The 172,664-nt window shown below is 71.7% G+C and carries 159 protein-coding genes, 2 tRNA genes, 7 pseudogenes and 1 riboswitch; of the genes and pseudogenes, 62 read left to right on the forward strand and 106 right to left on the reverse strand.

Annotated elements, in window-relative coordinates; genetic code table 11:
* Positions 1-139: 139 nt before the first annotated feature.
* Complete coding sequence (locus tag ACZ3IJ_RS30110; protein WP_467473236.1) at positions 140-937, reverse strand: VOC family protein; 798 nt, start codon at positions 935-937, stop codon at positions 140-142.
* Between the two features lie 32 nt (positions 938-969).
* Positions 970-1,158, reverse strand: a complete 189-nt coding sequence (locus ACZ3IJ_RS30115; protein ID WP_467473239.1) for a hypothetical protein — start codon at positions 1,156-1,158, stop codon at positions 970-972.
* 50 nt (positions 1,159-1,208) lie between these two features.
* On the opposite strand from ACZ3IJ_RS30115, the gene ACZ3IJ_RS30120 reads away from it, so the two are divergent.
* Positions 1,209-2,024: a DUF899 domain-containing protein gene (locus tag ACZ3IJ_RS30120; RefSeq protein ID WP_467473241.1), complete on the forward strand. Its 816-nt coding sequence runs from the start codon at positions 1,209-1,211 to the stop codon at positions 2,022-2,024.
* A gap of 19 nt (positions 2,025-2,043) precedes the next feature.
* Here ACZ3IJ_RS30120 and ACZ3IJ_RS30125 read toward each other — a convergent pair whose 3' ends face one another.
* Both ACZ3IJ_RS30125 and ACZ3IJ_RS30130 read right to left on the reverse strand, forming a co-directional pair.
* Positions 2,044-2,565 carry a DUF3291 domain-containing protein gene (locus tag ACZ3IJ_RS30125; RefSeq protein WP_467473243.1) on the reverse strand — a complete coding sequence of 174 codons (522 nt, stop codon included), beginning with the start codon at positions 2,563-2,565 and terminating at the stop codon, positions 2,044-2,046.
* A gap of 32 nt (positions 2,566-2,597) precedes the next feature.
* On the reverse strand, positions 2,598-3,305 hold the full coding sequence (locus ACZ3IJ_RS30130) for a helix-turn-helix transcriptional regulator (RefSeq protein WP_467473245.1): 708 nt from the start codon (positions 3,303-3,305) through the stop codon (positions 2,598-2,600).
* Between the two features lie 222 nt (positions 3,306-3,527).
* Between ACZ3IJ_RS30130 and ACZ3IJ_RS30135 the strand changes: the two are divergent.
* Both ACZ3IJ_RS30135 and ACZ3IJ_RS30140 read left to right on the forward strand, forming a co-directional pair.
* Positions 3,528-6,689: pseudogene (locus tag ACZ3IJ_RS30135) on the forward strand (Pls/PosA family non-ribosomal peptide synthetase); the annotation flags it as partial.
* Positions 6,690-6,876: 187 nt separating this feature from the next.
* Entirely contained in the window at positions 6,877-7,953 is a 1,077-nt protein-coding gene (locus ACZ3IJ_RS30140; protein WP_467473531.1) for a M1 family metallopeptidase, read from the forward strand.
* Between the two features lie 56 nt (positions 7,954-8,009).
* On the opposite strand, the pseudogene ACZ3IJ_RS30145 reads toward ACZ3IJ_RS30140, so the two are convergent.
* Positions 8,010-8,270, reverse strand: a pseudogene (locus tag ACZ3IJ_RS30145) (LysR family transcriptional regulator); the annotation flags it as partial.
* Positions 8,271-8,458: 188 nt separating this feature from the next.
* Between ACZ3IJ_RS30145 and ACZ3IJ_RS30150 the strand changes: the two are divergent.
* Positions 8,459-8,892 (forward strand): annotated as a pseudogene (locus ACZ3IJ_RS30150) (VOC family protein).
* Between the two features lie 79 nt (positions 8,893-8,971).
* Here the strand turns inward: ACZ3IJ_RS30150 and ACZ3IJ_RS30155 are convergent.
* From ACZ3IJ_RS30155 to ACZ3IJ_RS30170, 4 genes are all read right to left on the reverse strand, one after another.
* Complete coding sequence (locus tag ACZ3IJ_RS30155) at positions 8,972-10,147, reverse strand: Gfo/Idh/MocA family protein (protein ID WP_467473248.1); 1,176 nt, start codon at positions 10,145-10,147, stop codon at positions 8,972-8,974.
* A complete protein-coding gene (locus ACZ3IJ_RS30160; RefSeq protein ID WP_467473250.1) occupies positions 10,144-11,805 on the reverse strand; it encodes a type 2 periplasmic-binding domain-containing protein in 1,662 nt (553 codons plus the stop codon). The genes ACZ3IJ_RS30155 and ACZ3IJ_RS30160 overlap by 4 nt, the downstream gene beginning before the upstream one ends.
* A gap of 78 nt (positions 11,806-11,883) precedes the next feature.
* Positions 11,884-12,816 carry a carbohydrate ABC transporter permease gene (locus ACZ3IJ_RS30165; RefSeq protein WP_467473532.1) on the reverse strand — a complete coding sequence of 311 codons (933 nt, stop codon included), beginning with the start codon at positions 12,814-12,816 and terminating at the stop codon, positions 11,884-11,886.
* 2 nt (positions 12,817-12,818) lie between these two features.
* Positions 12,819-13,841, reverse strand: a complete 1,023-nt coding sequence (locus tag ACZ3IJ_RS30170) for an ABC transporter permease (RefSeq protein ID WP_467473253.1) — start codon at positions 13,839-13,841, stop codon at positions 12,819-12,821.
* Between the two features lie 417 nt (positions 13,842-14,258).
* Here ACZ3IJ_RS30170 and ACZ3IJ_RS30175 point away from each other — a divergent pair, with 417 nt between their 5' ends.
* The 3 genes from ACZ3IJ_RS30175 (at position 14,259) to ACZ3IJ_RS30185 (ending at position 18,375) form a co-directional block, all read left to right on the forward strand.
* Positions 14,259-15,407, forward strand: a complete 1,149-nt coding sequence (locus ACZ3IJ_RS30175) for an ROK family protein (RefSeq protein ID WP_467473256.1) — start codon at positions 14,259-14,261, stop codon at positions 15,405-15,407.
* Positions 15,408-15,591: 184 nt separating this feature from the next.
* Positions 15,592-17,499 carry a hypothetical protein gene (locus tag ACZ3IJ_RS30180; protein ID WP_467473258.1) on the forward strand — a complete coding sequence of 636 codons (1,908 nt, stop codon included), beginning with the start codon at positions 15,592-15,594 and terminating at the stop codon, positions 17,497-17,499.
* A gap of 54 nt (positions 17,500-17,553) precedes the next feature.
* Complete coding sequence (locus tag ACZ3IJ_RS30185; RefSeq protein ID WP_467473260.1) at positions 17,554-18,375, forward strand: hypothetical protein; 822 nt, start codon at positions 17,554-17,556, stop codon at positions 18,373-18,375.
* A 101-nt stretch (positions 18,376-18,476) separates the two neighbouring features.
* Here ACZ3IJ_RS30185 and ACZ3IJ_RS30190 read toward each other — a convergent pair.
* Positions 18,477-18,550: transfer RNA gene (locus ACZ3IJ_RS30190), tRNA-Pro, on the reverse strand.
* Positions 18,551-18,677: 127 nt separating this feature from the next.
* Between ACZ3IJ_RS30190 and ACZ3IJ_RS30195 the strand changes: the two genes are divergently transcribed.
* Both ACZ3IJ_RS30195 and ACZ3IJ_RS30200 read left to right on the forward strand, forming a co-directional pair.
* A complete protein-coding gene (locus tag ACZ3IJ_RS30195) occupies positions 18,678-19,364 on the forward strand; it encodes a transketolase (protein ID WP_467473263.1) in 687 nt (228 codons plus the stop codon).
* Between the two features lie 23 nt (positions 19,365-19,387).
* Positions 19,388-20,281 carry a transketolase family protein gene (locus ACZ3IJ_RS30200; protein WP_467473265.1) on the forward strand — a complete coding sequence of 298 codons (894 nt, stop codon included), beginning with the start codon at positions 19,388-19,390 and terminating at the stop codon, positions 20,279-20,281.
* Positions 20,282-20,295: 14 nt separating this feature from the next.
* Here ACZ3IJ_RS30200 and ACZ3IJ_RS30205 read toward each other — a convergent pair whose 3' ends face one another.
* Positions 20,296-20,667 (reverse strand): MmcQ/YjbR family DNA-binding protein, encoded by a 372-nt coding sequence (locus tag ACZ3IJ_RS30205; RefSeq protein ID WP_467473268.1) that lies wholly within the window; start codon positions 20,665-20,667, stop codon positions 20,296-20,298.
* A gap of 560 nt (positions 20,668-21,227) precedes the next feature.
* On the opposite strand from ACZ3IJ_RS30205, the gene ACZ3IJ_RS30210 reads away from it, so the two are divergent.
* Entirely contained in the window at positions 21,228-22,427 is a 1,200-nt protein-coding gene (locus ACZ3IJ_RS30210) for an acyl-CoA dehydrogenase family protein (protein ID WP_467473270.1), read from the forward strand.
* 84 nt (positions 22,428-22,511) lie between these two features.
* Here ACZ3IJ_RS30210 and ACZ3IJ_RS30215 read toward each other — a convergent pair whose 3' ends face one another.
* The 6 genes from ACZ3IJ_RS30215 to ACZ3IJ_RS30240 form a co-directional block, all read right to left on the reverse strand.
* On the reverse strand, positions 22,512-23,081 hold the full coding sequence (locus ACZ3IJ_RS30215; protein ID WP_391796676.1) for a GAF domain-containing protein: 570 nt from the start codon (positions 23,079-23,081) through the stop codon (positions 22,512-22,514).
* A complete protein-coding gene (locus ACZ3IJ_RS30220; protein WP_391796677.1) occupies positions 23,078-23,701 on the reverse strand; it encodes a GTP-binding protein in 624 nt (207 codons plus the stop codon). The genes ACZ3IJ_RS30215 and ACZ3IJ_RS30220 overlap by 4 nt, the downstream gene beginning before the upstream one ends.
* Positions 23,679-24,050 carry a DUF742 domain-containing protein gene (locus tag ACZ3IJ_RS30225; protein WP_352186157.1) on the reverse strand — a complete coding sequence of 124 codons (372 nt, stop codon included), beginning with the start codon at positions 24,048-24,050 and terminating at the stop codon, positions 23,679-23,681. Before ACZ3IJ_RS30225 ends, ACZ3IJ_RS30220 begins: the two co-directional genes overlap by 23 nt.
* A 2-nt stretch (positions 24,051-24,052) precedes the next feature.
* Positions 24,053-24,487, reverse strand: coding sequence for a roadblock/LC7 domain-containing protein (locus ACZ3IJ_RS30230; RefSeq protein WP_383774637.1), 435 nt, complete (start codon positions 24,485-24,487; stop codon positions 24,053-24,055).
* A 6-nt stretch (positions 24,488-24,493) separates the two neighbouring features.
* Positions 24,494-26,401 carry a sensor histidine kinase gene (locus ACZ3IJ_RS30235; protein WP_467473274.1) on the reverse strand — a complete coding sequence of 636 codons (1,908 nt, stop codon included), beginning with the start codon at positions 26,399-26,401 and terminating at the stop codon, positions 24,494-24,496.
* Positions 26,402-27,008: 607 nt separating this feature from the next.
* Positions 27,009-28,211, reverse strand: coding sequence for an MBL fold metallo-hydrolase (locus tag ACZ3IJ_RS30240; protein ID WP_467473276.1), 1,203 nt, complete (start codon positions 28,209-28,211; stop codon positions 27,009-27,011).
* A 122-nt stretch (positions 28,212-28,333) separates the two neighbouring features.
* Here ACZ3IJ_RS30240 and ACZ3IJ_RS30245 point away from each other — a divergent pair, with 122 nt between their 5' ends.
* A complete protein-coding gene (locus ACZ3IJ_RS30245; RefSeq protein ID WP_467473278.1) occupies positions 28,334-29,512 on the forward strand; it encodes a glutamate dehydrogenase in 1,179 nt (392 codons plus the stop codon).
* A gap of 91 nt (positions 29,513-29,603) precedes the next feature.
* Positions 29,604-30,260 carry a TetR/AcrR family transcriptional regulator gene (locus ACZ3IJ_RS30250; protein ID WP_467473279.1) on the forward strand — a complete coding sequence of 219 codons (657 nt, stop codon included), beginning with the start codon at positions 29,604-29,606 and terminating at the stop codon, positions 30,258-30,260.
* Positions 30,261-30,299: 39 nt separating this feature from the next.
* Here the strand turns inward: ACZ3IJ_RS30250 and ACZ3IJ_RS30255 are convergent, their stop codons facing one another.
* From ACZ3IJ_RS30255 to ACZ3IJ_RS30265, 3 genes are all read right to left on the reverse strand, one after another.
* Positions 30,300-31,151: an SIMPL domain-containing protein gene (locus ACZ3IJ_RS30255; RefSeq protein ID WP_467473282.1), complete on the reverse strand. Its 852-nt coding sequence runs from the start codon at positions 31,149-31,151 to the stop codon at positions 30,300-30,302.
* Between the two features lie 119 nt (positions 31,152-31,270).
* Positions 31,271-32,284 carry a DUF6745 domain-containing protein gene (locus tag ACZ3IJ_RS30260; RefSeq protein WP_467473283.1) on the reverse strand — a complete coding sequence of 338 codons (1,014 nt, stop codon included), beginning with the start codon at positions 32,282-32,284 and terminating at the stop codon, positions 31,271-31,273.
* Positions 32,285-32,386: 102 nt separating this feature from the next.
* Complete coding sequence (locus ACZ3IJ_RS30265; protein WP_391796684.1) at positions 32,387-32,713, reverse strand: hypothetical protein; 327 nt, start codon at positions 32,711-32,713, stop codon at positions 32,387-32,389.
* Positions 32,714-32,877: 164 nt separating this feature from the next.
* Here ACZ3IJ_RS30265 and ACZ3IJ_RS30270 point away from each other — a divergent pair, with 164 nt between their 5' ends.
* Genes ACZ3IJ_RS30270 through ACZ3IJ_RS30290 form a run of 5 tightly spaced genes read left to right on the forward strand, consistent with a single transcriptional unit; the run spans position 32,878 to position 38,199 of the window.
* Complete coding sequence (locus ACZ3IJ_RS30270; RefSeq protein WP_467473287.1) at positions 32,878-33,840, forward strand: STM4015 family protein; 963 nt, start codon at positions 32,878-32,880, stop codon at positions 33,838-33,840.
* On the forward strand, positions 33,837-35,129 hold the full coding sequence (locus tag ACZ3IJ_RS30275) for an STM4014 family protein (RefSeq protein WP_467473289.1): 1,293 nt from the start codon (positions 33,837-33,839) through the stop codon (positions 35,127-35,129). The genes ACZ3IJ_RS30270 and ACZ3IJ_RS30275 overlap by 4 nt, the downstream gene beginning before the upstream one ends.
* Positions 35,130-35,149: 20 nt before the next feature.
* Complete coding sequence (locus tag ACZ3IJ_RS30280) at positions 35,150-35,971, forward strand: STM4013/SEN3800 family hydrolase (protein WP_467473534.1); 822 nt, start codon at positions 35,150-35,152, stop codon at positions 35,969-35,971.
* The gene (locus ACZ3IJ_RS30285) at positions 35,968-37,326 is read left to right on the forward strand and encodes an STM4012 family radical SAM protein (protein WP_467473290.1); all 1,359 of its coding nucleotides are present in this window, start codon (positions 35,968-35,970) and stop codon (positions 37,324-37,326) included. The genes ACZ3IJ_RS30280 and ACZ3IJ_RS30285 overlap by 4 nt, the downstream gene beginning before the upstream one ends.
* Positions 37,327-37,338: 12 nt before the next feature.
* On the forward strand, positions 37,339-38,199 hold the full coding sequence (locus ACZ3IJ_RS30290; RefSeq protein ID WP_467473291.1) for an STM4011 family radical SAM protein: 861 nt from the start codon (positions 37,339-37,341) through the stop codon (positions 38,197-38,199).
* On the opposite strand, the gene ACZ3IJ_RS30295 is transcribed toward ACZ3IJ_RS30290, so the two are convergent.
* On the reverse strand, positions 38,186-38,998 hold the full coding sequence (locus ACZ3IJ_RS30295) for an SGNH/GDSL hydrolase family protein (protein WP_467473294.1): 813 nt from the start codon (positions 38,996-38,998) through the stop codon (positions 38,186-38,188). The two genes, ACZ3IJ_RS30290 and ACZ3IJ_RS30295, sit on opposite strands and share 14 nt — an antisense overlap.
* A 157-nt stretch (positions 38,999-39,155) precedes the next feature.
* Entirely contained in the window at positions 39,156-40,100 is a 945-nt protein-coding gene (locus ACZ3IJ_RS30300; protein WP_467473296.1) for a M23 family metallopeptidase, read from the reverse strand.
* A gap of 4 nt (positions 40,101-40,104) precedes the next feature.
* Positions 40,105-40,275: riboswitch (cyclic di-AMP (ydaO/yuaA leader) on the reverse strand.
* A 377-nt stretch (positions 40,276-40,652) separates the two neighbouring features.
* Between ACZ3IJ_RS30300 and ACZ3IJ_RS30305 the strand changes: the two genes are divergently transcribed.
* Positions 40,653-41,465 (forward strand): tyrosine-protein phosphatase, encoded by an 813-nt coding sequence (locus ACZ3IJ_RS30305; protein WP_467473298.1) that lies wholly within the window; start codon positions 40,653-40,655, stop codon positions 41,463-41,465.
* Positions 41,466-41,486: 21 nt separating this feature from the next.
* On the opposite strand, the gene ACZ3IJ_RS30310 is transcribed toward ACZ3IJ_RS30305, so the two are convergent.
* From ACZ3IJ_RS30310 to ACZ3IJ_RS30400, 19 genes are all read right to left on the reverse strand, one after another.
* Positions 41,487-41,642: a DUF6126 family protein gene (locus ACZ3IJ_RS30310; protein WP_467473300.1), complete on the reverse strand. Its 156-nt coding sequence runs from the start codon at positions 41,640-41,642 to the stop codon at positions 41,487-41,489.
* A 19-nt stretch (positions 41,643-41,661) separates the two neighbouring features.
* Positions 41,662-42,309 carry a helix-turn-helix domain-containing protein gene (locus ACZ3IJ_RS30315; RefSeq protein WP_467473302.1) on the reverse strand — a complete coding sequence of 216 codons (648 nt, stop codon included), beginning with the start codon at positions 42,307-42,309 and terminating at the stop codon, positions 41,662-41,664.
* Between the two features lie 74 nt (positions 42,310-42,383).
* Positions 42,384-43,769 carry an aspartate aminotransferase family protein gene (locus ACZ3IJ_RS30320; RefSeq protein WP_467473304.1) on the reverse strand — a complete coding sequence of 462 codons (1,386 nt, stop codon included), beginning with the start codon at positions 43,767-43,769 and terminating at the stop codon, positions 42,384-42,386.
* A complete protein-coding gene (dxs, locus tag ACZ3IJ_RS30325; RefSeq protein ID WP_467473306.1) occupies positions 43,766-45,649 on the reverse strand; it encodes a 1-deoxy-D-xylulose-5-phosphate synthase in 1,884 nt (627 codons plus the stop codon). The genes ACZ3IJ_RS30320 and dxs overlap by 4 nt, the downstream gene beginning before the upstream one ends.
* A 78-nt stretch (positions 45,650-45,727) precedes the next feature.
* Positions 45,728-46,750, reverse strand: coding sequence for an adenosyl-hopene transferase HpnH (hpnH, locus tag ACZ3IJ_RS30330; protein ID WP_467473308.1), 1,023 nt, complete (start codon positions 46,748-46,750; stop codon positions 45,728-45,730).
* A 7-nt stretch (positions 46,751-46,757) separates the two neighbouring features.
* Positions 46,758-47,417, reverse strand: a complete 660-nt coding sequence (locus ACZ3IJ_RS30335) for a phosphorylase family protein (protein WP_467473536.1) — start codon at positions 47,415-47,417, stop codon at positions 46,758-46,760.
* Positions 47,417-49,399 (reverse strand): squalene--hopene cyclase, encoded by a 1,983-nt coding sequence (gene shc / locus ACZ3IJ_RS30340; protein ID WP_467473310.1) that lies wholly within the window; start codon positions 49,397-49,399, stop codon positions 47,417-47,419. Before shc ends, ACZ3IJ_RS30335 begins: the two co-directional genes overlap by 1 nt.
* A gap of 107 nt (positions 49,400-49,506) precedes the next feature.
* Positions 49,507-50,607, reverse strand: coding sequence for a polyprenyl synthetase family protein (locus ACZ3IJ_RS30345; RefSeq protein ID WP_467473312.1), 1,101 nt, complete (start codon positions 50,605-50,607; stop codon positions 49,507-49,509).
* Positions 50,604-52,013 carry a hydroxysqualene dehydroxylase HpnE gene (hpnE, locus tag ACZ3IJ_RS30350; RefSeq protein WP_467473314.1) on the reverse strand — a complete coding sequence of 470 codons (1,410 nt, stop codon included), beginning with the start codon at positions 52,011-52,013 and terminating at the stop codon, positions 50,604-50,606. Before hpnE ends, ACZ3IJ_RS30345 begins: the two co-directional genes overlap by 4 nt.
* 82 nt (positions 52,014-52,095) lie before the next feature.
* Positions 52,096-53,046: a presqualene diphosphate synthase HpnD gene (hpnD, locus tag ACZ3IJ_RS30355; RefSeq protein ID WP_467473316.1), complete on the reverse strand. Its 951-nt coding sequence runs from the start codon at positions 53,044-53,046 to the stop codon at positions 52,096-52,098.
* The gene (hpnC, locus tag ACZ3IJ_RS30360) at positions 53,043-53,960 is read right to left on the reverse strand and encodes a squalene synthase HpnC (protein ID WP_467473319.1); all 918 of its coding nucleotides are present in this window, start codon (positions 53,958-53,960) and stop codon (positions 53,043-53,045) included. Before hpnC ends, hpnD begins: the two co-directional genes overlap by 4 nt.
* Before the next feature lie 297 nt (positions 53,961-54,257).
* Positions 54,258-54,929 (reverse strand): TetR/AcrR family transcriptional regulator, encoded by a 672-nt coding sequence (locus ACZ3IJ_RS30365; protein ID WP_467473321.1) that lies wholly within the window; start codon positions 54,927-54,929, stop codon positions 54,258-54,260.
* 119 nt (positions 54,930-55,048) lie between these two features.
* A complete protein-coding gene (locus tag ACZ3IJ_RS30370) occupies positions 55,049-55,834 on the reverse strand; it encodes an ABC transporter ATP-binding protein (RefSeq protein ID WP_467473322.1) in 786 nt (261 codons plus the stop codon).
* The gene (locus tag ACZ3IJ_RS30375; protein WP_467473324.1) at positions 55,827-56,756 is read right to left on the reverse strand and encodes an ABC transporter permease; all 930 of its coding nucleotides are present in this window, start codon (positions 56,754-56,756) and stop codon (positions 55,827-55,829) included. Before ACZ3IJ_RS30375 ends, ACZ3IJ_RS30370 begins: the two co-directional genes overlap by 8 nt.
* A 48-nt stretch (positions 56,757-56,804) precedes the next feature.
* Positions 56,805-57,683, reverse strand: a complete 879-nt coding sequence (locus ACZ3IJ_RS30380; protein ID WP_391797031.1) for a glycosyltransferase family 2 protein — start codon at positions 57,681-57,683, stop codon at positions 56,805-56,807.
* A gap of 77 nt (positions 57,684-57,760) precedes the next feature.
* Complete coding sequence (locus ACZ3IJ_RS30385) at positions 57,761-58,540, reverse strand: CDP-alcohol phosphatidyltransferase family protein (protein ID WP_391796705.1); 780 nt, start codon at positions 58,538-58,540, stop codon at positions 57,761-57,763.
* Positions 58,518-59,579, reverse strand: coding sequence for an iron-containing alcohol dehydrogenase family protein (locus ACZ3IJ_RS30390; protein ID WP_391796706.1), 1,062 nt, complete (start codon positions 59,577-59,579; stop codon positions 58,518-58,520). The genes ACZ3IJ_RS30385 and ACZ3IJ_RS30390 overlap by 23 nt, the downstream gene beginning before the upstream one ends.
* Positions 59,567-60,304, reverse strand: coding sequence for a phosphocholine cytidylyltransferase family protein (locus ACZ3IJ_RS30395; RefSeq protein ID WP_467473328.1), 738 nt, complete (start codon positions 60,302-60,304; stop codon positions 59,567-59,569). Before ACZ3IJ_RS30395 ends, ACZ3IJ_RS30390 begins: the two co-directional genes overlap by 13 nt.
* Positions 60,301-62,124, reverse strand: coding sequence for a DUF5941 domain-containing protein (locus ACZ3IJ_RS30400; RefSeq protein ID WP_467473539.1), 1,824 nt, complete (start codon positions 62,122-62,124; stop codon positions 60,301-60,303). Before ACZ3IJ_RS30400 ends, ACZ3IJ_RS30395 begins: the two co-directional genes overlap by 4 nt.
* A gap of 407 nt (positions 62,125-62,531) precedes the next feature.
* Here ACZ3IJ_RS30400 and ACZ3IJ_RS30405 point away from each other — a divergent pair, with 407 nt between their 5' ends.
* The 3 genes from ACZ3IJ_RS30405 to idi all read left to right on the forward strand — a co-directional run bounded on the left by ACZ3IJ_RS30405 (position 62,532) and on the right by idi (position 65,649).
* Positions 62,532-63,473: a cation diffusion facilitator family transporter gene (locus ACZ3IJ_RS30405; RefSeq protein WP_467473331.1), complete on the forward strand. Its 942-nt coding sequence runs from the start codon at positions 62,532-62,534 to the stop codon at positions 63,471-63,473.
* Between the two features lie 170 nt (positions 63,474-63,643).
* On the forward strand, positions 63,644-64,897 hold the full coding sequence (locus tag ACZ3IJ_RS30410; protein WP_467473335.1) for a GNAT family N-acetyltransferase: 1,254 nt from the start codon (positions 63,644-63,646) through the stop codon (positions 64,895-64,897).
* 143 nt (positions 64,898-65,040) lie between these two features.
* Positions 65,041-65,649: an isopentenyl-diphosphate Delta-isomerase gene (gene idi, locus ACZ3IJ_RS30415; protein ID WP_391796710.1), complete on the forward strand. Its 609-nt coding sequence runs from the start codon at positions 65,041-65,043 to the stop codon at positions 65,647-65,649.
* Here the strand turns inward: idi and ACZ3IJ_RS30420 are convergent.
* Entirely contained in the window at positions 65,615-66,139 is a 525-nt protein-coding gene (locus ACZ3IJ_RS30420; protein WP_467473340.1) for an ATP-binding protein, read from the reverse strand. The genes idi and ACZ3IJ_RS30420 overlap by 35 nt on opposite strands.
* A 303-nt stretch (positions 66,140-66,442) precedes the next feature.
* Between ACZ3IJ_RS30420 and ACZ3IJ_RS30425 the strand changes: the two genes are divergently transcribed.
* Positions 66,443-67,195 (forward strand): enoyl-CoA hydratase/isomerase family protein, encoded by a 753-nt coding sequence (locus ACZ3IJ_RS30425; protein ID WP_391796712.1) that lies wholly within the window; start codon positions 66,443-66,445, stop codon positions 67,193-67,195.
* A gap of 28 nt (positions 67,196-67,223) precedes the next feature.
* Here ACZ3IJ_RS30425 and ACZ3IJ_RS30430 read toward each other — a convergent pair whose 3' ends face one another.
* Together ACZ3IJ_RS30430 and ACZ3IJ_RS30435 are read right to left on the reverse strand one after the other, a co-directional pair.
* Entirely contained in the window at positions 67,224-67,865 is a 642-nt protein-coding gene (locus ACZ3IJ_RS30430) for a DJ-1/PfpI family protein (protein ID WP_467473344.1), read from the reverse strand.
* A 10-nt stretch (positions 67,866-67,875) separates the two neighbouring features.
* Complete coding sequence (locus ACZ3IJ_RS30435) at positions 67,876-68,859, reverse strand: GlxA family transcriptional regulator (RefSeq protein WP_467473346.1); 984 nt, start codon at positions 68,857-68,859, stop codon at positions 67,876-67,878.
* A gap of 124 nt (positions 68,860-68,983) precedes the next feature.
* On the opposite strand from ACZ3IJ_RS30435, the gene ACZ3IJ_RS30440 reads away from it, so the two are divergent.
* Positions 68,984-69,847 carry an SCO6745 family protein gene (locus tag ACZ3IJ_RS30440; protein WP_467473348.1) on the forward strand — a complete coding sequence of 288 codons (864 nt, stop codon included), beginning with the start codon at positions 68,984-68,986 and terminating at the stop codon, positions 69,845-69,847.
* Positions 69,848-69,940: 93 nt separating this feature from the next.
* Positions 69,941-72,340, forward strand: a complete 2,400-nt coding sequence (locus ACZ3IJ_RS30445) for a Tex family protein (RefSeq protein WP_467473350.1) — start codon at positions 69,941-69,943, stop codon at positions 72,338-72,340.
* 62 nt (positions 72,341-72,402) lie between these two features.
* On the opposite strand, the gene ACZ3IJ_RS30450 is transcribed toward ACZ3IJ_RS30445, so the two are convergent.
* Genes ACZ3IJ_RS30450 through ACZ3IJ_RS30460 form a run of 3 tightly spaced genes read right to left on the reverse strand, consistent with a single transcriptional unit; the run spans position 72,403 to position 75,172 of the window.
* Positions 72,403-72,810 carry a hypothetical protein gene (locus ACZ3IJ_RS30450; RefSeq protein ID WP_467473352.1) on the reverse strand — a complete coding sequence of 136 codons (408 nt, stop codon included), beginning with the start codon at positions 72,808-72,810 and terminating at the stop codon, positions 72,403-72,405.
* Positions 72,807-73,535 carry a 2-phosphosulfolactate phosphatase gene (locus ACZ3IJ_RS30455; RefSeq protein WP_467473354.1) on the reverse strand — a complete coding sequence of 243 codons (729 nt, stop codon included), beginning with the start codon at positions 73,533-73,535 and terminating at the stop codon, positions 72,807-72,809. Before ACZ3IJ_RS30455 ends, ACZ3IJ_RS30450 begins: the two co-directional genes overlap by 4 nt.
* A complete protein-coding gene (locus tag ACZ3IJ_RS30460; protein ID WP_467473356.1) occupies positions 73,535-75,172 on the reverse strand; it encodes an ABC-F family ATP-binding cassette domain-containing protein in 1,638 nt (545 codons plus the stop codon). Before ACZ3IJ_RS30460 ends, ACZ3IJ_RS30455 begins: the two co-directional genes overlap by 1 nt.
* Before the next feature lie 128 nt (positions 75,173-75,300).
* Here ACZ3IJ_RS30460 and ACZ3IJ_RS30465 point away from each other — a divergent pair.
* A pseudogene (locus ACZ3IJ_RS30465) lies at positions 75,301-76,258 on the forward strand (FAD-dependent oxidoreductase).
* 60 nt (positions 76,259-76,318) lie between these two features.
* Here the strand turns inward: ACZ3IJ_RS30465 and ACZ3IJ_RS30470 are convergent.
* The 3 genes from ACZ3IJ_RS30470 to ACZ3IJ_RS30480 form a co-directional block, all read right to left on the reverse strand.
* Positions 76,319-77,983, reverse strand: coding sequence for a BCCT family transporter (locus tag ACZ3IJ_RS30470; protein ID WP_467473358.1), 1,665 nt, complete (start codon positions 77,981-77,983; stop codon positions 76,319-76,321).
* 182 nt (positions 77,984-78,165) lie between these two features.
* Positions 78,166-79,485, reverse strand: coding sequence for a M14 family metallopeptidase (locus ACZ3IJ_RS30475; RefSeq protein ID WP_467473360.1), 1,320 nt, complete (start codon positions 79,483-79,485; stop codon positions 78,166-78,168).
* On the reverse strand, positions 79,482-81,482 hold the full coding sequence (locus ACZ3IJ_RS30480) for a Xaa-Pro dipeptidyl-peptidase (RefSeq protein ID WP_467473362.1): 2,001 nt from the start codon (positions 81,480-81,482) through the stop codon (positions 79,482-79,484). Before ACZ3IJ_RS30480 ends, ACZ3IJ_RS30475 begins: the two co-directional genes overlap by 4 nt.
* A gap of 215 nt (positions 81,483-81,697) precedes the next feature.
* Between ACZ3IJ_RS30480 and ACZ3IJ_RS30485 the strand changes: the two genes are divergently transcribed.
* The 7 genes from ACZ3IJ_RS30485 (at position 81,698) to ACZ3IJ_RS30515 (ending at position 90,539) form a co-directional block, all read left to right on the forward strand.
* Positions 81,698-83,242 (forward strand): M1 family metallopeptidase, encoded by a 1,545-nt coding sequence (locus ACZ3IJ_RS30485; RefSeq protein ID WP_467473364.1) that lies wholly within the window; start codon positions 81,698-81,700, stop codon positions 83,240-83,242.
* 160 nt (positions 83,243-83,402) lie between these two features.
* Positions 83,403-84,389: a hypothetical protein gene (locus tag ACZ3IJ_RS30490; RefSeq protein ID WP_467473367.1), complete on the forward strand. Its 987-nt coding sequence runs from the start codon at positions 83,403-83,405 to the stop codon at positions 84,387-84,389.
* 113 nt (positions 84,390-84,502) lie between these two features.
* On the forward strand, positions 84,503-85,531 hold the full coding sequence (locus ACZ3IJ_RS30495; protein WP_467473369.1) for a LacI family DNA-binding transcriptional regulator: 1,029 nt from the start codon (positions 84,503-84,505) through the stop codon (positions 85,529-85,531).
* Positions 85,532-85,688: 157 nt separating this feature from the next.
* Entirely contained in the window at positions 85,689-86,996 is a 1,308-nt protein-coding gene (locus ACZ3IJ_RS30500) for an ABC transporter substrate-binding protein (RefSeq protein WP_467473371.1), read from the forward strand.
* Between the two features lie 130 nt (positions 86,997-87,126).
* Positions 87,127-88,095, forward strand: coding sequence for a carbohydrate ABC transporter permease (locus ACZ3IJ_RS30505; protein ID WP_467473373.1), 969 nt, complete (start codon positions 87,127-87,129; stop codon positions 88,093-88,095).
* Entirely contained in the window at positions 88,092-88,931 is an 840-nt protein-coding gene (locus ACZ3IJ_RS30510; RefSeq protein ID WP_352186210.1) for a carbohydrate ABC transporter permease, read from the forward strand. Before ACZ3IJ_RS30505 ends, ACZ3IJ_RS30510 begins: the two co-directional genes overlap by 4 nt.
* Before the next feature lie 240 nt (positions 88,932-89,171).
* Entirely contained in the window at positions 89,172-90,539 is a 1,368-nt protein-coding gene (locus ACZ3IJ_RS30515) for a GH1 family beta-glucosidase (protein WP_467473374.1), read from the forward strand.
* Here ACZ3IJ_RS30515 and ACZ3IJ_RS30520 read toward each other — a convergent pair.
* A complete protein-coding gene (locus ACZ3IJ_RS30520) occupies positions 90,514-91,353 on the reverse strand; it encodes an oxygenase MpaB family protein (RefSeq protein WP_467473541.1) in 840 nt (279 codons plus the stop codon). The two genes, ACZ3IJ_RS30515 and ACZ3IJ_RS30520, sit on opposite strands and share 26 nt — an antisense overlap.
* 333 nt (positions 91,354-91,686) lie before the next feature.
* Entirely contained in the window at positions 91,687-92,175 is a 489-nt protein-coding gene (locus ACZ3IJ_RS30525) for a F0F1 ATP synthase subunit B family protein (RefSeq protein ID WP_391796730.1), read from the reverse strand.
* Between the two features lie 174 nt (positions 92,176-92,349).
* Here ACZ3IJ_RS30525 and sph point away from each other — a divergent pair, with 174 nt between their 5' ends.
* Positions 92,350-93,324: a sphingomyelin phosphodiesterase gene (sph, locus tag ACZ3IJ_RS30530; protein WP_467473376.1), complete on the forward strand. Its 975-nt coding sequence runs from the start codon at positions 92,350-92,352 to the stop codon at positions 93,322-93,324.
* 254 nt (positions 93,325-93,578) lie between these two features.
* On the opposite strand, the gene ACZ3IJ_RS30535 is transcribed toward sph, so the two are convergent.
* The 3 genes from ACZ3IJ_RS30535 to ACZ3IJ_RS30545 form a co-directional block, all read right to left on the reverse strand.
* The gene (locus ACZ3IJ_RS30535; RefSeq protein ID WP_467473380.1) at positions 93,579-94,037 is read right to left on the reverse strand and encodes an SUKH-3 domain-containing protein; all 459 of its coding nucleotides are present in this window, start codon (positions 94,035-94,037) and stop codon (positions 93,579-93,581) included.
* Between the two features lie 92 nt (positions 94,038-94,129).
* Complete coding sequence (locus ACZ3IJ_RS30540; RefSeq protein WP_467473383.1) at positions 94,130-94,642, reverse strand: hypothetical protein; 513 nt, start codon at positions 94,640-94,642, stop codon at positions 94,130-94,132.
* A gap of 104 nt (positions 94,643-94,746) precedes the next feature.
* Positions 94,747-95,229: a macro domain-containing protein gene (locus ACZ3IJ_RS30545; protein WP_467473387.1), complete on the reverse strand. Its 483-nt coding sequence runs from the start codon at positions 95,227-95,229 to the stop codon at positions 94,747-94,749.
* A 123-nt stretch (positions 95,230-95,352) separates the two neighbouring features.
* Here ACZ3IJ_RS30545 and ACZ3IJ_RS30550 point away from each other — a divergent pair, with 123 nt between their 5' ends.
* Positions 95,353-96,141 (forward strand): MerR family transcriptional regulator, encoded by a 789-nt coding sequence (locus tag ACZ3IJ_RS30550; protein ID WP_467473390.1) that lies wholly within the window; start codon positions 95,353-95,355, stop codon positions 96,139-96,141.
* A 319-nt stretch (positions 96,142-96,460) separates the two neighbouring features.
* Here ACZ3IJ_RS30550 and ACZ3IJ_RS30555 read toward each other — a convergent pair whose 3' ends face one another.
* From ACZ3IJ_RS30555 to ACZ3IJ_RS30570, 4 genes are read right to left on the reverse strand one after another with little or no spacing between them, the layout of a single operon-like run.
* Positions 96,461-98,635: a 3-hydroxyacyl-CoA dehydrogenase NAD-binding domain-containing protein gene (locus tag ACZ3IJ_RS30555; protein WP_467473393.1), complete on the reverse strand. Its 2,175-nt coding sequence runs from the start codon at positions 98,633-98,635 to the stop codon at positions 96,461-96,463.
* Positions 98,636-98,670: 35 nt separating this feature from the next.
* Positions 98,671-99,888, reverse strand: a complete 1,218-nt coding sequence (locus ACZ3IJ_RS30560; RefSeq protein WP_467473396.1) for an acetyl-CoA C-acetyltransferase — start codon at positions 99,886-99,888, stop codon at positions 98,671-98,673.
* 45 nt (positions 99,889-99,933) lie between these two features.
* Positions 99,934-101,076: an acyl-CoA dehydrogenase family protein gene (locus ACZ3IJ_RS30565; RefSeq protein WP_467473398.1), complete on the reverse strand. Its 1,143-nt coding sequence runs from the start codon at positions 101,074-101,076 to the stop codon at positions 99,934-99,936.
* Positions 101,073-102,230: a CaiB/BaiF CoA transferase family protein gene (locus tag ACZ3IJ_RS30570; RefSeq protein ID WP_467473400.1), complete on the reverse strand. Its 1,158-nt coding sequence runs from the start codon at positions 102,228-102,230 to the stop codon at positions 101,073-101,075. Before ACZ3IJ_RS30570 ends, ACZ3IJ_RS30565 begins: the two co-directional genes overlap by 4 nt.
* Before the next feature lie 146 nt (positions 102,231-102,376).
* On the opposite strand from ACZ3IJ_RS30570, the gene ACZ3IJ_RS30575 reads away from it, so the two are divergent.
* Together ACZ3IJ_RS30575 and ACZ3IJ_RS30580 are read left to right on the forward strand one after the other, a co-directional pair.
* On the forward strand, positions 102,377-102,877 hold the full coding sequence (locus ACZ3IJ_RS30575; RefSeq protein ID WP_467473402.1) for a hypothetical protein: 501 nt from the start codon (positions 102,377-102,379) through the stop codon (positions 102,875-102,877).
* 70 nt (positions 102,878-102,947) lie between these two features.
* Positions 102,948-104,153, forward strand: coding sequence for a saccharopine dehydrogenase family protein (locus ACZ3IJ_RS30580; RefSeq protein WP_391796741.1), 1,206 nt, complete (start codon positions 102,948-102,950; stop codon positions 104,151-104,153).
* Positions 104,154-104,212: 59 nt separating this feature from the next.
* On the opposite strand, the gene ACZ3IJ_RS30585 is transcribed toward ACZ3IJ_RS30580, so the two are convergent.
* Genes ACZ3IJ_RS30585 through ACZ3IJ_RS30595 form a run of 3 tightly spaced genes read right to left on the reverse strand, consistent with a single transcriptional unit; the run spans position 104,213 to position 105,471 of the window.
* Positions 104,213-104,587: a VOC family protein gene (locus ACZ3IJ_RS30585; RefSeq protein ID WP_467473543.1), complete on the reverse strand. Its 375-nt coding sequence runs from the start codon at positions 104,585-104,587 to the stop codon at positions 104,213-104,215.
* Positions 104,584-104,718, reverse strand: coding sequence for a morphogenic membrane protein MmpA (gene mmpA, locus ACZ3IJ_RS30590; protein WP_467473406.1), 135 nt, complete (start codon positions 104,716-104,718; stop codon positions 104,584-104,586). Before mmpA ends, ACZ3IJ_RS30585 begins: the two co-directional genes overlap by 4 nt.
* Positions 104,719-104,775: 57 nt before the next feature.
* Positions 104,776-105,471: an endonuclease V gene (locus ACZ3IJ_RS30595; RefSeq protein WP_467473408.1), complete on the reverse strand. Its 696-nt coding sequence runs from the start codon at positions 105,469-105,471 to the stop codon at positions 104,776-104,778.
* Between the two features lie 103 nt (positions 105,472-105,574).
* On the opposite strand from ACZ3IJ_RS30595, the gene ACZ3IJ_RS30600 reads away from it, so the two are divergent.
* Positions 105,575-105,874: a YciI family protein gene (locus ACZ3IJ_RS30600; RefSeq protein WP_467473411.1), complete on the forward strand. Its 300-nt coding sequence runs from the start codon at positions 105,575-105,577 to the stop codon at positions 105,872-105,874.
* 10 nt (positions 105,875-105,884) lie between these two features.
* Here ACZ3IJ_RS30600 and ACZ3IJ_RS30605 read toward each other — a convergent pair whose 3' ends face one another.
* Positions 105,885-106,994, reverse strand: coding sequence for a WD40/YVTN/BNR-like repeat-containing protein (locus tag ACZ3IJ_RS30605; RefSeq protein ID WP_467473413.1), 1,110 nt, complete (start codon positions 106,992-106,994; stop codon positions 105,885-105,887).
* Positions 106,995-107,178: 184 nt separating this feature from the next.
* Here ACZ3IJ_RS30605 and ssgD point away from each other — a divergent pair, with 184 nt between their 5' ends.
* The 3 genes from ssgD to ACZ3IJ_RS30620 all read left to right on the forward strand — a co-directional run bounded on the left by ssgD (position 107,179) and on the right by ACZ3IJ_RS30620 (position 110,765).
* Positions 107,179-107,589 carry a spore wall synthesis regulator SsgD gene (gene ssgD / locus ACZ3IJ_RS30610; protein WP_467473415.1) on the forward strand — a complete coding sequence of 137 codons (411 nt, stop codon included), beginning with the start codon at positions 107,179-107,181 and terminating at the stop codon, positions 107,587-107,589.
* Positions 107,590-107,870: 281 nt separating this feature from the next.
* Positions 107,871-109,505, forward strand: coding sequence for an ABC-F family ATP-binding cassette domain-containing protein (locus ACZ3IJ_RS30615; protein ID WP_467473417.1), 1,635 nt, complete (start codon positions 107,871-107,873; stop codon positions 109,503-109,505).
* Between the two features lie 285 nt (positions 109,506-109,790).
* Positions 109,791-110,765 carry an acyl-ACP desaturase gene (locus ACZ3IJ_RS30620; protein ID WP_391796748.1) on the forward strand — a complete coding sequence of 325 codons (975 nt, stop codon included), beginning with the start codon at positions 109,791-109,793 and terminating at the stop codon, positions 110,763-110,765.
* 128 nt (positions 110,766-110,893) lie between these two features.
* Here ACZ3IJ_RS30620 and ACZ3IJ_RS30625 read toward each other — a convergent pair whose 3' ends face one another.
* The 4 genes from ACZ3IJ_RS30625 to ligD form a co-directional block, all read right to left on the reverse strand.
* Entirely contained in the window at positions 110,894-111,175 is a 282-nt protein-coding gene (locus tag ACZ3IJ_RS30625; protein ID WP_467473420.1) for a WhiB family transcriptional regulator, read from the reverse strand.
* 100 nt (positions 111,176-111,275) lie between these two features.
* Positions 111,276-112,082, reverse strand: a complete 807-nt coding sequence (locus ACZ3IJ_RS30630; RefSeq protein ID WP_467473422.1) for a VOC family protein — start codon at positions 112,080-112,082, stop codon at positions 111,276-111,278.
* Positions 112,083-112,160: 78 nt separating this feature from the next.
* Positions 112,161-112,910 (reverse strand): class I SAM-dependent methyltransferase, encoded by a 750-nt coding sequence (locus ACZ3IJ_RS30635; protein ID WP_467473424.1) that lies wholly within the window; start codon positions 112,908-112,910, stop codon positions 112,161-112,163.
* 245 nt (positions 112,911-113,155) lie between these two features.
* Positions 113,156-114,175: a non-homologous end-joining DNA ligase gene (ligD, locus tag ACZ3IJ_RS30640; RefSeq protein ID WP_391796752.1), complete on the reverse strand. Its 1,020-nt coding sequence runs from the start codon at positions 114,173-114,175 to the stop codon at positions 113,156-113,158.
* Between the two features lie 52 nt (positions 114,176-114,227).
* Between ligD and ACZ3IJ_RS30645 the strand changes: the two genes are divergently transcribed.
* On the forward strand, positions 114,228-115,286 hold the full coding sequence (locus tag ACZ3IJ_RS30645; protein WP_467473427.1) for an ATP-dependent DNA ligase: 1,059 nt from the start codon (positions 114,228-114,230) through the stop codon (positions 115,284-115,286).
* Positions 115,287-115,289: 3 nt separating this feature from the next.
* On the opposite strand, the gene ACZ3IJ_RS30650 is transcribed toward ACZ3IJ_RS30645, so the two are convergent.
* A complete protein-coding gene (locus ACZ3IJ_RS30650) occupies positions 115,290-117,212 on the reverse strand; it encodes an AMP-dependent synthetase/ligase (protein WP_467473429.1) in 1,923 nt (640 codons plus the stop codon).
* Between the two features lie 398 nt (positions 117,213-117,610).
* Here ACZ3IJ_RS30650 and ACZ3IJ_RS30655 point away from each other — a divergent pair, with 398 nt between their 5' ends.
* Both ACZ3IJ_RS30655 and ACZ3IJ_RS30660 read left to right on the forward strand, forming a co-directional pair.
* Positions 117,611-117,913: a hypothetical protein gene (locus tag ACZ3IJ_RS30655; protein WP_467473431.1), complete on the forward strand. Its 303-nt coding sequence runs from the start codon at positions 117,611-117,613 to the stop codon at positions 117,911-117,913.
* Positions 117,914-118,015: 102 nt separating this feature from the next.
* Complete coding sequence (locus tag ACZ3IJ_RS30660; RefSeq protein WP_467473433.1) at positions 118,016-120,103, forward strand: MDR family MFS transporter; 2,088 nt, start codon at positions 118,016-118,018, stop codon at positions 120,101-120,103.
* 55 nt (positions 120,104-120,158) lie between these two features.
* Here the strand turns inward: ACZ3IJ_RS30660 and ACZ3IJ_RS30665 are convergent, their stop codons facing one another.
* Complete coding sequence (locus ACZ3IJ_RS30665; RefSeq protein WP_467473435.1) at positions 120,159-120,620, reverse strand: YchJ family protein; 462 nt, start codon at positions 120,618-120,620, stop codon at positions 120,159-120,161.
* A 193-nt stretch (positions 120,621-120,813) separates the two neighbouring features.
* Here ACZ3IJ_RS30665 and ACZ3IJ_RS30670 point away from each other — a divergent pair, with 193 nt between their 5' ends.
* Positions 120,814-122,607 carry a hydroxysqualene dehydroxylase gene (locus tag ACZ3IJ_RS30670; protein ID WP_467473437.1) on the forward strand — a complete coding sequence of 598 codons (1,794 nt, stop codon included), beginning with the start codon at positions 120,814-120,816 and terminating at the stop codon, positions 122,605-122,607.
* Between the two features lie 13 nt (positions 122,608-122,620).
* Here ACZ3IJ_RS30670 and ACZ3IJ_RS30675 read toward each other — a convergent pair whose 3' ends face one another.
* A complete protein-coding gene (locus ACZ3IJ_RS30675; RefSeq protein ID WP_467473439.1) occupies positions 122,621-123,007 on the reverse strand; it encodes a VOC family protein in 387 nt (128 codons plus the stop codon).
* 17 nt (positions 123,008-123,024) lie between these two features.
* On the opposite strand from ACZ3IJ_RS30675, the gene ACZ3IJ_RS30680 reads away from it, so the two are divergent.
* Both ACZ3IJ_RS30680 and ACZ3IJ_RS30685 read left to right on the forward strand, forming a co-directional pair.
* The gene (locus tag ACZ3IJ_RS30680) at positions 123,025-124,368 is read left to right on the forward strand and encodes a 6-phospho-beta-glucosidase (RefSeq protein WP_467473441.1); all 1,344 of its coding nucleotides are present in this window, start codon (positions 123,025-123,027) and stop codon (positions 124,366-124,368) included.
* Positions 124,369-124,467: 99 nt separating this feature from the next.
* Positions 124,468-126,342 carry a M64 family metallopeptidase gene (locus ACZ3IJ_RS30685; protein WP_467473443.1) on the forward strand — a complete coding sequence of 625 codons (1,875 nt, stop codon included), beginning with the start codon at positions 124,468-124,470 and terminating at the stop codon, positions 126,340-126,342.
* A 152-nt stretch (positions 126,343-126,494) separates the two neighbouring features.
* On the opposite strand, the gene ACZ3IJ_RS30690 is transcribed toward ACZ3IJ_RS30685, so the two are convergent.
* The 3 genes from ACZ3IJ_RS30690 to ACZ3IJ_RS30700 form a co-directional block, all read right to left on the reverse strand.
* Entirely contained in the window at positions 126,495-127,301 is an 807-nt protein-coding gene (locus tag ACZ3IJ_RS30690; RefSeq protein ID WP_467473446.1) for an SAM-dependent methyltransferase, read from the reverse strand.
* A gap of 77 nt (positions 127,302-127,378) precedes the next feature.
* Positions 127,379-127,615 (reverse strand): DUF397 domain-containing protein, encoded by a 237-nt coding sequence (locus ACZ3IJ_RS30695; RefSeq protein ID WP_137992288.1) that lies wholly within the window; start codon positions 127,613-127,615, stop codon positions 127,379-127,381.
* Positions 127,616-128,479, reverse strand: a complete 864-nt coding sequence (locus ACZ3IJ_RS30700) for a helix-turn-helix domain-containing protein (RefSeq protein ID WP_467473448.1) — start codon at positions 128,477-128,479, stop codon at positions 127,616-127,618. It abuts the gene before it with no gap.
* Between the two features lie 245 nt (positions 128,480-128,724).
* Between ACZ3IJ_RS30700 and ACZ3IJ_RS30705 the strand changes: the two genes are divergently transcribed.
* The 3 genes from ACZ3IJ_RS30705 to ACZ3IJ_RS30715 are packed head-to-tail and all read left to right on the forward strand — an operon-like array spanning position 128,725 to position 130,377.
* Positions 128,725-129,177: an ATP-binding protein gene (locus tag ACZ3IJ_RS30705; protein ID WP_467473450.1), complete on the forward strand. Its 453-nt coding sequence runs from the start codon at positions 128,725-128,727 to the stop codon at positions 129,175-129,177.
* 5 nt (positions 129,178-129,182) lie between these two features.
* Positions 129,183-129,695, forward strand: a complete 513-nt coding sequence (locus tag ACZ3IJ_RS30710; protein WP_467473453.1) for a hypothetical protein — start codon at positions 129,183-129,185, stop codon at positions 129,693-129,695.
* Positions 129,664-130,377, forward strand: a complete 714-nt coding sequence (locus ACZ3IJ_RS30715) for a class I SAM-dependent methyltransferase (RefSeq protein WP_467473455.1) — start codon at positions 129,664-129,666, stop codon at positions 130,375-130,377. The genes ACZ3IJ_RS30710 and ACZ3IJ_RS30715 overlap by 32 nt, the downstream gene beginning before the upstream one ends.
* A gap of 106 nt (positions 130,378-130,483) precedes the next feature.
* On the opposite strand, the gene ACZ3IJ_RS30720 is transcribed toward ACZ3IJ_RS30715, so the two are convergent.
* Positions 130,484-130,568: transfer RNA gene (locus ACZ3IJ_RS30720), tRNA-Leu, on the reverse strand.
* A gap of 271 nt (positions 130,569-130,839) precedes the next feature.
* Between ACZ3IJ_RS30720 and ACZ3IJ_RS30725 the strand changes: the two genes are divergently transcribed.
* On the forward strand, positions 130,840-132,108 hold the full coding sequence (locus ACZ3IJ_RS30725) for a DUF2254 domain-containing protein (RefSeq protein WP_467473545.1): 1,269 nt from the start codon (positions 130,840-130,842) through the stop codon (positions 132,106-132,108).
* Positions 132,109-132,119: 11 nt separating this feature from the next.
* Here ACZ3IJ_RS30725 and ACZ3IJ_RS30730 read toward each other — a convergent pair.
* The 18 genes and pseudogenes from ACZ3IJ_RS30730 to ACZ3IJ_RS30815 all read right to left on the reverse strand — a co-directional run.
* Positions 132,120-132,317: pseudogene (locus ACZ3IJ_RS30730) on the reverse strand (aldehyde dehydrogenase family protein); the annotation flags it as partial.
* Positions 132,318-132,470: 153 nt separating this feature from the next.
* The gene (locus ACZ3IJ_RS30735) at positions 132,471-133,550 is read right to left on the reverse strand and encodes a sugar phosphate isomerase/epimerase family protein (protein ID WP_467473457.1); all 1,080 of its coding nucleotides are present in this window, start codon (positions 133,548-133,550) and stop codon (positions 132,471-132,473) included.
* Positions 133,551-133,599: 49 nt separating this feature from the next.
* Positions 133,600-134,997, reverse strand: coding sequence for an alkaline phosphatase family protein (locus tag ACZ3IJ_RS30740; RefSeq protein WP_467473459.1), 1,398 nt, complete (start codon positions 134,995-134,997; stop codon positions 133,600-133,602).
* Positions 134,994-136,163: a metabolite traffic protein EboE gene (gene eboE, locus ACZ3IJ_RS30745; RefSeq protein ID WP_467473461.1), complete on the reverse strand. Its 1,170-nt coding sequence runs from the start codon at positions 136,161-136,163 to the stop codon at positions 134,994-134,996. Before eboE ends, ACZ3IJ_RS30740 begins: the two co-directional genes overlap by 4 nt.
* A gap of 12 nt (positions 136,164-136,175) precedes the next feature.
* A complete protein-coding gene (locus tag ACZ3IJ_RS30750; protein ID WP_467473462.1) occupies positions 136,176-137,024 on the reverse strand; it encodes a TatD family hydrolase in 849 nt (282 codons plus the stop codon).
* Positions 137,024-137,581 (reverse strand): EboA domain-containing protein, encoded by a 558-nt coding sequence (locus ACZ3IJ_RS30755; protein ID WP_467473464.1) that lies wholly within the window; start codon positions 137,579-137,581, stop codon positions 137,024-137,026. Before ACZ3IJ_RS30755 ends, ACZ3IJ_RS30750 begins: the two co-directional genes overlap by 1 nt.
* On the reverse strand, positions 137,575-138,468 hold the full coding sequence (locus ACZ3IJ_RS30760) for a sugar phosphate isomerase/epimerase family protein (RefSeq protein ID WP_467473467.1): 894 nt from the start codon (positions 138,466-138,468) through the stop codon (positions 137,575-137,577). The genes ACZ3IJ_RS30755 and ACZ3IJ_RS30760 overlap by 7 nt, the downstream gene beginning before the upstream one ends.
* The gene (locus ACZ3IJ_RS30765; protein ID WP_467473470.1) at positions 138,465-139,541 is read right to left on the reverse strand and encodes an SCO3242 family prenyltransferase; all 1,077 of its coding nucleotides are present in this window, start codon (positions 139,539-139,541) and stop codon (positions 138,465-138,467) included. The genes ACZ3IJ_RS30760 and ACZ3IJ_RS30765 overlap by 4 nt, the downstream gene beginning before the upstream one ends.
* Entirely contained in the window at positions 139,538-140,650 is a 1,113-nt protein-coding gene (locus ACZ3IJ_RS30770) for an inositol-3-phosphate synthase (protein WP_467473471.1), read from the reverse strand. Before ACZ3IJ_RS30770 ends, ACZ3IJ_RS30765 begins: the two co-directional genes overlap by 4 nt.
* Before the next feature lie 88 nt (positions 140,651-140,738).
* Positions 140,739-144,422 (reverse strand): ThuA domain-containing protein, encoded by a 3,684-nt coding sequence (locus ACZ3IJ_RS30775; RefSeq protein WP_467473473.1) that lies wholly within the window; start codon positions 144,420-144,422, stop codon positions 140,739-140,741.
* Between the two features lie 305 nt (positions 144,423-144,727).
* Positions 144,728-145,732 (reverse strand): sugar phosphate isomerase/epimerase family protein, encoded by a 1,005-nt coding sequence (locus ACZ3IJ_RS30780; protein ID WP_467473475.1) that lies wholly within the window; start codon positions 145,730-145,732, stop codon positions 144,728-144,730.
* Between the two features lie 13 nt (positions 145,733-145,745).
* The gene (locus ACZ3IJ_RS30785) at positions 145,746-146,972 is read right to left on the reverse strand and encodes a Gfo/Idh/MocA family protein (protein ID WP_467473477.1); all 1,227 of its coding nucleotides are present in this window, start codon (positions 146,970-146,972) and stop codon (positions 145,746-145,748) included.
* Positions 146,973-147,063: 91 nt separating this feature from the next.
* On the reverse strand, positions 147,064-148,101 hold the full coding sequence (locus ACZ3IJ_RS30790; protein ID WP_391796778.1) for a substrate-binding domain-containing protein: 1,038 nt from the start codon (positions 148,099-148,101) through the stop codon (positions 147,064-147,066).
* A 101-nt stretch (positions 148,102-148,202) separates the two neighbouring features.
* Positions 148,203-149,210, reverse strand: a complete 1,008-nt coding sequence (locus ACZ3IJ_RS30795) for an ABC transporter permease (RefSeq protein WP_391796779.1) — start codon at positions 149,208-149,210, stop codon at positions 148,203-148,205.
* Entirely contained in the window at positions 149,207-150,727 is a 1,521-nt protein-coding gene (locus ACZ3IJ_RS30800; RefSeq protein ID WP_467473480.1) for a sugar ABC transporter ATP-binding protein, read from the reverse strand. The genes ACZ3IJ_RS30795 and ACZ3IJ_RS30800 overlap by 4 nt, the downstream gene beginning before the upstream one ends.
* A 202-nt stretch (positions 150,728-150,929) precedes the next feature.
* On the reverse strand, positions 150,930-152,111 hold the full coding sequence (locus ACZ3IJ_RS30805) for an ROK family transcriptional regulator (RefSeq protein WP_467473548.1): 1,182 nt from the start codon (positions 152,109-152,111) through the stop codon (positions 150,930-150,932).
* Between the two features lie 165 nt (positions 152,112-152,276).
* The gene (locus ACZ3IJ_RS30810; RefSeq protein ID WP_467473482.1) at positions 152,277-152,921 is read right to left on the reverse strand and encodes a class F sortase; all 645 of its coding nucleotides are present in this window, start codon (positions 152,919-152,921) and stop codon (positions 152,277-152,279) included.
* Positions 152,922-152,995: 74 nt separating this feature from the next.
* A complete protein-coding gene (locus tag ACZ3IJ_RS30815; RefSeq protein ID WP_467473484.1) occupies positions 152,996-153,727 on the reverse strand; it encodes a hypothetical protein in 732 nt (243 codons plus the stop codon).
* Positions 153,728-153,960: 233 nt separating this feature from the next.
* On the opposite strand from ACZ3IJ_RS30815, the gene ACZ3IJ_RS30820 reads away from it, so the two are divergent.
* Together ACZ3IJ_RS30820 and ACZ3IJ_RS30825 are read left to right on the forward strand one after the other, a co-directional pair.
* On the forward strand, positions 153,961-154,224 hold the full coding sequence (locus tag ACZ3IJ_RS30820) for a hypothetical protein (RefSeq protein WP_467473486.1): 264 nt from the start codon (positions 153,961-153,963) through the stop codon (positions 154,222-154,224).
* 43 nt (positions 154,225-154,267) lie between these two features.
* On the forward strand, positions 154,268-154,594 hold the full coding sequence (locus ACZ3IJ_RS30825) for a hypothetical protein (RefSeq protein WP_467473488.1): 327 nt from the start codon (positions 154,268-154,270) through the stop codon (positions 154,592-154,594).
* 42 nt (positions 154,595-154,636) lie between these two features.
* On the opposite strand, the gene ACZ3IJ_RS30830 is transcribed toward ACZ3IJ_RS30825, so the two are convergent.
* Positions 154,637-155,584 carry a beta-ketoacyl-ACP synthase III gene (locus ACZ3IJ_RS30830; protein ID WP_467473489.1) on the reverse strand — a complete coding sequence of 316 codons (948 nt, stop codon included), beginning with the start codon at positions 155,582-155,584 and terminating at the stop codon, positions 154,637-154,639.
* Between the two features lie 155 nt (positions 155,585-155,739).
* On the opposite strand from ACZ3IJ_RS30830, the pseudogene ACZ3IJ_RS30835 reads away from it, so the two are divergent.
* Positions 155,740-155,853 (forward strand): annotated as a pseudogene (locus ACZ3IJ_RS30835) (2Fe-2S iron-sulfur cluster-binding protein); the annotation flags it as partial.
* Positions 155,854-155,857: 4 nt separating this feature from the next.
* Positions 155,858-156,706 (forward strand): formate dehydrogenase accessory sulfurtransferase FdhD, encoded by an 849-nt coding sequence (gene fdhD, locus ACZ3IJ_RS30840; RefSeq protein ID WP_467473490.1) that lies wholly within the window; start codon positions 155,858-155,860, stop codon positions 156,704-156,706.
* An 85-nt stretch (positions 156,707-156,791) separates the two neighbouring features.
* On the opposite strand, the gene ACZ3IJ_RS30845 is transcribed toward fdhD, so the two are convergent.
* The 3 genes from ACZ3IJ_RS30845 to ACZ3IJ_RS30855 all read right to left on the reverse strand — a co-directional run bounded on the left by ACZ3IJ_RS30845 (position 156,792) and on the right by ACZ3IJ_RS30855 (position 159,004).
* A complete protein-coding gene (locus tag ACZ3IJ_RS30845) occupies positions 156,792-157,208 on the reverse strand; it encodes a (2Fe-2S) ferredoxin domain-containing protein (protein ID WP_391796787.1) in 417 nt (138 codons plus the stop codon).
* The gene (locus ACZ3IJ_RS30850) at positions 157,205-157,726 is read right to left on the reverse strand and encodes an isochorismatase family protein (protein WP_467473491.1); all 522 of its coding nucleotides are present in this window, start codon (positions 157,724-157,726) and stop codon (positions 157,205-157,207) included. Before ACZ3IJ_RS30850 ends, ACZ3IJ_RS30845 begins: the two co-directional genes overlap by 4 nt.
* Before the next feature lie 234 nt (positions 157,727-157,960).
* Positions 157,961-159,004 (reverse strand): bile acid:sodium symporter family protein, encoded by a 1,044-nt coding sequence (locus ACZ3IJ_RS30855; protein ID WP_467473492.1) that lies wholly within the window; start codon positions 159,002-159,004, stop codon positions 157,961-157,963.
* A 126-nt stretch (positions 159,005-159,130) separates the two neighbouring features.
* On the opposite strand from ACZ3IJ_RS30855, the gene ACZ3IJ_RS30860 reads away from it, so the two are divergent.
* The 5 genes and pseudogenes from ACZ3IJ_RS30860 (at position 159,131) to ACZ3IJ_RS30880 (ending at position 164,855) form a co-directional block, all read left to right on the forward strand.
* Positions 159,131-160,021: a LysR substrate-binding domain-containing protein gene (locus ACZ3IJ_RS30860; protein ID WP_467473493.1), complete on the forward strand. Its 891-nt coding sequence runs from the start codon at positions 159,131-159,133 to the stop codon at positions 160,019-160,021.
* A gap of 237 nt (positions 160,022-160,258) precedes the next feature.
* Positions 160,259-162,082 carry an AMP-dependent synthetase/ligase gene (locus ACZ3IJ_RS30865; protein WP_467473494.1) on the forward strand — a complete coding sequence of 608 codons (1,824 nt, stop codon included), beginning with the start codon at positions 160,259-160,261 and terminating at the stop codon, positions 162,080-162,082.
* A gap of 157 nt (positions 162,083-162,239) precedes the next feature.
* A pseudogene (locus ACZ3IJ_RS30870) lies at positions 162,240-163,277 on the forward strand (ABC transporter substrate-binding protein); the annotation flags it as partial.
* Between the two features lie 475 nt (positions 163,278-163,752).
* The gene (locus ACZ3IJ_RS30875) at positions 163,753-164,397 is read left to right on the forward strand and encodes a GntR family transcriptional regulator (protein WP_467473496.1); all 645 of its coding nucleotides are present in this window, start codon (positions 163,753-163,755) and stop codon (positions 164,395-164,397) included.
* Positions 164,398-164,690: 293 nt separating this feature from the next.
* Positions 164,691-164,855, forward strand: a complete 165-nt coding sequence (locus tag ACZ3IJ_RS30880; protein ID WP_467473498.1) for a hypothetical protein — start codon at positions 164,691-164,693, stop codon at positions 164,853-164,855.
* Here the strand turns inward: ACZ3IJ_RS30880 and ACZ3IJ_RS30885 are convergent.
* Positions 164,852-165,253: a DUF6221 family protein gene (locus ACZ3IJ_RS30885; protein ID WP_467473499.1), complete on the reverse strand. Its 402-nt coding sequence runs from the start codon at positions 165,251-165,253 to the stop codon at positions 164,852-164,854. The two genes, ACZ3IJ_RS30880 and ACZ3IJ_RS30885, sit on opposite strands and share 4 nt — an antisense overlap.
* A 175-nt stretch (positions 165,254-165,428) precedes the next feature.
* Here ACZ3IJ_RS30885 and ACZ3IJ_RS30890 point away from each other — a divergent pair, with 175 nt between their 5' ends.
* On the forward strand, positions 165,429-165,812 hold the full coding sequence (locus tag ACZ3IJ_RS30890) for a DUF6233 domain-containing protein (RefSeq protein ID WP_467473501.1): 384 nt from the start codon (positions 165,429-165,431) through the stop codon (positions 165,810-165,812).
* Here the strand turns inward: ACZ3IJ_RS30890 and ku are convergent.
* Complete coding sequence (gene ku, locus ACZ3IJ_RS30895) at positions 165,809-166,735, reverse strand: non-homologous end joining protein Ku (RefSeq protein WP_467473504.1); 927 nt, start codon at positions 166,733-166,735, stop codon at positions 165,809-165,811. The genes ACZ3IJ_RS30890 and ku overlap by 4 nt on opposite strands.
* A 115-nt stretch (positions 166,736-166,850) precedes the next feature.
* Here ku and ACZ3IJ_RS30900 point away from each other — a divergent pair, with 115 nt between their 5' ends.
* The gene (locus ACZ3IJ_RS30900; RefSeq protein ID WP_467473506.1) at positions 166,851-167,429 is read left to right on the forward strand and encodes a hypothetical protein; all 579 of its coding nucleotides are present in this window, start codon (positions 166,851-166,853) and stop codon (positions 167,427-167,429) included.
* A gap of 109 nt (positions 167,430-167,538) precedes the next feature.
* On the opposite strand, the gene ACZ3IJ_RS30905 is transcribed toward ACZ3IJ_RS30900, so the two are convergent.
* The 4 genes from ACZ3IJ_RS30905 to ACZ3IJ_RS30920 form a co-directional block, all read right to left on the reverse strand.
* Positions 167,539-167,892 carry a hypothetical protein gene (locus ACZ3IJ_RS30905; RefSeq protein WP_467473508.1) on the reverse strand — a complete coding sequence of 118 codons (354 nt, stop codon included), beginning with the start codon at positions 167,890-167,892 and terminating at the stop codon, positions 167,539-167,541.
* Positions 167,893-168,005: 113 nt separating this feature from the next.
* Complete coding sequence (locus ACZ3IJ_RS30910; protein WP_467473510.1) at positions 168,006-168,374, reverse strand: helix-turn-helix domain-containing protein; 369 nt, start codon at positions 168,372-168,374, stop codon at positions 168,006-168,008.
* A complete protein-coding gene (locus tag ACZ3IJ_RS30915) occupies positions 168,371-168,850 on the reverse strand; it encodes an endonuclease VII domain-containing protein (protein WP_467473513.1) in 480 nt (159 codons plus the stop codon). The genes ACZ3IJ_RS30910 and ACZ3IJ_RS30915 overlap by 4 nt, the downstream gene beginning before the upstream one ends.
* A complete protein-coding gene (locus ACZ3IJ_RS30920) occupies positions 168,847-169,422 on the reverse strand; it encodes a recombinase family protein (protein ID WP_467473516.1) in 576 nt (191 codons plus the stop codon). Before ACZ3IJ_RS30920 ends, ACZ3IJ_RS30915 begins: the two co-directional genes overlap by 4 nt.
* Before the next feature lie 213 nt (positions 169,423-169,635).
* Between ACZ3IJ_RS30920 and ACZ3IJ_RS30925 the strand changes: the two genes are divergently transcribed.
* Complete coding sequence (locus ACZ3IJ_RS30925) at positions 169,636-170,196, forward strand: PASTA domain-containing protein (RefSeq protein ID WP_467473519.1); 561 nt, start codon at positions 169,636-169,638, stop codon at positions 170,194-170,196.
* Positions 170,197-170,407: 211 nt separating this feature from the next.
* Here the strand turns inward: ACZ3IJ_RS30925 and ACZ3IJ_RS30930 are convergent, their stop codons facing one another.
* The 4 genes from ACZ3IJ_RS30930 to ACZ3IJ_RS30945 form a co-directional block, all read right to left on the reverse strand.
* Complete coding sequence (locus ACZ3IJ_RS30930; protein WP_467473521.1) at positions 170,408-170,626, reverse strand: hypothetical protein; 219 nt, start codon at positions 170,624-170,626, stop codon at positions 170,408-170,410.
* Positions 170,627-170,770: 144 nt separating this feature from the next.
* Positions 170,771-171,193, reverse strand: coding sequence for a hypothetical protein (locus ACZ3IJ_RS30935; RefSeq protein WP_467473523.1), 423 nt, complete (start codon positions 171,191-171,193; stop codon positions 170,771-170,773).
* On the reverse strand, positions 171,194-171,541 hold the full coding sequence (locus ACZ3IJ_RS30940; protein ID WP_467473526.1) for a hypothetical protein: 348 nt from the start codon (positions 171,539-171,541) through the stop codon (positions 171,194-171,196). It abuts the gene before it with no gap.
* Positions 171,542-171,560: 19 nt separating this feature from the next.
* Positions 171,561-172,379: a hypothetical protein gene (locus ACZ3IJ_RS30945; protein WP_467473528.1), complete on the reverse strand. Its 819-nt coding sequence runs from the start codon at positions 172,377-172,379 to the stop codon at positions 171,561-171,563.
* Between the last annotated feature and the right edge of the window lie 285 nt (positions 172,380-172,664).

The raw sequence follows: 172,664 nt of genomic DNA on the forward strand, positions 1-172,664 counted from the left end.
GGGGGGGCCCCCCGACCCGGCCCGCGCCCCCCCCCCGGGGGGCCCCCACCGCCCCCCCCCCCCCCCCCCCCCCCGTGGGGGGGGGGGGGCCCCCCGGGCCCCGCCCCGCCCCCCCCCCCCCCCCCACGACCGCTACCGCTCAACTCGACTCGGGGGCGAGGACCACGAAGTCGGCGTTCGACGGGTCGACGCAGACGGCGAGACGGCCGACGCCTTCCGCGTCGTCCGGTCCCATCTGCACGTTGCCGCCGTTCTCGACGACCTTGGCGACCGCGGCGTCGCAGTCGGCGACGGCGAAGACCGGGTGCCAGTACGGCTTTCCGCCCGTGAGCGCGAGATCCTTCGCGGACAGCTTCATGAGGCCGCCCTGCATGCGCTCCTCCGCGAGCCCTGCCGGGGTGATGAGGGTGTACGTACCCCCGCCGCCGGGCATCGTCATGTCGCTGTACTGCCAGCCGAAGACAGCGCCGTAGAACTCCTTCGCGGCGGCGTCGTCGGTCGTGTACAGCTCGGTCCACGAGAGCGAACCCGGCTCGTCGACGAGCTCGACGCCCTTGTTCGTGCCCGGCTGCCAGACCGCGAACTGTCCTCCGTGCGGGTCGCTGAACTGGGCCATCCGGCCCCACTCGTCGAGGTCCGTCGGCGGAACCCGGACCGTTCCGCCCGCCCGCTCCACCGCCTGCCTCGTGGCGTCCGCGTCGGGGACGGAGTAGTAGATCATCCAGGCCGAGCGCGCACCCTCCTCGGTGAGTTTGCCGAGCCCGCCGACGATCTTTCCGTCCTTGCGGAACATCCCGCCCTCCATGTCCTCCCCCGCCTCCATGGACTCGTACTCCCATCCGAGCACGGCGCTGTAGAAGCGGGCGGCGGCCTGGACGTCGGGGGCGCCGAGGTCGAGCCAACAGGGGGAGCCGGGTACGAAGTCGGTGGTGATCATGGCAGTGACCTTTCGCAGTTCCGATACGCCCTTCAGCCTTCCACCGGACTCCGGCCCTCGCCCGCCGAGTGCCCGTCCGTCATCCAGGTGCCGTACCGAGCGGCGACGGACGGCGGCGCCGCGCCCGAGCCCGCCGAACTCGCCGAACCCGCCGAACTCGCCGAGCCGCCCGCACCCGCCGCCGCGATGAGTTCCGTGCTCGCCGCGCGTCTAATGGTCATAAGGACGCCGCACCACGCCGCACCCCGCACGAGAGCACCCGGAGGACACCATGCCGCCCACGTCGGACCGTTCCACCGGCGCGCTGCCCGGGCGCCCGCCCGTGGTCGACCTGGCCACCTGGCAGGCCGCCCGTGACGAGCTCCTGGTCCGCGAGAAGGCGCACACCCGCGAGGGCGACGCCATCGCCGCGGCCCGCCGCCGGCTGCCGATGGTGGAGTTCGACGGGACGGTCGAGGTCGTCGGGCCGGACGGCCCGGTCCCGTTCCTGGACCTCTTCCAGGGCCGCGACGAGCTCGTGGTCTACAAGCACATGTGGTACGACGGCGCTCCTCACCAGGGCCAGTGCGAGGGCTGCACGACCACGGCCTGGCACATGAAGGACGCCGTCTATCTCCACGCGCGCGGCGTCTCGTTCGCGGTGCTGACGACGGGCCCGTGGGACGAGGTGGCCGAGTACGTCGCGTTCATGGGCTACACCCAGCCCTGGTACTCGGTGCGCGACGCGGCGGAACCCGTCGGCGGGGAGATGGGGTACGTCGCCTGCTTCCTGCGCGACGGCGACCGCACGTTCCTCACGTACTCCACGACCGGACGGGGCAACGAACCCGTCAACGGGTCGCTCGGTCTGCTCGACATGACGCCCTACGGCCGCCGCGAGGGGTGGGAGGAGAACCCCGAGGGCTGGCCCGAGGCCCCCGACGCCGGGTCGCCGGTCGGTGGGCACGGTGCGCCGATCTGCTGGTACTGGCGTACGGATGCCGACGGTGTCGCCACATGGGGGCCGACCGGCCGGCCCGTACCGCAGTGGACCCGCCCCGGCGCGACCCCCGTGGAGACGCTCGGCCGGCACGGCGATCCCCACTGACGGCCGCGCGTCGGCGCGCTCAGGCCCCCGCCGCGTCCCCGGCCGCCACCGGCGGCGCGGCCTGCGGCTCCGGGGCGGCCTCGGTCGCGCCGTACGCCGAGGCGAAGGTGAAGGCGCGCGGGGACGGCCCGTTCGCCCGCAGGTCGGCCAGCCGCTCCAGCGCCTCGCCGACGGTCGGCAGGTGCCCGGCCGGGACCCACCACAGCACCAGGTGGGCCTCGACGTGCCGCTCGAACCACTCGCGCCGCCGCCGCATCGCCTCGAGGTGTCCGCTCCGGTAGGCGAAGTCCCACAGGGCCTCCTGCGTCCGCCACACCGACAGGTTGACGATGACGTCCTGACCCGCGGGGCGCAGGCCGGTGGCGTCGGCGGCGCCGTCCTCCACGAGCCGCCACACGAAGCCCGGCGCGTCGTCGGCGGCGGCGTTGACCGGGTCGAGCAGCTCGACGAACGGCGCGATGCGCGGGTCGTCCAAGGGGTGACGGAGCGTCGCGACGTTGAGTTGGGCGAGGTGGGCGGCAGGAGGCGTGGATGCGGTCATGTCCTCATCCCAGCACGGCCCGATTTTCTATGTCAACCACCATTGTTTTTAGAACTCTCCACCACCACGCAGCACTCCCCCGGGCGCGCGTCCATGCGAGCGCGCACGGGACCGTCCGTACCGATCAGGCCCTCCAGAAGCGCGAGGTTCATCCCGCAGACGAGCGGCGGGAAGCGTTCCGCGACGGCGTGGAAGGGGCAGTTGCGCATGCGTACGACGGGCGCGGTCTCTCCGGGCGCCCTGGGCTCCCCTTCGACGCCTTCGACTCCTTCGACGCCTTCGACATGCGGTTCGTAGCCGCGGGCGGCCAGCACCTCCATGGCCTCCGCCAGGCTGCCGCAGGGTGCCGCCGAGCCCCGCAGAGCCTCACCGCGGCGGCGCGCGGCGGCGCAGAGCCCGGCGTCGAGGCCGGCCTGCTCGGCGGCCTCGGCGAGCAGTTCGGCGGCGGTGCGGTAGTCGCGGGCGGGCAGCGACACCGACCGCTCCCCCGGCGCCCGCGTGTACACCTTTGCGGGCCGGCCGGCCCCCGGCCCCGTGCGTCCCGTCAGACGGCGGCTCCCGCTCTCCAGAAGCCCGGCCTCGGTCAGCCTGTCCAGATGGTGCGCGGCGAGCGTGCGCGCCACGCCGGTCGCCTCGGCGGCCTCGTTGCGGCCGACCTCGCGCCCCTGCGCGGCCACGTACTCGTACAGCCGACGCCGCACCGGGTCCTGCAGCATCGCGATCGCGTTGATGTCCTCCACCTGGCCATTCTAGGAACGACACAGGTTGGAGATAGAAGAGCGGAGCGGCTCGCGACGACCGTTCCATTACCGTCCCGTACCGGCCACGCGCAAGACATCGACCGGTAAATCCTCGCCGACGCATTAGACTGGCGGGCTGTTTGGCGCCGGAAGGGAACAACCTGGGCAGACCCGGGCTCCCCCGGCTACCCGGACGTTGCCGGGAACGAGACACGAGGTCCGATGGCAGCCACCCCTGAGCACGGTGAATCCACTCTGCTCCACGACGAGGGCGCGTGGGAGGAGGAGACCGGCAAGTTCGCCCGGTTCTCCGCCGGGCCCGCGGCCCCGGTGCGCACCCTCGTCGACATCTTCGAGGCGTCCGCACGGGCCTACCCGGACGAGCTCGCCCTCGACGACGGCAGTGCCCGGCTGACCTACCGCGCCCTCGCCGCCGAGGTCGAGCGCCGGCGACGCGCCCTGGTCGCCGCCGGTGTGGGGCGCGGCGACCGGGTCGGTGTCCGTGTGCCCTCCGGGACCAACGAGCTGTACGTGGCCGTCCTCGCCGTCCTCGCCGCGGGCGCCGCCTATGTGCCGGTCGACGCCGAGGACCCGGACGACCGGGCCGAGCTGGTCTTCGGCGAGGCCGGGGTACGCGCCGTCGTCGGCGCCGGGCAGCGCATCGAGGTCGTCGCACAGGACGCGACCGGCCCCGCCGGAGCCCGTACCCCCGGCGCCACCCGCCCCGGCCCCGAGCACGACGCCTGGATCATCTTCACCTCGGGCTCCACGGGCCGGCCCAAGGGCGTCGCCGTCAGCCACCGCAGCGCCGCCGCGTTCGTGGACGCCGAGGCGGCGCTCTTCCTCGTCGAGGAGCCGATCGGCCCCGGTGACCGGGTCATGGCGGGGCTCTCGGTCGCCTTCGACGCCTCCTGCGAGGAGATGTGGCTGGCCTGGCGCTACGGCGCCTGCCTCGTGCCCGTCCCCCGCTCCCAGGTCCGCAGCGGCGCCGACCTCGGCCCCTGGCTGGTGGAGCAGGAGATCACCGTGGTCTCCACCGTGCCGACCCTGGCCGCGCTCTGGGAGCCGGAGACCCTCGATGAGGTCCGGCTACTGATCTTCGGCGGGGAGGCCTGCCCGCCCGAGCTGACCCAGCGCCTGGTAACCGAGGGCCGCGAGGTATGGAACACGTACGGCCCCACCGAGGCCACCGTCGTCGCCTGTGCCTCCCTCCTGACCGGCGAGGAGCCCATCCGGATCGGTCTGCCGCTGAACGGCTGGGAGCTGGCCGTGGTCGACGAGTCCGGCGAGCCGGTGCCGATGGGCGGCAGCGGTCAGCTGGTGATCGGCGGCGTCGGACTCGCCCGCTATCTCGACCCCGAGAAGGACGCGGAGAAGTACGCCCCGCTGGACTCCCTGGGCTGGGAACGCGCGTACCGCAGCGGCGACCTCGTCCGCGCCGAGCCGGAGGGCCTGGTCTTCCTGGGCCGCGGCGACGAGCAGATCAAGCTCGGAGGCCGCCGCATCGAGCTGGGCGAGGTGGACTCCGCACTGCAGGCCCTGCCCGGCGTCGCAGGCGCGGCCGCCGCCGTCCGCACCGCACGCAGCGGCAACCAGCTGCTCGTCGGCTACCTGGTCACCCAGGACGGCTGGGACCACGCGGCGGCGGTCGAGCGGCTGCGCGCCGAGCTCCCCGCCGCGCTCGTACCGCTGCTGGCACCCGTCCCCGAGCTGCCCACCCGCACGTCGGGCAAGGTGGACCGGGACGCGCTGCCCTGGCCCCTGCCCGAACTGGAGACCACCGGCCCCGCCGAGCAGTTGTACGGCACCGAGGCCTGGCTCGCCGAGCAGTGGACCGAGACGCTCGGCGTGACCGTCACCGGCGCGGCCGACGACTTCTTCGCGGTCGGCGGCAACAGCCTCGCCGCCGCCCAGCTCACCACCCGGCTGCGCACCCGCTATCCGAGCGCGGCGGTCGTCGACATCTACCAGCAGCCGACCCTGCGCAAGCTGGCCCGCCGTCTGGAGAAGTCCGTCCAGGACGACGGCGCCGCCCGGACCGTCGAGCCGGTACCGCTCCGCTCCGGGATCGTGCAGACCGTCCTGCTGCTCCCGCTCTTCACGGTGGTCGGGCTTCGCTGGTCGGTGGCGCTCCTCGCCCTGGGCAACGTCCTGCGCCGGCTCGGGCCCTACCCGTGGGCCCCGACGGCCTCGTGGTGGCTCGTCGCCGCCGGCGCGGCGCTGCTCTTCAGCCCGCCCGGCAGGCTCGCGATCGCCGCGGGCGGCGCGCGACTGCTGTTGCGCGGGGTGAAGGCGGGACGCCACCCGCGCGGCGGCAGCGTCCATCTGCGGCTGTGGACGGCCGAGCGCCTCGCCGAGTGCGTCGGCGCGACCTCGCTCACCGGATCCTGGCTGGAGCGCTACGCACGGGCGCTCGGCGCCAAGGTCGGCCCGGACGTCGACCTCCACTCGCTGCCGCCCGTCACGGGCATGCTCAAGCTCGGCCGCGGCTGCGCCGTGGAGTCCGAGGTGGACCTCTCCGGCTACTGGCTGGACGGCGACCGGCTGGAGATCGGCCCGGTCAAGGTCGGCGCGGGCGCGGTGGTCGGTACCCGCAGCATGCTGTTTCCCGGTGCGCGGGTCGGCAAGCGGGCCGAGGTGGCCCCCGGGTCGGCCGTGGCCGGACAGATCCCGACGGGGCAGCGCTGGGCCGGGTCTCCCGCGGGCAAGCTCGGCAAGGCGAAGCGGAACTGGCCCAAGGAGCGGCCGCCGCGCGCGCTGCGCTGGCGTGCCACGTACGGCGTGACCGGCTTCCTCCTCACGGCTCTGCCCGTGCTCGCCGCCCTGCCGGCGCTGCTCGTCGTGAGCCGCTTCGTCCCGGCCGGCGCCGGGCTCGCCGAGGCGCTGCCCGGGGCACTGCTCGCCGTGGTGCCCGGGGCGCTCGCCTACGGGTTCGCGTACGCGTCGCTGGTGCTGGTCTCGGTCCGGCTGCTCAGCCTGGGCCTGCGGACCGGAAGCCATCCGACACACAGCCGGGTCGCCTGGCAGGCGTGGACCGTCACCCAGCTGATGGACAGGGCGCGGGAGACGCTGTTCCCCCTCTACGCCGGGCTCATCACCCCGGTCTGGCTGAGGCTGCTCGGCATGAAGATCGGCCGCGGCGCGGAGGTGTCGACGGTGCTCGCGCTGCCGAGCCTCACCACCGTCGGCGAGGGCGCGTTCCTCGCCGACGACACCCTGACCGCACCGTACGAGCTGGGCGGCGGCTGGGTGCGGATCGGTCACTCCGAGATCGGGCGCCGGGCGTTCCTCGGCAACTCCGGCATGACCGCGCCGGGCCGCACCGTGCCCGACGACGGCCTGGTCGGGGTCTTGTCGGCGACGCCTCCGCGGGTTCGCGAAGGAGGAGCTGACGGCCGCGTTCCGGCTCCGCCAGACCCTGGCCGACTTCAAGGTCGGCCGGATCCTCGTGAACGGGCGGGCACCGCACTACACGCACCGGGGCGGCAGGCTCCGGGTCCGGCCGGCCAAGCCGCTGCCCGCCGGCGCCGCTTTCACCGTCGAGGTGCACTACGCGGGCAACCCCAAGCCGGTGCGCAGTCCCTGGGGCGGGCTCGGCTGGGAGGAGCTGACGGACGGCGCGCTGGTCGCGAGCCAGCCCGTCGGCGCACCCTCCTGGTACCCCTGCAACGACCGGCCCGCCGACAAGGCCTCGTACCAGATCTCGGTCAACACGCCCTCCGCGTACACCGTCGTGGCGGGCGGCCGGCTGCTCACCCGTACGACCAGGGCCAGCACGACCACCTGGGTGTACGAGCAGTCCGCGCCCACCTCCAGCTATCTGGTCGGTCTCTCGATCGGCATGTACCAGACGGTGCTGCTCGGCGACCCCGGGCTCGGTGGCGTGCCGCAGAGCGCCCATGTGCCGGCGCACCTCCTGCCGCGGTTCTCCCGGGACTTCGCCCGGCAACCCGCCATGATGCAGCTGTTCGAGGAGGTCTTCGGGCCCTATCCGTTCGGCGAGTACGCGGTGGTCGTCGCCGACGAGGAGCTGGACGTCCCGGTCGAGGCCCAGGGTCTCTCCCTCTTCGGCGCCAACCACGTCGACGGCGCGCGCGGCTCGGAGCGCCTGGTCGCCCACGAGCTGGCGCACCAGTGGTTCGGCAACAGCGTCACCATCGCCGACTGGCGGCACATCTGGCTGAACGAGGGGCTGGCGAAGTACGCGGAGTGGCTCTGGTCGGAGCGCTCAGGCGGCCGTTCGGCCCATGAACTGGCGGGGGTCGCCTACCGGATGCTGTCCGGGCTGCCCCAGGACCTGAAGCTGTCCGACCCCGGACGCAAGCTGATGTTCGACGACCGCCTGTACGAGCGCGGGGGGCTCACCGTGCACGCCGTCCGCTGCGCCCTCGGTGACGGCGCCTTCTTCCGGATGCTGCGCGACTGGGCGACCGTGCACCGCAACGGCGTGGTGACGACCGCGGGTTTCACCGCCCATGTCGCCCGTTACGCGGACGTGCCGGTGGACGATCTCCTGAGGGCCTGGCTGCACGAGCCGGCCCTCCCTCCGCTGCCCTCACCCAGGACCTCGCCGTCGATACCGGAGCGGCCCGCGTACCCGCCGACGAACGGCGGTTCCCCGGACCACGGGGGCGGGGCCTCCGCGTAGCCCCGCGAGGCGGACGGAAGACTGCGGCGGGAGCCCGTCGCGCCGCCGAGGCGTGTGCTCAGCCAGTCGCGGTAGTGGGTGGGCGCCTTGCGGGCGCCGTCCCCGGCGATGAGGACGTCGCCGGGGACGGCCGCGAACATGCCCGCCTGGTCGTCGACGACGACACGGGTGCCGTCACCGCGGGCAGCCAGGGTGATCCGGCCGATCTCGTCCCGAGTGAAGACATCCGGCCCGGCCACGTCGAGCGTCTCGCCGAGCGGAGCCCCGGTGGCCACCTCGGCGAGAGCGGCGGCCACGTCCGCCGAGGCGATGGGCTCGCTCACGGGAACCACGATCGCCGACCTCGTCGCGTCGGTCGGGGGTGACAGCGGCCCGGACGCCCTCCCGGGAATCGGCACCTGGCTGACGGCGGGACACGACGCCTCGGGGCTCGCCCACGGCGAGAACCCCGAGCGCGTGTCGGCTGTTCGCCGGCATCCGCCGGAGCGCGTGTTAGCTTCCGGGCATGGATCAACGCGTCAGTCTGATCACCCTCGGCGTCGCCGACCTCGGGCGTTCCAAGGCGTTCTACGAAAGCCTGGGCTGGCGGGGGCAGGAGGTCGAGGAGACCGTCTTCTTCCAGGCGGGCGGCCTCGGGGTCGTCCTTGGGGGCGCGAGAAGCTGGCGCGCGACTGCGGCCTCGACGACGCCGCCGGTACGGGCTTCGGCGGCATCGTCCTGGCGCACAACACGAACGCGCCGCAGGACGTCGACGCGCTCCTCGGGGCGGCTCGCCAGGCCGGCGGAACCGTCACCAAGCCGGCCGCGACGACGTCGTACGGGGGCTACGCGGGCTGCTTCGCCGACCCCGACGGGCACCTCTGGGAGATCGCCCACAACCCGGGCTTCCCCCTGGCCGACGACGGGTCCCTGACCATCCCGGACTTCGGTTCCCTGTGACAACACGCGGCCCCGGGCCAGGAACCGGCCGTACGGCTCCCGGCCCCGGTCCCGGCCCCGTCGTCCGCCGGCTCCGCACCTAGCGTCGCTGGCCGTTCGCGAAGTAGGCGACCAGTGCGGGGTCCAGCGGTGGCACGTCGTACGCCGCGCCGCCCTCGCGCAGCGAGCGCGTCGCCATGAAGCCGGCGGCCACGCTCATCCGGGCGGCCACCGGCGAGGTGTCCGTGGTGCCGCCGTCGCGGACGAAGCGGCAGAACTCCTCGATGATCCGCCGGTCGGAGCCGCCGTGACCGCCTTCCGCCTCGGGCACCTTGTGCACCGCGTCGGCGTCGGCGCGGTAGCCGCTCGGGCCGGTGTTCCAGACGCGCACCTCGTCGCCCGGGCTGTCGCCGAAGTTCTCCAGCCGGCCCTCGGTGCCGATCACCGTGTAGTTGCGCCAGTAGTCGGGGCTGAAGTGGCACTGCTGGTAGGCGGCGATGACGCCGTTGTCCAGCCGCATGTTCATGACGGACACGTCCTCGACATCCACGATGTGGTGCAGGTTCCGGCGCTCCCCCGGCGGCCACTCGAACTGGCGCAGCCAGCCCTCCGGCCGTGGCGTGCCGGGCTCGCGGCGCGGCAGGTCGCCGTAGACCATCAGGTCTCCGAGGGCGTTGACGCGCTGTGTGTACCCGCCGGCCAGCCAGTGGATCACGTCGATGTCGTGGGCCGCCTTCTGCAGGAGCAGCCCGGTGGTGCGGCGGCGGTCGGCGTGCCAGTCCTTGAAGTAGTAGTCACCGCCGTACGAGACGAAGTGCCGTACCCAGACGGTCTTCGGCTCGCCGATGTCGCCGCGGGCGATGATGTCGCGCATCAACCGGACGACGCCCATGTGCCGCATGTTGTGCCCGACGTAGAGGCGGCTGCCGGTCTCGTGCGCGGTGCGCAGGATGCTGTCGCACTCCTCGACCGTGATGCCCAGCGGCTTCTCCACGTACGCCGCCCTGCCCGCTTCGAGGACGTCGCAGGCGATGGCCTCGTGGGTGTCGTCGGGGCTGGCGACGATGACGGCGTCGATGGTGTCGTCGGCGAGGAGCGCCCGGTGGTCGGCGACGGCCGTCGCGCCGGGGAAGCGCTCGGGCACCCGGGCCCGGACCGCCGGGTCGAGGTCGGCGACCGCGGCGACGACCGAACCCTGCCCCGGACGGTGGGCGGAGACGGCGAGGTTGCCCCTGAGGCCCAGGCCGATGACGCCGATGCGAAGGTCGTCGGTCACTTGCCACCGCCCTGGGCGATGGCCTTCTCGAACTCGCGGCGCATGGCGTCGCCCGCGGCCCGCTGCCACGCGGGAAGGATCTCCTTCTTGAAGGAGGAGAGCGGCTTGCGGCCGGCCACGAGATCCGTGATGGCGCTGTAGAAGTCACCGGACGCGGAAGCGCCCTTGTTGGAGCTGGTGTCGGAGAAGAGGCCCGTCGTCGGATTGACCTGGGCGAGCTTCATCAGCTCGACCTCCGTCTGGTGGATGGCAGTGGTGACCTGCGGCTTTCCGGGCAGGTAGAGCGCCTGCGGGGAGTTGCCGAAGAAGGTGATGGCCTGCCGGGTGGTGAGCACCTCGGCGTTCCCCTTGGCGTTGAGCATGACGTCGCCGTCCTTGGAGCGGGTGTGATGGGTGCCTTCCGTCCCATAGTCGAGGAAGAGACGCTCCGTCGTTCCGAAAGGCGCGCAGAGGTAGTTCATGATCTGGAGCAGGGTGTCGATGCGGTCCTTGGGGACCTTGTTGTTGATGGCGGTGAACCCGACCGAGCCGTAGCCGAAGTTGAAGCTCGGCTCGGCGCCCGGTTCCGCGGCGAAGGGGACGATGACCTTGGCCGGCCAGTCGTACATGGCGCTGTCGTTGAGGAAGCCGGGGAACGACTGGACGTGGGCGCCGAGGAAGCCGCCCTCCAGCTTCTCCAAAGTCGTGGCGAGATTGGGGTCCGGCCAGAAGAGCTGCGCCTGCTGGCACTTGAGGGCGAACTCGAGCCCGGCGAGGAACTCGTCCGTCTCGAACGCGTGGGTGAGCTTGTCGCCGTCCAGCCGCCATCCGTTGGGCGCTCCGTACCACAGGGCGAACTGGTTGATGTGGTTGACGTAGGCGGGCTCCAGCACGTACTTCTTGCGCTTGGTGTCCAGGAGTTCCTTCCCCTTGTCGAGGAAGTCCTGCGCGGAGTCGAACCGTACGCCGCCCACCGGCTTCCAGAAGTCCTCGTTGGCGACGTAGACCTGACCCATGCGGCCGTACGGCACCGCGAGGCCCCAGAGTCTCCCGTTGAAGACGGCGGTCCGCCACGCGAAGTCGGGGATGTTGGCCAGGTTGGGGTACTTCCTGACGGCGTCGCCCCCGAGGTAGGGCGTCAGGTCGTGGAACTTCGCCGCGAGGAGCGCGGGTACGTTCTTCAGGCCCTGGTTCGGGGGGAACCACATGAGGTCGTGCAGGTCGCCGCCGGCCACGGTCGCGTTGAACTTGGCGCGGTAGACGTCCTCGGCGCCGAGCCCGTTCACGATCGTCATGCTCAGCTCCGAGCCGAGCCGCTTGTTGAGCTCCTGCCAGTAGGCGTTGCGGTTCATCGCAGGGGCCGCGGTGGTGAACGTCTCCGTGAGGACGGTGACCGGCTTTCCGTCGCCGGGCACCCCCGAGACGCTGCGGGTGGGGTTGGCGGGGTAGCGCAAGTACGCCGGGTCCAGGCCCTGGCCGTTGCCGGGCAGGTCCGGCGCGGCGGCCTTCGCCGGCACGTAGGTCGGCAGCTTCAGCCTGGCCGAGGCCTCCGCGCCGCCGCCCTTGGCCATGCCCGGTGCGGTACTGCAGGCGGCGAGTGCGCCGCCTCCTGCCACGGTGATGCCGGCGGCACCGGCGGCGCCGAGGAATCCACGACGGTTGAGGTTTCTGGAGGACATGACTCTCCTAGCAACGATGAACAAGGGGAGGGAGGGCGAAGGGCAGGACACGAAGGACGAACGGCGGCGGAGGAGGGCTCAGGCCTTGATCGCGCCGGTGAGGACACCCTTGGTGAAGTACTTCTGCAGGAAGGGGTAGACCGCGACGATCGGCAGGACGGCGAGGATGAGCACGGCCATCGAGAGCGAGGTGCTGGCCGGGAGCACGCTGACGCCCATCGCCTTGGCGTTGAAGGTGTCGCCCTGGAGGACGTACGAGCGCAGGACGACCTGCAGCGGCAGCTTCTCCGGGTCGTTGATGTAGAGCATCGCGTTGAAGAAGCTGTTCCAGTAGGTGACCGCGTAGAACATGCCGACCACGGCGATCACCGCTTTGGACAGCGGGAGCACGATCCTCAGCAGCACCTTGAGATCGCTCGCCCCGTCGAGGCGGGCCGCCTCGTGCAGTTCTTCCGGGATGCCCTGGAAGAAGGCCCGCACGACGATGACGTTGAAGGCGTTGAGCATGATGGGCACGACCATCGCGCCATAGGTGTCGAGCAGTCCCAGGGACTGCGCCACCAGGTAGTTGGGGATGATGCCCGGGGTGAACAGGAAGGTGCCCACCACGATGAGGAGCAACGGTTTCCCGGCGAGGGTCCCGGGCCGCGAGAGGCCGTAGGCGAGGCAGATCGTGCAGAGGAGGCTCAGCGCGGTGCCGACGAGCGTGACGCCGACGCTGACCAGCGCGGCGCGGGTGACCACGCCGCCGGAGAGCACCACCCGGTAGGCCTCCAGGGTCGGGTCCGTCGGAATGAGCACGTAGCCGCCGTTCGCGGCCAGTTCGGCCTTGGTGGACAGGCTGGTACCGATGGCGAGCAGGAACGGATAGCCGACCGCGACGATCATCGCGATGATGACCAGCAGCTTGAGTCCCTGGCCCGCCCTGGTGGGCTGCTCCATCCACACGGGACGCTCGGCGTGGCGCCGGCCGCGCCGGCTCCTGTCGAGAAGCGTCGACAGCGACACCATGCTCATCGGTAGACCCCCTGTTCGCCGAGGCGGTGAGCCAGCTTGTTCGCCAGGACGATCAGGACGAATCCGATGACGCCCTTCATGAGGCCGGCGGCGGTGGACATGCCCCAGTCCCCGTCGACGACGCCGTGGAAGTAGACGTAGGTGTCGAGCACCTCCGCCGCCTCCGCGCCGACGGCGTCACGCTGGAGCAGCATCTGCTCGAAGCCGACGGAGAGGATGTCCCCGAGCCGCAGGATCAGCAGCATGATCATGACGGGGCGGATGCCGGGCAGGGTGATGTGCCACATGCGTCGCAGCCACCCGGCGCCGTCCATGGCCGCCGACTCGTAGAGCGAGTTGTCTATGGACGCCATGGCGGCGAGGAAGATGATCGCGCCCCAGCCGGCGTCCTTCCAGACCGCCTGGGAGGTGAGGAGCAGGATGAACGTGTCGGGATTGTTCATGATGTTCCCGACGGGGACGCCGTTGTCGTTGAGCAGGCTCGTCACCGTGCCCGCGCCGCCGAAGACCTGCTGGAACATGCCCACGACCACGACCCAGGACAGGAAGTGCGGCAGGTAGACGACGGTCTGCATCAGCCGGCGGGTTCTGCTGCTGATCAGGGAGTTGAGGAAGAGCGCGAGGGCGATCGGTGCCGGGAAGTAGAAGAACAGCTGGACGACGCTGATCTCCAGGGTGTTCCACACCGCGGACCAGAACTCGGGCTGCTCCAGCAGCGCCGTGAAGTTCGCCCAGCCGACGAACGGGCTCTGCTGGAAGCCCAGATAGGTCTGGTAGTCCTGGAAGGCGATGACGTTGCCCGCCAGCGGCAGGTAGAAGAACACCGCGAAGTACAGGATGCCGGGTACGCAGAGGAGCAGCAGCATCCGGTCGCGCTTGAGACGGTCACGGAATCGCCGTCGGACGGCGACCTCGCCGCCCGTCCTCGCCGCCTCGGTACGCGACCGTGCGCGTCGGTCGGGCGGCGGAGCGGAATCGGGCGTGCCGGGACGGGGGGAAGCCGATGCGGGGGCGGACATGTTCACCTCCTGCGACGCGTGAGGGCGGGAAGGGCGTCGCCAGACGCCCTGGCCGGCGTGGGGCCCGGCCGTTCGATCGGGGGAGTCCGTCGGGTGCCCGGGCGGAGCCGGGTCGTCGACGCGGTCGTCGTACTCATCACAGGTGCTGCGCCTCAGTCGGTCCGGGGACTCGGATGAGGCAGGAGTCAACAGCGCGGGGCGTGACGGGGTCAAGACTTATATTAAAATGATTTTGGTAAGTGGCTCTGAAGCCCTCCCGAGCCACCTCCCACGCCTGGGCCTCCGCACCCCTTGCCGTTCCTGGCATCCCTGCATGTCAGGACGCCTGGGCCTCGACACCGGACAGCGCAGACGGGCTGCGACGAAATCCGCAGCTCTATCGTTTCCCTGTGAACTTTCGTAAGTAGGATGTCGGCCATGAACCAGCACGGCGGTGACGCCTCCCTGTTGCGGCGGTTGAACTCCGCCGCCGTCCTGCGCGTCCTGCGGAGCCGCTCCGCGGCCGCGACCCTGACCGAGCTGGCCCAGCAGGTGCAGGTCTCAAGGCCGACGGTCGAGACGATCATGGACGAACTGCTGGAGCAGGGGTGGGCCGAGGAGTGCGGCCAGGAGCGCGGTCAACGCGGCCGGCCCGCCAAGCGCTATCGCTTCCGCGCGTCGGCCGGGCGGGTCCTCGGGCTGAGCGTGGGCGCCTACCGGCTGCAGGCCGTGGGGGTCGATCTGAGCGGCCAGGTCACGCAGTCCCGCAAGGCGGCGATCTTCCCCGACATGACCGCGGACGAACGCCTGGACGCGATCGAGCGATTCGTCGCCGACTGCTCGGAGGAGCTGGGCCAGCGCCCCATGGCGGTGGGGGTGGGCACCACCGGGGTGGTCGACGGCACCGGGCGGGTCGTGAAGAGCTCCGTACTGCCCGGGTGGTCGGGCCTCGCGCTGCAGGAGGAGCTGGCGGCCAGGATCTCGGCGCCCGTCGTGGTCGAGAACGACGTCCGCCTCGCCGTCCTGGCCGAGCAGTGGCGGGGCGCCGCCGTCGCGCGCATGGACGTGCTCTACCTCTTCGCGGGCAACCGGATGTCGCTGGGCATGCTGATCGGAGGCAAGCCGTACCGCGGGGCCCACTCGGCTTCGGGCGAGATCGCCGAGCACGCCACCGGGCTCTGGCAGGTGTTCGGCCCCGCCATGGACTTCGCGACGGCGGTCGAACCGGGGGAGCTCCGTTCACCGGCGCAGGCCGCCGAGTTCGCCTTCGACAAGGCCGCGGCGGGCGACCCGCGGGCGGCGGAGGCGGTGACCGCGCTCGCGGTCGGGCTGGCGGAGAGCCTGGTGACGGTGGTGGGGCCCTTCGACCCGGAGATGGTCATCATCGGAGGCTCGCTGTCGAGCGGTGGGGCCCTGCTGGTGGAGCCCATCCAGGAGCACCTGAACCGGGCCTGTCTCTATCCGCCCGAGGTCGTGGCATCCGGCCTCGGCAGCGACTCGGTCGCCATCGGAGCGGCGAGGCTGGCTCTGGAGCACATGGAATCCGACATCGCTCTGGCCGACAAGTCGGGCATCGCGACCGTCTAGCGGCTTCCTCCCGACGTACGAGTCCCGTGGTGGAGAACCCGAGAGCATTAAGCCTAGCGATTTTAATAATGTGCGCTACTCTCCTCCTGCCGCAGGGAGGGGTACGCGACGGCCGTGCCCGAGGCGGGACAGGTCCGCGGATCCCTGCGTCATCACCGCACCCGTGGACAGGGGACACCGAGTCATGGCCGGCACCTCGCGCTACCACCTGCGCTATCAGCTCCTTCCCGGGCAGGACCCGCGCGAACTGGCCGAGTTCTGCCTCGCGCACGCGATCGACGAAGTGGTGCTGATCTACGGCTCCGAGGAACTGCACACCGGCCATCCGGCGGGAGCCGACGAGGACTTCTGGTTCGAGCACGTCGCCCACGCGCACAAGGTGCTCACGGAGCACGGCATCTCACTCGGTCTCAACCCCTGGGTGACGGCGGGCCATGCCGACCGGGGCCGCGTGCAGGATCTGGGATTCGCCCCCCTGGTCTCGCCCCGGGGCGAGGTCTCCACCGCCGCCGCCTCCTTCGCGTGCCCGGTCTGGCGCGACTGGCTCGCGTCGCACTACGGGCGCTTCGCCGGCCTCGGCTTCCGTGTGCTCTGGATCGAGGACGACTTCCGCTTCCACAACCACGCTCCCCTCACCTGGGGCGGCGGCTTCGAGCCCCTGATGCTCGACCGGTTCGCCGAGTTGGCCGGCGAACGCCCGTCCAGAGAGGAGCTCGTCGAGGCCGTCACCGGCGCGGGCGTGCACCCGTGGCGCGAGATCCTGCGCCGCACGTGGCGGACGGCGCAGCTGGAAGCGCTCGACGCGGTACGGGACGCCGTCGCGGGCCGCGCCCGGCTCGGCATCATGAGCTCCGGCCTGGGGTCGGCGTCCCTGGAAGGGCGCGACTGGAACGCCGTGTTCACCCGCTGCGACGTGCACCGCCCGCACTTCGCGCCGTACGGCGACCAGCCCGCCGCGTTCCTGTCGTACTCCGTCGCCATGCTCGAACTGCAGAGACCCCTGCGGCCCGACACGATCGAGGTCGCACCGGAGATCGAGAACTGGACGCACACGGAGTGGAGCAAGTCCGACACCCAGACATGGTCCGAGATGGTCACCGCCCAGCTCTCCGGCGCCGACGCCCTCCTTCTCGACCTGTTCCCGTTCGTCACCGGCGACCCCGCGCGCCATCCCCGCATCGGCCACATGCTCGACGCCTCACGCGCCGCACTCGACGCGACCGTCACCGACAGCCTCACGACCATCGGCGTGGGAATCCCCTGGTGGCCCGAGACCGCGGCGGCGATCCCGGGCGACGGAACGCTCCACGGCCTGGAGGCCGATCCCGTACGCACGGCACGCTTCCTCCTCTCGTACGGCATACCCGTCCAGGCCGGTCCCGCTCCCGTCGCGGCGCTCTTCGGCAGCACCGCCTGGGGCGTTCCCGACGAGGAGCTGCCTCGCCTGCTCTCCGGGGGCCTGCTCCTGGACGGAGCGGCCGCGGCGATCCTCGAGGAGCGTGGCCACGGCGCGTTGCTCGGCGTCCAGGTGGCCGGGATCGTCGAGCGGGACACCCCACAGCCGGAGCCGTACAGCATGGAGCACGTCCTCGACGCGGACGCGCTGCTGAGCGTGAACGTCCAGCCCGCGCTGGCCAGGGTCAGCGCCGCGCCCGGGGCCGAGGTCTGGACGCGCATCCTCACACCACGGCGCACCTACTGGGGCGACGGCCGTGTCGCGTACACCAACAGCCTGGGCGGCCGGGTCGTGACCATGGCCGCGTGCGCGCCCGAGTCGCTGGGCCGCTGCGACGACGGACAGCGCCTGGCCCAGCGCGTGATCCGCTTCCTCGGCGCCGATCTCCCCCTGGTCACCGGCGGCCCCCACCTCATCCCGCAGTACGGCGAGACGGGCGGCGGACGGCGGCTGGCGATCGCCAACGGTTCCGCCGACCCGGCACGCCCGGTGGTGGCGACCGACGCAGATCCGACGGCCCTCCTCCTGGAGCCCCTCCGGGCCCCGGTGCCGGTCCCGGTGCGGCGGGTGGGCGCGCACGTCCACGTCGAGGCCGACGTACCCCACCGCGGCTACGTGATCCTGCGGTGGCCGTGACCGCTGCGCTGTGCCGACGCCTGCACGGGCGACCTCCGACCTACGATGGCGCCCATGTCGATCATGTCTTCCATACCCGTCCTGCAGGGCCGCGACGCCACCGTCCGGTGCTCCGAGCAGGAGGAGTTGGTCCTGGAGCGCCCGGCCGAGAAGCTGACGATCCCCCTGCGAGCAGTCGCTCGTGTCCATGCCGAGGACAGGACCGTCACCGTCGAACTGAGGGCCCTTGCCGGGGGAGTGCCCCCTGCCCACCGGGTCGAGGATGTGAGCGCGGCCGCGGCCGCCGCCTTCGCCGACGCCGTGAACGCCCTGCTGCCGCAGCCGGTCGAGGACATCCACGGCGGCGCCCTCGTCGACGTGCGCACCTTCACCGAGACCTGGCTCCAGAGGTTCCGGCACCGACTCCGGCGGGTCATGCTCGGATACCTGGGCGGAATCCTCGCCCTGGCCGTCACCACCGCCGTCGCGGGGCCCGAGCGTACGGCCATGGCCGGCGCCGTGTTCATCGTGCCGCTGGGTCTCCTCGCCGCGGCGTTCCTGTGGATCGGCGTGGTGTGCGTGGTGCCGTGGTTCCGCGAACTGCGCCTGCGCAGGCACGGCGTGACGGTGGACGCGGTTCGGGCGGACGAGCCGGGAACGTACCGGTACACGGACAGCACCGGTGTCACGCGCCTCTTCTCCCACCCGGCCACCACCCCGTTCGTCCCGGTCGCCTACGACGCGCGGAACGCCGCGACGGTGCTCGTACTCCAGGACCCGTCCACGCGGCTCATCGACATCACGCTGGGTTCCTGCTTCCTCCTCGCGGGACTCGCCACGACCGCTGCCCCGATCGGGCTGGCCGTCATGACGATCCTCGACAGGCAGCTGCCCTGAGCGCGTTCCGCCGGGGGCCGGGCCGCACCGGCCCACGAAAACGTTCAAGGGGCCGTTTCAGAGTGATCTGAAACGGCCCCTTGATCTGCGACTCTTTCGAGTCGGGACGACAGGATTTGAACCTGCGACCCCTTGACCCCCAGTCAAGTGCGCTACCAAGCTGCGCCACGTCCCGATGCCCGTCTGACCTGGGGTTTCCCCCGGCTGAACGCGCATGAGAACAATACCGCACTTCCCCGGGTGGTCACGAACCGCTTTACGGAGTTGACCTCGACCAAGCTTGAGGTTGCACCGTGGGTGCCATGACGAACACGGACGTCGACCGGCTGCACGGCCTCATGGGCCTGATGACCGGCGACGAGAAGCACTCGCCCGCCGCCACCTCCACCCTCGACGCGCTCTGGGTCCTCTACGACCGCGTGCTCCGCGTCTCGCCCGAGAGCGTCGGGCGCCCCGACCGGGACCGGTTCCTGCTCTCCAAGGGGCACGGGCCGATGGCGTACTACGCCGTCCTCGCCGCCCAGGGCTTCCTCCCCGAGGAGCTGCTCAGCGGCTTCGGCTCGTACGACTCACCCCTCGGGCACCATCCCGACCGGACCCTCGTGCCGGGTGCCGAGATCGGCAGCGGCTCGCTGGGGCACGGGCTGCCGCTGGCCGTCGGGAGCGTGCTCGGGCTGCGGGCACAGAGGCTCACCGAACCCCGCGTGTGGGTGCTCATCGGCGACGCCGAGCTGGACGAGGGCAGCAACCACGAGGCCATCGCCTACGCGGGGCCCGCCGGCCTGGAGCAGCTGCACACGCTGGTGATCGACAACAGCTCCGCCACCTACGGCTGGCCCGGCGGGATCGCCTCGCGCTTCGAGGCCGCCGGATGGTCCGCCCAGACCGTCGACGGCCGCGATCACGACGCGCTGTACGCCGCCTTCACCACGCCCCACCCCGGACGTCCGCGTGCCGTCGTCGCCCGCGTCGAGCCCAAGAACGCCTGACCCCCTCCGAGGAGAACCCCACCATGGACACGATGCGCGAACGCTTCATCTCGACCACCGGCCGACTGCTCGACGAGGACCCCCGCCTCGCCCTCGTCCTCGCCGAGATCAGCATGGACGGCTTCCGGCAGGCGCAGCGGCGCCATCCGCACCGCGTGATCAACGTCGGCATCCGGGAGCAGCTGCTGATCGGCGCGGGCGGCGGGCTGGCGCTGACCGGGATGCGGCCGGTCATGCACACCTTCGCGAGCTTCCTGGTCGAGCGGCCCTTCGAGCAGCTCAAGCTGGACTTCGGGCACCAGGGAGTGGGCGGCGTCCTGGTGAGCGCCGGCGGGTCGTACGACTGGCCGGCCGGTGGCCTGACACACATGGCGCCGGGCGACGTGGCCCTGCTCGACACCCTCGACGGCTGGACGATCCACGTCCCCGGGCATCCGGACGAGGCGGAGACGCTGCTGCGCCAGGCCGTCGAGGGCGACGACCTCGTCTACGTACGGCTCTCGCTGCAGTCCAACACCACGCCCCGCCCGGTCACCGCCGGCTTCAGCACCGTCCGGGAGGGGCGCGACGGCGTCGTCGTCGCCGTCGGGCCCATGCTGGACAACGTGCTGGCCGCGACCGAGGGCCTGGACGTGACCGTCCTCTACGCCACCAGCGTCCGCCCCTTCGACGCCGAGAGCCTGCGCCGCGCGGTCGGCGCGGCCCGCCCGGACGTCGTCCTGGTCGAGCCGTACCTCGCCGGCACGTCGACCGCCGCCGCCAACGACGCCCTCGCCACGCTCCCCCATCGGGTCCTCGGGCTCGGTGTCGCCCGCCGCGAGCTGCGGAAGTACGGGACGATCGTGGAGCATCTGGCGGGCCACGGTCTCGACCCGGCCGGACTGCGCGAGCGCGTCACGGGCTTCCTCGGCCGCTGACCCAGCCCTTCCGCTCAGCCCTGCTGCGGGGGCGCGCCGACCTCCGGGTACTGGTCCCGAAGGCGGCGCGGCGCCGCCTGGCGCCAGGAATCGGCCAGGATGGCGCGGAGCTCGTCCTCGTCGTCGAGGGCCCCGATCCGGACACGTACCCAGGCGTAGTTGTCGTCGTGGCCCTGGCGGACGAAGAACTTGGCGGGCTCGGACGCGAGGAGTTCCTCGCGCTCCTCCTTGGGGCATTTCACCCCTATCGCCTGATCGTCGTCGTCCAGCGAGGCGAAGATCCTTCCGCTCGGTCCCGCGCGGAAGGTGGGCATGCCCCAGGCGAGCTTCTCGACCGCCCCGGGCAGGGAGAGCGCGATCCGGCGTACATCGTCGGCAGTGGCCATACGACGACCGTACGACCCGCCACTGACACCGACACCCGGACAGGGACGCGAGGCGCTCTTCCCCTGGCGCGCCCTCGCGGTGCACGCGCCGGTGCGTGCGCCTGTCACTCCCCGTGACGCGCCCCGGCGCCGCCCGGCACCGCCGTACGCTGCCTCCTCCTGCCGCCGCGAGGGGTCCACCGGCACGCGGCCCCCGTATTCCGGTACCACCCGGAACCGGTGCTTCCTCCGCGATTGCCGCCCCCATGGTGACCAGGTGGCACATGAGGTGATCCGACCGGCCTCACCGCCATATGACCGGCATTTTTTTGCCTTTGGCATGTGGCAGAAAGATGCCCACGGGGAATGCCCTGGTGACCCGCTCGAACTGGCCAACTCCCCAGAAACACAGCCAGTTTCAAACGTCAACCACTCCGGTTTCGGACAAACTCGGTGGCGATATTGATCCGCCCGAGAAAGATCAACACCATGGAGTGTCGGCCTGTTCGGGACGGGGCCACTGCCGATGCACCACCTGCTCGAACAACCGAACGAGCAGGCTTCGCAGGGGAGGTACTCGTATGGACAGCTACTTCAGCAGCCGACTCCATCATCAGCTCAGGGAAACCGTCCGGGACTTCGCCGAGCGAGAGGTCAGGCCGCGAATAGCGGAAATGGAATCATCACGCTCGGTGCACCATGAACTCTCGAGGCTCATCTGCGATCAAGGCTGGCTGGGCGCCACCATCAGCCAGGAATACGGCGGAATGGGCGCAGGACATCTGGCCAAAACCATTATCATCGAAGAACTCTCCCGGGTCAGCGGCGCCATGGGCGCCATGGTCCAGGCCTCACAGCTCGGCGCCGCGAAGATCGTCCACTTCGGCAGCGACGACCAGCGCAAGACCTGGCTTCCCGCCATCTCCGCCGGCGAGTGCCTCCCGACCATCGCGGTCACCGAACCCGAATCGGGCGGTCACGTCCTCGGCATGACGGCTGCTGCGGTCCGTGACGGCGACGACTACATCCTGAACGGCAGCAAGGTGTTCGTCGGCAACAGCCATGTCGGCGATCTGCACGGCGTCGTGGTCAGGACCGGTCCCGGATCGAAAGGTCTCACGGCCTTCCTGGTCGAATCGGATCGCCCCGGCTTCCGGCTCGGACCCCAGCAGCAGGCCATGGGGCTGCACGGCTTCAGCTTCGGCGAGCTCGTCTTCGAGAACTGCCGGGTACCGGCGGCCAACCGCCTCGGCGACGAGGGCGACGGCCTGGCCGTCGCGTACTCCTCCAGCGTCCTGTACGGCAGGGCCAACCTCACCGCGGTCTCGCTCGGCATCCACCAGGCGATCCTGGAGGAGACGACCCGGTTCTGCGCGGAGCGCCACCGTTACGGCAACCCCCTGCACCAGCTTCCCACGGTCAAGCTGAAGCTCGGCCAGATGCAGTCCCGGCTGATGACGGCCCGGCTCGCCGCGTACCACGCCGTGCATCTTCTCGACCAAGGCCTGTCCTGCGACGCCGAGTTGATGAACGCGAAGCTGGTCAATGTCGAGTCGGCGATCGACTCCGGCCGCAACGCGATGGAGATCCACGCGGCGGCGGGCCTCTTCACCAACCGCCCGATCGAGCGCTACCTCCGCGACGCGCACCACATCTTCGCCCCCGCCGGCACCTCCGACATCCAGCTGCTCCGGCTCGCCGAGGTCGCCCTCGGCCAGGACAAGGGCAGTTGGTCCGAGAAGCTCGCGGACCTCCTCAGGCTGGAGTCCGTGCATGCCTGAACGCGCAACACGCAGCAGCGCCCCGGCACGACCAGTGAGTCGTCCCGGGGCGCGTCCATGGAAGGCCGGCCGTTCGAAGGCAGGTCAGATCAGCCCTTCTTCACGGCGATGGATCTGCTCCACCAGCTCCGCCGCGAGCGACTTGATCTTCTCCAGACCCGCGCGGCCCCACGGCCGTACGTCCGTGTCGACCACGCAGATCGTGCCCAGCGCTATCCCCGTACGGTCGATCAGCGGCGCGCCCATGTACGAGCGGATGCCGATCTCGTCCACCACCGGGTTCCCGGCGAACCGCGGGTAGTCACAGACGTCCTCCAGGACCAGCGCCTTGCGTCGCACCACCACGTGCGGGCAGTACCCGTGGTCCCGCGCCATGTACCGACCGACGCCGCCACCGGCCGCCGCCGCTCCCAGGTCGCTTCCCGTGTGGGTGCCGGCCGGAGTGTGCAGCCCGGCGAAGAACTGCCGGTTCTCGTCGATGAAGTTGACCATCGAGAACGGGGCGCCGGTCACCTCCGCCAGCCGGCGGGCGAAGTCGTCGAACGCCTGCTCCGGACGCTCCCCGATGCCCAGCTCGCGCAGGCGGCGCACACGCGCGGGCGCGTCCTGGTCGACGGGGGTCAGCAGCAGATGACCGGTCGGGTCGTAGGTCATGACGGTGCTCCGTAGCTCGGCACGGGGGCCGGGATGGTGGTGAGCAGATGCTGGACGAGAGTGAGGAGGGTGCGGATGCCGGCGCTGGAGATCCGGGCGTCGCAGAGCACGACCGGCACCTCGGGGTTCAGATCGAGCGCCGCCCGCACCTCGTCCGGCTCGTAGCGGAACGCACCGTCGAACTCGTTGACCGCCACGACGAATCCGATCCCGCGCCGCTCGAAGAAGTCGACGGCGGAGAAGCAGTCCTGCAGCCGGCGGGTGTCGGCGAGGACGACCGCTCCGAGGGCGCCCTCGGAGAGCTCGTCCCACATGAACCAGAACCGTTCCTGGCCGGGGGTACCGAAGAGGTAGAGCACGTTCCTGTCGTCGAGGGTGATACGCCCGAAGTCCATCGCGACCGTGGTCGTGGTCTTCGACTCCACGCCCTCCAGGCTGTCCGTCGCGGCGCTGACCTGGGTCAGCAGCTCTTCGGTGCTCAGCGGTTCGATCTCGCTGACCGCGCCCACGAAGGTCGTCTTGCCCACGCCGAAGCCGCCCGCCACCAGGATCTTGAGCGCGGTGGGGAACGGGTCGGCCGCGCCACTCTCGTGGCGCTCAGAGCCGTTGTCGTAGGCCATCGAGCACTGCCTCCAGCAGGGAACGGTCGGTTGGGTTGGCGTGGAAGCGGGGCGCGCGGGCGGTGAGCGCCCCGCAGTCCACGAGATCGGAGAGCAGGACCTTGGTGACGACGGCCGGCAACCGTAAGTGCGCCGCGATCTCCGCCACCGACGTGGGTCCGGCGCACAGTCCGAGGGCCAGGCTGTGTTCGGGGCCCATATGCGGTTGGGGGGAGGAGCCGGTCGCCATCACCATGGAGAGGAGGTCCAGCGCGGTCGTCGGTCGGGTCCGGCCTCCGCTCACGGTGTACGGACGGATCAGCCGGCCCGCCGCGTCGTCGAGCCAGGGCCCCTCCTGTGAGGACGCCACGCTCACTGCCTTGTGATGCCCGCCGCGCCCGCGGCCTGTCTGGCGGGAGTGACGAGATACGGCCGCACGCTCTTGACGAGCATCGCCATCTCGTAGCCGAGGACGGCGGCGTCCGCCTCGCGCCCGGCCAGGACGGCCAGGCACGTGCCGGAGCCGGCGGTGGAGACGAACAGCAGGGTGGAGTCGAGCTCGACGACCACCTGCCGGACCTCGCCGCCGTCGCCGAACCGCGCGCCGGCGCTGCGGCCGAGCGAGTACAGCCCGGAGGCGAGCGCGGCCATGTGGTCGGCGGCGTCGGTGTCGAGGCCGTGCACCGACTTGACGAGGCCGTCGGAGGAGAGCAGTACCGCGTTCCGGGTGTACGGGACCCGCTGGACCAGGCCGCTCAGCAGCCAGTCGAGATCCGAGGAATGGCCGTTCGGCACATTGCTCGCCATGGTGATCTACTCCTTGTGCGCGTCATCGGGACGCAGCGCTTCTTGATGGGGTGCGGGCTGGGATTCGGCGAGTCCGATGCCGCGCTGGAAGGCGGCCATCAGACCGGGGTCGTGCAGGGCGTGCTCCTCGGGCGGGCGGGCCACGGGCTCGTCCCGCAGCTGCGGGACCAGGTGCTCCTGGGCGCGCCGCTTGGGGAGCAGGGGGCGGCCCGCCGACCGGGCGCGCTCGGCGGCCTCCGTCTGCTGGAACGGCACGGCGGAGGCGGGGCCGGTGTAGGTCAGGGGCCGGTACGTGGGTTCGGCGACCGGGGGTTCCGGAGCGGGCGCCGGGGTGCGTACGGACACGTGCGGGAGTGACTGTCCGGGCGTACGCACGGGAGGCGGTACGGGGGCGGAGGGCGGAGCCGCCGGTGACGCCGGTACGGGACCGGGCGCGGGTGCGGCCGCGGGCGCCGGGTGGGCGGGGCGGGCGGGCGGCTGCGGAGCGTGCTGTGGCCCGGCCTGAGGGACCTGCTGATGGACCGGCACAGGCTGCGGGAGCGGCTGAGGGGCCTGCTGGGTCCGCTGGGGAGGCTGCTGGGGGGCCTGCTGCATCCGGGGAGGCGGTACGGGCGCCGGGCCGGCGGCCACGGCGGGCGCCTGGCCGTCGGTGCGCGCGAGCCCCTCGGGGTCGGAGCCGAGAAGCCCCTGCGGGAGCACGAGGACCGCCTGGATGCCGCCGTAGATGTTGGACTGGAGGCGTACCGCGATGCCGTGGCGCCGCGCGAGCGCGGAGACGACGAAGAGTCCGATGCGGCCGTCCTGGAGCAGGTGGGCCACGTTCACCTGGTCGGGGTCGGCGAGGAGCGCGTTCATCTTGTTCTGCTCGGTGACCGGCATGCCGAGTCCGCGGTCCTCGACCTCGATCGCGAGGCCCGCGGTGACGTACTGGGCCCGCAGCAGCACGGTGGTGTGCGGCGCGGAGAACAGCGTCGCGTTCTCGACGAGTTCGGCCAGGAGGTGGATGACGTCGGCCACGGCATGGCCGCGGAGCGTGCCGTCGATCGGCGGGACCAGCTTCACACGCGGGTACTGCTCGACCTCGGCGATCGAGGAGCGCAGCACCTCGGTCATCGTGACCGGGTTCGACCACTGCCGGCGGGAGATGGCGCCACCGAGCACGGCGAGGTTCTCCGCGTGGCGTCGGATGCGGGTGGCCAGGTGGTCGACGTGGAACAGGCCCTTGAGCAGCTCCGGGTCCTCGACCTCGTTCTCCAGCTCGTCCAGGAGCTGGATCTCGCGGTGCACGAGGGACTGCAGGCGCCGGGCGAGGTTGACGAAGACCTCGACCTTCTGCTCGTTGCCGACGCTGCTGGAGAGCCGGGAGGCCTGCACCACGGCGGCCACGGCCGCCTCATGGGAGCGGGAGAGCTCTTGGGCGAGCAGGTCGAACTCGTCGCCGGACGAGGCGGCGGGCGGGGTGACCGGGCGGGCCGGGGCACCTTCGCCGCGTCGTAACTGCTCGACGATCGTCCGTAGTTCGCTCTGGCCGCGGGCGCTGGATCGGCGCAGGGCGTTGCAGCGGTCGAGCACGGACTTGGCCGCCCGGTCGGCGCCGAGCGCGGCTGCGGTCACGGAGGCGACCGTGAGGGCGGCGGCGCCGGTCAGCGCGGCCCAGAGACCGGGGGTCGGACCGGCTCCGGTGGAGCGGACGGTGAAGATGACGGCGGCGGCGCCGCCGAGTGCGACCGCGACGGCGGGAAGCACGGAGGTGCGCAGGAGTTGGGAGCGTATGCGGGCTTCCGTCGGGAGCGGCGCGGATTGCCGCGCGGGGTGGGGAGCCCCCGCACCGGAAGCGGAACGAGCGCCTGACCGGCCGTGCCGTCCGCCTTCGCGGCGTTCGGACCGCGCGGCGGGTGCGCGAAGTTGAGACATGAGTGTCCTTGGTACGTGCCCAGGAGTCGGCGTACTACGGGGGTGTACTACGTGGGTCGGATGAGCCTACCGATGATCACCAACCACCCACTCTAGACGTCAACCGTTCATTCGCGGCGCGCAGTTGGCAAAGTTCCCCGGAGAGGGGACCCAGTCTGCTATCACCCTTCGCACGACAGGCCGAGAACGGGTGGCCGGATCTCGACGAGGGTGCGCGAGGTCGGCTTCACGGAGCGAGGCGGGGGCGGGTGGAGGCGTATACACGGGCCCCCCTTGGCGAAACAGGCCCGTGACCGGAATCCGCCTGCCCGGCCTCGCACGCACGCTCGACCACCTCCACCGCCGACCCCCACCAAGCGCCCCGCACACCGGCACCCACGAGCGATCGGACGATTCCCGCATTCGCGTTCGCATCGACGCCGTTCGCTCGGGAGGTGTCGACCTGGTCGCGGAGAAGGGCTGGAAGTGGACGGTACCCGGGAGCGAAACGGTGCCGTCGGCGCCGCGCCCCGGCGCGGATCCGGCATGCGCCGGGCAGAAGACAGGGCCCCGCCCCGGCCGGGTGGTCGAGCCGGGCCGGAACCGGGGTGCGGGCGGGCCTGTGGCGTCAGCGGTCGCCTGCGAGATCGAGGTCGTTTCCTCGCTTCTCGGCCGGGGCCTGCTCGATGCGGTCCGCGCGGCGCCAAGGGCGGGCGAGCGGCTGCGACACCGCGCGCCACCAGGGATCCACCGGGAGCGTTCCGGACGGCTCGAACGGTTCGCCCGGCCGCGGGGACGCGACCGCCTGGCCGAGCTCCTCGCCGGCGTCGCCCGTCCACTCCCCCGGTTCCGCCCACGGGTGCGGGGCCAGGTTGAAGGTGCCCCAGTGGATCGGCAGGAGCACGCCGTGCGGGCGGCCGCCCTGGAGGTCGAGGTGGGCCTGGACACCCTCGGCCGGGGTCATGTGGATGTCCGGCCAGTACTCGCTGTACGCGCCGATCTGGATCATCGTCGCGTCGAAGGGGCCGTGCGCGGCCCCGATCTCCGCGAAGCCGGGGAAGTAGCCGGTGTCGCCGCTGTGGTAGACCCGGTGCTCGGGGCCGGCGACGACCCAGGACGCCCAGAGGGTGTGCTGGGTGTTGCGGAGGCCTCGGCCGCAGAAGTGGCGGGCGGGCGTCGCGGTCAGCAGGAGGTCGCCGACCTCGGTGGACTCGTTCCAGTCCAGCTCACGCAGGCGGGAGGCGGGCACGCCCCAGCGTTCCAGGTGCGCGCCGACGCCGAGCGGCACGGCGAAGACGGTGTCCGTGGAGGCGAGCGCCTTGATCGTGGGCAGATCGAGGTGGTCGTAGTGGTCGTGGGAGATCACGACCACGTCGACCGGGCCCAGCGCGGCGAGCGGCACCGGCGCGGGGTGCAGGCGCTTGGGTCCGGCGAACGCGAAGGGCGAGCAGCGGTCGCCCCAGACGGGGTCGAAGAGGACCCGGCGTCCGTCGATCTCCGCGAGCACGCTGGAGTGCCCCATCCAGGTGATGCGGAGGCCCGAGACCGGGGGCTTCGCGAGATCGGCCAGCGTGGTGGCGTGGACGGGGATCGTGCCGGAGGGGGCACGGTGCGTCCGCGCCTCCTTGTCGAAGTAGATCTTCGCGAACTCGATCGTCGACCCGCTGGGCCTGGTCCGCGCGGCCACGGGATTCTGGAAGACGCCGTCCGCGAAGTTCGGCGAGCGGCGAATGCGCTCCAGGCGCTCGCCTGCCGGGTCGGCGCCGAAGGCCTCGGGCCGCAGGGCGCGCAGCCTGGCCCGCAGCGAATGGTCGGAGCCGGTGCCGGTCACGGGTCCTCCTGGTGGTCGGGGTCGTTCCATTATGGGCGGCCCGCGCGGCTCCCGGCCGTGCCGAATGCGCCATACTGAATCACCGTTCAGTAGCTCACCCCCTCTCACCTCGGAGAACACCCATGAGCACCCCTCCCCTGCTGTCCGTCACCTGGTCGGACCACGTCACCGGGCGGCGCGGGTATCTGGTGGTCGACCGGCTGGTTCGCGGTGTGGCCAGCGGGGGCCTGCGGATGCGTGAGGGCTGCACCCTGGACGAGGTGGCCGGACTGGCGCGGGGCATGAGCATGAAGGAGGCCCTGCACTACGACCCGAGCAGCCGGTACGTTCCGCTGGGCGGCGCCAAGGGCGGCATCGACTGCGACCCGCGCTCGCCCGAGGCGTACGGCGTCCTGGTCCGGTACCTGAAGGCGATGCGCCCCTCCATCGAACGCTTCTGGACCACCGGCGAGGACCTCGGCCTGAGCCAGGACCTGGTCGACCGGGCCGCCGCCGAGGCCGGACTGGTCTCCTCGATCCAGGCCGTCTATCCGCTCCTGGACGACGAGGCACAGGCCCGCCGCAGGCTCGCCGACGCCTTCGAGGCCGAGGTGGAGGGCATCGGCCTCGACGAGCTGGTGGGCGGCTGCGGGGTCGCGGAATCCGTCCTCGTGGCGCTGGACCGGGCAGGCCGACCGTACGCGGGCACGCGGGTCGCCTTGCAGGGCTTCGGGACCATGGGCGGCGCCACGGCACGCTTCCTGTCCCGATCGGGGCTCACCGTCGTGGCGGTCGCCGATGTGCGGGGCACGATCGCCAACCCCGACGGCCTGGACGTCGAAGCCCTGCTCGCGGCACGCGACCCGTACGGCACCGTGGACCGGGGCGTCCTGCGGCCGGGCGACACGGAGCTGCCCGCCGACGCCTGGCTCGCGGTCGACGCCGAGGTCCTGGTCCCGGCCGCGGTCTCGTACGCGATCGGCGGCGAGGCGGTGGAACGGATCCGGGCCCGCTGGATCGTCGAGGCGGCCAACATGCCCGTCCTCCCGGAGGCGGAGGTGCTGCTCACGGAGCGCGGGGTCGCCGTCCTGCCCGACGTGGTCGTCAATTCCGCCACCAACGCCTGGTGGTGGTGGACCCTCTTCGGCGACATCGGCGCCGACGCGGACGGAGCGTTCACGCACATCCGCACGGCGATGCGCGCCCTGGCCGGCCGGATGCTCGACCGCGCGGAGGCGGACGGCACCACCCCGCGCGCCGCGGCGCACGCGCTGGTCGAGGAGCGGCTGACGGAGATCGCGGAGCGGTACGGCTGCTACTGACCGCCACTGAGCCGCGAGCCCCTCGCACGGCCGCCTGACCTGCCCAGAAGATGATCATGATGGATGGGGACGCGTGTGTAGGCTGACCGGCGTGACGAGAGTGCGGTTGAGCGTGGCGGAGAGGCGTGAGGAGCTGCTCCGCGCTGCCGTCGAGCAGATCGAGGCGCGCGGCGTGGCCGCCGTCCGGATCGCCGACGTCGCGTCGGCTCTCGGGGTCAGCAACGCACTCGTGCTCTACCACTTCTCGACGAAGGAGAAGCTCGTCGCGGAGGCGTTCGCGTACGCCGCCGAGGGCGACCTCGCCCATCTGCGCCGGCTCCTCGAGCGCAGGACCAGCGCCCTGCGCCGGCTGCGGGCGGCCGTACGGTGGTACGCCCCGACCGGGCAGGCCAAAGGCTGGCGGCTCTGGATCGAGGGCTGGGCGGCGTGTCTGCGGGAGCCGGCGCTGCGCGAGGTCGCCGGGGCGCTCGACCAGCAGTGGAAGGCGGCTCTGACGCGGGTGATCGGCGAGGGCGCGGCGGCCGGGGAGTTCCCGTGCCCCGACCCGGCCGCCGCGGCGTGGCGACTGACCGCCTTCCTGGACGGGCTCGCCGTGCAGATGACGTCGTACGCAGGATCGCTCTCCCGCGCCGCGATGCTGGAGTGGGCCGACGCCGCACTCGCCAGAGAACTCGGTCTCTCCTCCCTCGACGAGACGGGCGACCGCGCCCCCGCACTCGGCGGTCCGGGCGACAGGCCGTCGGCGTAGCTCCGGCCCGTCGCCGCGCCGCGGCGCGCCGCGGCCCGCTCAGAGCAGCTCGTACACGGCCGTGACCGTCACCTGCTCCTCGATCTCGCCGGGGGCCAGCGGGACTCCCGAGGCGTCGGCGGACGCCTCGGGGGCGGATCCGGCGCCGGGGCGGCCGCTGTCCGTCTCGGTGAGCGACACCAGCCGGCCGAGCCGGTGGCCGCTCAGCCGGGCGTGCTGGGCGGCCTTGTCGTGGGCGTCCTTGTGGGCGAGCTCGCGGGCCCTGGACCGCAGCGCGGCAGGGTCCGCGACGTCGAAGGTCACTCCGTCCACCCGCCCCGCGTCACCGGTGGCCTTCGTGACGGCCCCGACGACCTGGCCCGTCCTGTCGACGTCCCGGACCGTCGCGGAGACACTCTGCGAGGCCTGGTAGCCGGAGACCTTGCTCTCCCCGTTCGTGGCCTGGGAGTAGACCGGGAACAGGGAGATGTTCTCGGTGCGGATGTCCCGGTCCGCGACGGACTGCTTGCGCAGTGCGGCGAACAGCGCCTCCGCCGCACGGCTCTGGGCCGCCATCGCCTCCTGACCGGTCTTGGCCCGCGCCTCGACCGCCACCGAGATCACCGCGATGTCGGGCGCGGCACCGGCCCGCCCGGTCCCGGTCACGGTGAGGGTCGCCGGGGCCGGAGCGGAAGCCGACGCCGGATCCGGAGCCGATGCCGGGGCCGACGCCGGGACTCCGACGGCCGCCGTGGCCGGTCCGGCCACGGGAGGCGCCGCGAGCGCGGGCGCGACACCGGCGAGCGCGAGCGCGCCGAGCACGACACCGGCGGCCGTCGCGCGGCGGAGGAGACGGGCACGGACAGGGGTGAGGACAGGAGTGCGGAAGCGGGGGTGATGACCGGTCGTCACGGGCGGTCCCTTCGGCGGTGGTTGCCGGACAGCCCCGGCGCCGCCCATCCCAGCACCCTCCCCCGCCCCCGCCCGCGCGCCACTCCTGTCCGGTCACCCGCTCAGGTCTGTCGCGTCCGTCAGGTCTGCACCACCGGTCCGTACGCCGTCGCGTCGAGCCCGAAGGTCCACGCGACGCCCTCCCGCGCGGACGTCGTCCCGGGCGGCACGCGCAGCCAGTAGGTACGGAACGTGCCGTCCGGCTCCGGGGTCGCGTTGACCACCTCGACCATGACCACGTCCTCGTCGTCCTCGAGCTCGATGCGCCAGAGGACACCCGCCTCGTCCCGGCCGACGGGGCGGGCCCCCGACTCCGCGAGGTAGCGCTCGTAGCCGTAGTACTCGAGCATCACGCGCCGCAGTTCGGCGTTCTCCTCGGCGCGAATCCGCTCAGGGGTGAGCCCGCCCAGTCCGGCCAGGAACTCCTCGGGCACCGACATGCCCCGCCAGGCGTGGAGCGCGAAACCGTCGCGGAAGGCGAGCGCGGGACCGTCCCCCCGGTCCAGGCGTCCGGCCTCGTCACGGTGCAGCTCCACGGGCCGCTCGCACACCACGGCGACGCTCTCGTACGGCCACCACCAGCCCGCGTGCCCGGCCACCGCGGCGAGCCCGGCGAGCCGCTCGCCCCGGCCGTCGAAGGCGGCGAGCCAGGCCGCGTCGTGCTGGCCGAGGACGGCGTCGAGCAGGACCAGGCGCACGGCCGCGGCCTCGTCGGGCGTCCCGGCGACATCGTCCACGACGGCGGACCGTATGCGGTCGGCGAGCGTCCGCGACGCGTCCCAGAGCCGGGCGCCGGTACTGGTCCACAGCGCGGTCCAGCCACGAGGGCCGAGTTCGTCATGGATGCGGCGGCGCTCCTCCGCCCAGGGCCGCGTCCGGACCTCGTCGCGCACCGAGCGCCCCGCGTCGGCCAGTTCGCGCACCAGCCCGACGGCCTCCCTGGGCGAGTCCGCCCAGACGATCCGTTCCGGGGCGGCCAGGCCGGCCGTGCGGTACGCGAGCCGCACCCCCGCCTCGGCCGCCGCTCGGTCGGCCGCCCCGGTGGCCGCCGCGACGGCCCGCCACCTGTCCACCGCCGTCGTCGTCCCGTTCATCTCTCCCCCTCGTTCCCGCGCGACTGTTTCCCCGCGCCGTCTTCTCGGTCCGCGGCTCTCGCTGTTGCTGTGGCTGTTGCCGTGACTGTGGCTGTTGCCGTGTCAGTCGGCGACGATCCGGTACGCGCCCGGGGTGTACTCCCGCTGGCGAACCACCCGGTACCAGCCCTTCGGCAGCGGGATCGGGGCGTGCTCCTCGTGCACCACCCGTCCTCCCGAGGGCAGTTCGAGCACCAGGGGGCCGAAGGGGCCCGGCTCGGCGACCAGCCGGCCCGGCCCCGGGACCGCATGGGCGTGCCCGGTGACCTCGCCGAGCGCCAGGACCAGCCGGCCCCGCGCGTCTCGCGGCTCCCCCTCGGCGTCCTTCACATGGTCGGGCACCGCGCTCTCCGCGACGGGCACGATCAGTACGTCTCCCTGCCGGTACATGGCTCTCCCCTCCGTGGTCGACACGCCACGTGTCGACCACGCACTCGACGCTAGAGGCAGCCACTGACAACGGCCTTCCGGCGCCCCCGGCGCGGAGTTGTCGGTGCGGCTTGGTACAACTGCTCGCGTCAGCCGATCAACGCCGTCCGGTGTCTGGAGCACTCATGACCATTTCGGGATACATTCAGGAGTTTCACGGCCTGCCCGTGTTCCACTTCCCGGATCGTGACACCGCCGTCGAGCTGCCCGACGCGGCCTCCGTGGCCTGGCGCGTCTCCGGATCGACGTACTGCGACTCGGACGAGGAGCAGTGGGAGCGGGTCTTCGACCGCTTCCTCGCGGACGTCGACACGAACCGGGTCCGCGCGCTGGTCGTCGGCGGCTGGGACGAGGCCTACGACACGTCGTCGGCCGCGATCGTCGCACGGCTCGTCGAGGCGGCGGGCGACCGGCTCGCCGGCCTGGAGGCGCTGTTCCTGGGGGACATGACCTTCGAGGACTGCGAGATCTCGTGGATCCAGCAGTCCGACGTCTCGCCCCTGCTCGCCGCCTACCCCCGACTGCGGGAGTTCGGTGTGCGCGGCGGCACGGAGCTCGTCTTCCCGACGGTCCGGCACACCGCGCTGACCACGCTCGTGGTGGAGTCGGGCGGGCTCGGCGCCGAGGTCGTCCGCGGCATCGCGGGCAGTGACCTGCCCAACCTGGAGAAGCTGGAGCTGTGGCTCGGCACCGACGAGTACGGCGGCGACTCCTCGGTCTCCGACCTCGAACCGCTGCTCGCGGGCACCGGGTTCCCCGCCCTGCGCCGGCTGGGGCTCCGCAACAGCGTGATCCAGGACGAGATCGCCGCCGCGGTCGCCGGTGCCCCCGTCGTCGCCCGCCTCGACAGCCTCGACCTGTCGATGGGCACGCTCACCGACGAGGGGGGCGAGGCGCTGCTCGTGGGCCAGCCGCTGACCCACCTCACGCACCTCGACCTCTCGCACCACTACCTGTCGGAGAAGGTGAGCGAGCGAATCGTCGACACCCTCACGCCGTACGGGGTGACGGTCGACGTCGACGACGCGCAGGAGCCCGAGGACGACGGCGACGGCGAGGTCTTCCGGTACGTCGCGGTCGCGGAGTGACGTACTCCCCGCCCCTCGGGCAGCCGCCCGCCGGGGAAGCGGCCTTCGCGCACCCGCGCCTCGTCGTCGTCGGCAACCCGGCCAACCGCCGGGTCGCCTTCTTCCGCGACGCGGTGCGGGCCGCCGGGCTGGCCGAAGCGCGGGTCGAGCCCTGGCTCGACGTGCTGCGGGGCGGGGCACGCTTCCACCCGGGCGAGACGGTCCGGCTGGAGTCGCCCGGCGAGGACCCGGACGTCGACCGGCTGTTGCGCGGTACGGACGATCCGACCCGGGTGGAGGGCACGGGCCGCTGGTACGAGGCGTTCACGGCGGCGACGGCACGGCTCGCGCGGAGCGTGGGCGACGCCGGGGCGGTCCTCGTCGACGATCCCGCGGAGCCGGCGGTGCTGTTCGACAAGCGCCTCGCCCATGCCCGGCTGCTCGGGGCGGCGGTACCGGTGCCGGACTCACCGACGTCCGGGGCGGCTGCTCCCCCCGTGCGGGACTGGGCGGACGTCCGCTCCCTGATGGCGGCGGCCGGGCTGCGCCGGGCGTTCGTGAAGCTCGCCCACGGCTCGTCCGCCTCCGGGGTCCTGGCCGTGGAGACGAACGGGGCCGGCCGGGTCCAGGCCACCACCTCCGTGGAACGCGGTCCCGAGGGACACCTCTTCAACTCCCTCCGGGTGCGCCGCTACACCACGGAGCGCGAGGTCGCCGCGATCGTCGACGCGCTCGCACCCGACGGGCTGCACATCGAGCGCTGGCTGCCGAAGGCGGCGCAGGGCGGCCGGGTGGCCGACCTGCGGGTGGTGGTGATCGACGGGAGGGCCACGCACGCGGTCGTCCGGACCAGCCGCTCCCCGATGACCAACCTCCATCTCGGCGGCGTCCGGGGCGATCTGGGCGCCGTGCGCGCGGCGGTCTCGGCCGCCGGCGGCCGGTGGTCGGACGCGCTCGGGGTGTGCGAGGCCGCGGCCGACGCGTTTCCCGGTATGCGGTGCGTCGGCGTCGATCTGTTGCCGGCTGTCGGCTGGCGGCGGTTCGCCGTCGGCGAGGTCAACGCCTTCGGGGATCTCCTCCCCGGGCTCACCGGCCTCCCGGGCAGCGGCACGGAGGGCCTGGACACCTACGCCGCCCAGGTCGCGGCGCTCCTCCGCGGAACGCCCGCACGGGGCCCCGCCCGTAAGCCCGCCGTCACAGAAGGCACCCCCCGCACCACAAGCAGCCCCCGCACCACAGGCACTCCAGTCACACCGAGCACCCCGAGCACACCAAGCACTCCGAGCACCACAGGATCGAGCACCACTTGAACCAGCAGCACGCACCCGACATGTACGAGATCGTGGGCAGCCACGATCTCCTCCTGGTCACGCTCGACACCCTGCGGTACGACGTGGCCGCCGAGCTGGCCGCCGCCGGCCGCATCCCGAACCTGGCCCGGCACCTCCCCGGCGGACGCTGGGAGCGCCGCCACGCCCCGGGCAGCTTCACCTACGCCTCTCACCAGGCGATCTTCGCGGGCTTCCTGCCGACCCCCGACTCCCAGGGCCCGCACCCCCGCCTGTTCGCCGCGCGGTTCGCGGGCAGCGAGAGCACCGCCGGCGGCACGTTCGTCCACGACACCCCCGATCTGGTCTCCGGCCTGGCCGAGGAGGGCTATCGCACGGTGTGCGTCGGCGGCGTCGGTTTCTTCAACGGGCAGGGCCCGCTCGGCTCCGTGCTGCCCGGACTCTTCCAGGAGAGCCACTGGGAGCCCGGCTTCGGGGTCACGTCCCCGACCTCCTTCGAGTCCCAGGTGACCAGGGCCGAGGAGATCGTCGCCGGGCTCCCGCCCGAGCAGCGTCTCTTCCTCTTCCTCAACGTCTCCGCGCTGCATCAGCCCAACTGGTTCCACCTCCCGGGCGCGACGCGGGAGTCCGGCGACACCCGCGCCTCGCACGCGGCGGCGCTGGAGTACGTCGACCGGCACATCGGCCGGCTCCTCACGGCCATGAGCAGCCGTCGCCCCTGCTTCGCGATCGTCTGCTCGGACCATGGCACCGCGTACGGGGAGGACGGCTTCACCGGTCACCGGCTCGGGCACGAGGTCGTCTGGACCGTGCCGTACGCCCACTTCGTCGTGGACGGCCCGCAGCGGGAGGCGTCCGCATGACCGAGCCGACCGCGACGTCCGGGGCGCTCGAAACCCCACGCCCGTACGAGAGTTACGTCTACGCCTACCCGCACAAGACGGCGTACCGTCCACTCCCCGACCCCGCCCCCTCGCTCGCGGCGCTCTGGCGGGACGAGCCCAAGGACGCACTCTCCCTCTACGCCCACATCCCCTTCTGCGAGGTCCGCTGCGGCTTCTGCAACCTCTTCACCCGGATCGGCGCCCCGGACGAGCTGACGACCCGCTATCTCGACGCGCTCGACCGCCAGGCGACCGCCGTCCGCGAGGCGCTCGGCGACAGCGCGCCGGTCCGGTTCGCCACGGCCGCCTTCGGCGGTGGTACGCCGACGTTCCTCACCGCCGGCGAGCTGGAGCGGCTCTGCGACATCGCCGAGAAGCGGATGGGGGCCGATCTGCGAGCCGTTCCGCTCTCCGTCGAGACCTCGCCCTCCACGGCGACCGCCGACCGGCTCGCGGTCCTGGCCGAGAGGGGCGCCACCCGGATCAGCATCGGTGTGCAGAGCTTCGTGGAGGCCGAGGCGCGCGCCGCCGTGCGGCCCCAGCGCCCTGCCGACGTCGAGGCCGCGCTCGCCCGCATCCGGGACACCGGCGTCCCCGTCCTCAACATCGATCTGATCTACGGCATCGACGGCCAGACCGTCGAGTCCTGGACGCGCTCCCTCGACGCGGCGCTCGCCTGGGCGCCCGAGGAGCTCTACCTCTACCCCCTCTACGTGCGTCCGCTCACCGGCCTCGGCCGGCTCTCCCCGAACGCCGACCGGGAGTGGGACGAGCAGCGGCTGCGGTTGTACCGCCACGGCCGGGACCATCTGCTCGCGCGGGGCTACGCGCAGGAGTCGATGCGGATGTTCCGGCGCGCCGACGCCCCGCCCCAGGGTGCCGACGACTACGCCTGCCAGACCGACGGGATGATCGGTCTGGGCTGCGGGGCCCGTTCGTACACCTCGTCGCTGCACCACTCCTTCGACTACGCGGTCGACATGAGGGAGATCCGCTCGATCGTGGACGCCTACACCGGAACGGAGGACTTCACACGGGCACGGGTGGGCCGGTGGGTCGACGCGGACGAGGCGCGCCGACGCCATCTGCTCCAGTCACTCCTCCAGGCCCGGGGCATGGCCACGGCCGGCTACGAGGAGCGGTTCGGCACCTCGCCGTTCGCCGACTTCCCCGCCGAGCTGCGCCGGTTCGAGGCGCTCGGCTGGCTGGACGCGACGGCCCCCGCCGGTCTGCTGCGGCTCTCACCCGAGGGACTCGCCCACTCGGACGCGCTCGGACCGGCGCTGTTCTCCCCCGCCGTGCGGGCGGCGATGGCCGCCTACGAGCCGAAGTAGCGGGGTGACGGAATGGACCTGACCATCCTCTACCGGGGCCCGCTCGCCTCCTGCGACTACGACTGTCCCTACTGCCCCTTCGCCAAGCGTCGTGACAGCCGCGAGCAGCTCCGCGCCGACCGCGCGGCGCTGGAGCGCTTCTCGGCCTGGGCCGCGGCGCAGACCGGCGACCGGCTCCGCATCCTCTTCACCCCGTGGGGCGAGGGACTGGTCCGGTCCTGGTACCGGCGGACGCTCGTCGAGCTGTCACACCTGCCGCACATCGAGCGGGTGGCGATCCAGACCAACCTGAGCTGTCGTACGGAGTGGCTTGCGGAGGCCGACCCCGGCACGCTGGCGCTCTGGTGCACGTACCACCCCGGGCAGACGCCGTACGACCGCTTCCTCGCCAAGTGCCACGCGCTGACCGCCCGGGGGACGCGCTTCAGCGTCGGGATCGTCGGTCTGCCCGAGCACCGGGAGCACGCCGGGCGGCTGCGGGACGCTCTCCCGCCCGAGGTCTACCTCTGGGTGAACGCGGCCGAGGGGCACATGTACACCGACGAGGAGGCCGGGGCCTGGACGGCCCTCGACCCCCTCTTCCCGTACAGCCGCCGACCGCACGCCTCAGCCGGTCTCCCCTGCCGGACCGGTGAGTCGGTGATCTCGGTGGACGGTGACGGGACGGTGCGGCGCTGCCACTTCGTCAAGGCCGAGCTGGGCAATCTGTACGACGGTTCGTACCGTGCCGCGCTGCGCCCGCGCGCCTGCCCGCTCTCCGCCTGCGACTGCCACATCGGCTACGTCCATCTGGAGACGCTGCCGCTGTACGACGTGTTCGCCGGCGGTGTCCTGGAGCGGATACCGGCCCCCGTCGTACTCAGAGGGGCATGAGGTCTCCGAGCGGCATGAGGTCCGGGCGCTTGGCCGCCACGTGGTCGCCCGAGCTCTCGCCCCGCAGCCGCCGGCCGATCCACGGCACGAGGTACTCCCTGGCCCAGTTGATGTCGTCGCGGCGCACCTCCAGCGTGCCGCGCGGCGGGAGCGGCGGCCAGGGCTGGTCCGGGTCGGCCGGTACGCCCAGGCCGAGCACCTGGGCGGCGCGGAGCGCGACCCTGGTGTGCCCCTCGGGCGAGAGGTGCAGCCGGTCGTCGTCCCAGGCCCGCCTGTCCTGCACCGACCGCAGCGACCAGAGGTCGAGGACCGGGCAGTCGTAGCGGTCCGCGATGGACCGGACGTGGGCCGTGTACGTGGCGATCTTGCCGCGCAGATGCTTCAGGACGGGTACGTCGCGGGTGTCGAAGCCGGTGGTCACCATCACGGTGCCGACGGCGGACGTCAGGTCGGCGACGGCGCGCTCGAAGCGCTCGGCGACGTCGTCGGGGTCGGTCCCGGGGCGGATGATGTCGTTTCCGCCCGCGCAGAAGGTCACCAGGTCGGGGGCGAGTTGCTTCGCCCTCGGGACCTGCTCCTCCACGATCTGGTCCAGCAGGCGGCCGCGTACGGCCAGGTTGGCGTAACGGAACGCGTCGTGCTCCGGCAGCCGGTCGGCGAGGAGCACCGCGAAGCGGTCCGCCCAGCCGACGTACCTCCCGTCGGGCCCGGGGTCCCCCACGCCCTCGGTGAAGCTGTCACCGATCGCCGCGTACGACCCGAATACGTGCGTGTCTCTTGATCTCGAATCGTCTGCCACGGGACCACATCTTTCCCTTGCGGGTGTGACCTACGCGAACGTAAGGAGGGGTTGACGCCGGGTGAGATACGCCACCGGTCAAGATTCCACCAAGCCGGAATACGCGCGGGGGCCCGGCACTGGTGAGTGCCGGGCCGCCGCGGGTGCTGCCGGTGGGTCAGATGCTGACGCCGTGCGAGCGCAGGTAGGCCAGCGGGTCGATGTCCGAGCCGTAGCTCGGGCCGGTACGGATCTCGAAGTGCAGGTGCGGACCGGTGGAGTTGCCCGTCGAGCCGGAGAGACCGATCTCCTGGCCGCCGGTGACGGTCTGGCCGGCGGAGACGTTCAGGGAGGAGAGGTGGGCGTACTGCGAGAACGTGCCGTCGGCGTGCTGGATGACGACCTCGTTGCCGTACGAGCCGCTGTTGCCCGCGGAGTAGACGGTGCCCGCGCCGACGGCCTTGACCGAGGTGCCGGAGGAGGCGATGAAGTCGACACCGGTGTGGTAGCCGGAGGACCACATGGCGCCGGAGGCGCGGTACGGGGTGGAGATGCCGCCACTGACGGGGGCGACCCAGCCGGCGGAGGAGGACTGCGCGGGAGCGGACGCCGGGGCGGCGGTGCCGGCCGGGTCACGCTCGGCGGAGCGGGAGGCGCGCGTGTCGGAGGAGGACTTCTCCGCCTTCGGGGCGGCCTTGGGGGCAGCCTTCGGAGCGGCCTTGGGCGCGGCCTTGGCGGTCGACTTGGCGCCGAGGGTGAGCTTCATGCCGGGAAGGATCAGCGACGGGTCCTCGCCGACGACCTGGCGGTTGTCCGCGTAGAGCTTCTTCCAGCCGCCCGCGAGGTGGTGCTCGGCGGCGATCTTCGACAGGTAGTCGCCACGGACGACGGAGTACGTCTTCGGCTTGGCGGTCTTCCCGGCGGCCGGGGCCTTGGCGGGGGGCGCGGCGACGGAGGCGACGGCCTGGTGGGACGTCACGGACGGGGCGGCCTTCTCGGCGGCGTGGGCTCCGGTCGCACCGAGCAGGGGCAGGGCGACGACGGCGCCACCCGTACCGGCGGCGACGAATCCACGCGTGAGCGGGTTGGCCTTGGGACGGCGGTGCTTACCCTTTGCGGGCATGGCGAATTCCTCTCCGTCGCCTGCGAGGTGAGCTGTCGGGTTCGGACTGGAGATGTCCGGCCGCGTTTCACGCGGCTTCACCCCGAGCCGCCCGGAACGACCGGAACGGCGTACTACCTGGGTCCCCCGCTCCTGCCGTACGTGGGTGGGTGCGGATTCCGGGCGGTGGCAGGATTCGGCGGTTCCGACCGGATTGAGCGTGACGCTAGACGAGCGGGTCGGGGCGAACAAGCCGCCTCTTTTCGTTCGCAATCACGGGCGGGAATTTCGCGCCGAATTCCGGTCACCCTCCGTGGAGGGCGTCACCGCGATCTCCTTTTCCGGTAAGGGCATTGCGAAAGACGATCAGGCACGGTCCGTCACCTCTATGACGCTGCTCACGCGCCGAATCCCATCTCCCCTTCAACCAGGGCGCGTTATACCTAAGAGCCCAATTCGGACAGAACACCCATTCCCATACCCCGGGGGTAGGCGAAGGCCCGATCACCCGGGATGATTGGCCCAGGAATCGATCAGCAGTCGATCCCGATCCGCCGAACTTCAGGAGCACTCGTGACGCAGCAGCTGCCACAGGTCCCGTCGACCGAACCCGAGCTCACCGGGGTGCGCAACTTCAGGGACGTGGGCGGACTGCCGACCGTGGACGGCGGTTCGGTGCGGTTCGGCCGTCTCTTCCGCAGCGGCCACCTGGCGCACGCCACCGAGGAGGACGCCGCGTTCCTCTCCACCCTCGGGCTGCACACGATCTTCGACTTCCGCAATGTGGCCGACCGCAAGATCGAGGGGCCGGACGTCGAACTGCCCGGCGTGCGGAACGTGAACATACCGCTCAACGACCCGGCCGACGGCAAGGAGTTCTGGAGGCTGGTCAGGACCGGCGAGCTGGAGCAGCTCCGGGGCATCCTCGGCGACGGCAAGGCGACGGCGCGAATGTCCGATTCGTACCGGAAGATGATTGTCGAGCGGACCGCGGAGCACAGCGGCATCCTGCACGCGATGGCCGAGGACAGTGTCCCGGCGCTGATGCACTGCGCGGCCGGCAAGGACCGCGCCGGCCTCTCCATCGCCATCTCCCTGCTCGCGGTGGGCGTGGAGCGCGAGGCGATCGAGGCGGACTACGTGAAGTCGAACGACCCGCACCGCCGCTACAAGGTGCGGCGCAGCTCCACCTCCGCGGACGCCATGGCACCCGAGGTGATGGAGCTGCTCAGCCCGCTCTTCGACGCGCGGGTCGAGTACCTGCGGGCCGCGTTCGAGACGATGACGCAGACCTGGGGGACGGTCGAGGGCTACCTCACGGACGGCCTGAAGCTCACCCCGGAGACGCGGGCGCGGCTGCGCGAGCGTCTCGTCGTCGCGGTGTGACCCTGACCCCCGGCCCGGCCGCTACCGGTTCTGCCCGCCGAGCACGAAGAGCAGATAGAGGAAGCCGGCGAACAGGTGCCCGGCCACCAGATAGGCGAAGAGCCGGAGCACCAGCCCCTTGGGGAACTTGCCGGCCTCGCGCTCCTCGCCGGTGACCGGCGCGGACTTCTCGGACATATCGACCCCTTTCCGGGGCTCAGCGCAGATGCGGGGCTCCGTCGCCGAGGCACAGCTCGGCGGCGGGGCTCTGCATGAGCGTGTGAACGAAGAGCAGCTCGGCCCCGCCGCGGCCGACGGCGCCGATCCGGTGCGGGGTGAGCGAGTCGAAGTGGGCGCTGTCCCCGGGATCCAGGACGTGCACGGCGTCGCCGAGGGCGAGACGCACCTGCCCGTCGAGGACGTGGAGCCACTCCTCGCCGGGGTGGACGCGCACGATGTCGGCCTTGGTGGCGTACGGGACGTGGACGCGGAGCGCCTGAAGGGCGCGGCCCGGCCCGCCGGCCTGGCGGTAGGTCCAGCCGTCCGCCTCGACGGGCTCGGACCGGTCCGCGCGGACGATCGGATCACGCTCGGGCGGAACCTCGCCCAGGAGCTCGGAGACCGTCGTACCGTAGATGCGGGCGAGGGCGAGGAGCATCGGGAGCGAGGGCTGCCGGTGACCCGTCTCGAGCCGGGAGAGATGGGCCGGGGAGAGCCCGGCCCGCTGGGCGGCGACCTCCAGGGTCAGTCCGCGGCGTCTGCGCAGGGCGCGGAGCTGCGGCGCGACGTGCGGCGCGTCCGGCAGGGCGTCGGACGCGTCCGGTGCGGCGGGGTCCGCGGACTGCTCCGCGTGGAGGTGTGCCATGCCTCCATTCCGCCAGGAAGTTTCCTCTGAGGCAAGTTTCTTGCCTCAGAGGCAAAATCACCGGGTCCCGACGGTCAGCGTTGCGCGACCGCCTGCTTGACCAGCGTCCTTCCGAAGTCCCACATCAGTCCGCCGGCTCCGTGGGCGTCATCCATCACGGCCGTGAACGCGGTCACGAACCGGTCCACGTCCGCCTCGTCGATGATCAGCGGCGGGATGAGCTTGATCACCTCCAGATGGTCCCCCGACACCTGGGTCAGGATGCGGTGGCGCTGGAGCAGCGGCACGACGACCATCTGCGCGAAGAGCCCCTTCCGGGCGGCCTGCAGCATCGTCCACCGGCTGCGCAGGCCCAGCGAGGAGGGCCGCCCGAACTCGATCCCGATCATCAGGCCACGCCCGCGGATCTCGTGCAGCAACTCGTAGCGGGGCACGAGCTCCTTGAGGCGGGTGGAGAGCAGCTCGCCGATCCGGCGCGCGTGCGCCACCGTCCCCTCGTTCTCCATGACCGAGAGCACGGCCAGCCCGGCGGCCATGGCCTGCGCGTTCGACCCGAAACTGGCGGAGTGGACGAGGACGCGGTCCATGGACGAGTAGACCTTCTTGAAGATCCAGTCCTTGCCGAGCGTCGCGCCGACCGGCACGTACCCGCCGGAGAGCGCCTTGGCGACACAGAGCAGATCGGGTTCGACGCCGTCCTCGTGCTGGTACGCGTAGAAGTCCCCGGTCCTGCCGAGACCGGTCTGCACCTCGTCGGCGATCAGGACGGCCCCGTGCCGGTGCAGCAGCTCCTGCGCGGCGCGCAGGAAGCCGGGCGGGGCCTCGTGCACCCCCTTGCCCTGGATGGGCTCGACGACGAACCCGGCGACATCGCCCTTGCGCAGTTCGCGCTCCAGGGCGTCCAGGTCGCCGAGCCCGATCGCGGTGTCGGGCAGCAGCGGGGCGAAGCCGTCCCGGAAGCCCTTCTCGCCGTTGACCGAGAGGGAGCCGGTGGTCAGGCCGTGGAAGGCGTGGGAGCAGTAGACGATCCTGGGCCTGCCGGTGGCGTACCGGGCGAACTTCAGGGCGGTCTCCACCGCCTCCGTACCACTGTTGCCGAAGAAGACGCGGTCGAGGTGCGGGCTGTGGGCGAGCAGCTTCTCGGCGAGCAGCCCGGGCAGCGGCTGGCAGTCGAAGCGGGTGAGGTCGGCGAGCGAGGCGTCCAGGACGTCGTGGAGGGCCTTGCGGACGACGGGGTGGTGCCGGCCCAGGCCCATCACGCCGAAGCCGGCCAGCATGTCGAGGTGGTCGCCGCCCTGGGCGTCCCAGAAGTGGGCGCCCTCGGCACGTACGTAGACCTTGTCGAAACCGATGGTGTGCAGCATGCGCGGGAGCTGGTGGTTGAGGTACCGGGTATGCAGGTCGTAGCGCTCCGCGCCGCGTTCGGCGAGCAGTGCCGCGAGGTCGAACTCCTTGCTCATCGCCCCTTCTTCCGGGTCAGTGCGGCGCTGATCCGTCCGGCGATCTCCACCGGGGTCAGGCCGAGGTCGGCGAGCACCTCGCCGCGCTTGGCGTGGCCGAGGAACTGGTCGGGGATCCCGAAGGTCCGCAGCGGGACGTCGACGCCGGCGTCGCGCAGCGTCTGGCCGACGGCAGCGCCGACGCCGCCGGTGCGGATGCCGTCCTCGACGACGGCGACCAGCCGGTGCCGCTCGGCGAGCGGGACGAGGGCCTCGTCGACCGGTTTGACCCAGCGCGGGTCGACGACGGTGCACCGGATGCCGCGTCCGGCGAGCAGATCGGCGGCCTGGAGGCAGACGTCGGCCATGACGCCGACGGAGACGAGGAGCACGTCCGCGTCGGGCTCCGGGGGCTCCAGGAGGACGTCCGTCCCGCCGATCCGCCGTACGGCCGGGACGGGTTCCCCCACCGTCTCCTTGGGGAAGCGGAGCAGGGTCGGGGCGTCGTCGACGTCGACGGCCTCGCGCAGCTGGGCGCGCAGCTCCTCGGCGTCGCGCGGAGCGGCGATCCGGAGGCCCGGCACGACCTGGAGGACGGAGAGGTCCCACATGCCGTTGTGCGAGGCGCCGTCGGTGCCGGTGACGCCGGCCCGGTCCAGGACAAAGGTGACCCCGCACCGGTGCAGGGCGACGTCCATGAGCAGCTGGTCGAAGGCGCGGTTGAGGAAGGTCGCGTACACCGCCACGACGGGGTGGAGTCCCCCGGCGGCCAGGCCCGCGGCCGAGACGACGGCGTGCTGCTCGGCGATGCCGACGTCCCAGACCCGGTCGGGGAACCGCTCGGCGAACGTCGTCAGACCGACGGGGTGGAGCATCGCCGCGGTGATCGCGACGACGTCCGGCCGCTCCTCCCCGATCTCGGCGATGGCCTCGCCGAAGACGGAGGTCCACGAGGGTCCGGCCGAGGGGGCGAGCGGTGCGCAGGTCAGCGGGTCCATGGCGCCGACGGCGTGGAAGCGGTCGGCCTCGTCCTGGAGCGCGGGCTGGTAGCCGCGGCCCTTCTCGGTGAGGCAGTGCACGAGGACGGGCCCGTTGAAGCGCTGGGCGTGGCGCAGCGCGGACTCGACCGCCGCGATGTCGTGGCCGTCGACGGGACCGACGTACTTGAGCCCCAGGTCCTCGAAGAGTCCCTGCGGAGCGAACGTGTCCTTGAACCCCTTCTTGGCGCCGTGCAGCGACTCGTAGAGCGGCTGCCCGATCACGGGGGTGTGCTGGAGGACGTCCTTTCCCCAGGCGAGGACTCGCTCGTACCCGTCGGTGGTACGCAGGGCGGCCAGGTGCTGGGCGAGGCCGCCGATCGTGGGGGCGTAGGAGCGCTCGTTGTCGTTGACGACGATGATCAGGGGCCGGTCCTCGGCGGCGGCGATGTTGTTCAGCGCCTCCCAGGCCATGCCGCCGGTCAGGGCGCCGTCGCCGATGACCGCGACGACGTGGTCGAGGCGGCCGGACACCTCGTTGGCCTTGGCCAGTCCGTCGGCCCAGCCGAGGACCGTCGAGGCGTGCGAGTTCTCGATGACGTCGTGCTCCGACTCCTCCCGCGAGGGATAGCCGGAGAGTCCGCCCTTGCTGCGCAGCTTGGAGAAGTCCTGGCGGCCGGTGAGCAGCTTGTGGACGTAGCTCTGGTGCCCGGTGTCCCAGAGGATGCGGTCGTCGGGCGAGTCGAAGACCCGGTGCAGCGCGACGGTCAGCTCCACCACCCCGAGGTTGGGCCCCAGGTGGCCGCCCGTCCTGGCGACGGCGTGGATCAGGAACTGCCGGATCTCCGCGGCCAGTTCGTCGAGCTCCGCGCCGCTGAGCGGCCGGAGGTCGCGTGGCCCCCGGATGTTCTCCAGAATCGTCATGCTCGGCCCCCTTTCGTCGTTCGGCCGTGCGGGAGGGCCGCGCCCGGTGGTGTCGCGGGCCCTCCCGTACCCGTCACGTCATCCGCGGTTCCCGGAGACGGTCTCGCGGGCCGCCCTCAGGGACTCCTTCAGCGAGCCCATGGTGGCGAGGACGGCGGTCGGCTCGTAGCCGCAGTGGGCCATGCAGTTGGCGCAGCGCGGGTCCTTGCCCCGGCCGTACTTGTCCCAGTCCGTCTCCTCGATGAGCTCCCGGTAGGTGGGGACGTAGCCGTCGCTCATCAGGTAGCAGGGGCGCTGCCAGCCGAAGAGGGAGTAGTTCGGGATCGCCCACGCCGTGCAGGGGAAGTCGGCCTTGCCTTCGAGGAAGTCCAGGAAGAGCGGGGAGTGGTTGAGCCGCCACCGGCCCCGGTTGCCGCCGGCGAAGGCCTTCTTGAAGAGCTCGCGGGTCTGCTCGACACCGAGGAAGTGCTCCTGGTCCGGCGCCTTCTCGTAGGCGTAGGCGGGCGAGATCATCATCTCGTCGACCTGGAGGTCGTCGTTGAGGTAGTTGAGGACCTCGATGATGGTCTGCGGGGTGTCGGTGTTGAAGAAGGTCGAGTTGGTGGTGACGCGGAAGCCGCGCCGCTTGGCCTCCTTGATCGCCGCCACCGCCTCGTCGAACACGCCTTCCTTGGCGACGGACTCGTCGTGCCGTTCGCGCAGACCGTCGATGTGCACGGCGAAGGCGAAGTACCGGGAGGGGGTGAAGTCCTCCAGCTTCTTGCGCAACAGCATCGCGTTGGTGCAGAGGAAGACGTACTTCTTCTTCGCCACCAACTGTCGCACGATCTCGTCGATCTGAGGATGCATCAGGGGCTCGCCGCCCGCGATGGAGACCATCGGCGCCCCGGACTCCAGGACGGCGCCGACGGCCTGGGCGACCGGCATCCGCTGCTTGAGCACACCGGCCGGGTGCTGGATCTTTCCACAGCCCTCGCACTTGAGGTTGCAGGCGAACAGCGGCTCCAGCTCGACGATGAGCGGGAACTTGTCCCGCTTGCGGAGCTTCTGTTCGATGAGATAGGTCCCGACCCGGATGGACTGACGGAGCGGCATGGCCATAACTCGCTCACCTCCTGGGGAGCAGCAAAGAACGGTGCCATTCGAAGAATGCGGGAAGGACGGCACGAAGAACACGGAAAGCCGATATTCCACCGCGTACCGTGCCGATCCGGACCAGTTCATGTTCTGGAGCGTCCACGACCACCCGTACGGCCGCAACCGGGCGGGGCCCGGCGGCCAGCGCCGTACGGAGCGTGGCGGCGGACTCCATGTCCACCGCGATCGCCCCGGTGGCGCGCAGCTCGGCCCGCTCGTGGCCGCGCACGACGTGGTCGGAGCCGGCCAGCGGGCCGGTGTGGACGGTCCGCCCGGGGAGCGCCCGGGTCAGGGCCTTCACCAGGAGCTCCGTCCCGGTGCAGGACGTGACGGCGTCCGGTCCGCCGCGGGTCTCGTCGGCGACGATCAGGTCCCCGGGGTGCATCCCGGGGGCGAGGCCGGCACAGAAGCCAGCGGCGACGACGACGGCGTCCCGCCAGGGTTCCCGGCCGAGGACACGGGCGACGGTCCTGCGGGCGTGGGCCGGGCCCATGCCCGTACGGACGACGGTGAACGCGCCGGGAGCCCCGGCGCGCTCGCCGCTGCGCAGGGCGAGCTGCTCGATGCCGAGCGCGCAGGCGATCAGCAGCGGCGCCGAGGAGCCGGCCGGGGGCTCCGGCTCTTCGCCCATCATCCCTCCCTGGCGACGGCGGGTTCGCCGTTCACGTAGCGGCCGAGCGCCGTGAGCGGGAACACCTGCCGGTAGAGGTGGTAGTTGATGGAGAAGTCCCAGGGGAAGCCCGTCCCGGTGAAGTACGGCTCGTCCCAGGAGCCGTCGGGGCGCTGTGTCCCGGCGAGCCAGCTGATGCCCCGCTCCACGGCCCTGGAGTCACGTCGGCCGGCCGCGAGCAGGGCGAGCAGCGCCCAGGCGGTCTGGGAGGCGGTCGAGGCGCCGTGTCCGATCCAGGCCCGGTCCGAGTACGAGCGCAGGTCCTCGCCCCAGCCTCCGTCCTCGTTCTGTACGGACTCCAGCCAGGCGACGGCGCGGCGGATCGCGGGGTGGGAGCGGGGCAGCCCGGCCGCGGTGAGCGCCGGGACCACCGAGCCCGTCCCGTAGACGTAGTTGACGCCCCAGCGTCCGAACCAGGCGCCGTTCGGGTCCTGTTCGGCGAGGAGCCACTCGATTCCCCTGCGGGTACGGGGGTGGTGGGCCTGGCCCTCGTGGGCGAGCATCTCCACGACATGCGCGGTGACGTCGGCCGAGGGCGGGTCGACGACCTCGCCGAAGTCGCAGAACGGCAGCCGGTTGGGGAAGGGGCTGGTGTTGTCCGCGTCGAAGGCGGCCCAGGCACCGTTCTTCGACTGCATGCCGAGTGTCCAGCGGGCGCCGCGGGCGACGGCCGACTCGACTCGGCCGGGGTCGGGGTGGCGGACGCGGCGGAGCGCGAGGATGACCTCGGCGGTGTCGTCGATGTCCGGGTAGTTGTCGTTGTGGAACTCGAACGCCCAGCCGCCCGGGGCCAGTCCGGGCCTGCGGACGGTCCAGTCGCCGGGCCGGACGATCTCCTCGCCCAGCATCCAGTCGGCCGCGCGGACGAGGGCCGGGTGGTCGGCGGCGAGGCCCGCGTCGGCGAGGGCGATGGTGGCCAGACAGGTGTCCCAGACGGGCGACTGACAGGCCTCGATCATGCGCGAGCCGTCCTCGCGCCAGACGGCGAACCGGTCCAGGGACTCCAGCCCCGCCCGCATGACCGGGTGGTTCAGGTCGTAGCCGAGGAGGTGCAGGGCGATGACCGAGTAGACGGCGGGGGGCTGGATCCCGCCCCAGCAGCCGTCGTTCTCCTGGCGCTCGACGATCCAGCGGGCGGCCACGTTCATGGCGGCCTTGCGCAGCCTGCGCGGAGCGACCTTGTGGTAGAGGTGCAGCGCCTTGTCGAGCCGCTGGAAGGCGCCGTCCCAACTCGCCACCGACGCCGAGGGCTTCACCGGGTTCGGGCGGGCGGGGTCGGTGTGCAGCTCGTCCAGCGGGAAGGGCGCGGGGCGCACCGGCCGCTTGGCGGAGACCACGGTGAGCGGGACGATCGTCTGCCGGGCCCAGCAGCCGAAGTCGTAGATGTTGAGCGGGAACCACTTCGGCAGGAAGATCAGCTCGGGCGGCAGCTCGGGCAGGTCGTCCCACTTCCACCAGCCGAAGAGGGCGAGCCAGATCCGGGTGAAGACCCGGGCAGAGGCGATCCCGCCGCGCTCGCGGACCCAGGCGGCGGCGCGGGCCATGTGGGCGGCCTCGGGGAGGTCCCCGGCGAGGCGCAGCGCCACGTAGGCCTCGATGGTGGCGGAGAGCTCGCCGGGTCCGCCGTAGAAGGTGGCCCAGGCGCCGTCCTCGCGCTGCTCGCCGCGGATGAACAGGGCGGCGGCCCTGGTGGTCTCCGCGTCGAGGATGCCGAGGAACTGGCGCAGCAGGAGGTCCTCGGCGTCCATGGTGACGTTGGTCTCCAGGTCGCCCTTCCACCAGCCTTCGGCGTCCTGAAGGCCGAGCAGATGGTCGACGGAGCGTTCCGCGGCCCGTTTCGCGGCCTCGTCGAGGCCGGTCGCCGGCGCGGTGGCGGTGGTGTCGCTGGCCGCGGCTGCCCGGGGGCCCACGGCCCCGGCGCTTCCGTCGGTCGTCGCTGTCATGGCTTCCCCTTCGTGCAGTCGAATGCTTCTGCTTCTTCGGGTCTGCCGTCGGCCGATGCCCGGTGGCACCGGCCGGCGACTGCGCACTCATATCAGGGTGATGGTGATCATCTCTTCCGTACGACGACGAAGTCGGCGAGCGCGGTGAGCTGGGCCCGGACGCGCTCGGGCATGTCCACCTCGTGCAGGGCGCGGATGGCGATGGTGTGCTGACGGCGGGCCTCCTCGGAGGTCCACTCGCGGCCGCCGGCCTCCTCGATGAGGGCCGCGCGGGTGGCGAACTCCTCCTCGGAGAAGGAGTCGAAGTCGCTGCTCTTGGCGTCGGCGGCGAGGAGCTCGCCGAGTCGCTCGGAGGCCGGGCCGCCGGCCGCGAGGGCGGCGACGACGGGCAGGGACTTCTTGCGCTGCCGCAGGTCGCTCCAGGTCTGCTTGCCGGTGGACTCCGGGTCGCCCCAGATGCCGAGGAGGTCGTCGACGGCCTGGAAGGCGAGGCCGAGGTGGTAGCCGTACTCCTCCAGTTTGTCGGCCGTGCGGTCGTCGGCGCCGCCGAGGACGGCGCCGATGGAGACGGCGCAGGCGAGCAGGGCGCCGGTCTTGTTGCCCTCCATCTCCAGGCACTCCTCGACGGTGACCCGCTCGCGGTGCTCGTAGGAGATGTCCTGGGCCTGCCCGTCGATGAGCTTTCGGGTGGCGGTGGTCAGGCGGCGGGTGGCGCGGCCGGCCTCGACGGTGCCGAGTTCGAGCAGCAGCTCGTTGGCGAGCGCGAAGAGCGCGTCGCCGACGAGGATCGCCTGCGCGGGGCCGTGCACCTTCCAGACGGTGTCGCGGTGGCGCCGCTGCTCGTCGCCGTCCATCAGGTCGTCGTGCAGCAGCGAGAAGTTGTGGACGAGCTCCACGGCGACGGCACCGGGGACACCGACCTCGGGGGCGGCGCCCGCGGCCTCGGCGGAGAGCAGCGCGAGAGCGGGCCTGACGGCCTTGCCGCTGTCCCCCTCCGTGGGGTTGCCGTGAGCGTCGATCCACCCGAAGTGGTAGGCGGCCACGGTGTCCATGGGCGGGGCGAGCCGGTCGACGGCCGCCCGCAGGACGGGGGTGGCCAGGGTCCGCCCGCGATCCAGCAGAGCGGTGACGTCCGCGGTGTCGACGGCCGGGTTCACCGGGGGCACAGTCGGCACGGTCTCTCCTCTTGTTCCAGTACTCACACTCATGCCGCCTCCTGCAGCGGATGTTCATGGCGGCGGCCGAAGGCGGAGAGCGCGGCGCCCGCGGCGCTGAAACCACTGCGGACGGCACCCTCCATGGTCGCGGGCCAGCCGGTGGCGGTCCAAGCGCCGGCCAGGTACAGGCCGGGGGCGTGGGTGCGGGCGGCGGGGCGGAGCCGCCCGACGCCCGGGGTGGGGGCGAACGTCGCTGTCCGCTCCCTGGTGACGAAGAAGTCCCGGATTCCGGCGCCGCGTGCGGCGGGGAGCAGGCGCTCGAGCTCCGGGAGGTAGCGCTCGCGCAGTACGGAGACGGGCGTGTCGATCTCGTCCTGGGCGGCGGACTGGGACACGGCCAGGTACTGTCCTGCGCCCTTGAGGCCGGAGGAGTCGGTACGGTCGAAGACCCACTGCACCGGCGAGCCGAGCGCGGTGAAGAACGGCTGCCTGAGCACCTTGCGGTCGTAGACGACGTGCACGTTGAGGATCGGCGCGGTGCCGATGTCCAGGAGCCGGTCGGGATCGTCGAGTGCGCCCTCGGGGATCAGCTCGCGGGTCTCGCGCTGCGGTACGGCGAGCACGACGGCGTCGGCCTCGATGGTCTCTCCCGGCACCTCGACGCTCCACCGGCCGTCTTCGCCACGGGCGATCCGCTCGGCCTTGGTACGCAGTTCGGTCCGTACGCCGAGGGAGTCGAGGGCCTTGCGGGCGAGGGTGTCGTGGAGCTCGCCGAGGGGGACGCGAGCCCAGCCGATGTCGGCGGCGCCCGGTTCGGAGAGCAGGCCGGTCTTGAAGACCATGGCGGCCAGGCCCATGGAGGCGTGCGGCGCGGTGGCGTTGAGGGTGGCGACGCCGACGAGGTCCCAGAGGGCCTCGACGGCGCGCGGGGACTGGCCGTGGCGGCCGAGCCAGGTGGCGAAGTCGATGCCGTCGAGGGCGGGGTCGGCGGGGTCGAGTCCCTTCAGGGCGAGCGCGGCCCGCCCGACGCTCGCGCGCTCGGCGAGGGAGAGGTGGGGGTAGGTCGCCAGGCTCGCGGCGAGGTGCAGCGGTACGGGCAGGCCGGTGCGCCGCAGCCGTCCGAGGCGGGGGCCCCGGGGGTGGGCGACGTCGAGTACGGGCACGTCGAGCCGGTCCTGGACGGGCGCCAGGTGGGCGCCTTCGACGCGGTCGAGGAACCACCGGTAGGCGGTGCAGCAGCGCAGGTAGACGTGCTGCCCGTTGTCGACGGTGAGCTCGCCGCGCCGGAAGGAGAACGCGAGTCCGCCGAGCCTCGGCCGGCCTTCGAGGAGCGTGACGCGCACTCCGGCGTCGGCCAGTTGGAGCGCTGCGGTGATCCCGGCGAGTCCGCCGCCGATCACGACGGCGGTCGCGCCGGCCCCGGCCGCACGCTGCGGTGTGGTGCCGTCGGTGGTCACGAGGCCTCCCCTCGGAGGGTCGCAGTCAGGGACGCCGCCCGGCGGCGGAGGGTTGCCCGGTGCCCGGGATCGTACGCGCCCATCAGGCACGCCTCCTGACGACCCGTCGGGAGACGTTCCGGGTGTCGAGTCCGGAGAGGCCGCGCACCGCGACGTACGCCTTCTCGCGCCCCGGGAGCGAGACCCGGCCGCGCAGCACCGCCTCCGGGTCGCGCTCGATCCGGTCGAGGAGGCGGCGGTAGATCCCGGCCATCGCGGCTACGCAGGCGCCGCTGCGCCGGTCGAGCATGGGCAGGAGCCGGTAACCCTCGGCGAACAGGGCGCGGGCGCGGCGGACTTCGAAGTGGACGAGACCGGTGAAGTCGGAGCCGGCGGGCGGCGTCGCACTCCCGAAGCCCTCGCCGCAGCCGAACTTGGCGAGGTCGTCGGCGGGCAGGTAGGTGCGCCCGTTGCCGGCGTCCTCGCGTACGTCCCGGAGGATGTTGGTGAGCTGGAGGGCGAGCCCGAGGGTGTCGGCGTACTCGGGGGCGCGTTCGACGCCCTGCGCGCCCGGCTGGGTGCCGAACACTCCGAGCGAGAGCCGCCCGATCGCGCCGGCGACGCACCGGCAGTAGACCTTGAGGTCGTCCCAGGTCTCGTACGACTCGCCGCGGACGTCCATCAGGACGCCGTCGATCAGCTCGTCGAGCCCGTCGAGCGGGATCGGGAAGCGCCGGGAGGCGTCGGACAGGGCGACGGCGACGGGGTCGGTGTCGTCCTCGTCGACCCCGCCCCGGCGGATCCGGTCCAGGAGCGCGCGGGTCCCTTCGAGCCGGTCCCGCTTGGCCTCGGGGGCGAGCGTGCCGTCGCCGATGTCGTCGACGCGCCGCGAGAACGCGTACAGCGCGGACATGGCCTGTCGCTTCTCGATCGGCAGGAGCCGGATCCCGTAGGCGAAGTTGCGGGCCTGCTGTCCGGTGACGGCCTCGCAGTAGCTGTACGCGGCCTGTACCGGCGCGGACGTCTCCGTCTGTCCCTCCACGGTCCGGCTCACCCCTCTCTCCGCGCTCTGAGCAAAATCGATCCCGCTTCCCGCATCAGACTCCGCTTGGCGGGCCTGGGCGACCCGGCCAGGACGTCGAACCCGCCCCCGGCGGCGGCGACGGCGTCGAGCGCCGCGAGTCCGCCGGCCGTGAACCCGGCGAGCAGCAGCCTCAGCCTGCCGTGCACGCTCCCCACCAGGGGAACTCCGTCGTCGAGCAGGGCTCGGGCGCGCGCCGCCTCGAAGGCGATCAGGGCGCGTACGGAGGCGTTCGCGGTCGGGCGGGCGAGATCGTCCTCGGTGACGTGGAAGCGCTTCATGTCCTCGGCGGGCAGATAGATCCGGTCCCGGCCGAGGTCCTCGGCGACGTCCTGGAGGTGCTCGACGACCTGCAGGGCGGTGCAGACGGCGTCGGAGCGGCGGACGCGCTCGGGGGTGGCCGTTCCGGTGATCCCGAGGACGAGCCTGCCGACGGGGTTGGCGGAGAGTTCGCAGTACGCCACGAGGTCGTCGTACGTCTCGTAGCGGCGTACGAGCTGGTCCTGGCGGTTGGCCTCGATCAGACCGAGGAAGGGCTCGGGGGTGAGGGCGCGGCGCCGCACGGTCGGCTGGAGGGCGCGGAGCAGCGGGTGGTGCGGGGTGCCGTCGAAGACCCGCAGGAGGTCGGCCTCGAAGGCGTCGAGCAGGGCGAGGCGGTCCTCGGCCCGCTCGGGGGCGACGCCGAGATGGCGGGCGTCGGCTCCGCCGGGGGCGAGGTCGCCGTCGCCGATGTCGTCGACGAGCCGCGCGTAGCCGTAGACGGCCATGAGGTCGTCGCGCCACGCGCGCGGGAGGAAGAAGGGCGCCACGGGGAAGTTCTCGTCCGCGGCCTTGTCGAGCGTGGCGCGAGAGGAGGCGTCGGGGCGTGCCTGTCGGGTCGGCGTCACTGGCCGCTGCCCGACGCGGGGACGGCGACACCCTCGTGCAGCTGGAGATTTCGCGTCATGGCCGTCATATCTCCTGTTCTACACTGCCGATCCAATCCATCCTATTTCGGACACGCCACCGGGCCACGCCGGGGCTCGCCGCCCGAGGGGCGGGGGCGCCCAGGAGTTATCGCCCCACTTGCCACGAATCAGCACCGGTACAGCTTACGTTGTACAGCGCCGAGTGCCTCGTCGGGGTGGTGGACGCTCCGGGAAGACCTCACAGGTCGCGTCAACCCTTCGACGGCAGGCGGAAGTTCAGATCTCCGACGACCGCCGGTCGGCGCGGGCACCTGAGACCACCAGGGCGAGGGTGGACTCGACGACCGCGGCACGGCGCTGTTCCGGGAGGCGGCCGAGCGGACCGTCGAGCAGCAGGAGTGACAGTCCGTGCACGGCCGACCACGCAGCGGGTGCGGCGGCCGGACGGGCATGGCGGGGGCCGCTGCCCGCCCCCGCCAGAGCGTTCAGGGCGTCCGTGAGCAGGGCGAACGCGCGGATCTCGGGTTCGGGTTCGACCGGACGGCCGGGGGGCGCCCAGGCCTCTCCACAGGCCGGGGGCGGGGTGCAGAAGGCCGCCCGGTAGAGGCCGGGCTGGTCCACGGCGAAGCCGACGTAGCCGCGACCGAGGGCGGCGAGGCGGAGTTCGGCGGCGACGGTGGGGTCGTCGGCGCCCGGAACCCGGGCGGCCGCGCGCTCCATGGAATCGGCGAGCGCCCGCTGGGCGTGGACCTTGACGGCTCCCAGCAGCTCGCCCCGGCCGTCGAAGTGCCGGTAGGCGGCGGTGGGCGAGACGCCGACCCTGCGGGCGGCCTCGCGCAGCACGACCCGTTCGGGACCGCCCTCGGTGGCGAGGTCGACGGCGGCGCAGATCAGCGCGTTGCGCAGATCGCCGTGGTGATAGGACTTTCCCCCCGAGATCGCTGCCATGCGCTCATCCTGCCCGATGTTGACCGCATGAACATTCCAGGTGGGGGCCGGGCGCGGCCCGGGGAACGCGGAGGCCCCCGCCGGGGTCGGCGGGGGCCTGGTGTACGCGGTTCGGCGTGTTACCTCGCGGTCTCGCGCTCGTACGCCCGCAGGACTTCCTCGGTGGGACCGTCCATGAGGAGCTCACCCTTCTCCAGCCACAGGACGCGGTCGCAGGTGTCCCTGATCGACTTGTTGCTGTGGCTGACCAGGAAGACCGTGCCGGCCTCCTTGCGGAGCTCCCGGATGCGCTGCTCGGAGCGGATCTGGAACTTGCGGTCACCGGTCGCGAGCGCCTCGTCGATCATGAGGACGTCGTGGTTCTTGGCGGCCGCGATGGCGAACCGGAGCCGGGCGCCCATACCGGAGGAGTACGTCCGCATGGGCAGGCTGATGAAGTCGCCCTTCTCGTTGATGCCCGAGAAGTCGACGATGCCCTGGTAGCGCTCGCGGATCTCTTCCCTGCTCATTCCCATGGCAAGGCCGCCGAGTATCACGTTGCGCTCGCCGGTCAGGTCGTTCATCAGCGCCGCGTTGACGCCGAGGAGCGAGGGCTGCCCGTCGGTGTAGACCTTGCCGCTCTCGGTGGGGAGCAGGCCGGCGATGGCGCGCAGCAGGGTCGACTTGCCGGATCCGTTGCTGCCGATGAGGCCGATGGCCTCGCCGCGGTACGCGGTGAAGGTGACGCCGCGCACGGCGTGCACCTTGCGGACGCCCCGGGTGACCTCGGCCTTGCCGCGGCCGAGCATCCGGCTGAGGGCGGCGGTGGCGCTGCCCTTGCCGCCGCCACCGGTGTTGACCCGGTAGACGATGTGGACGTCGTCGGCGATGACGGTGGGAACGAGTCCCTGGGTGGAGTCAGCCACGGCCGTACCTCTCCTCGGCCTTCCAGAAGTAGACGAAGCCGCCGATGCCGATCGCCAGGGCCCAGCCCACGGCGGTCGCCCAGACGTGCGAGGGCAGGTTCTCGGCGCCGTAACCGTCGATCAGCGCGAAGCGGATCAGGTCCATGTAGACGGCGGCGGGGTTGTACATGAGCACGTCGGCGATCCAGGCCGGCTTGTCCGCGAGCATCACCGGGATCGAGAACATCACGCCGGACGCGTACATCCACGTGCGCATGACGAACGGCATGAGCTGGGCGAGGTCGGGGGTCTTCGAGCCCATCCTCGCCATGATCATGGCCAGACCGACGTTGAACACGAACTGCAGGAACAGCGCGGGGATCAGCAGCAGCCAGCTCATCGAGGGGTAGCTGCCGAAGGCGATCGCGACCGCGGCCAGCACGATCATGGAGAAGAGCAGCTGCTGGAGCTGCTGCAGCGCGAACGAGATGGGCAGCGAGGCGCGCGGGAAGTGCAGGGCCCGCACGAGGCCGAGGTTGCCCGCGATCGCCCGCACACCCGCCATGACCGAGCTCTGGGTGAAGGTGAACACGAAGATGCCGGTCACCAGGAAGGGGATGTAGACCTTGGTCTCCATGCCCCGGCCCGCGTCCAGGATCAGGCCGAAGATCAGGAAGTAGACCAGCGCGTTGAGCAGGGGGGTCGCCACCTGCCAGATCTGGCCGAGCTTCGCCTGGCTGTACTGCGCCGTCAGCTTCGCCGAGGAGAAGGCGAGGATGAAGTGGCGCCGCCCCCAGAGCTGGCGGATGTACTCGAAGAACCCGGGCCGGGCGCCGCTGACCGACAGACCGTACTTCGCGGCCAGCTCGGCCGGGGGCAGGCCGTCGTCGGCGGATGGCGGGGCGCTGGTCGCGACCCGGCCGTCGTGGGTTGTGTCACTCACAGGTCGGAACTTTCGTATTCAGATGCGCGGCAGGTCGGGCACCACGTGTCAGACGACGGGCGGGCGTCCCAGTCGGGTCAGCCGCCACACCGTACGCCATTTCATGGGCCGGCGCGGTCCGCAGGGGGTGGCCCAGCCCTCGCGGAAACCGCCGAGCCACGCCTTGAGCGCGGGGCCCGAGGGACGTCGCGCGAGGGTCAGCAGCAGCCAGACACCGAGGTAGACCGGAACGAGCAGAGCGGGGAGGTTGCGCCGGGCCAGCCATACCCGGTTGCGGGCCACGTTGTAGTGGTACGTCGCGTGCCGGGACGGTGGCGTGGTGGGGTGGAGCAGCACCATGTCGGAACGGTAGTCGATCATCCAGTTGGCGTCGAGGGCACGCCAGGCGAGATCGGTCTCCTCGTGGGCGTAGAAGAACTCGTCGGGCAGTCCGCCGACTTCGGTGAGGACCTGGCTGCGCACGGCGTTCGCGCCGCCGAGGAAGGTGGTCACGCGCGAGGACCGCATCGGGTCGGAGGCGCGCAGCCTCGGGACGTGCCGACGCTGGGTGAGACCGGTCTCGGGGTCCGCGATCCGGAAGCTGATGATGCCCAGCCTCGGATCGGCGGCGAAGGCCTCGCGGATCAGCTCGGCGGTGTCGTCACGTTCGAGCAGACCGTCGTCGTCGAGGAAGAGCAGGGCGTCGACGGGCCCGCACGGGCCGCCGGGGCCGAACGCCTCGATGCCGACGTTGCGGCCCCCGGGGATGCCGAGGTTCTCGGGCAGGTCGATGGTGTGGACGCCCTCGGGCACCCCCGTGACGGGGGCGCCGTTGCCGACGACGACGACCTCGACCGGCTCGCCCTCCTGCTTGGCCACCGATTCCAGCAGCGCGCGCAGGTCGTCGGGCCGGTTGCCCATCGTGATGATGACGGCACCCAGCTTCATCGCCGTGGTCACGTTCGTCCTCCCCGCGCTTGTCGTCGTCTCGTCTGTCGTCCGTGCCCTCGCCATGTCCCCCGGCCTCACTTCAGCCGGCTCGACGCCAGGATCGACACCAGGTGCAGGACCGTCTGGAGCATCGCGATACCCGCGAGGACCGCGACACCGAGCCGGGTGAAGAACAGCCCGCCCTGGACCGCGTCGAGGATCGCCAGGACCAGGATCAGCAGCGAGGCCTCGATGCCGAGGACCAGGCGGTGGAACTGCAGCGCCGAGGCCGCCCGGCGGGCGAGGGCCATGCCGGAGGAGCGGGGCTCGCTCGCCGCCTCCTTGACCGGGGGCAGCCCGCCCTGGTGACGGGCGACACCGACGAGGTCGGTCTCCGCCTTGATCAGGACGGCGCCGAGCGCGGCGAGCGTGCCGAGGAAGGCCCAGAGCCAGTCGATGCGGCCACCGCCCCAGAGGTCGGCGGCCCGCAGGCCGAAGCCGACCAGCACGGCGGCGTCGCACAGGTAGGCGCCGACGCGGTCGAGGTAGACGCCGTTGAGCGAGAACTGCTTCTTCCAGCGGGCGACCTCGCCGTCGACGCAGTCGAGCAGCAGGTACATCTGGACCGCGACGACGCCGAGGACGGCGCCCCAGATCCCCGGGACGAGCAGCGCCGGGGCGGCGAGCACGCCGAAGAGGGTCATGACGTACGTCAGCTGGTTCGGCGTGACGTTCGTGGTCACCAGGCGGCGGGTGATGCGCAGCGAGATCTCGCGCATGTACAGGCGGCCGCCCCAGTGCTCTCCGCTACGCCGGTCCTTCACACCCGCCGGGTGCACGACCGGGCGGAGTTCAGCTACGGATGGTCTTGGCATAGTCGGCGTACGCGTCCCTGATCTGGTCGTCGGAGAGGTCGAGGTGTTCGAGGATGGTGAAGCGGCCGGGACGGGTCTGCGGGGCGAAGGACACGGCCTGGACGAACTCGTCCACGCTGAAGCCCATCTCCTCGGGCGTCACGGGCAGCCCGTGGCGGCGCAGCGTCTCGACGATCCCCAGCGAGCCGTCGGCGGCGCCGCGCAGGTGCATCGCGAAGGCGGCGCCGAGGCCGCACTGCTCGCCGTGGCTGGCGGCGCGCTGGGGGAAGAGCAGGTCGAAGGCGTGGCTGATCTCGTGGCAGGCGCCCGAGGAGGGCCGGGTGTCGCCGCTGATCGACATGGCGATGCCGGACATCACGAGGCCTTCGGAGAGCGTGACGAGGAAGTCGTCGTCGCCGACGCCGCCGGGGTGGCGGAGCACCGCCTCGCCGGCGCTGCGGGCCATCGCCGCGGCGAGGCCGTCGACCGGCTCACCGGTCTCGCGGTGGGAGAGCTCCCAGTCCGCGATGGCGGAGAGGTTGGAGACGGCGTCGCCGATCCCGGAGCGGACGTAGCGCACCGGGGCGTCCCGGATCACGTCGAGGTCGATGACCAGCGCGATCGGGGTCGGCACTCCGTAGGAGCCGCGCCCGTTGTCGTTGTCCAGGGTGGAGACCGGCGAGCAGATGCCGTCGTGCGACAGGTTCGTGGCGATGGCGACCAGCGGCAGGCCCACCCGGGCCGCCGCGTACTTGGTCACGTCGATGATCTTGCCGCCGCCAAGCGCCACCACCGCGTCGTACCGCTGGCCCCTTATGGCGTCTGCGAGCTTCACGGCCGCGTCGATGGTGCCGCCGTCGACGGGGTACCAGTCGGCGCCGGGCAGCTCGGGGGCGAAGTGCTCGCGCAGCTTCAGGCCCGAGCCGCCGCTGATCGCGACGGCGATCCGGCCGTTGCTGGAGATCCGCTGGTCCGCCAGGAGCGTGGAGAGGTCCTCCATCGCTCCGCGCCGGATGTCGACGACGACCGGCGAGGGGATGAGCCGGGTCAGTACTGGCACGCGATCTCACGGCCCTTCGCGAGGTCGTCGTGGTTGTCGATCTCGACCCACTTGACGTCCCCGATGGGCTCCACGTCGATCTTGAAGCCGTCGTCGGCGAGCTTCTGGTAGCCGTCCTCGTAGTAGAGGTCGGGGTCGCGCTCGAAGGTGGCCTTCAGCGCGTCGGCGAGCGCCTCGGCGGCCTCGGGCTCGATGAGGGTGACACCGATGTACTCGCCGGTGGCGGAGGCCGGGTCCATCAGCTTGGTGATCTTCTCGACACCCTTGCCGTCGGCGACGACGACCTTCATCTCCTCGTCGGCGAGGCTCTTCACCGTGTCGAGGGCGAGGATGATCTTCTGGCCGTCGCCGCGCGCGGCGAGCAGCGTCTTCTCGACGGAGACCGGGTGGACGGTGTCGCCGTTGGCGAGGATCACACCGCGCTTGAGAACGTCACGGGCGCACCACAGGGAGTAGGCGTTGTTCCACTCCTCGGCCTTGTCGTTGTCGATCAGGGTGATCGAGACGCCGTAGGCGGCCTCCAGGGCCTCCTTGCGCGCGTACACGGCCTCCTTGCGGTAGCCGACGACGATGGCGACCTCGGTGAGGCCGACCTCGGCGAAGTTCTTCAGCGTGAGGTCGAGGACGGTGGTGTCACCGTCGACAGGCACGAGGGCCTTCGGAAGCGTGTCGGTGTAGGGGCGCAGACGCCGTCCGGCACCGGCTGCCAGTACGAGGCCGATCATGCGGTTTCTCCTTCGTCGTGTACGGCGGGTGCTCCGGAGGACACCCAGAAGCGGATGGACTCCACGAGCACCACGAGCGCGACGACGACCGCCAGAGCGGTGAGCGCCAGGGTGAAGCCGTCGCCGCGGTCCGCCAGCAGGGCGGCGAGTACGACCACCAGCAGCGTGCGGCCCTCGTGACCGCCGACGGTACGCACGAGCCAGGCGGGCGGGGCGCCGGTGCCGCCGCGAATGCGGTACACCGTGTCGTAGTGATGGTAGGCGACGGCGGCCACGAGCCCGTAAGCCGCGGGCAGGGCGCCGTTCACCTCGGAGCGTGCGGCGACGATCAGGATCGTGCCGTACTCGGCGGCCCGGAACAGCGGTGGGACGAGCCAGTCGAGGGGTCCCTTGAGGGAGTGCGACACGACGACGCCGGAGACCAGGACGTACACCACGGTGGCGAGGACGACCCAGAGGCTGCCGACGTCCTGGGTGCCCGCCTCCATCAGGACGAGGACGGTGCCGAAGGCGGCCATCAGCGGAGCCACCCAGGTGCCGCGGACCGCCCCGGGCCGTCCGGCCACGAACCGGGCGAGCGGCCCGGAGTCCGCGAGGTCGGCGAGGGCCTGGGCGGCCCGGTCGGTCCTCTTCGCCTTGCGGGTCAGGGACCGGAGCACGCGCCCGGCGGTGGTGTAGCAGGCCCCGAAGGCACAGCCGATGATCAGAGCCCAGAAGACGATGCGCGGGGTGGTGACGGCGGTGAGGACCGCGATCATGGCCCAGCGTTCGCCGATCGGCAGGATGATCATCCGGCGGACCCAGACGGTCCAGCCGACGCTGTCGAGCCGGTTGGAGAGGGCCGCGGTGGGGCTGGTGTTCGCCGTGGCGTCGTGGTTCGCCTCGTTGAACGAGAAGTCCACGACGTGCCGGCAGGTCATCAGGACCATCGCGCCGAGCGCGAGCGCCCAGACGTCGTCGCCGTTGCGCGCCGCGCCGAGTGCGAGGCCCGCGTAGAAGGCGTACTCCTTGGCGCGGTCGAAGGTGGCGTCGAGCCAGGCCCCCATCGTCGAGTACTGCAGCGAGTAGCGGGCGAGCTGCCCGTCGGTGCAGTCCAGGACGAAGGAGACGAGGAGCAGCACGCCGGCGGCGACGTAGCCGCCGCGCTCGCCCGTGGCGGCGCAGCCGGCCGCGATCAGGGCGGTGAGCAGCGAGGCCGTGGTGACCTGGTTGGGGGTGAGGCCTCGCCGGGCGCACCAGCGCGCGATGTAGCGCGAGTACGGACTGACGCAGAACGTGGTGAAGAAGCCGTCGTGGGCCTTCACCGCGGAGCGCAGCCGTACGGCCTCGTCGTCGACTGCGGCGACGGCGGCGCGGGCCTCGTGGCGGGCCTCGGCGTCGGTCGGAACGGCGGCGACGAGCGTGCCGAGCTGGGGCCGGTGGACGGCGACGCCGTCGGCGTCGAGGGCGTCGGCGAGCGCGTCGGGCAGGATCTCGCCGTCGGCCGCGGGGGCGGGTGCGGCCGGGGCGCCGGGCACCGAGGCGTACGCGTCGGTCAGGGCGCGGGCGAGCGCCGGGCGGGCCTCGGGCTGCGCGGTGAGCGCGCCGGGCGCCGCGGCGGCGGGGAAGCGGGGGTCGGTGAGCGCCAGCCGCAGGGCGTGCAGGTGCCCCACGAAGCGAGGATCGACGACGGCGATCCGCTCACCCGCCGGTACGGCGGCGAGCAGTGCGCCGGTGTCCTGCGGGCCGGAGGCGACCCGTACGTCGAAGCCGAGCGACCGCAGATCGCCGTCGAGCGACGATCCGGGTACCGGCGGACCGGTGAGGATGGCGGTCGACAGACGAACTCACTCCTTGGAGCTGACGGGCGGGCCCGCGGGGGCCCATGGCACGGCCCCGGGCGCGGCGGCTCCGCCCGGCATCGGGCGGCGGCACGTCGGCTGAGGCTATCGGATGGACGAGGGTGGGAGTTCACCGAGGCTTAGTGGTGCGGACTCCCCCGGGCCCACTCGAATCCGCCCGAGTGCGCCATGCCCTACGGAGATCATCATGGGTGATCCACCGGCCCCCTCACAAACCGCGTTCACCGGCACCCCGGAACCACCCTCGCACGCTCTCCCACCAGGCCCGCATCAGTGCAGGTCAGATGATATGACAACGGTCTTCAGTACCGTGTTGCACATACCCCCCACCCGTAGTTGACTTGCCGCTCGGGCACCGCACACGACGACGACCGGGAGGCCGCGCCATGGGGGCTGGACACGACCACGGACACAGTCACGGAGGGCCGCCGCCCACGGGCACCGCGGCCGCGGCCTACCGGGGCCGGCTGCGGATCGCGCTCGCGATCACACTGTCCGTGATGGTGGTCGAGATCATCGGCGGTGTCGTCGCGGACTCGCTGGCCCTGATCGCCGACGCGGCCCACATGGCGACCGACGCCGTCGGCCTGGCGATGGCACTGCTGGCGATCCACTTCGCCAACCGCCCGCCCACCCAGAACCGGACCTACGGCTTCGCGCGGGCCGAGATCCTCGCCGCGCTGGCCAACTGTCTCCTCCTGCTCGGCGTCGGCACCTATGTCCTGTACGAGGCGGTCCAGCGGTTCATCGAGCCGGCCGAGACCAAGGGCGGACTGACCATCGCGTTCGCGCTCGTCGGCCTGGTCGCCAACATGGTCTCGCTCTCGCTGCTGGTCCGCGGCCAGAAGGAGAGCCTCAACGTGCGGGGCGCCTATCTGGAGGTGCTGGCGGACGCGCTCGGCTCGGTGACAGTCCTCGTCTCCGCCGGCATCATCCTGGCCACCGGCTGGCAGTACGCCGACCCGATCGCCTCGATCCTCATCGGCCTGATGATCGTGCCGCGCACCATGAAACTGCTCCGCGAGACCCTCGACGTCCTGCTCGAGTCGGCCCCGAAGGGCGTCGACATGGCCGAGGTACGGGCGCACATACTGGCGCTGCCGGGCGTCGAGGACGTCCACGACCTGCACGCCTGGACGATCACCTCCGGGATGCCGGTGCTCTCCGCCCATGTGGTCGTGTCACAGGCGGCGCTGGACGCCGTCGGCCACGAGAAGATGCTGCACGAACTGCAGGGCTGCCTGGGCGACCACTTCGACGTGGAGCACTGCACCTTCCAGCTGGAGCCCGCGGGCCACGCCGCCCACGAGGCGAAGCTCTGCCTCTGACTGCTAGCCTTCCGGGACGTACGTGAGGTGTGGAGAGGAGCTGAGGTTGATGACCGTCGCGATGGAGGCTGCCCAGTGCGGCAGCGCCCGGTCCTTCCTCAGCTTCCGGGTTTCCGGCTGACCTGACGTTCCACGTCGGCCGGGGCCCTCTCACACAAGGGTTTCCCACGTTGTCCGACAACGCTCTGCACACCGCTTTCTTCACCCTGCACCACGGTCTTCCGCGGCAGGGACCCGGCTCAGACGCCACCACCCGCCGACTGCTCGCCCTTGCGGGCCCGCTGCCCCAGCGGCCGCGCGTGCTCGATCTGGGCTGCGGACCCGGCCGTTCCGCGCTGCTCCTGGCCGCCGAGGCCGGGGCCGAGGTGACGGCGGTCGATCTGCACCGGCCGTTCCTCGACGAGCTGCGGCAGGCCGCCGAAGCCCGTGGGCTCGGCGACCGTGTCCGTACGGTCCACGCCGACATGGGCGAGCTGCCGTTCCCGGACGGATCCTTCGATCTCGTCTGGGCGGAGAGCTCTGCCTACGCGCTCGGCTTCGACACCGCGCTGGGCTCCTGGCGCCGACTGCTCGCCTCTCCCACCGGTGGCGCCCTCGTGCTGACCGAGTGCGAGTGGACGGTGGACGACCCGAGCCCGGAGGCCCGTGCCTTCTGGGACGAGCACTACCCGCTCCGATCCGGGAGGGCGAACACCGCCGCGGCCGTCGAGGGCGGCTACCACGTCCTCGGCACCGTCCCCCAGCCCGAGAGCGACTGGGACGAGTACTACGGCCCGCTCGCCGAGCGGGCCGACGCGGCCGACCCGTCCCTCCCCGGGATGGCCGAGGCTCTCGCCGCGACCCGGGCGGAACTCGCCATGCGCCGTGACCACGGCGGCGAGTACGGCTACACCGGCTACGTCCTGCGGCCGGCCGACACCCGGTGGCGGACACGGCCGGAGACCGCTGCCGACGTCCGTGCCGTGTGGGACGTCAACGCGACGGCCTTCGGGACGAGGGCGGAGGCCGATCTGGTCGACGCCCTCCGCGTGGACGCCGGGGCCTGGCTGCCCGGTCTGTCGTTCGTGGCCGAGGCCCCGGACGGCTCGGTCGCGGCACACGCGCTGATCACCCGGTGCCATGTCGACGGTGTTCCGGCGGCGGCGCTCGCGCCGGTCGCCGTCGCACCCGCGTACCAGCGGCAGGGGGCCGGGGAGGCCGTCGTCCGGGCCGTCCTCGACGCGGCGCGGCTGCGCGGGGAACGGGTCGTGCTCGTCCTCGGGCACCCGGAGTACTACCCCAGGTTCGGCTTCGAACGGGCGTCCGCGTATGGAATCAAGCCGTCCTTCGAGGTTCCGGACGAGGCGATGATGGCGCTCGTCCTGGCCGGTTCCGGCCCGGTCCCCCCGGGCACGCTCCGCTATCCGGCGGCCTTCGGCGTCTGACGCGCCGCCCGCTCCCGCCGCGCCGGATGTACTCCGGTGCGGTGGGAGCGGGCCATGTCCCGGCCGCCCAAGTACGGACAAGTGGTTCTTGTGCGGCAGACTGAGGGAGCCCCACCGGGCCGAGACCGAAGCGAAGGACGGTTATGCCGACCACATCAGCCAGCGTGGCTCACAGCTCGTCGAACGGCGTGCAGCCGACCGCAGCCCAGGCGTCGATCATGCTCGAACTGGTCGACGAGAACGGCATCACCATCGGTACGGCGGAGAAGCTCGCCGCCCACCAGGCGCCTGGCCAGCTGCACCGGGCGTTCTCCGTCTTCCTCTTCGACGAGTCGGGCCGGCTGTTGCTGCAGCGGCGCGCGCTCGGCAAGTACCACTCCCCCGGCGTCTGGTCGAACACCTGCTGCGGCCACCCGTACCCGGGCGAGGCGCCGTTCGCGGCCGCGGCCCGGCGGACGTACGAGGAGCTGGGGATCTCGCCCTCACTGCTCGCCGAGGCGGGCACCGTCCGCTACAACCACCCGGACCCGGCGTCGGGCCTGGTGGAGCAGGAGTACAACCACCTCTTCGTCGGCATGGTCCAGGCCGAGCTGCGGCCCGACCCGGAGGAGATCGAGGACACGGCCTTCGTCACGGCGGAGGAGCTGGACGAGCGGCACGCGACCGCGCCGTTCTCCGCGTGGTTCATGACCGTGCTCGACGCGGCGCGTCCGGCGGTCAGGGAGTTGACGGGTCCGGCCGGGGGCTGGTGATCCCGGGCAGCGCTTCCGGTGCCGGCCCCGGCGCCGGAAGCCTCGGGACCAGGGGCAGGGCCGCCCAGATGATCTTTCCGCCGCTCGCGGTGTGCTCCACGTCGCAGGCCCCGCCCGCCTCCAGGGCGGTCTCCCGTACCAGGAGCAGCCCACGGCCGCCGGTCTGCCCGTCGTCGGCCTCCAGCGCCTTGGGGCGGTACGGGTGGTTGTCCTCGACGGACACCCGGATCCACTCCGCGCCGATCGCCACCTCCACCGCCACTTCGGGGGAGAGCAGCGCCGCGTGCTTGACGGCGTTGGTGACCAGCTCCGAGACGATCAGGAGCAGGCCCTGGACCGTGTCGTCGTGGGCCGGTACACCTTGACGGATCAGCAGGTCCCGTACGGCGTGCCGGGCCTGCGGAACGGAGACGTCGACCGCGGGAGCGGTGAAGCGCCAGACCCCTTCGTAGGACGGTGGCCGTGCGGGGACGCTCCCCCGGCTTTCCATAGTCCGGCTCCCACCCTCGTGCTCGATTGTCGCCACGAGTCAAGTCTTGGTAAGGCGCAGGTCCGGACCGGGCTACTGACCAGAAGTCGACACTTATCGACCGCATTCCGATCGGGTGAGTATGCCAACGTCAGTTGTTCGACTGCTCCTGACCTTCTTCTGACCTCTTCGGAGGGACGTCCGGTGCACCGCCCTGCGGTGTGGCCTGCGGGGTCTCCGGTTCGCCGGCAGGAGGGCAGACCTGTTTCGCTCTCGAACCCCTTCGTGATCCTACGGTCGGGGTGCCCGGATAGCATCCGGCCCATGGAGCCCACCGAACCGCGCGTGAAGGTCGTCGTGGCCGACGAGGTCGCCACCGTCGTCATCTCGAACCCGGCCAAGCGCAACGCGATGACGGCCGCTATGTGGCGGTCCCTGCCCGAGCTGCTCGCGCCGCTCGCCGCCGACGCCGCGGTCCGTGCTCTGGTGCTCACGGGCGACGGCGCGACCTTCTGCGCCGGCGCGGACATCTCCACGCTGCGGGAGCCGGGCGACGAGCAGCAGTCGCTCGCGGTCCGCGCCGAGGAGGCGCTCGCGGCGTTCCCCAAGCCGACGCTCGCCGCCGTCCGCGGCTACTGCGTCGGCGGCGGCAGCCAGCTCGCCGCGGCCTGCGATCTGAGGTTCGCGGAGGAGGACGCGCGGTTCGGGGTCACCCCGTCGAAGCTCGGGATCGTCTACCCCTCCTCGTCGACCCGGCGGCTGGCCGCGCTGGTGGGGCCGTCGGCCGCCAAGTACCTGCTCTTCTCCGGCGAGCTGATCGACGCGGAGCGGGCGCTGCGCACCGGCCTGGTGGACGAGGTGCTCCCGGCGGGCGAACTGGACAAGCGGGTGGCCGAGTTCACCCGGGTACTGGTCACGCGCTCCCTGCTGACCCAGGCGGCGGCGAAGGAGTTCGCGGACGGGCGCACCGACCGTGACGCGCACTGGGCCGAGCAGGCACGCGGCAGCGGCGACACCGCGGAGGGTGTCGCCGCCTTCCTGGAGCGCCGCGCGCCCCGCTTCACGTACGAGGTCTGAGGCCCGGACCCGGGGGACGACGCGGCGGTCAGCCCTGGGGGAGGTCCTCGGTGGCCGTACCGCGCCAGCGGGCGACGATCTCGGCCGGGGCCTTCTCCGGGGAGCCCGCGTCGTAGGGCGGCTGCGGGTCGTACTCCGTCAGCAACTGGATGGTCTGCGCCGTCGCGTCGCCGGCGATCCTGCCGATGAGGTGCAGCGCCATGTCGATGCCGGACGAGACCCCGGCGGCGGTGACGTACTTTCCGTCGAAGACGACCCGCTCGCCGGTGGGCTCGACGCCGACCGCCCGGAGCTCGTCGAAGGCGAGCCAGTGGGTGGTCGCGCGGCGGCCGCCGAGCAGACCGGCGGCGCCCAGGATCAGGGAGCCCGTGCAGACCGAGGTGGTCCAGGTGCTGGTGGCGTCGGCGGTACGGAGCCAGTCGAGGATCTCCGGGTCGTTCATCGCCGTACGGGAGTCGGGGCCGCCCGGGACCAGGACGATGTCCGGGTTCGGCACGTCCGCGAGGGTCTTGTCGGCGACGAGCGCGAGGCTGCCCTGGTCGTTGCGGACCGGTCCGGCCTCCTTGGCGACGAAGACGGTCTCGGCACCGGGGATGCGGGCGAGCAGCTCGTAGGGTCCGACGGCGTCGAGCGTGGTGAAGCGGTCGTAGAGCAGTACGGCGATCTGCATGGGATTCCCTTCAGCGGGTGGTCTGCGGTGCGTTCGGTACGGGTGCGTGGAAGCGGCGGCGGTACTCCGCCGGGGCGGTGCCCATCGCCTTGACGAAGGCCCGGCGCATGGCTTCGGCGGTGCCGTAACCGGCGGCCCTGGACACCTCCAGGACGCCGTCGGACGTCTCCTCCAGGAGCCTGCGCGCGTGTTCGAGCCGGACCTGGTCGACGTACCGGCCCGGGGTCGTCCCGGTCTCCGCGTGGAACGCGCGGGCGAAGTGTCGCGGCGACAGCCGGGCGCGGGCGGCGAGCGCCTCGACGGAGAGATCTCCCCCGGGATGCTCGGTGATCCACTGCTGGAGGTCCCGCAGGGGCGCGCGCTGGGCGGTCTGGGCGGAGAGCTGGGCGCTGAACTGCGCCTGGTTGCCCGGTCGGCGCAGGAAGACGACCAGATGACGGGCGACGGTCAGCGCGGTGTCCCGGCCCAGGTCCTCCTCCACGAGCGCGAGGGCGAGGTCGATGCCGGCGGTGACGCCCGCGGAGGTGGCGAGGGCGCCGTCGCGGACGAAGATGGGATCCGGCTCCACCTCCACCTCGGGGTAGCAGCGGGCGAGGTGGTCGCAGACGGACCAGTGGGTGGTGGCCCGGTGGCCGTCGAGGAGGCCGGCCTCGGCGAGCAGCAGGGCGCCCGTGCAGACCGAGACCAGTCGCTCGGCACGCGGCGCGTTCGCGCGCAGCCACGCGATCAGCCGCGGGTCCGGACGGCGGGTGCCCTCGCCGCCGGGGACGAGCAGGGTGTGGGGGCGCTCCGCGGCGGCGAGCGTCGTGTCCGGGAGCAGCCGCAGACCGCTCTGGGTGCGGACCGGGCCGCCGTCGAGCGAGGCCGTCACGATCGGGTAGGCGCTGTCGCCGCCCACGGCGCGGGCGGCTCCGGCGAACACCTCCACCGGTCCGGTGACATCCAGGCTCTGCACGTCGTCGAAGAGGACGACGAGCACGGGTCGCTTCGTCATGCGTCCCATCCTTGGTGGAGCGCGGGATGTCCGCAATGACGAAGGTCCCACCTTTCCTGCCATCGCTCCGCGTGACGGAGCCCGCCCTTCCGGTCGTACCGACCAGTCGGTAACGTTCCGTTCCATGACCTCTCTGCCGCCCCGCGCGGGCCGCCGCTGCCACCACATGCTCAACCCGATGCACTCCACCGTGTACTTCTCGCCCGATCTGGACGCCGAGTTCCGTGCGCTCGGCTTCGACGACGTGACGGCCATGCGGCTCGCCTCGCGCAGCGCCGCGATGGGGGCCGTCGGCGCGGGAACGGTCGCCGCGGCCTTCTCCAACTACAACGTCGAGATGCTGGCCCAGCACCTGCCCGCCGTCTGGGACGTCGCCACGCCCGCGGAGGTGGTGGCCGCGCGGCTGCGCGCCGTGGACGCCACGATGCGCCGGCTCCTCGGCGCGGACGCCCTCGCGTCGGTCGAGATGGCCGAGGCCGCCGAGCTCGCCCTGCGCGCCACCGAGGCCTGCACCCGGCACGCCCGACCGCTCTACTCGGCCCATGCCGACCTGCCCGTCCCGGAGCAGCCGCACCTGCGCTACTGGCACGCCGCGACGCTCCTGCGCGAGCACCGGGGCGACGGTCACCTGGCGGCCCTCCTGAGCGCGGGCCTCGACCCGTTGGAGGCGATGGTCAGCCACACCGCCACCGGCACGGGCATGAACCCGCGCTGGGCCCTGGGCGCCCGCGGCTGGCGGCGCACCGACTGGGACGCGGCGGCGGCGCGCCTGCGGGAGCGCGGACTGCTGGACGCGGACGGCGAGCTCACGCGGGAGGGCACGGCCCTGCGCGACGCGGTCGAGGACCACACGGACCGTCTGGACTCGGCCCCGTACGAGCACCTGGGCGCGGCGGGGGTGGAACGCCTCACGGAGCTGGGCAAGGCCTTCCGCAACGCGGCCCTCCTCGCGGGCGCCTTCCCCGCGGACCTCGCCGACAGGGGCTGACACGGCCGGACCGGGGCGCGTGCGGGGTTCCGGGAGGGGACGCGGCAGAATGCAGTCGCAAGCTTGAGGCACGAGAAGGCGAGTCGGGACACCGTGACGACGTCCATCGAAGGCAGGATCGCCGAGGAACTCGGCGTACGTGAGCGACAGGTGAGGGCGGCCGTCGAGCTGCTCGACGGCGGCTCGACCGTGCCGTTCATCGCGCGCTACCGCAAGGAAGCGACCGAGATGCTCGACGACGCCCAGCTGCGCACGCTCGAGGAGCGGCTGCGTTATCTGCGGGAGCTGGAGGACCGGCGGGCCGCCATCCTCGACTCCGTACGGGAGCAGGGAAAGCTGACGGCCGAGGTGGAGGCCCAGCTCCGGGCCGCCGACACCAAGGCCCGGCTGGAGGACATCTACCTGCCCTTCAAGCCCAAGCGCCGTACCAAGGCGCAGATCGCCCGGGAGGCCGGTCTCGAACCGCTGGCGGAGGGGCTCCTCTCGGACCCCTCGGTGGACCCCTCCGCCGCCGCGGCGGCCTTCGTGGACGCCGACAAGGGTGTCGCCGACCCCGCCGCCGCGCTGGAGGGCGCCCGCGCCATCCTCACGGAGAAGTTCTCCGAGGACGCCGACCTGATCGGCGAGCTGCGTGAGCGGATGTGGGGCCGGGGCCGGCTCGCGGCCAGGGTCCGGGACGGCAAGGAGGAGACGGGGGCCAAGTTCGCCGACTACTTCGACTTCGCCGAGCCGTTCACGGCGCTGCCCTCGCACCGGGTCCTCGCGATGCTGCGCGGCGAGAAGGAGGACGTCCTCTCCCTGGAGCTGGAGCCGGAGGAGCCCTCCGACGCGCCAGGCCCGTCCTCGTACGAGTCCCTCGTCGCCTCCCGCTTCGGTGTGGCCGAGCGGGGGCGCCCGGGCGACAAGTGGCTGCTCGACACGGTCCGCTGGGCCTGGCGGACCCGGATCCTCGTCCACCTCGGGATCGACCTGCGGCTGCGGTTGCGGACGGCGGCGGAGGACGAGGCGGTACGGGTCTTCGCGGCGAACCTGCGCGACCTGCTGCTCGCCGCCCCGGCCGGGACGCGGGCGACCCTGGGTCTGGACCCGGGCTTCCGTACGGGTGTCAAGGTGGCCGTGGTCGACGCGACGGGCAAGGTCGTGGCCACCGACACGATCTACCCGCACGTCCCGGCGAACAAGTGGGACGAGTCGCTGGCGAAGCTGGCGCGGCTCGCCAAGCAGCACGCGGTCGAGCTGGTCGCCATCGGCAACGGCACGGCCTCCCGCGAGACGGACAAGCTGGCCGGTGAACTCATCGCCAGGCACCCGGAGTTGCAGCTCACCAAGGTCATGGTCTCCGAGGCGGGCGCCTCGGTGTACTCCGCGTCGGCCTTCGCCTCGCAGGAACTGCCCGAGCTGGACGTCTCGTTGCGCGGCGCGGTCTCCATCGCGCGGCGGCTCCAGGACCCGCTGGCCGAGCTGGTGAAGATCGATCCGAAGTCGATCGGCGTCGGGCAGTACCAGCACGACCTGTCCGAGGTGAAGCTCTCGCGGTCCCTCGACGCGGTCGTCGAGGACTGTGTGAACGGTGTCGGCGTGGACGTCAACACCGCCTCCGCGCCGCTGCTTTCGCGGGTGTCCGGCATCGGCTCGGGCCTGGCGGAGAACATCGTGGCGCACCGCGACGCCAACGGGCCCTTCCGGTCGCGGAAGGCGCTGAAGGACGTGGCGCGGCTCGGACCAAAGGCGTACGAGCAGTGTGCGGGCTTCCTGCGCATCCGGGGCGGTGACGACCCGCTGGACGCCTCCTCGGTGCACCCGGAGGCGTACCCGGTGGTGCGGCGGATGGTGAAGTCGACGGGCGGCGAGGTCGCGTCGCTGATCGGCAACACGGGCGTGCTGCGGTCGCTGCGGGCGGACGCGTTCGTCGACGAGACCTTCGGTCTGCCGACGGTCACCGACATCCTGCGCGAGCTGGAGAAGCCGGGGCGCGACCCGCGGCCGGCGTTCAGGACGGCGACCTTCAAGGAGGGCGTCGAGAAGATCGGCGACCTGGTGTCGGGGATGGTCCTGGAGGGCGTGGTCACGAACGTGGCGGCGTTCGGGGCGTTCGTGGACATCGGCGTGCACCAGGACGGGCTCGTGCACGTGTCGGCGATGTCGAAGAACTTCGTCAAGGACCCGCGGGACGTCGTGAAGCCGGGTGACGTGGTCCGGGTGAAGGTCCTGGACGTCGACATCCCGCGCAAGCGGATCTCGCTGACGCTGCGGCTGGACGACGAGGCGACGGCGGAGGCCGGCGGCGGTGCACCGAAGAGGGAGCGCGGTGAGCGCGGCGGACGCGGTGAGCGCGGCGACCGTGGTGGCCGCCCGCCGCAGCAGCGTCGCGGCCAGTCGTCGTCCCAGGGCGGATCGGCCCCGGCGCCCGCGAACAGCGCGATGGCGGACGCCCTGCGCAAGGCGGGCCTGCTGAACCAGGAGGGCGGCGGCGGGAAGCGGCGCGGGCGCTGACGCGATGCGGGCCCGGCCTCACGGCCGGGCCCGTTCCGCTTCCCCGCGGGCGCCGGTGCGGGTCAGTTGTTCGGGAGGAAGCGCAGGGCCCATTCCGCGCGGTGGGCGACCGTGAGGTCGTCGTCCTGCGTCAAGGGCTCGAGCAGGGCCCGGGAGCGCTGCGGGTCGGCCTGGACCAGGTCGACGATCTCCGCCGCCAGGGAGTCCTGGTCGTCGCCGAGGTCGACGGACGAGGCCCGCAGCAGCGCCGGGAGCGCGTCCGGGCCGCCGATCGCGGCGAGGACGCCGCCGAGGAGCTCGCGCGCGTAGGCGTTGCGCTCGACGAGGGCGCGGTCCAGTTCGGCCTGGAGGCGCGGGAGCAGCGCCGCGTCACCCGAGGCGGCGATCTCGTCCGCGAGGTCGATGGTCTCGTCGACGTCGGAGTCGAGGTCGTCCAGCATCTCGGTGAGGCGGGTCAGCAGGTCGGTCATGGTGTCTCCTGGAATGCGCCGTCCCTCAGGACGGGGACCGTCTCCGAGGTGTCGGCCTCGGCGGCCACCGCGACGTCCTGCGGATAGCCGTACTCGTACAGTTCACGCCCGGAATCGCAGCGGTGCAGCTCCGCCACGGGATCGTCCGTCGCCTCCCAGAGCGTCGCCGCCGCCCGTGCCTCGGGCGTGAGGGCGTACGGGCCGAGCGCGCGGAGGGCCGAGATCACTCCGCCCGCGCCGAGGAGGTCCTCCAGGGCCGGGCGCAGGGAGCCGTCCGGCCACCGTTCGCCCGAGGCGACGACGGCGAGGGGGCGGGACTCGGAACCGTACCCGTGCCGGGCGAGCCAGCGGGCGACCGCCGTCCGGTTGCGCAGCGCCGCGGCGACCACGGTGGCCTCTCCCGCCTGCGCGGAGATCGTGGAGCCGTTCGGGGACGGCAGGACCAGGCGAGGGGTGGGCGGGGCCGCCCGCAGGGCGGCCGGGGAGAGGGTCCAGGGCGTCCGGGGCGACGCCTCGCTCCGGCCGACGGCCAGCGCCGCGTCGAGCCCGGCCGCGTACGTCACCGCCGTCTCGTCCCTCCAGCGGTACGGGAAGACGGCGGTGCCGGACTCCACCGCCACGCCGACCGAGGTCGTGAACGAGAGGACGTCGACGACGACCAGGCAGGCGGCGTCGCGGGCGAGGGCGGCGGCCTCCGTGGGGCCCCAGCCGAAGGCCACCCCCATCAGAGTTCGGTCACCTTGCCGGCGGCGACCTCGATGCGCCGGGTGGTGCGGACCGCGTCCAGCATGCGCCGGTCGTGGGTCACCAGGAGGAGCGTGCCGGTGTAGGAGTCGAGAGCGGACTCCAGCTGCTCGATGGCCGGCAGGTCCAGGTGGTTCGTCGGCTCGTCGAGGACGAGGAGGTTGACGCCCCTGCCCTGGAGAAGGGCGAGCGCGGCCCGCGTCCGCTCACCCGGGGAGAGCGTGGTGGCGGGGCGCAGGACGTGGTCGGCCCTGAGGCCGAACTTCGCCAGCAGGGTCCGTACCTCGGCGGGCTCCGTCTCGGGGACGGCGGCGCAGAACGCGTCGAGCAGGGACTCGGAACCGTGGAAGAGCTTGCGGGCCTGGTCGACCTCGCCGACCACGACGCCCGAGCCCAGCACCGCGTCCCCCGCGTCGAGCGCCAGGCGGCCGAGGAGCGCGGCGAGCAGCGTCGACTTGCCCGCGCCGTTCGCGCCGGTGATCGCGACCCGGTCGGCCCAGTCGATCTGGAGGGTGGCGGGCCCGAAGCGGAAGTCGCCGCGCCGGACCTCGGCCTCGCGCAGGGTCGCCACGACCGAGCCGGAACGCGGGGCGGAGGCGATCTCCATCCGCAGCTCCCACTCCTTGCGGGGCTCCTCGACCACGTCGAGCCGCTCGATCATCCGCTGTGTCTGGCGGGCCTTCGCGGCCTGCTTCTCGCTCGACTCACCGCGGAGCTTCCGGCCGATCTTGTCGTTGTCGGAGGCCTTGCGGCGCGCGTTGCGCACGCCCTTGTCCATCCAGTTCCGCTGCATCAGCGCGCGGCCTTCGAGGGCGGACTTCTTGTCGGAGTACTCCTCGAACTCCTCGCGGGCGTGCCGCCGGGCGGTGTCCCGCTCCTCCAGGTAGGCCTCGTAGCCGCCGCCGTAGAGCGTGATCTGCTGCTGGGCGAGGTCGAGTTCGAGGACCTTGGTGACCGTGCGGGTGAGGAACTCGCGGTCGTGGCTGATGACGACCGTCCCGGCGCGCAGTCCCTGGACGAAGGCCTCGAGCCGTTCCAGACCGTCGAGGTCGAGGTCGTTGGTGGGTTCGTCGAGCAGGAAGACGTCGTACCGGGAGAGGAGGAGGGAGGCGAGACCGGCGCGGGCGGCCTGGCCGCCGGAGAGCGAGGTCATCGGCTGGTCGAGGCCGACGGTCAGGCCGAGGGAGTCGGCGACCTCCTCGGCCCGCTCGTCGAGGTCGGCGCCACCGAGGCCGAGCCAGCGCTCCAGGCTCACGGCGTACGCGTCGTCGGCGCCGGGCGTCCCGTCGACCAGGCCCTGGGTGGCCTCGTCCATGGCGGTCTGCGCGGCCGCGACGCCCGTCCGGCGGGCCAGGAAGTCCCGGATCGTCTCCCCCTCGCGCCGCTCCGGCTCCTGCGGGAGGTGGCCGACGGTGGCGGTGGGGGGCGAGAGCTTCAGCTCTCCGTCCTCGGGGGTGTCGAGTCCGGCGAGCAGCCGCAGCAGCGTCGACTTGCCGGCGCCGTTGACGCCGACGAGGCCGATGACGTCGCCGGGGGCGACGACGAGGTCGAGGCCGGCGAAGAGTGAGCGTTCGCCGTGGCCGGCGGCGAGGTCCTTGGCGACGAGAGTGGCAGTCATCAGGAGACGAATCGTATGCCACCGCTCGGGGGAGGTCCCGGGACGACCAGCACACCCCCGGCGGTGCGGGCCACCGGGGCGTCTCCCGCGCGGGGTGCGCGACGCCGGGGCCGGGGTAGCGTCCGTTCATGAGCGACGACGTGATCGTGGTGGGCGGCGGGGTCATCGGTCTGACGACCGCCCTGACGCTGGCGGAGCGTGGCCTTCGGGTACGGGTGTGGTCGCGGGACGCGGTGACGGGGACGACCTCCGCGGTGGCGGGGGCGCTGTGGTGGCCGTACCGGATCGAGCCGGCCGACGAGGTGGCCGGCTGGTCCCTGGAGTCGCTCCGGGTGTACGAGAAGCTCGCGGGCGACTCGGCGGCGACGGGCGTGCGGATCGTGGCCGGCGTCCACGCGGACATGGTCCTCGAGGACCTGGGCGACTGGGCGAGCGAGGTCCCGGGGCTCCGGCAGCTGGCGTCCGGCGAAGTGCCGGGGCCGTACGCAACGGGTCTCGCGGCGCGGCTGCCGCTGATCGACATGCCCGTCCATCTGGCCTGGCTGTGCGGCCGTTCGGAGGCGGCGGGCGTGGTCGTGGAGCGCCGCACGGTGACCGGGTTCACCGAGGCGGCCCGGGCGGCGCGGGTGGTGGTGGACTGCACGGGTCTGGCCGCCAGGGAGCTCGTGCCCGACGCGCGGATGCGGCCGGTGCGGGGGCAGTTGGTGGTCGTGGAGAACCCGGGGATCGAGGAGTGGTTCACGGCGGCCGACGCGGCGTCGAGCGAGACGACGTACCTCTTCCCGCAGCCGGGGCGGCTGATCCTGGGCGGAACGGCGCAGGAGGACGACGAGCGGCCGGATCCCGATCCGGCGACGGCGGCGGCGATCGTGGCGCGGTGCGCCCGTGTGCGGCCCGAGATCGCGGGCGCGCGGGTGCTCGGGCACCGGGTGGGGCCTGCGGCCGGCGCGGTCGGGCGGGGTACGGATCACGGCGGAGCCCCTGGCGGGCGGCGGACGTCTCGTCCACAACTACGGCCACGGCGGCGCGGGCGTGACCGTCGCTTGGGGATGCGCCCGGCGGGCGGCGGAGCTGGCCGTCGGCTGACGGCCGACGAGCGGGCGCTCCGGCTCGGTCCAGGACCGAGCCGGAGCCGGCGGGTCCGGATCAGGGTGCGTCCCCCGGCGTCCCCGCGCCCGGCCCGATCCGCAGCTCGAAGTCTCCGTCGTACCTCTCGTGGCCCGCGATCACGGCGAGTTCGACGACCTCCTCGCCCACCTCGCCCCGGACGATCAGCGGGTCGTGCCGCAGGTCCCGCATGAGCGCCACGCACATGCCGATCATCACGAGGACGAACGGCGCCGCCACCAGGATCGTGAGGTTCTGGAGGCCCGCGAGCGCGTCGCCCTGGCCGTCTCCGATGAGGAGCATGATGGCGGCGACCGCGCCGGTCACCACACCCCAGAAGACGACGACGGGACGGGTCGGTTCGAAGGAGCCGCGCTGCGAGAGGGTGCCCATGACGATCGAGGCGGCGTCCGCGCCCGACACGAAGAAGATGCCGACGAGGATCATCACGAGCAGACTCATCGTGCCGGTGAGGGGGAACTCCTGCAGAAGGCCGAATAGTTGGCCCTCGGGGGTCGTCTCGTCCCCGAGCAGGCCGCGTTCGCTCAGCTTCATCGCCGAGCCGCCGAAGATGGCGAACCAGACGAGGCTCACCGTGCTCGGGACGAGGATGACCCCGCCGACGAACTGGCGGATCGTCCGGCCCTTGCTGATGCGGGCGATGAACATGCCGACGAAGGGCGTCCAGGAGATCCACCAGGCCCAGTAGAAGACGGTCCAGCTCCCCAGCCAGTCGTGGACGTCCTCCCCGCCCGTGACCTCGGTGCGGCCGATCAGCTGCGGCAGGTCGCCGATGTAGGCGGCGATCGAGGTGGGCAGCAGGTCGAGTACGACGATGGTCGGGCCGGCCACGAAGACGAAGACGGCGAGCACCAGGGCGAGCACCATGTTGGTGTTGGAGAGCCACTGGATGCCCTTCTCGACACCCGAGACGGCGGACAGCACGAACGCCACGGTCAGGACGGCGATGATGCCGACGAGCAGCCCGGTGCCGGTCGTCTCCAGCCAGCCCAACTCCTCCACTCCGCTGCCGATCTGGAGGGCGCCGAGGCCCAGCGAGGCGGCCGACCCGAAGAGGGTGGCGAAGATGGCCAGGATGTCGATGACCCGGCCCGGTCCGCCGTTGGCCGCCTTCTTGCCGATCAGCGGCACGAAGACGGCGCTGATGGTCTGCCGGCGGCGGCGCCGGAACGTGGAGTACGCGATCGCGAGCCCCACGACGGCGTAGATCGCCCAGGGGTGGAGCGTCCAGTGGAAGAGGGTGGTCGCCATGGCGACCTGCATCCGCTCCGCCGAGTCGGCGGGGCTCGTACCGGGCGGCGGGGTGCCGTAGTGGGCGAGCGGCTCGCTCACGCCGTAGAACATCAGGCCGATGCCCATGCCCGCGCTGAACATCATCGCGATCCACGACACGGTCCGGAACTCCGGCCCCTCGGTCTCGTGGCCCAGCGTGATCCGCCCGTACCGGCTGATGGCGAGCCACAGCGCGAAGACGACGAAACCGGAGGCGGCGAGCATGAACGCCCATCCCCAGTTGCGGATCAGGCCGTCGAGGAGCTTGCTGGAGACGCTCTCCAGGCTGTCCGTGGCGGTGGCGCCCCAGACCACGAAGGCGACGGTGAGGACGGCGGTGACACCGAACACGACCCAGTCGGTCCGTGCCTCGGGTTCGTGACCGGGGTGGCGCGGGAGGGCCGCCGTCACCGGCCGCCCCTCACGGCCCCCGCCCCGGCCCCCGCCCCGGCCTCCGCCGCCCCGGGGTTCGCCCGCTCTCTGTTCTTCCTGCGACACAGGTGGCACCTTTCACGGCATTACGGGACAAACTCAACTCGCTCCGTAAGGCAGTACCACAGGTGACGCGCCAGTTCGGGGACCAACTCAGCCGATCAACAGACCTCCACCGGCTCTCCGGTGGTGAGCCGGTAGGCGGCCCGGCCGTCGAGCAGCAGCGGGACCAGGGCCCGCTGCGACTGGCGCAGCGGTACGAACGCCCCGCCGCCCGCCCTGCGGACCGTGACCCCGTGCAGCGCCAGCTCGTCGCCGAACTCGGCGTACTGCGAGGCGTCCAGGCGGTAGCCGCAGGGCGGGTCCTGCAGGATCTCCGCGGGCTCGGCCGGGTCGTTGTCGGCGCCGCCGAGCAGCACCGGACCCCGGTCGGCGAATCCGGTGTGGCGCGCCAGCGCCGTCGTCGCGCCGAGACGGTCGCGCCGCTCCTCCACGTAGGCGAAGGCGCCCTTCAGCGCGCTGAGTTGGGTGGTGACGCGGCGGCGCTGGCTGCGGGCGACGTCCTCCTTCTCGGCGTCGGTCAGGGGCTCGATCCGGGTCTCCACGAGCAGCCCCACGGAGTGCTTGACGCCGGCCGTGTTGCGCAGGATGCGCTCCTGACCGTCACCGGCCACCTGCTTCACCGGCCGCCCGGTCAGGGGATCGGTCCAGATGCCGTAGATCCCGCTGCTGAAGCCGGCGAGCCCGGCCGACGGCCGGACGTAGGACTCCGACAGGGCGCGGGCCTCGTCGTGCACTTCGGCGTCGGCGTTGAGGTTGCGCGGCCAGAGGGCGAGCAGGTCCTTGTCGTAGTACGGCGAGGTGCCGTCGTACTCGTGCAGGTCGTAGATCAGCTCGGGGCGCCGGTCCCGGATCAGGGCGGCCAGGGCACGGCCCTCGGAGGTCTCCAGGGCGATGTGGTCGCGGTTGACGTCGATCCCGTCGGCGTTGCCCCGGGTGTCCGCCTCGCGCCCGTCGGGGTTGGCGGTGGGGACGACGAGGACGGTCGTACGGGAGAGGAAGCGGAGGGTCTCGGCGTCCCGGGCGTACGCCAGGTCGCGCAGCCTGGTGAGGCAGGCCTCCCGGCCCGACGGTTCGTCACCGTGCTGGGAGCAGACGAGGAGCACGGTGGTGCGGGCCGCGCCGGGGCCGGGGGCGCCGACCGTGGCGAGCCTGATCGGGCGCCCCTGCTTCGTCGTCCCGACGGTCCGCACGGCGACGCGGCCACTGCCGCGGTCGACGGCGGCGAGGAAGTCGGCCTCCTGCCGTTCCGTGGTCCACCGCGCCCCCTGGCTCAGCTCGAAGCCGGTCCGTGGGGGTGGAGCGGGGGCCGCGCCGCCGGCCGCCTCGGCGGGCACGGCGACGAGCGGGAGGGCGACGGCGGCGACCCCCGACACGAGGACGGTCGTGCGTCGGGAGCGGCGGCTCGGCGTGCGGGTCATCGGGCCTCACCCGGGACAGGGATGTCCGACCGCGCGGGCCCGACACCGGTGAGCGGCTGCCCGGCCTGTGCCGAGCGTGCGTCGACGCTACCGGCCGTCGCCCGGGCGAAGGCCGAGGCGCCGCCGACGAGGGGCAGTCTCGCCCACGTACGGGTGAGGTCGAGGGTGAGGTCCGGCGTGGTGGACGGGGGGTCGAGGAGGTCCCGGTCCGTGCCGCCGACGATCAGGGCGAGCCGGTGGCCGGCCGGTACGACGTGGTCCGTGGCCGCCAGCTTCAGCGTGATCGTGTAGGCGGTGCCGGGGGTCAGCGGCCGGCCCCTGCGCGGATCGGCCCAGGTGCCCAGGTCGGCCCAGCCGCGGCTGACGACGGTGAAGCCGACGTCCGCCGTGCGGGCCTCGGTCTCCTTGAAACAGGCGCTGTCCCCGCTCGTGCTCGCACCCCAGCAGGACCGCCGGGCGAGGGTGGTGATGCCCTCACCCGGCGCGGCGTAGTCCCTGATGGTGTCGGGGCCGAGGTCGACGAGAACGGCGGTCAGGTGCGCGGTCGTGGTGGTCGGGGTGGCCGTGACGGTCACCGTGGAGGATCCGGAGAGGCGCAGGTCGCGGGTGAGCGGACGCGTGGTGAACCCGGCTTTGGCGGGGGTGGGTTCGTCGATCCGCGCGGCCCAGTCGGTCTCACCCAGGGTGGGGTCGTCCGTGAAGGTCTCCGTGGCGCCGGCGGCGGCGGGGATACGGGTCAGTGTCCCCACACCGGGCACCGGGCCGGTGCCGGGGCGCAGGGTGGTGGGCTCGGTGGCGCGCGGCGGCCAGACGCGGTCGGTGGTCCAGCGGTCCGGCGCCCGCTCGATGTCCGCCATCGGCTCGCGGTCGATGCCGTTGTCGAGACCGAGGAGGTAGTGGTCGAACCAGCGGTGCAGGGTGCGGACCCATTCGGCGCGCCGGAAGTCGAAGGGGTCGACGTGACCGGTCTGGGAGAGCCAGATCTTGCGTTCGACACCGCGGGCGGCGAGGGCGTCCCACCACTGGCCGAACTGGTTGGCGCGGACGTTGAGGTCCTGCTGCCCGTGCACCACGAAGACGCTCGCCCGCACCTTCCCGGCGTCCGCGACGTGGTCGCGCTCGCTCCAGGCGGGGGTCCAGTCGCCGCTGTACGGGGTGGCGGCGGTGATGCGGTCCTGGACCCCGCCGCAACGCCCCTGCGCATCGGGGCTGTTGACGTACTCGGAGAGCCAGCTGGGGTTGGCGTCGTAGAGCGGGGCACCCTGGGAGTGGAAGTAGTCGTACCAGGAGGAGATCGCGCCGATCGGGACGATCGTCTCCAGGCCCTCCACACCGGTCGCGGCGACGCCGTTGGCGATGGTGCCGTCCCAGCTCTTGCCGATCATGCCGACCTTGCCGGTGGACCAGGTGGTGGCGCGGGCCCGTTCGGAGCCGGTGCGGGTGGTGTAGCCGCGGGCGCGGCCGTTCAGCCAGTCGACGACCGCCTTCGCGGATCGGACGTCGGAGCGGCCGCCGACGTCGTCGCAGCCGTCGGAACGGTTGGTGCCGGCGAGGTCGACGGCGACGAACGCGTAGCCGCGCGGCACGAAGTAGTTGTCGTAGAAGAGCGGGAACTGCACGGGGTCGCCGGCGGCGTCGTAGGTCTTCTTCTGGCTCTCGTTGCCCCGGCCGCAGCAGGCGTAGTAGGGGCTCGCGTCCATGATGACCGGGATCTTCCGGCCGGCCGCCGCGGTCTCGCGGGGGCGGACGATGTCGGCGGCGACCCGGTCGGTGCGGCCGTCGCCGTCGCCGTCGAGACCCGTGTCCACCCAGACGGACTCCCGGACGGCATCGCCGTAGGAGTAGACCGGCCGGGACTCCCGTACCCCTGAGGCGGTCGCCTGGGTCGTGGCACCGGCCGGGGAGACGAGGGCGGACATCAGGGCGGCCGTGGCGGCCACGGCCAGGGTTCTGCACGACAGACGGACTCCGCGGGTTCTCCGCACACGTATCGCCATGGGGCGGAACGTACTCCCGTCAACTCCCGTGCAAAAGAGGGCCGTCGGGGGCCGGACGGGCCGCCTGCGACGCGAGGGTTCATTTCGGCCGAATGGCGATCGTGTGAAAGGAGGTCCTCTGGACGTGACGGGGCGTCGGGGGCTGAATAGCGTCGCTAAGGACCGAACACCCTTCGGACGCCTTACCCTTTCCCCCTTACCGACTTGGAGCTCTCGTGCACCGCAGACTTGTCGTTCCGAGCGCGCTCGCGGCCTCTCTCCTGCTGGCGATCCCGGCATCGGCCGCCGACTACGTTCCCGGCGCGTCGGGCATCGGCGACCCCTACTACCCGGCCAGTGGCAACGGCGGCTACGACGTCTCCCACTACGACCTGAGGCTGACCTACCAGCCCGCGACCGACCTCCTGGAAGGCACGGCGACGATCGTCGCCACCACGAAGCAGAACCTCTCCCGCTTCAACCTCGACCTCGGCCTGGAGGTCAGCGAGGTGCGGGTGAACGGCAGGAAGGCACGGTTCGCCAGGAGCGGCGAGCAGGAGCTGGTGATCACCCCGGCGACCCCGCTGGAGAAGAACCGTACGGTCTCGGTCGTCGTGCGGTACGCGGGCAAGCCCTCCGAGGTGAAGATCGGCGGCTGGACCGCCTGGCACCGCACCCCCGACGGCGGTGTGGCCGCCCAGGAGCCGGACTCGGCCGCCTGGTGGTTCCCGTCCAACGACCACCCCCTGGACAAGGCGACCTTCGACGTCTCGGTGGCCGTGCCGGACGGCACACAGGCGATCAGCAACGGCGTGCTGCAGTCGCAGTCCTCGCGGCTCGGCTGGACGCGCTACAACTGGCGGTCGAACAAGCCGCAGGCGACGTATCTGGCCACGCTTGCGGTGGGGAGGTTCGACATCACCACCGACACCACGGCCAACGGACTCCCGGTCCTCAACGCCTACAGCAAGGACCTCGGCGACAACGCTGGCGCGGCGCGGGCGTCGATCGAGCGCACGGCCGAGGTCACCGAGTGGCTGGAGGAGATCTTCGGGCCGTACCCCTTCAACGCGCTCGGCGGCTACGTCCCCAACGTGACCAGCGGCTACGCCCTGGAGACGCAGACCCGGCCGTTCTACAGCCCCCGGCAGTTCGCCAACGGGGCGAACGTGTCGGTGGTCGTCCACGAGCTGGCGCACCAGTGGTACGGCGACAGCGTCTCGGTCGACCACTGGAAGGACATCTGGGTCAACGAGGGCTTCGCCCGCTACAGCCAGTGGCTGTGGTCGGAGAAGGAAGGCGAGGGCACCGCCCAGGAGCTGGCGGACTACGTCTACGCGACGCGCACGGCGGAGGACCCCTTCTGGACCGTCAAGCCGGGCGACCCCGGGCCCGACAACCAGTTCCACATCGCCGTGTACGACCGGGGCGCGCTGGCGCTCCAGGCGCTGCGCAACGAGATCGGCGACGAGGACTTCTTCGCCGTCCTGAAGGGCTGGCCGACGGAGTTCCGGTACGGCAACGCCAAGGTCGCCGACTTCGTCGCGTACGCCGAGCGGGTCTCGGGCAAGCCCTTGGCCGAGCTCTTCGACACCTGGCTCTACCAGCCGGTCAAGCCGGCCACGTCGACGGCGGGCGGGACGGGGGCGTCGGCGCGGTCGGCCGCCGCGGGGCCCGCGGCGGCTTCCTCGGCCGCCTCCTCGGCTGCTGCCGCGTCCGAGCCGGTGCGGCCGAGGTCGTGGAAGAAGATCGCGGAGACGAACACGATCCACGAGCACTGACGCGCTGACCACAGGCGCTGACCACGAGCACTGAGCGCGCGGGCCGAGTGCGAGCACTGAGTGCGCGCGGGCGCGTCCCACCCCCGTTCCGGGGGCGGGGCGCGCCCCTCGCTCCGGATAGGCTCGTCGGCCGTACGGATACGGCAGGCGGGAGCGGACGGTGGCGGTGCAGGCGGAGCGGTACGGGGATCCGGCGGTACGGGAGGCCGTCGCGCGGCGGATCGAAGCGGAGTGGGGGCTCGAACTGCCCGACTCCTTCTTCCGGTTCACGGACTTCCTCGCCGCACTCGGCCCCGTCGAACGGCGCGCGCTGAACGACCTGGAGCTCTCCCCGTCCGGCGTGACGGACCTGTTCGCCGAGCCGTCGGAGCTCCCCCGGGAGGGCCTCGACATCCGGGTGCACGGGCGGTACTACCGCGATCCGCCGGAGTTCCTCACCTTCCTGCACGGGGGTTCCGACGGCCTGCACTTCGGCCTCTGGTCCGACGACGGGCGCGTGTGCGACGGGGTCGCCTCGTACTACACCCACGACGGCGACCAGATCCAGCGATGGCACCGCACCCCGCTGGAGGCCGTCCGGGCCCGGACCGAGGCGGCGCAGCGCGATCTCGCCGACTACGCGGCCGACGGGGACGAGGACGAGCTGGCACGCCTCGACGATCTCGGGCACCTGCGGACGGCGCTGACCGGCTTCGAGACCGGGGAGCGTACGGAGACCGGACTCGCCTACTCCGAGGCGTACGTGTTCCGCCGACGGCCCGTCGACACCGCCCGGATCACGACCATGGACGGCGCCGGGGCCCTGGTCTCCGGGGCGACGGCGCTGGACCGTCCGCCGCTGGGCGCTGCCGACGCGTACCGCTTCGGGTCCGCCATGGAGAAGCTCTTCGACGACGCCGAGGCGGTCCGGGAGGCCCGTGACGAGGCCCTGCGGCGAGTGGACGGCGGCGATCCGGCAGAGGCCCTGGCACTGGGCCGGGACCTGCACTGGGCCTCGTACGGCCGCGCGGAGCACGAGGCGTACGCCCACGAGCTGCTCACCGCGGCCTACCGGGAACTCGGCCGCCCGTCTCTCGCGGGCATCGCCGATGCCCACCACCGTCACCGGGGGCTGCCGAGCGTGGACGTCCTGCGATCCGGCCGCTGAGCGCGCTCCCGGGTGGCCGAGGGCGCCTTCCCCTCCGTCCTGGCCCGCCCGACCAGGCGTTACCCTCGACGCTGTCAGCACTGTCGTACCACCATGCCCGTGGGGAGCCAGCCTTGAGCGAAACGACGACCGGGACGCGCCCGACCCTGGAAGCCGTCGCCGCGCGCGCCGGGGTGTCCCGGGCGACGGTGTCCCGCGTCGTCAACGGCGGGGCGGGAGTGCGGGAGGCGCTCGCGGAGAAGGTGCGCGAGGCCGTCGAGGAGCTCGGGTACGTGCCCAACCACGCCGCGCGGACCCTGGTGACGCGGCGCAACGGCGCCGTAGCCGTGATCATCGCGGAGCCCGAGTTCCGGATCTTCTCCGACCCCTTCTTCGAGCAGCAGGTGCGTGGCATCAGCCGCGAACTGACCGCTCACGACGCCCAGTTGGTCCTGCTCTGGGTGGAGGGCCCGGGCGATCACGAGCGGATCGCGCGTTACCTCGGCGGCGGCCATGTCGACGGGGCGCTCGCCTTCTCGCTCCACAACGACGACCAGCTCCCGGAGATCGTCCGGCGCGCGCAGGTGCCCACGGTCTTCGGCGGGCGGCCCGGCTGGACGGGACCCGCGGACGAGCCGTCCGTCCCGTACGTCGACTGCGACAACCGCGGGGGCGCCCGCACCGCCGTGCGCCATCTCCGTTCGCTCGGCCGCCGGAGCATCGCGCACATCACCGGGCCGCGCGACCAGACCTCGGCACTCGACCGGCTCGACGGATACCGGGACGAACTGCCCGACGCCGACGCGGACCTGGTGGCCGAGGGTGCGTTCACGGAGGAGAGCGGCGCGCGCGCGATGACCGAACTGCTGCGCCGCCGCCCTGATCTGGACGCCGTCTTCGCCGCCAACGACCTGATGGCGTCGGGCGCGCTGCGCGTCCTGCGCGAGCACGGCCGGCGGGTCCCGCAGGACGTGGCGCTCGTCGGCTTCGACGACGTGCTCCCGGTGGCCGGGACGACCGACCCTCCTCTGACGACGGTCCGTCAGGACATCGAGGGAATGGGCCGGTTGATGGTGCGGCTGCTGATGCGGACGCTCGACGGCACGGGGGTCGCGGAGCCGGTGATCACCGAGACGCAGCTCGTCCGCCGGGACTCCGCCTGACCCGCCGACCAGGGTTCCGCCGTCTACGGCTCCTGAAGCGGGTGAACAAGTCCGGGCGTAGTCCGAGCTGTTACGCGTTCGACTCTTGACGGGAACCCACCCCGGCAGGCACGCTCCAGACGCATTCCTGAGAGCGCTCTCAAGACGGAGGCCTTACATGCCCACTGCCCGAGCCGCCAGAACGACCGCCGCCGTACGGATCGGCGCGGTCGTTCTCACCGGGGCCCTGCTCGCCGCCTGCGGATCCGGGGGATCCGACGGCTCCTCCGACAGCGCGGGCGGAAAGGTCACGATCACCGTCGACCTCTTCGGCTCGTTCGGCTACAAGGAGGCCGGGCTCTACGCCGCGTACGAGAAGCTGCACCCCAACGTGACGATCAAGCAGTCCGACACCGAGGACGAGCAGGACTACTGGAAGTCGCTCCAGACCCGGCTCGCCGGCGGGGGCGGGCTCGCCGACGTCCAGGGCATCGAGGTCGGCCGGATCGCCTCCGTCACCCAGCAGCAGTCGGACAAGTTCGAGGACCTGACGAAGTACGGCGCGGACGCGCTCAAGGGCGAGTTCGCGGAGGCCAAGTGGTCCGCCGCGACCACCAAGGACGGCAAGGTCCTGGGGCTCGGCACGGACGTCGGCCCGGAGGCCATGTGCTACCGCACGGACCTGTTCAAGCAGGCCGGCCTTCCCACGGACCGCGCCGAGCTGGCACAGAAGTGGTCCACCTGGGACGGTTACCTGGCGCTCGGCGAGCAGTACAAGGCCAAGGCCCCGGCCAAGAGCGCCTGGGTGGACAGCGTCGGCAGCCTGTACGCGGTCATGATCGGCCAGGAGAAGGAGCGGTACTACGACGCCTCCGGGAAGCTCGTCTACGCCGAAAGCCCCGCCGTGAAGAACGCGTGGGACACCTCGGCCAAGGCCGCCCAGGAGGGGCTCAGCGCCAAGCTCGACCAGTGGTCGCCGCAGTGGAACCAGGCGTTCTCGACCGGTTCCTTCGCGACACTTCCCTGCCCCGCGTGGATGCTGGGCTACATCAAGGGCCAGGCCGGTGACGCCGGCAAGGGCAAGTGGGACGTCGCCAAGCTGCCCGGCGGCGCCGGCAACTGGGGCGGTTCGTATCTCTCCGTACCGCGTGCGGCGAAGCACAAGAAGGAGGCGTACGAGCTGATCAAGTGGCTCACCGCCCCCGAGCAGCAGGCCACGCTCTTCACCAAGCAGGGGAACTTCCCCTCGTCCACGGGTGCCATCGCCAAGGTCGCGACGGCGACGGACCCGTACTTCTCGGGTGCGCCGATCGGCCAGATCTTCGGGGACGCGGCCAAGGCCGCGCCGGTCCAGGTGCTCGGGGTCCACGACAAGAACGTCGCCGACCAGATCACCAACGCGCTGAGCGAGGTGGAGCGCAAGGGGACCTCGCCCGACAAGGCGTGGTCCAACGCCCGGAAGGGCGTCGAGAACGCCGTCGGCTGACACCGGTGGGGGGTGTGGGCCCGGAACGCCCGAGGCCCCACACCCCCCGACCCCCCACCGCCCCGCCCGCCGGGGAAGCCGCCGCAGCGCGGCGCACCGCACCCGTTCATCCGACCCGAAGGGCCGCACCGTGACCCTGACCGCCTCCGGGCCGACGAAGGCGCCCGTACCGCCGTCGTCGGCCCGGTCCTCCGGACCGGCCCGCCGCCGCAGACGGTCCGCCCTCGTTCCGTACGCCTATCTCGCCCCCTTCTTCACCCTGTTCGCGGCGTTCGGTCTCTTCCCGCTGATCTACACCGCCTTCGTCTCGCTCTACCGCGTCGAGCTGCAGACCCCCGGCGAGATGGAGTGGCGCGGCTTCGGCAACTACGCGGCTCTGCTGACGGACGAGTTCTTCTGGACCGCGCTGCGCAACACCTTCACGATCGGTGTGCTCTCCACCGTGCCGCAGCTCGCGATGGCGCTCGGCCTGGCCCACCTGCTCAACTACAAGCTCCGCGGCCGGACGTTCTTCCGTACGGCGATGCTGCTGCCGTACGCGACCTCCGTCGCCGCCGCCACCCTCGTCTTCGCGCAGCTCTTCGGGCACGACTACGGGCTCGTCAACTACGGTCTCTCACTGGTCGGTCTCGACCCGGTCGACTGGCAGAACGGCACGCTCGCCTCGCAGATCGCCGTCTCCTCGATCGTGATCTGGCGCTGGACGGGCTACAACGCCCTGATCTACCTGGCGGGCATGCAGTCCATCCCCGCCGAGCTGTACGAGGCGGCGGAGGTGGACGGGGCTTCCCGCTGGCGGCAGTTCTTCCACGTCACCCTGCCCGGTCTGCGTCCCACGATCGTGTTCACCACCGTCGTCTCCACGATCGGCGCGACCCAGCTCTTCGGTGAGCCGCTGCTCTTCGAGGGGTCCATATCGGGCGGCATCTCCCACCAGTACCAGACGCTCGGTCTCTATCTGTACGAACAGGGCTGGGGGTTCTTCCACCTCGGACGCGCCGCCGCCATCGCCTGGCTGATGTTCCTGCTCATCCTCGTCCTCGTCGGGGTCAACGCCCTGATCGTGCGCCGCCGTTCACGGAAGGAGGGCCGGGCATGACCACGCGTGTCGCCGGCCGTACGGGCCGCGGAGGCCGGATCACGTACGCGATCCTGATCCTCGCCGTCCTCGTCTCCGCCTTCCCGTTCTACTGGACGATCGTCGCCGCGAGCCGTTCGAACGCCGATCTCGCGCAGGTGCCGCCGACGCTGCTGCCCGGGCCGAACCTCTTCCGCAACTTCGAGGCGGTGATGGAGGAGGCGGACATCGGCAAGGCGCTCTTCAACTCCCTCGTGGTCTCCGGCTCCATCACTGTCGGCACGGTGCTCTGCTGCACGCTGGCCGGGTTCGCCTTCGCCAAACTGCGCTTCCGCGGCCGGGGCGCGCTGCTCGCGATCACCGTCGGCACGATGATGATCCCGCCGCAGCTCGGAGTGATCCCGCTCTTCATGCTGATCGCGGAACTGGGGTGGGTGAACCAGCTGCAGTCGGTCATCCTGCCGGGACTCGTCTCGGCCTTCGGGGTGTTCTTCATGCGCCAGTTCCTGGTCCAGGCCCTGCCGGACGAGCTGATCGAGGCAGCCCGGGTCGACGGGGCCTCCTCGGCACGGATCTTCTGGTCGATCGTGGTGCCCGTGGCCCGCCCCGGAATGGCCGTGCTCGGGCTGCTCACCTTCATGGCCGCGTGGAACGACTTCTTCTGGCCGATCATCGCGCTCTCCTCGCAGGAGCCGACCGTGCAGGTCGCGCTCCGCCAGCTCGGCGGCGGGTATGTCCACGACCAGTCCGTGATCATGGCGGGCACCCTGCTGGGCACGCTGCCCGTGCTGCTCGTCTTCGGCCTGCTGGGCCGGCAGATCGTGGGCGGCATCATGCAGGGTGCCGTCAAGGGCTGAAGCGCTCCCCCGCCCCCGCTTCCCGACCCGCGCTCCCCCAACTGGGCCTCCCCGCCCGGGCTCCCCCACCGACGCCTCCCCGTCCGGCGCCTCCCCGTCCGGGCGTCCCCGCCCGGGCTCCTCCCCCGCTCCGCCCGGGCTCGCCCGCCCGGACCGCCGCCCGGCCTCCGCCCCGCACGGGCCGGCCGGCCGACTCGGGCAGCTCTCTCCTTGTCTCCCTCTCACTGGAGGTCTCCGTCCATGAACGCTCTCTTCCCCGACGGCTTCCGCTGGGGCGCGGCGACAGCCGCCTACCAGATCGAGGGCGCCGCCGCCGAGGACGGCCGCACCCCGTCCATCTGGGACACCTTCAGCCGCACGCCGGGCAAGGTGCGCAACGGCGACACCGGTGACATCGCCGCCGACCACTACCACCGGGTGCGCGAGGACGTGGCTCTGATGAAGGAGCTGGGCCTCACGGACTACCGCTTCTCCCTCTCCTGGACCCGGATCCAGCCGACGGGCCGCGGCCCGGCCGTCCAGAAGGGCCTCGACTTCTACCGCGGGCTGGCCGACGAACTGCTCGACGCCGGAATCCGGCCGGTCGCCACGCTCTACCACTGGGATCTCCCCCAGGAGCTCGAGGACGCGGGAGGCTGGCCGGAGCGTACGACGGCGGAGCGCTTCGCCGAGTACGCGGGGCTCGCCGCCGAGGCGCTGGGCGACCGGGTCACCACCTGGACGACCCTCAACGAACCCTGGTGCTCCGCCTTCCTCGGCTACGGCTCCGGTGTCCACGCGCCGGGCCGCACCGACGACGCGGCCGCTCTGCGCGCCGCGCACCACCTCAATCTGGCCCACGGCCTCGCCGCCGGCGTCCTGCGCGCGGCCGTCCCCGCCTCGGCGGAGGTCTCGCTGACGCTCAACCTCCACGCGATCAGGCCGCTGTCCGACGCGCCCGAGGACCAGGACGCGGCCCGCCGTATCGACGCCGTCGGCAACCGGATCTTCCTCGACCCGGTCTTCCACGGCCGTCTCCCCGCCGATCTGGTCGAGGACACCGCCGGAATCACGGACTGGTCCTTCGTCCGGGACGGCGATCTGGCGGCGATCGCCACGCCCATCGACTCGCTGGGGATCAACTACTACTCCCCCTCCGTCGTCGGCGCCGGCGTCTCGGAGTCCCCCTCGCCCTGGCCGGGCGCGCCGGAGCGGGTGCGGTTCGTTCCGGCGCCGGGACCGCGCACCGCGATGGACTGGCCGGTGGACGCGGACGGGCTGTACGAGCTGCTCGTCCGGCTCCGTGACGAGCTGCCGGAGGTGCCGCTGCTGATCACCGAGAACGGCGCCGCATACGACGACTACGCCGACCCGGAGGGCGAGGTCCACGACCCGGAGCGGGTGGCGTACCTCGACGCCCATCTCGCGGCCGCACACCGCGCGATCGCCGACGGTGCGGACGTGCGGGGGTACTTCCTCTGGTCGCTGCTGGACAACTTCGAGTGGGCGTACGGCTACGGCAAGCGGTTCGGGATGGTGCACGTGGACTTCGCGAGCCAGCGCCGTACGCCGAAGGACAGCGCGCGCTGGTACGCGGAGGTGATCAGGCGCGGAGGTCTGGCCCGGTGAGCCGGACCCTCGCCCGGGCCTTCGTACGGGCCTCCCGCCGCGCCTTGCTCGCCAGGGGCAGGTAACGCAGCCGCTCGGGGAGTACGGGCACCACGGCCCGTACCACCCGGGTGAAGCGGCGCAGCCGCCGCTCCTGCTCGTCGGTCCACTCCAGGCCGAGGGCCTCGCGGGCGTCCGGCGGCATCAGACCGACGGTGACGAAGGAGCGGAACCGGGTGTACCGGGGCATGATCACCGGCCAGAGCGCCCTGAGGAGCAGCCGTAGCGGCAGGGGTCCTCGGTCGGGTGGCGGGATCTCCTGGTCGGCGGCGACCAGCTCGCGGACGACGGGAGTGGCCTCCACCTCCTCGGCGAGCATCGTGCGGTAGTACGGCCAGAACTCCTCGATCGTCGGGGGCATGTCACGGTCTTGGATGCCGAGGATGCGGCCGACCTGGAGCCACTCGGCGTAGAGCTGCCGTTCCTGCGCCTCGGTGAGCGGGCGGGCGAGGTAGCGCCGGCCGTAGTGGAACACCGGGAACCCGGTGGCGTGCACCCAGGCGTAGGTGGCGGGGGTGAGCGCGTGGTAGGGGCGGCCGCGGGTGTCGGTTCCCTGGATGGTCCGGTGGATCCGCCGGACCCGGCGGCCTTCCTCGATCGCCGCCTCGCCGCCGTACACCCAGAGCTGCAGGGAGCGCAGCGAGCGCTCGCCACGGCCCCAGGGGTCGGTGCGGAAGACGGAGTACTGGTCCACGCCGGCGCCGACGGCGGGGTGGGCGACCTGCAGCGTGAACGCGGCGGGCAGCATCAGCAGCCCCCGGATGTCTCCCGCCATCCCCCAGAGGACTCCGCCGACGGGCGGCGGCGCGGGAGCCGCGGGCGTATCGGAGTCCGCCCGGCGACCAGTCGCGCCGGTCGCCGTCTCGGCGGCCTCGCGGGCGTCCTTCGGTCCGGTCCCGCCGGTCCCGCCGGTCGCCCCGGTCGTGCCGGTCGTGCCGGTCGCCGTCTCGGCGGCCTCGCGGGCGTCCTTCGGTCCGGTCACGTGCGCACTCTCCTCACGTTCTCAGCCTGCCTCGGTCGGGACACTGCGGCAAAGGCCCAAAAGTCCGGGGCCGTGCGCCGGGCCGAGGCCCGGGGCACGGCCCCGATCTGGTGGTGCGTGCGTACGTCAGCCGCGGTCGGCGCCGACCGGCTCGCCGACGATGCGGCCGGCCAGGGCGCGGGCCCAGGCGTCGACGTCGGCGGAGAGCTCGCGCTCGGCGGCGGCGCGCTCGCCGGCGATGCGCTCGGTGCCGGCGGCGAGGATGGCCTCGCGCTCGCGGATGCCCTCGGCGCGGGCGGCGGCGATGGCGGCCGCGCCCTCCTCGGTCGCCTGGGAACGGATGCGGGCCGCCTCGTGGCGGGCCTCGGCCAGCTCGGCCTCGTACTGCTCGCGGATTCGCGTGGCCTCGGCGCGCAGGTCGTCGGCGCGCCCGGTGCCGCCGGCGATGGCGTCCTCGCGCTGGGCGAGGGTGCGGTTGATCTTCGGCAGGATGCCCTTCGCCAGGATCAGGAAGGTGAGGGCGAACAGGACCACGCCGAGGATCAGCTCAGCCGTGACCGGGTTGAGCGGACCAAGGTCCATGTCGAAGATCGTCGAATTCTGCGCGAGGGTCATGCGCGCATGGTACCCGCTCGAAGCTGGCGCCCTTTCCCCGGGTGCCGCTCGCGGTGACCGCTCATGCTGACATGACCGCGCAAGATTCCCGGCACCCAATGGCTACCGCAAGGTAACTACGGCTGATTTGATGTGCGGCGCCGCTCCAACCCCCCACCTACTGAGGGAGTTTACGTGCCGCTCGCCGCACACCGCCGTGCCTCCGGCGCCGCCCTGTCCCTGGCGCTCGCCGCCGCGACCCTGGCCACCGCAGCGCCGTCGGCCTCGGCCGCCGAAGCCCCGCGCCTGAAGGTGCTCACCTACAACGCCTTCCTCTTCAGCAAGACGCTCTACCCGAACTGGGGCCAGGACCACCGGGCCAAGGCGATACCCGCCGCCTCCTTCTACCAGGGCCACGACGTCGTCGTGATCCAGGAGGCTTTCGACAACTCCTCCTCGGACGCCCTCAAGGCGAACTCTGCCGCCCAGTACCCGTACCAGACGCCGGTCATGGGCCGCAGCAAGACGGGCTGGGACGCGACCAGCGAGGCCTACTCGGCCACGACGCCGGAGGACGGCGGCGTGACGATCCTCAGCAAGTGGCCGATCGTCCGCAAGGAACAGTACGTCTACAAGGACGCCTGCGGCGCCGACTGGTACTCGAACAAGGGCTTCGTCTACACCGTCCTCGACGTGAACGGCAGCAGGGTCCACGTCGTGGGCACCCACGCCCAGTCCACGGACCCGGGCTGCTCGGCGGGCGAGGCGGCGCAGATGCGCAGCCGGCAGTTCAAGGCGATGGACGCGTTCCTCGACGGCAAGAACATCCCGGCGAACGAGCAGGTCATCGTGGCCGGCGACATGAACGTCGACTCCCGGACGCCCGAGTACGGGACGATGCTCGCCGACGCGGGCCTGGCCGGGGCGGACGCCCGCACGGGCCACCCGTACTCCTTCGACACCGAGCTGAACTCGATCGCCTCCGAGCGCTACCCGGACGACCCGCGCGAGGACCTCGACTACGTTCTGTACCGCTCGGGCAACGCGCGCCCGGCGAACTGGACGAACAACGTGGTCCTGGAGCAGAGCGCGCCCTGGACGGTCTCCAGCTGGGGCACGCGCTACACGTACACCAACCTGAGCGACCACTACCCGGTCACCGCGTTCTGAACGGCCTGACCCGCTCCCCCTCGGCCCGCCGCGCCTCCGTGCGTCGGCGGGCCGAGTGCGTCACCGCCCCTAGGCGGTGTGCTGAAAGTGGACCCTGGGCTGGATGACACGGTTCACGGGTCGGGGAGATCGTACGGACGCGCAGAGGGCGGTGCTGGGGCCGCTGTAGCCGAAGGGCGCCGGGGCGGGGCGCCCACCACCTGTCCGGCCTCGGCGGCAGCTATCGACGGCATACGGTTCGAGAGCTGCGGCGACTAGAAGAACGTCATGTCCCAGTCGCCGGAGATCAGGGCCCGCACGGCTTCCTCGAACCCGTGCGCGACCCGTTGAACTCCTGCGTCACCACCCAGGACGATGTCACCGTTCTCCGCGAGGAGAACCACCTCCTCGGTCGAGAGGGCGATGCCCACCGGCAGGGCGGACATTCCCAGACGCCTCTCGAAAGAGCGCACGTACGCCGGGAACGCCCCCACGGCCTCCCCGACGGAGATCGTCAGCGACGCCTCGTCCCCGGTGACGTGCGATGGCCAGAAGACCGTCGTCTCGCCGTACGTCCCGAGGAACTCCACGAGCTCGTCGGTGACGTCGAAACCCGCCTCCCGGTAGGTCAGGCGGGCCGCCTCGACGTCCACGGGACCGCACTCGACACGCGAGGCAGCGGCGAACGACCTGACGAGGGACTCCTCCCTCGCTCTGCTCTGCTCGTCACTCACCCGTTGCGCACTTTTCTGGCCGTGCCGGGTCCCGACGTCTCGGAGTCGTCACACACGGGGAATCCCTTGCCCTCTTGATTGCCGGTCACGGCCTAGTACCCGTACACGTGGATCTGGGAGTAGGCCCAGAGCCCGACGATCCCGGCGACGCAGAGCACCACCACCCAGGAGCCGAGGCTCGTATGGCGTCTTCTGGCCGGGCGGGGGCCGGTGGACTTGGTCGGGCGCCCGGCGCGGCGGGGGCGTTGGGCGCGGGCCGGGCGTCCGGTGCGGGCCGGGCGTCCGGTGCGGGCCCGGGAAGGGGCCGGCGGGTCCGCGGCGGCGACGTCGGCGAGCAGACGACGACAGACCGCCGCCAGCTCCGCCGTCCCGGTGGAGAGGTCGACCACGATCTCCGAGCGCGCCGGCGCCGTGGTGCCACCGTCCAGGAGGCGCCCGGCGCGCAGCCGGGCCTGGTTCCTGCCACCGGTCGGGGCCAGGCTGATCCAGCGCTCGACGTGGTCGCCCCGGATCACGACCCCACCGCCGCGCTCCCGGTACACGGTGTGTTCACGCCACAGGACTCCGGCCAACTCCGTTGCCGTCTCCCTGAGTTCCGCGTACATGACCCTCCCCAGTCATTCATCCCCGAATTCGAACAAGCACGTGACTCTAGCGGCAGGTACACGCCAGACCACGCGCGGGTCGGAGGCCGGACCCGTACGACCGCCTACGCGTCGAAGTCGTACACGGCGACCGGTATCCCCCGCGCCGTGAGCCGCTCGGTGATCAGCGGCTCCACCAGCGACCACTTCCCGCCGGCCAGCCCGCAGCCGATCCGGGGCATGTGCACGGAGGCCCCCAACTCCTCCGCCTTCCCCGCGAGCAGGCCGAGCGCCGCGTCGATCGCCTCGTACCGCACGGGCGCCCCGGCGCTCCGGCCGGCGCGCATCCCGCGCTGGCCGACCAGGTTGGCCACCCAGACGTACGGTCCGACCTGAACGAACTGGGCCGCGCCCAGCGCGAAGTCGTTCCGCGCGCGCTCCCGGTGCCAGCGGCGGTAGGCCGCCTCCGGCTCCGGCCAGCGGCGTGACACCGCCAGGACGAAACCCTTGCCCCAGCCGCCCAGGTCGTTGCAGACATGCGCGATGATCTTGACGCCCTTGCCCTGCGGCGCGGTGGCGTCCCCCCGTACGTACACGATCCCCGACATGCGTTCACCGTAGAGGTCACCACCGACATCGGTCGCACGCTTTTACATCGCTGGTGAGACAGCAATACTGTTGCACCGAGGGACGGCACGTCAGGCACGGCACCGGAAGCGAGGCACCTCCAGATGGCCACCGAGACCGAGGCGCAGCCCGAGCAGCCCGAGCAGGCGCCGACGTTCACCGTCGACGAGCTGGCCGCCCGGGCGGGGGTCACCGTGCGGACCGTCCGCTTCTACAGCACCAAGGGGCTGCTGCCCCCGCCGGCCATCGGTCCGCGCCGCGTCGGACAGTACGGGCCCGGACACCTGTCCCGCCTGGCCCTGATCGAGGAACTCCAGCGACAGGGGATGACTCTCGCGGCCATCGAACGCTATCTGCACCAGCTGCCGCCCGACCTCAGCGAGCGGGACCTGGCCGTCCACCGGGCACTGATCGCCGCCTGGGCGCCCGAGTCCGCCGAGGAGATCACCCGGCGCGAGCTGGAGCGGCGCGCCGGACGGGGGCTGACCGACGAGGACGTCGACCGCCTCGCGGCCATGGGCGTCCTCGACCGGGGCACCGACCCCGACGTCTTCCGGCTCGACGCCTCGCTGCTGCGGCTCGGCGTCGAGCTGCTCGACGTTCCCATCGCCCACGAGACGATCCTGGCCTCGCGCACCGTCCTGCTGGAGCACGCGCGCATGGCGGCCCAGGAACTGTCCCGCCTCTTCCGCGAGGAGGTCTGGAACCCCTACCGGGAGCGGGCCGAGGACCCGGACCACCTCGCCGCGATGAAGTCGCTCTCCGCGCACATGCAGCCCATGGTGATCCAGGCCCTCGTGACGGCCTTCCAGCGTTCCCTCCGGGAGGAGCTGCGGGAGGCGTTCGGCACGGAGACGGCGGCGGGGACGGACTCGGACGTACCCGGCCGATAGGCGCACCGCCGACGAGCGGACGCCGATCCTGTCGTCCCTGTATGCCGATCTCACGTGCGCCCCGCCACGCGTTCACGGTAGGGGGCGATGGTGGAGGAAAGCACGGGAGTGTCCGCCCGGCAGTGGGCCTGGGCTGTGGCGGGGGTCGTGACGGCAGGGGGTGCGTCGGTCTTCGGGCTCATGCTCGCCCCGGTCCTGGGCGGGGCCTCCGTCTCACACCGCGTCGCTCCGTCCCAGGCCCCACGCGAGGCGGGCCCGGTGCACCGCCCGATCGGGGGATCGGGGCGGTGCGCCGGGGCCGCTCAGCGGTGCGCGGACGTCACGCGTCCGTGAACACCTCGCCCCGCTCCGCCTTCTCCACCAGCAGCGCCGGCGGCTGGAAGCGCTCGCCGTACTTCTCCGCCAGCTCACGCGCGCGTGCCACGAAGCCGGGCAACCCGCCCTCGTAGCCGTTGATGTACTGGAGCACACCACCGGTCCAGGCGGGGAAGCCGATGCCCATGACGGAGCCGATGTTCGCGTCGGCGACCGAGGTCAGGACGTTCTCCTCCAGGCAGCGGACCGAGTCCAGCGCCTCGGAGAAGAGCATCCGCTCCTTCATGTCCTCGAAGGGGATGTGGACGTCGGGCCGCGTGAAGTGCTCACGGAGTCCGGGCCAGAGGCCGACCCGCTTGCCGGTCTCGTCGTACGTGTAGAAGCCCGCGCCCCCGCTGCGTCCCGTGCGCCCGAACTCGTCGACCAGACGGTCGATCACCGCGTCCGCGGGGTGCCCGGCCCAGGTGCCGCCGGCCTCCTCGATCGCGCGCCGCGTCTCGTTCCGGATCTTCCGGGGCAGCGTGAGGGTCAGCTCGTCCATCAGGGAGAGCACCTTGGCGGGGTAGCCGGCCTGCGCGGCCGCCTGCTCGACGGAGGCGGGGTCGGCGCCCTCGCCGACCATCGCCACGCCCTCGTTGATGAACTGGCCGATCACCCGGGAGGTGAAGAAGCCGCGCGAGTCGTTGACGACGATCGGGGTCTTCTTGATCTGCCGCACCAGGTCGAAGGCGCGGGCCAGTGCCTCGTCACCGGTGCGCTCGCCCTTGATGATCTCCACCAGCGGCATCTTGTCGACCGGCGAGAAGAAGTGCAGTCCGATGAAGTCGACCGGACGGGAGACGCCCTCGGCGAGCACGGTGATCGGCAGGGTGGAGGTGTTGGAGCAGAGCAGCGCGTCGGGCTCGACGATGTCCTGGATCTCCTCGAAGACCTTGTGCTTGAGCGCGGTGTCCTCGAAGACGGCCTCGATCACCGCGTCGCAGCCCGCCAGGTCGGCCGGGTCGGCGGTCGGGGTGATCCGGGCGAGCAGCTCGTCGGCCTTCTGCTGGGTGGTCCGGCCGCGGGAGACGGCCTTGGCGCACAGCTTCTCGGAGTAGCCCTTGCCCTTGGCCGCCGCCTCCGCCGTGACGTCCTTGAGGACGACCTCGATGCCCGCGCGGGCGCAGGAGTACGCGATGCCGGCGCCCATCATGCCCGCGCCGAGGACGGCGACCTTGCGGACGGGGCGCGGCTCGACGCCCCGGGGACGGTTGGCGCCGGAGTTGACGGCCTGGAGGTCGAAGAAGAAGGCCTGGATCATGTTCTTCGCCGTCTGGCCGGTGACCAGCTCGGTGAAGTAGCGGGCCTCGATGGTGAGCGCGGTCTCGAAGTCGACCTGGGAGCCTTCGACGGCGCAGGCGAGGATGTTGCGCGGGGCCGGGTAGGGCGCGCCGTTCAGCTGCTTCTTCAGGTTGGCCGGGAAGGCCGGCAGGTTGGCGGCGAACCGGGGGTTCGACGGCGTTCCGCCGGGGATCTTGTACCCCTTGACGTCCCAGGGCTGCTGCGACTCGGGGTGCGTGTCGATGAAGGCGCGCGCCTTGGCGAGCATCTCCTCGGGAGTGCCGGCGACCTCGTGGACGAGGCCGTTCTCCAGGGCGCGCTGCGGGGAGTACTGGGTGCCCTGCAGCAGCACCTTCAGCAGCGCGTCGGCGATGCCCATGAGGCGTACGGTACGGGTGACGCCGCCGCCCGCCGGGAGGAGGCCGAGCGTGACCTCGGGCAGGCCGATCTTGGAGCCGGGCGCGTCGAGCGCCACGCGGTGGTGCGAGGCGAGGGCGATCTCGTAGCCGCCGCCGAGGGCCGCCCCGTTGATGGCCGCGACGACCGGCTTGCCGAGCGTCTCGATGCGGCGCAGCGAGCGCTTGATCTCGGTGCCGGTGTCGAAGGCGATCCGCGCGTCCTCGGGGCGCAGCCGGATCATGTCCTTGAGGTCGCCGCCCGCGAAGAAGGTCTTCTTCGCGGAGGTGTAGATGATGCCGCGGATGGAGTCCTTCTCGGCCTCGGCGCGGTCGGCGATCGCCGCGATCGAGTCCTTGAACGCCTGGTTCATGGTGTTCGCGGACTGGTTCGGGTCGTCGAGGACGAGGGTGACGACACCGGACTCGTCCTGCTCCCAGCGGATGGTGGTGCTCTCGCTCATGGTGGTGTCTTTCGAAGATGGGAAGGGACGGACGGTCAGACGCGCTCGACGACGGTGGCGATGCCCATGCCGCCGCCGACGCACAGCGTGGCCAGGCCGTAGCGCTTGTCCTGGCGCTCCAGCTCGTCGATGAGGGTGCCGAGGATCATCGCGCCGGTCGCGCCGAGGGGGTGGCCGAGCGCGATCGCGCCACCGTTGACGTTGACCTTGTCCAGGCTGATGCCCATGTCCTTGACGAAGCGGAGCACGACGCCGGCGAAGGCCTCGTTGATCTCGACGAGGTCGATGTCGTCCATCGTGAGGCCCGCCTTGGCGAGCGCCTTGCGGGTGGCTGGCGCGGGGCCGGTGAGCATGATCGTCGGCTCGGAGCCGGAGACGGCGGCGGCGACGATACGGGCGCGGGGGGTCAGCCCGTACCGCTCGCCGACCTCCTTGGAGCCGATGGCGACGAGCGAGGCGCCGTCGACGATGCCGGAGGAGTTGCCAGCGTGGTGGACGTGGTCGATCTTCTCCACCCAGTGGTACTTCTGCAGCGCGACCGCGTCGAAGCCGCCCATCTCGCCGATGGTGGCGAAGGAGGGCTTGAGGGCGGCGAGCGAGTCGGCGGTGGTGCCGGGGCGCATGAACTCGTCGTGGTCGAGGACGAGCAGGCCACTGTGGCGGTCCCTGACGGGGACGACGGAGCGGTCGAAGCGGCCGTCCTTCCAGGCGGCCGCGGCGCGCTCCTGGGAGAGCGCGGCGTACTCGTCGACGTCGCGGCGGGAGAAGCCTTCGATGGTGGCGATGAGGTCGGCGCCGATGCCCTGGGGCACGAAGCCGGTCTCGTAATTGGTCATCGGGTCGGCGAACCAGGCGCCGCCGTCGGAGGCCATCGGGACGCGGGACATGGACTCGACGCCACCGGCGAGGACGAGGTCCTCCCAGCCCGAGCGGACCTTCATCGCGGCCATGTTGACGGCTTCGAGACCGGAGGCACAGAAGCGGTTCTCCTGCACACCGGCGACGGTGTCGGGGAGACCCGCGGCGATGGCGGCGATCCGGGCGATGTCGGAGCCCTGGTCGCCGACCGGGCCGACGACGCCGAGCACGATGTCGTCGATCGCCGCCGGGTCGAGTCCGGGGAACCGGGCCCGGATCTCGTGGATGAGTCCGACGACCAGGTCGATGGGCTTGGTGCCGTGCAGGGCGCCGTTGGCCTTGCCGCGGCCGCGCGGGGTGCGGATCGCGTCGTACACGTACGCTTCGGTGCTCACGAGAAGCCTTTCAACGATTCAGCGATGAGGGTGAGGAGAGAGGGGTCAGCCCAGCAGGGAACGTCCGATGATCTCCTTCATGATCTCGGTCGTCCCGCCGTAGATGGTCTGGATGCGGCCGTCGGTGAACGCACGGGCGACCGGGAATTCGGCCATGTAGCCGTACCCCCCGTGCAGTTGCAGACAGCGGTCCGCGACCCGCTTCTGCAGCTCGGTGGCCCACCACTTCGCCATGGAGGCGTGGACGGCGTCGAGTTCCCCGTTCGAGTGATCGACGATGCACCGGTCGAGGAACGTCCGGGTGACGGCGCACTCGGTCGCCATCTCCGCGATCTCGAAGCGGATGTGCTGGAGCTTGGCCAGCGGGCGTCCGAAGGCCTCGCGCTCCTTCACGTAGCGCGTGGTGATCTCCAGGAGGTGTTCGGCGGCGGCGATGCCCGCCACGGCGATCGCCATCCGCTCCTGGGCGAGATTGGTCATGAGGTGGACGAAGGCGCCGTTGAGCTCGCCGAGGAGGTTCTCCTTGGGGACCCGGACGTCGTGGAAGAACAGTTCGGCGGTGTCCTGGGACTTCTGGCCGATCTTGTCGAGGTTCCGGCCGCGCTCGAAGCCTTCCGTACCGCGCTCGACGACCAGCAGCGACAGCCCGTGCGCTCCGCCCTCCGGGGTCGTCCTGGCCACGACGATCACCAGGTCGGCGAGGATGCCGTTGGAGATGAACGTCTTGGAGCCGTTGAGCACCCAGTGGTCGCCCCGGTCCTCGGCGCTGGTCCTGATCCCCTGGAGGTCGGAGCCGGCGCCGGGCTCGGTCATCGCGATGGCGGTGATCAGCTCTCCGGTGCAGAACCCGGGAAGCCAGCGGCGCTTCTGCTCCTCGGTGGCGAGCGAGGTGAGGTACGGGCCGATGATGTCGTTGTGCAGGCCGAGGGCTATGCCGGGTGTGCCGGCCCGGGTGAACTCCTCGGCCAGGACGGCGCTGTAGCGGAAGTCGGCGTTGCCGCCACCGCCGTACTCCTCGTCGACGGCGAGCCCGAGCAGCCCCTGCCGTCCGGCGGCGCGCCAGGCCTCGCGCGCGACGATGCCGTCCTTCTCCCACTGCTCGTAGTGGGGCAGCACCTCCTTGGCGAGGAAGGTGCGGACGGTCTCGCGGAACGCCTCGTGGTCGGCGGTGTAGAGCTGGCGCTTCATGCCTGCGGCTCCTTGGAGGTGAGGGAGGGGACGGCCCAGTCGCGGGCGACCTCGTCGGTGTCGGCGCCGGGCAGGGCGGGGCCGGTGCGCACGGTGCCGGGCGTGGCGGAGAAGCGGGGCGCGGGTGCGGGCTGGGCCAGGCCGGCGTGCTCGACGAAGGTGGAGCGGGCGGCGAGGTGCGGATGGGCGGGGGCCTCCCGGAGCGAGAGGACCGGCGCCACGCAGGCGTCGGTCCCGTCGAAGACGGCCGTCCACTCGTCTCTCGTACGGGTGCGGAAGCGTTCCGCGACGGCGGTGCGCAGCTCGGCCCAGCGTCCGAAGTCCCTGCGGGCGGGGGCCAGGTCCTCGATGCCGAGGAGGCGTACGAACTCGTCGTAGAACTGCTGTTCCAGGGCTCCGACGGCCATGTATCCCCCGTCGGAGGTCTCGTAGGTGCCGTAGAAGGGGCAGCCGCCGTCCAGCAGGTTGACGCCGCGCCGATCCTGCCAGCCGCCGGACGCCAGCATGCCGTGGATCATGGTCGCGAGGTGGGCGGCCCCGTCGACGATGGCCGCGTCGACGACCTGCCCCTCGCCGTGCGCGCGGGCGTGCTGGAGCGCGGCGAGCACGCCGACGACGAGGTAGAGCGAGCCGCCCGCGTAGTCGCCGACGAGGTTGGCGGGGACGGTGGGCGGGCCCTCCGGATCCGGGCCGATCATCCCGAGGGTGCCGGTGATCGCGAGGTACGCGATGTCGTGTCCCGCGGTGGCGGACAGCGGCCCGTCCTGTCCCCAGCCGGTCATCCGGCCGTAGACGAGCTTCGGGTTGCGGGCGAGGCAGGTGTTCGGGCCCACCCCGAGACGCTCGGCGACGCCGGGGCGGTAGCCCTCGATGAGGATGTCGGCCCGTTCGACCAGGTCGAGGACGGTCGCGGGGCCGCCGTCGGCCTTGAGGTCCACGAGGATGGAGCGCTTGTTGCGGTTGGTGAGGTCGTACGAGGGGTCGATGCCGAGCCCCGAGCCGCCGGGCCGGTCGATCCGTACGACATCGGCGCCGAGGTCGCCGAGGAGCATGGCCGCGAAGGGCCCCGGGCCGATTCCGGCCAGTTCCACCACGCGCACTCCGGTGAGCGGCCCCTTCCGGGCGGTCCGGGTCGGTTCCGTCGACGCCGCCATCAAGCCCCCAGCTGTGTGACACCAATGATGTAACACCGGTGATGCTAGGAACACGTTCCACTCCGCACAAGCCCCCCGGCCGAGCAAGCGCTTGGAAATTCCGTCCGGAGGAAGAGATCCCGATCTTGCGCCGGTAGGGTCCGGACATGCGTATATCCGGACGAGGGCTGACAGCCCTGCTCGCAGCGCCGCTCGCGGCCGTGCTTCTGGTCTCCTGCTCCTCGGCGGAGGAGCAGCCCGGCAGCCCCTCGCCCACCACGGCCTCCGCGGCCCCGCTCGCGGGCGACGGCGCTCGGGCGGCAGAGGACGCTCCGGCCGCGGAGGACGGAGTCCCGACCCCCGCGCCGGTGCAGGTCAGGGACGCCTTCGCGGGACTCCAGGCCACGCTCGGCGGGAGCTGCGCCACGGACTGCGCCTACTTCCTCGGCCGCGTCCACGACGAGCTCGACCGGCTCGACGCCGCCATGAAGGCGGATCCGAAGGGCCCCGGCCACTTCCCGGAACCGATCGCCTGGATCGAGAAGCTGCGGACCACGCTGGGCGGCGACCGCTCGTTCGCCAACCTGAAGAAGCACGAGACCCTGCTCCTCGGTACGCGGGACCGGATCAACACCTGGATGCAGGGCCACCCCGACGACTACCGCTGACGGACCACGCACGAGCTACCGCTAGGCTCCGCCGTCTCAGGGGAAGCCGTACGTGAAGGCGAGGGGCTGGATGGACACCGGGAACGGCACGGGACGGGACGCGAGGGAGCGGACGTACGACGTCGTCCTCTTCGGGGCGACGGGGTTCGTGGGTGAGCTCACCGCGGAGTATCTGGCGGAGCACGCGCCGGCCGGGTGTCGGTGGGCGCTCGCCGGGCGCAGCCGCGCCAAGCTCACCGCGCTGCGGGAGCGGCTGGCGGCGCGATGGCCCCGGTGCGCGGAGCTGCCGCTGGTGGTCGCCGACTCCGCGGACGCGGACGCGGTGCGTGAACTCGCCGCGTCCACGCGGGTGGTGGCCACCACCGTGGGCCCGTACGTCTGGTACGGCGAGGGCCTGGTGGCGGCGTGCGCGGAGGCCGGCACGGACTACGTCGACCTCACCGGCGAGAGCGAGTTCGTCGACGAGATGTACGTGAAGTACGACGCGCGGGCCAGGGAGACGGGGGCGCGGATCGTGCACGCCTGCGGCTTCGACTCCGTACCGCACGACCTGGGCGTGTTCTACACCGTCCAGCAGCTGCCCGAGGACGTACCCCTGCGGATCGACGGATTCGTACGGGCGGGTGCCGTCTTCTCGGGCGGTACGTTCGCATCGGCCCTGACGGCGATGGGACGCGGCCGGGAGATCCTGCGCGCCGCGCACGAACGACGCCTGCACGAGCCCCGGTTGGTGGGCCGCCGGGCCCGTGCGCCGCTCGGCGGACCGCGCTTCAGCCGGGAGACCGGCACCTGGGCCCTTCCGCTGCCGACCATCGACGCCCAGGTGGTGGAGCGCTCGGCACGGGCCCTTGAGGCGTACGGGCCCGACTTCCGCTACCGGCACTACGCCTCGGTCAAGACACTCCCGATGGCGCTCGGCGGCACCGCCGTCATCGGCGCGGGCGTGGCTGCTGCCCAACTGGCGCCCGTACGCCGCTGGCTGATGGACCGTTACGAGCCGGGGCAGGGTCCGAGCGCCGAGCGGCGCGCCCGCAGCTGGTTCTCGGTGCGCTTCGTCGGCGAGGGCGGCGGACGGCGGGTGTTCACGGAGGTCTCGGGCGGCGATCCGGGGTACGGCGAGACGGCGAAGATCCTCGCCGAGTCCGCGCTCTGTCTCGCCCTCGACGACCTGCCGAAGACCTCCGGGCAGCTCACCACGGCCGTGGCGATGGGCGACGCCCTGCTCGGCCGGCTCCGCGAGGCCGGCATCCGCTTCCGGGTGGCGCACCGGGGCTGACACCTGGACGCGGAGTCAGGGCCGATGCCCTGCCACGGAGCTTCCGGGCGTCGCCCGCCTCAGTGGCGTACGAGACAGAAGGGGTGGCCGGCCGGGTCCGCGTAGATCCGCCAGGCCCGGTCGCCGCCCCCGTCGTCGAGCAGCCACGCGCCGAGCTCGACGACCGCGTCATGGGCGGCCGCCAGATCGTCCACCCGGACGTCCAGGTGGAACTGCTGCTCCGCCGCGCCCCACACGGGCGGTCTGTGGTCCGCCACCCCCTGGAAGGCGAGCACCGGGGCGCCGGCGGCGTCGTGGAGCGTGGCCCAGGCTTCGCCGACGGCCCACTGGGCGTCGGGCCGGTTGATCTCACCGCCCAGCAACTGCTGGTAGAACCGGGCCAGTTCCATGACGTCGGTGCAGTCCAGGACGACGCACTGGAGCGTACCGATCACGTCGTCACCCACGCGGCGACGACGTACACCATGGCGCAGAGCCATGCCAGGGCGGCGATGCCGGCGGTGGCGAGCATCGCGACCAGGCCGCGGTCGGCTGATTTCGGCGGGAGGGGTACGGGGCTCGTCATGGACCCCAGCCTGCCGTCCATGATCGCGCCCCGCCATCCGTACGCCTACTCAGTCGCCTACTCAGCCCCCAGGGCGTCCCGTAGGGCGCGGCGGCACAGGGAGTCGGCGTGCCGGGTGCTCTCGGGGATGCGGTACCGGGGGGCGAGCCGCAGCGTGTGGGCGCAGGCGTTGGCGAGGGAGACCCGATGGCCGACGGAGACGAAGACGGGCTTCACTCCGGCCTGGGTGCGCAGGGCGCGGCCGACCTCCTCCTGACCGGCCATGAGCGGGCTGAAGTCGCCGCGCTCCGGGCCGGGTCGGTCGAAGGCGAAGGTGAAGGGGTTCTTCGCGACGCCGATCGACGGCCGTCCGGTGAGCACACCGAGGTGGCTGGCGAGTCCGAACCAGCGCGGGTGGGCAAGCCCGTATCCGTCACAGACGAGCAGCCCGGGGTCGGCGGTCAGCGAGGCGAGCGCGGCGAGCACGGTCGGGATCTCGCGGAAGGCGAGCAGTCCGGGGACGTAGGGGAACGACACCCGGCCGACCGCCGTCGCCTCCTCCACCACGTCGAGCGTCCGGGCGTCCAGGACGACGGCCGCGGCCGCGACGAGGTCGCGCCCGTCGTCGTACGCGACGTCGAGCCCCGTCACATGCCCCGTGCCGGGCTCCGGTCCCGGCTCGTCGAGCACGAGCCGGGACCGCAGCTCGCCCTGCACGGCGCGGGCCGCCGTCTCGTCGGTGGGCCAGCCCTCGGGAAGGTCGATGATCGTCATGATGACGGTCACCCTACGGGCCCGTCACCGGGCGCCCGGCACCCCTCCGTCCGACTGGCGAGCGCGCTCCCGCCCTTCGGAGGCCGCCGGGTAGCCTGCGGGCATGTTCGTACTGGAATTGACCTATACCGCCCCTGTCGAGCGGGCGGACGCCCTGCTCGACGCGCACGTCGAGTGGCTCGACGCGCAGTACGCCGCCGGCGTGTTCATCGCCTCCGGGCGCAAGAACCCGCGCGACGGCGGCATCGTCCTCGCCTCCGGGGTCGACCGCACGACGATCGAGAAGATCGTGGCGGCCGACCCGTTCACGGTCGAGGGCGTCTGCGCCTACCGGATCACGGAGTTCTACGCGACCAAGACGGCCGACGCACTCGCGCCGTACCGCGAGCGGCTGCCTTCCTAGCCCTGTCCCGCTAGCGCCTGCCGAGGCGGGCGATACGGCCCTTCTCGCCGGAGGCCCAGCACGCGCCGTCCCGCGTGCAGTCGACCGTGTCGTACGAGCCGGTGTCGACGGTCCGCCAGGTACGGCCTCCGTCGGTCGTCAGGTCCGTGCCGGTCGGGCCGACCGCGAGCGCGGCCGAGGCCGAGTGCGGGAGCCAGGCCACGCCCGAGCGGTACGCGGGCGGCGGGGCCGAGGCGGCGAGCCACCGGCGTCCGCCGTCCCCGGTGACCGCGGCGGCCTGCGGCGACGGCTGGTCCTTGCGGTAGTCGCCGCCGACCGCGATCCCGTGCGTACGGTCGCGGAAGGCGAGCCCGAAGACGCCCCGCGCCGGATCGCCCGCCGGGACGGTCGTCTCGGCGACCGTCCAGTTCAGCCCACGGTCGCGGGAGTGCAGCACGCGGGCGGTGGCCCCGCCGCCGGTCGCGAGCCAGACGTCCCTCGGCCCGGAGGAGACCAGGCACTGCCCGCTCGCCGCGAAGCCGGCCTCACCGGGCAGCGCGGCCGGCATCCCCGCGTCCGGCAGCACCGCCCAGGACCGGCCGCCGTCCCGGGTGGAGAGGATGCGGTACTTCCCGTCGACGGGGTCGCTCATGGCGAGTCCGTGCCGGTGGTCGAAGAACGTGATGCAGTCGTAGAAGGCCCGCGGGTCGGTGTTGCGGAAGGACTCCGTCCAGGTGGCGCCGCCGTCGTCGGTGCGCAGCACCCGTGACGCCTCGCCCTCACCGATCGCGAGGACCACGGCGCGCCGGGCGTCGAAGGCCTCCACGTCACGGAGTTCCAGCTCCCCCGCACCGGGCGGCGAGACGTTCCGCCAGCTCCGGCCGCCGTCCGTGGTGCGCAGGACGGTCCCCTTCGAGCCAGCGGCCCAGGCCGTCCTGCGGTCGACGGCGGCGAGCCCCCGGAACCGGGCGTCGGTGCCGGTCTCCGTCGGCTGCCAGCCGGCCCCCCGCGCCGTGGACGGAGCCCCCGCATCCGGTGCGGGCTGCGGCGCGCCGTGCGCGGGGGCCGTCAGGGCCAGCGCGACAGCCGCCCCGCTCAGCCCCGCCGACATCATTCGTCTCGTCTTCCCCTTGGACGTCATGGCGCCGGAAGCTAGCCCACCCCGCGGACGCCGTCCAGAGCGCCTCGTGTCGCGTGCGACGGGGCGGCGAGCGCGGCGGTGACACAGGTCACGTGACCCCCCAGTGCACGTTCCGGCCCCGTCGTTCGTCTTTCCTTGTGTCAGGGAGACGTCAGGAACCGAAGCCGCGCGACAGGAGCTGGCCTTGTCCACCGTCATCGAGCAGGCCGTTCAGGCCCGTCTGGTCGCATCCGCTCCCCGGATGGAAACCGTTCCCGCCACGCTGCGGTACGACCGCGAGGATCCCTTCGCGGTGAGCATGGCGTTCCCGCCGCCCGCGACGCTGGAGGGCGTCGAGGTGTCGTGGGCCTTCGCGCGAGAGCTGCTCGCCGAGGGCATGGACGGGCCCGCCGGGCTCGGGGACGTCCGGGTGCGTCCGTACGGCTACGACCGCACGGTCGTCGAGTTCCACGCGCCCGAGGGGGTGGCCGTGGTGCATGTGCGCACGTCCGAGCTGCGGCTCTTCCTGAAGCGTTCGCAGCATCTGGTGCCGGCCGGGCGTGAGCACCAGTACCTGGACTGGGACCAGGATCTGGCGCAGCTGCTCGACGACTGACGGCCCGACGCGCCGCCCGCCTACGAGGGCGCCCGTCGAAAAATCGATTGCCGCCGCCCGGCCTCAGGCGTACCGTCCTGACCTGGCCCTGTTGTCGCCCGATCGGAGAAGGCCGTTGCTCGTCTGAGGATGCGAGACACCGTGCCGCGCGTGCCCCTGAGCTGCTTCACGCAGCGCCGCGTGTGCCGTCTTCGCCCTCGGCGTACGAGCATTTCCGCCTGCCCGCGCCCCGGTGTCTCACCCGTTGCCCCAGCCCGCGCTCATGCAACAGGGAGGCCCCCATGGCGACCCATCCCACTTTCATCACCTGCTCCTCCGTCTCGTTCTCCTGGCCGGACGGCACCGAGGTCCTGGACGACTTCCGGCTCGCGGTCGGCCCCGGCCGGACCGGTCTGATCGGCCTGAACGGCTCCGGCAAGTCGACGCTCCTCAAGCTCTTCGCGGGTGAGCTGACACCCGCCGAGGGCACGATCCGTACGGTCGGCGAGGTCGGCTACCTCCCGCAGAACCTCGTCCTCGACACCGCGTTGCGGGTCGACGAGGCGCTGGGGATCGCGGCGACCCGTGCCGCGCTGCACGCCATCGAGGCCGGCGATGTCGCGGAGGAGCACTTCGCGGCGGTCGGCGACGACTGGGACGTGGAGGAACGGGCCCGCGCCACACTCGATCAGCTCGGGCTCGGGCACATCGGCCTCGACCGGACCATCGGCGAGGTGTCCGGCGGCGAGTCGGTCCTGCTGCGGCTCGCGGCGCTGCTGCTCGCCCGGCCGGACATCCTGCTGCTCGACGAGCCGACCAACAATCTCGACCTGCATGCCCGCGCCCGGCTCTACGAGGCGGTGGACGCCTGGTCGGGCGTGCTGGTGGTGGTGAGCCACGACCGTCAACTCCTGGAGCGCGTCGACCAGATCGCCGATCTGCGCGAGGGCGAGGTGACCTGGTACGGCGGGACCTACTCCGCCTACGAGGAGGCGCTCGCGGCCGAACAGGAGGCGGCGGAAAGGATGGTGCGGGTCGCCGAGGCCGACGTCCAGCGTCAGAAGCGCGAACTCTCGGACGCGCAGATGAAGTTGGCGCGCCGTAAGCGGTACGGACAGAAGAGCTTCGAGAACAAGGTCGTACCGAAGATCGTCGCCAACAACCGCAGGGCCGCCGCCCAGGTCTCGGCGGGCAAGCACCGCACCCTGCACACCGAGCGGCTGGCGGAGGCGCGGGAGCGGCTCGACCTGGCGGAGGAGGCGGTACGGGACGACGACGAGATCCGCATCGAGCTGCCGCGCACCATGGTCCACCCCGGCCGCGAGGTGCTGCGACTGAGCGATCTCGAACTGCGGTACGGCGCCCGGGTCGCCGGTGAGTTCGAGTTGCGCGGACCGGAGCGGGTCGCGCTGGTCGGACGGAACGGCGCCGGCAAGTCGACCCTGCTGCGGACGATCGCCGGAGAGCTGGAGCCGGTGGCCGGCACGGTCGAGACCCATGTGCCCCTCCGGTTCCTGCCACAGCGGCTCGACGTCCTCGACGACGAGCTCAGCGTGGTGGAGAACGTGGCCCGGTTCGCGCCGGAGGCGACCGCGAACACCGTCAGGGCGCGGCTCGCACGCTTCCTGTTCAGGGGCGCGCGGGCGGACCGGCCGACCGGGACGCTGTCGGGAGGAGAGCGGTTCCGGGCGACGCTGGCGGCGCTGCTGCTCGCCGAGCCGGCCCCGCAGCTGCTGATGCTGGACGAGCCGACCAACAACCTGGACATGGCGTCGGTGCGGAAGCTGACGGCCGCGCTGGAGGCGTACGAGGGGGCGCTGATCGTGGCGAGCCACGACGTGCCGTTCCTGGAGTCGCTGGGGATCACCCGCTGGCTGATGCTCGACGGCGAGCTGCGGGCGACGAACGCGGAGGAGGTGGGTTCGGCGGTTCGCTGACGCCCACGAGGGCGGTCGCGGCGCTCGGCGGGCGCCGGTCTCCGCGGTTCACGCCGCGGAGACCGGCCGTCTGCTCTCCGTAGCCATGATCACGCCACCCCCGGTGCCCCCGGGTCCGTGACCTGCCTCTCCGTACACCGCCATCAGCAGCGCACATAACGGAACGTAACCGGACATCGCCCGGACGGGCTTGGCCGAGGCCTTACGGGGCCTTAACCTACGGTCTCGTAACCTACGAATCCGTAGGTAATCCCGTATGCCCTCTCTCCGTCCCCAGGAGTTCCCGTGACGCTCACCTCTCCCCACCTCGGCAGCTCGACAGGGTGGACCGACGCGCGGCTGCTCTACGCGCTGGAAGAGGTGGTGGAGAAGGAGCTCAACCGGCACCTCAAGGTCACCAAGGACTGGATGCCGCACGAGTACGTCCCGTGGTCCGACGGCCGGAACTTCCCGGGCTTCTTCGAGGACGGCGAGGCCTGGGACCCGTCCCAGTCCAAGGTCACCGAGGTCGGCAAGATCGCCCTCGTGGTGAACCTGCTCACCGAGGACAACCTGCCCAGCTACCACCACGAGATCGCCTCCCTCTTCGGGCGCGACGGCGCGTGGGGCACCTGGGTGCACCGCTGGACCGCCGAAGAGGGCCGTCACGGCATCGTGATGCGCGACTACCTGCTGGCCTCGCGCGCCGTGGACCCGGACAAGCTGGAGCAGTTCCGGATGGCCCACATGAGCGAGGGCTTCGAGTCCGACAACCGGCACTCGATGCTGCACTCCGTCGCGTACGTCGCCTTCCAGGAGCTCGCGACCCGCATCTCGCACCGGAACACCGGCCACCAGTCGGGCGACCCGGTCTGCGACCGGATGCTGGCGCGCATCGCCACCGACGAGAACCTGCACATGGTCTTCTACCGCAACCTCCTGGGCGCGGCCTTCGAGCTCGCCCCCGACCTGACGATGCAGGCCGTGCGGGACGTCGTCGTGAACTTCCGGATGCCGGGTCACGGCATGCCCGGCTTCGAGCGGGCGGCGGCGCAGATGGCGATCGGCGAGATCTACAACATGCGCATCCACCACGACGACGTGCTGCAGCCGGTGCTGCGCTTCCTCAAGGTGCTCCAGATCGACGGCCTCGGCCCCGAGGGCCTGAAGGCCCAGGAGGAGCTGGGGCTGTACATGAACGGCCTGGACAGCGAGGCCGCGAAGTTCGACGAGAAGCTGGCGGCGCGCAAGGCGCGCATGGCGGCCCGCGCGGCGGGCTGACACCCGTGGCGGGCTGATCCGTATCGGCCCGGCTTGTATCGGGCGGGCTTGTATCGGGCCGACCCGTATCGGGCCGGCTTGTACCGGGCTGACTCGTATCGGGCCGACCCCTGTCGGGCGGATCCGTGTCAGGGACGCAGGTGACGGCGGGCGCCTTCCGTGCGCTTGAGCCGCCCCCGCTCCTTCTCCGAGAGGCCGCCCCACACCCCGAACCGTTCGTCGTGCTCCAGCGCGTACTGGAGGCACGCCACCCGGCCCTCGCACGCCCCACAGAGCTGCTTCGCCTCGCGCGTCGAGGAGCCGGGGGCGGGGAAGAAGAACTCGGGCCCGGCCTGGGCGCACAGCGCGTTCTCCTGCCAGGACATGTCGGGGGCGGCCGGGGCGGTCATCACGATGGTGTCGGTCTGCATGGCCGATACGCTGCCGTCCGGCCGTAAACGGTCCATCAACGTTCGATCAATGCGGCGCGCCGGGCGGTCGCACGCGCGACTCTCCGGCCGCCTCGACGCCTCACGCCGCCTCGTCGAGCGGGGTGCTCGTGATCACCGCGAAACGGGCGCCGAACGGGTCCGCGAGCTTGGCCATGCGGCCGACGGCCTCCAGCTCCATCGGGGCGAGCCGCACCGTGCCGCCGAGGCGCTCGGCCGCCGCCACCGCCGCGTCGGTGTCCGGGACCTCGAAGTAGACCAGCCAGCCCGGACCGCCCTCCGCCTCGACGGGGTCGAGGTCCAGGGGGACGACGCCTCCGAACATCCCCTCCTCCCCCAGACCCGCCGGGTACAGCGTGAGGTAGGCCCCGGTGTCCTCCGGCATCGGCATCTCGGCGCTCTCCAGGCCGAAGACGGAGTGGTAGAACGCGACGGCCGCGTCCACGTCCGGGGTGTGGAGCTCGGCCCAGGTCAGGGAGTTCGGTCCGTCGACCAGGTCGAGGCCCTGGAACGTACCCGGCTGCCAGGTGGCGAAGCCGGCGCCCGCGGGGTCGGTGAAGACTGCCATACGGCCGAGTTCGAAGACGTCCATGGGCTCGAACAGCACCGTGCCACCACCCGCCTGGACGGCCTTGGCGGTCGCCTCCGCGTCCGCCGACCGGAAGTACACGGTCCAGGCGGGCGGGCCGCCCTGCCCGGGCTCGACCTGCATTCCGGCGGCGACCGTCCTGCCCTCGGAGCGGAACATCCCGTACCCGCCCGCCTCGGGCCCCGCGGAGACGAAGTCCCAGCCGAAGACGCCCTGGTAGAAGGCGGACGCCTTCTCGATGTCCGGGGTGCCGAGGTCGATCCAGTTCGGCGATCCGGTGACGTAGCGCGTGGTGAGCATGGCGCTGCTCCTTCGGAGCTCCCGGGGCGTGTGCGGTTACGTCTCCGAGTCTCCCCCGGACGTGGGGTCGGCGCGCGGTCAGGTGAGCGGGGCCGGGGCGCCTTCGCGGCGGAACAGTGCGGTCCAGAGGAAGTCCTCGCCGAAGTGCGGGGAGTCGGCGGGCTCGTCCCGCATGCGCCGCAGTTCGACCTCCGTCAGATCGGAGAAGATCCAGCGCAGGGACTCCGGTGTGTAGGCGAGGCCGCCGTGGAGTCCCGGCTCACGGTAGAAGGCGGCGTCCGCGAGCTCCGAGCCCATCGCGCCGGACGCGAAGCACGTCAGGGCGAGCCGCCCGCCGGGCGCGAGCAGCCGCTCGACGAGGGCGAGGTAGCTGACGCGTCGGTGCGGCGGCAGGTGGTGGAAGCAGCCCGAGTCGTAGATCAGGTCGTACGGGCCGGCGAGCGCGCTCCCGGCCAGTTCGAAGGCGTCTCCGTGATGGAACCGGATCCGCGCGCCCGCCTTCTGGGTGCGCTCCCGGGCCCAGGCGATCGCCTCGTCGGAGAGGTCCACGGCATCCACCTCGAACCCCTGGGAGGCGAGATATAGGGAGTTGCGTCCCGGGCCGCAGCCCAGGTCGAGCGCCCGGCCGGGTGCGACCCACCCCCGGTCGACGTACGAGACGAGGCTCTCGTCCGGCTTGGCGACGAAGAACGGCACCGGCTTCGTGCGGTCGCCGTAGAAGCCGTTCCACCAGCCGGCCGCGTCGGCGGTCCAGCGGTCGGCCTCCGGTGCGAAGAGCCCGTCGAGAAGCTTCAGCACATCGTCGACGTCACGTATGTTCCGGTCCATCCGGCACCCCTTTCCCGATGCCTGAACGGTAGCGGGAATCACGTCGAAAGCCCAGGTCAGAGCCGCTTTCAGGAGGGGCGCCGAAGGCTCTGTGCGGCCTTCGGCGGGGAGCGGGCGCGAGGGCCGGTCCGCCCACTCGTGATCACCCGTGCGCGCGGGCGGAGACCCCCGTCGAGGGCCGTCAGAAGGCCTTTCCGAGCCGCTCCGGGCGGGGTTTCCCAGTGGTCTTCCGCGGCCGGTCCTCCTCAGTCGCTCTTCTTCGCCCTGCTCGGCTGGACCCGCTTCGGTTCGCCCGGCATCTTCGGGTACTCCGGCGGATACGGCAGATCGCCGAGTCCGTGCTCCGCCTCGTCGCGACGGGCCAGTTCGAGCAGGCTCTCCAGGCTGAACCGGTGATCGTCCATGCCGGCGTGGACGTCGCCCACCTCCGCGTACCGGGCCGGCATCGTCCTGATGTCGAAGTCCCGAGGTGTCGCGTCGTCGATCTCGTCCCAGTCCAGCGGTGCGGAGACCGGGGCGTGCGGGCGCGGGCGTACGGAGTAGGCGGAGGCGATCGTGCGGTCGCGCGCGGTCTGGTTGTAGTCGACGAAGATCCGCTCGCCGCGCTCCTCCTTCCACCACTTGATCGTCACCTGGTCCGGCATCCGGCGCTCCAGCTCGCGGCCGACGGCGATGGCGGCGCGGCGGACCTGGGTGAAGGTCCACTGCGGCTCGATCGGCACGAAGACGTGCAGCCCGCGCCCGCCCGACGTCTTGGGCCAGCCGCGCAGTCCGTGCTCGTCCAGGACGGCGCGCAGCTCGTGGGCGGCGCGTACGGCGTCGGCGTAGTCGGTGCCGGGCTGGGGGTCGAGGTCGATGCGCAGTTCGTCCGGGTGGTCGGTGTCCTCGCGCCGTACCGGCCACGGGTGGAAGGTCACGGCGCCGAGGTTGGCGGCCCAGATCACGGCCGCGGGCTCGGTGGGGCACATCTCGTCGGCGGACCGGCCGCTGGGGAAGGTGATGTGCGCGGTGGGGATCCACTCCGGCAGGTACTTGGGGGCGCGCTTCTGGAAGAACGACTCGCCGGTCACCCCGTCGGGGTAACGCTCCAGGGTCGTGGGCCGGTTCCGCAGCGCGCGGGTGATGCCGTCGCCGACGGCCAGGTAGTAGCTGACCATGTCGAGCTTGGTGTAGCCGTGTTCGGGGAAGTACACCTTGTCCGGATTGGAGACGCGTACCGTCCGCTCTCCGACTTCCAGCTCCACCGCTGCCGCCTTGGTCGCCATGCGAGTCAGCGTAGAGCTAGCCGACATTCCTCGCATACCAGACAATCGGTCCATGGATCTGCCGGTGATGCCGCCCGTGAAGCCGATGCTGGCCAAGGCCGTGAAGAAGATTCCGCCGGGCATGCAGTACGAGGCCAAGTGGGACGGTTTCCGGGCCATCGTGCACCGCGACGGACCGGAGCTGGTCATCGGCAGCCGTACGGGCAAGCCGCTGACCCGCTACTTCCCCGAGCTCGTCGAGGCCCTGCTCCCCCGGCTCCCGCAGCGGTGCGTGGTCGACGGCGAGATCGTGATCGAGCACGACGGGCGGCTCGACTTCGACCGGCTCACCGAGCGCATCCACCCCGCCGACTCGCGCGTGCGGATGCTCGCCGAGAGGACCCCGGCCCGGTTCATCGCCTTCGACCTGCTCGCCCTCGGCGACGACTCGCTGCTCGACACCCCCCTCACCGATCGGCGGGCAGCCCTGGAGGAGGCACTGCGCGGGGTCGACACCCCGGTCCATCTGGCACCGGCGACGACGGACCCGGAGCTTGCGGCGCGCTGGTTCGAACAGTACGAGGGGGCGGGCCTCGACGGGGTGATCGCCAAGCCGCTGGACCTGCCGTACCGGCCGGACGCCCGGCTGATGTACAAGGTCAAGCACGAGCGCACGGCCGACGTGGTCGTGGCCGGCTACCGCTTCCACAAGAGCGGCCCGGTGGTCGGCTCACTGCTGCTCGGCCTGTACGACGGCGGGGGCACGCTCCAGCACGTCGGGGTCTGCGCGGCCTTCACGGCCAAGCGCCGCGAGGAGCTGATCACCGAACTGGAGCCGCTGCGGATGGACCCGCCCGACGGACACCCGTGGGCGGCCTGGGCGGAGGAGGCGGCACACGCGGGGGCACGGCTGCCGGGCGCGCCGAGCCGCTGGTCGGGCAAGAAGGACCTCTCCTGGGTGGCCCTGCGCCCGGAACGGGTCTGCGAGGTCGGGTACGACCACATGGAGGGCGACCGGTTCCGGCACACGGCCCAGTTCAAGCGTTGGCGGCCGGACCGCGCGCCGGAGTCCTGCGGCTACGCGCAGCTGGAGGAGCCGGTCTCGTACGACCTCGCCGAGGTGCTGGCGTAGCCGTCAGCGGTACAGCGCTTCGATCTCCGCCGCGTACGCGGCCGTGACCACGTGCCGCTTCACCTTGAGCGAGGGGGTGAGCATCCCGTTCTCCTCGCTGAACTCCCCCTGCACGACACGGAACCGGCGGATCGACTCGGCCCGGGAGACGGCGCGGTTCGCGTGGTCGACGGCCTTCTGGATGTCGGCGAGCAGCTCGGGATCCTCGCGGAGCACGGCCGTGGGTGTGTCCGCCGGGCGCTTGCGTACGGCCAGCCAGTGCCGCATCGCCTCCGGGTCGAGGGTGACGAGCGCCGCGATGTACGGACGGTTGTCACCGACGACGAGACACTGGCCGACCGGCGGGCGGCTGCGCAGCCGGTCCTCCAGGACGGCCGGGGAGACGTTCTTGCCGCCGGAGGTGACCAGGATGTCCTTCTTGCGGCCGGTGATGACGAGATATCCGTCGTCGTCGAGGGCGCCGAGGTCGCCGGTGGCCAGCCAGCCGTCCCGCAGCACCTCCTCGGTGGCCTCGGGGTTGTTCCAGTACGCGGTGAAGACGATGGGGCCCTTGATCAGCACCTCTCCGTCGTCGGCGATCCGTACGGCGGTGCCGGGCACAGGGCGGCCGACCGTCCCGGGGCGCGGGCACAGCGGCGGGGTGACGGTGGCGGCCGCGCTGGTCTCGGTGAGGCCGTAGCCCTCGTAGACGAGGACACCGGCGGCGTAGAAGAACCGGCTCAGGCGCGCGTCCAGCGGGGAGCCGCCGCTGATGGCGTACCGGAGGTTGCCGCCCAGCTCCTTGCGGATGCGCCGGTAGACGAGCAGGTCGTAGAGCGCCCAGGCGGCGGACAGCCCCGGACCGGGGCGGGGGCCCTCGCCGAGGACGTGGCGCAGGGCCGTCCCCCCGTAGCGGACGGCGACGGCGTCGGCCCTGTCGAAGGAGGCACCTCGGCCGAGCTTCTCGGCGGTGGCCCGGCCGGTGTCGTGGATCTTCTCGAAGAGGTAGGGCACGCCGACGACGAACGTCGGCCGGAAGCGGCGGAGTTCGGGCCGGAGTTCGTCGGGCGCGATGCTGGGGAAGTGGCCGATCTCGATGCGCGCCATGAGGCAGGCGAGCTGGATGACGCGTCCGAGTATGTGGGCGAGCGGCAGGAAGAGGAGGGTCGAGGCCGCCTGGCCGGTGACCGCCTTGAAGACCGGATGCAGCAGCTCGACGGTGGCGCGGGCCTCGGCGTGGAGGTTGCCGTGAGTGAGTGCGCAGCCCTTGGGGCGGCCGGTCGTGCCGGAGGTGTAGCAGAGCGTCGCGACGGTGTCCGCCGTGAGGGCGGCGCGCAGCTTGGCCGGCTCCTCGTCCGCGACCTCCGCACCGAGGGCGGCGAGTTCGGCGAGGCCGCCGGAGTCGGTCTGCCAGACACAGACCGGCTCGGACGGTGCGCGCCGCGCGGTGGCCGCCGCGCGGACGGTGGCGGTGTGCTCGGCGGTCTCGGTGACGACGTGGCGGGCGCCGGAGTCCTCCAGGATCCAGGTGATCTGGTCCGCCGAGGAGGTGGGGTAGACCGAGACGGTCTGGGCGCCGGCCGACCAGACGGCGAAGTCGAGGACGGCCCAGGCGTAGCTCGTGCGCGCCATCAGCCCGACGCGTGCGCCGGGCTCCACTCCGGCGGCGATCAGCCCCTTCGCCACGGCCAGGACGTCCCCGGCGAACTCGGCCGCGGTGACGGGCCGCCAGTTCCCCTTCTCCCGGCGGCGCATGACCACGGCGCCGGGGTCCACGGCCGCGTGTGCGAAGGGGATGTCCGCAGGGGTGCCGGAGGGCGGCGGCCCGGGCGGGAGAGCCGTACGCGCCTCGCGTACGACCCCGTCCTCGCGCACGAGCTCGACGGGGAACCGGTCGCGCAGTTCGGGGCGCTTCCTGGCCTGCCTCAAGTCCTTGCGTACGCCCATGACGTGGCTCCTGTTCGCGGCGAGCGGGCGGGAAGTGTGCGGGACCTCCGGACTTACCGACAAGTCAACTTACTTGACCGTAACCAGATTTCAACCGCCCCCACACGATCGCTCCGCACGAGCGACACACGCGGCGGGCCGCAGCGCCGGGAGTGAGATGCTTCACACTCCCACCCGGCCGCCCGAGCTCGCTTTCGGTGGACAACCGAGCGATACAGAGGGTCGTTTCAGAAGGAAGATCGCCCCGCGCGGCGCGCACCTGCGGGAACACCGAAAGGCGCGGCGCGGCGGGTACCCGGGCCGGGCCCGGCTCGTCCGCACACCTCGCCGAACGGAGGACACGCCGTTGCCTCATGGAGACATACCCGTCTCCGAACCCGGAACGCCATCCTGTACGTATGGGAGAGGGAGACCCCACCCCCGACATCCGTACCCACAAGGACTGGCCCGTGATCACCTCGCCCTCGCCCCTCGTACCCGTCCCGATCCCCGACCGTGTGGCCGCCATGATCGGATCCTGCCTGCCGCTGCATGTCCTGCAGGCGGAGATCGACGCCGACTGCGCGGCGCGCGAGGTGCTGCGCTTCCGGGGGCCGCTCTGCGCGGAGGACCGGGCGGACCGGGAGCACGCGCTCTCCACGCTCGCCCGGGCGAACAAGATCCTGGCCAAGCACCACCCGCTGCTTCCGGTCACCCACTAGTTCCCGGGCCTCCGTTAGCCCGTACGGGGCGCGGACCCGGCGCCGCACCGGTTCGGACGTCCCCCGCATGCGGGGCGCGCCACCCGGTGTGAGGCTGCGAGGGTGACGACCACCAGCGAAGCCGCCCCCGCGCCCCCGGCCGCCGGGCCTCCCGTGCTCGACAGCCGTCGCCGCAACATCGTCTTCGGCACGATCATGCTCGGCGTGCTGCTGGCCGCGCTGGACCAGACGATCGTCGGCACCGCCCTGCCGACCATCGTCTCGGACCTCGGCGGCGCCGCCCACATGTCGTGGGTGGTGACCTCGTACCTCCTGGCCGAGACGGTCGCCACCGTCCTGGTCGGCAAGTTCGGTGACCTGTTCGGCCGCAAGGTGATCTTCCAGGTCTCGGCGGTCGTCTTCATCACCGGCTCGTTCCTCTGCGGACTCGCCACCAACATGACCCTCCTGATCGTCTGGCGGGGGCTGCAGGGCATCGGCGCCGGCGGCCTGATGGTCACCTCCATGGCGCTCATCGCCGATGTGATCCCGCTGCGCGACCGAGGCAAGTACCAGGGTGCGATCGGCGCCGTCTTCGGCGTCTCCACCGTCATCGGCCCGCTGCTCGGCGGGCTCTTCACCGACCATCTGACCTGGCGCTGGGCGTTCTACGTCAACGTCCCCATCGCGATCCTGGTCGTGATCGCCGCCGCCCGCACGATCCCCTCCGTACGCTCGGCGAGCAAGCCGGTCATCGACTACACGGGCATCGCGCTGGTCGCGGTCGGCTCCAGCGCACTGATCCTGGCCACCAGTTGGGGCGGGAACGAGTACGCCTGGGGCTCCCCCGTCATCATCGGGCTCTTCGTCGGCGGCCTGATCGCGCTCGCCCTGTTCTGCTGGGTGGAGACCCGGGCCGCCGAACCGATGCTGCCCATGCGGCTGTTCGCCAACCCGGTGTTCACCGTCTGCTCCGTCCTGAGCTTCGTCGTCGGCTTCGCCATGCTCGGCTCGATGATCTTCCTGCCCTCCTATCTGCAGTACGTCGACGGGGACTCGGCCACCGTCTCGGGCATCCGGACGCTGCCGATGGTCGTCGGTCTGCTGATCGCCTCGATCTACAGCGGCAACGTGGTCAGCAAGACCGGCACGTACCGGATCTTCCCCATCGTGGGCTGTGCGGTGATGGGCGTCGGCCTCTTCCTCCTCTCCCTGATGGACACCGGGACCAGCGCGTGGCTGGAGTCCCTGTACATGTTCGTGCTGGGCACCGGCATCGGTCTGTGCATGCAGGTGCTGACCATCGCCGTGCAGAACACGGTGGACTACGCCGACCTCGGCACCGCCACCTCGGGCGTCACCTTCTTCCGTACGCTCGGCAGCTCCTTCGGCACGGCGGTCTTCGGCACGATCTACGCCAACTCCCTGAAACCCAACCTGGCGCAGGGGGTCGAGGAGGCGGCGGCGGTCGCCGGGCCGGCCGTGGACCCGGCTGCGATCGCGGCGGCCTCACAGAGCCCGGACGGGGTGCACGGGCTGCCGGACGACGTGGCGGCGCCGATCGTCCAGGCGTACGCGGACACGCTGCACACGGTCTTCCTCTGGACCGTTCCGGTCGCGGCGATCGGCTTCGTCGTGGCGCTCTTCCTCAAGCAGGTCGCGCTCCGGGACACGGCCCGGGCCTCGGCGCCCGACATGGGCGAGGGCTTCGGGTCTCCGACGATGTCGGGCGACTCGGCGAAGCTGCTCGAACTCGCCGTGGGAAGGATCCTGCAGAAGACGGATCTGGCGACCGCGCGCCGGATCGTCTCCGGCTCGGACACCCGGCTCGACACGGCGGGCGCGTGGGCGGTGATGCAGGTGGAGCTCTTCACCCGTACGGTCGGACACGCCAGTCTCGGTCTGATCTCCGCCGGACGGCGGGTCCCCCCGGAGGTCCTGCTGCCGGTCTTCGACCGCATGGTCGACGAGGGGTTCCTGACCCGGGACGGATCGCTCCTCTCCCACACCCCGGCGGGGCGGCGGGAGGCCGAGGTCATCACCCACGCCTGGGGCGACTGGCTCAGCGACCGGGTCGAGCGGGAGACCGGCCGGCCGAGCGGTCCGGAGCTCAGGGCCGCGACGGACGCGATCACGAAGAAGCTGATCGCGGAGGACCTGGCGCAGGGCCTGCCGCGACGCGACCGGGAGCCGGTGGGCGTCACCTCCTGAGGGCCCTGTCATGAGCTCCACTGCCTGACTCCCGGACCTCTCGGCGGTCCGGGAGTCAGGGCTCGTCGATGAAGTCGCCGTCCACATACACCCAGGCGCCCTCGTGGCGCCGGAAACGGCTGCGTTCGTGGAGCGAGCCGGGCTGGCCGTCGTGGGTGTAGCGGGCGACGAAGGTCACCGTCCCGGACTGGTGGAAGGCCGTGCCGTCGGCCGTGTCGCGGATCTCGAGCCCCGCCCAGCGCATCGAGGGGTCGAAGTCGACCTCCCCCGGGCGGTGCTCCGGAGCCCAGGTCCGCAGCAGATACGAGGCGTCGCGTACGACGAAGGCGCTGTAGCGGGAGCGCATCAGCAGCTCGGCGGTGGGCGCGGTGGCGGGCCCGGAGTGGAAGCGTCCGCAGCACTCGCCGTACGTCGCGGGCAGGCCGCAGGGGCAGCGCGAGCCCGCGGTGACGGCGGACGCGGAGGGTGCGGTGGGGGTGGCGGGGCGCCGCTTGGGGCGGGTGGTGCGTCGGGACATGACGTCATTGTCGCGTGTACGGAGGGGCGGGATGGTCGCGCGTACGAAGGGCGGGATGGCCGCGCGTACGGAGGGGCGGGATCGCGCCATGTGCCGGGAGTGGCCCGCACGATGCTTCCGGGATGGGAGGGAGGCCCTTATGCTCCTGCGCCGGACGTGACAGTTACCGCCGGTAAGCCAAAGGGGCTGGGGCATGCACCGTACGGGTACCTCGCGACGCACCTTCGTGACCACGGCCGCCGCCGTCACCGCGGCCACCGCCACGGTCACCGTCGGCGCCGCACCGGCCACGGCGGCCGCCGCGACGCCGTCCGCTCCCGCCGCGCCCCTGTCCGTCGCCGTCCTCGGCGGTGGCGTCGCCGGCCTCACCGCCGCCCACGAACTGGCCGAACGCGGGTTCCGCGTCACCGTCTACGAACGCCGGGCCCTCGGCGGAAAAGCCCGCTCGATGGACGTGCCCGAGAGCGCGCGCGGCGGACGGAGACCGCTTCCCGCCGAGCACGGCTTCCGGTTCATCCCCGGGATCTACCACAACCTCCCGGACACGATGCGGCGCATCCCCTTCCCGGGGAACACCGACGGCGTCTGGGGCAACCTCGTCGCCCCGGCCGAGATGGCCTTCGCCCGCACCGGCCGCGAGGACCTCCGCATCCCGCTCCCGTGGCCCGGTCACCGCCCCGCCGAGCTCACCCTCGACGAGATCCGCCGGGCCCTGACCGCGCTCCTGGAGACCGCCCGCTCCATCCCGCTCCACGAGGCCGCGTACTTCGTCAACCGCTTCCTGGTCTTCCTCACCAGCTGCGACGAGCGGCGGAACGGAACCTGGGAGGCTACCCCCTGGTGGGAGTTCCTGCGGGCCGAGCGGATGAGCTACGACTACCAGCGGATCCTCGCCGTGGGGCTCACCCGCAACATCGTGGCCACCAAGGCGGAGGAGGCCAGTACCCGTACGGTCGCCACACTCCTCGAGGCCTTCGCCTTCAACGCGCTCGGGCGCGGCGCGGACGGGCCCCTCGACCGGATCCTCGACCTGCCCACCAACGAGGCCTGGATCGACCCGTGGGTCACCCATCTGACGGCGCTCGGCGTGGAGTTCCGCGTCGGCTGGACCGTACGGGAGATGGCGTACGACGCCACGGGCGGCCGGATCTCCGCCGCCGTGATCGAGGACCCGGACGGCGTCCGCCGTCGGGTCACGGCGGACCACTACGTCTCCGCCATGCCGGTGGAACACGCCCGCAGGACCTGGGGCGCCGCGCTGCGGGCGGCCGATCCGCAGCTGGCCCGGTGCGACAGGCTGGAGACGGACTGGATGACGGGCATCCAGTTCTATCTGACCGAACGGGCGCCGCTGCTCGCCGGGCACGCCAACCTGATCGACTCCCCCTGGTCCCTGACCTGCATCCAGCAGGCCCACCACTGGCCGACCCGTGACTTCCCCGCGGACTACGGCGACGGCTCGGTCGTGGACTGCCTGTCGGTGGACGTCTCGGAGTGGGACGTGCCCGGCGTCCTCTACGGAAAGACCGCCAAGCAGTGCACCCGTACCGAAGTCGCGCGGGAGGTCTGGGCGCAGCTCAAGGCCGCGTTCAACGACACGGGCCGTACGGTGCTCAAGGACGCCGCCCTGCACTCGTGGTTCCTGGACCCGGGGGTGGACGGTCTGGGCACACCGAACCCGACCAACGACGACCAGCTCCTCATCCACCCCGTCGGCACGTTCCACAACCGCCCCCAGGCCGCCACGAAGGTGCCCAACCTCTATCTGGCCGGCGACTACGTGGCCGTCGACATCGACCTGGCCACCATGGAAGGGGCCAACGCCTCGGCCCGGCAGGCGGTCAACGCGCTTCTCGACCGTACGGGTTCGACGGCGGCGCGCTGCACCGTCGAACCCCTGTTCCGCGCGCCCGAGATGGAGGCGCTCAAGCGACACGACCGGCTGCGGTACCGGCTCGGTCTGCGCAACGCCCTCGACGTCGGGTGATCCGGCACACCGCTCAGGGGCGGTAGCGCAGCGGATGGCCCTCGGGGACCTCGACGACGACGATCTCCACGCCGTCGGGGTCCGCGATCCACATCTCGACCAGTCCCCAGGGCTCGGTCCGCGGCTCCCGCCGGATCTCGACACCCCGGTCCACGAGCTCCCGGTGCGCCCCTCGCACATCCGCCGTCTGGAGCCAGAGCCGCAGCCGGGGCTGGGGCTCGGTCGGGGCGGCGCGGCCGGAGATCTCCAGGAAGCCGCCGCCGAGGAAGTAGACGGTGCCCCGGTCGGGTCCGGTGCCGAACTCGCGGTACACCGGGAGTCCGAGCAGCTCTCCGTAGAAGCGCCGGGAGGCCTCGGGGTCGGACGGCCGGAGCAGGATCCGGCTGCTCAGTACGTGCATCGCAGTAGCGTACGACCATGAAACTGACGATTCTCGGAGGCGGCGGATTCCGGGTCCCGCTGGTGTACGGCGCGCTGCTCGGCGACCACGCCGAGGGGCGGGTCACCCGTGTGACGCTCCACGACCTCGACGGCGGCCGGCTCTCGGCGATCGCCCGGGTCCTCGCCGAGCAGGCGGCGGGGGTGCCGGACGCACCCGAGGTGACGGCGACGACGGATCTGGACGAGGCGCTGCGGGGAGCGGACTTCGTCTTCTCGGCGATCCGGGTCGGCGGCCTGGAGGGCCGGGCGGCCGACGAGCGGATCGCCCTCGCCGAGGGGGTCCTCGGCCAGGAGACGGTGGGGGCGGGCGGCATCGCGTACGGGCTGCGGACCGTGCCGGTCGCGGAGCACATCGCCCGTCGGATCTCCGTCGTCGCCCCGGACGCCTGGGTCATCAACTTCACCAACCCGGCCGGTCTGGTGACGGAGGCGATGTCCCGGATCCTCGGCGACCGGGTCGTCGGCATCTGCGACTCCCCCGTCGGGCTCGGCCGCCGGGTCGCCCGGCTCCTCGGCGCGGACCCGGACGAGGCCTGGATCGACTACGTGGGCCTCAACCACCTCGGCTGGCTGCGGGGCCTGCGGGTCGGAGGACGGGACGAGCTGCCCAGGCTGCTCGCGGACGAGGAGGCCCTCGGCTCCTTCGAGGAGGGGCGGCTCTTCGGCCCGGAGTGGCTGCGCACCCTGGGCGCGATCCCCAACGAGTACCTGCACTACTACTACTTCAACCGTGAGGCCGTGCGCGCCTACCAGCAGGCCGAGCGGACGCGGGGCGCCTATCTCCGCGACCAGCAGGCGGGCTTCTACGGGGAGATGGGCAAGCCGGACACGCCGGCGCTGGCCACCTGGCACCGTACGCTCGCCGACCGCGAGGCGACCTACATGGCCGCCAACCGGGAGGCGGCGGGGGTCGGCGAGCGGGACGAGGAGGATCTGGAGTCGGGCGGGTACGAGAAGGTGGCCCTGGCGCTGATGCGGGCGATCGCCCGCAACGAACGGGCCACGCTGATCCTCAACATCCGAAACGGCACGACCCTTTCGGTCCTCGACGCGGACGCGGTGATCGAGGTGCCCTGCTTCGTGGACGCGGCCGGTGCCCATCCGGTCTCGGTGGCGCCCCTGCCGGACCACGCGGTGGGTCTGGTCACGGCGGTGAAGGCGGTCGAGCGGGAGGTGCTCGCGGCGGCGGCGAGCGGATCGCGGGCCACGGCGGTGAAGGCGTTCGCCCTGCACCCCCTGGTCGACTCGGTGTCGGTGGCCCGCCGTCTCGTCGAGGGCTACACCGCCGCACACGCGGAGCTGGCGTACCTGCGACGCTGATTCGGCGGCCGGACGACTGTCCGGCGAACATCTTTACGTCCCAGGGGGCGCGGCCTACGCTCGCGCCCCATGGACTCACCTGGCACACGCTTTCGAAGGATGATGGTCCGTCTCGTCGCAGGCTGTCTGCTGACCGCCGGACTGGTGGGCACCGGACCGGCGGTCGCCGAGTCCGCCGTGCCCACCGACAGCGCCCTCGCGGCGGCGAAGGTCGTCCCCGTCCAGCTCACGGGTCCCGCCGACCGGCGGTTCAACCTGGTGATCATGGGCGACGGCTACACCTCCGAGGAGTCGGCCGAGTTCCGGGCGGACGTCGACACCCACCTGGGCGTGCTGTGGAGCATCGAGCCGTTCGCCTCCTACCGCTCGTACATCAACGTCTGGGCGGTGGAGGTCCCTTCGCCGGAGTCCGGGGTCGACTGCGATCCGGGGCTCGACGCGCCCCGGCGCGACACTCCGCTCGACATGGGCTTCTGGGGCGGCTGCAACCCGGACAGTGTGCAGCGGCTGCTGACCGTCGACAGCGCGAAAGCGGCAGCGCTCGCCGGTCTCGTGCCCGGCACGAGCCCCGCCAACCGCCAGATCGTGGCGCTCGCGAACAGCGACACCTACGGCGGCGCGGGCGGCAGCTACGCCACCGCCTCCGGCGGGAACGCGCTCTCCTCGCTGATCACCCCGCACGAGATCGGCCACTCCCTGGGCGGCCTCCAGGACGAGTACGACTACTACGCGCGCGGCGTCGCCGGCGGCAGGTACGAAGGGACGGAGCCCTCGTCGGCGCACCACACCCTGCTCACCGAGGAGCGGATGCGGGAGCAGCGCGCGAAGTGGTGGCGCTGGCTGGGCGAACCGAGCGAGGCGGGCGGTGTCATCGGCCGGCACGAGGGCGGGCTGTACAGCACCAAGGGCGTGTGGCGGCCGAGCAGGCACTCGATCATGAAGACGCTCGGTTACGCCTTCGACCAGGTCGAGCGCGAGGTCATGGTGAAGGCGATCTCGGCGAAGGTGAACCTCGTGCAGGGGCACACGGGCAACGCGCGTCCGATCGGGGCCGACCGGACGGTCTGGGTCGACACCCTGCATCCGCTCGGCGGGGAGCTCGCCGTGGTGTGGCGGCTGGACGGCCGGGCACTCCCCACCCACAACGCCCGTACGGTCGATCTGCGTTCGCTCTCCCTCTCGCCCGGCACTCACACCCTGACGGCGACGGTCAGCGACCCGACACCCTTCGTACGCGATCCGGCGGTGCGCGGCTCGTCGGCGCTGACCCGCACCGTGAGCTGGTCGGTCGACCGTTCCCTGACCACCCCGGAGGAGAACGTCGACCCGGCGTTCACGGGCCACACCCCGACGACGTCCCCGGTCGGCGCCCGCTCCGTGGTCCACGCCGACACCACCCACCCGACGCGCCGGACGACTTCCGTCCGCTGGCGCCTCGACGACCGGCCGGTCGCCAATCCGGGCAACGACCGTGATCTGGACCTGCGTTCACTGCGCCTGTCGCCCGGCACCCACACGCTGACGGCCTGGATTCCGGGCACGGAGACCGAGTTGAGGTGGACGGTGGACGCCCGCCCGGCGACGGGAGCGTACGAACTGTCCGCACCCCTGCGGACGGTGAGCCGGCCAGGCCGTCCGGTCGAGTACGTCTACGACGGCGAGTTCACGATGCGGCTGACTGCGCGTGACGATCGACCGGGCGCCGTGGTACGCCAGTTCCGGGTGGACGGCGACGGCTGGTACACGTACTACGGCTGGCCCACGGACGCCGAGGCGCCGTTCCGCTTCTCGCCGAACGGCACGGTCGTCGACGACCTCGTCTACGGAAAGCTGGGCCGCAGCCGGGCGGTTCCGTGGGACGACGCGACACCGGACTACGGCACGCACACGGTCGAGTACCGGACGATCGACGCGGCGGGCAATGTGGGCAGGGCGAAGTCGTTCCTGGTGACGCTGGTCGCGCCGCGCGACTGACCGGCCAGGCCCGCGGTGGGCGTGCGAAGGCCCGCGGACCGGAAGAGTCCGCGGGCCTTCGCAGGTACGGCGGGTGCCGTGTCGTGCGCCCGGTGCCGTCCCGTGCAGGGTGCCGTCCCGTGCAGGGTGCCGTCCCGTACGGCGGGGTCCCGTCAGACCTTGCGGCCGACGGCGGCCCAGCCCGGGATCGGGTCGTCGCCCTGGACCGGGACGACCTCGCCGAGTTCCGGATGCCACTCGGCGGTGAGCGTGACCCCGGGCTCGACGAGCTCCAGACCGTCGAAGAACGCGGCCAGCTCGTCGCGCGAGCGCGGCCGCAGCGTCAGCCCGCGGGCCTTGTACATGCCGACCGCCTTCGCGGCGCCCTCCGGGTCGAAGTCCCCGGTGACGTGCGAGAGCACGAGGTAGCTGCCCGGCGCCAGCTGGTCGACGAGCTTGCGGACCAGGTCGGAAGCCCCGTCCTCGTCCCCGACGAAATGCAGCAGGGCGAGCATCGACAATGCTATGGGCTGGTCGAAATCAAGGACCTTTCCGGCCCTTTCCAGGATGACCTCGGGGTCGCGCGCGTCCGCCTGGATGTACTCGGTCGCCCCCTCGGGCGTCGAGCGCAGCAGCGCGGCCGCGTGCGCGAGCACGATCGGGTCGTTGTCGCAGTAGACGATCCGCGACTCGGGCGCGGCCTCCTGGGCTATCTGGTGCAGGTTCGGCTCGGTCGGGATGCCGGTGCCGATGTCCAGGTACTGGCGTACGCCGCTGGCGCTCAGCCAGCGGATGGCGCGGTGCATGAAGGCCCGGTTGACCCGCGCCATGTCCCGGCCGCGCGCGTCCACGGTGAGGAGCTGCTTGGCCATCTCCTCGTCGACGGGGTAGTTGTCCTTGCCGCCCAGGAACCAGTCGTACATCCGCGCCGGGTGCGGCTTGCTGGTGTCGATCCGTACGGTTGCGGCATCCTGGGTCATCGGGGCTCCTGGTCCGGGAGTGGAACTACTGGCACTGCAGCAAGAGTTACGCGACGGTAGGGGTGCGACGGAAGGGGTCAGGTGAGCAGAAAGTCGGCCTGACCGGATTTCGCCCCCTGGATGAACGCGGCGATCTCGCCGTGGGTGTAGATGAGCGCGGGTCCCTCAGGGTCTGCGGACTGTCGCACGGCGACTCTGCCGTCGGCCAGCTTCATGGCCTCCACGCAGTTGCCCCCGTTCCCGCCGCTCCACGGCTTGTGCCATCCCTCGGCACCGAGATCCGCGGCGGGCATGCCGTTGTATATGCGATCCATTCACAGCTCCTTGCGGAGACCCCGGAGGATCTCCTTCGTGCGTTGTGCAGTCGCGGCCTGGGCCGCCATTCGGTCCATGACCTCGAGATGGGAGGCCACCTCCGGGCGCGCGTCGAGATAGACGGCGCCCGTGAGGTACTCGCTGTAGACCATGTCCGGGAGTTCGGGCACGGCGAAGCGGAAGAGGACGAACGGTCCGTAGGTGCCGGGGTGATGGCCGGACGAGAACTCCGCGATCTGCAGGGTGACGTTCGGCAGCTCGGACGCTTCGAGCAGCCGGTCGAGCTGGTCGCGCATCACTTCGGGCCCGTCGCCGACCGGTCGGCGGAAGACCGTCTCGTCCATGATCACCCAGAACTTCGGGGCGTCCTCCCTGGTCAACAGGGACTGACGCTCCATCCTCAGGGCTACATGGCGTTCGATCTCCTCGGCATCGCTGCCGCCGACCGCCCCACTGCGCAGAATGGCGCGGGCGTACCCCTCGGTCTGCAGCAGACCGGGGACGAATTGGGGTTCGTACTCCCGGATGAGGCTCGCGGCCCCCTCCAGGCTGACGTACATGGAGAACCAGCCGGGCAGCACGTCGTGGAACCGCTGCCACCAGCCGGGAAGGTTGGCCTCCTCGGTGAGGGCGACGAACGCCTCGGCCTCGGAGTCCGTGATGCCGTACGCCTTCAGCAGCAGCTGTACGTACGGAATCTTCAGCGCGACTTCCGCGGTCTCCATGCGACGGATGGTGGCCGGGGCGACACGGAGGACCTTCGCGGCCTCCTCCCGCTTCAGGCCGGCCCGCTCGCGCAGATCCTGCAGACGCTTGCCGAGAACGACCTGTCCCACCGTGGGGGCGGACCGCGGCTCGCTCACTCCCAGACCTCCCCGACGCGCTGTTTCGCCTGAGTGTGCCACGAACATGGCCAGAGAGAACACCGCACTCTGCAATTTTCAGAGTGCCACTTGCCAAGTGTCCGACTCGGGAGCAAAGTATTCCGGTGAACCAGTACGCGCTGCCGCCGCGCGCCCGCCTCGGGGGGAGGCTGACCGCGGCGCTGCTTACCCACTGTTGTGAGGAACCGGTCGTGGCTTCTGGTAACGCGCTTCCCTCAGGCCTTATGAGCCCCCGCGTCCTGCAGCAGCGCCCACGCACCGATGCTCTCCGTCACGACGTCCGACGCTTCGCCTTCGAGCTGCCCGCCCGCACGGAATCCGTCTCACGCTCCCGCAGACTGGCGGAGGAGCGGCTCATCCTCTGGGGATGCGCGCCCGACATACGCGAGACGGTGACGCTGATCGTCTCCGAGCTGGTCACCAACGCGGTCGTGCACACCGCGAGCAGTCACGTGGTCTGTGAACTGCGCGAGGGGGAAGAGCAGTTGCGCATAGCGGTACGGGACGAGGGCGGCCTGGGAGACCCCCGGATCCGGGACTGCGGCGAGGAGGAGCGCGGCCGGGGCCTGGTGCTCGTGGAGGCGCTGTCCCACGCATGGGGGGCCGACAGCACGGGGCACGGCACGGCGCGCATCGTCTGGGCCGAGCTGGCCCACGGCATGGGGTACACGTGCTGAGGTCGATGGCGACCCTCCTGACTCCGAGGTCGCGCCGAACCTCGGCGACCTCATCGACAGGCTCATCCACCGGCTCATCGACCGGCTCGTCCATCGGCACGGCGCTCGGCACGGCGGCGTCGACGCGCCTGGTGGTCCCGCGGGAGTTCCGTACGACGCTGGGCTGCGACGCGGTCGGCGTGCCGGCGCGCTACGGCTTCCGGATCCTGTCCCGGCTGCCCGCCAAGGGCTGTGTCTACGCGGACACGGACTGGTGGTGGTGGCTGGTCCCGACCGGCTCCGACCTGGACGTGAGCTGGCCGCTGCCGGCCTGCTACGCGCCGGGCGGGGAGGTCCCCGACCGCGGCCCCCGACTGATCCACCATCCCGACGGCACCTCCCCGTACACCCCGCCCATCCCCCTCTATCTGCTGACCTGCCAGCTGACCGGGATCGCGCCCTCCTGGACGGCCCTGCACACGGCGGGTGACGGCGTAGTGTCGGGGCATGTTCACCCCTCAGGGCCCGACCGTCCGTGAGCTGACCGTCCAGGCCCTCTCCTCGGTGGAGCACGGCTACGACCTGCTGGCGACGAAATTCGACGCGACGCCGTTCCGCACGCCGGACCCGGTGCTGTCGGCGGTGACGGACGCGCTGCGCCCGCTCGGCCCGTTCGACGCGGGACTCGACCTCTGCTGCGGCACGGGCGCGGGCCTCTCCGTCCTGCGACCGCTGTGCGCGGGCGGCCGGGTCACGGGCGTCGACTTCAGCGCGGGCATGCTGGCGGAGGCCCGCCGGGCCCACCCCAAGGCCACCCTGATCCGCGCGGACGTGCTGGCGCTCCCCTTCGCGCCGGCATTCGACCTGGCGGTCAGCTTCGGCGCCTTCGGCCACTTCGTGCCGAAGGACCAGCTCACCCTCTTCCGCCAGGCGCACGCGGCCCTCCGCCCCGGCGGCGTTCTCGCCTTCCCCCTCCCGGCCCCGCCCCGCGTCGGCTCACTCCCGTACTGGACGCTGCTGGGCTTCGACACGGCCATGCGGGTACGGAACGCGCTGTGGCGGCCACCCTTCGTCATGTACTACCGCACGTTCCGCCTCGCGGACGTCCGAGACCGCCTGACGCGCGCGGGCTTCACGGTGGAGACCCAGCCCCTGGAGGCTCTGGGCCGCCAGGAGAACGGCAGCCCGAGGTGCCGACTGGTGGTGGCCCGGAAGCGGTAGCGGGCGGCAGCGGCGGACATCGCAGACCGGCGGCGAAGCACCCGATGCGCCCCGAGGGCGGAAACGCGGAACGGCCCCAGATGAACTGGGGCCGTTCCGTCTCATGTGTCCGAGGGGGGACTTGAACCCCCACGCCCGATAAAGGGCACTAGCACCTCAAGCTAGCGCGTCTGCCATTCCGCCACCCGGACCAGGTGTTGTGTCGTCCCGGGGTGTTCCCCGCGGCGACATGGATAACTCTACCAGGGGTTTGAGGTGCCTTTCACCCACGTTTCCCGTGGTCAGTGAGGTGCGGCGACCCCGGAGAACGTGATCGGGCCCGGGCGCGTCGCGTCGGCGCACAGAGTGTCGTCGTACGCATACGGGGAGTCGCCGCCCCCGCCGCCTAGCCTGCGCTGGGTGAGCAACCTCTTCGAAGACAGCCAGGCGCCCGGCCGTGGGTCCGCGTACCGCCGGCCCCGGATGCTGTCGCCCATGCGGGAGCACCTGCGGGACACCTTCTGGTTCGCCCCGGTCGTCGCGCTGGTCGGCATCTTCGTGCTGTGGCTGATCGCCTCCGCGGTGGACTCCGCCATCATCGGGTATCTGCAGGACGAGCGGGCGTACGCCGAGGTCACCGAGCTGATCGGGATCGTCGAGGACGCCAGGACGATCGTGACGACGATCAGCTCGGCCATGATGACCTTCATCGGCGTCGTCTTCTCCATCTCGCTGGTGGCCGTCCAGATGGCCAGCGGGCAGTTCAGCCCCCGGATCGTCCGGATCTTCATCCGTAGCCGCATCACCAAGGCGGCCTTCTCCGTCTTCCTGGCGACGTTCGCGCTCTCGCTGCTCGTCCTCACCTCCTACGACAGCGAGACCGACCCTCGGTACGTGTCGACCGTGCCGCTCGTGTCGTCGCTGCTGACCCTGTTCATGGTCGCGCTGAGCCTGCTGCTCTTCGTGGCGTACGTGAACTCGACGCTGCGGCTGATGCGGGTGGGTCACGTGGTGGACCTGATCACCCGGGAGTCCTTCGGCGTCCTCGCCAAACAGCCGTGGTACGTGGGCGAGCTCGCCGATCTCGGCGAGGCGACCGACCACGTCCCGCACCGGGGCCGCGCCGGGGTGCTGAGGGACGTCAACGTCGCGCTCCTCGTGCGCATCGCCGAGCGCCACGGGGTGGTGCTGCGCATGCTGCCGCGGATCGGGGACTTCGTCGTGCCGGGGACGCCGATCCTGGCCGTGCACGGGGGAACGGTGCCCCGCCGGATCGGGGCGGCGGTCTCCGTCGGGGTCGAGCGGACGTTCCACCAGGACCTCGGCTTCGGCCTCCGCCAGCTCGCGGACATCGGGCTGCGGGCCCTCTCCCCCGCCGTCAACGACCCGACGACGGCCGTGCAGTGTCTCGACCGGATCACCCAGATCCTGGCGGCGGTGGCGGACCGCCCGCTGGGCGCAGTCCACCACCGCGACCGCCGGGGCACGGTCCGGCTGGTGCAGGACGTACCGGACTGGACGGACCTGGTGGATCTCGGCCTCACCGAGATCCGGGGCTGTGCGCCGGGCAGCCCCCAGGTGTCGCGGCGCATGCTGGCGGGGATCGACGATCTGCTGTCCATGGTCCCTGCCGAGCGCCGGGAGCCGCTGGTCCGGCACCGCACGCTGCTGACACAGCTGGTGGAGCGTACGGCGCCGGAGGCGGCCGACCGCGCGTTCGCGCTGGAGGGCGACCGCCAGGGCATCGGGTGATCCTGCACCCTCTACGGCATCAGGTGGTGGTCGGGGAAGGTGCCGGGGAGCCGCTCGCCGCCAGGTCCTTCGGCGACGGCCTTGACGAGCAGCTCGCCGCCGGCGAAGGCGCCGCGCCAGGAGGCGCCGAAGCCGCCGAACAGCTCCTCGCGGTCGCCGCGGGAGCGGGGGGCGCCGTGGCCCGCCTTGAGGGCTCGGATCCGCGGGGCGACGGACGATCCTGTCGACCGGGCCGAAGGGCTCGGTGTGGTCGCCGGCTGCGTGGCGGTGTTCCCGCACCCGCCGGGGCGGCCGCGGGCCCGCCGGACGAAGGCGAACCCGCGACGATCGGCCGGTACGCGTGAGCGTCATGGGCCCTCGGTTCAGCTGTGCTTCTCGCGCAGGGAATGCAGGTGCGCGCTGGATTTACGGGCGAACGCGAAGGCCTCGACCGGGTTGTCGTGTTCGGCCTGCCAGTGGTGGGACCGGTACCCGTGGTGGGTGCGGTTCACCGCGGAGATGAAGCGCCGGTAGTCGATGTCTCCGTCCCCGACGTCCGCCATGCGGTAGCCGTCGCGGACGGATTCGTCGCGTTCGCCGTCCTTGACGTGGAAGAGCGGATAGCGGTGGGGCTGGGCGAGGACGTAGCGCAGCGGGTCGAAGGGGGCGGGGGTGCCGTCGACGCGCCGGGAGAAACGATGCTGCGCCACGTACGCCCAGTAGACGTCCATTTCGAGGTGGACGAGTTCGGGGTCGGTCTCGGCGAGCAGGACGTCGTAGAGACGGACGTCGGGGCGGTCGGTGGCGAAGGAGAACTCCTCGGCGTGGTTGTGCTGGTAGAACTTCATGCCGCGCTTCTTCGCCTCGGCGCCGTAGTGGTTGAACTCCTCGGCGCAGCGCTTCCATCCGTCCACGGTGGAGCCGTAGCGCCACGGGCCGGAGGCGGTGCCGATGTGGGGCAGACCGAGGGCCTGGGCGTCGTCGAGGACCTTGTCGAGGTTCTGCGCGAACGTGTAGGCGCCGGGGTCGGAGGAGTAGTAGCCGACGTGGCTGCCGATGCCGCGCAGGCCGTGATCGCGGGTGAGCCGCCGGAGTTCGGCGAGGGTGATCGGGCCCGCGGAGCCCTGGGTGTAGCCGGCGAACTCCACCTCGTCGTAGCCGTACCTGCTCAGTTCGGCGAAGACGGCGGCGAAGCCGAGCGTGGCGACCTTGTCGCGCAGGGAGTAGAGCTGGATGCCGAGGCGGCCGGGCGGCAGCACGGGGCGGCCCTTGCCGTGCTCGTGGCCGTGCCCTCGGTCGGCGTCCGCGCTGCCGGCTTCCGCGGCGGTGGCGGTCGGGGCGGTGGCGCCGAGGAGGGCCGCGGCGGTGGCGCCTGCGGCGACGCCGAGCATGTTCCGCCTGCTGAGCTTGTGGGTGAGCTCGGGGTCGGGGGTCGGGTGCGAGAGGCGGCGGGCGCGGGTCATCTGTGGATAACTCCTTGTTGTCGGTGAGGTCTGCTTCACTGGAGTCCGGTCAGTGAAGACCGGCCAGGTGGAGCAAGAGGGACTTCACATCGGTGGCCGCTACGCGGCCGCTCACAGCGCGGGGGGTGGAGCACAGAATGAGCGGACCTTCGTCGTCGCTCGTGGGGAGGCGGCCATGGCTGCCGCGAATAGGTGAGGGGTCCAGGGGGACCACCGCCAGCCGGTAGCGCATGCCCAGCTTCTTGCGGGCGATCGCCTTGGCCGCCTTGATCCGTACGTAGGGATCGAGCGGGTCCATGAAGAGTTCGACGGGGTCGTATCCGGGCTTGCGGTGGATCTCGACGAGCTGGGCGAAGTCGGGGGCGCGCGTGTCGTCGAGCCAGTAGTAGTACGTGAACCACGCGTCGGGTTCGGCGAGGGCGACGAGCTCTCCGGAACGGGGGTGGTCGAGACCGTTCTCCTTCTTGCCCTCGTCGTCCAGAAGGCGCTCGATGCCGGGGAGTTCGGCCAGCGCCTCGCGGACGGTGTCGAGGTCCTCGGGACGTCGGACGTAGACGTGGGCGAGCTGGTGGTCGGCGACCGCGAAGGCCCGCGAGGTCATCGGGTCCAGGTACTCCATGCCGTCCTGGGTGTGGACTTCCAGGAGGCCGGCGCGGCGCAGGGCGCGGTTGATGTCGACGGGGCGGCTCACGCGGGTGATGCCGTACTCGGAGAGCGCGACGATGGTGCGACCCTCGGCGCGTGCGTCGTCGAGGAGAGGGGCGAGCGCGGCGTCGAGTTCGGCCGCGGCTCGGAAGGCGCGCGGGTCGTCGGGACCGTAGCGCTGGAGGTCGTAGTCGAGGTGGGGGACGTAGGCGAGGGCGAGGTCGGGGCGGCGGGTGCGGAGGATGTGGCGGGTGGCATCGATGATCCACTGGCTGGAGACCAGATCCGCGCCGGGACCCCAGAAGTGGAAGAGGGGGAAGGTGCCGAGCCTGTCGGTGAGTTCGTCGTGGAGGGCCGGGGGCCGGGTGTAGCAGTCGGGTTCCTTGCGGCCGTCCGCGTAGTAGACGGGACGGGGGGTGACGGTGATGTCGGTGTCGGCGCCCATGGCGTACCACCAGCAGATGTTGGCGACGGTGTAGCCGGGGTGGGAGCGGCGGGCGGCGTCCCAGAGACGGTCGCCGCAGACGAGGCCGTTGTGCTGACGCCAGAGGAGGACGTCGCCGAGTTCACGGAAGTACCAGCCGTTGGCGACGATGCCGTGCTCGGAGGGGAGGGTGCCGGTGAGGAAGGTGGTCTGGGCGGTGCAGGTGACGGCCGGCAGGACGGTGGTGAGGGGCGCTTGTGAGCCCGCGCGGCCGAGGGCCTGCAGGCGGGGCATGTGCTCCAGGAGGCGGGGGGTGAGACCGACGACGTCGAGGACGAGAAGGGGGGTGGGTCGCGTGTCGCTCCGGGGGCTGGTCATGGCAGTTCCTTGAGGCCGAGATCGGTCAGCAGGTCGCGGGCCAGGACGAGTTCGGCGGCGATCCCGTCGGCGAGGCGGGCTCGGTTGCGGGGGCGCCGGTCGGCCGGCAGGGCCTGCCAGGTGTAGGTCTCGACCTCCAGGTGATGGGTGCGGGGACGAGGGCCGCCGACCAGGTGGGCGAGTGTCGCCCTGAGTTCGGGGAGAGTGGAGGTGAGCGGGGGCTCAGGCGGGGCGTGCAGGGGAACGTGGAAGTGGGCGCGCCAGGGGGCGCCGTCGGGGAGGGCGCGGCCCGAGACGGCTTCGGGGAGGTCGTCGGTGCCCCGTAGGCCGGCGGCGGTCCGGGTGCGGGTCTGGTGGAGGAAGCGGGGCTCGGCGAAGGCGGCGAGTGCGGCGCGGACCTCGGGGAGGTGGGGGTGCTCCGCGTGCAGGGCCGCGGAGAGCTGGGCCTTGACCACGGGTATGGAGGCGGCGCCGAGGGCGTCCAGGGCGGTGTGCGGGTCTTCGAAGGAGGTGGCGAGATGACAGGTGTCGACGCAGACGCCGATGCGAGGGCTTGAGACGGCGGTGAGCGGGGCGATGGCGTCGGCGGTGGTCTCGACGGTGCAGCCGGGTTCCGGTTCGAGTCCGATCCGGATGCTGTTTCCGGTGAGTTCCTCCAGGGCGTCGAGACGCTCGGCGAGGGTGGTCAGGGCGGCGCGGGCGGTGTCGGCGGCGCGGGAGTCGAAAGGGGTGCGCCAGGCGAGCGGCAGGGTGGAGACGGAGCCCTGGGTGACGTCGTCGGGGAGGAGCGCGGAGAGGAGACGGGCGAGGTCGGTGGTGTGGGCGAGACGTTCGGGGCGGGTCCAGTCCGGCTGGTAGACGCGGTACTTGACCTCCGCGGCGCCGAATCCCTCGTAGGGGAAGCCGTTGAGGGTGACGACCTCGAGGCCGCGGCGGTCGATCTCGGCGCGCAGCGCGCGCAGCGAGCCCGGGTCGGTGATCAGGGCCTGGGCGGCGTCGCGGGCGAGCCAGAGTCCGATGCCGAGCCGGTCCCTGCCGAGCCGCCGGCGGACGGGCTCGCAGTGGTCACGCAGCTGGGCGAGGACACCGTCGAGGGTCTCGGCGGGGTGGACGTTGGTGCAGTAGGCGAGGTGGACGGTGGAGCCGTCGGGGTGGCGGAAGCGCATGGGCGGGCCGCCTCATTCCCCGCCGCGGAGGATGGAGTTGCCCTCGTGGGAGGTGTCGGGTGAAGGGGGGTCGAGCCGCAGGCGGCCGCTGAGGCCGTAGAAGGCGACGGGATTGCGCCACAGCACCCGGTCGACGTCGTCCGGGGAGAACCCGGCGGCGAGCATGGCGTCGCCGACCTTACGGGTCTTGAGCGGGTCGCTCTTGCCCCAGTCGGCGGCCGAGTTCACCAGGACGCGGTCGAGCCCGTGGTCCTTGAGCAGGGCGACCATGCGGTCCTCGTCCATCTTGGTGTCGGGGTAGACGGAGAAGCCCAGCCAGGCACCGCTGTCGGCGGCCTCCTTGACGGTGGTCTCGTTGAGATGGTCGAGCAGGACCCGTTCGGGGGCGAGGCCGGACTCGCGGACGACGTCGAGGGTCCGGCGCAGGCCGGCGAGCTTGTCGCGGTGCGGGGTGTGGACGAGGGCGGGCAGGCCGTGGTCTGCGGCGAGTTGGAGCTGCGACGCGAGGGCGGTGTCCTCGGCGGGGGTCATGGAGTCGTAGCCGATCTCGCCGACGGCGACGACGTTGTCCTTCACCAGGTAGCGCGGCAGGACGTCGATAACGGGGGTGCAGCGGGGGTCGTTGGCCTCTTTGGGGTTGAGGGCGAGGGTGCAGTGGTGGGCGATGCCGTACTGGGCGGCCCGGAAGGGTTCCCAGCCGAGGAGCGAGTCGAAGTAGTCGAGGAAGGAGGCGGGTGAGGTGCGTGGCTGGCCGAGCCAGAAGGAGGGTTCGACCACGGCGCGGACTCCGGCGTCGTACATCGCCTGGTAGTCGTCGGTGGTGCGCGAGGACATGTGGATGTGGGGGTCGAAGATGCGCATCAGGACTCCTCCTCGGTGGGGGCGGTGAGGGCGAGGACGCGGTGGAGGTCGGCGGGGACGGTACGGCCGGCGGCGGTGCGTTCGGCGGCGTAGTCGGTGAGCATCCGGGCGAGTTCGGTGTCGCCGCGGGCGCGTTCGTGCAGTCCGGCGACGGTGTCGAGGGGGACGCCGGTGAAGAGGCACTTGAGGACGGCGTGGCGCCAGGCGTGGGGGGCGAGGTGGGTGGCCGCGTAGGTGCCGAGGGCGGCGGCGACGAGGTCGGTGTCGTGGGCGCGCAGCGCGTCTTCGACGAGCGGCAGGGCCTCGGGCCCGGTGACGAGTGAGGGGAGGGCGAGGAGCACGGCGCGGCGTTCGGCGGCGGAGCCGTGGTGGTAGAGGCGGGTGAGGACGGGGGTGTCGGCGCGGGCCGCCTTGAGGAGGAGGACCCGGACGGAGTCGGCGTGCTCGGCGCCGCAGTGCCGGCCGGCGGAGGCGAAGCGCAGCTCCCAGAGGGTGGTGCGGGCGGTGGCGGCCGCGAGGGCCTCGTCCAGCCAGGCCTGTGCGGTGGTGGTCAGCATGCCGGGGCCTCCCGTGGGGCGGGGTTGTTGCGGTGCAGGAACGCGAGGGAGGCTCGGGCGAGTTCGGGGCCGGCGTGGGAGTGGCGGGGCAGTTCGACGACCGTCAGGCCCCGGTAGCCGGCGGCGGTGACCTCGGCGAGGGCGGCGAGGACGGGCGGGAAGTCGATCTCGCCGTCGCCGATCGGGAGGTGTTCGTGGACGCCGCGGCGCATGTCCTCGATCTGGACGTGGTGCAGCCAGGGCGCGGCGGCGCGGACGCAGTCGGCGGGGGACGCGGGTTCCAGGCACTGGCAGTGGCCGATGTCGAGCGTGAGGCCGAGGTGCCGTGGGTCGGGGTCGCCGAGGAGGCCGCGGAGCGTGTGGAAGTCGTCCAGGGTGGCGAGGAGATGACCGGGTTCGGGTTCGATGGCGAGCGGGACGCGGGCGGCGGCCGCGGCTTCGAGAACGGGAGAGAGGGAGGAGGCGAGTCGTTTCCAGGCGGTCTCGTCGGTGGTGTCCGCAGGGGTGATGCCGCTGAAGCAGTGCACGGCGTGGGCGCCGAGGTCGGCGGCGACGCGGACGGCGCGCAGGAGGAGGCGGACGCGTGCCGCCCGGCCGTCGGGGTCCGCGTCGAGGAGGGAGGGGCCGTGCTTGCGGCGCGGGTCGAGGACGTAGCGGGCGCCGGTCTCGACGGTGACCCCGAGGCCGAGCGCATCGAGGCGGCGGGCGAGCTGGGCGGTGCGGGCGGGGAGGTCGGCGGCGAGGGGGTCGAGATGCATGTGGTCGAGGGTGAGCCCGACACCGTCGTACCCGAGGTCGGCGAGGAGGGCGAGGGCGTCGTCGAGCCGGAGGTCGGTGAGGCCGTTGGTGCCGTAGCCGAAGCGGACGGCGGGTGGGGTCTGGCTCATGTCGGGCTCACCTTCCGGGCGAGGGCTCGGGCGAGCGGGGCGAGGCCGAGCACCAGGAGAGCGGTGCCGGGTGCGCCGGCCCGGGCGGCGAGGGCCGCCTGGAGGGGGATCAGGGCACGGATACCGGCGCCGACGGAGCGCTGGGTGAGGGGAGGCGACGGATTGAGGGCCGCGTGGAGGAGAGGGACGGCTGGGGTCCTGGCGTAGGCGGCGGCCAGGGCGGCCGTGATCAGCGGGGTGAGAGGGGAGGCGCCGCTCCCGCTCGGGCCGGGGTGCGTCGGCGGCGCGCTCGGGCCGGGGCGGGTCGTCGGCCCGCTCGGTCCCGGGTGGGTCGTCGGCCCGAGCGGGCCGGGGCGGGTCGTCGGCCCGAGCGGGCCGGGGCCGCTCGGCCTCTTGCCGCCCGCGGTCCCGCTCGGGGCGCGGGGGCGGGAGGCGATGGCGGCCAGGGCCGTGGTCGTGGCGAGGGCCAGGAGGGGGGTGCGGGTCGAGCCGCCCTGGGTCTCGTGGCGGGAGACCGAGGTCACGGCGTAGGTGTGGGCGCCCAGAAGAGCGGCCGACGGGAGGGCCCCGGGGAGGGGAGCGCGAGCGCCGCGACGCCCGGCCGGACGGCCGGTCGTGGTCGCGATCGCGCCGAGGAGGAGGTTGAGCGAGCGAGCCGTCGCCATGGTCGCGGGGGCGGCGGGCGTGTGCTTGAGGTGGAGGTCGTAGCACCAGACCGTCGCGGCGAGAGCGGTGGCGGTCGCGAGGGTGGGTCGTCCGGCGCGGGCGGCGAGGGTGAGACCGGCGGCGGTCAGGGCGGCGGAGGCGGCGAGGGCGGCTCGGGGGGTGACGCGGCCGGAGGGAAGGGGGCGGTGGGGGCGGTCGGCGGCGTCCTCCTCGCGGTCGGCCCAGTCGTTGAGCGCCATGCCGGCCTCGTACAGACAGAGGGAGGAGCCGATGGCGAGAAGGGTCGAGCGGTTGGGGCGCAGGCCCACGGCCGCCGCGCCCGCCAGGGCGTCGCCCGGCACCGTGGGCAGCGCGGAGACGCGAAGCAGCTCCGCCCAGGCGGCCACGCGCCCGCGCGCCCGGCTCACCGGACCTCCCCCAGGCGCGCGGCGAACGCCACGAGACGCGCGTACTGCTCGGCGAGGCCGGCGGGCGGTGCGCCCTCCGGGTCCTTGAAGTAGAAGGCGAGGTCCTCCAGCGGGCCGACCAGTCCGCGTTCGTGGGCGCGGGCCGTCAGCCGGGCCAGGTCGAGGACGAGGGGTGCGGCGAGGGCCGAGTCGCAGCCCTGCCAGGTGGTCTGGAGGGTCATCCGGGAGCCGAGGAAACCGTCGAAGGCGATGTGGTCCCAGGCCGTCTTCCACTCCCCCAGCGCGGGCACCTCGTCGATGTGCACCTCGCCCTCGGGGACGTGGCCGAAGACGTCCGCGAGGACCCGTTCCTTGCCGGCGTTCTTCGCCGCGGCGGCGGCCGGGTCGGCGAGGGCGGCCCCGTCGCCGCCGCCCAGCAGGTTGGTGCCCGACCAGGCCCGTACGGTCAGGGCCCGCTGGAGGAACATCGGGGCGAGGACGGAGCGCAGCAGGGTCTGGCCGGTCTTGCCGTCGCGGCCCGCGTGGGGAAGGCCGCTCGCGGCGAGGGCGTCTGCGAGCGCGGGGTGGCGCAGTCCGGTCGAGGGGGTGAAGTTGACGTAGGGGCAGCCGGCGCGCAGGGCGGCGGCCGCGTAGAGGGAGCTGGGTGGGAGCGCGGCGCCCCCCGGCGCCGGCTCCGTGGACGCCACGTTGACGACGACGACCCGGTCCAGGTCCCGCCGGGTCCGGAAGTCCGTCATGTCGGCGGCGAAGGAGGCGATGAGCTCGCCCTCCTCGTGGCCGCCGCCGGGCGCCGGTCCGCCGGGGCGGATCTCCGCCTCGGCGGCGGCGAGTTCGGTGGCGACGGCGGGGCTGAGGCCGTGCGGGAGGACGCCCGCGGCGGTGAGTTCCTCGGCGCGTTTGGGCAGCGGACACGTCGCCGTGTCGTGTCCGCCGAAGACGAGGGAGGCGAGGGGCGGGAGGCCGGCCGCGGCGAAGGCGTCGGTCTCGGTCACCATGCCGGTCGGTGGGTGGAGGCCGGCCGTGGTCGCGGCGCAGCCGGCGATCGCGGTGGTGGCCACGGAGCCTCTCGCCCCGATGAGCCAGACTCCCGTACGTGTTCCTGTGGTCACGACCCTGCCTCCCAGGAGCTGGACTGTGGTGGAGACGGCGGGCGGGGGGTACGGCGCCTCCCCGCCCGCCGCCGGCTGGGCGGGAGCTCTACGAGGGGAGCTCCCTGAGCTTGATGTCGCGGAACGACACCTGGTCGTCGGCCCCGTGGTTCTGGAGGCCGATGTGACCGTCCTTGAGGCTGCGGGCCGGGTCGGTGTTGGTGAAGTCGTTGATCTTCACCCCGTTGAGGAACACCTGGAGCCGCTCGCCGCGCACGCGGATCTCGTAGCTGTTCCACTGGCCGGGCGGTCGCAGCACGCTGTCCCTGGCCGCCAGGTCGGCGGACTTGAAGCCGTAGACGGCTCCGGTGGTCCGGTCGGCGGCGTCGGTCGCGTCGATCTGGATCTCGTAGCCCTTGTTCACCGCGGACCAGGGGTCGTCGGAGGCGGGGAAGCCGACGAAGATGCCGGAGTTGTCGTCGCCCGCCGCCTTCCAGTCGAGCGTGAGGGAGTAGGAGGAGAACTCCTTGGCCTGGTACCAGAGCATGCCCATGCCGCCGACCGAGCGGAGTTCACCGTCGGCGATGTCGAAGCCGCCGGGTCCGGCCTGCTTCCAGCCCTCGCGGGTCTCGCCGTTGAAGAGCTCGCGGTAGCCGGTCTGGGGCCGGCAGTCGGCCGCGGTCTGTCCGGTGGCGTACGCGAGGCCGCCGAGGAGGTGCTGCCGGAAGGCCGGCTCGGCGTACGACTCCTTGGTGTGACCGCCGCCGGTGTAGAAGGAGCGGCCGCCCCCGTAGGTCTTGCACCAGGCGATCGGGTGGTCGCCCTTCATGGTGCCGCCCTGGTACGTGGTCTCGTCGAGGGTGGCGAGGATCCGGGCCTGACCTCGCGGGTTGGTGCGGTAGTTGTACCACTCGTCGGTCCGCTGCCAGGGGCCGTCGAGGTGTGCGGTGGCCGGGTGGTCGTGGTCCTCGACGCGTACGGTCGCGGGCTGGATCTGCGGGTGGGAGGCGAAGTGGGCTCCGACCAGCCCGCCGTAGAACTCCCAGTCGTACTCGGTGTCGGCGGCGGCGTGGATGCCCATGTAGCCGCCGCCGGTGGAAACGTAGTTCTCGAAGGCGGTCTGCTGTTCGGCGTCGAGGACGTCACCGGTCGTCGAGAGGAAGACGACGGCGTCGTAGCGGGCGAGGTTGCTGGTGGTGAACTGGCGCGGTTCCTCGGTGGCGTCGACGGTGATGCCGCTGCCGGCGCCGAGTTCCCTGAGCGCCGTGATGCCGGTGCCGATCGAGTCGTGCCGGAACCCGGCCGTCTTCGAGAAGACCAGGACGCGCTTGGCGTCGCGGTTCACCGGGGCGTCGGAGAAGGTGAAGTCGTCGACGTCGTAGAGCGCGCCTGAGCCGCCCTTGAAGACGAGGAAGAGTTCGGTGGTGGTGCGGGGCACGCTGCGCAGCGGTACGTCGATGTCCTGGAACGTCTCCCAGCTGCCGGTGACGGGGACGGGCGCGGAGCCGTGGAGCGTCCCGGTGGGCGAGCCGGTGCGGACTTCGAGGAAGCCGCCGACGCCCCCGGAGGAGACGCGGGCGGTGAGCTTGGTGGCGCCGCTCAGGTTGTAGGGCTTGAAGGAGATCCAGTCGCCGTCGTGGATGTCGCCGACGGTGCGTCCGCCGTTGGCCTCGGTCTTGTCGAAGACGTTGACGCCGTTCTGGGCGTCGAAGTGCTCGGCCTGACGGTGGCGGGGCTGGAGCTTGGCCTGGTCGTGGGTGGTGAGGGCGGCCTGGCCGCCGCCTCCTCCGTCGGTGTACTCGGCGTCGAAGACGGCGAAGATGTCGGCGTCGTCGTCGTGGCCGCCGTCGGAGGACGTCTTGATGGTGCCGGAGCAGCCGTTGGCCGAGGTGACGGGGTGGCCGTGGCTGTCGTGGCCGAGGACGTAGGTGACCTTGACCTTGGCGCAGTCGATCGTGCCGTCCTCCGGGTCGGCGACCTTCACCTTGAAGGGGATGTCGTCGCCGAAGGAGAAGAGGGCGCCCTCCGCGGGAAGTTCGAGGGTGACCTTGGGCGCGGTGTTGCCGACGACGACGTGGACGGAGGCGGAGCCGGTGCGCCCGCTCGGGTCCTTGGCCGTCACGGTCGCCGTGTAGGTCCCGTTCTTGCGGTACGTGTACGTGGGGTTGGCGGCCGTCGACGTACCGCCGTCGCCGAACTCCCAGCTGTAGGTGAGGGCGTCGCCGTCACCGTCGGTGGTGCCGGCGGAGGAGAAGGCGACCTTCAGCGGGGAGGTGCCTGAGGTCTTGTTCGCGCTCGCCTCGGCGACCGGGGAGCGTCCGCCGGTGGCGTTCTCGATGCGGAAGAGCCCGGAATTGTGGTCGCCGCCGAACCAGGCGGTGCCGTAGTCGAGGACGTACAGCGCTCCGTCGGGTCCGAAGGCCATGTCCATCACCTGGGTGCCGGTCCAGGGGACGGAGTTGATGGACTGGACGGTACCGTCGGCGCCCTGCTCGATGCGCTTGATCCAGCGTCGGCCGAACTCGCCCGCGAAGAAGTCGCCGTCGTACGCCTCGGGGAACTTGACCGGGGAGGTGGAGGCCGCGTCGTAGCGGTAGACGGGCCCGCCCATCGGCGACTCGGATCCGGTGCCGAACTCCGGTACGGAGCCGCCGTTGTACGGGATCCAGGCCGGCTCGGCCGGTGGGAGGTCGACGAGTCCGGTGTTGTACGGCGAGTCGTTCTTCGGGGCGGCGCAGTCGAAGGCCGCTCCGGACACCTTGGTCGCGAAGTCGTAGTCGCGGTAGGCGTCGTTCTTGCCGGTGCAGAAGGGCCAGCCGAAGTTGCCCGGCTTGGTGATGCGGGCGAACTCGACCTGTCCGGCGGGTCCGCGCTCGGGGTCGGCGGCGCCCGCGTCCGGGCCGTAGTCGCCGACGTAGAGGACGCCCGTCGCCTTGTCGACACTGAAGCGGAAGGGGTTGCGGAAGCCCATCGCGTAGATCTCGGGGCGGGTCTTCGCGGTGCCGGGGGCGAAGAGGTTGCCGTCGGGGACGGTGTACGAGCCGTCCTCGGCGACCTTGATCCGCAGGATCTTGCCGCGGAGGTCGTTGGTGTTGCCGGAGGTCCGCCGCGCGTCGAACGCGGGGTTGCGGCCCGGGCGTTCGTCGATGGGGGTGAAGCCGTCGGAGGCGAAGGGGTTGGAGTCGTCGCCGGTCGACAGGTACAGGTTGCCCTGGGCGTCGAAGTCGATGTCGCCGCCGACGTGGCAGCAGATCCCGCGGGTGGCGGGGATGTCGATGACCTTCTTCTCGCTCGCGTTGTCGAGCGTGCCGTCGGCCTTCAGCGTGAACCGGGAGAGGCGGTTGACGCCGTCGTACTTCGCGAACTCGGCCGCCGTGCCGTTCTCGGGGGCGTCTCCGGCGGGGGTGTCGAGCGGCGGGGCGTAGTAGAGGTAGATGGCCTTGTTCCGGGCGAAGTCCGGGTCGAGCCCGATGCCCTGGAGACCTTCCTCGTCGTGGGAGTAGACGGGGACGGTTCCGATGACGGCGGTGTTGCCCGCCGCGTCGGTGCGGCGCAGTTCGCCGTTCCGCGAGGTGTGCAGGACGCTGCGGTCGGGAAGCACGGCCAGCGACATGGGTTCGCCGACCTCCTCACCGCCCTTGGCGAGAGTGACCTGCTGGAACTCCTCGGCGGCCGCGGCGGTGCCGGCGCCGCCGTCCGTCTCGGCCGCGAGGGCCTGCCGGCCCCCGAGGGCGAGGAGTCCGACGGCGAGAAGGGCGAGCGTCTTTCTGGCTCGGAGTCGTTTGCTGTGCACGGATGTCCTCCGGAGTAGGGCCGGGTGTGCGGGTGTCCGGGGACCGGCGCGCGCCGTCACGCTGGTCTCAAAGCACGGTCGAGCGAGGTGGAGCGGGGCTGAGCCCGGTGGAGCGGGGTGGAGCGGGGCCGAGCAGAGTTACGTCATGAACACATCAGGGACCGTAGCGGGGTTCGTCCTCAGCGGAAAGCCCTTGCACGCGGACCTCGTCGAACTTTTCACCGCGACAGGACAAAGCCCGCAGAGGGCACGGCGGAGCGACCCGGCGACGTCACCGCCGCCGGGCGCTCACCTGCCGTGTGGGATCAGTCGCGACCCCCGAAAGCCGCGTCGAACGAGGCGGTCGGCGGGTCGAAGTCGTACCGCTTGAGATGGGAAAGCGCTTCCGGTGCGCCGGTCAGGCGGTCCATCCCGGCGTCCTCCCACTCCACGGAGACGGGTCCCGCGTAGCCGATCGAGCGGAGCATCCGGAAGACGTCCTCCCACGGCACGTCACCGTGCCCGGCGGAGACGAAGTCCCAGCCGCGCCGCGGATCGCCCCACGGCAGGTGCGAGCCGAGCCGCCCGTTGCGCCCGTCGAGCCGCTTGCGGGCCTCCTTGCAGTCCACGTGGTAGATCCGGTCGCGGAAGTCCCAGAGGAAGCCGACCGGGTCCAGGTCCTGCCAGACGAAGTGGCTCGGATCGAAGTTCAGCCCGAAGGCGGGACGCCGGTCCACCGCCTCGAGGGCCCGCTGTGTGGTCCAGTAGTCGTACGCGATCTCGCTCGGATGGACCTCGTGCGCGAAGCGGACGCCCTCGGCGTCGAAGACGTCCAGGATCGGGTTCCAGCGCTCCGCGAAGTCCTCGAAGCCGCGCTCGATCATGCGCTCGGGGACCGGCGGGAACATCGCCACCAGATGCCAGATCGACGAGCCGGTGAAGCCGATGACGGTGTCGACGCCGAGTGCGGCGGCGGCCCGCGCGGTGTCGGCCAGCTCGCGGGCGGCCCGCTGCCGCACGCCTTCGGGCTCGCCGTCGCCCCAGATCCGGGCCGGCACGATCGCCTGGTGCCGCTCGTCGATCGGATGGTCGCAGACCGCCTGGCCCACCAGATGGTTGGAGATCGCCCAGCATCTCAGGCCGTACTTGTCGAGAAGGGCACGGCGGCCGTCGACGTACGACGGGTCCGCCAGTGCCTTGTCCACCTCGAAGTGGTCTCCCCAGCAGGCGAGTTCGAGGCCGTCGTAGCCGAAGTCACGGGCGAGCCGGCAGACCTCCTCCAGCGGCAGGTCGGCCCACTGGCCGGTGAAGAGGGTGAAGGGACGGGTCACGGTCGACGGCCTCCTAGACCTGTACGGGGGTGTAGACGGCGTTCTTCTCGGCGCTCTCCTCCACCGCGGCGAGCACGCGCTGGACCTGCAGCCCGTCGGCGAAGGTCGGCGCGGGCGCGGTCCCGGACGCGACGGCGAGGACCAGGTCACGGGCCTGGTGCGCGAAGGTGTGCTCGTATCCGAGCGCGTGGCCCGGCGGCCACCAGCCCTCCAGATACGGATGGTCCGGCTCGGTCACGAGGATCCGGCGGAAGCCCGCGGAGGCGGCCGGCAACGTGTGGTCGTGGAAGGAGAGCTCGTTGAGCCGCTCCAGGTCGAAGGCGAGCGAACCCTTCTCGCCGTTGATCTCCAGCCGCAGGGCGTTCTTCCGGCCCGCGGCCATCCGGGTCGCCTCGAAGGAGGCGAGCGCCCCGGAGGCGAGCCGTCCGGTGAACAGCGCGGCGTCGTCGACCGTCACCGCCCCGTACGCCCCGCCCGTCGCGGTGCCCGAGAGTCCGGCCGACACGCCCGCGAGCAGCGGCCGGTCCCGTACGAAGGTCTCGGTGAGCGCCGAGACCCCGACCAGGAGCTCCCCCGCCAGGTACTGCGCGAGGTCGACGGCGTGCGCGCCGAGGTCGCCGAGGGCCCCGGACCCCGCGCGTTCGCGCTCCAGGCGCCAGGTCAGCGGGAAGCCCGGGTCGACGAGCCAGTCCTGCAGATAGGTGACCCGTACGTGCCGCAGGGCGCCGAGCCTGCCCTCGGCGACGAGCCCACGGGCGTACGCGATGGCCGGCACCCGCCGGTAGTTGAAGCCGACCATGGCGACCTGGCCCCGGGCGGCCGCCGCCTCCGCCGCCGCGACCATCGCCTCGGCCTCGGCGACGGAGTTGGCGAGCGGCTTCTCGCACAGGACGTGCTTGCCCGCCTCCAGGGCGGCGATCGCGATCTCCGCGTGGCTGTCACCCGGGGTGCAGACGTCGACGAGCTGGACGTCGTCGCGTGCGACGAGGGCGCGCCAGTCGGTCTCGGCGGCCGCCCAGCCGTGCTTGGCCGCCGCCGCCCGGACGGCGGCCCGGTCACGGCCGGCGACGGCGGCGAGCACGGGCCGCAGCGGCAGGTCGAAGACACGCCCCGCGGTCCGCCACCCCTGGGAGTGGGCGGCGCCCATGAACGCGTAGCCGACCATGCCGATGCCGAGTGACGGCACCGTGGCCTCGCCGGCCTGACCGGTCGGGCCGGCCTCGCTCTCCCGCTGTTCCATACGGTTCCTCCTCATCGGTTGCACGGTGGGGGGTGCCGGGCTCGGGGCGTCCGCCGGCCACCCCCGAGGGCCGGCGGCCGGACCACCCCGGTCAGCTGAAGCCGGTGGGCAGGTACTCGTCGACGTTCTCCTTGGTCACCACGGCCGAGTAGAGGGTGAGGGAGGCCGGGATCTCCAGCTCGGCGAGTCCCCCGACACCCTTCTTCTGGCCGAGGGCGCGGGCCAGGTCGATGGCGGAGGCGGCCATGGTCGGCGGGTAGAGGACGGTGGCCTTCAGGACCCCGTCGTCGGCCTTGATGGCGTCCATCGCTGACTTGGCGCCCGCGCCGCCGACCATCAGGAAGTCCTTGCGGCCGGCCTGCGCGATGGCCCGCAGCGCGCCGACTCCCTGGTCGTCGTCGTGATTCCACAGTGCGTCGAACTTCGGCTGCGCCTGGAGGAGTTGGGCCATCTTCGCCTGGCCCGACTCGACCGTGAAGTCAGCGGCCTGACGGGCCACCTTGCGGATGTTGGGGTAGTTCTTGAGGGCGTCGTCGAAGCCCTGGGTGCGCTGCTTGGTCAGCTCCAGGCTGTCCATGCCGGCGAGTTCGATGACGGTGGCGCCCGGCTTGTCCTTGAGCTGCTCTCCGATGTAGCGGCCGGCGTTGAGGCCCATGCCGTAGTTGTCGCCGCCGATCCAGCAGCGGTAGGCCTGCGGGGAGGCGAAGATGCGGTCCAGGTTGATGACCGGGATGCCGGCCTTCATGGCCTGGAGGCCGACCTGGGTGAGCGCCTTGCCGTCGGCGGGCAGGATGACCAGGACGTCGACCTTCTTGTTGATGAGGGTCTGGATCTGGCCGATCTGGGTCGCCGTGTCGTTGGAGCCCTCGGTGATCTCCAGGGTGACCTCGGAGTACTTCTTCGCACGCTCCTTGGCGTTCTGGTTGATGGCGTTGAGCCAGCCGTGGTCGGCCTGGGGACCGGCGAAGCCGATCGTCACGGGAGTGCCGGGCTTGTCGTCGGCGGCGGGGGCGTTGCTCGCGGCCGGGGCCGCGTTCTTGGGCTCGTTGCTGGTGCAGGCGGTGAGGAGTGCGCCGGCCGAGACGGCGGCGGAGCCGAAAAGCAGGCCTCTGCGGCTGGTTTCTGGCATGGCGGTGAATCCCTTCGGGGGTGAGGGAGGAGATCGGGGGTGGAAGGGGCGGCTGAGCCGGGAGGAGGTGGGGCCGGGGTGAGGGGGAGGTCGGGGCGAGGTCAGGTCTCGCCGTGGCGCGCGGTGCGGTGCTGGACCAGGACGGCGGCGACGATGATCGCGCCCTTGGCGATCTGCTGGACGTCGCTCTGCAGGTTGTTGAGAGCGAAGATGTTGGTGATCGTGGTGAAGACCAGGACACCGAGGACGGAGCCGACGATCGTGCCGCGGCCGCCGGTGAGGAGCGTTCCGCCGATGATCGCGGCGGCGATGGCGTCGAGTTCGTACAGGTTGCCGTTGGTGTTCTGGCCCGAGCCGGAGAGGATGATCAGCAGGAAGGCCGCGATGCCGCAGCACAGGCCGGAGAGCAGATAGAGGTAGAGCCGCTGGCGGCGCACGTCGATGCCGGCGAGGCGGGCGGCTTCCGCGTTGCCTCCGACGGCGACCGTGCGCCGGCCGAAGGTGGTCCGGTTGAGGATCAGCCAGCCCGCGACGGTCACGGCGGCGAAGACCAGGACGAGCGGCGGGACGCCCAGGATGTAGGCGTCGGGGATGCCGAGGTCGAGGACGGAGTCGACGGTGACGATCTGCGTGCGCCCGTCGGTGATCTGGAGCGCGAGACCTCGGGCCGAGGCGAACATGGCGAGGGTCGCGATGAAAGGGACCATCCCGCCGTACGCGATGAGCAGCCCGTTCACCAGGCCGCAGCCCACACCCACGACGACCGCGGTGAAGAGGATGCCGGCGAATCCGTACTCCTGTGTCGCCAGGGTGGTCGCCCAGACGGAGGCGAGGGCGACGATGGCGCCGACGGAGAGGTCGATGCCGCCGCTGGTGATGACGAAGGTCATGCCGACGGTGACGACGCCGATCACGGACGCCTGGGTGAGCACGAGTTGGAGGTTGGAGACGGCGAGGAACTCGTCGGGCCGGGTGAAGCCGCCGACCGCGATCAGCACGGCGAGCACCCCGAGCAGGGAGAGGTTGCGGACGTCGGCCCGCAGCCCGAGCGGCCGCCTGCCGCCCTCCTGCGCAGGCGCCGTGGTGTCCTTGGCGGTGGACAGCGTCATGACGTGGGGCTCCCTTCCATCACGAGGTCGAGTACGCGGTGTTCGTCGAGCTCGCGGGCGGGGGCCGTGTGGACGACACGACCCTCCCTGAGCACCAGGACGCGGTCGGCCAGGCCCAGGACCTCGGGCACTTCGCTCGACACGAGGAGGACGGCGAGGCCGTCGTCGGCGAGGCGGCGGATGACGGCGTAGAGCTCGGCGCGGGCGCCGACGTCGACGCCGCGGGTCGGCTCGTCGAGCAGGAGGACGCGGCAGCCGCGCAGGAGCCAGCGGGCGAGGACGGCCTTCTGCTGGTTGCCGCCGGAGAGGGTACGGATCGGGGCGTCCGGGTGGTCGGGCCGCAGGGACAGCTCCCTGGTGGCCGCGCGGGCGGCCTCGCGCTCGCCGGTACGGTCGATCCAGCCGGCGCGCGAGAAGCGGGCGAGCGTGGAGACCGAGACGTTGCGGGTGACGGACTCCAGCATGAGCAGCCCCTGCGCCTTGCGCTCCTCGGGGGCGAGACCGAGCCCGGCACGGACGGCGTCGCGGACGCTGCCGGGGCGCAGGGTGCGGCCGTCGACGACGACGCGTCCTGCGGTGGCCTTGCGGGCGCCGTATACGGTCTCCAGGATCTCGGAGCGGCCCGAGCCGACGAGCCCGGCGAGACCGACGATCTCCCCGGGCCGCACCTCGAGGTCGACGGGGTCGAACTCCCCCTGCCTGGCCAGGCCTTGGAGCTGGAGCACGGGTGGGGCGGCCGGCGGTTCGGCGGGGCGCGGCGGGAAGACGTACTCGACGTTGCGGCCGGTCATCAGGGCGACGATGTCCCGGGTGGGCGTCGAGGCGGCGGGCAGGCCGCCCGCGACGGCGCGGCCGTCCTTGAGGACGGTGACCCGGTCGCCGATGCGGCGGATCTCCTCCAGGCGGTGGGAGATGTAGACGACGGCGACGCCGTCGGCGGTGAGGTCGGCGACGATGCGGAAGAGGTTGTCGACCTCGTCGGGGTCGAGGGCGGCGGACGGTTCGTCCATGACGATGAGACGGACGTCGTGGGAGAGGGCGCGGGCCATCGAGACGATCTGCTGCTGTGCCGCGGACAGGTCGCCGACGCGGCGGGCGGGGTCGATCTCGGGGTGGCCGAGCCGTGTGAGGAGGGCTGCCGTGGACGCCTTGGCGGCGCGGCCGCGGACGACGAATCCGGCGGTGGTGGGTTCGTGGCCGAGGTGGACGTTCTCGGCGACGGAGAGCCCTTCGACGAGGTCGAGTTCCTGGTAGATGGTGGCGATGCCGAGGCGCATGGCGGCGATCGGGGAGCGGAGCTGGACGGTTTCGCCGCGCCAGGTGATGCTCCCTCCGTCGGGCTGGTGGGCGCCGGCGAGGACCTTGATCAGGGTGGACTTTCCCGCGCCGTTCTGGCCGAGGAGGCAGTGGACCTCCCCGGGGGCGACGTCGAGGTCGACGCCGTCGAGGGCGCGGACGCCGGGGAAGGACTTGGTGATGGCGGACATGGTGAGCAGGGGTGGCTGTTCTGGGGGCATGACGGGGGTCCCCTCGGCGGGTGCGGGTGGCGCCTGGGCGAGTGGTGACGGGGTGGGGATGGGCGGGCGGGCCGGCTGACGCGGGTGTGCGCCTGGGCCGGTGCGGGGTGAGGAGGCACGGGCGGGTGCGGGCCGGCGGGGCGGACCGTGGTCTCCCGTGCCGCCCCGGCGGCACGGGTGCCCACGACCATCCGGGAAACGGCTACGCCGGGGAGAAGAGGTGGTCGCTGATGAGGCGGGCCGCGCCGATCACTCCGGCGGTCGGGCCGAGCTCGCCCAGCACGATGGGGAGGTTGCCGGTGGCCAGCGGAAGGGACTGGCGGTAGACCTGGGTGCGGACACTGGCGAGGAGGTTGTGACCGAGGCCGGTGACCCCGCCGCCGATCACCACCAGACCGGGATTGAAGAAGCTGACGAGTCCGGCGATGACCTGCCCGACCCGGTTGCCGCCCTCACGGATGAGGGCGAGCGAGGTGGCGTCGCCCGCGGCGGCCGCCGCGGCGACGTCGACCGCCGTGAGCCGCCCGGACGCCTCGAGGCGTCCGGCGAGCTCGTCCGACCGGCCCGCGCGCGCCGCGTCCTCGGCGTCGCGGGCCAGGGCGGCGCCGCTGAAGTGGGCTTCCAGGCAGCCCCTGTTGCCGCACGCGCAGGAGCGGCCGTCGGGTTCCACCTGGATGTGCCCGATGTCCCCGGCGCTGCCCGTCGTACCGCGGTAGACCTGCCCGCCGACGACGATGCCGCAGCCGATGCCCGTACCGATCTTGACGCAGAGGAAGTCGCCGACGGAGCGGGCGACGCCGGCGTGCTGCTCCCCCATGGCCATCAGGTTCACGTCGTTGTCGACCATGACAGGACAGCCCAGTTCCTGGCTGAGCGCCTCCCGTACGGGGAAGCCGTCCCAGCCGGGCATGATCGGAGGAGCGACCGGGACGCCCTCGGGAAAGCGGACCGGGCCGGGGACGCCGATGCCGGCCCCGTCGAAGCCTTCGGCGAGGCCGGAGGCGCGCAGCTTGGACGCCATGGCGAGCGCCTGTTCGAAGACGGCTACCGGGCCCTCGCGGACGTCCATGGGGTGGTTGAGATGTCCGAGCACCTCCAACTCGGCGTTGGTGACGGCCACGTCGACGGACGTGGCGCCGATGTCGATGCCGAGGAAGCGGAGTTCGGGAGCGAGCCGGATGTTGTGCGACCGGCGGCCGCCGCGGGAGGCGGCGAGTCCGTCGGCGACCACGAGGCCGGTCTCCAGGAGCCGGTCGACCTCGACGGCCAGCTTGGAGCGGGACAGGTCGATCTGATCACCCAGCTGAGCACGGGAGTTGGGGCCCCCGTCGCGCAGCAGGCGGAGCAGCCGCGCCTGGTGCGCGTTGGCGGGTCGTGCCGTCATGCGTCTCACGCGCCCCTCCCCTGACGAGTCGGCGAAGCCCTTCGGTCGGCTCGCCGCCGGGCTTTCGAGGGGAACGTAGCAGTGGCGTCCGGGAGTGGGAAGAAGTTGCGCAGCAATCCGGTCCGACTTTTTCCCGAGTGAGGACAAAGCCCTGCGCCCCGAGGGTCAGCGCACCTCGACGAGGCGCGCGGAGACGACGACGTTGCCGTCGTACCCCTTCTGCCGGGAGAAGCCGCCGCCGCAGGTGAGAAGGCGCAGCTCGGGGCGTGCACCGGCCCGGTAGATCCGCTCGGCCGGGAAGCCCTCCTTCGGGACGACCTCGATGCCGTACACCGAGAAGACGGCGGTCCGTCCGTCCTGGCGGGCGATCTCGACGCGTTGGCCCTTGGCCAGCGCTCCGAGTTCGTAGAAGACGCTCGGTCCCTCCGGGGTGTCGACATGGCCGACGACGACCGCCGTGCCCTTCTCGCCGGGCGTGACGGCGCCGGTGAACCAGCCGGCGAGGTCGGTCTCGTGCGCGGGCGGCGTGCCGATCCAGCCCTCGGTGTCGAGTCCGACCGGAGTCAGGGGCGCGTCGACGCGGATGCCGGGCACGCGGACGCGTGTGGGGCGGGAGGCGGGCAGTGCGCCGGGCCCCGGCGCGGGAGCGAGGGCGGCGGCGTGCTGCGGGGCAGCGGCGGCGAGCGGCTGCGGGGGGCCTCCGGCGCGCCACTCCTCCGTACCGCCGCGGACCAGGTGGACGCCCACGAGCAGGACGACGGCGACGACGCCCCAGGCGCCGCGCCTGGACAGTCCGCTCGACCCGTGCACGATCCGCACTCCCGTCGTACGTGGCCGGTGCTCCCCCGCCCCGGACCTCGTCATCCCGGGGCGAAGGAGCCGTTTCAGGCGAGGTCGTCGGCTCGGCGACGGCGTGTCAGGAGCACACCGCCGCCGCCCAGCGCGCCCGCGATCAGCGCCGTGCCGATGACGACCTCCGTGGCGCCGAGCTCTCCGGCGCCGCCGCCGAAGCCGGCCTTGACGCCCTTGTGCGCGCCGGTGTCATGGCCGCCCGTCGAGTGGCCGGTGGAGCCGGCGGCGATGACGAGGGGCGCGGTGCCCTTCTCGCCCTTGCAGTCGAAGGTCACCTGGTACTCCGCGGCGATCTTCGCCTCGACGTCGATGGTGGCGGTGCCCGCGCGGCCCTCGGTGAGCGTGACGGTCTCGAAGACACCGGAGGAGACGGTCACGGACGGAGCTTCGCAGCCGTCGGTCTCGAGGGTGACCTTGCCGCCGGGGGCGACGGTCGCCGGCGTGACGGAGAATCCGAAGGACGTGACGTCGCTCGCGGTGCCGTCGGACGCGCCGGCCTCCACGGGGCCGAGGGGATCGGCCGGGTCCGGGGGGTCCACGGGGACGGCCGGGACCACCGGGTCGAGGGGATCGACCGGGTCGGCCGGGTCCACCGGAGCGCCGCCGGCGTCCGTCGCATCGGCCGTCGCACCGCCGGCCTGCGCGCCCACGCCCGGCGTCGCGTCGCTCCCGGTCCCCTCGTCGGCCAGGGCGGCCGTCGCCGTCCCGAGCGACAGGGCGGCCGTGGCGAGCAGGGCCGCGGGAGCAACACGTATCGCGCGCATGGCGATCCTCCAGATCACACGAGGAACGCCCGGCGGCCCGTTGCCGCGTACGGCGGGTGATGTCCCTCGCCCCGTCCGAAGCTAGGGCGGCCCCGGGCGCGCCGCCACCGGGCTCCCGCCGAACGGGGAACGGAGAACCCCGGGTCTTCCGCAGCCCGTCGGGGCCGAGGGGGGTACGCGCTGCGAAAGTGCAGGTGGCGCGGGAGACTGGAGGTACCTACCGAGGAGCGGTCATGACGGAGCAACGGCAGAGTGGCAGCACCATCCCCGAGGAGTTCGGGGGGCTCGTCGCCGGGTTTCGTGGACTTCTGGAGAAGTATCCGGAGGCCGCCGACCACTTCTCCCTCGCCTACCATCCGGCGGGACTTGCCCAGGGCGGGGGGACGAACCTGACGGGCGGCGGGACGGATCTGACGGTGGGCTTCACCCAGCCGGTCTTCGAATGCTCGGAGATCGAGCCCGGGTTCGTCGTGTGCGACCGCGTCGACGAGCAGTGACCGCCCTTCCTCCGGCGGTCGGTCTCGGCCGAGAGGAGTCTCGATGTCCCCCACCCCCGAGCGGCTCGGTGACGAGCAGGTGAAGGCCCTCAGAGACGCGCTGCGGCTGATCGGGCGGGCGCAGGAGGGCGCTGCCGAGTCGCTGGCCCGGGCGGGCGTCGATCCCCGTGTCGTCTCCCGCGGCGCCCTGGACTTCTGCACGGTGATCGAGTCGTCCGGGGCCATGGACGTCCCCTGTGGATGCCCGGGATTCCGCGGCGATCCCGACTTCTGCTTCAGCCAGTACCGGGACTTCACGGGGCCGGACATCGGCGCCGGCGCGATCATCCGGATCTGCGGACACCCGCGGTCCGCCCATGAGTCGTTCTGAGGGCATGCGACCGGGAGAAGCGAGCTACGCGCGCTAGGCGCGCTAGGGGACGCGGACGACCTGCCCCGCGTACGAGAGGTTGCCACCGAAGCCGAAGAGCAGGGTCGGCGCCCCCGACACGAGTTCCCCGCGCTCGACCAGCTTGGCGAGCGCCATCGGGATCGAGGCGGCCGAGGTGTTGCCGGACTCGATCACGTCACGGGCGACGACCGCGTTGACCGCGCCGATCTTCGCGGCCAGCGGCTCGATGATCCGCAGGTTGGCCTGGTGCAGCACGACGCCGGCGAGCTCCTCCGGCGCGATCCCGGATCGCTCGCACACCTTGCGGGCGAGCGCGGGCAGCTGCTGGGTGGCCCAGCGGTAGACGCTCTGGCCCTCCTGCGCGAACCGCGGCGGGGTGCCCTCGATGCGGACGGCGTGGCCCATCTCCGGTACGGAACCCCAGAGCACCGGGCCGATGCCGGGCTCGGCTCCGTCCTCCACGGCCTCGACGACCGCCGCACCCGCGCCGTCGCCGACGAGCACACAGGTGGTGCGGTCGGTCCAGTCGGTGATCTCGGTCATCTTGTCGGCGCCGATGACCAGGGCACGCCGGGAGCCGCCCGCCCTGATCGCGTGGTCGGCGGTGGCCAGCGCGTGGGTGAAGCCCGCGCACACCACGTTGAGGTCCATGGTGGCGGGCGAGCCCATGCCGAGCCGGGCCGCGACGCGGGCCGCGGTGTTGGGCGAGCGGTCGATCGCCGTGGAGGTGGCGACGAGGACCAGGTCGATGTCGTCGGGGCCGAGACCGGCCGCGGCGAGCGCCTTGCCGGCGGCGTGGGCGGCGAGTTCGTCGACCGGTTCGTCGGGTCCCGCCATATGTCGGGTCCTGATGCCGACGCGGCTGCTGATCCACTCGTCGCTGGTGTCGACGAGCTTGGCCAGGTCCGCGTTGGTCAGGACCTTGGCGGGCTGGTAGTGCCCGAGCGCGGCGATACGAGTGCCCGTCATGCCCGGGACCCCCTTGGTTCAGGTGACGCATGGTGCGCTTGCGCGGCAAGCGGAAGCAGGACCACCCAGTCTTGCCAGCGACTGATCGGTAACCGGGCACGTAAACCACCAAGATTCGCCCGTACCTGTTGGGCGACCATGACAACGGCAGGCGACTTCAGGACGTCGAGACCGTCGGCGTCACCCTTCCGCACGACGACCCGGTGACCCATGGCAACCTCTGTATCAAGGGCCGCTTCGGCTTCCAGCACGTACAGAATCGGGTGTAACCACATGGGACGGGTCACCGAGCGACGGCGCGTCATCCGGATCCGGGGCGCGGCCGTCAACGAACGCCCGGACACGCTGGTGGCCGAGGAGCCGCTGGAGATCCGGCTGAACGGCCGGCCGCTGGCCATCACCATGCGCACGCCCGGCGACGACTTCGCGCTCGCCGCCGGGTTCCTGGTCAGCGAGGGGGTGCTCGGCGCCGCCTCCGACGTACGGAACATCGTCTACTGCGCGGGCGCCAAGGACGACGGCACGAACACGTACAACGTGGTGGACGTGCAGCTCGCGCCCGGAGTCCCCGTCCCGGACATCACGCTGGAGCGGAACGTCTACACCACCTCGTCGTGCGGTCTGTGCGGCAAGGCCAGCCTGGACGCGGTCCGGACCACGGCACGCTTCCCGATAGCCGACACTCCCCCGGTCCGGCTCACGCCCGAGCTGCTCGCCCGGCTCCCCGACCGGCTGAGGGCGGCGCAGCGGGTCTTCGACCGGACCGGAGGTCTGCACGCGGCGGCGCTGTTCTCCGAGGACGGCGAGCTGCTCGACGTCCGGGAGGACGTGGGGCGCCACAACGCGGTGGACAAGCTCGTGGGCCGGGCCCTGAGCGACGGGCGGCTGCCGCTGGAGCGGGCGGTGCTGCTGGTCTCGGGGCGGGCGTCGTTCGAGCTGGCGCAGAAGGCGGTCATGGCGGGCGTCCCGGTGCTCGCGGCGGTCTCGGCGCCGTCCTCGCTGGCGGTGGACCTGGCCGCGGAGACCGGTCTCACGCTGGTCGGCTTCCTGCGCGGGCAGGACATGAACGTGTACGCGGGCGAGCACCGGATCGCCCTCGGGGCCGCGGCCACCCGGCGCTGACGGGCTCCGCGCGCTGCACGGGTCGGGCCATCGGCCGGCGGGGAGCGCCCCTGCGCCGGCCGGTCCCGCACCCGTCGGATGCGCCCTACCGGGCGCGCCGTCCCGCACGGGTGCTGGTCGTCCCGGTCGGCGGGTCGATCATCTGGAGCGTGAGGGTCGCCGGGGGTTCGGCGATGCCGGGGCCGCCCGCGGCCGTCCAGGCGAGGATGTCGTCGAGGCAGTCGTCGTCCGCCGTGAACCCGATCCAGGCGGCGCGTCCGCCGCGCCGACGGCCCTCGGTGGAGGGCTGGACCACGACGATGTTCGCCTGTGCGCAGGGTCCGAGGCAGTCGCTCGTACGGACGGCCAACCGGCCGCCGGAGCGTGCGGCGGCCTCGCGGAGCCGGGCGAGCTGGCCCTCGTGGTCGACGCCCGGGTTCTTGCCGGCGTCGCCGCAGCAGCAGCCGCGGCAGACGACCAGGGAGCAGGGGCGGGCGCCGTAACGTATCGGAACGCGGGTCACTCGGGTCCGTCCAGGGTGATCGTGCCGACGGAGGCGACGGTGCCGAGGCGCGGGAAGTCCAGGCTCACCGAGGCGCGGTGCTCGTCGGCGGTGAGGGCGGTCATCGCGTCCTCGGCGAAGACCGGTTCGTAGCCGAGGTCGCAGGCGGCACGGGCGGTGGACTCGACGCCGAGGTTGGTGGCGATCCCGGCGAGGACGAGGGTGGTGACCTCGCGGGCGGCGAGAAGTTCGTGGAGGCCGGTGTCCTGGAATCCGCCGATGGTCCGCTTGACGACGATGTGGTCGCCGTCGTGGACGAGGGAGGGGACGAGGTCGCTGCCGGGTGGCTGGGTCCGGACGTTCGGGCGTTCGACCCTGATGTGGACCACGGGTGCGCCGACGGCCCGGAAGGTGTCGGCGAGTCGGCCGGCTGCGGCGACGACGTCGGTTCCGGGGCGGGGGGCGAGCGGCAGCGCGACGATGCGTTCCATCAGGTCGACGAGGACGAGCGCGGTGCGGCCGGGATCGAGTGCGGGCATGGGAGCACCGTAGCGGGCGGGATGATCACCGCGGTGGGCCCGGGGACGTGATCCCGCCAACGCCCACGCGGGTCGGCCGATGTCCCGCGGACGCCCCCGGCGGGTCTGCCCGCCTCCCGCCGACGCCCCCGGCGGGTCAGTCGACGTCCCGCAAACCGCCACGGCGAGTCACGCGGTGTCCCGCCGACGCCCGCGGCGGGACGCCGGCACCCTCGCTGCCCATCGGGCGCGGCCTCAGCGCCTCACGGCCGTCGCGGGCTCCGGGGCCCGGTCGGGCAGTGGCGTCGCGGGCTCCGGGGCCCGTTCCGGGTCGTGGGCGCGGCGTCTGGCGATGACCGCGCAGACCATCAGCTGCATCTGGTGGAAGAGCATCAGGGGCAGGACCGCCAGGGAGGCCTGCGCCCCGAACAGCACGCTCGCCATCGGGAGCCCGGCCGCCAGGCTCTTCTTCGAGCCCGCGAACTGGATCGCGACCCGGTCCTCGCGGTCGAACCCGAGCCGCCTCGCGCCGTACCAGGTCAGGGCCAGCATCACCGCCAGCAGCACCGCTTCGACGACGAGCAGCAGTCCGAGCCGCACCGGGGTGACCTGGTGCCAGATGCCGGCGACCATGCCGTGGCTGAAGGCCGTGTAGACGACGAGCAGGATCGAGCCCCGGTCGACGTACCCGAGCACCTTCTTCCTCCGGACGACGAACCCGCCGACCCAGCGCCGCAGCGCCTGTCCCGCCAGGAAGGGCACGAGGAGCTGGAGCACGATCTTCAGGAGCGAATCGGCCGAGAATCCGCCCGCACCGCCGCCGAGGAGCACGGCGGCGAGCAGCGGGGTGAGCACGATGCCGGCCAGGGAGGAGAAGGAGCCCGCGCAGATCGCGGCGGGGACGTTGCCCCGGGCGATCGAGGTGAACGCGATCGAGGACTGGACGGTGGACGGCACCAGGCAGAGGAAGAGCAGGCCGCTGTAGAGCGGGGGCGTGAGAACGGCCGGGACCAGCCCCTTCGCCGCCAGTCCGAGCAGCGGGAAGACGGCGAAGGTCGCCGCGAGGACCGTGACGTGGAGCCGCCAGTGCCCCAGCCCGTCCAGCGCCTCGCGGGTGGAGAGCCGCGCGCCGTACAGGAAGAAGAGCAGTGCGATGGCCGCCTTCGAGGCCCCGTCGGCGACCGTCGCGGCCGCGCCGGCGGCGGGCAGCAGCGCCGCGATGCCGACCGTGGCGAGCAGGGCCGCGATGTACGGGTCGACCGGCAGCCGGGACGGCAGGAGGGTGGTACGGCGGCTCATGTGCTCCACTGCTCTCGGGCGACAGATCGTGCCTCCCCATCCTGCTCCCCCGCCCGGCGATCGGGAATCCCGTACAGTGCTCTGACTGTCATCACGTTTCGCGATGACCGCGCTAACCTGGGCGCCGTGTACGAACCTGCGCAGCTCCGTACCTTTCTCGCCGTCGCGCAGACGCTGAGCTTCACCCAGGCCGCCCGGCGGCTCGGGGTGCGGCAGTCGACCGTGAGCCAGCATGTGCGGCGGCTCGAGGACGCCACCGGGCGTCAGCTGTTCACACGGGACACCCACAGCGTCGAGCTGACGGAGGACGGCGAGGCGATGCTCGGCTTCGCCCGGACGATCCTCCAGGCCCATGAGCGGGCGGCCTCCTATTTCACCGGTACCCGGCTGCGCGGGCGGCTGCGCTTCGGGGCATCGGAGGACTTCGTGGTGACACGGCTGCCCGAGATCCTGGAGTCGTTCCGGCGCGAGCACCCCGAGGTGGATCTCGAGCTGACGGTCGAGCTGTCCGGGACGCTCGACGCCCGGTTGGAGGCGGGCCGGCTCGACCTGATCCTCGCCAAGCGGCGCACGGAGGAGAGCGCGGGCGAGCTGGTCTGGCAGGACTCGCTGATCTGGATCGGCGCGCCGCGGCTGCGTCTCGACCCGGACCGTCCGGTGCCGCTGATCGTCTTCCCTCCGCCGGGCATCACTCGTGCCCGGGCCCTCGAAGCCCTGGAGGCGCAGGGGCGGGCCTGGCGGATCGCGTGCACGAGCAGCAGTCTGAGTGCGAACATCGCGGCGGCGCGGGCCGGTCTGGGGGTGATGGCGCACACCCGTGGCCTGGTACCGCCCGGGCTGTCGCAACTGCCGGCCCGTGCGGGGCTGCCGGACCTGGGCGACGTCGACTTCGTCCTGCGCAAGGGGCGCCGGCGCGGGAAGGCGCAGGAGGCGGCCGACGCCCTGGCCGCGGCGATCCTCGCGGGTGGTGACCGGCTCAACCGGCCCCACCAGGCCGCCGGACCGCTCGGTCCCTGAACCCTGGGCGAGCGAGTGAGCGGCCGGTACAGATTCCGTGGAGATTCCCCCTGGGCTTACTTACCCCACGGTCAGTAACGCCCCCCGACCACCCGCCACTTGCCCTCCTTCACTCCCCTGACCTGTGACAACACCCAATGTCCCGGCTTGGTGAAGGCCCTCCCGCCCGCCAGTCGGGTGGGGTACCGTCACCCGCGCCGTACGGAGCGCGACAACGAGCGGTCGAGGAGCAGGTCTTTGCGCGAGTTCACCGTGCCGCCCATCGAGGCGGCGCCTCAGGTCGGCGGTCTGGCGGACGCCGTGTTCGACCACGCCGAGCAGACGCCCGACCGGGTCGCCTTCGGCCGCAAGGACGCCGCGGGCGAGTGGCAGGACGTGACCTCGGCGCAGTTCAGGGACGAGGTGCTCGCGCTCGCGAAGGGGCTGATCGCACACGGCGTACGGTTCGCCGACCGGGTCGCCATCATGGCCAGGACCCGCTACGAATGGACTCTGTTCGACTTCGCGCTCTGGACGCTGGGCGCCCAGTCGGTGCCGATCTACCCCACCTCATCGGCCGAGCAGGTCTACTGGATGCTGCACGACGCCGAGGTCACCGCCTGCGTGGTGGAGCACGAGGACCACGCGATGACGATCGGTTCGGTGGTCGACCGGCTGCCGCGGCTCCAGCGGCTGTGGCAGCTGGACGCGGGCGCCGTGGACGAGCTGATGGCGGCGGGTACGGAGATCGACGAGGACGTCGTGCAGCGGCACCGCCGCGCGGTGACACCGGACTCGGTGGCCACGATCATCTACACCTCGGGCACCACGGGCCGCCCCAAGGGCTGCGTGATCACCCACTCCAACTTCATGTTCGAGACGGACATGCTGGTCGGCCGCTGGGAGCCGGTCTTCCACTCCAAGCCGGGCGACGAGGCCTCGACCCTGCTCTTCCTCCCCCTCGCCCATGTCTTCGGACGGATGGTGGAGGTCGCGGCGGTGCAGAGCGGGGTGAAGATGGGGCACCAGCCGGTGCTGGCGGCTTCCGCGCTCCTGCCGGACCTGGCGTCCTTCCGGCCGACGTTCATCCTGGCCGTGCCCTACATCTTCGAGAAGGTCTTCCACGCCGCCCGCCGCAAGGCCGAGAGCGACGGGAAGGCGGGCCCCTTCGACAAGGCCGTCGACGTGGCGGTGAAGTACGCGGAGGCGATGGAGCACAAGGCGTTCGGCATCGGTCCGGGGCCGTCGGCCGGGCTCCGGATGCAGCACCAGTTCTTCGAGAAGGTCGTGTACGGGAAGGTCCGTGACGCCATGGGCGGGCGGGTCCGGCACGCGATGTCGGGCGGCTCGGGCATGGACCGGCGCCTCGGCCTCTTCTTCGAGGGCGCCGGGGTGACCGTCTTCGAGGGGTACGGCCTGACGGAGTCCTCCGCGGCGGCGACGGCGAACCCGCCCGAGCGCGTCAAGTACGGGACGGTCGGGCAGCCGGTACCGGGGACGACGGTGCACATCGCCGAGGACGGGGAGGTGTGGCTGCACGGCGGCCAGATCTTCTCCGGGTACCTCAACAACCCGCAGGCCACCTCGGCCGTCCTCAACGACGGCTGGCTGGCCACCGGCGACCTGGGAATGCTCGACGAGGACGGCTTTCTGACCATCACCGGGCGCAAGAAGGAGATCCTGGTGACCTCGGGCGGCAAGAGCGTCTCGCCCGCCGGCCTGGAGGAGCGTGTCCGAGCACATCCGCTGATCGCCCAGTGCATCGTCGTGGGCAACGACCGGCCCTACATCGCCGCCCTGGTGACGATGGATCAGGAGGCGGTGGACCACTGGCTGGCGATGCAGGGGCGCGCGCCCCTGCCGGCGGCCGACCTGGTGCGCGACCCGACCCTGGAGACGGAGATCCGGCGGGCCGTGGTGGCGGCCAACACCCTGGTCTCGCAGGCGGAGTCGATCCGGACCTTCCGGATCCTGGCCCATCCGTTCAGCGAGGAGCACGGACTGCTCACGCCCTCACTCAAGCTCAAGCGCAAGGCGATCGAGAACGCCTACGCGGCGGAGGTCGAGGCGCTGTACGGCTGACGGGGGCGGAGGTCGCGGACCCCGTAGGGCCGACCCGGGGCCGCGGGAATGGCCGCCCGCCCTTCATCTGACGGAGCATCAATTGACGTAGCATCAGTTATTGACGGTTCATCAGCCCGGTCACAGAATGCGGTCACCCGACGGAGGGACGACCGACGTGTCGCGACCGATCCGAACCCTCGCCGCCGCCGCGGCGGCCCTGCTCCTGGCCACGGCCTGCAACTCCGCCTCCACCGGCGGGAGTTCGGAGAAGCCCGGCTCCCCCGGCTCCTCCGCACGCGGAGTCACCGCCGACGCGATCAAGGTCGGTGGCATCGTATCCATGACCACCGCGAGCGGCTACTCCAAGAAGGACACCGACCTCGGCGCCAGGGCCCGCTACGACCGGGCCAACGCCGAGGGCGGGATCAACGGCCGGAGGATCGACTATCTGGGCGCCGAGGACGACGGACAGGACCCGGCCAAGAACCTGGCCGCGGCACGCAAGCTCGTCCAGCAGGACAAGGTCTTCGCGGTCTCCCCCATGAGCTCGGTCACCTTCGCCGGGGCCGACTTCCTCGACGGCCAGAAGGTCCCGACCGTGGGCTGGGGCACGCTCCCCTCGTTCTGCGGCCCGAAGCACGTCTACGGCTTCAACGGCTGCCTCGTCCCGACTCCCGGCGGCACACTCAACCAGACCTGGCCCGAGGGCCTGGCCGCCGTGCTCGGCGGTGCGCGCGGCAAGTCGGTCGCGCTCATCGCGGGTGACAACGACGCCGGAAAGTTCGGCATCCGCACGTTCACCCAGGGGTTCAGGGCGGCGGGCTTCGACGTCCCCTACGCGAAGGCCGTGGTGCCCGCGACCTCGATGCCCAGCGACTGGTCGGCGTACACCAAGGAGATCCTGCGCTCGGGCCCGGGCGGCGGGGCGCCCGACGCCGTGGTCTCCGTGATGCAGACGCCGTACAACATCGGCCTGTTCACCGCACTGAAGCGGTCCGGGTACAAGGGCCTGCTCTCCGACCCGACGGACTACGATCCCGGACTGCTCGCGAAGGACGCGACGAAGCAGGCGCTCGACGGGGTCCATGTGCTGCTGCAGTTCCAGCCGTTCGAGGCCGACAGCCCCGCGATGCGGCAGTTCAAGGCGGACATCAGAAAGGCGGCGGGCGGCCAGGATGTCCCGCTCAACATGCACATGATGACCGGACTGATGTAGCAGGCACCCTCTGCGACCTGCCCCCTCTCCCTCATTGTGGCTCTGACCTGGGGTTTTTCCGAAGTGGCACTGGACACGTCAAGACGGCTAGTACCGTTTGCGGACAAGATCAACTCCCACTCGTTTCCCATTTCCCCCTGGAAACACCAAACCGGGACTGGACCGCGCGCCCTTGGAGGCGACTGCAGCGACCCAGTCCCGGCATATGGCCAACGAATGCCTCGTACAGGAATCACGCCCTGGGTGACACTCGTCGATGCGCCCATCCGCCGTTGGGAGACGGATGGTCGCTGGGGCCGCTTCCGGTCGCGTGCGGGTACAGGCGGCGGAGGCGGTCCCGTCGGCCGCCCGGGACCCTGAACCCGAACCGCCGAACTCTCACTTTTCAGTTGCCGCGAGGGCGGGCTTCCGGACATCCGAGGCCTAGATATATCTAGCCATCACGGTACCTCTTACTGTGCGACGTCACGTCATGATCGTCGCCAGGGGTTCCATGTCAGCCGACGCGCGCTACCGCCGCATCGCCGCTGACATCCGCGACCGCATCGAAGCCGGCGAGTGGGCCATAGGCGAGAAGCTCCCGTCCCGCGAAGCGATGGCTGCCGAGTACGACGTTCACCCGCAGACGATGCGCCTGGCCCATCTCCTCCTCCGTCGGACTGGAATCCTTGAGGGAGAGAAGCGCCGAGGGGTCTACGTGGCGCACCCTCCTGCTATGCGCACCCTCACGGACGCGGACGCCGACTGGCCCCACTCATCCGAGACAACCGACACCCGGGCCCGGCGGGCCGATGCCGAGCTTGCCGCCCGCCTGGACGTACCCGTGGGGGCCACCCTGCAGCACGAGACTGTCGAGTGCCTGGATCCAGGCGGCCGGTCGGCCATGCTCGTGTCGTCGTGGTGGCGCGGCCGGCGCCGGCCACACGCGAGCTACGTCGCCGAACTGGGCGTGGCGCCGCTGAGCGAAGAGCAGGCGGCTGCTCTGGGTCTGCTGGTAGACACCCCGGCCTACCGTCTGGTGCGAACGCGGCTGGATGAGTCTGGGCGCCCTGTGGAGACTGCTGATCTCGTCCTCCCGATGGATCGGTGGCTGATCCGCCTGAGCGGCACGGCGTAGCGCGCGTCGGCGGGGGCGCCCAGTAGTGCCGGGCCCGACGCACATTACGGAGCATGCACCATTCGGCATATGCCTGGGAACGGGTGTGCGAGTGAAAGTTCTACGTTCCGTTCGCACCGGGTGTGAATATGTAACCGACAGCGAAAGCGGGGCCAATGACTCCGCCTACGGGCAGCATGGCCCATCGTTGCCGGTCGACAACAGAGGGTGCGGGCCTCTATTTGAAACCGATCATTTACCCGGGGTGCAGACACAGGCCCGAGACTGTCAGACCCTCGCCGTAGGCTTGCCGCATGTCCGACATCGAGCAGCCCCACCAGAGCGCTGCGGAGCTCAATGAGCAGATCCGCCGGCTGTGGTCCACGGGCGCGCTGACGGCGGAGGGCGAGGAGGCGTATCAGAGGCTCCTCGTCCGGTGGGCTGAGGCGATGCGCGCCGAGCAGGAGCTGGCCGCTTAGGGCCGCCACTCGTTCTGGTAGTAGGCGTGATCGGCATAGGGCACGGCAAGAAGCCGAAGCGTGGTGCACGGGTAGGCCTGCGGGCTGCTGCCTCCGTGTGTGGGGTAGCCCCACTGCGGGGTAATGCAGGTGCCGCACGAGCCGTCGTTCACGTCGTGATGCTCGTCGAGGATTCGCCGCTTGGCATCGACCTCGGCGAGGACGCGCCCCGGGTCGTGGCGGGCGATGTGCTGACCATCTCCGTCATGAGTGAAGGCAACGGTGCCTGCGTTGGCTTCGTCGCGGACCTCGTGGGCCATGTGGTCGTAGTCCCAGTTGTCCGACGCCTGCCGGTGTGCGCGGGCGGTCTGCTCGTCTTCGTCGAGGCGGGCGCGGAGGAACGCGATCAGGTCGTCCATGAGGCCTCCAACGTGCCCCGCCCGTCGGGCGCTGTCCCCAGTGGCGGGGTCCGACGGGCGGGTTCGAGTGCGCCGCAGCCAGCGAGCGCGGATGGGATTCCATCACGGTAGCGGGCGTCACTGACAATGCCGGGCGGCTGGCATCTCGAATTCGAACAGACGTAGCATTCGAGCCATGAGCCCCTTGTCCATCTCCGAGCGCCTCGCAAAGAAGCGCACCCTGCTCGAGTGGCTCCACTGGCAGGTCGGTCAGACCCAGCGCGAGATCCGGGAGCTCGAGGCTGAGGAGAAGGAAGAGAAGCGCAGGCAGGCCGTCGCACACGCAGAGATGCGATGGAAGATCCTGCCGTCCCGCGCGCCCGAAGGTCAGCCTGTACTGCACCGCGGGAACTGCCGCATCGACCCGCGGCAGACCGGGCTCCTCAACGCCGACGAGCTGATCGCCGCGCTGCGTGAGTTCCCCGACGTCGAGATGTGCGACATCTGCAACATGTGGGGCAGCCTCGCCCAGTTCGGCATCGAGAAGCCGCGGCCCCGGAAGACGCCCGGCCAGGCCTAGGACGCCCGCTTCTTCGTGGCCTTCTTCGCGGTCGTCTTCTTGGTGGCGGTCTTCTTCGCCGCCGCCTTCTTCTTGGCCGCGGCCTTCTTCTTCGGCTTCGGCATCTCGTGCACGGTGGCGTGCTCGCCAGTCTCGCCGCGGGCCTCCTTGGCCTTCGCCACGGACTCCTCCAGCGCGGCCATCAGGTCGACGACCTGCCCGGCCGGCTGCTCCTCCCCCGCGACCGGCTTCGGCTGCCGGTGCTCAGACTTCGCCGCGATGACCTCGACGAGCGCGTCCCGGTAGTCGTCGGTCAGCTCCAGCTCGTCCAGACGGTCGACCGACATCGTCTCCAGCAGCGCGAGCGCGCCCTCGATCTCCTGCTCGCTGAGCTCGCTCTTCTCTGGGGCGAGCTCGGAGGGGTCGCGGACCTCGTCGTCCCAGCGCATGGAGTGCAGCAGCAGGGCGTCACCGTAGGGGCGGAGCAGGCCGAGACGCTCACGGCCGCGGAGGGCGAACTTGGCGACGGCCACCTTCTCGGTGCGGCCCAGCGCCTGTCGCAGGAGCGTGTAAGGCTTGGCCGCGACCTGGCCGTCGGCGCTCGCGTAGTAGCTGGACTCCCCGATGTGCCGACGGTCGATCGACTCCCACGGCACGAACGCAACGATCTCGATCGCCTTCGCCGTCGGCAGCGGCATCTCCGCCAGATCCTGGTCGGTGATCGGGATGACGTTGTCCTTGCTGATCTCGTAGCCCTTGCCGATCTCGTCCTGCCGCAGCTCCTGGCCGTCGATCTCGCAGTACTTCCTGTACCGGATCTGGCCGCCGTCCTCGACGTGGATCTGGCGGAAGGAGATGCTGTGGCTCTCGGTGGCCGGCTCCAGCTTGATAGGTACCGTGACCAGGCCAAACGAGATCGCGCCGGACCAGATGTGGCGGGGCATGCAAGCCTCCCAGGCACCCCCCTGGGGACGGGGCACCAGGCTAAGCACAGTGTGGGCGTGATCGCACATGCGAAAAGCCGCCCTCCGTAGACGGCCCGACCTGCACAATGCGGCGATGGACTCAGTGACGACCGTGGCTCTCGTGGGTGTGGCGGGGACAGTACTCGGAGCGCTTGTCGGCGCCACAGGGGCGGTGAGAGCAGCCGGCGTCAACAACCGGGGGCAGGCCGCGCTCGAAGACCATAAATCCCGCCGGGCAGCGTACAGCTCCTGCACGACCGCCCTCTTCGCGTGGCGCGACGCTATAGCCGAGCTCATGAAGGGGATGCGCACCGGAAGCCTCGACCTGGAAGCGGCAAAGTCCAAGCTCGGCCAGGTCCAGGCAATGCGCGGGGACGTCATGAAGACGGTGGGTACGGTCGTCGTCGAAGGCCCCGAGTGGCCCGCACACCGCGCACAGAGCGCTGCGCATCAGCTGGGTATCTGGCTAGACGGCCTGGCCTTCTGGATCGCTCGAGGAATGCCCGCTGAGATGCGCGACCACGACCAGTGGCAGAGCCTCGCGGAGGACCACGTCGAGACAGAGCTCTCGCTCGGCTACTTCGCCGAAGCATGCCGGGCCGTCCTGCACCCCCGGGAGCATCAGCCCATCAGGCGCTACCTGAGAATGCGGCGGCAGCGTAGGCGACCATAGCGCCCCGGCTAGGCGGAGCGAGCCCCCTGAGGGCTGGCCGGGGCCCTGCGTAGAAACCACACGAACGACGAAGCCCGCCCCCAACGAGGGGGCGGGCTGACTGCCAGGGCTAGGCGTCGTACTCCCAGGTGCCGGGACGCTGGTAGATACCCTCGAGATTCTTCCGGACCCCCGCCTCGATGCTGCCATCGATACGGCCGCGGGAGCCGCGGATGTTCAGGCCGCAGGCCTCGGCGAACTCGTTCACGTCGAAGTTCGGGTCCAGGTAGCCGAGCACCTGCGCCGTCACCCACATGACGTTCTGGCGGACAGTGTCGGCCTGCTGCGGAGTGAGCACCTCAGGGCCGGCCTTGGTGTCCGTCGCACGGTTGTGGCCAGCGCGATCTCCGCGGAACGGGGCGTCGGTCCAGTCATGATTCCTGATCTCGTCAGCGTGCAGACGAGCGATGCGGCTGAGCGCCATGTGTCCTCCGATCGGACGGGTTGTGCGCCGCCTCCCGATGAGGCGGTTCTGCCCAGCTTGACATACGGCTCCGACATCGCCCCACCGGCTTTGCGACCAGGGCATACGTCCCTCTAGGGGCCTTCACGGAAGGCGTCCAGCAGCATCACAAGGGCGCTACGTTGGAACGGGCTCAGCTGCTGGATTCGCTGAGCGAGCGCAGCCGCCTCGGCTGTCACTGCCTCGTCGCTGCCGCTCTCGCCTTGCTCGCTACCGTCCAGGACTCTCTCGACAGCACCTGCGTGCCAGCCCAGCGCTCTAGCGATCGCTGGCACGGTGTAGGGCATGCGGGTTTTGGGCGGCTTCCCTGCCTCGGCTGCTTGAACGCTTGCGAGCGACACGCCCGCTGTCTGTGCGACCTCTTCCTGCGAACGGCTGCTGTACTGGCGGGCGGTGCGCAGAGCCTGGCCGAGCCGTTCCCAGTCTGCCTCGGTCCACTTCATGCCTGCTCCTGCTCCAATCTCGCCGCACGCCGTGCGGCGAGGACGTCGGCGGGGTGGTCCTCACCTTGGTGCAACTCCAGGTAGACGATGGCTTGGCGCAGGCGCTCGGTTGAGTCCTTCGCGTTGCCAAGCATGACGTTGCAGTGGTGACACAGCAGCGCGCGGACCTTACCGGTCGCATGGTCATGGTCGACGTGAAGGCGTCGCTCGGTATTGGGGGCCTCTCCGCACACTGCACACAGGTGGCCCTGCTCGGCGGCCATCGCGTTGTATTGCTCCAGCGTCATGCCGTAGAGACGCTTGAGGCTCTGCTCGAAGACGCGGTCCTTGCCGTTCCTCTGCTGGTACCGCTCGCGGTGCCAGGCCCGCACACAATCCTTGCAGCGCGGATGGCGACCGCCGTTGTGGCGATAGAACTCCTCGAGCGGCTTGACGGCGGAGCATCCGCGGCAGGCCTTTTCAGCCTGGCTGCTCATACCTGCCTCCGTTCCAGGTACCGGTAGATGGTGGTGCGGGCAACACCAAGTTCATCGGCGATCTGCTGGACGGTGTGCTTGCGCTTCCCGTCCTCGCCGAGTTCGTCGTACATCTCCTGCGCGAGCTTGACCTGTCGCGGCTTGAGTACCGCCTTGCGCCCACCGACCCGTCCGCGGGCGCGTGCAGCGGCGAGCCCGTCGTGAGTGCGCTCGACCATCATCGAGTGCTCGAACTGGGCGATGGCGCCGATGATGGTGAAGAAGAGGACTCCAGCAGGCGTGCTCGTGTCGATGCCCTGGTCGAGCACGACGAGGTCGACGCCGTTGTCCTTGAGCTGTTCGGAGAGTTCGAGCAGGTTCTTCGTGGACCGGCCGAGTCGGTCGAGCTTGGTGATGACGACTTGGTCGCCTGTGCGCGCCGTGAGGAGAACCTTGTCGAGCTCCGGCCGTGAGGCCAGCTTGCCTGATGCCTTGTCGATGAAGATACGGTCGCAGCCGGCGGCGGTGAGTGCGTCGTGCTGCGTCTCCGGGTTCTGGTCGCGGGTGGAGACCCGCCCGTAGCCGATTCTCATGAACTGAGCGTACCGATAAGGGGGGTTAGCGCGTCATAGTTCTGGACACGGGTTTTCGTCATCCTCGTGCTGCAGCGCAGGTATAGACGCTCGGCCTGTCGACATACGATCGTTTGCCGACGCGGCGTCATGTGGCATTACGCCAGATCCGTCCATCCTTCAACCGCCGCTCCGCTATGGTCGGCTCCTCTCATCTCAGACCTTGGGGGGTCTATGTCCTGGAACCAGCCGCCGCCGTACCCGCCGCCGCCGATGCCGCCGCGCCAGCCGGGATGGACACGCAAGCGAGTCATCATTCCCTCTGCGGCAGGCCTGTTCTTCTTCGGAGTCATCGTCGGTTCAGCGGGCAGCAGCGACACCGCGGAGATCAGCGGGGCCGCTAGGCCGACTTCCGCGGCTATCGCAAAGCCGACGCCCACTCCCACGGCGGAGGCCGAAGCAACGGTTGACCCTGCTCCGACCGTCACCAAGTCGGCGACAACAAAGCCGGCATCCACGCAGCCGTCAGCCGTGCCAGCGGATGCCAAGCCAGCTGTCGAAGAAAAGGCAACGGTGCCAAACTTCGTCGGCATGGTCTTGCAGACCGCCCAGGACACCGCACAGGCAGAAGGCTTCTTCTTCCTGACATCGCACGACAGTCTCGGTGCCAGCCGCATGCAGGTCCTGGACCGGAACTGGAAGGTGTGCTCGCAGAGCGTCGCGGCGGGCAAGAAGATGTCGGTCGACACGAAGCTGGACTTCGGCGCGGTCAAACTCGACGAGTCCTGTCCCTGACGCAAGAAGGCCCCCGCTGTCCTGCGCATGGCAGGGCAGCGGGGGCTCTCTCATTCCTCAGGTACAGGCTCAGGCTCGGGTTCGGCCGGCGGCGGTTCGGGCTGTTCGGGCACGACGCCCATGTCGATGAGGGTGACCATGTCAGTGGCAGTCTCGTCGACCCGGCGCTGGATCGGTCGTTGGGACGGAGGCTCGGTCATCGCTCTCCAGTTCACAAGTCGTGGTGGATGAACTCTCGGGCTCGCTGAGGGATCGGCGGGGCGGCGGGCGGCTCGAGCCCCGCCGATCGCACCCACGTCGTCAGGCCGCGGACCCGCTCGATGAGGTAACTGATCGCGACACCGGCGCCCTCGAGTCGCTGGTCTTGCCGGTCTGCTGTCGCCTCCAGCTCCTTGATCTTCAGATCCTGCCGGTCGATCGCCTTCTCCATGCGGTCAGTAACCGCAGTGAAGTCGTCCCGTCGGTGATCCCGCCGGGTCCTCCGCGCTGCCCGGCCACTCCAGAATGCGGCGCCCGCCGAGATGACCGTCGCTGCGGCTGTGGCTGCCGTGGTCCATCCGTCGGAGGTCATGGGCTACTCCAGTTTCTTGGGGCGCGGGGGTTCCCTCCACCCGGCCACCACGATCACCGGCACTGTGGCTACCGCCCAGATCAGTGCCGTCACCCACCCCCTTGCGTTGTCTCCGAGAGGCCACCACGACACGAGGTACGCGAGCATCCAGGGGACGACGATCGCCAGAAGGGCGGGGAAGCCGTACCAGTCCCGCCCTTCCGGTAGTGCAGCTGATGCCATGGCGATGAGACCTGAGGCGATCCAGCACCAGGCCCATCCCTCGAGCGGCATCAGGTGGAGCAGGAGCCGGATGCCGCGGGTGTCCGGCAGAGGCTCGACGAGCTGCCCGAATCCGTACAGCGCCCACAGCGCGCCGAATGAGGCGAGGAATGCGCCGCGGCGGCCGAGGATCCGGGACAGCCGCCGGGCGATGCGGCGCGGCACTCACACCCCAGACAGCGGGCGGTTCGCGGTCGTCGGGCTGACCTGGCCGCGCGTGACGAGACCCAGGACGGCGAGAACGACAGCGTTCAGGGCGCCGACCGTCTCCGGAGCCACGTTGAAGCCGTAGGCGGCGAGCAGGGCCACGCCCGCAGCGACGAGGCCGGTGAACGCCGACGGGGCGATCGGACGGGTCATGGCAGCGGTGGCCGCGGCGAGGGCGGCGGAGATGACGGCGACGATCGCGCCCGCCTGCTCGGTGCTGAGGCCGACGTTGAAGGTGACGAGCAGCGACAGGGTCGCGGAGATAGCGGCGATTACGAGCGCCGGCTCCTTGCCGAAGATTCTCACGATGATGTCCGTTCTGGAGTCAGGAGTTGGTGGGGCCGGTGACGTCGACGTTGACCTGCACGACGGCATCGGCGATGGCCTGCTCGACAGCGGCCACGACCGTCGCGGTGTCGACGTCGTCACCAAGTTGGTCGGCGAGGGTCTTGACCGTGGCGGAGAGGGCCGCGACCTGAGTGGTGAGGGCCTTGGCCATCGCGTGCGTCTGCACGTCGTACCCGTAGGCGTCGGGGATGGGCTTGCCAGTGGCCTCGAGCGACGCGTCGTTGGCGGCCTTGTTGCGGTAGCCGTGGACCGCGAGCGCGATCCGGTTGGCGTCGTCGGCGGTGATCGCCACGTCGTCCTCCTCAGGTTCAGGGGTGGGATTGGTGCCCGTGGCGTGGGCGAGCACGCGGGCGAAGTTGAGGTTGCCGGGGTCGCCGTGGTCGTTCTCCGGCACGTGCTGGTGGCCGAGCCAGCCGTAGTAGGCGTTCCACTGGGCGCCGCTGAGACGGACGCCGTTCGCGCCGTAGGAGCCGCCGACCTGGCCCTTGTTGTAGGGCTTCCAGGTGACGGTCGACCGGAGCGCGATGCCGTGGTTGTCGTGCGACCACTTCACGAAATTGGCGAGCTCGGCGAGCGCCCAGTCCGGTGCGGCGGGCCAGAAGATGTAGTCGACGCCGGCCCGCTTGCCGTCCCAGGTGGACGCCTTGCGTTCGTCGCAGGTGCCGACAAGTTCGATCTGCACGGCGTTCGCCGTGTTCGTGTCGACACCACCCGCCTTGTTGACCAGGGCGCGTGAGGAGACGTCGAAGTCGAAGTGCTGGTACCAGCGCAGCCGCTTGTTCGGAATATCCGGCATGGCAGTGAAGTTCGGCGCCGAGGCCCCGCCCCCGTAGTCCGGGACGGTCCGGCCCTCTGTTGTGTGGATGACGCCGACATTCGACTCCATCGCAGTGCCGCCCCACCGGGCCTGATACCAGTAGGCAGTGGACGCGCCAGGGAAGCGCTGTGGTCCGGTCTTGGCCATCAGGCCTCCAGGAATGACGAAAGCCTTAGAACCAGTGGTGTGGTCCCAAGGGGATTTGGGCAGTTTGGTCGTGGTCCGGGGGAACCGGGTGTGGCTGATGACGAAAGTGCCGACCAT

Source organism: Streptomyces sp. NPDC013317, from assembly GCF_055563155.1.

Coding starts and splice junctions, on each gene's coding strand:
- ACZ3IJ_RS30280 (WP_467473534.1), top strand. CDS start 35,150: ATGTACGAGATCGTGGGCAGCCACGATCTCCTCCTGGTCACGCTCGAC.
- ACZ3IJ_RS30180 (WP_467473258.1), top strand. CDS start 15,592: ATGGCCGGCACCTCGCGCTACCACCTGCGCTATCAGCTCCTTCCCGGG.
- ACZ3IJ_RS30435 (WP_467473346.1), bottom strand. CDS start 68,859: ATGACGAAGCGACCCGTGCTCGTCGTCCTCTTCGACGACGTGCAGAGC.
- ACZ3IJ_RS30595 (WP_467473408.1), bottom strand. CDS start 105,471: ATGACGATCATCGACCTTCCCGAGGGCTGGCCCACCGACGAGACGGCG.
- ACZ3IJ_RS30830 (WP_467473489.1), bottom strand. CDS start 155,584: ATGACGGGCACTCGTATCGCCGCGCTCGGGCACTACCAGCCCGCCAAG.
- ACZ3IJ_RS30290 (WP_467473291.1), top strand. CDS start 37,339: ATGGACCTGACCATCCTCTACCGGGGCCCGCTCGCCTCCTGCGACTAC.
- fdhD (WP_467473490.1), top strand. CDS start 155,858: ATGGGACGGGTCACCGAGCGACGGCGCGTCATCCGGATCCGGGGCGCG.
- ACZ3IJ_RS30425 (WP_391796712.1), top strand. CDS start 66,443: ATGGAGCCCACCGAACCGCGCGTGAAGGTCGTCGTGGCCGACGAGGTC.
- ACZ3IJ_RS30905 (WP_467473508.1), bottom strand. CDS start 167,892: ATGGCGCTCAGCCGCATCGCTCGTCTGCACGCTGACGAGATCAGGAAT.
- ACZ3IJ_RS30215 (WP_391796676.1), bottom strand. CDS start 23,081: ATGACCTACGACCCGACCGGTCATCTGCTGCTGACCCCCGTCGACCAG.
- ACZ3IJ_RS30570 (WP_467473400.1), bottom strand. CDS start 102,230: ATGGCGGCGTCGACGGAACCGACCCGGACCGCCCGGAAGGGGCCGCTC.
- ACZ3IJ_RS30675 (WP_467473439.1), bottom strand. CDS start 123,007: ATGCACGTACTGAGCAGCCGGATCCTGCTCCGGCCGTCCGACCCCGAG.
- ACZ3IJ_RS30705 (WP_467473450.1), top strand. CDS start 128,725: ATGAGCCCCCGCGTCCTGCAGCAGCGCCCACGCACCGATGCTCTCCGT.
- ACZ3IJ_RS30645 (WP_467473427.1), top strand. CDS start 114,228: ATGGATCTGCCGGTGATGCCGCCCGTGAAGCCGATGCTGGCCAAGGCC.
- ACZ3IJ_RS30110 (WP_467473236.1), bottom strand. CDS start 937: ATGATCACCACCGACTTCGTACCCGGCTCCCCCTGTTGGCTCGACCTC.
- ACZ3IJ_RS30550 (WP_467473390.1), top strand. CDS start 95,353: ATGGCCACCGAGACCGAGGCGCAGCCCGAGCAGCCCGAGCAGGCGCCG.
- ACZ3IJ_RS30265 (WP_391796684.1), bottom strand. CDS start 32,713: ATGTACCGGCAGGGAGACGTACTGATCGTGCCCGTCGCGGAGAGCGCG.
- ACZ3IJ_RS30910 (WP_467473510.1), bottom strand. CDS start 168,374: ATGAAGTGGACCGAGGCAGACTGGGAACGGCTCGGCCAGGCTCTGCGC.
- ACZ3IJ_RS30805 (WP_467473548.1), bottom strand. CDS start 152,111: ATGACGGCACGACCCGCCAACGCGCACCAGGCGCGGCTGCTCCGCCTG.
- ACZ3IJ_RS30885 (WP_467473499.1), bottom strand. CDS start 165,253: ATGGACGACCTGATCGCGTTCCTCCGCGCCCGCCTCGACGAAGACGAG.
- ACZ3IJ_RS30480 (WP_467473362.1), bottom strand. CDS start 81,482: ATGGCGATACGTGTGCGGAGAACCCGCGGAGTCCGTCTGTCGTGCAGA.
- ACZ3IJ_RS30310 (WP_467473300.1), bottom strand. CDS start 41,642: ATGTCCGAGAAGTCCGCGCCGGTCACCGGCGAGGAGCGCGAGGCCGGC.
- ACZ3IJ_RS30760 (WP_467473467.1), bottom strand. CDS start 138,468: ATGAGCCAGACCCCACCCGCCGTCCGCTTCGGCTACGGCACCAACGGC.
- ACZ3IJ_RS30755 (WP_467473464.1), bottom strand. CDS start 137,581: ATGCTGACCACCACCGCACAGGCCTGGCTGGACGAGGCCCTCGCGGCC.
- ACZ3IJ_RS30380 (WP_391797031.1), bottom strand. CDS start 57,683: ATGAAGCTGGGTGCCGTCATCATCACGATGGGCAACCGGCCCGACGAC.
- ACZ3IJ_RS30735 (WP_467473457.1), bottom strand. CDS start 133,550: ATGACCCGCGCCCGCCGCCTCTCGCACCCGACCCCCGACCCCGAGCTC.
- ACZ3IJ_RS30270 (WP_467473287.1), top strand. CDS start 32,878: ATGACCATTTCGGGATACATTCAGGAGTTTCACGGCCTGCCCGTGTTC.
- ACZ3IJ_RS30185 (WP_467473260.1), top strand. CDS start 17,554: ATGTCGATCATGTCTTCCATACCCGTCCTGCAGGGCCGCGACGCCACC.
- ACZ3IJ_RS30555 (WP_467473393.1), bottom strand. CDS start 98,635: ATGAGCGAGAGCACCACCATCCGCTGGGAGCAGGACGAGTCCGGTGTC.
- ACZ3IJ_RS30450 (WP_467473352.1), bottom strand. CDS start 72,810: ATGACCGACCTGCTGACCCGCCTCACCGAGATGCTGGACGACCTCGAC.
- ACZ3IJ_RS30175 (WP_467473256.1), top strand. CDS start 14,259: ATGAACCAGCACGGCGGTGACGCCTCCCTGTTGCGGCGGTTGAACTCC.
- ACZ3IJ_RS30210 (WP_467473270.1), top strand. CDS start 21,228: ATGGACAGCTACTTCAGCAGCCGACTCCATCATCAGCTCAGGGAAACC.
- ACZ3IJ_RS30405 (WP_467473331.1), top strand. CDS start 62,532: ATGGGGGCTGGACACGACCACGGACACAGTCACGGAGGGCCGCCGCCC.
- ACZ3IJ_RS30930 (WP_467473521.1), bottom strand. CDS start 170,626: ATGGAGAAGGCGATCGACCGGCAGGATCTGAAGATCAAGGAGCTGGAG.
- ACZ3IJ_RS30545 (WP_467473387.1), bottom strand. CDS start 95,229: ATGTCGGGGATCGTGTACGTACGGGGGGACGCCACCGCGCCGCAGGGC.
- ACZ3IJ_RS30120 (WP_467473241.1), top strand. CDS start 1,209: ATGCCGCCCACGTCGGACCGTTCCACCGGCGCGCTGCCCGGGCGCCCG.
- ACZ3IJ_RS30800 (WP_467473480.1), bottom strand. CDS start 150,727: ATGCCCCCAGAACAGCCACCCCTGCTCACCATGTCCGCCATCACCAAG.
- ACZ3IJ_RS30605 (WP_467473413.1), bottom strand. CDS start 106,994: ATGACGTCCAAGGGGAAGACGAGACGAATGATGTCGGCGGGGCTGAGC.
- ACZ3IJ_RS30680 (WP_467473441.1), top strand. CDS start 123,025: ATGAAACTGACGATTCTCGGAGGCGGCGGATTCCGGGTCCCGCTGGTG.
- ACZ3IJ_RS30235 (WP_467473274.1), bottom strand. CDS start 26,401: ATGTCTCAACTTCGCGCACCCGCCGCGCGGTCCGAACGCCGCGAAGGC.
- ACZ3IJ_RS30285 (WP_467473290.1), top strand. CDS start 35,968: ATGACCGAGCCGACCGCGACGTCCGGGGCGCTCGAAACCCCACGCCCG.
- ACZ3IJ_RS30795 (WP_391796779.1), bottom strand. CDS start 149,210: ATGACGCTGTCCACCGCCAAGGACACCACGGCGCCTGCGCAGGAGGGC.
- ACZ3IJ_RS30335 (WP_467473536.1), bottom strand. CDS start 47,417: ATGGGCGAAGAGCCGGAGCCCCCGGCCGGCTCCTCGGCGCCGCTGCTG.
- ACZ3IJ_RS30430 (WP_467473344.1), bottom strand. CDS start 67,865: ATGCAGATCGCCGTACTGCTCTACGACCGCTTCACCACGCTCGACGCC.
- ACZ3IJ_RS30245 (WP_467473278.1), top strand. CDS start 28,334: ATGAGCACCCCTCCCCTGCTGTCCGTCACCTGGTCGGACCACGTCACC.
- ACZ3IJ_RS30195 (WP_467473263.1), top strand. CDS start 18,678: ATGACGAACACGGACGTCGACCGGCTGCACGGCCTCATGGGCCTGATG.
- ACZ3IJ_RS30740 (WP_467473459.1), bottom strand. CDS start 134,997: ATGACCAGCCCCCGGAGCGACACGCGACCCACCCCCCTTCTCGTCCTC.
- ACZ3IJ_RS30385 (WP_391796705.1), bottom strand. CDS start 58,540: ATGCCAAGACCATCCGTAGCTGAACTCCGCCCGGTCGTGCACCCGGCG.
- shc (WP_467473310.1), bottom strand. CDS start 49,399: ATGACAGCGACGACCGACGGAAGCGCCGGGGCCGTGGGCCCCCGGGCA.
- ACZ3IJ_RS30685 (WP_467473443.1), top strand. CDS start 124,468: ATGATGGTCCGTCTCGTCGCAGGCTGTCTGCTGACCGCCGGACTGGTG.
- ACZ3IJ_RS30825 (WP_467473488.1), top strand. CDS start 154,268: ATGTCCCCCACCCCCGAGCGGCTCGGTGACGAGCAGGTGAAGGCCCTC.
- ACZ3IJ_RS30365 (WP_467473321.1), bottom strand. CDS start 54,929: ATGGCAGCGATCTCGGGGGGAAAGTCCTATCACCACGGCGATCTGCGC.
- ACZ3IJ_RS30695 (WP_137992288.1), bottom strand. CDS start 127,615: ATGGATCGCATATACAACGGCATGCCCGCCGCGGATCTCGGTGCCGAG.
- ACZ3IJ_RS30665 (WP_467473435.1), bottom strand. CDS start 120,620: ATGTCCCGACGCACCACCCGCCCCAAGCGGCGCCCCGCCACCCCCACC.
- ACZ3IJ_RS30475 (WP_467473360.1), bottom strand. CDS start 79,485: ATGACCCGCACGCCGAGCCGCCGCTCCCGACGCACGACCGTCCTCGTG.
- ACZ3IJ_RS30260 (WP_467473283.1), bottom strand. CDS start 32,284: ATGAACGGGACGACGACGGCGGTGGACAGGTGGCGGGCCGTCGCGGCG.
- ACZ3IJ_RS30600 (WP_467473411.1), top strand. CDS start 105,575: ATGTTCGTACTGGAATTGACCTATACCGCCCCTGTCGAGCGGGCGGAC.
- ACZ3IJ_RS30515 (WP_467473374.1), top strand. CDS start 89,172: ATGAACGCTCTCTTCCCCGACGGCTTCCGCTGGGGCGCGGCGACAGCC.
- eboE (WP_467473461.1), bottom strand. CDS start 136,163: ATGCGCTTCCGCCACCCCGACGGCTCCACCGTCCACCTCGCCTACTGC.
- ACZ3IJ_RS30820 (WP_467473486.1), top strand. CDS start 153,961: ATGACGGAGCAACGGCAGAGTGGCAGCACCATCCCCGAGGAGTTCGGG.
- ACZ3IJ_RS30925 (WP_467473519.1), top strand. CDS start 169,636: ATGTCCTGGAACCAGCCGCCGCCGTACCCGCCGCCGCCGATGCCGCCG.
- ACZ3IJ_RS30540 (WP_467473383.1), bottom strand. CDS start 94,642: ATGTACGCGGAACTCAGGGAGACGGCAACGGAGTTGGCCGGAGTCCTG.
- ACZ3IJ_RS30315 (WP_467473302.1), bottom strand. CDS start 42,309: ATGGCACACCTCCACGCGGAGCAGTCCGCGGACCCCGCCGCACCGGAC.
- ACZ3IJ_RS30625 (WP_467473420.1), bottom strand. CDS start 111,175: ATGCAGACCGACACCATCGTGATGACCGCCCCGGCCGCCCCCGACATG.
- ACZ3IJ_RS30205 (WP_467473268.1), bottom strand. CDS start 20,667: ATGGCCACTGCCGACGATGTACGCCGGATCGCGCTCTCCCTGCCCGGG.
- ACZ3IJ_RS30630 (WP_467473422.1), bottom strand. CDS start 112,082: ATGCTCACCACGCGCTACGTCACCGGATCGCCGAACTGGATCGACCTC.
- ACZ3IJ_RS30165 (WP_467473532.1), bottom strand. CDS start 12,816: ATGGTGTCGCTGTCGACGCTTCTCGACAGGAGCCGGCGCGGCCGGCGC.
- ACZ3IJ_RS30345 (WP_467473312.1), bottom strand. CDS start 50,607: ATGAGTGTGAGTACTGGAACAAGAGGAGAGACCGTGCCGACTGTGCCC.
- ACZ3IJ_RS30525 (WP_391796730.1), bottom strand. CDS start 92,175: ATGACCCTCGCGCAGAATTCGACGATCTTCGACATGGACCTTGGTCCG.
- ACZ3IJ_RS30880 (WP_467473498.1), top strand. CDS start 164,691: ATGTCCGACATCGAGCAGCCCCACCAGAGCGCTGCGGAGCTCAATGAG.
- ACZ3IJ_RS30125 (WP_467473243.1), bottom strand. CDS start 2,565: ATGACCGCATCCACGCCTCCTGCCGCCCACCTCGCCCAACTCAACGTC.
- ACZ3IJ_RS30160 (WP_467473250.1), bottom strand. CDS start 11,805: ATGTCCTCCAGAAACCTCAACCGTCGTGGATTCCTCGGCGCCGCCGGT.
- ACZ3IJ_RS30565 (WP_467473398.1), bottom strand. CDS start 101,076: ATGAAGCGCCAGCTCTACACCGCCGACCACGAGGCGTTCCGCGAGACC.
- ACZ3IJ_RS30320 (WP_467473304.1), bottom strand. CDS start 43,769: ATGAGCAAGGAGTTCGACCTCGCGGCACTGCTCGCCGAACGCGGCGCG.
- ACZ3IJ_RS30500 (WP_467473371.1), top strand. CDS start 85,689: ATGCCCACTGCCCGAGCCGCCAGAACGACCGCCGCCGTACGGATCGGC.
- ACZ3IJ_RS30920 (WP_467473516.1), bottom strand. CDS start 169,422: ATGAGAATCGGCTACGGGCGGGTCTCCACCCGCGACCAGAACCCGGAG.
- ligD (WP_391796752.1), bottom strand. CDS start 114,175: ATGGCGACCAAGGCGGCAGCGGTGGAGCTGGAAGTCGGAGAGCGGACG.
- ACZ3IJ_RS30575 (WP_467473402.1), top strand. CDS start 102,377: ATGCGTATATCCGGACGAGGGCTGACAGCCCTGCTCGCAGCGCCGCTC.
- ACZ3IJ_RS30230 (WP_383774637.1), bottom strand. CDS start 24,487: ATGGCGAGCAATGTGCCGAACGGCCATTCCTCGGATCTCGACTGGCTG.
- ACZ3IJ_RS30115 (WP_467473239.1), bottom strand. CDS start 1,158: ATGACCATTAGACGCGCGGCGAGCACGGAACTCATCGCGGCGGCGGGT.
- ACZ3IJ_RS30460 (WP_467473356.1), bottom strand. CDS start 75,172: ATGACTGCCACTCTCGTCGCCAAGGACCTCGCCGCCGGCCACGGCGAA.
- ACZ3IJ_RS30890 (WP_467473501.1), top strand. CDS start 165,429: ATGAGCCCCTTGTCCATCTCCGAGCGCCTCGCAAAGAAGCGCACCCTG.
- ACZ3IJ_RS30200 (WP_467473265.1), top strand. CDS start 19,388: ATGGACACGATGCGCGAACGCTTCATCTCGACCACCGGCCGACTGCTC.
- ACZ3IJ_RS30710 (WP_467473453.1), top strand. CDS start 129,183: ATGGCGACCCTCCTGACTCCGAGGTCGCGCCGAACCTCGGCGACCTCA.
- ACZ3IJ_RS30510 (WP_352186210.1), top strand. CDS start 88,092: ATGACCACGCGTGTCGCCGGCCGTACGGGCCGCGGAGGCCGGATCACG.
- ACZ3IJ_RS30420 (WP_467473340.1), bottom strand. CDS start 66,139: ATGGAAAGCCGGGGGAGCGTCCCCGCACGGCCACCGTCCTACGAAGGG.
- ACZ3IJ_RS30915 (WP_467473513.1), bottom strand. CDS start 168,850: ATGAGCAGCCAGGCTGAAAAGGCCTGCCGCGGATGCTCCGCCGTCAAG.
- dxs (WP_467473306.1), bottom strand. CDS start 45,649: ATGACGATTCTGGAGAACATCCGGGGGCCACGCGACCTCCGGCCGCTC.
- ACZ3IJ_RS30395 (WP_467473328.1), bottom strand. CDS start 60,304: ATGATCGGCCTCGTACTGGCAGCCGGTGCCGGACGGCGTCTGCGCCCC.
- ACZ3IJ_RS30170 (WP_467473253.1), bottom strand. CDS start 13,841: ATGTCCGCCCCCGCATCGGCTTCCCCCCGTCCCGGCACGCCCGATTCC.
- ACZ3IJ_RS30945 (WP_467473528.1), bottom strand. CDS start 172,379: ATGCCGGATATTCCGAACAAGCGGCTGCGCTGGTACCAGCACTTCGAC.
- ACZ3IJ_RS30790 (WP_391796778.1), bottom strand. CDS start 148,101: ATGCCAGAAACCAGCCGCAGAGGCCTGCTTTTCGGCTCCGCCGCCGTC.
- ACZ3IJ_RS30750 (WP_467473462.1), bottom strand. CDS start 137,024: ATGCGCATCTTCGACCCCCACATCCACATGTCCTCGCGCACCACCGAC.
- ku (WP_467473504.1), bottom strand. CDS start 166,735: ATGCCCCGCCACATCTGGTCCGGCGCGATCTCGTTTGGCCTGGTCACG.
- ACZ3IJ_RS30855 (WP_467473492.1), bottom strand. CDS start 159,004: ATGAGCCGCCGTACCACCCTCCTGCCGTCCCGGCTGCCGGTCGACCCG.
- ACZ3IJ_RS30520 (WP_467473541.1), bottom strand. CDS start 91,353: ATGGCGGGAGACATCCGGGGGCTGCTGATGCTGCCCGCCGCGTTCACG.
- ACZ3IJ_RS30580 (WP_391796741.1), top strand. CDS start 102,948: ATGGACACCGGGAACGGCACGGGACGGGACGCGAGGGAGCGGACGTAC.
- ACZ3IJ_RS30615 (WP_467473417.1), top strand. CDS start 107,871: ATGGCGACCCATCCCACTTTCATCACCTGCTCCTCCGTCTCGTTCTCC.
- ACZ3IJ_RS30690 (WP_467473446.1), bottom strand. CDS start 127,301: ATGACCCAGGATGCCGCAACCGTACGGATCGACACCAGCAAGCCGCAC.
- ACZ3IJ_RS30220 (WP_391796677.1), bottom strand. CDS start 23,701: ATGGCCTACGACAACGGCTCTGAGCGCCACGAGAGTGGCGCGGCCGAC.
- ACZ3IJ_RS30300 (WP_467473296.1), bottom strand. CDS start 40,100: ATGCCCGCAAAGGGTAAGCACCGCCGTCCCAAGGCCAACCCGCTCACG.
- ACZ3IJ_RS30655 (WP_467473431.1), top strand. CDS start 117,611: ATGGGAGAGGGAGACCCCACCCCCGACATCCGTACCCACAAGGACTGG.
- idi (WP_391796710.1), top strand. CDS start 65,041: ATGCCGACCACATCAGCCAGCGTGGCTCACAGCTCGTCGAACGGCGTG.
- ACZ3IJ_RS30455 (WP_467473354.1), bottom strand. CDS start 73,535: ATGGGGGTGGCCTTCGGCTGGGGCCCCACGGAGGCCGCCGCCCTCGCC.
- mmpA (WP_467473406.1), bottom strand. CDS start 104,718: ATGACGAGCCCCGTACCCCTCCCGCCGAAATCAGCCGACCGCGGCCTG.
- ACZ3IJ_RS30850 (WP_467473491.1), bottom strand. CDS start 157,726: ATGCCCGCACTCGATCCCGGCCGCACCGCGCTCGTCCTCGTCGACCTG.
- ACZ3IJ_RS30670 (WP_467473437.1), top strand. CDS start 120,814: ATGCACCGTACGGGTACCTCGCGACGCACCTTCGTGACCACGGCCGCC.
- ACZ3IJ_RS30650 (WP_467473429.1), bottom strand. CDS start 117,212: ATGGGCGTACGCAAGGACTTGAGGCAGGCCAGGAAGCGCCCCGAACTG.
- hpnH (WP_467473308.1), bottom strand. CDS start 46,750: ATGGCCATGCCGCTCCGTCAGTCCATCCGGGTCGGGACCTATCTCATC.
- ACZ3IJ_RS30875 (WP_467473496.1), top strand. CDS start 163,753: ATGATCGTCGCCAGGGGTTCCATGTCAGCCGACGCGCGCTACCGCCGC.
- ACZ3IJ_RS30440 (WP_467473348.1), top strand. CDS start 68,984: ATGACCTCTCTGCCGCCCCGCGCGGGCCGCCGCTGCCACCACATGCTC.
- ACZ3IJ_RS30725 (WP_467473545.1), top strand. CDS start 130,840: ATGCTGTCGCCCATGCGGGAGCACCTGCGGGACACCTTCTGGTTCGCC.
- ACZ3IJ_RS30900 (WP_467473506.1), top strand. CDS start 166,851: ATGGACTCAGTGACGACCGTGGCTCTCGTGGGTGTGGCGGGGACAGTA.
- ACZ3IJ_RS30785 (WP_467473477.1), bottom strand. CDS start 146,972: ATGGAACAGCGGGAGAGCGAGGCCGGCCCGACCGGTCAGGCCGGCGAG.
- ACZ3IJ_RS30715 (WP_467473455.1), top strand. CDS start 129,664: ATGTTCACCCCTCAGGGCCCGACCGTCCGTGAGCTGACCGTCCAGGCC.
- ACZ3IJ_RS30635 (WP_467473424.1), bottom strand. CDS start 112,910: ATGGACCGGAACATACGTGACGTCGACGATGTGCTGAAGCTTCTCGAC.
- ACZ3IJ_RS30815 (WP_467473484.1), bottom strand. CDS start 153,727: ATGCGCGCGATACGTGTTGCTCCCGCGGCCCTGCTCGCCACGGCCGCC.